This is a genomic window from Clostridium punense (assembly GCF_017874425.1).
GTDB classification, from domain to species: domain Bacteria; phylum Bacillota; class Clostridia; order Clostridiales; family Clostridiaceae; genus Clostridium_J; species Clostridium_J punense.
In genome coordinates this window covers 57,672-238,350 of record NZ_JAGGLL010000002.1, presented here as the reverse complement: position 1 = coordinate 238,350, position 180,679 = coordinate 57,672, and the positions used below count along the sequence as shown (strand labels likewise).

Below are 180,679 nucleotides of genomic sequence, written 5' to 3'. Positions count from 1 at the left end.
AAATCGTCTAGGAGACAAGTATTTTTTTGATAGCAGGCTACGCCTAAGAGCTGGAGGCAAAAGAGAGAGCGTGCCGAGGCACGCCTTTTTTATTTGAATATCTTTTCTTAAATGAATTAATTTAGAAAATAAACTAATGCAATACACATGTATTTTCATAATATTACAGGGTATTAGAGTTACTAAGTGAATTTTAGTGTTATAATATGCGTATAGAGTTAAATATACTATACTACTTTATAATTATGTAGAAGTAATTATATTATTTTAGAGTTTCATATTTTAAAAAGGAAATTATTTCACTTTACTTATTCATGGAACTTACCAAGGTTTCTTAAGGTTTTTCATAATGAATGATATTAATCTTGAATAAGTTAAATTTTACTAAGAAACAATATATTTTTAACATATACTCTCAATAGAGTTTATAACGTAAATGATAGTAATAATTATATTTAATTGTAAGTAGATTGAAGGATAGTTTTTTTAGATTAAGGTGTTAATATGCTTATTGACATCTTAAATTATAGTTTGTTTAGTTATATATGATAATTTTTATGTGGATATAAAAGGAGTAAAACATGAAAGGAAAAACCCATGCAGCAGTTGGGACATCAGTTTTTGTATTTTTGTGCAATATATTACCCGGGAAATTTGGACTAATTAATTTAGCTTTCGCCATAATAGGATCTCTTTTGCCAGATATAGACCATCCTAAAAGCTTTATAAATCGATATTTATTGCCCTTTAGGAATCAAGCTACAAAGGTAACTATATTTTGCTCTTTGGGTATATTAATGCTTTACATAGATAGTGTATATATTAATGCACCATGGATAAAAATTATAGGAATTTCTTTAATACTCATAGGTGTATCTACACACAGAATGGGACTTACTCATAGTATACTAGGAATGATTATTTTTTCTGTAGTCCTTAGTTTTTTCGCTAGGATTTACGAATTAGTATATGTGGAGTTTTACTTTTTTTTAGGGTTTCTTTTTCATTTAATTTGCGATATGTGTACTAAAAGAGGGGTGCCTTTACTATACCCTTTTAATAATAAGAAATTCAAACTTCCTCTAACCTTCACAACAGGAAGCTTTATTGGTAACTTTTTAGAAGGGGCAATAATTGTATTATCTTTAGGATATGCAGGGTACAATATACAAAGATTTTTTTAGGAATGATATCTAAAAAGAGAAGTTGATTTTATTTTACATATTAAATTTAGCAAGATCTATGATAGTATTATCATAGTGTTTAAGAATCGATAGGTTATTTTTATATAACATATTATGTTTTCATAAGAAATATCCTTGATGTGATTTTGACGTAAAGGCGAGGTGAAATTATGTTTGATTTTGAGTTTCATTTAAAGAATTTGCCAGATAATCCAGGGGTTTATTTAATGAGAAATTCTTTAGGAGAGGTCATTTATGTAGGAAAGGCAAAAAATCTTAAAAATAGAGTAAGACAGTACTTTCAAAGTTCCAAGAACCATAGCGAAAAGGTTAAGGCTATGGTTAAGAATATTTCAGAGTTTGAATATATAGTAACAGATTCAGAAATTGAAGCTCTAATACTAGAGTGTAACCTAATTAAAAAATATAGCCCAAGATATAATATTCTACTTAAGGATGATAAATATTTTCCCTTTATAAAAATCACAGTAAATGAGGAGTTTCCAAGGGTTATTGTCACAAGAAACCATGGAAAAGACGGCGCAAGATACTTTGGACCCTACACCGATGCAAATGCAGTCTATACTGTATACGATTTAATTAAGAAGATATTTCCACTTAGAACTTGCAGAAGAGTTATTAAAGAGGAGGGACCAAGAACCAGGCCATGTCTTAACTATCATATAAATTTATGCAAAGCACCCTGTTATGGGCTCATTTCGAGAGAAGAGTACGGAAAGATAGTTAATGACATCATAGATCTTTTAACAGGAAAAGACAAAGAAATCACAGATAAATTAAAGAAGGAAATGGAAGAAGCTTCAGAAAATCTAGATTTTGAAAAGGCAGCGTCCCTTAGAGATAAACTGCTTGCCATTGAGAAGATAAATGAAAAGCAGAAAATTATTAGTGGAAATTTTGAAAATGAAGATTTTATTGCTATAGCTCAAGATGAGAAGGATAGCTGTATTCAAATATTCTTCCTAAGAGATGGGAAGATGGTGGGAAGGGAAGATTTTATTTTAGACGATACAGGTAGTGAAAATCCAGAAAATGTAGTATCAGATTTCATCAAGAGTTTTTATGGGGGAACAGCCTTTGTGCCTAAGCATATATATGTAACTCATTGTGAGGATGTAGAAATTCTTGAGCAATGGCTCACTATGAAAAAAGATTATAAGGTTTGGATTAAAACCCCTCAAAAGGGTGAAAAACGTAAAGTTTTGGATATGGTACAAAAAAATGCAAACCATGCTTTAGAGATGTTTAAGATTAAACATAAGATTAATAAGGAACTCCATAATATTGCGTTAACGGAGCTGACAGAAGCTCTTAACTTAGACGAAATTCCAAGTAGAATAGAAGCCTACGATATTTCTAATATTATGGGAATGGATTCTGTTGGTACCATGGTAGTATTTCAAGATGGAGTAAGCAAGAACAGTGATTATAGAAGATTTAAAATAAAAACTGTAGAGGGTGCTAATGATTATGAATCTATGAGAGAAATTTTATACAGAAGATTTAGACATGGACTTGAGGAGGTTGAGAAAATAAAAAGTAATGAAATTGCATTAAGTGCGGGAAAGTTTTCTGTATTTCCAGACTTAATCATGATGGACGGAGGAAGAGGACAGGTAAATGTAGCCCTAGAAGTTTTACAGGATTTAAACATTAATATTCCAGTTTGTGGTATGGTGAAAGATGACAAGCACAAAACTAGAGGACTTATATATGATAATATAGAAGTGCCTATAAAATTAGGTTCTCAGTGTATGCATTTAGTAACTAGAATACAGGATGAAGTGCATCGCTTTGCTATAACCTATCATAGGACTTTAAGAGATAAGAGAACTCTTTACTCTATTTTAGAAGAGATACCTAAGATTGGAGAAAAGAGAAGACGAGAACTACTAAAAAAGTTTGGCAGTATAGAGAATATAAAAAATGCAACCTATGAAGAATTACTAGCAACTCCGGCCATGGATGGTAAAGCTGCACAGAGTATAATAGAGTACTTTAAGCAAACTTCGGAAGCATAATGCAATTGCTTTAGTTGTTAAAGGCAATTGAAACTTTAAACATTAGAGATGATTAAACTATATACGTATATAAAGGAAATTAAAAGTCTTATTTGAATACTAAGCTATTTCAATTGGAGATAGTAGAATAAGCTAGTTCTTATTATAAAGAACTTTTAGGAGGAAGATAAATGATAAATTTCATAGATGTGCACACCCACACTATAGCTAGCGGACATGCATATACTACTTTATTAGAAAATGCAAGGGAAGCTGCTAATAAGGGAATTAAGGTTCTTGGGGTCTCAGATCATGGTCCTAAAATGCCAGGTGGACCACATATATTTTATTTCGCAAATTTAAGAGTAATTCCAAGAGAATTATTTGGAGTTAAAATTTTAAGAGGGTGTGAGGCTAACATCATTGATTTTCAAGGAAACATAGATATACCAGAAAGAATACAAAAGAACTTAGATTATATTATAGCTAGTCTTCATGATGTTTGCATAGAACCAGGAACTAAACAGCAAAATACTGAAGCTTATCTAAGGGCTATGGATAACCCAGAAATAATGATTATAGGACATCCTGGCAATCCAAGATTTCCTATGGATAATGAAGCTTTTGTTAAAAAAGCTAAGGAAAAAGATATTATTATTGAAATTAATAGCAGCTCTTTTAAGGGTTCAAGAAAGGGCTGTGAGGAAACTTGTTACAACATTGCTAGACTATGTAAAGATTACGGTGTTAAGATAATCTTCGGAAGTGATGCGCATACCTGCTATCAAATTGGAGAATTTGAAGAGGCTGAAGAATTAATAAAGGATTTAAACATTCCTGAAGAGTTAATAATGAATAGAGATGAGAATAAGTTTATAGACTATTTAAGATTAAAGGGAAAAAATATATAATAATCCTTGATATGGGAATATGATTTAATTTATACTAGATATATAATAATTAATAAGAAGAGGTATAGAATGAGCTTAGATATGAATTTTATTAATGAGTTAAGAAAAATCCTTGGAGTGGAAAATGTAGTTATAGATGAACCAATGAAAAATCATACTTCTTTTAAGGTTGGAGGACCAGCAGATGTACTAGTGTATCCAACTAATTACGATATGATAACACAGGTTATAAAACTATGTAAAGAAAGTAATGTGAATTATTTCATTTTAGGTAATGGCTCAAATCTTTTAGTTAAAGATGGAGGCATTAGAGGAGTAGTTATTAAATTTGCTAAGTTAAATAAAATTACTATAGATGGAGATAAAATTATTGCAGAAAGTGGAGCAAAGCTTAATGATGTATCTGCGGCAGCTTTAAAATCAAGTCTTACTGGTTTTGAGTTTGCTTGTGGAATACCTGGAAGCATTGGGGGAGCCACTACAATGAATGCTGGAGCTTATGATGGGGAAATGTCAAAGGTACTTCATAGTGCTCTAGTAATAGACAATAAAGGGGAAATAAGAAGCCTTTCTAAGGAAGAATTAGAACTTTCTTATAGAATGAGTGCAATTTTAAAATATGGATATATAGTACTTCAGGTAACGTTAAAACTCGTACCGGGAGATAAAGATAAAATTAAAGCTAGAATTGATGAGCTTACACAAAAGAGGACTGATAAGCAGCCTCTAGAATATGCATCAGCAGGAAGTACCTTTAAAAGACCAGAGGGTTATTTTGCAGGCAAATTAATTCAAGATGCTGGGCTTAAAGGTTTTAATGTAGGAGCTGCAGAAGTTTCAGAAAAGCACTCTGGTTTCCTTATAAATAAAGGAGGAGCTAGTGCGAAGGATGTTTTAGAGTTAATTTCATTAGTGCAAACTAAGGTGCATGAAAAATTTGGGGTAGAATTACACACTGAAGTTAGAATTATTGGGGAAGATAATTAACTTTAGTTCTAAAACATTTTTTTAAAATAGGGTTTATAATTTATAAATTACAATTTTGTTAGTTAATTATATTTTGAACAGGGATTTTTCTTATTCTTTTGATATTAGGAAAATTACCTTTTAGAGTTGTGTAGCTAATTAATTTGTAAATTATTTAAAAATAAATAAGGGGGATAAACAAATGGGGTATGCTATTAGAGCAGAAGTACTTGACCTTGGAGTGTATAAGGCTGGAAAGCCAATTGACGAGGTTAAAAGAGAGTTAGGACTTGAGGAGGTAATTAAGCTTGCATCTAATGAAAATCCGCTAGGATGTTCACCAAAGGTTAAGGAAGCACTTAATGACATCATCAATGAAACTCACATGTATCCAGATGCATCTAATTTCGAACTAAAAGAAGCAATAAGCAAAAAGCTAGGAGTATCACCAGAGCAAGTGTTCTGTGGTACAGGGTCTGATTCCCTTATAAGAGTAATCTGCAATACTTTTATAAATCCTGGAGATGAAAGCATTATGGCAGAAATCACCTTCCCAAGATATGAAGCTTCAGTGAAGCTAATGGGAGGAAAAGTTATTTCTATTCCAATGAAGGATAATGGTTTAGATATAGAAGCTATGGTTGATGCCATAACTGAAAGAACTAAGATCATTTGGTTCTGTAATCCAAACAATCCGACCGGCACAATATTTACTAAACAAGAGTTAGACAAAGTTTTAGGTAAGATTCCACCTAATGTAGTAATCATTATGGATGAAGCTTATATAGAGTATGTTACAGATAAAAACTTCCCTAATTCTCTAGAGTTACTTCCAAAGTATCCAAATATGGTAGTGCTAAGAACCTTCTCAAAGGCTTATGGCCTTGCATCCCTAAGATGTGGCTATGGTATTGTTCATAAAGAATTAGGAGAATATTTCAACAGAATTATTGGACCTTTTGATGTGAACTTATTTGCACAGAAGGCAGCTATAGCAGCTTTAGAAGATGAAGCTTTCTTAAACTTAGTTTTTGAAACTAATCTTAAAGGAAGAGAATACTTATATGGTGAACTAGATAAAATGAAGCTTCCTTATGCTAAAACTAATGCTAACTTTATCATGATGAATACTTTAGTGGATGATAAGATAGTATTTGATAGACTGTTAAAGGCAGGAATCATCGTAAGACCAGGACATCTTTTAGGAATGCCAGGTTGGATGAGGGTAACAATAGGAACAGAAGTTCAAAATCATAAGTTTATAAAAGCACTAAAAGAAATCTTAGCTACTATGTAACCTTTGAAGATAAGATAAAAGTAAATTTTGTTGGATAGAAGGGCATAATAGTTAATACTATAAAAGTCTTTAGGCAAACAATATATGCTAATGTTTAGAATATAAAATTGCTTTTCTATATTTAGTAATAAAGTATAATTAATAGTAATAAATATTTAAGAAGAATACATATTAAATTTAGTATGTATTCTTTTTTATTGTAAGTTCATTGTGACAGTAAAACTATTGTAGTAGGTATAAGTTGTATTTATGCAGTATATTTATTACACTTTATATAATATTAAGTATCTATCTATGTTAAGTGTTAAGTATTAGGTATTATTATGAAGAATAATGTTGAAATAGTGAATATATATTCTATAAGACAAGGGTATTATATGGTATAATATATTATATATAGGCTTTCACAGTGAAGATATATTTTATTTATCATCAAAGCCTCATGGGAACCAAGATGGAGGTAATGAATAGTTGGATTTTGGCTTAAATCCCTATAGATAAAAACTTGCAAAGGGGTGTAAAAATGAGATTTGTAATAGTAACTGGAATGTCAGGAGCAGGAAAGACTCAAGCTATAAGAAGTCTTGAAGATTTAGGGTACTTTTGTGTTGATAACCTACCACCCACATTAATATCAAAGTTTGCAGAAGCTTGCTTTCAAACAGAAGGTAAAATAGACAAAATTGCTATAGTAGTTGATATACGTGGAAGAAGATTTTTTGACGACCTATTTGATAGCCTAAGTCACCTTGATGCTGAAGGATATTTATATGAAGTGTTATTTTTGGAAGCTACAGATGAAGTGTTAGTAAAACGTTATAAAGAGAGCAGAAGAAAACACCCATTAGCACCAGATGGTAGAGTTATAAATGGCATTAGTATTGAGAGAAAAAAATTAAGGGCTATTAGAGATAAAGCCAACAAGATTATTAATACAACAAAGCTATCAAATAAAGAGTTAAATGAAGAAATAATAAATTATTTTGGAGAGCAAGGACAGATAGAAACACAACTCCTAATTAATGTAGTTTCTTTTGGATTCAAGTATGGAATTCCTTTAGATTCAGATTTGGTTTTTGATGTTAGATTTCTTCCAAATCCCTTCTATATTCCCGAGCTTAAACCTTTTTCGGGGTTAGATAAACCTGTTAAGGATTATGTTCTGGCGAAAAATGAAACTAAGGAATTCGTAGATAAGTTAATTGATATGTTATTATTTTTAATACCGAGTTATAAAAATGAAGGGAAAAGACAGTTAATTATTTCTATAGGATGTACTGGAGGAAGGCATCGCTCAGTAGCCATTTCTAATAAGATATATGAGCTACTTTGTCATAATGGTTACAATGCTACTATTGATCATAGGGATGTTAATGAAGATGTAAATAGGGGAGCAGGCAAGCTATGAAGCTAAGCTACTGGTTAAGGCCAGGTATTGGAATTAAACGATGGCTTGCTAAGGCCATTTTTGGTATTGCACTTATAGTTTATGCAGTTATGGAGCTTATAAACAAAGTTTATTTTGGAATAGATTATATTTTGTTTTGGGTCCTCATTATTTTCATTGGTATTTTTTCTGTATACTATGGTCTTTCAAATTATACTGAAAGAATGATTGCTCTTTTAAATTTAGAGGTTGTGAATTTATCCTTAAATAAAAAAAATATTGGTGAATTGATTTATGAAAAAAAGATTTTAGTTAGAGGACCTAAAGTTGTAGTAATAGGTGGAGGAACGGGACTTTCTAATATGCTTAGTGGGATTAAAAAATTCACTAGTAATATTACAGCCATCGTTACTGTAGCAGATGATGGAGGAGGTTCAGGAGTTTTAAGACAGGATCTAGGAATTTTACCTCCAGGGGATATAAGAAACTGTATTGTAGCCCTTGCAGATACAGAGCCTATAATGGAAGATTTATTTCGTTATAGATTTAAAGATGGAAGGCTAGAAAATCAAAACTTTGGAAATTTGTTTTTAGCAGCTATGGACGGAATATCAGATAACTTTTTGGAGGCTATAAAAAAAACCTGCTCTGTTCTTGCAGTTACAGGGAGGGTTCTTCCTGTAACCTTAGACAATCTGCAGCTTTTCGCAAGGCTTAAAAATGGTTCTTTAGTAAGAGGTGAATCGGTAATACCAAAAGAAGTATTAAGAAGAAATTCACCTATCGAAAGTGTTTTCATAGAACCGAAAGAGGCAAGAGCAGTGGAAGAGGCCATAACTGCAATTTTGGAGGCTGATGCTGTAATTTTAGGTCCAGGAAGTCTTTATACTAGCATTATTCCAAATTTATTAGTTAGGGATATTAAGGAAGCTTTAAATGAGACTAAGGGAATTAAAATTTATGTATCTAATATAATGACTCAACCAGGAGAAACTGATGAGTTTACAGTACAGGATCATATTAAAGCTATCCATGATCACTGTGGCACTTTAGCTATTAACTATGCTATAGTTAACGGAGAGGATATTGGAGAGCAATTAAAGGCTAAATATTTAGAGGAAGGCTCCATTCCAGTAATTCTTGATAAGTCTAAAGCTAATGAGTTAGATGTAGAGTATATTAAAGCTAATATTGTTAAAATTAAAAATGGTTATGTTAGACATGATGAAAATAAGTTAGCAGAAATATTAGTTGAAACAGTAATGAAGAAAAAACTTTTTTATGATGAAAAAAGAATTTTAGAGTTCTTTTATCTATCACAAAAATTAAAAGAAGCTAAGAAGAATAGGGAGTAAAAACATGTCATTTTCACTAAAGGTTAAGAATGAAGTTTGTAGATATACAGATTTAACAAAAGAAGAGGCTATAGCAGAATTATCTGCCATAATGAAGGCAAGTGGAACCTTAGGTCTTGGAGCCAATAAGTCTATTACATTTAAGGTTGTAACAGAAAATCCTGCTATAGCTAGGTTGATTTTTAAAATATTAAAAGAACACTTTTATATTCATACAAAGCTTCTTGTAAAAAGAAGTAATTCTTTAAAGAAAAATAATGTTTATGTAGTTATCATACCAGAGGATGTAAATGTGAGAGGATTGCTAGAAGAGGTAGGGGTTTTAAAGAAAGAAGAACTTCTTACTATTAACTATGGAATACCAGAGAATATGGTAGAAGATGAAGGGACTAAAAGAGCATATATAAGAGGTGCATTTTTAGGTGGAGGAAGTATAAGCAATCCTGAAAAAACTTATCATTTAGAGTTTGTAACCCATAACTATGATTATGCTATAGAACTTAGTAAGTTAATAAATACTTATAGTCTTTCTTCAAAGGTTATTCAAAGAAAGAATAGCTATGTGATTTATATTAAAGAAGGAGAACAAATAGTAGATTTGTTAAATATTATTGGGGCTCATAGTTCGCTTCTACAGTTAGAGAATATAAGAATTATGAAGGAAATGAGAAATAATGTAAATAGGCTGGTGAATTGCGAAACTGCCAATTTGAGTAAGACGGTAAATGCTGCAGTAAGACAGGTTGAGAGTATTAAATTAATTGAAGAGGAAATTGGACTTGATAGGCTTCCTAAAAATTTAAGAGAGGTGGCAGAGCTAAGACTTGAGTTCCCAGACGAATCTCTTAAGGAGTTAGGAGCAATGCTTAATCCTCCAGTAGGAAAATCAGGGGTAAATCATAGGTTAAGAAGAATAGAAAAAATTGCAGAGGAGCTACATAAAGAAGGTAGGTAGAGTATGTCAAAGCATGAGGATATTATTAAATATATACTTTCACTAGATATTGGGACAAAAATTTCAGTTAGAGGAGTAAGTAATGACCTGGGGGTTAGCGAAGGTACGGCTTACAGAGCAATTAAAGAATGTGAATCCATAGGTATAGTTAATACTATTCCAAGGGTCGGGACTGTAAGAGTGGAAAAACTTGAAAAAAGAAACATAGATAAAATTACCTTTGGGGAAGTTGTAAACATTGTTGATGGAACTCTTCTCGGAGGCAAAGAGGGAGCACATAAAACCTTAGAGAAGTTTGTAATTGGGGCAATGGAAGTTGAAACTATTAAAAAATACATAAGTCCTGGAGCACTATTAATTGTTGGAAATAGAGAAGAAGCTCAGAGGCTTGCTCTTGAAAATGGATGTGCTGTTTTAATTACAGGAGGTTTTTCTTGTAGTGAGGAAATTGAGGAACTTGCAGATAAAAATCAGCTCCCTTTAATTTCTTGCACCTATGACACATTTACTGTAGCTAGCATGATTAATAAGGCAATTTTTGAAAACAATGTTAAAAAAGAAATAATATTAGTGGAAGATATAATGGAAAAAAATCCGAAATATTTAACCACCTTTGATAAAGTGAAAAAGTTAAAAGAATTAATTGAAAAAACTAAACATGAAAGATATCCAGTGATAGATGAAAACCAAAAGGTGATAGGTATAGTTACCTTAAATGATATTAAAGATAATAGAGATGATGAAGTTATTGGTAATATAATGATAAAAGATCCAATCGTAGTTATGCCTACAACTACAGTAGCTTACGCTGCACATATAATGGCCTGGGAAGGAATAAAACTCTGTCCTGTGGTAGTTAAGAAGAAATTAGTGGGAGTTATATCTAGAGAAGATGTAATTAAAGCTATGCAATTAGTATTAAGACAGCCTCATGTTGGAGAAACCATGGAGGATTTAATTCTTAAGAATTTTGAGTTTGAGACAAATAAGGACACTATGCATTTTTGGGGAGAAATAATTCCGGAAATGTTAGATTCCATCGGCACTGCTTCTTGGAATGCCTTGAATATGCTTTTATCCACCATGGGCACTATGGCATTAAGGCAAAATAGCAGTACAAATGTAGCTATAGATAGTTTTACTTCCTACTTTATGAAGCCAGTACAAATGGGAAGGGTTATCGATATCTATTCCGAGGTCTTAGATAGAGGAAGATATTACTCTAAAGTAGAGATCACTATGTATAATTCAAATAAGGAGCTTATTGCAAAGTCCATGCTTTCAGCCAAAGTATTAAAGAGATAAGGCAATATAATGTTAAGTTTTAAGGCATTTCTAAATATACTTAAAGAAGTAATTATAAAACCTTGTATAATTTGAGTAAATACTTTAATTTCTATAGTAATATAAGAAAATTTTTGGAGATTCTAAAATCATAATATAGCTTTTAAATAAAGTCTCAATGCTAAATGATGTATAAATATACAGCTTTATTAGTAAAGTATAAAAATGTTGATTAGATAAAAAAGAAAACAATTAGTATTCTAATTGTTTATGTTAACATATTTAATGAAGTTAACCTTTAGAAAGGTATTTTCTAAAGGTTATTTTAATTTAATTTTAGTAATATCACAAACTGTTATATTACATAGATTAAGTGTCGAAAAAGACACTATAAAACTTCCATTGGTATGACTTTTTAACATTTTATTTCATGGTATAAAGTGGTATAATTTGTATTGTCCACAAAAATCTTAATGTTAGGAATTTTGTGAGAAATTATATAATTGGGGGGAAACTTATGAAACTTTTTAAGTCGAAAAGATATGGAAGTTTACTTTTAGCTTTTGCTTTAGTATTTCAATTCATATCTCCAGTAAACTTAATAACGGCATTTGCTGAGACACAAGAAACTAAGATTCAAGTTCTTGCAACTTCAGATTTGCACGGCAGATTCTATCCGTGGGAATATGCCTCTGATGCTGCAATATCTTCAGGTAGTATGACTAAGATTGCTACTTTAGTTAAGCAGCTAAGAGAACAAAACCCAAATACAATTTTGATGGATAATGGGGACACAATTCAAGACAACTCTTCATATTTATTCCTAAAGGATGAAGTACATCCAATGATGTTAGGAATGAACGAAATGGGTTATGATACATTTACTCTTGGAAACCATGAATTTAACTATGGTATCCCAACACTTGAAAATGTTGTAAAGGGGCTAACTAATACAGCGGTTTTATGTGGAAATGTATATAAACCAAACGGAGAAAGATTAGGACAACCTTATAAAATTGTTGAGAAGAACGGTATTAGAATTGCTATTATAGGTATGGTTACTCCACATATTACAAAGTGGGATGGTCCAAACCTAAAAGGCTACAACGTTACAAACCCTGTAGAAGAAACTAAAGCTGTAATAAAAGAACTTAAAGATGGAAATAAAGCAGATGTATTTATAGCTTCAATGCATATGGGTATAGAGAGTGAATATGGTAATGGGGATAGTGCAAGAGAAATGGCTGAAGCTAACCCGGAACTTTCTTTAATAATTGCTGGACATGCTCATTCGCAAATTGTTGGTGAAAAAGTAAACAATGCTTATATTACAGAGCCAGGTAAATCTGGAGAGCAATTATCAGTAGCTGAATTAACTGTTAAAGAAGATGGTGGTAAGTATACTGTTACTACTGCTACTTCAAAACTTTTAAACACAAAAGGAGTTGCTGATGATGAGGCCTTAAAAGCAAAATTACAACCTTATCATGATAGAGCCTTAGCTGATGCTAGACAAGTTATAGGAAAACTTGAAGGTGGGGAACTTGCACCTAAACAAGAGTTTAAAGGAATAACTCAAGCTCAAATTCAAGATTCAGCAGTAGTTGATTTAATTTTAGATACTCAGATGTACTATGCTAAGAATATACCAACTGGTGCACATCATGTTTCGGGGGCAGCATTATTTGATTCGAATGCAAATATTGTTCCAGGTGAAATTAAAAAGGCTGATACTTCAAAAGTATATAAATATGATAACTGGTTAATGACTTTAAAAGTTAATGGCGCTCAATTAAAGAAATATATGGAGTGGTCAGCAGGCTACTACAACACTTTTAAACCAGGTGATTTAACAATATCTTTTAATAAAGATGTAAGAATGTACAATTATGATATGTTTGGTGGAGTTAAGTATGAAGTTAACATATCTAAGGAACCAGGTGCTAGAATAGAGAAATTAACTTATATGGATGGAAATGCAGTTAAGGATACAGATGAAATTTACTTAACAGTAAACAACTATAGAGCTAATACTCAACTATTAAATGAAGCTTCAGGCTTATTTAAAGGCGAAGGTGTACCAGTTGTGTATGACTCTTCAGCTGAACCAATTTCAGCAGTAAGAGACTTTGTGAGAGAATATATTGTAAATGTTAAAGGTGGAACTATTACTCCAACAGTTGATAACAACTGGAAAGTAACAGGTACTAACTTTGATGCTAACAAGAGAGCTATAGCAGCTAAACTAGTTAATGAGGGTAAAATTACTCTTCCAAAATCTGAAGATGGAAGAACACCAAATGTTAGAAGCTTAACTTGGGCAGATATTGAAGCAATTGGTGCAAAAACTGTTAACTTACTTACTTTCAATGATTTCCATGGAACAGTTGATAGTAAGTTAAGCAGCAAGAACCCTGGAATAGCTAAATTTGCAGCAGCTATTAAAAAATACACAACTCAAGAAAATGATAATAACGGATATGCTGTTTTATCAGGGGGAGATAGCTATCAAGGAAGTGCTATGTCTAACTTAACTTATGGTTCAGTTATAACTGAAATGTTAAAAGAATTAAATGTACAAGCATCTGCCCTTGGGAACCATGAGTTTGACTGGGGTATAGATAAAATAGAAAAATGGGCTAAAGATGGCGGCTTTGACTTCTTAGCATCAAATATTTATAACAAGAAAACTGGCAAGCCAGTTGAATTTGCGAAACCATACAAAGTTATTACTGAAGCAGGCAAGAAAATTGGTTTAGTTGGAATTGCAACTCCAGAAACTGCATTTAAGACTTTACCAGCTAATGTGGAAAATCTTGAGTTTAGAGATCCAGTTGCTGCTACTAATGAATGGGCAGCTTATTTAAGAGAAACTGAAAAAGTTGACGCAGTAGTAGTGTTATCTCACCTTGGAACTTTCCAAGACAAGGTTACAAAAGAAATAACAGGTGAAGGAGCAGATCTTGCTAAAAATGCTAAAGGCATCGATGCAGTAATCACAGCTCATTCACATCAAGTTGTTAATGGTATAGTAAACGGCATACCAGTCATTCAAGCAGGAAACAATGGTAGAGCTATTGGTAAAATATCTTTAAGCTTTGTAGATGGAAAGGTTTATGCTGTATCTAGCTTAGAAGATTTAGCTTCAAAAGTTAAGGATTTACCTGAAGACCCAGCAGTAAAAGCTATTTATGACAAATATAATAATCAATTAAGTCCAATTCTTGATGAAGTGGTAACAACTTTAGAGAATGACTTAGATCATGATAAGACAGCAGGACTTACAACTCTTGGGCAATTCAACACTAAATTAATGATGGATATTACAGGAGCACAAATTGGTTTAACTAATGGTGGTGGTATCAGAGCACCATTAGCTAAAGGAGAATTAACAGTGGGAGATATGTATACAGTATTCCCATTCGATAATACTTTAGTTACACTAGAACTTACTGGAGCAGATCTTAAGAAAAACATAGAGTATGGAATAGATCCAAACAATGGAGTAGGCTGGATTCAATTCTATGGAATCAAAGTGTTCTATGATGAAACTAAACCAGTAGGCGAGAAAATCACATCAATGAGATTAATGGATGGAACTAAGATTGAGGCTGATAAGTACTACACAGTAGTAACTAATGACTTCATGGCTACTAATGGAGATGGATATAACTTCTCAGGAGCTAAAAATCTTACTGATACAAGCATTGTTTTAAGAGATGCTATGATTAAAGAACTTAAAAAATCTAAATCAGTTGCTTTCGAGAAACAAGATTTACTTGTTAAGGGTGAAGATACTACAGTAGACCAAGGTAATGCAGGAAATGGTGGGGATAACAACGGTAAAGATAACACTGGAACTATTCCACAGGCAGGTTCTGTAGTAGGAACAACTGAAGTTATCACAATAGGATTCTTAGCTGCTATAATGGGTGCTGCATTATACTTTACTTCAAGAAAGAAAGAAGAAAATGTTGCTTAATAGAAAACTTGGTTTAAACTTTAAGGGAGATTTTAAGCTAGATTTTAACTTAGAAGTTTAGAACACCTAGAAATACATTTTTAGTATGAATGGGTTATTTCTAGGAAATAAAAATTGTTATAATTTACAAGGGAGTGTGATTTTTCACACTCCTTTTTTCGATGATTATGGTATTATATATTCATGGGGGTGTCATAAGTTGAAAAATAGAGTTTTTAGGATTTTGGGCATATTATTAGTGATAATTGGTATTTCTGCAGTACTCTATGGAACATACAATAAAGTTAAAACAGATAAGGCTCAGAAAACTCTAATTAATGATTTTGATAATGTACTTAAGAAGATTGAAAATGGAGATATAAAAGAACCGGAGTCTGCTGAAACTTCAGAGAAAAATGTAAAGGCTATTGCAATTTTAGAAATACCAAAAATTGGACTAAAAGTCGCTGTGGCAGAAGGTACAAGTGATGATATAATAGGATATGCGGTAGGACACTTTACAGGAACAGCATTACCTGGAGAGGTTGGAAACTGTGCTTTAGTTGGGCATAGGAATTTTACAACAGGGGAGTTTTTTCTAAGGATTAATAAACTTGAACCAGGAGATGATATAAGGATTACAACTTTTGACAAAACTTATACTTATAAGGTTACAGGTCAACAGACTGTTAATCCACAAGATGTTTATGTGTTAAATCCTACTAAAACTCCGACTATTACTTTAGTAACCTGCAGTTTAAATGGGAAGCAAAGGTTGATAGTGAAAGGGGAATTAGCTCAATAGGAGGTGATTCGATTAATGGAAAAAACAATAGATGAAAAAGAAAATTTAGGTTCCTTTGTTCATCTTCATGTTCACACGGAATATAGTCTTTTAGATGGCTCAGGAAAAATCTCAAAGTTAATTAAAAAGACTAAAGAACTTGGAATGAAGAGTATTGCAATTACGGACCACGGAACTATGTATGGAGCAGTAGATTTTTATAAGGCAGCTGTTGAAGAAGGTATTAAGCCGATTATAGGCTGTGAAATTTATGTAGCTGGAAAATCAATGCACATAAAGCAACCTGACTTAGACAATGAAACTTATCACCTAGTGTTGCTTGTACAAAACAATAAGGGTTATGAAAACTTGATGAAAATTGTGTCCACTGCCTCCATAGAAGGGTTTTATTATAAGCCTAGAGTAGACCATGAGTTTTTAAAAGCTCATAGTGAAGGACTTATTGCAACTAGTGCCTGTCTTGGAGGAGAGGTTCAGTCAAATTTACTTAAGGGAAACAAAGTTAAAGCTAAAAAACTAGCCTTAATGTACAAGGATATATTTAAGGGAGAGTTTTATTTAGAGCTTCAGTATCATGGAATGGCTGAGCAATTACAGGTAAATGAGCTCATAGTTGAGTTATCAAAGGAATGTGATATCCCTATTATTTGTACTAATGACGTGCATTACATAAACAAGAAGGACAGTCACTCCCATGAAATTCTATTATGTATTCAAACAGGTAAGATAATGGAAGATGAGAAAAGAATGAAGTATCCCTCTGATGAATTTTACTTAAAGCCACCAGAAGAAATGGAGAAAACCTTTTCCTACATTCCAGAGGCCTTAGAAAATACAGTGAGGATTGCAGAAAAATGCAATTTTAACTATGAGTTCCATGTATCTAAGTTACCTAAGTTTCCACTTCCTGAGGGGGTGGCTCCTTATGAGTATCTTAGGGACACTTGCTACAAAGGTCTTATTGAAAGATATGAATGCTTTAGAGATCTAAGAGATAAGGAATTAGACTTCAATAGGATTGAAGCTTTATGCAATGAAGGTTGTGAAGTAAAAGAAATCTGTGACAGGTTAGAATACGAGCTTGATGTAATAAAGCAAATGGGTTATGTAGACTACTTTTTAATCGTCTGGGATTTCATAAGGTTCGCTAATGAAAATGGAATTCCAACTGGACCAGGAAGAGGTTCAGCGGCAGGATCGGTAGTTGCATATACCCTAGGAATAACAAAGATAGATCCAATAAAATATAACTTACTCTTTGAGCGTAGAGATGCGTTCGTTAAACTGGGTGAATTGCTGGAAAGCTAAACTATTAAAGTAGCATGCCGATCAGCAGCCAAGTCCGTGAATAGCATAACAGTAACGGAAAGGTTCAGAGACTAGAAGAATGAATAGCTAAATAATAACTTCTTCCAAGAGTGCCCAGTTCAATAAATTATTATATTTACACGAATATGTGTTTCTATAAATGGGAACCATAATATTGAAAGGATATAATAAAATAGTAAATATCATAAATTTATTGAGATGATATAGTCCAAACTGAGTTGGAAGTGACCAACTGATGAAAATGAGAGAAATCTCCAGAGCATAGGATAAAGAGCCTATGGATAATAATTAATGTTCTTAAACCCTGAAAGAGTAAGCATGCCGGATTAAAAATTACTATTTTATGAGAAAAATAAATGACTAGATATAAACTAGATAAATATAAAGATGAGATAGTAAACTTGTATATAAATGAGAAGCTATCTTGTGCTAAAATTGCAAACTTGTACAATGCACATTTGTGTGGTATATATGATGCGTTAAAAAGATGGGGCATAAAAACAAGAAATTTATCTGATAGCCATAAATTATATAAAGTTAATGATAATTATTTTAAAAATATTGATTCTGAAGCAAAGGCCTATTGGTTGGGGTTTATATATGCTGATGGATATATAACAAAGCCAAGTAATATTGGAATATCACTAAAAGATATAGATGATGTTCACTTAACTAAGTTTTTGAAATGTATAAATTCTGACTATCCAATAAATTATTATGTTTCGACTGGTTATGGAGAATGTAGATACGCAAGGATAATAATAAATAGTGTGCAAATGTTTAATGATTTATTATTAAAGGGTGTTAAGCTTAAAAAGAGTTTAATATTACAGTTTCCTGATGAACAAATAGTTCCCAAAGAGTTTCAATTATCTTTTATTAGAGGATATTTTGATGGTGATGGTAGCTTAATTTTAAGTGAAAATTCTATCAATATCAAACTATGTGGAACTAAGGAATTTTTGTGTAAAGTCATTGAAATTTTTAATGAGGTCTCAAACTATAATTTTCAGAATAAGCTTTTTAAACGTCATAAAGATGAAAAGAATAATTACTACTTTAGTTATGGTGGAAGATTGAAGGTTATTTCAATATTAAGTAAATTATATGACAATGCAAATATCTTTTTAGATAGAAAGTTTGAAAAATATAATAAACTCATAAATAGTTGATTTTAGTCGTGCACAATAGAAACATTGTGCTTAAAGAGCCTTGAATTGCTGGAAAGTCCTGAGAGCCTTGTAAACCAAAACATAAGATTGAGATAATATCTAAATGTGAGGGTGGTTTAACCGAAAAAATTACAAGGATTTGAGTTTAGTCACACTCTGCTGGATAACCATGCAGCTAAGCCTTGATGAGAGGAAAGTTCAACGACTAGTGCAAAGGCACGTAGGGATATATCCCGAAGCGGGGCAACCTAAACCGTAAAGGTCGGTAGGAGAAGATATAGTCTATACCCACTATAAAGTAGTGTTAAAGTATCTTGAAAGAGAGGGTGTATTAGATTGATAGTGACTTCTGTTACGAAAGAAGACAGGAAATTATTGACTATGTAGTTGATAAGTATGGAGTAAATAATGTATCACAAATAATAACCTTTGGAACCATGGCAGCTAGGGCATGCATAAGAGATGTAGGAAGGGCTATGAACTATCCATATTCAGAAGTGGATAGAATAGCTAAGATGATTCCAACAGTATTAGGGATTACCATCGATAAAGCTTTAGATATGAATCCAGAGCTTAAAGAAGCTTATGATAATGAATCAAGAGTTAAAGAGTTAATTGATGTGGCTAGAGACTTAGAGGGACTACCTCGTCATAGTTCCACCCACGCAGCAGGGGTTGTTATAGCGTCTAACCCATTGGTGGAGTATGTTCCCCTTCAGAAAAATGAAGATATGATTGTAACCCAATTTACTATGGGAACCTTAGAGGAGCTTGGTCTTTTAAAAATGGATTTCCTTGGACTTCGTACTTTAACAGTTATGCAAGACACAGTAAAAAATATTAAGGATAATCGAGGATTAGATATTGACCTTGATAAAATAGACTTCGAGGATGAAAAAGTCTATAGTATGATTGGAGAGGGTAAAACTGTTGGAGTATTCCAGCTAGAATCTGCAGGAATGACTTCTTTCATGAAGGAGTTAAGGCCTGACAATTTAGAGGATATAATTGCAGGAATAAGTCTCTACAGACCAGGTCCAATGGCTGAGATTCCAAGATATGTTGAAAGTAAAAACAATCCAGATAAGGTTCAGTATATTACGCCAGAGCTTGAACCAATTCTAGGGGTATCCTATGGGGTAATGGTATACCAAGAACAGGTTATGCAAATCGTAAGAGATTTAGCTGGATACTCCTTAGGACGTTCGGACTTAGTTAGACGTGCAATGTCTAAAAAGAAGCATAAGGTTATGGAGGAAGAAAGACGTAACTTTATTTACGGTATAGTTGATGAAACTGGAAATGTAGAAGTTCCAGGCTGTTTGAGAAATGGCATAAGCGAAGAAGCTGCAAATAAGATTTTTGACCAGATGATGGATTTCGCAAGTTATGCTTTTAACAAGAGCCATGCTGCAGCCTACGCAGTTGTAGGCTATCAAACAGCGTATTTAATGTGTTATTACCCAGCAGAATACATTGCTGCGATGCTTAATAGTATTATGGGTAGTAACGAAAAGGTTGCTTATTATATAAGATTTGCTGAGCAGCTAGGAATTCAAGTGTTGCCACCAGATATTAATGAAAGTAACTCAGGGTTTACTGTTAAGGGTAACACCATTAGATTTGGACTTTCTGCAATTAAAAATGTAGGTGTACCAGTTATTGAATCAATTGTAAAGGATAGAGAAGAAAAAGATAAGTTTAAAAACTTTAATGATTTTTGCAATAAAATTGATACCTCAGCAGTTAATAAAAGAGCTGTTGAAAGCTTAATTAAGTCAGGGGCTTTCGACTCTCTTGGCGTTTATCGTTCTAAACTTATGGCAGTGTTTGAGAAGCTTTTAGACAGTGTATCCAATGAGAGAAAGAGAAATATTACAGGTCAAATCAACTTGTTTGGAGATTTGGTTCAGGATGAAACTCCTATTCAAATACAATATCCAAACATTGAAGAATTTAATAAAAAATACCTTCTTGCTATGGAAAAAGAAATGACTGGTATATATCTTTCTGGTCATCCTTTAGATGACTATGAAAAGTCTCTTAAAATGTTAACAAGTCATAAGGTTTCGGATTTGATTGTAAGTGATGTACTTGAAGAAGCAGTTACAGTTGGGGAAAATAGCACAAAAATAAAGGATGGAACTAAAGTAATTGTGGGAGGACTAATTTCTACTGTTACAAGAAAAATAACTAAGAATAATGCAATGATGGCTTTTATAACCTTAGAAGATTTATTTGGAACCATTGAAGTAATTGTGTTTCCTAAAACCTACGATAACTATAGAAACTTAATTAATGAAGATGAAATGGTTATAATAAATGGAAGAGTTAGTGTAAGAGAAGATGAGCCAACAAAGATACTCTGTGAAGAAATTTCACCTTTAGTTAATGTGAGTAATGAAAAAATCTTCATTCTAATTAAGGATAAGAGTATGTTAACTCCAACAACCAAGGAAATTAAAATCACTTTCAAGGATAACCTAGGAGCGACTCCAGTATATTTATGTACTGCTGATGATAGAAAGAGGTATTTAATAGATAGGCAAGGATGGCTTCATAGTGATTATGATACTATTTCCATGCTTAAAGAAATGTTTGGGGAAAGCAATGTAAAGGTTATGTAAGTTCTAAAAAAATTATTACAAAATAATTAGGGACTTAATATTAATAAAACCATGCATAATAAAAGAGTTGATCTCTATTTATGCATGGTTTTCTCATGCTGAGAGAAACTCAGGTTTTGTAATAGCAAAATATCTGGATGGCCTTGGAATTACAAGGTTTTAAAATGGGTACAAAAAAATTTGAGTAAACACTATCTATTTAAAGAACTTATGAACACAGGCTTTTGTACTTATTTAGCGATTGTGAATGTATTAAGATAATTGTGTCTTAAGGTAAAATGTAAGTAGATTTTGAATTAATAAAAAGCTAGAGGGAAATTATATAAATAGTTATAAAAATCTAAAAAACACAGGGTGAAAAATACAGAAAATTTGCAAACCATTACATAAAAAAATACGTTGATATTATTATAGGTAAATATTAGAATTAGAGTATAACTATGATTTTAAAAGGGGGCATAACAATGAAGACAATAGCAGTTTTAACTAGTGGTGGAGATTCACCTGCAATGAATGCAGCAATTAGAGCAGTAGTAAGAATAGCAAATGATAAAGGACTTAGAGTTCTTGGGGTACATAGAGGCTATAACGGACTTATAAATGGAGAAGTTGAAGAAATGGATAGAAGTTCTGTTTCAGACATTATTCATAGAGGTGGAACTATACTAAGAACTGCTCGTAGTGAAGAATTTAAGACCCCTCAGGGAAGAGAGAAAGCATTAAATGTTATAAAAGTTTTAAAAATAGATGGTGTAGTGGTAATAGGTGGTGATGGTTCCTTTAGAGGAGCACAATTATTATCAGAGCTTGGAGTACCTACTGTTGGAATTCCAGGAACTATAGATAATGATTTAGCTTATACTGATTATACAGTTGGTTTTGATACAGCCCTTAACACAGCGCTAGATGCTATTAATAAGATAAGAGATACCTCTAGCTCCCATGAACGAGTTAGTGTCATTGAAGTTATGGGAAGAAATTGTGGAGATTTAGCTCTATTTGCAGGAATTGCAGGTGGGGCAGAAAATGTAATTGTACCAGAAAAAGAGTTTAGTTTTGAGGATATATGTAGAGGGATTTTTGAAGGTAAAAGAAGAGGAAAGCTACACAACATTATTATTTTAGCTGAGGGTGTTGGTGGAGCGCATAAATTAGTTAAAAAAATTGAAGAGGTTACAGGTATTGAAAGTAGAGCAACAGTACTTGGATATATTCAAAGAGGTGGAATACCAAGTGCTTTTGATAGAATTCTTGCTTCCCGCTTAGGAGCGAAAGCAGTAGAAGTTCTTATAGAAGGAAAATCTTCTAGAGTTGTTGGAACAAAAAATGGAGAAATAATTGATATGGATATAACGGAAGCTTTATCAATTGAAAAGAAGTTCAATGAAAAGCTTTATGAGATATCAATAGCCTTATCTCACTAAAATAATAGATATTGAAATCTACAAAAGTATATTAACATTTGAAAAGTAGCTATATAAATAGTAATAGTATACTTTGATTATATAGAAAATACTTTAACATTAAATGAGTACTTCTAAACAATAGATTTTTCAAAAAAATATAGTAAAGATTAATGTGATATTAATATGAAAAAACTTTGTGATAAAAGTATATAAGTTTTTCAGCTTGTTTATTTATAACATAAAAATATAAATTGCTTATCTTTATAGCATTGTAGAACATTGCTATATTTCATATAAACTATAAAGGGTTTATAAATAGCTATACCAATAAATAGGTATAAGATACGTAGGAGGAAAATTATGAAAAAGACTAAAATAATATGTACTGTTGGACCTACTACTGATGACAAGGAAATTGTTAAAAATCTCATAAAACTAGGCATGAATGCAGCAAGATTAAACTTCTCTCATGGTTCTCATGAGGAGCACAAAAGAAGAATAGACATGGTGAAAGAAGTTAGAAAAGAGTTAAATAGACATACGGCTATAATTCTAGATACTAAAGGACCAGAGATCAGAACAGGAAAATTTGAAGGAAACACTGTTGAACTTACAGAAGGAACTAATTTTACTATATATGCTGGAGAAGAAATCTTAGGGGATGAAACAAAATGTTCTGTAACCTATAATAAGCTTCATGAAGATGTAGAAATAGGAGACACTATCTTAATAAATGATGGGTTAGTAGCTCTAGAAGTTCAAAGCATTGAAGGAAATAAGGTTCATACCCTAGTGAAAAATACAGGAGTAATTGGTAATAACAAAGGTGTTAATGTACCTGGAGTTGCAATAAATCTACCTTCTCTTACAGATAAGGACATAGCAGATTTAAAGTTTGGTATAGATAATGAAATTGATATAGTAGCTGCATCTTTTATAAGAAAGGCTTCGGATGTTTTGGATATTAGAAAAGTGCTAAATAAAAATGGGGGAGAAGATATTCAAATATTCTCAAAAATTGAAAATAGACAGGGCGTAAATAATATTGATGAAATTATTAAGTACTCTGATGGAATAATGGTTGCTAGAGGTGACTTAGGAGTTGAAATACCAGCTGAGGAAGTACCAGTTGTTCAAAAAAACATTATTAAGAAATGTAATGAGGCCGGTAAGCCGGTAATAACAGCTACTCAGATGTTAGATTCTATGATAAGAAACCCAAGACCTACAAGAGCTGAAGCCTCTGACGTAGCTAATGCAATTTTTGATGGCACGGATGCTATAATGCTAAGTGGGGAAACTGCAAATGGTAAGTACCCAGTAGAAGTTGTAAAGACTATGGCTCAAATTGCCATAACAGCTGAGGAACATATTAATTATGAGGAGAACTTAAAGAAAAAGAGAAAATCTCATATTCCTAACGTTCCAAATGCTATTAGTCTTGCAACTTGTAATACAGCAATGGATCTTAAGGCATCGGCTATAATCACTGCAACTCAAAGTGGGCATACAGCAAGACAGGTTTCTAAATATAGACCAGAGTGTAATATTATAGCATGTACACCTTATGAGAAGGTAGCTAGGAGTCTTGCACTAAATTGGGGAGTGTATCCAATCCTTACTCCTAAAACAGAAACTACAGATGAATTAATTCAAAATTCCGCTGAGATTGCTTTATCTGCTGGTTATGTTAAAAAAGGAGATTTAGTAGTTATAGCAGCAGGTATCCCAATGAACTATGTTGGAAGTACAAATATGATGAAGGTTCATATTATTGGAGATATACTTCTTCAAGGAAAAGGTACCAACAATGTATCTGCCTTTGGTACAGCATTACATGTGACAGATGCAAAAGATGCATTAAACAAATTAGAAGATGGAGAGATAATAGTTGTTAAAAGACTTGGAAGGGAGTTTATGGAGATTCTTGATAAAGTTGCAGGGATAATTGTAGAAGAAGATGAAATGAGCTCAAGTGTTGTAATTGAATGTGCAGCAAAAGATATTCCTATAATTTATAATGCTACAGGAGCATCTACCATAATTAAATCTGGATGTTTTATAACAATGGATCCAAAACGAGGAATAGTTTATAGTGGAAGAGCAAATATAAGTTATTAGTAATGATGAACAAGAATATTACATTCAAAGCATAACCTATTTCTAATAATTCTTAATGCTAGTGTAGAAGTAGACATCTACACTAGCATTAGTGGTAAACAAGTTTTAGGCTAATTATCCTATAATTTATAAGATAAAACTTAATAAATTTTACTAAAAATAAAAATAGTTAGAATAATTATTGAAATAATTGGAAAAATACTTGTGTTATTCATAATCTTTATGTATAATATTGGAACAAGTGGCGTAAAATTTAAAATATAACATATGGCAACTGATTTTATTATTGGCACCCTAGTGGGTGTCTTTTTTTGTTATATGATAAATTTAATTCTGTGATTGAAAGATAGGTCTAGAACACAATAATAATATATGTTATTAGATTAGGTAAAAAATATTAATAGTTCAGATAATATAGAAGAATATATTAACATTTTCTATTTGTAATTAGTACAGGAAGTTTATGGTTATAACTGTAGATTTTTGAACTAATGATTATCATTGTATAAAAATATAAAAATCTTCACATACTATCCTTAAAACTATGAAAGGATGTGTAAGTTATGACAAATGGAACATTAACCTGTAGTGCACAAAGTTGTGTACATAATATGACTGGATTATGCTCTGCTAATGTAATTCATGTACATGGAGCTGGTGCTCACTCAAGCGAGTATACAAACTGTGGAACTTTTGCAGAAAAAGGATTAAAAAATACTGTAACTCATATGCTAAATATGAATATCCCTGGAGAAGTAAGACAACTATTTAATAGCACAGAAGTTCAAATGACTCCAAAAATAAAATGTGATGCAATAAAATGCAGATACAATGACAACAGAGATTGCCATGCTAACTTTGTTCAAATTCAAGGTCCAGGAGCAGTAACAAGCTCAAATACTGAGTGCCAAACCTTCATAGAATAACAATAACAACATCTAATAAGTAACTTTATAGAACGATATGATTTAAAGCATACTGCAAGAAATTGTAGTATGCATTTTTGATTTATATAGTATTTATGAGGTTTCGGCTTATTTATAAATTTTCTCTATAGGATAGTGGTTAAGTTATAGCTAATTTGGTAAAATACTAAGGTATGACAATGAAGTAATGTATTTTAAAAGGAGAAATTATGAGTAAGGAAATAAAGAATCTAATTAATATAGAAAAAAATAAAGATTACATAGTAAAAATAGAAAGTTATGGACATGAAGGCGAAGGTGTGGCAAAGGTTGAAGGCTTCACTATATTTATTGCTGGAGCACTGAAAGGTGAAGTAGTTAAAGTAAAGCTTATTAAAGTTAATAAAAATTATGGAGTAGGAAAATTATTAGAGGTAATTGAGCCTTCAGAAAAAAGAGTTAAGCCTATATGTGGTACCTATAAAAGATGTGGAGGCTGTAACCTTCAACATTATTCCTATGAGGAGCAGTTAAACTTTAAGACAGAAAGAGTTAAGAATGTAATAAGCAGAATTGGGAAATTAGAAGATGTAGTTATACATAACACCTTAGGAATGGAAAATCCATATAATTATAGAAATAAGGTACAACTTCCAGTAGGAGCTACAGGAGAAGAAATTTTAGTAGGCTTCTATGCTCCAAGATCTCATGACATTATTAATATGGATAAATGTTATATTCAGGATGAAGTTGGGGATAAGGTTATAGAAATTACAAAGCAATGGATGAAAAAGTTTAAGATATCTTCATATGATGAGAAATCTCATAGTGGAATTATAAGACATATAATGGTGAGAAAAGGCTTTAAAACTGGGGAAATCATGGTGGTATTAGTAACTCGTAGTGAAGAGCTTCCACATAAGCAGGAATTTGTAGATTTAATAAAAGAAAATATTAATGGAGTAGTTTCTATAATTCAAAACATCAATAAGGAAAAAACTAATGTAATTTTAGGACTTCAATCTCTAACACTATGGGGACAAGACCACATAAGTGATTACATTGGAGAATTTAAATTTAATATATCACCTCTTTCCTTCTTCCAAGTTAATCCTGTGCAAACAGAAGTATTGTATGGAAAGGCCTTGGAGTATGCTGGACTAACAGGGGAGGAAACTGTATTTGATGCTTACTGTGGAACTGGAACCATATCACTATTCTTGTCCAAAAGGGCTAAAGAGGTATATGGAGTAGAAATAATACCACAAGCTATAGAAAATGCTAAGGAAAATGCAAGAACTAATGGAATTACTAATGCTGAATTCATAGTTGGTAAATCAGAAGAAGAAATTCCAAGATTAATTGCCCAAGGAATAAAAGCAGATGTGGTAGTAGTAGACCCTCCAAGAAAAGGCTGTGAAGAGTCCTTATTAAAGGCGTTATCAGAAATAAAACCCAAAAGAATAGTTTACGTATCCTGTGATCCAGCCACTTTGGCAAGGGATTTAGGAGTGTTAGATGGACTAGGGTATAAAACTTTAGAAATTCAGCCAGTAGATATGTTTCCACAGACGGCTCATGTGGAGTGTGTGGCATTAATAGAGAAGAAATAGGCTGTTGTAAAAACCCTAGAAGTTTTTTTGTAAAAATTGAAATGTGATTTAAGTCCCTCAGACGGATAGTTTGAGGGACTTTTCGTAAATAATAACTTTAATATTAAGCTTTTTTATAAGTTTTTGGACTATTAATAAAATTATCGATAAACAATGAAACTTCTTTCTACAGAAAATCTTCTTAAGAGAAGAAAAATACCTTTGAGTAAATTACATAAAACTATAGGTTTACATAAAATTGAAACAAATGTATAATATTACTGTAAATTGTAATATATTACTTATAGCTGTAGAATGTTGAGGTGTCCAAGATGTTCATAAAGAGAAATAACATTTTCTTTTCTTATTATTTAAAATCCTATAAACACGAATTTAATGATACAATAACAAATATAAATCTTAAAAGATCTCAGATATTAGCAACTGTGTTATTTTTAGTCAATGCTTTGCTACTAGTTTTGGATTTGCTTATATACAAACCAATGAGGAGTGTAATTCCTGCATATTCGTATTTATATTATTTACATTTAATTGTCATGCCCTTCCTCATAGTTTTCTTAGGGTTAGGAATCTTTATTAAGAAACAAAATAATCCTGTTTGTAAAAAAGTTTTTATATACTCGTTAATCTTCATAACTATGTTATGGTGTGGATTTATGGGCATAAATTCCATGTATATTACTGGAGGAATATCTGCTTATATTATTTGCATGTTTTCTTTTGCTACATGCTTTCTTATCAGTCCACTGAAAACATTTTTTATCTACCTAGTTTCATTAGTTTTTTTCATATATGGATTAATATTGAATGTTGATACACTACAAGTTTTATACAGTACTATGGTGAATGGATTAATTACAGTTATTTTAGCACAAATAATTTCATCCTTAAACTATGCCTCTTTCTGTAAGGATTTCTTAAACAAAAAACGTATATTGGAAAGCAAACAGATGCTAGAAACTGTAAATGCAAAACTACAGGAGTACGAGAAAACTAGAACTGATTTCTTTGTAAACATTTCTCACGAACTGAGAACTCCCCTAAATGTTATATACAGTGCTGAACAAATGATTGATAATAGCATGAAAAGTAGCAATTTAGATAGAAATCAAATTAATAAATATTTTAAAATGATAAAGCAAAATACTTACAGACTGCTAAGGCTAATTAATAACCTAATAGATATTACAAAAATTGATGCAGCTAGCTTTAAAATAAAATTGATAAATTATGATATAGTAAAAACAGTGGAGGATATTAGTATCTCTGTTGCAGAATTTATCGAGCATAATGGAATAACATTAACTTTTGATACAGAAATAGAAGAAAAAATTATAGCTTGTGATCCTGATAGTATCGAAAGAATTATATTAAATCTTTTAGCTAATGCAGTAAAGTATGGGAAGGAAAGTGGTTCTATATTTGTTGACATATTTTTAGAGGAAAATTATGTTTGTATTTCAATTAAAGATACTGGCATTGGAATACCAGAAGATATGTGTGATTTAATTTTTGATAGGTTTACACAGGTGGATACTTCATTAAAAAGAACTAATGAGGGGAGTGGCATTGGGTTAGCCTTAGTAAGGTCCTTGGTGGAAATGCACGGAGGTAATATCTCAGTGAAAAGTAAATTTGGAGAGGGGAGCGAGTTCATAATTAGACTTCCTGACCTAAGGATTCCCGAGAATAATGAAAAGATTAGTGCATCCATATTAGATGAAAAAAATATAAATAGGATAAATATAGAGTTTTCAGATATCTATCTATAGAAATCATAGCTTTTTTTATATTTAATTTTCTCCTTTAAGCTTTGACATCTTTTTTTATCATGGTGTGGTACTTTACTGTTGTTACTACCTTGTCTTTTTTATGGTCAAAAGGGTTGAGTTTGAAACCCATCTTTGGACAAGCTGATTTTAATACGTCATATTCAGGAATTAAATCCCCTAGACTATTGACAGAGTTGTAAAGCTCTACTATTGTATACTTAAAGTCATCGGTATATCTTTATAACTTTTTTATCATTTTAAAAGTACTTCTTCACTCTTGGAGTAAATTGGAATTGCTTTTAATTAGATATTTAAATAGAATAGATATATGAAATGGGTATACATTTTGAAGAAGAATATGTGAAAAGAACAGTAAAAAGATTAAGATGAATCTTTAGGAAGGTTCATTAAGGGAGGATACATTATGAAGATTTCAAAGAAGGATGCACTAGCATGGTTTGAGTTTTTTTCCATGTTACCTGAGGAAGAGGAACTGATGACAAAACAGCAAGAAATCATTTACTCTACCTTTGCACAAATTGAGGAAGCCATTGATCATAGAAATGATATATTAATATCAGAAATTAAAGGGTTAAAAACTGTAAAGAATAGAACTTTTTTTGTTGGTAGCGAAAGCAAATTTCCAAAAGGGTGTTATTCTTGTCTGTTGGGAACTGGGTTAAGTGCCATTAGAAAAACCAACAAATGTAATATAGAGTGTAAGTTTTGCTATAACTATGGAGAACTAGACGATATTCCACCAATTGGTGAAGGCTTGTGGGAAATTGGTGGTACTAAGTTTTATGAGAAGGATATCGATTTACTTCTTTCAACTTATAAAAAACCTACTGGTATTTCCTATGTTTACTTAGAACCATTCATGGAAATAGAAAAATACTATTCTGTAATAAAGAAATTCAATGATGCTGAAATACACCAACATCTATATACAAATGGACTTTTAGCTACAGAAGAAACCTTGAAAGCTTTAGGTGAAGCAGGTCTTAATGAGTTGCGATTTAACCTTGGTGCTTCTAACTGCTCAGACAAAGTTATTGAAAATATTAGAATAGCTAAGAAGTACATTAAAAATGTAGGTATCGAAACACCAATGACTCCTGAGTTTTTCGAAGCCTTTTTTAAGAAAAAACAAGCAATCTTAGATACAAAACTAGATTTTATAAATTGTGCAGAATTACATTTAAATGAGAATAATATAGATAATTATTATGGTGAAAACATGTATATTTGCAGACGTGGATATATATCTCCAGTTTGGAGTAGGGAATTAACTTTAAAATTCATGAAAATAGCTGATGAAGAAAACTGGGATTTAGCAGTTCATGATTGCTCAAACTACACAAAGTTTGCTAGAGATTTAAACTTAAGCAGCAAAGAGGGTAAATGGTTTGGAGCAAGTAGTTATGGCTGTGAGTTCTCTAAAATCCCATACGAATCATTTTTACCAATACTTCGTGATGAAAGCTTCCAATTTTTAAGTGAAGAAGAATTACCTGAGGGATATAAACCAGGAGAGCTGATTTTTTAGAGGGGCATATGTTTTGTTTTCCATGAAAAGTTATAAGTACTCTTATAAGCTATTAGAGCTAGAATTGTGGTATAAGAATAGATACCTTAGCTCAAATGAAATTCAGAAATTTTAATTTGGTTACAAAAAATGCCGCTAAGGACCTCTTGGTCCAAGCGGCATAATTTTTATCTAATTAAGATATATTGAGAATGTATTAAAGGTGTTAAAAATAAACTAGGGAATTTTATATATGTTTTTAACTCCAACTTACTTAAAGTTTGAATGTATAATTTAATAAGACAAAAAATAGAGAGTTTAAATAGTTTGCTACTTATAACAACAATCCTATAACAATTAAAATTTGTGCTGCAATATAAGTCTCCATTACAGTTGCCCCATTATTTTTTCTTTCCATTGAAAACATATCAAAAGCTAATATGGAATCTGAAACTAGAAAACACAGTGAACCTAAGAAGGTTAAAATGAAGGAAAAAAATGAAACAGACCAAATACGGGAAAAACTCATAAAGCTCATTGTGCAGAGAATGCACATATAAATTACTGCTGGTAATTTCATTGATTGCATTGAGGATATAAGCTTTTTAAATACTAGAAAACCTATGCCAGCATAAGGAAGCAAAAACAATAGAAACCATAGGGGGATAGTCTTTACCATATACGAGTCTGATATAAACACATAAATATAGAATAAATGACCAATTAGAAAGGAAATAATACCAGCGAGAACATAGACATGCTTGTGATTCTTTAGCAAAAATACATCTCCAAGAAAGCCAAAACTTAAGGCTAAAACAATATAGTGATTTATTTCAGATGCATTTGATAAGTATATAATAGCAAGAAGTGGCATTAAAAATGGCTTAGTAAAAGCAATTCCTTTTGTTTTGTTGTTCTTCTCATAAAGAACATTTAGAATGCATAAGGTTGAAAATATTATAAGTAGGATTATTTTCATTATCATAGTTTTTTACACCCCTATCAAATTAATAGATTTAGTTTATGAATTCATTGTTATTAAATTTTATGATATGATATTATGAATTATTATTCGATCATATATATTAGTAAAATGCAATATTTAAATGAAACCAATGAACTAATGTTTTAGTTATTAAAATTAGTAGAAGCTAAAAATGTAATTTGCAAAACAGCTAATAAAAGAGGGAGCTGTAGCCTATAGGAAATTTTCATAAACATAAAGGTAATTATAGCGAGAAAAAAATAAATTACATAGAAAAATGAGAGGAGAAATATTACTTATGAAATCTTTAATCATATACAGTTCTACTTACAAAGGTAATACAAAGAGAATAGCGGAAGTACTGGGAGAACCAATTAATGCTGACTTAGTAAACTTGAAAAGCTTTAAAGATATTAATATTAAGGATTATGATTTAATTGGGTTTGGGTCAGGAGTATATAAAGAAAGCTTATCACCACAGTTATTTGACTGCATTGAAATATTAAATTTACAAGGGAAGCATGTTTTTGTATTTTCAACAAGTGGGGTTGGGCTAACTTTTTATAATAAGAAATTGATGAATCTTTTAGTATCGAAAGGGGCAATATGTAAAGGAAGCTTTGCTTGTAAAGGAAGTTTTGTTAGTAAAGATTTTAGTGATAATAAAATCTTTGAGATTATGAGTAAGTTTTCAAAAGGACATCCAAATCAAAAGGACTTTAGTAAAGCGGATAACTTTATTAATAAAATAGCGACATAGAACATCATGTAGTTAATTATAAACCAGCTTATAGGGCGAAAAGTATAAAATTACCGACCATTAAGTAATTTTATAGCTAAGTATTAATAAAATAATATAATTTTCATATTAAATTACCACGTGCTCTTTTTATAAGAAATAGTTAAGATAATAAAACTGTTTCTTATAAAGGGAGCATATTTTTATGAGTATAAAGCTACTCTTATAAAAAGCATTAATAATTAGAAAATACTTTATAGGTAAAGTGAAATTGCAAAAATTTATTCCTTTATATAAATGCACATAGAAATAATATAACAGACATAATACCAAATAAAACATAAATATTGAATTATAGAAAGGTCCTAATAGATGAATTTCTTCGGGAATATATTTTATAAAATTGTATTGCATACAATTAAAAATGTGTTATAATAGTTTACATAGGATAAATTATAGAATTTAATAGCAGTATATAAAAATATAAAGTTATAAGTAAAAGGGAGGATCTATAATGTCAATATATGATATTCAATTAAAAACAATTGATGAAGAAGTTATCAGCTTAAGAAAATATGAAGGAAAAGTATTGTTAATTGTTAATGTTGCAAGTAAGTGAGGTTTTACACCACAGTATAATGAGCTGGAGGCTCTATATAAAAAATTTGGTAATGAAAAGTTTGAAATTTTAGGATTTCCATGCAATCAATTTGGAAACCAAGAACCAGGAGGAAATCAGGAAATTAAAAGCTTCTGTAAATCTAGCTTTGGAGTTGAATTTCCAATGTTTGAAAAAGTAGATGTAAAGGGTCCAAATGCGCATCCTTTATTTAGACACCTTTGTGAACAAAAGAAAGGATTGTTTGGTGAAACAATAAAGTGGAATTTTACTAAGTTTCTTGTTGATAAACATGGGGAAGTGATAGATAGATTTGCACCAGCTACTTCACCGGCAAAATTAGAGCAAAAAATTCAAGAACTTATTAACAAACTGTAGAATATAAAGCAAAAAGTCTAGTCTAAGAGTTACTTATAGCTCTAGACTAGACTTATATTTAAAATTTAAACTAAAGTGCTTATGGAAATCTTAAGTTGGGAGGAATTATTATTTTAAAGCCTATATAAATAAAAAAATATATATATTCCTACCTAAGTTAAATACAGACTCTTTTTCTACTAGATTAGGTTGTAACGTTTTAGCAACTCAGGAATAACTGTTTTAGATGCCATTTGCATAACTCTGCCATCAAGTAAGCTAGGTGGTATTGGAAGATGTAAGTCAGTAAGTTTTTTACCATCTAACATTTTTGAAGTAGAATCTAATAGTACTCTAATGTCATAACAAGAACCAAATACTTCAGGTACTCCACGGTCTACATCTAATAGAGTATAGACAGCTTCCATTGCTGTTCTTACAGAATACTCTGTTGTAAATACAGTGTCACGAACTGTGTCAGCAAATTGACCTATAAAGGCAAAGTTTACACTTCCCTCAGGAACAACCTTTGGCCTGTCACCTTTAGCTCTTGGCATGAAGAAGGCAGTTATATATGGCATCATACATGGAATACAATGAGCTGATTTTGTTGCTAGCTCATGGATTTCAGCTTCAGGCACTCCTAAGTGGTATAACCATTCTTCTGTAATTTCTATTCCTGTACATTCTCTCATTGGTTTCTTAATATAGTTACCAGGAACATCTGCAAATAATCCATATACCCAAACTACAAGTTGATCCTTAGGTTGACTTTTAAAGTGTGGTTGACGGTTTAGAGTATAACTCATTAACCAGTTTGAGTCTTTTACAGTAATTATACCACCAGTAACCACCTTACCGCTGAAAGGATCTCTCTTACAGATTTTTTCTATATATGGTGGGATTTTTTCATCTAGGGTAGTAACTGTCGCTGATTCCCAAGTGGTTGCTTGTTTATTTCCACAGAATTTATCTGGATTACCAAAGGAAGGGTCTTGACTAGCAATGTTTTTCCAAAGCTCCCAGCAGCCGCCAACAGAATCATTAAATATTGGAGCATGATTGTCATCGCCTAAAGTAGAATTTTCTGTACAGCTTCCATTTGTAATAAATACTAAATCATCTTCTAAAAGATCAATGAACTCCTCTTTGCCACTATGCTCACAGATTATTTTAGTTGCAACCTTTTTGCCGTTATTTATGTCAAAAATAACATTGGTTACTTTAGTATCGTATTGGAAGTGAACACCATGTTCTTCAAGGTATTTAATCATTGGAAGAATCAAGGATTCATATTGATTGTATTTAGTAAATTTCAATGCTGAGAAATCGGGAAGTCCTCCAATATGATGAATAAATCTTTGTATATAAAGCTTCATTTCTAAAGCGCTATGCCAATCCTCAAAGGCAAACATAGTTCTCCAGTATAACCAGAAGTTGGAGGTGAAAAACTCCTCTGTGAATACATCAGTAATCTTTTTATCATATAAGTCCTCATCACGACTCATGAATAAGCTTACTATCTCCATAGAAGCTTTTGGAGTTAAAGTGAATTTGCCGTCAGTATGAGCATCTTCACCTCTATTAACAGTAGCTCTCATAAGTGAGTAGTTTGGATCTTTCTTGTTTAACCAATAAAACTCATCAAGAACAGAAGCATCTTCAGTTTCAAGAGAAGGTATAGAGCGGAATAGATCCCATAAACATTCGAAATGGTTCTCCATTTCACGTCCCCCTCTGATTATAAATCCTTTTGAAGGGTCATTGATACCGTCACAGGCACCCCCAGCAATGTTAAGCTCTTCTAGAATGTGGATATGTTCACCTTTCATTTGACCATCACGTACTAAAAAACAAGCAGCAGCTAATGATGCAAGGCCTGAACCAACAAGATATGCTGATTTTTTATCTACATTAGCTGGTTTTTGTGGACGAGCAAATGCTTCATAATTTCCATTACTATAATACATTATAAGTACCCCCTAATAAATATATTTACTTCATGTATATATAATAGAAATTTTTAGAGCTATCAACAATAGACAATAATAGTGCCTTGTTTAGAGTTTTGACATAAAGGTTATATTGTAAAAATTTTATACACTAGGCACTGTTTGTCTAAAATTTATTATGAGTTTTAAAATTTTCTAGAGATTTTATTATATCTCCATGGGTTACAATGCTTACTCTTTCAATGATGGTAGTGGGATCTTCCTTCATCCCCCTGCCAATCCACTCTAGCACGAGTCCTACAAAAGCATATTTATAAAAGTGTGCAATAAATGCCTTATCTTCTTCTCTTACATTCATTCCAGCAGCTTTTTCTTCAATAACACCAATCAAAAGATTATAGGTTTCATTATAAAGATAGTTTTCGAGATGCTCTCTGCTAAGAGAATGATAGGTGTTTTTTACAAAGGATTTATTTTCAAGTACATAGTTAAAAATGTTCATAAAACCTTGTTGCCAGGTATCATAAGTTTTCTTATCACCAAGGGCTTTTGAAGCTTCCACAGTATAAATCCATTCAACAAGATCGTATATATCTTTAAAATGATAATAAAAGGTTTGCCTATTAACTTCACAGTCCTCAACAATATCAATAACAGTGATTTTGTCCATGGATTTTTGAGATAATAACTTTTTAAGTGAGGCAGCTAGTGCCTTTTTAGTTGTTTGTGCCATAAGTATTCCTCCATTCTGTGGTAAATAAAATATATTTTTCTATTATATAGAACCATAATTCAGTGTGTATTTACTTGTTATTATAGGTTTATTTCTTCAAAAGGGGTAGTCAAGGTCAATTTACCATTGAGTATCTATAATTTTTGTGATTTCAGTCATCATTTTGTTAAATATAGATTGAACTAAGAGACAGTTTATCTATATTATATAGCCTTTCTAAATTTCTAGCTACCTTGTTGATTTTTAGTTTTAAATTATAAGAATTCAAATAAATTGTTTTAAACATATTGATTTAGATTGTTAAATATTCTATAATGTTTTTATAGAAATATCCTAAAAACAGTGCTGTGATAATGAAAAAAGAAGAAAATAAACATATTTAACTGAAAATAATGTTAAATATGTAACTAATAAAATAATTAAAAATTAACTAAGCTAGTCTAGTAAAAAATTGATAAAACGAAGGGAAGATTAAAGATTATGGATAAAAAAGTAGTTATTATAACAGGCTCGTCTAGAGGTATTGGTGCTGCTTGTGCTACGGAATTTGCAGAAGCTGGATATAATGTGGTTATCCATTGCAATAGTAATGTGGAACGTGCTAAGGAGGTTTCTGACAAATGCAAATCTCTTGGTGCAGAAGTTTTAGCTGTTCAAGCTGATGTTTCAAAATATGAGGAATGCGAAAAGTTAGTTAAAGCTACTATTGAGAAGTTTGGACGTATTGATGTACTTGTCAATAATGCAGGTATAGAAACCAATGGTTCAATTATGGATACTACCCTTGAGCAATTTGATCAAGTTATGAAGGTGAATACCTATGGACCTTTCTATATGTCAAAACTAGTAGTACCTTATTTATTAGAGAAAAACTCAGGAAGTATTATATTCATGTCTTCAACTAGTGCTGCAACAGGAGCCTCTGGAAGCTCAGCTTATGCATCTTCAAAAGCAGCACTTATTGGTTTAACCAAAACTTTAGCAAGAGATTTAGCTTCTAAGGGAATCAATGTAAATGCAATATGCCCAGGACCAATTGAAACAGACATGGTAGCAGCTCTTCCAGAAGATATAAAAACATGGATAAAAAGCAGTGTATTTGCAGCTCGTCTTGGAAAGCCAGAAGAAGTTGGGGCAGCAGCTGTGTTCTTAGCATCTGAAAAGGCTAATTACATAACAGGACAAACTTTAACTATAGACGGTATTTTCCGCACATAGTCTTAGCAAGTAAGTTATGCAAAGTCCATACATTTATAATTAAGGATGTAATTAGTTGGATGCTTACTAAAATTCATTATTCTTTTTAGTAAAGTATGCTCAATTTTAATATCAAAAGATTTAAGAAATAATTTAGTTAAAAGTTGCAATCTTAATTTTCAAAAAAACTAAGGCTGCAACAAAATTAAAGGGATTATTTAGTAATGCGTAAATAAGCATTACTAAATAATCCCTTTTGTTTTTATCATAGTTTTATTAAGTTTAATGACTAGGGAACAGGGGGTGAGATAACTTATCAGCATTTGAAGTGATTACAAAAAACTATTACTGCATAAATCATATATTCTATTATAGATAAATGTAATTGCTAAACTTTATCTATCTTAAATTAATATTAGACTGACATAAAATGAAGGAATACAATAGGAGTAATTATGTGCTCTGTTTTAAATTATAAAATCATCAAAGTTAGATATATTTCTTACATATATAATGTGAAACAAACTCAGTAGGGAGGGTCTTAATGAGTGTATATATAAATATCATTTCAGGTTTTTTAGGCTGTGGAAAGACAACATTTTTGAATAAGCTAATTCCAGTTATGCAAGGGAAAAATTCTTTAATTGAAAATGAATTTGGAAATATTGGCATTGATGGAGATTTAATAAATCATAGCCTTCAGATTAAAGAGATTTATTCAGGATGTATTTGTTGTACGGTGACAGAAAATTTTAAAAAAGCCTTGGAAGAGTTAGCTTTAGAGTATATACCAGATAACATATTTATTGAACCTTCTGGGGTAAGTAGTTTATCAGATGTACTAAAGATTTGTAATAAAGTTTCTTCAAACTCTGGCTTAGATATAAAGATTAAGAATGTAATTACTATTGTAGATGTAAGTGCCTTTAGAGATTATTGTGAGAATTTTGGTAGTTTTTACTTAGATCAAATCCAAAATGCTCAGATGATTTTCTTAAGTCATTTTGAAAATAGGATGGATAGCGAAATTGAAGATATTATTGAAGAAATAAGCTTAGTAAATTCTAGGGCAACTATTTTTAAAGAGCCATGGATTTCCTTATCAGGGGAGGAAATTATTGAAATAATAAACAGCATGGAAGCTTATGAAATTCAGTTAAGGGATAGGCCTGATTTTATAGCAGCTAACAAGAGATTTCAAACTTTCTGCGTAGACAAGCTAAAAGCTTTTACAAAAGAAGAAATAGCTACAATGCCTAATTTTTTTAATCAAAAGGAATTTGGTTTTATTGTAAGGGCAAAAGGAATTATTCAGCTATCTACAAAAGAGTTAGTTTACTTTGATTATACTCCGCACCATTATCATTGGGAGTACTTAAATGCTGTGAAAACAACAAAAGTGACTGTAATTGGAACTAATCTACAGAAGACTAAAATATTAAGAAAATTTGTTAGTAAATTGGGGGTAGCACCATGGGCAAAATAATTGATTATAAATGTACATATGGCAATGAACAGGGAATTAGTAAAGAGGTAATTGAGAAAACTGGTTTAAAGTTTCCAGATGCTTATGTAAAGTGGGATAGTATGGTGTCACTTGCCAAAGAACTTAAAAATTACTATAAGTCCAACCTTTGCGAACTGCCATTTTGTCATACTGTAGAAGGAGAAGCACTTGGAGGAAAAGTTAATCTTGGGGATGAGAATATAGGGCCAAGAGCTAAGGAATATATTTGTACAACTACAGAAGAATTGTTAGCATTACCCAAAATTGATTTCTCAAAAGGGAGGATATCTGAAGTTTTGAAGGCTTGTAAGTCATTAAGAGAACAAGGGGAAAATGTAGTCTTAAATGTTTCAGGACCCTTTACAATTATGAATGTTTTAATTGAACCAACAGCTGTATTTAAAACCTTCAGGAAAAATCCAGAGTTAATTAGAGAAGTCTTTGATAAATTTCAGAATGAAATAATTAGATTTATAGAAGAAGCGAAAAAATCAGGAGTAAATATCATTAGCTATGCTGATTCCTCAGGAGGTTTAAATATACTTGGGCCAAAATTTGCAGAACAAGTAGTAGAAATGTTTACTTATCCTTTGTTTAAGAGAATGGATAAAATCATAGATAAAGAAATGGTAATAGTACTTTGTCCCAAAACTACTTTTGCACTACTAGGAACAGATAAAGCTATGTGGAAGGATGTTTCTATAGGAGCACCTACAAATTATGAGGAAGGCTGCATTAAGGCTATTGGCTTAGCAAAATTTATTGGGCAAACATGCATGAAAAATAAAGATTTTAAGTTAAAAGAGGGAAATATTAAAGCTCTCGAATTGCTTTAAATAAAATAATAAATTTTAGAAAGAAAAGGAGATGGTTGTATATGCATAAGGATGATAAAATGACTCCGATTGAAAGGTTAAATGCCTTTATGACAGGAAAACCTATGGATAGGATAATGGCAATGCCTGTAGCTTGCTCTATGTCTGGACTAGCATTAGGAATGACCCATAAAGAGAAAAGAAGTAGTGCTTTAAATGAAGCTAAAGCACAAATGGCTTGTTATGAAAGATTTGGAAATGATTTATTAGTTGTTGAATATGGGTTACATGGAGTAGGTATGGCACTGGGGAGTAAGATGAATAACCCAGAGAATGATGTACCTGCAATTATGGAATATGTTTTAGAGGATTTGAATGATATAGATAAGCTTGATAAGTCGAAGCTAGAGCTGAAAAATGATAAGGCCTTTCAGTTACATATTGAGGCAACAGAAATATTAATTGATAAGTTAGGAAAAGAAGTTCCAACAGGAGTTTTAATATCGGGCCCTTTTACTGCAGCTGCAAGTATTTATAAAACAGAGAATCTTTTAAGAGCAACTAGAAAGAACCCAGAGAAGGTACATGAGTTAGTTAAGTTTTGCACAGAAGCATTAAAGCCCATATATAGAGAGTTTATAAAACGTGGAGCTCTGATATTACTTTGTGATCCAATAGCATCAGGAACAATTCTAAATAGAAAACAGTATTTGGAATTTGTACTACCTTACACTATAGATTTAATGAAGGATATTCATGAGGCAAAAGGTATGGTTTGCTATCATATTTGCGGAGATACCACATCAATAGTAGGTGATATGGTGAAATCAGGCTGCGATATGTTAAGTATAGATAATAGAGTTGATTTAGCTTATACAAAACAAGTGGTTGGAGATAAAGTTCCCATTCTTGGAAATGTAGATCCCGTGGAAGTTCTAATCTTAGGAAGTACTGAAGAAGTGGACTCTGCAGTAAAAACATGCATACAAAAGGCTTATGACAGTCCGTGTGGCTATATTTTAGCATCTGGCTGCGACCTTTCAGGAAGTGTTCCTTTAGAGAATATTGATCAATTCATGGCTTCAGCTAGAAAATATGGAAAATGGCCAGTAGATCCTAAAAATTTCATGTAAAAATGTAAAATATGAACTTAAAAATTATTTGATAAATGGAGGGTAAGTAATGACAACATCAAAAGAACAGTTATTAAAAAGATTATCAGATGGTGTAGTAGAAATGGAAGAAGAACAGGTAATAGAAGCTTGTGAGGAATTTGTAGAAGCAAAGTATCCAGCCTTTGATGGTATTATGGAGGGCCTTGTAGATGGTATGAATCGTGCAAGTCAATTATATGAAGATGAGGAGTATTTTGTAACGGATGTATTACTATGCTCAGATGCAATGTATGAAGGGCTATCAATATTAAGACCACACCTTCCTAAAGAAGAAGAAGGAAGCAGCAAACCTAAAGCAGTAATTGGGGTTGTAGAAGGAGATACCCATGATATTGGGAAAAATCTAGTAAAGATTATGCTAGAAACTGCTGGATTTGAGATGATTGATTTAGGAAGGGACGTTTCACTTCAAAGTTTTGTAGAGAAAGCTAAAGAAGTTGATGCTTCTCTTGTGTGCATGTCAACCTTAATGACAACAACTATGGCAGGAATGGGTAAGGTTATTGAATTATTAAAGGAAGCAGGAATTAGAGAACAAGTTAAAGTGATTATAGGTGGTGGACCAATTTCACAAAAATTTGCAGATACTATAGGTGCAGATGGATATTCATCCAATGCAGTAGAAGCTGTAAAATTAGCAAAAAGGTTACTGAATATAGCTTAAAAGGTTGCAGGTTGAAACTTAGTGTTGAACTATGATGAAAGAGAAGCACAGCTTAATATAGCTTAGAAAGAAGGATGTATTATGATATCGCCAAGAGAACGATTAAATAAGGTTTTTAACAGAGAACAAATTGATAGATTGCCTTGTATTTGTCCTGGAGGCATGATGAATATGGTTACAACTGAAGTAATCGAGGAACTTGGAATAGATTTTTCAAAAGCTCACAGCAATCCTAAAATTATGGCTGATTTAGCTACTGCAGTATATGAAAAGGGATGCTTTGAAAATTATGGAGTTCCTTTTTGTATGACTATTGAGGCAGAAGAGTTCGGAGCATCAGTGAATATGGGGACAAACATATATGAACCTCATGTGGTGGAGTATGCAATAGCTTCTGTAAAAGAATGGACAAAGCTTCCTAAAATTAGTTTTGAAGAAGGAAGAGGTAAAGTAGTAATTGATGCAATTAAATTATTAAAATCAAAAAACAATGAGGTTCCTATCATAGGAAATTTAACAGGGCCAATAAGTACTGCTAGTTCAGTGATGGAACCAGTAGTATTTTATAAAGAACTTAGAAAAAATAATGAAGAAGCTCATAAATATCTTGACTATGTAACAGACCAATTAATTTTATTTGCAAAAAAGCAAATAGAAGCAGGAGCAGACATAATTGCTATTTCTGATCCTAGTGGAACAGGTGAAATTTTAGGGCCAAAGTTTTTTGATGAATTTGCAGTAAAATATCTTAATAAACTTGTAGAGAGTATACAAGAGGAAAATATAAAAACTATTGTACACATATGTGGACAAATGAAGAGTGTATATAAAGAAGTGAATAAAATCAAAAGTGATGTGCTAAGCTTTGACTCTATTGTGAGTATAAGTGAAGCAAGAAAAAATCTTGGAGATAGATTGCTAATGGGTAATGTAAGTACCTATGCAATTGAATTTGGGGAACCTAAAAAAGTTTCGGAGTTAACTCAAAAATGTGTCAAAGACGGAGTTAATATAATATCTCCTGCCTGTGGTCTTGGGATGAAATCCCCTCTTAAAAATGTTAAGGCAATGCTTGACGCTTTAGTAATAGTTTAGAAGAATAAAGGTTGTAGAGCTTCAATAAGAAGTTGATAGCTGAGAGCAATTACTATAACCTAACCAAAATCCTTGGTTAATAAGTAGTTTTTTGCCAAGAGTTTTGGTTACCAACATACTTAGGTTAGAGTATAAATAGCTTCTAAAGATGTTAAAGTATATGAGCTTGTTTGTTATTAAAAAGGAGATGGTAGAATTAATGCCTAAGATTTTTATTAAACAACTAGGTACGAGTTTTGAGTACAGTTCAAAAGAAAACTTGTTACAGCTGTTATTAGATGATGACATTTTTGTGGATAATCCCTGTAATGGTAAAGGTTCCTGTGGAAAATGTAAGGTTAGACTGCTGGAGGGAAAGCTTCCAGAACTTACACCAACAGAAGTAAAGCTACTAAAAAAAGATGAAATAGAAGCAGGTATAAGGTTGGCTTGTTTGGTAGTACCAGAAGAAGATATTACAATAGAGCTTCTACAAAAGGAAAGAAAACATAAAATACTTACTACAGGTTACATGCCTGACTTCCAGTTTAAACCAGCAATTTCTAAGAAAGTGCTTGAAATAGAAAAACCCACTTTAGATAATCAAATTTCATTTGAGGATTCTTTATGTCAGGTTCTTGGCAATAAGAAAGTTAATTGGCAGATATTAAGGGAATGTGAAGGTAGCTATGGAATTGCAACTGGGATATTTAATGAAGATGAGTTAATTGCTCTTGAAGCAGGAGATACTACTGCACATCTTTATGGTGTTGCCATTGACATTGGAACTACAACAGTGGTAGCAGCTTTGATTGATATGAGTAGTGGTGAGGAAATAGCTACAGCTTCCTCAATTAATCCCCAAAAAAAGTTTGGCTTAGATGTTTTAACTAGAATAACCTATGAATTAGAAAATCCAGAAGGGTCTATAGAAGAGTTGCAGAGAACTATTGTTGAGGGTATTAATGAACTAATCAAAGAAGTATGTAGTGAAGCAAAAGTGAATAAAGAGAATATTTACGAAATCACTATTGCTGCAAACTGTACCATGATGCACTTTCTTTTAGGTATTGATGCAACACCCATTGGAAAGTCTCCCTATGCCCCTATATTTGTAAAAGCAAAAAATATATTAGCAAAGGACCTTGGCATAAAGGCTGCTAAGGGTGCAAGAGTATACTGCCTTCCTTCTGTTTCTTCTTATATTGGAGCAGATATAGTTGCTGGTGCTTATGTTTGTGAATTGCATAAAGCCAAGGAAAATGTACTATTTATAGATATTGGAACCAATGGAGAGATAGTTTTATCTAAGGGGGGGAAGTTACTTTCCTGTTCCTGTGCAGCAGGACCTGCCCTAGAAGGAATGAACATAAGCTCAGGCATGAGAGCAGCAGAGGGTGCTATTGAAGATGTGGTAATCACAGAAAAGGGCATAGAACTTAAGGTTATAGGAGAGGAAGAACCTGTAGGAATATGTGGAAGTGGTATCCTTGCGGTAGTGAAAGAGCTACTTAGAACAGGAATTGTTAAGAAGGATGGAGCCTTTATAAAAAAGGAAAACCTTGAGGAGTCAGATTATCGCTATGATTTGATTCAATTAAACGGGAAAAAGAGAGAATTTGTTTTAAGAGCTACTCCAAAACAACTGTTAATAACTCAGGGGGATATTAGACAAGTACAATTGGCTAAAGGTGCTATCTTATCAGGTTTTCATGCCCTGTTAAAACAAGCTGGCATTGAAATGAACGAGCTTTATAAGGTAATGATAGCTGGGCAATTTGGCGCTCACTTACCAGCAGACAGTCTTGTAGGGACAGGTATTTTACCTGAAGCGGTAAGAGATAAACTTGTTTATGTAGGAAACTCTTCTAAAACAGGAGCATACATGGCTCTTATGTCTCTTAAGGCTAGGCAAGAGATGGAAACCTTAGCAGGCAAAATGGATTATATGGAACTTGGGGCTTCAGAAGGGTATGAAAAATTATTTTCTCAGTGTCTTATATTTGGCGATAAAAACTGACACTAAAATTTCTATTTTAATTTCGATTTTTAAAATAAATGAAAGGGTTGAAGACTTAGCCTTATATGGCTAAAGCTTCAACCCTTTTAAATAAGCATGCTATGATAATGAAGAATTTTATTTTAGAGTTTAATACTTAAAAATAATATCAGGTTAATCAAATTCTTAAAATTGTTAGCTATTAAACATAGTTTTATTTAACTTGTAAAAGTATAAACATCGCAAGTTATATCAAGTTTTTATTTAAATAGGATGATATAATAGCTTAGAAAGGGAGTGAACATAAATGTCAATAAAGACTATAGAAAATATGGTTGACTGGATTGAAAATAATATAACAAGAGATGTGACACTTAGTGAAATGTCTAGCTATGTAGGATATTCTCCATACTATTGTTCAGCTAAATTTCATGAGATTGTTGGAATTTCCTTTAAGCAATATATAGCAAAACGTAGATTAAGCCTTGCAGCTGTTGAAATAAAGACTACGACACTAAGATTTTTGGACATTGCATTGAAGTATGGGTTCTCATCTCAGGAAGCTTTTACTAGAGCCTTTGTTAATACTTATGGGTGCACACCAAATCAATATAGAAAACAACAAGGTACGATTAAACTATATACTAGGCCCAACAAGTTTCAGGTTTTCAAGGACAAAATTTCTACATCTTAAAAATAATTGTTGATTGAAGGGGATAAAAATATTGAATAACTTAGGTAGAAATGATTTATGTTGGTGCGGAAGTAAGAAGAAATATAAAAAATGTCATAATAGTATTGATGAAATGATTAATTCATATCAATTACAAGGATATGTTGTTCCGGGAAGAGAATTAATAAAAACAGATGAACAGATTTTTGGAATCAGGGAAAGTGGCAAAATTAATACTACTATTCTAGATTATGTTGCAGAGTATATAAAGCCAGGCATATCTACAGAAGATATTAATGAGTTAATTTACTATATAACAAGAAAGCTAAATGCAATTCCAGCTCAGCTGGGATATGAAGGTTTTCCTAAGAGTGTATGCACATCAATAAATAATCAGGTATGTCATGGAATTCCTTCAAAGGACGTAATATTACATGAAGGAGATATTGTCAATGTTGATGTTTCAACAATTTATAATGGATATTATTCTGATTCTTCAAGAATGTTTTGTATAGGAAGGGTAGATAAAGAAAAGACAAAGTTAATTGAAGTAGTAAAAGAGTGTGTAAAGTTGGGATTAGAAGAAGTAAGACCAGGTGGACTCCTTGGAAATATGGGATATGCTATTCATAAACATGCCATAAAAAATGGATACTCTGTTGTAAGAGATATTGGTGGACATGGAATTGGATTGGAATTTCATGAAGATCCTTGGATTAGTTATGTTTCTGAAAAAAATACAGGAATGTTAATGGTACCGGGATTAGTATTTACTATTGAACCAATGATAAATATGGGTACAGATGAGGTATTTCTTGATAAAGCAAACAATTGGACCATATATACTGCAGATGGAAAACCATCAGCACAAATTGAAGTTATGGTTCTAGTTACATCTAATGGATATGAAATATTAGCCAATTAAATCAGTGTTATAAGTCAAGGTTAAGTGGCTAGAAACTATACAATTTAAAGCTATTGCTCCATCAGGGCAGTAGTTTTTTTTATATTTACAATCCTTTAAGGTTCCTTTAAGGCTCACTTTGTAAAATAAAAGCATGACAAGAAAATAAATAAAAATAACCTTTAGAATAATACAAAGTTGAATATAAAGGAGAAGAATAATATGAATAGAAGGAAATTAAAAGCAAGAATAATGGCATTACTTTTAGGAACGGTGATTTTAGCTGGCTGCGGAAATAAGGCTTCAGCACCAATTAATGTGGAAACTGGAAATGGGACTTCTGAAAATACTAAAACAACTAATAGTAATCAAAATAGTTTTGTAGTTACTAGAGATATGATTACTTATGATAACGACGATTACTACACCGATTGGACAAAGGAAAATCCAGTTTATGTAGAATTAAATGGAAGTAGTGCAAATGTAAAAGGCTCAGGGGCTATGGTAGATGGAAGTAAAGTTACCATAACTAGTGCTGGAGTATATGCCATAAGCGGTAAGTTAGAGGATGGACAGATAATTGTAGATTTAAAAGATAAGGGTACAGTTAAAATAGTGTTAAATGGAGCAGAAATTAATTCCTCAAATAATTCACCCTTATATGTGAAGAGTGCAGAGAAAGTAATTATATCCCTTCAAGGAGGAACTCAAAATACTGTAGTAGATGGTGAAAAATATGCTCTTGAGGATTCTTCCGAAGAACCTAATGCTGCAATTTATAGTAAAGCTAATCTTACTATAAATGGAAATGGAGCCTTGACTGTTAAAGGAAATTACAACAATGGAATTACTAGTAAAGATGACTTAAAGATTACTGGAGGTAATATAAGTGTTTATGCAAAAGATGATGGCTTAATGGGAAGGGATATGCTTATAGTTAAAGAAGGAAATATTAAAATTGAAGCTGGTGGTGATGGATTAAAAGCTACAAATGATTCTGAAGAGTTAAAAGGATTTATAGGGCTTCAAGGGGGAAGCTTTGATATAAAGGCTACTAAGGATGGAATTCAAGCGGAGACTTCTATGCTTATAGAAGGTGGTAAATACACTATTGTAACTGGTGGTGGTAGTGCTAATGCTCCCTCAAAGGCTAAAATAGAGGGGCCAGGAGGAAAAGGACTAGGAGGAAATCCACCACAAAAAACTACTGGAGAGAGTAAACCAAACTCATCAAATACACAAAATGCTCAAACACCACCAAGTAATACTACTGTTCCAAACAGTAATAATGAAGGCACAACAACTACTGCAAGTAGTGAAACAGACAGTGCTAAGGGCATTAAAGCAAAATCAGACATTTCTATAAGTGGAGGAATCTTTAACATAGATTCAAAAGATGACTCAATACACTCAAATAATAGTGTTAATATAAATTCAGGAGAACTTATCATAAATGCTGGAGATGATGGTATTCATGGTGATTCAACAGTAACAATAAGAGATGGAAAGATAAATATAGAAAAAAGCTATGAAGGCATAGAAAGTGCTCTTATAACCTTTGATGGAGGAGAAACTCGTGTTGTATCAAGTGATGATAGTATTAACGTTGGAGGAGGGGCTGATGGATCCGCGGTAAATGGTCGTCCTGGGCAAAACAATTTGAGCACCTCTGGAAATAATAAATTAAATATAAATGGAGGGTATATTTGGGTTAGCGCCTCTGGAGACGGTTTAGATTCTAATGGTTCTATTTATATGAATGGTGGTACTGTTGTAGTTAATGGGCCAACAGAAAACAATAACGGCGCTCTGGATTATGATGGAGAGTTTATAATGAAGGGTGGAATTATAGTATCAGCAGGAAGCTCTGGTATGGCTCAAGCGCCATCAGATTCTTCAACTCAATATTCCATAGCTATAAGTTTCTCTAGTACTCAAAAGGCAGGAACATCAATAGCTTTAAAAGACAGTAAGGAAAATACTATAGCAGCCTTTACTCCTGAAAAAGATTATGGAACTGTGGTTATTTCTTCACCAGAAATTAAGAAAGATGGAGATTATACTGTTTATTCTGGAGGAAGTTTAGTAGGAAACTCAACTAATGGAATTTACACAGGTAATGATCACAAAGAAGGGACTAAGATAGTAAGTTTTAAAATTACAAATAGCGTAACTTGGCTTAATGAGTCAGGAGTAACTACTGCTAAAACTGGTGGTCATGGAGGCGGAAAAACAAGGCCATAGATATAGTAAAAACATAAGTATCTGCCAATGTGTATGGTATGCTTTAGCAGATACTCTTTTATAATAGTATTAAAGCCATGGATAATAAGAGATAATTCTGCTATCCATGGCCTAATTACGTTATTAATAAATGTCACTTTTGCAATAACTCATATTTGGGGAATATATAAAATATTATCTTATAGATTATTGCATATCTGATGGTGGGTTCGTAGAGGCAGCATTAACTCCAAAGCCAAAAATTTCTCTCTTTAAATAGATAAATATAGCCATTAATACTGGAAGTATTAAGCCAGTAAGTGAAGCTAGCTTAAAACCATTCATAACAATTGGATAAATAAGATTAATAACTACAACAGTGAAGTAAATATATACTCCTGCAGCTTTTTTACATAAAATTAGGATGATTCCAATAACTAATAATAAAGTTAGTACTAAACTTATAATACTTTCACTAGTGGTAGGCATAGGAATATCTGCGCCTATTGTTTTAAATTGTCCTATCATCATATCTCTTGCAAAAATTAAAGGTATGAGTCCCAAAATAACAAATGCATTAACGATTAATTGAATAATAGATATTGTCATTATTCCCCCGCCGAGTTTTGGTTTTTGATTGTTTTCCATAATAATCAACTCCTTATAAGTGGTTGTGAGAACTTTATCACAACTCTATTATAAGTTTTTTTAATTTTTGGCACAACTTCAGCAGCTTTTGTAATATATTATTATTTTCCTTATATTTTAAAAGAACTAATTACAAATTAATAATATATATATAAATTGGTAAGTAATTGTTTTCACAATGTCGAAAAATCGCGAATCGAAAAAATAAGTTTAAAATGCTCTTACTCAATGGTAGAATTTGCGATAAATATTTATTTGAATGTAAAATACTCATCTGTATAATGTAAATAAGGAACATACCATATAAATACCAAGTTGAAATGAACTACTATATAAAGTGCTTGAGATGATACTAATATTGCTATTTAGGGCAAGGAGATTTCAAACCTTACTAAATTTCTTGAATATCCTTATAGTTTTCAGTATTATGTAATAAGTTAGTTAAATAATGTCAAAAGCAACAGGGTGTCTCCTTTTAAAGAGGGCACCCTGTTTTAAAAGCTAATATATTACTCGAAAAATTGCAGTATTCAAGACATGAATATTATTAGAGGACTTTATACTTAGTAAAAGCATTTTTTCTAAAATGATAGATAAGAAATGTATTTTTTATCAAGGCAGCAATTAATAGTTGGTATTTACAGTTAAATACAAAGGAGCTGGTTAAGGTAAAACGTTAAATTGCTAATCATCTAAAATTAATTTTATAGATGTAAACTTAATTAAATTATCAAGGAGGAGATTTTGTGAAAAAGAAATATATTATCATTTCTATTATTTCTGTAGTTATACTATTATCAACCCTAGGCTTTTATTTTTTAAAGAAAAGCATTAATAATACAGCTAAGGGAAGTAAAGCAGAGTTACTTACTATTGCTCCAAAGGAAAAAATCTTTATAAATGGAGTGATTTCACCAGAGAAAAGTGAAGACATTTTTTTAGACCCAACTAAAGGTACTGTGGATAAAGTTTCAGTAAAAGATGGACAAGAAGTTAAAAAGGGAGATGTACTTTTTACATATAAAAGTGAGGTAGTAAGTGAGCAAATTAAACAAGTTAATAGACAACTTTCTGCTAGTAATGCACAAAAGAAGCAACTAGTTTCGAAGGAAAGTGAAGCAAAAAAACAACTATTAAAGCAACAAGAACAAGCAAAAAATAATCAAGCTCTACTTGCTGGCGGAAATAATACAGCCTTAAATGATGATTTAATACCAAGTGTTGATAGTCAGTTAAGTGCTTACAAAGACCAAATAGATGCGGTTCAACTTCAAATAGAATCCTTTGAAAGTGAGCTTTCTGCACTAAAAGAAAAGGAAGTTACCACAGTTACAGCACCTATGGACGGAAAAGTGCTTTTACACGATAGTAAAAGTAATCCAACAGCTCCATATATGACTATAGAAACTTCAGCTTTTTATGTTAAAGGAAGTATCAATGAAAAGCAACAACCAAAACTAAAAACAAACCAGCCTGCAGAGGTACTTATATTATCAACTAATAAGGTTGTAAATGGAAAAATAACTTCTATAGGTAATAGACCTACAGCTCCTCAAGTTACAGCACAAAGTATTACTGGGGGAGGAGACTCTAATATATCTAACTATACAGTAACCATTGCTTTTGATTCGCAAGAGGGATTAACAAATGGGTTCCATATACAAGCTACTGTGAAATTAGATGAGGAACCAGTTAAAATACCTAAAACAGCTATTTTAACAGAAAATGATAAGAGCTATGTGTTTAAAGCTGTTGACAACAAATTAACTAAACAGGAAATCACATACACTGAAAGTGATTCTAATGAAGTGGCCGTAAATTCAGGTTTAAAGGATAATGATGTTGTAGTAACTAACCCAAGGGAGGATATGAAAGAAGGTAATCCTGTTGAGTAGTGTTATAGAACTGAAAAGTATAAATAAATATTACAAGCTAAGAGAGGGAAGACTCCATGCTCTTAAAAATATAGACCTAACCATAGAACAAGGAGACTTTTTGATGATTATGGGCAAATCTGGGAGTGGAAAAACTACTCTTTTAAATCTTCTTGGCTTTCTTGATAGCTTTGAGGAAGGAAATTATATTTTTAATGGAGAGGATGTTACTCACTTAAATGAAAATCAAAGATCTGAATTAAGAAACAATTATATGGGATTTATTTTCCAACAGTTTCATTTAATTGAATCTCTAACTATTGGTCAAAATGTGGAACTTCCCTTAGTTTATAAGGGAAATGTATCTCATAAGGATAGACTAAATCTTACTGAAAAGTACTTAGATATAGTAGGATTATTAAATAAGAAAAATCAAAGGCCCACAGAACTTTCAGGAGGACAGCAGCAGCGTATTGCCATTGCTAGAGCCTTAATTAATGATCCTTATGTTATTTTTGCAGACGAGCCTACTGGAGCTTTAGATAGTGAAACTGGAGAGGATATTATGAATATACTAAAAAAGCTCAATGAGGAAAAGAAAACTATTATAATGGTTACCCATGATGAGGATTTAACGAAATATGCTAATAAGGTAATTCGCATAAAAGACGGGGTAATGTCAAAGGTGGAGTTAAGATGTCAATAATAGATTTGTTAAAAACTTCAGTATACAGCATGAAATCACACAAATTAAGAGTTTTCCTTACTATGATAGGCATAATCATAGGAATTAGTTCTGTAGTTACTATACTATCCATAGGTAATGGACTAAAGGCAGAAGTTAATAAATCTGTGGAAGATACTAATTCCAATAAGATTAATGTGTACTTTCAACCAGAAAATATGGGTGCAGACATGACTCTTATGGAACCCTTCGAGGAAGCGGATATTTATTCACTTCAAAAGATTGAGGGAGTACAAAAAATAGAAAAAAGTAAAAATGCCTTTGCAGGATTTAGCTTTTCTACAGCACAAGCTAATTATTTTGATAAAAATGTGATGCTAGTACTTAGCGAGTATAAAAATCAAAAATTAAATGTAGAATATGGAAGAAGTATAAAACCAGAAGAAAAATCCAGAAAGTTAATTGTTTTAGATAAGGCAAATGCAAAGCAGCTATTTGATACTCCTGAGAATGCAGTTGGTAGAGGTATAACCCTTAATGGAGTAACCCATGAAGTTGTGGGAGTGTTAAAAGAAGAAACCGGTTTTTCTCTAACAGGAGGAGGTAGTTACGTATCTAAGGAATCTTTGGAAGATATGAGTGCTGATACTGCAATTTCAAGTATAGATGTTTATGTTAAGCCTGATGCAGATAGGGAAAAAGTTCTCACAGAAGTAAAAAAGGAGCTCGCTTTAAGCCATCCTAATTTAAAGGGAAAATATGAAACTCAAGATCCTCAAGCTATAACTAAGGCTTTTGAAAAAATCATTGGAGGGTTAACTACCTTCGTAGCTTTAGTAACAGGGATTTCTCTATTTGTTGGAGGAATTGGAGTTATGAATATCATGTATGTATCTGTTTCTGAAAGAAAGAGAGAGATTGGTATAAGAAGAGCCATAGGAGGAAAGCCAAGAAGTATTTTGCTTCAGTTCCTTTTTGAAGCTATTATGGTTACAGGTACAGGGGGACTTATTGGTATCTTGTGTGGATATTTATTTGGAAAATTGGCGGGGCTTTTTATGCCTTTCAAACCAGTACTTACTGTGGGAAGCTTTGCAGGGGCAACTATTACTTCTGTAATAGTAGGAATAGTGTTTGGTATAATACCAGCCTATAATGCTTCTAGACTAGATCCAATTAAGGCAATTTACAAGTAAGCTAGACCTTATGAGGCTTAAAAAATTATATGAGTTGTCACAAAAATAATTTCCAATTAATTAAATAGGTATAAGAAAGATTTAAAGTAATAAAAATAAATATATAAATGAAAGTCTGTGTTGTACCCAAACAGCTATATAAACTGTTTAGGATAACACAGACTTTTTAGTAAAGTTGGTAATCAATTTATATACTAAACATGTCTATATATTTATTTAAGTTTGTGGATAGGATTATCAATTCATCAGCTTGCTTTGTTAAGGCATCAACATTCTTTAAATAAACTGTGCCATATTAGCCATCACATCCATGCTAACAGCATTCTTCTTAGAATTTAAATTCTTAAAAGGTTTTTACTGAGTGCAACTGTTCTTATCTTTATTGTCTATAACTATATCTTTTGGAAGTTTAGAAGAAACTATAAAAGCAACTACAATAAAAGTCACAATTATACCTACAACTCCAACCCACCCATAGTTAGTCCAGAAAGTACCTGCAGAGGTTCCCCCCACACTGGATCCTATATAATAAAAGAAAAGATAAAGAGAAGAAGCTTGTGCTTTATCATGAGTTGCTAGGTGACCTACCCAACTGCTAGCAATAGAGTGACCACCAAAGAAACCAAAGGTTAGTAGAGCTATACCAAGAATTTTTAGGGCTAAATTTTTGGTTAAAGTTATTCCTATTCCTGCAAGCATTATGAAAAGAGCTATTCTTAATATTTTTTGTTTTCCATAATTGTCTGCAAGATGTCCCATCCAAGTTGAACTAAAGGTTCCACATAGATAAAGTACAAAAATAAAGCTTACTATGGTAGGACTTAGTGAGTAGGGTGGAGCAATCAACTGAAATCCTATGTAATTATATAAAGATACTAAACTCCCTAGTAACAAGAAGCCAAGAATAAAAAGACATAGTAAGTTAGAATTCTTTAGATGACTAAGCATAGATTTAGTCAGTTTCTTCATGTCCAAAGTTCTTGGCGAAAAGTGTTTTGAAGGTGGAAGTAGAATAAAAAATAGTATGCTAGAAATCAAGCTTAATATCCCTATACTAAAAAGAGCTATTCTCCAATTAAATAAATCTGTAAAAATTCCTATAGTTATACGCCCAAACATACCACCTAAAGAATTACCACTAATAAACATCCCCATGGCAATACCTAAACTCTTCTCCTCAATTTCCTCTCCTAAATAAGCCATGGCTATTGCTGATAACCCAGATAATACAAAGCCTTGGAGTATACGTAATACAATAAGATAATGAAAGCTTGGAGTAAGGGCTGTAAGCATAGCAAGTATAGAAGCTGAAAACATGGAAAAGGACATTACTGATTTTCGCCCCAAAGCCTCTGATAGTGAGCCAACTATAAGAAGACTTATTGCTAGGGAAATAGTAGTAACAGAAAGCGAAAGACTAGCTGTTGCCGGGGAAATATTAAATTCTTTAGATAGATAAGGAAGTAGTGGCTGAGTGCTATATAAAACAGCAAAAGTACTAAAACCACCAGCAAATAATGCTGCATTTGCTTTCTTGAATTCCTTTGAACCCTTTTCAATATAACTCATAAATTTTTCACCTCTAATATTTACATTAGGTAGCAAAGGTTAAGGATTAAATTATATATAAACAACCTTTGCCCACTTAAGGTTTTTAAGATAAATAAAATGAACTTTTATTTTATAACCTTGATAAATTTTGCTGTTCAATTAAGATTTAAATCTTATAAAGCTGTATATTCATCATCAAATAAGATTTTGTGTAATTTAAATTCTTTTTAAAATATAGTTAAATTTTACAACCTTTAGGTAAAATCCATTTTTATACTAAACCTAGATAGCTTTGAAGTCAAATCACATATAGATGTAACTAATAGTATATTTAGTGATAATTTACCATGAGACCAAAATAAGTTAATATTACACCTAAAAGCCAACAGTAAGTATATGCAAAAGTAAAAACTTAGTATTTATTAAGTCAATGGTAGATAGAGGAAGTATTTAAATTTACTATACATAGCCAAATTTATACTGTGCAAATTTATAGTGATATATAATGGATTTGATGGCTTTAATATAGGAATTGCCAAGGATAAACATAAAATATTTCTTAATGTTAAAGAGTGTAGCGAAAGTGGAAAAGAATAAAGTAGCTTTGAATATAAAATTCCAATTTCAAGCTAAGAATACAGATTATTTATTTGTAAAGGAGAGAAAATAATTGTTTAAAGAAGAAATGACACCAAGGGAAAGAATGGATGCTTTTTCTAGAGGTGATGAAATTGACCGTATAGTTTGCGTACCAGATATGGGGGTAACTATGGCACCTTTTATAGGAGCAAAGCTTAGTGACTATTACCATTCGGCAGAATTGATGGCCAACTTAGAAATTGCACTATTTAAAAAATTAGGCCATGATAGTGTAGGAATCTCTACGAGCCTTAGAGGAGTTGCTGAGGCTATGGGATCAAAGATTGCATATCCTGACTACAATATTTCATATCTTTTAGAACCAGCGGCTAAAAATGTAGATGAAATTGATAGTTTAAAGATAGCTAACCCTTTAACTGATGGAAGATTACCTATTTTATTAGAAGCTTTAAGACTCACAAGAGATGCTTTGATAAGACAGGTAGATGTAGGAGCTGCAATGTCAGGACCTCTTAGTGTAGCAGCGTCAGTAGTAGGTACGGAGAACTTGTTAAGGTGGATGAGAAAATATCCACAAAAGGTACATATCTTGATGGAAATAGTAACAGAATCAAATAATAGGTATATAGAAGAGGTAGCAAAATTAGGCTTATCTATTGGATTTGCGGATCCGGTATCATCAACAAGTCTTATTAGTCCAAAGCTTTTTAGGGAGTTTTCATTGCCTTATCTTAAAAAAAATGCACAAAGAATTAAAGAAACAACTGGGAGTGCTCCGGGAATACATATTTGTGGAAAAAGTAAGGCCCTTTGGCAAGATGTAGTTGAAATAGGAATATCCAATTTTAGTATAGATAATATTGAAGATTTAGAAGAAGCTAAGGAAATAATGGGGGATAAAGTTATCATCACAGGAAATGTACCACCAGTAGATGTGGTTCACTTAGGAACTAAAGAGGATATCTTTAATTCAGTAAAGGACTCCATAAGAAAAGGGCATAACTCACCTAATGGGTTTATTTTAAGCACAGGCTGTCAAATCCCAATGAATACACCAATTGAGAAGGTTGAAATGTTTATGGAAGCAGCAAAAGTCCATGGATGTTACCCTATAAAACTATAATTATAAAGTTAAAAGGCATTACTAGGTATTTCATTTGAACTATGCTTTAGTAATGTCTTTTTATTATGTATGTTTCATTAGAGGAATATCCATCTTGCTGGAGGTGAAATAATTAAACTCCTAATTATAAATGTAAAAACTTTATTATAAAGCATATACAGCTCTAAACTATATTAAATTCTTGGATTTTGGATAACATATTAATGCATACTTTCCAGTTGTTACACTAAGTAACTGGCTAAATTTTAAAAGGAATTGTAAGGAAAATTAGTAAAAGTAGAAGTAGAAGATGTTTAGCTATAGAGAGTATTAAAGTTCTAGTAAAAAATTAAAGGGAATTGGTGTACTGCAATGAAACATGATAAATTTACATGGTTTAAAAAGATTAATTCGCCAATAGTATTTCAAGGGCATATTAAGAGGAAGAATTACTTTGAAGGATGGTACTATAGGCAGGTTTCAGAAGATAGAAAAAAGGTAATATGCTTTATACCGGGAGTTAGTTTAGTAGAGGGAGATGCCCACAGCTTTGTTCAATATATATATGTAAGTGAGGATAAGGAAGGAAAAAGCAGAATAAAAACGGGGTATGTAACATATCCAGTGGGAGCATTTATGTTTAGCAATACTCCCTTTAGCATACAAATAGGAGATAATGTCTTTTCAGAAACAAGGGTAAAAGTTAACTTAATTGATAAGGATATAAGGATAGTAGGTACTTTAAAATTAGGTTCCTTCACCACAATTAAAAAATCTATTTTAATGCCTAATATAATGGGATACTTTGCTTATATACCTAATATGGAGTGCAATCATGGAGTTATTAGTATGAGTCACAGTATACAGGGGAATCTTCAAATAAATCATGAGAAAGTAGTTTTAGATAATGGAAAGGGATATTTAGAAAAGGATTGGGGAACTTCTTTTCCAAAGAAGTATATCTGGGTACAGTGCAATAACTTCACCAATAAAAGTATAAGTTTGTTTTGCTCTATTGCACATATACCTTTCTTAAAGAATAGTTTTACAGGATTTATTTGTAACTTAATAGTTGATGATGTAGAGTTTAGATTTGCTACTTACAATAACAGTAGTTTTGATATTGTAAATATAAGTAGCAATGGAGTGAAAATATTATTGGATAGCAACAAAGCGATGTTAGAAATTCAATGCGTGATTAATGAGTGCGGTGAGTTAAGAGCACCTAAAAAAGGAAGGATGGGTGACAAAATAAAGGAAGAATCTGCTGGACAAATAAAAGTGCGTTTATACAATAAGAAAAATAAGAAAACCTATGAGGAATACGGAGATATGGTTGGAATAGAAATTGTAGGATATTAAAACCTTAGTAAAATAATATTTTTTATAAATAACGGTTCTTTTTTATAACTAATGTTAATATAAATATAACAAATATGAGTAATTCAAGACAAAAACCACTGAAATTGCTAAAGTAAATAATCCATATTTGAAATTTTGAGTAAAAAATAAGGTGAAAAACAGTTGAATTTAAGATGAAAATTGTAGCTACAGACTAATTAATGAAAGAGTTAAAAAGATATTGGCGTTTTCAAAAATGTAATAATTTTAAAAGAAAATTAAAAAATCTATTGAAAAACCTACATATGGTATATATAATAAAATTATGATGTAAATTGGCTGAGAAAAGAGAGCCGTATTAAATCAGGAGACTAAGATCTCTGTTTTAATGCGGTTTTTTTTATTATCTAATTTAAAATAGCCTTTTTCTAATATTAAATTTCATATAGGGTAGATTTATTACAGATAATATAGAATTCACTAAAATTTAATTATTTTATCATATTTATGAAATTGTGAGAATATAAAAAGGCTATACACCTTAATATTTAGTTTAATACATAATCATTTCCATTTTTGAATTTTCATTAGTGGAATATATATATTTATATTTATTATAAGGGGGACTTATTATGGCAAAGTATATTATGGCCTTAGATCAAGGAACAACCAGCTCAAGAGCAATTCTTTTCAATGAAAAGGGTAACATTGTTAGTGTGGCTCAAAAGGAGTTCAAACAAATTTATCCAAAGGCAGGCTGGGTAGAACATGATCCAATGGAAATATGGTCAAGCCAGTTTAGTGTTGCAGCAGAGGCTATGGCTAGAATTAATGCAGAAGGTACAGATATAGCAGCAGTTGGAATTACAAACCAAAGGGAAACTACTGTAGTTTGGGACAAGAGAACAGGAATACCAGTTTACAATGCTATAGTTTGGCAATGTAGAAGAACTTCTGGAACATGTGATGAATTAAAAGCAAAGGGTTTTGACACTGTTGTTAAAGATAAAACAGGTCTTGTATTAGATGCTTATTTTTCAGGAACAAAAATTAAATGGATACTTGATAATGTACCAGGAGCTAGAGAAGAAGCTGAAAAAGGTAATCTTATATTTGGAAACATAGATACTTGGCTTATTTGGCAATTGACTAAAGGTAAGGTTCATGTAACCGATTGCACTAATGCTTCAAGAACGATGCTTTATAATATATACGACTTACAATGGGATGAGGAAATTTTAAAAGAATTAAATATACCTAAGTCAATGCTTCCAGAAGTTAAACCATCAAGTTATGTATATGGACATACAGACACAGCTCTATTTGGCACTCCAATTCCAATAGCAGGAGCAGCAGGAGATCAGCAGGCAGCTTTATTTGGCCAAACTTGTTTCCAACCAGGAACTGCTAAGAATACCTACGGTACAGGTTGTTTTATGCTTATGAATACTGGAGAAAAAGCAGTTAAATCTAAGAATGGGTTATTAACAACTATAGCTTGGGGTGTTGATGGCAAGGTTGAATATGCTCTTGAAGGAAGTATTTTTGCAGCTGGTGCTTCAATACAGTGGTTAAGAGATGAGCTTAGAATGATAAAAGATGCTGCTGATTCGGAAGCATATGCTACAGCAGTAGAAGATACTAATGGAGTTTATATGGTTCCAGCCTTTGTAGGACTTGGGGCTCCATACTGGGATCAATATGCAAGAGGAACAGTTGTAGGACTTACAAGAGGAGCTAAGAAGGAGCATTTTATAAGAGCTACTCTTGAATCTTTAGCTTATCAAACCTATGATGTATTAAAAGCTATGCAAGAGGATTCAGGAATAACTTTAAAGGCATTAAAAGTTGATGGTGGAGCTTGTGCAAACAACTTCTTAATGCAGTTCCAATCAGATATACTTGGAGTTCAAGTTGATAGACCACAGGTTATTGAAACTACAGCTTTAGGAGCAGCTTACCTTGCAGGACTTGCAGTTGGGTACTGGTCAAGTAAAGAAGAAGTAGCAGAAAATTGGGCTATATCAAGAGCCTTTAAACCAGAGATGACTAATGAAAAGAGCGAAGCTTTGTTAGAAGGATGGCATGAAGCTGTTGGAAGATCTTTAGGTTGGGTAAAAGAAAGATAATAATTTGAGGGGATGGGGTTTATATGTCACATTTTTTAGCTGAAATTATAGGTACAATGATACTGATTATACTTGGGGATGGAGTTGTAGCAAATGTAGTTCTTAAGAAAACTAAAGGTGAAAACTCAGGGTGGATAGTTATTACAACTGGTTGGGCTTTTGCTGTAATGATTCCTGCTTTTATCTTTGGGGGCATAAGTGGTGCACACTTTAACCCTGCGTTAACACTTGGTCTTGCAGCTATTGGAAAGTTTGCCTGGGCAGAAGTTCCAATTTATATAGCTGGTCAATTTATAGGTGCATTTTTAGGCGCAGTTGTAGTATGGCTTCATTATTTACCACACTGGGCAGCTACTGAAGATAAGGGTGCAAAATTAGCTGTATTCTCAACAGGACCAGCAATAAGAAATACTTTTGCAAACTGTATGTCTGAGTTTATAGGAACTTTTATACTTGTATTTGGTATATTAGGCTTAGGTGAAGTTAGTGTAGCACCTGGAATAGGAACTTTAGCAGTAGGTTTCTTAATTTGGGTAATTGGACTTTCACTTGGAGGAACTACTGGCTATGCAATTAACCCTGCAAGAGATCTAGGACCACGTATTGCTCATGCTGTTTTACCAATAGCAGGTAAGGGTGATTCTGACTGGGGCTATGCATGGATTCCAGTTGTGGCTCCAATATTAGGTGCTATAGTTGCAGCTCTAACTTTTGTAGCTATATTTTAAAATAAATTGATAGAACATTTTCTATAGAACCTTAAACAATTAATTTATTATAGGGAGCCAGAAATGTTACTTATTTTAAATAGTAGCTTTTATTGGTTCCCTTAGAGTGTTTTTTATGAAAGATAATAAAGGTAAAGACTAAGATAATTAGCTTTATTGCTTGGACAGCTTATTTTACTAAATAGCGAAGAGCTTGGTTTATGCTTAGGTTTAATATATAAGGCATTAGCTAATTGTGAAGATAAGGCATTTTCAAAAAATAAATAAGTCAGTATGTTTGTCTATTTTTAGTTATACTGCGTCAACAGAACCCTTAGATAGCGCTACTATCTGCGGAACCTGTTTCCTTGCCTAACTAAAAATATCCTTCACATCTTTGACTTGTTATTTATTTTCAAATGCCTAAATTATATAAATACATGGATTTTCATAGGAATTTATGATATAATTTAAATATAACTTAATATAGAACATTAACAGGCAGAGATATGAGAGCCATGATGTTAAGAAAGCTTATACAGTAAGCTTCTTTCTTCATGGCTCTTTTTTTATAAATATTTTTTGCTTTAACAAAAATGAAGCTATAAGAATAAGTAAATATATAAAGAAAATTTAAATTAATGGATGGAGGAGCAATATGTTTGATGTAACAATTATTGGTGCTGGAGTTATTGGATGTGCAATTGCTAGGGAGTTATCAAGATACAAATTAAACGCTTGTGTGGTAGAGAAGAGTGCTGATGTGGCATCAAGTACTTCAAAGGCTAACAGTGGTATAGTTCATGCAGGCCATGATGCAAAACCAGGTTCTTTAAAAAGCAAGCTAAATATAAAAGGGAATCCTATGTTTGATGAATTATCTAAGGAATTGGATTTCCCTTTTATAAGAAATGGTTCTATGGTTTTATGCTTTGATGAAAAGGATATAGAGCAACTTGTTGCTATAAAAGAAAGAGGACACAAGAATGGAGTAGAGGATATTAGATTATTAACAGGTGAACAGGTAAGGGAATTAGAGCCTAATGTATCCCAAGGGGTAGCTGCAGCATTATATATACCAAGTGGTGGAATTGTATGTCCTTATGAAATGACTGTAGCTTTAGCAGAAAATGCTTATCACAATGGAGTGGAATTTAGATTTGAAACAGAAGTTAAGAAGATTATAAAAAATCAAGAAAGCTTCTTAATCAAAACTAATTTTGAAGATATAGAAACAAAAGTGGTAATAAATGCGGCAGGATTGTTTGCAGATGATATAAATAACATGGTTAGTTCTAGGAAAATAACCATTGTTCCAAGAAAGGGAGAATATTGCTTATTAGATAAGGCTGTAGGAGCATTGGTTAAGAGCACCTTGTTCCAACTTCCGACTAAAATGGGGAAGGGAGTATTAGTAACCCCAACAGCAGATGGAAACCTCTTAATAGGACCTAATGCTATTGACTTAGAGGATAAAAATGATGTAACAACAACTCAGCAAGGTATGGAAGAGATTATTTCAAGAGCAGGCTTAACCTTAGATAGAGTTCCTACAAATCAAATAATCACAGCTTTTGCAGGACTTAGAGCTCATAGCGTAGAGGATGATTTTATAATTGGTGAGGCAGAAGATGTTAAAAACTTTATAAATGTGGCAGGAATAGAGTCTCCAGGGTTAACTAGTGCACCAGCCATAGGTAAGATGGTGGAAGAAATAGTTGTTAATATATTAAATCCAGAAAAAAATGAGAACTTTAATCCTGTAAGAAAAGGAATTCCTAAATTTAGAGAAATGAGCAATGAAGAAAGAAATGAACTCATAGCGCAAAATCCTTCTTATGGAAAAATAGTGTGCAGATGTGAGACTGTTACTGAAGGAGAAATAATTGATGCTATAAGAAGACCTCTTGGAGCAAGAACCTTAGATGGAATAAAGAGAAGAACTAGAGCTGGCATGGGAAGATGTCAATCAGGATTTTGCGGTACAAAAATTGTAGAAATTTTAGCTAAGGAGCTTAAGGTAGATCCAACTAGTATAACTAAGTTTGGTGGTAGTTCAAGAATATTAATAGGAAAAAATAAAGAGGTGTAGTTTCTGTTATAAGCTTTAAGGATAGAAATTTCTATATTAATCGTGGAAAAGTTATAAGAGAACCAAGATTTATATATTAGGGCTAGGTGTTAGTTAGTTTTCATATAGATAGGGGAGGTTTATTTTATGCAATATTATGATCTGGTAATAATTGGAGGTGGCCCTGCAGGCCTTGCAGCAGCTATAAAGGCAAAGGAGGAAGGTGTCCAAAATTTAATTATATTAGAAAGGGATAGTGTACTTGGGGGGATATTAAATCAATGTATTCACAATGGTTTTGGTCTTCACACCTTTAAGGAAGAACTTACAGGTCCAGAGTATGCAGAAAGATTTATTGAACGAGTAGAAGAATTAGAAATTCCTTATAAATTAAATACTATGGTATTAGAGTTAACAAAGGATAAAGTTATTACCATAGTAAATGAAGAAGATGGAGTAACTGAAATTCAAGCAAAGGCTGTAATTTTAGCAATGGGTTGCAGAGAAAGACCTAGAGGGGCTATTAATATTCCAGGAAGTAGATGCTCAGGAATATACACAGCGGGAGCTGCACAAAAATTTGTTAATATTGAAGGATATATGCCTGGAAAAGAAGTAGTTATATTAGGTTCAGGAGATATTGGGCTTATTATGGCAAGAAGAATGACTTTAGAAGGGGCCAAGGTAAAAGCAGTAATAGAATTAATGCCTTATTCAGGGGGGCTTAAAAGAAATATAGTGCAATGCCTTGATGATTTTGGAATTCCTCTTAAGTTAGCGCATACCATAACAGATATAAAGGGTAAGGATAGAATAGAAGGAGTTACTGTAGCTAAGGTAGATGAAAACAGAAAGCCTATACCAGGGACAGAGAAATATATTTCCTGTGATACTCTTCTTCTATCAGTAGGGTTACTACCTGAAAATGAGCTTTCCAGACAGTCACAGGTGATACTATCTTCAATAACAGGGGGACCAGAAGTTAATGAAAGTCTTCAAACTAATATTGAAGGAATATTTGCCTGTGGCAATGTGCTTCATGTTCATGATTTAGTTGATTTTGTTACCTTAGAAAGTTATAGTGCTGGAAAGAATGCAGCAGAGTATATCAAGGGTAAAAGGTTCAATAAAAAGGGAATAGAAGTAGTAGCAACTGAAGGGGTAAGGTATACAGTTCCAAAGTATATTAATGATGAAAATATAGAAGAATTAATTGAACTTAGATTTAGAGTAGGAAATGTGTATAAAAACAGCTATGTATCTGTATATTTTGATGAGGCAAGGGAAGTTCATCTAAAGAAAAGAATACTTGCTCCTGGAGAGATGGAAACAGTTAAAATTACTAAGGATATGCTAGCTAAGTATCCACAGTGTAATAGGATTATTGTAAAAATCGAGGAGGCATAGTATGATGAATAATATAAGGGAATTAATATGTATAGGATGTCCAATGGGATGTGCAATGCAAATAGAATTAGAAGATGATAAAGTGGTAAAGGTTACAGGTAATCTTTGTAAAAGAGGGGAAACCTATGGTGAGAAGGAATGTACTAACCCCACTAGAATAATCACCTCTTCTGTAGAAATAGAAGGTGGAGAATTTAAAACAGTACCAGTAAAAACTGAAAGAGATATACCAAAGGAAAAAATATACCAGTGTATTCAGCTTTTAAAAGGTATAAAGGTTAAAGCACCAGTTAATATTGGAGATATAATAATTGAAAATGTTGGAGATACTGGGGTGAATATTATTGCCACTAGAAATGTAGAAGCAGTGTGAATTTTTTATAGAAAGGGGATTTTGGGGGTTGAGTAAAATAAGTGATTTAACAGAAATGCTAGTAGAAAATCCTGTTATTGCAGCTATAAGGAATGATGAAAACCTAGAGGATGTTCTAGCTAGTAAAGCACAAATAGTTTTTGTGCTATACGGAAATATATTAAGCATAACTGAGATATGTTCAAAGCTTAAAAAGGCTGGCAAAACCATATTTGTACATGCGGATTTAATAGATGGACTTAGAGGGGATAAAGTGGGTATTGAATTTATAAATAAATATTTAGCTCCAGATGGAATAATTACTACTAAGGTAAACTGTATTAAATATGCAAAACACTTAGGACTTTATACCATACTAAGGTTATTTATTATAGATTCCCTTTCTATAAAAACAGGGGTAAAAAATATACAGGAAACTCAGCCTTGTGCTATAGAAATTATGCCAGGGGTAGCTGGGAAAGCTATTCGAAATTTAAAAAATGCAACAAATGTGCCCATTATTGCAGGTGGCCTTATAGATAAAAAGAAGGATGTAATAGATGCACTTTCTGCAGGTGCTGTTGCAATATCTACTACAGCAGAAGAACTATGGAAAATGTAATTTGAATATGAGCTATTGAATAATGTAAAAAAGTCTTAAATAATGAAGAAGCCATGCATGATAGAAATTTAATTCTACAATGTATGGCTTTATTAGACTATTAATTAGTGAAAATTTATAGACTAAACATTTATAGATTAATAAACAATTCTTTTCTCATGGTTATTTAACTTTCATTCACAAAATAAGTTTGTGAAAAGTCACCTCTCAAATTAAGTTTTTATTTACATCTAAGCAATTTTGAAATAAAGAATATAGATATAATTTATTTCAAAAGATAAGAGTTGATTATAACATTTAGATTTGTATAAATAAGCTACATAGGTAGAAACTAAATAGAGTAAAAAGAAGAAAAATTAATATAGGGGACTAAAGTCAATAGATAGCTTATATATGAAGCTATGTAGTTTCTATAAGTTTTCAAGAGGGAAATACGCTTAATTGTTGAGGATCAAGCGTTGATACCACTAAAATATAAGAAGAGGAGGAGATAAATTTGGCAGAAGTAAAGGGAACAAGAAACGATGGTTGGAATTTAGATAATAGTTATACATCACTACCTAAAAAGTTTTTTACCCCTGTAGAACAAAATCCAGTGAAAGCTCCAGAGTTAATTATTCTTAATGAAGAAGTTGCAAAATATTTAGGTCTAAAACCAGAAGAGCTAAAAAATAGTGATAACCTTGAAGTCTTTGCAGGAAATGGCTTTCCAGAAGGTGGAATGCCAATTGCTCAAGCTTATGCGGGACATCAATTTGGACATTTTACTATGTTAGGCGATGGAAGAGCAATGCTACTGGGAGAGCAAATTACTCCAGAGGGAAAAAGATTTGATATTCAATTAAAGGGGTCAGGAAGAACACCTTATTCCCGTGGTGGTGATGGCAGGGCTGCTCTTGGACCAATGCTTAGAGAATATATCATAAGTGAAGCCATGTATGCCCTAGGAATTCCAACCACTAGAAGTTTAGCAGTAGTTACAACTGGAGAGTCAACAATTAGAGAAACTGTACTACCAGGTGCAATTTTAACAAGAGTTGCTGCCAGTCATATTCGTGTAGGTACTTTTGAATATGCTTCACAGTGGGGAAATAAAGAGGAACTACGTGCTTTAACTGATTACACCATAGAAAGACACTATCCTCAGGTTAAGGGAGATAAGAATCCTTATGTTTCTTTTCTTAGACAGGTGGTTAAAAAACAAGCTCAGTTAATTGCTAAGTGGCAGATGGTTGGTTTTATTCATGGAGTAATGAATACAGATAATGTAACCATAAGCGGAGAAACTATAGATTATGGCCCTTGTGCCTTTATGGATACCTATAGTCCAAAGACTGTGTTTAGTTCCATAGACAGAGAAGGTCGCTATGCTTATGGTAAGCAGCCTTATATAGGAGGATGGGACTTAGCAAGATTTGCTGAAACCTTAGTACCGCTTCTTCATGAAAAGCAGGAGGAAGCAGTTGATATAGCCCAAGAAGCTATAAATGAGTATAGTGAGCTATATGATCAAAATTGGCTTAAGGGCATGAGAGGAAAACTTGGAATATTTAATGAAGAACCACAGGATAAAGCTCTCATAGAAGATTTTTTAACCATAATGGAGCATCATAAGGCAGACTTTACAAATACCTTTAAGGCTTTAACTATGGGGAAATTTGAAGATTTGCCATTCTCAGAGGCTACAGAGTTTATTCACTGGCAAAAACAGTGGGAGGAAAGACTTGAAAGACAGGAAGAGTCGCAAGAAGACTCTATAAAATTAATGAAAAATAATAACCCATCAGTGATTCCACGTAATCATCGTGTAGAAGAAGCTCTAGAAGCAGCTCAAAAGGGTGATTATAATATTATGAAAAGACTTGTTAAGGTGCTTTCAACACCTTATGATTATACAGAAGAGCAGACAGAATACTGTACACTTCCTGAAGCAGGTAACCGTCCTTACAGAACCTTCTGTGGAACCTAAAATTGAAAAATAAAGTAAAGGTTTTTCCCGACCTGAGTATTGATTTTTCAAGTATTTTTTACAAGTACAAATATCTTTAACCTTCGTAAGCAAAGATATTTATTATACAGAGAAATCCTTAGTATAATTTTATGCTGAGGATTTTTTATTGTGTTTATAAGTATTTAGAAAAATAAAAGAGTAGGTGCTTTGGGGTTCACCTACTCTAAAAAACTAAGGGGATAATGTTGTTATTCTTATATCTTATTATTGAAGGGGGTTTATATATATTATTATACAATAATGATTATTATTTTCAAGTGATATCATAAAAATAATTTCAATTTAACAATTTATTCATATTTTTGTTTGAATTTGAAGTGAAAATATTTAAAAATCCACTAAATCCATAGTCAACAAATAATGAAAAACTGAATAAGGTAAAGTAAGAAACTTTAGATGGCAAGGTTAATGTAATAGGAGGGTTATTGGAATACGTAATTAAAAGCTAAGTTTTAAGTTTATAAATAGCTTTATCATTTTATCAATATAATGGAGGGTAAATTGTGAGTGAGTTAAATCTTAAGCCTATATGTGAAAGCAAGGACGGAAGATTTATTTTATTTCTTAACAAAAGAGACAAAGGAACAATTTATGATTTATATTTTATGAACAATTGTAAGGAGAAATTGTCTAAAGTAAAAGTAATAAGACAACACTCAATCTATAATAATTTTTTAGAAGCTAACTTTATAGATACAGTTTCTACTAAAGAGGTAGAGGACATAAAGTGTGGAGATAAGTTTCTAGTAGGCTATATCAATGAGCAAGATATAAGTGTTGATGAGTTTGAGTTTATTTTTAATATATACCTAGATAATGAAAGCTTTAGCTTTAGTCACAGCATCAATAGAAAGGAACTTTTGCTAAAGATTAATGAAGAAGACAATGATAAGGTTGAGCTTAGTAGTCTGCAATTAAGCGATAGTAATAAGTTTACTAGGGTATCCATGGATAATATTGTGAGATACTTTGAAAAAAATCTAGAGAGCAAGGCTTCAATGATGGATGAAGGTGAATGGTTAGATGTAATGAGAGCCTTTAATATTTTAAAGCCTTATTTTTATGAACATGAGCATTTAATTACAAAGGTAGTTAATAATAGCTTAATAGATTGGTATAACTATTTTAGTTGAGGTTTATATAAGTAAACATTGTATTTTAAATTATAACTATAAGGTTTAGGGAAAAATCTTAGCTAGTAAAGTTATTTTCATAGGTTCAGTGAATATTTGGGAATTATAAAAGAGTCCTTACTAATCATATATTAATTAAGCTGTGGAGGAGAGAGTTCTCAAATTATCCATGGCTTTTGTTTTATTTAAAATTATGGAGCATAAATTTAATTGCAAGGTTACAGGTATGATATACTACTAATTAACAAATAATTATAAGTATTTTACAAGTATAATTCATAGCATGTCTAAGTGCTGAAAGTAGTTACTTGTGAGACATAGCATAATATATAATTAAAAAATATAACACTATGATAAGATTCAGAGTACGAAGAATAAGATAAGTAAGATATTTTAATGTGGAAGGTGAGTTTGTTTGAAGCAGTTTTATTATACCTATAATAAACCGAATAGGAATATAAATATTAAGCAGTATGTTTATAATATTGGTTCATATCATTATAATTGGCACAGTGACTTAGAACTTTTAATGGTAATTAGTGGTGAGATTGAAGTTTGTAATAATGGGGTAACTAAAGTACTTGAAGAAGATGATATTATTTTAATTAACTCTAACATGGCCCACGCTACCTTGGCTCAAAAACCAGATAGTATTGCCATGGTTATACATATAGATCCAGTAGTTTTAAAGGATTACTATGATAACAGTGAATTTCTATTTTTTGAATTATGTTCAACAAAGCAACAAAGAAATAATATAGCTTTCTCTCAAATAAGGAGTTACCTATCAGAAATGATGCTATCACAGCAAAGGAACACACCAGAGCAAAAATTACTTTTTGAGAAAGCCTTTTACTCGCTGTTACATAGCATAGTTCTTAACTTTCCACCTAAAGAAATGCATTCTGCTACATTTATGCTTAATCAAAAAAAATTAAGTGCAATAGATAAGATAATAAAATACATAAATAAAAATTATAAAAAAAAGATAACACTTGATAAACTAGGTAAGGAGAGTGGCTATAACAGTACTTATGTATCACAAATTTTTAAATCCTATTTAGGTATTAATTTTTATGATTACTTAACAAGAATAAGATTAAGGGAAGCTACCCTTGCACTAAGTCAGTCTAGTGATAAAATACTAGATATTGCACTAGAAAATGGGTTTTCAGATATAAAAGCTTTTAACTCAGCATTTAAAGAGAGCTTTGGTAAATCTCCATCAGAATACAGAAAACAATTAAATAATGAAAATAGAAAGAATGATACTGATTTTAAAAAAGAATTTATTTCTATTGAAGATCGGGTGGTTAATGAAAAGTTATTGAAATATGTATCTCAAAGAGAAAATAACTCCTTAAGAATAGTTGAGAGAAATATTTGGAAAATAGAGAAGTTTCATGAAGTAGAAAAAACTATTCAGGGAGTAACTAATAAGCTAAAAGAAATCACCAAAGATATGGAAGAAACCGTAGGTTATTTTCAAAATGAATAATGGTTTAGTACTATGTTTATTTTAAATATAGTATATGTATTAGTACTTTGTCATTAAATCTACTTTTTTTCGAGAATAATTGGACTATAATATAATATTAAACTAAGTATCGAAAATTGTAAAAAAAAGTTGAAAATTGCAATTCTAAAGATTTACCCATAGTAAAATATTTAGGGTGGAGTAAAGTATAAAGATTAGGGAGTTATACTCTAAAAAAGCCATGTTTTCAAGGAATTTAGCAACTTGAAAACATGGTTATTTTTTATATAATTTTGTGAATGAGTTATGATAAAAGTATGAATATGTTGAAATGTATTAAATTTTCTGTCTTTAATTAAGGATAGTTGAACTTTATTAAATTTGTTAAATTAAATTATGAAAATGATTTCAAGGTTTTAAAAAAGCTAAAAGTAATCAAATATAATCATATACTAGCGAATTTATATTTATAAGGAGGTCAGGTTAATGGAAAAAAGAGAAGCATTAGATCAATTAACACGTCTTGTAGCAAATTTTACAGGAATGGTTGGTAAACGCCTTCCAGATGATGTTACAGCTAAGCTTAAAGAATTAAGTGAAGAAGAAACAATGCCAATGGCTAAAATGATTTATGAAGCTATGGAAAAAAATCAACAACAAGCAGGTGAATTAAACAGACCATCCTGTCAAGACACAGGGCTAATTCAAATGTTCGTAAGAGTTGGTTCAAAATTCCCTTATATTGATGATTTAAGCACAGTTCTTAAGGAAGCAGTTTATAAAGCAACAGTAGAAGCTCCACTTAGACATAATACTGTTGAAACTTTTGATGAGGTTAATACTGGAACAAATACAGGTACTAAATCACCATGGTTATATTGGGACATTATACCAGGTAGTGACAAGTTAGAGCTTGATGTTTACATGGCTGGTGGAGGGTGTTCACTTCCGGGGCAAGGAAAGACTTTAATGCCAGGAGAAGGATACGAGGGAGTTGTTAAATTTGTACTAGATATAATGACTTCTTATGGTTTAAACGCATGTCCTCCATTGCTCCTTGGAATTGGTATTGGTACTTCAATTGACTCTGCAGCTTATATGTCTAAGCGTGCATTAATGAGACCTGTTGGAAGTCATAATGAAAATCCAAGAGCTGCACAACTTGAAGATGATTTAGCAGCAGCAATAGATTCTATTGGACTTGGACCACAAGGATTACGTGGAAGTAAGTCAGTTATGGGTGTTAATATAGAAAATTCATCACGTCACCCATCTGTAATTTCAGTAGCTCTAAATGTAGGTTGCTGGGCACATCGTAGAGGAACAATCATATTTAATAGTGATTTAAGTTATGAGATGGTTACACATAAGGGTGTAAATATTGATAATAAATAATAAAAAAAGGGGGTACAAATATGAAGAAAATTTTAAATACTCCAGTTTCAAGTGAAGATTTAAAAGATATTAAAGTTGGAGATGTCATATACCTTAATGGTTATATAGTAACTTGCCGTGACGTGGCTCACAGAAGACTTATAGAATACGGAAGAGAGCTTCCAGTAGATCTTAAAGGGGGAGCTATCTTCCATGCTGGTCCAATCGTTAAGAAAGTAGAAGGAGAAGAAGATAAATTCGAAATGATTTCTGTTGGACCGACAACAAGTATGCGTATGGAAAAGTTTGAGAAAGAATTCATTGAACAAACTGGTGTAAAGGTTATTGTAGGGAAAGGTGGAATGGGACCTAATACAGAAGCTGGATGTCGTGAAAATAAGGCTATACACTGTGTTTTTCCAGCAGGATGCGCTGTTATTGCAGCAACAACTGTAGAGGAAATCGAAGCAGCTCATTGGAAAGATTTGGGAATGCCTGAGACATTATGGGTTTGTCGTGTTAAAGAGTTTGGACCACTAATTGTTTCAATTGACGCAGAAGGTAATAACTTATTTGAACAAAATAAAGTTGTATTTAATGAACGTAAAAACAAAGCTTTAGAAGATTTATATACTAAAGTTAAATTTATAAAGTAAATTCACAATTAATATCCTAATTTAGGGAACCAACCTAAGACTTAACTATATATAAGCCTATATTGGTTCCCTATAAATTCTGAAAATTAATATGCTAAGATTTATTAAAGTGCATATTGATTGATGAAGAATAGGTTTAAAATTTTCAATATTCAAACACATTTGAGCTGGTTTTAGTATTATTAGTATTTAATATTTATAAATAAAACATAATAAAATGGGAGGGAAGGATATGTTAACATTTTTAGCACTGGCAATGATTGTTGTTTTTATAGTATTACTATCAAAAAAGAAACTATCGGTATTTGCAGCTTTGACACTTGTACCTTTAGTGTTTGGAATTATTGCAGCCTTAGCTACAGGACATAGTTTACTAGATTTGTTTAAGTGGATACAAGAAGGTATTTTCTTTAAATTAAATGCAAAAACAGGAAAAGTATCCTGGGGAGTTATATCACCAGCAGCTACGATTCTATTCTCTATTCTATACTTTGATATAATGCTTGGAGTTGGTTTATTTGACCCAGTAGCAGAATTCTTTATTAAGAAGGCAAAAGGGGACCCTATGAAGGTTCTGCTTTCAACAGTGATGGTTGCCAGTGTTGTTTCTCTTAATGGAGATACAACAACAACAATTATTATCTGCATAGCAGCTTTCTTAAACCTTTACAAACAATTAAATCTAAAGTTAAGTTATCTTGCAATAGTTATCGTTGCTCCAATAGGAATCTGGAATCAGCTTCCTTGGGGTGGGCCTACAATTGCAGCAGCAACAGCTCTTGGAGTTGAAATTAGTGATTTGTTCAGAACATTACTTCCAGGACTTCTTGCAGCTCAGGTTGTAGTTATACTAATTGCAGCTCTTTTAGGAAAGAAAGAAAGACAACGTCTTAACTTTAATCCAAGTAGCACTGAAAAGGTTTCTCAAGAGCACTTGAATCAAATGCTTTCAGCAATTCGTGATAATGAACCTGAACTTAAAAGACCAAAATTATATTGGTTTAATCTTTTACTAACATTAGGCTCTTTAGGATTACTTATTAAAGGTGACATACATGGTTCAATTATATTTATGCTTGCCTCTGCCATAGCACTTGTGATTAATTACAGGAACGTTTCAGAATGCAACAATAGATTGGAAGCGCTTGCTGAAGATGTTTTACCTACTGCTATAGTAACTATGGGTGCAGGGGTATTCTCAGGGGTATTAACAGGAAGTGGGATGGCTAATGCACTAGCAAATAGTATTGCAAGCATTATTCCTACTGGGCTTGGTTCACATATGGCACCTATATATGCAATAATTGCAGCACCAGCTATTTGTTTCCTTCCTCAAGACGCTTTCTATTTTGGAATTGCATCTGTTATTAAAGGAGTTATGGTTCAATTTGGAATTACACCAATGCAGGCAGCTGTAGCATCTATGGTTGGACAGGCATTTAGATTAATAAGCCCAGTTATTCCAGCACTATATATGTTATGTGGTGAAACTAAGCAAAACTTCGTTGACTTCCAAAAAGAATATTTGAAGTACTTCTGGGTTGTTATTGTAACCTATTTAGTGGTTTATGGTTTAACTGGAGCACTTCCATATTAATAAAAACTATAAAGTTTAGCTATTATCTTTAAGATGACATAAATTGTCCTCGGCTGACTTAGTATGTAAATACTGAGCCAGCCTTTTCCCTTGAATTTTGGACACAACAAAATAAATTAAGAAATAATTACTTAATAATGTTACAAGGAGGCTATAACAGTGAATCCAGTAAAAATAACAGAAACAGCTCTTAGAGATGGACATCAATCCTTAATTGCCACAAGGCTTACAACTGATGAAATACTACCTATATTAGAAAAGATGGATAAGGCAGGATATCATGCTTTAGAAGTTTGGGGAGGAGCAACCTTTGATGCTTGTCTTCGCTTTTTAAATGAAGATCCATGGGAAAGATTAAGGCTAATTAGAAAAGCAGTAAGAAATACTAAACTTCAAATGCTATTAAGGGGTCAAAATCTTTTAGGGTACAAACACTATGCAGATGATGTGGTAGAAGCTTTTATAAAAAAATCTGTAGAAAATGGAATAGACATAGTTAGAGTTTTCGATGCCCTAAACGACTTAAGAAATTTGGAAACTTCAATAAGAGTTATAAAAGAAGCAGGAGCTCATTGTCAGTGTGCAATAAGCTATACAACTAGTAAAGTACATAATTTAGATTATTATGTAAAATTATCAAAAGATATGGAAAACCTTGGTGCAGACTCTATTTGTATAAAAGATATGGCTGGAATATTAACTCCAAATTCAGCTTATGAATTAGTATCAAAGCTTAAGGAGGTTTTAAACATTCCTATAGAACTTCATACTCACTGTACTAGTGGAATTGCTTCCATGGCATACTTAAAAGCTGTTGAAGCTGGCGTTGATATTATTGACACAGCTATTTCACCTTTTTCAGAAGGAACATCACAGCCACCAACAGAATCCATGGTAGTTACTCTAAAGGAAGGACATAGAGCACCTAATTTAGATGTGAATATATTAAGTGAAATTGCTGATTATTTTAAACCTATAAGAGAAAAGTACAGAGAAAATGGAACGTTAAATCCAAAGGTTATGGATGTAGAACCAAATACATTAACATATCAGGTTCCGGGAGGAATGTTATCTAACCTTCTTTCCCAATTAAAAACCCAAGGTGCCAGTGATAAATATGAAGAGGTTTTAAAAGAAATACCAAGAGTAAGAGAAGAGTTAGGTTTTCCCCCACTAGTAACACCCTTAAGTCAAATGGTGGGTACTCAAGCTGTATTTAATATATTAGCTAGTGAAAGATATAAAATGGTTCCAAAGGAAATTAAAGAATATGTTAAGGGACTTTATGGAGCTTCACCTGTACCAATTAGTAATGAAATAAAAGAGAAAATTATAGGTAATGATGAAGTTATAACAATAAGGCCAGCAGACTTGTTACAACCTGAAATGGAAAAGTATAAAGCGGAAGTAGGGGAGCTAGCCACATCCTTAGAAGATGTACTATCTTATGCTTTATTTCCTCAGGTTGCCAAGAAGTTTTTAGAAGGTAGGTTACAGAAAAAATCAGTAGCCCTTGATGAAGAAAAAAGTTCTGAAGCAAAATCAAAGCCAAATAATGAAGAAATTCACTATATTACTGTAACTATGTAATACTTATTTTAAGTTAATTACTTTTCTAGTAAAAGAATTATTTTTCTTAGAGTAGAAAGTAATTAGATGAACAACCTTTGATAAAACACATAACCTGTTTTACAATTAGTTAAAAATAAGCTTATTTATCATTTAAAGGTGGTGAAATACCATGGGAAATTCTGTATTTACAAGGCTATGGAATTTATTATTTAATAAACATGAAAGTCTGGAAGCTGTAAAGGAAGAACTTATTCCAGAGAAACCCATAAGAAAGACTTGTAATTCTAGTGAAATAGATGAAGAAGACAGATTAGTAGTAGCATTAGCAGCAACTATTATGGCGGGAAAACATAAGCCAAATTCTCACTTTCATATCTCGAACATAAGAAAAATTGATAGTAATTTTGAAACAGTACCTAATGAAATAAATGAGATAGAGGAAGAAGATAGGTTAGTAGTGGCTTTAGCGGCTTCCATTATGGCAGGGAAAGATAACCCTAACTCACATTTTCATATATCAAAAATAACTAGAATCCACAATTCTAATCCAACGAATTCTCATAGTAGAATTAACTATGAAATTGATGAAGAGGATAGGTTAGTTGTAGCTTTAGCTACATCAATTATAGCAGGAAAACATAAGCCTAATTCTCACTTTCACATATGTAAAATTACAAGGATAAGTTAATGATAAACCTAAATTTCTAAAAAATTATAAGAAATAATTATGAAATTAAATATAACTGAAAAGGAAGGGATTAAAGAACATGAAGAAATATGTTATAAAATTAAATGGAAAAGTTTATGAAGTAGAGATGGAAGAAGTTACGGAAGAAGCAAGTGCCGCTTATGAAAAAGTAAGCAATGCATCTGAAAAAGCTATACGACAAAATGGCACTAAGCCAAACATTGAACAAAATAGTGCTCGAAAAAGTAAGGTATCAGAAGATGCAGAGGGGGAAGCTTTAGATGCTCCAATGCCAGGAAATATTATAAATGTATCTGTAAAGGTTGGAGATAGGGTGAAAAAGGGTCAGTTATTAGTAATATTAGAAGCGATGAAAATGGAGAATGAAATAGTTTCACCAAAAGATGGAACAATAACTTCTATAGAAGTTTCAAAAGGTCAAAGCGTAAATGCAGGAGATATTCTTGTTAAAATTGCTTAGATAATTTTAACAATTAATATTGATTCATAAGGAGGCATAATTAATGGACTTTTTACTAAGAGGTATTACTTCTATTACAATTCAACAAGTAATAATGTGGATTATTGGAGCAGTACTTATCTATCTAGCTGTAAAAAAAGACTTTGAACCAGCACTATTATTACCAATAGGTTTTGGGGCAATTCTTGTAAATATTCCTTTCTCAGGAGCAGTAACACAAATTATTGGAGGACATGAGGAAATAGGAATAATAGATAACCTATTTAATATGGGAATTGCAAATGAGTTATTTCCACTAGTTTTATTTATTGGTATAGGTGCCATGATTGACTTTGGACCACTACTAACAAACCCTAAGATGCTACTTTTCGGAGCAGCAGCACAATTTGGTATATTCTTTACAATAAGTGCAGCGGCTTTATTAGGCTTTGATTTAAAGGATGCAGCTTCAATAGGAATCATAGGAGCAGCTGATGGACCTACATCAATCTTTGTAGCGAACTTTTTCAATAGTAAGTACATAGGGCCTATAACCGTTGCGGCATACACATATATGTCTTTAGTTCCAATAATACAACCAATAGCAATTAAAATGGTAACAACAAAGAAAGAAAGACAAATAAGAATGAAATACAACCCAGCGGCAGTTTCAAAAACAACAAAAGTACTATTCCCAGTAGTAGTTACAATTATTGCAGGATTAATTGCTCCAACAGCAGTATCCCTAGTAGGCTTCTTAATGTTTGGAAACTTAATTAGAGAGTGTGGAGTACTAGAAAGATTATCACAAACTGCTCAAAATGAATTAGCAAACCTAGTAACACTATTATTAGGTATAACCATTGCATCTAAAATGAGAGCAGAATACTTTGTAACATTTGAAACTCTTACAATAATAGGTTTAGGACTTGTAGCCTTTATCTTTGATACAATTGGAGGAGTACTATTTGCAAAATTCCTTAACTTATTCTCAAAGGAAAAAATAAATCCAATGGTAGGAGCAGCGGGAATATCTGCATTCCCAATGTCAGCTAGAGTAATTCAGAAGATGGCACAAAAGGAAGACAATCAAAACTTCTTACTTATGCATGCAGTATCAGCAAACGTAGCAGGGCAAATAGCATCAGTTATTGCCGGTGGACTTATAATTTTTCTACTTGGATAGGAGGAGTTAAGTATGAGTGAAAATATAAAAGTTTTTTTTGAAACCCTTACAGTGATGGGTTATGGAATGGCAGGGATTTTTACAGTAATGGCTATAATATTTATTTCCATCAAAGGACTGAACTCAGTTTTTAGGGAGAGAAAATAATATAAAAATTAATGATTAAATAGAAAAGATGAAGAGTCAATCTAAAAGATTACTCTTCATCTTTTTTATGAAAATACATAATACTATATTACTTATTCTTATAATAAAACACAGCAAGCTGAGTTCTATCCCGTAAGCTGAGTTTTTCAAGGATTATAGAAATGCTGTTTCTCACTGTACCTTCACTTAAATACAGCTTTCCTGCAATTTCTTTATTGCTAAGGCCTTCTGCTACAAGAGAAATTATATCTAGTTCTTTTTCCGTAACACCAAAGGAAGAAAAGTCTGGGGAGCTGTTTTTATTAATTAAAGAGGGAAGCTTCGAAACTATATCCTCTCCAAAAACACTTTGTCCCATATTTACTGCTCTTAAAGCAGGAACAATGGATTCAAAGTTTTGTTTTATGATATAACCCTTAGCCCCTAGTTTTAAAGCTTTTACTATATATTCATCATCTAAGAAAGTAGTTAGAAATAGTATTTTTCCATTTTTGTCACTACTTAAAATTTGTTCTGCGGCCTCAAGCCCTGTCATAGTGTCCATTCGTATATCAATTAATAAGATATCAGGTTTTAAACTATTATATAGTTCAATGGCTTCTTTTCCGTTATGACCAGTGCCTATCACAGAAATATCACCCTCTGCTTCTAGAATAGTTTTTAGGGCCACACATACCAATTTATCATCATCTACAATTACTATCTTCATTTTACCTTTAACCCCTTTTATAAATCATATTTTAGGAATGTAGAAGAAACCACTTCAACAATTTAAACTAATACTTCATGAAGAGATTTCCTAGATAGATAGACAAGTTTTACTGAAGGTAAATGATACTTTAAGTTAAGTAATATCATGTCGCTAAATACATTTTGATTTATGAACTTGCTTATCTAAGGAAATAAAAATTCTAAACCCTAAATTACTACTAATATTAACATTACCACCTATTGCAGTTACTCTTTCAATAATATTTTTTACTCCTATACCATTTTCACTATTGTAGTTAGAATTTGAGCCATTATCTTGGATAACAAGCTGATAAAAGCCAGGGTGTTCACGAAGTACAACTAATACTTCAGTGGCATTAGAGTGCTTTATAATATTTGATAGAGCTTCCTTTGTAACAGCGATAAAGCAATATTTTATGTTTTTTTCTAGGCTGGTTTCCATATCATATTGTAACTTAATAGAGCAAAAATTAAAGTTATCAACCAGCTTTTGAATTTCTGCCTCAAGGTTAATAGATTCCTCATGCAAATTATGCACAGAGCTACGGATGCTATCCATGGCTTCAGAAAGAGTATTCTTTATTAGTTTTAAACTTTCTTTTGTTACTTCATCCTTGTTTATTGCAAGAAGAGCTCCAACTTGAAGGATTGACCTAGAGAGTAAATGCCCAACATTATCGTGAATATCCCTTGCAATTCTATTCCGTTCCCGTAGGGTAGCTAAGTTTATTTCGTAATCCTGCTTTTCTAGAAGTTCGTGGTTTTTTCTTTCAAGCTGTAAAGATATTTCCTTAGAGTTATCACGAAGATTGTGATAAGTCTTAGCTAAACTTTCAAAACCATTGCTACGGTGTTTTAAAACATAGGCAACTAAAATTAGGGCTGAAACCTGCCAGCTTAAGGAAAGAAAGTCAGAAGTTGTGGTAGCTATAACGGGCAAAAAACATAGTAGCCAAAGCCATTTAAATCTTATGAGAACCACATCATAACAGAAAAGTGGCAGAAAGAACAAAAGTCCTGGGAGAAAAAGACAACCAAGTAGATAAAGAGTAAAGATTGATATCGTGAAGTTGTCTTTTTCTACATAGCTAATTAGTGCGCTTAAAATTATAGCAATTAATATGGGAACAACTAAATATATATCTTTAGCAGTAGGCATGTATAGAGAAAAGGAAATAATGAAAATAACAACCTTATCTATTAATTTATTCATTTTAATTACCAAATCCTTATCTAGATTATATATTTTAAGAATTAATCCTATTGGGCATGTTTACCATATTGAAACTTTAATGTGGAGTCGCTATATATATTATATTACATAGATTCTGGCATTTCATCATAAAGTCTATAACATTAATATTACATTTGTCATAGTGACCTAGGAGTTTATTCACTAAAATATTACAGGGAAAAGTATTATGATTAATATATAGAAGAAATTAGATTTTGTGGGAAGCTGTTTACGGATGCTTTGGAAGGGTAATTTATGAAGTCTTTTCAAATGGAATTTAAAGCCAGTGAATCTTCAAAATAAATTTATCGGGATTTAAAATTTGTTTATTAATGGTAGGAGGTACTATTATGGTAATAAAAGTTAAAAATTTAGTGAAAAGATATAACGAGTTAATAGCTCTAGATCATTTAGATTTAGAAGTTAAAGAAGGAGAAATATTTGGGCTCCTAGGACCAAATGGTTCAGGAAAAACTACAGCCATAAATTGTATATTATCACTTTTAAAATATGATAAAGGAACTATAGAAATTTATGGTAAGCCTATGACTCCAGATGCTTATGATATTAAGAGAAATATTGGAATCATCATGCAAAATGTAGCTGTATTTGATGAATTAACAGTATATGAAAACATCGATTACTTTTGTGGATTATATGTTACAGATAAAAAGAAACGCCGTGAGTTAGTGGAAGAAGCCATAGATTTTGTTGGACTAAAGGATTTTAAAAAGTTTTATCCTAAAAAGTTAAGTGGAGGACTTCTTCGTAGATTAAATATTGCTTGTGGAATAGCTCATAAGCCTAAGCTAATTATTCTAGATGAACCTACGGTTGCTGTTGACCCTCAAAGTAGAAACAATATATTGGAAGGAATACAAAAACTTAATAAAGAAGGCGCTACTATTGTGTATACTTCTCACTACATGGAAGAGGTTGAAGAGATTTGTACAAGAATAGCAATTATGGACAAGGGCAAAATCATTGCAACTGGTACTAATGAGGAGCTAAAGAGTATGATAAATTCGGGCGAAAGACTTACTATAGAAGCCTTTAATGTAGACAATACTATTTTAGAAGGAATTAAAAACCTTCCAAATATAGTTTCAGCTGAATATGAGGGCAATTTGCTTGTTGCTAAATCTAGTAGGGGGAATAACAACCTAGTAGCTTTACTTGATTATTTAAAATCAAGGAATATAAGCATTGGAAAAATTTATTCTGAGCCACCTACTTTAAATGATGTATTCTTAGAAATTACAGGTAAAGAGCTTAGAGATAATTAACAAGTATAAATTTCAGGAGGAGTAATATGTTTATTCATAATTATTTATATAGATTAAAATGTATTTTAAGAGATAAACAAACTATGTTTTGGACTCTTATATTTCCAATTGTATTAGCCACTCTATTTAATATGGCCTTTTCTAATCTTTCAAATGCTGAAAACTTCTCGGAAATAAAGGTTGGAATAGTTAATGATGAGGAATATAAGAAAAGTACAGAATTTATACAAGCTATAGAGTCCGTTTCAAACTCTAATAGCAGCACTGAAGTAGACTTGTTTGATGTAAAATATGTAACAAAGGAAGAAGGACAACAACTTCTTGATGATAGCAAAATTGAAGGTTACATCTATATTAAGGATGGAATCAATTTAGTAGTTAAAGAAACTGGAATAAATAAAACAATAATAAAAAGTTTCTTAGATGACTTTAAACAAACCACTTCTACAGTTACAAGAATAATTAGCAGTAACCCTTCAGCAGTTGAGAAGGTTGTAAGTGGTATTTCAAAGAGAGAAAATTTTCTTAAGGAAGCTCCAATAGGTAACGCTACACCGGACACCGTAGTAAATTACTTTTACACTCTAATTGCAATGGCTTGTTTATATGGAAGTTTTTGTGGACTAAAGGAAGTAACGGCACTACAAGCAAATTTATCCTCACAGGGAGCAAGGCTTAATATGGCTCCAACTCATAAAATGAAGGTATTCTTATCTTCAGTGGCTGCAGCCACCACGGTTCAGTTAGGAGTAATATTTATTCTTCTTGGATATTTAACTTTGGGGCTTAAAATAAGCTTTGGCAATCAGCTTGGATATATAGCATTAACTTGTTTGGTTGGAACCATTACAGGAGTTACCTTTGGTACTTGTGTGGCATCAGTTGTTAAAAAAGGAGAAGGAATTAAAATAGCAATTTTAATTGGTTTATCCATGATTATGTCCTTTTTATCTGGAATGATGCAGGATAAGATTAAGTATATGGTAACTCAAAAGGCTCCTATTGTAGGATATCTTAATCCAGCAAACTTGATAACAGATAGCTTTTATTCCCTATATTACTATAATACTCATACTCAATTTTTCACAAACATTGCTCTTCTCTGCTTGTTTTCAGTAGTGTTTAGCATTATAACTTACCTTGTAATAAGGAGGCAAAAATATGCAAGTTTATAAAGCCTTTTTCAAAATAATTCTTAAAAACCTATCTCAAATAATGATCTATGTGGTAGTATTTGTATCCTTAGCAATGGCTTTAGGCAGTATAGGTAACAAAAGTGTCACAGTAGATTTTACAGAAACTAAGGTTAAAACAGTTTTTATAAATTATGATGAAGATTCAAAATTAGTAGAAGGATTAAAGATATATTTAAGTAAAAATTCAGATATGAAGGATATACCAGATGAAACTAAAAAACTTCAAGATGCTCTATTTTTCAGAGAAGCAGAATATATAGTAAAAGTTCCAAAAGGCTTTACAGAAAATCTTCTAAGTGGAAAAGAAGTTAGTCTTGATAAAACTACAGTTCCTGGTTCTACCAGTGAAATTTATATGGACAGCATGATAAATAAATATTTAAATACAGCAAAACTATATAAAAATACTATGGAGGACTTATCGCCAGAACAGCTTATAGCTAATATTGAAAAGGACTTAGGAGAACAAACTGCCGTTGAACTTAAAACCTCAGCTGATGAATCAGCAAACAATGAAAAACGGGCCTTTTATTTTAACTACATGGCTTACTCCATCTATGCTGTATTGATTCTTGGAGTTTGTTCTGTGATGATAGTATTTAACAATACTGATTTAAGAAAGAGAAACCACTGTTCACCAGTAAAGCTTAAAGATATGAATTTTCAGTTGATTCTTGCAAACCTTAGTTTTGCAGTATTAACATGGTTTATTATGGTGCTAGCAAGTTTAATCATGTATGGGGATTATATGTTTACTTCAAGAGGACTACTACTTTTACTAAACTCTTTTATATTTACCTTTGCAGCATTAAGTATAAGCTTTTTAATTGGTAATATAATACACAGCAAAGGAGCTATGTCAGCGGCTGCCAATGTGGTTTCTCTTGGAACCTGCTTTATCAGTGGAGTATTTGTTCCACAAGCTCTACTTGGCAAAACTGTGCTAAAAATAGCTAGTTTCACACCAAACTATTGGTATGTAAAATCTAATAATGCCATTGCTAATATGAGTAACTTTAATATGGAGAACCTTACCCCTATATTTTTTAATATGATCATAGTGTTAGGTTTTGCTGTGGCAATTTTGGCAATAACTCTTGTAGTAATAAAACAAAATAGAATGGCTAAATAGCTTCAATTAAATAAGTGAATTTATTTTAATAGAATATCAAAGGCTTACTGCACTATGTGGTAAGCCTTTTGTTTAAGCAAAAGTTACAGACTAGTATAAAGCTGTGGGACTATTCTTAAATTAAAGTTCTAAAAGTATATTTTAGAACTACTAATTTTATGGTATTTTATTAGACTTTTCTTTTTATTAGTTATCTTAACTTTCACATAATTTTTATTATTATGATATACTATAAATCAGAAACTAAAGAAAGTATTATAGATAAAAAACTGTTAACACATTTTGATTAAGGAGAGATTAGAACTATGAGACAAATTACATTAGATGAAGTTATAAAGGTTTTAGAGGAGAAAAAAGGTTCAAATTTAGTGGTTATAGTAAATGCCTATGAGCTTGATACAGTTTATTGTATGGATGAATTTCACTATGAGTTTTTAGAAGAAAGACACGGAAGAACTCTAAGATTATTAAGTAAAACCGACACAAAAACCTATTATGATTTCCATGGAGTTTATATCAGTCTAAAGGATATTTGTAAAATTTCTACCACAGAAGACACAATCTACATATATTTAAATAATCAGCTAGTAAAGCTAAAGTTTAAATTCAATTAATCTATAGAAAGTATTATAGAAAATATATAAGTTGTAATATTATTCTTGCATTATAAGATAGTGTTAAGCAACTTATATTAAAGAGAATGCAAAATAGAATTACATATATTTATTCAGCATCTTTATTTCATTATATATTTTAAATTAGACTAGGATGTGTTTAAGTGGAACTTTTAAGAAAGATAATTGGTACTGTAGCTATAATTACTATTGCTTCACAAGTTAACATAGGAATTATGGGTACAGACTTTAGAGTTTCTGCAGGAATAATATTTTTAGCTATTTTTCTTTACAAGGATAAAAGATTAAAACCGATACCTATGGGGTTCTTATCAGGAGTAATGGTTTATATTTTTAGAGGGATAATCTATTTTGTAACTGAAGGTAACTTTCTGGGATTTATGATTTCTAATCAGTTAGAGATATTGTTTTATACTTTTTATGGAGTTATTTATTATCTGCTAGGAAGGAAACATAATGAGTATAATTTAAACAAGTTGCTGTTGATTTTAATCTCCAGTGATTTAGGGGCAAACTTTATTGAATTGAGTGCGAGGATATTAAGTGGAAGGTCAAAGTTTAATGGGGATATTATACTAACCCTAGTGCTTGTTGCAATTGTACGTTCCGCTATAGTATGGTTAGCTTTAACTTGGATGAAATACTATAAGGTGCTTCTAATAAAAGAAGAACATGAAATTAGATATACTAGGCTTTTGTGGCTCACTGCCCAACTAAAGTCAGAAATGTATTGGATGGAAAAGAACATGGACAATATCGAAAGAGTAATGGCTAATTCCTATTCATTATTTGAGGAAATAAGTAGTGAAGATGGGAAGGAGAATTTAGCAGATAAGTCTTTAGCTATTGCTAGGGATGTTCATGAAATAAAGAAGGAATATCAGCTAGCTATTCGCGGAATAAAGGAGCTCACTGAAGACAAGCAAGTTGAGGGTGGTATGGACTTTAAGGATATAATCACTATTCTTAAAGAAACAATAAAAAGAGAAGTAAGCCGTAGGAATATGGAGGTTGAATTGTATTTTGAAGTTGGCGAGTCTTTTTATACCTCAAAGCATTATTTTCTAATGTCCATATTTAGAAATTTACTAATTAATAGTTTAGATGCAATAGGAAATTCAGATAAAAGAAAAAGTCTGAGTTTTAACCATAAAATTAAAGAAGATCATCATGTTTTTACAATCTCAGATACTGGCTGTGGCATAGAGGAACATAGCTTAAGCCTTGTTTTTTCACCAGGTTTTTCAACTAAAATAAACTATACCACAGGAGAAATAAATAGAGGACTAGGACTAAGTGTGGTTCAGCATATAGTAGAAGAAGAGTTAAAAGGAACAATAACTTTAAGCTCTGAAAAAGGAAAAGGTGCTACCTTTATAATTTATATACCTAAAAATTCCTTAGAGGTGATATAAGTGAACATATTTATTGTAGAAGATAATATTAATATAATTAGGTTACTAGAGAAAATAATAATAGATAGAGAATTAGGAAAGCTCTTAGGACATGCAACTGATGGAATTCTTGGATTAAAAGAAATTCAAAGATTAACTCCTGACATTGTTTTAGTGGATTTATTAATGCCAGGAAAAGACGGCATCAGCTTAGTTAGAGAGGTTAAGAGGCTATACCCCGAAATTCAATTCATTATGATTTCTCAAGTGTCTTCTAAAGATATGATTGGAAAAGCCTATCAGAGTGGAATAGAATATTTTATATCTAAACCAATTAATGCAATTGAAGTGGAAAGTGTTATTAATAAAGTTGAGGATAAAATTCAAGTAAATAGAAAACTAAGTCAAATTCAAAGCTTGTTTACGGACCCCAATAGTTCTTCCAAAAATGAAAAAAATTTTTCTAAGGATAATGATGAAGAAGACAATTACAATGGCTTAAATACAGAAAAGGAAAACAACAGTAATAGAATTGAAAAAATAAAAAGAGTAATGAGAGTAATTGGAATTGCAGGAGAAACAGGGAGTCAGGATATAATTAGTATTCTTGAGTACCTTATTAGAACAAAGGAAAGTATTGATAGTTACACCATAAGTGAGCTTTGCAGTAAATTTACCCATCAGGCTAAAACCATGGAGCAGAGAATTAGAAGAACTGCCATGGTTGGAATGATAAACCTTGCAAATTTAGGCATAGAGGACTACATGAATGAAATCTTTATTGAGTATTCTAATGGAATTTATAATTTTGAGCAAATAAAAATAGAAATGGATTATATAAGAGGAAAGAGCAGGAAAAGAGGTAAGGTAAACCTTAAAAAAATTATTGATGGTCTGTTGTTTTATAGTGATAGTTATTAAGAGACAAAAACTCCTTTAGCAGGTTGAACTGTTCAGGGAGTTTTTTATTTTAAAAAGCTATAGAACTTATTAGAGAACAAAATAATTAAAAATAAAAATAATTCTGAAACCTTTTGAAACTTTCTGAAGGTAGTTATTTACAATAAGTTAAATAATTATTAACAAAGAAAGGGGATATGAGATGGAAACGATAAATATTATTGTTGATTTTGTAAATAAAATTTTATGGGACTATATATTAATTATTGCACTTTTAGGTATTGGAATTTATATGACTATTAAACTAAAATTTCCTCAATTCACTAGACTTTTTCCAGCATTAAAGAAAATGGTTTCAGGTATAGTTAATAAGGAAAAAGTAGAAGAGGGGAAGATGACTCCTGTGCAGGCTTTAGCAACTGCAGTAGCAGCTCAGGTTGGAACGGGTAATATAGTAGGGGTTGCAACAGCTATAGCAGCTGGAGGACCAGGGGCAGCCTTTTGGATGTTAATATCTGCATTCTTTGGAATGTCAACTATTTTCAGTGAAGCAGTCCTTGCACAAAAATATAGAGAAACTAAAGATGGTGAGTTAGTAGGAGGACCTGCTTATTACATTAAAAATGGACTAAAGCGCAAATGGTTATCTATGATTTTTGCTGTAGCTTGCATAGTTGCACTGGGAGTAGTAGGAATTATGGTTCAATCTAACTCAGTGGCTGGCTCAGTGAGCAATGCATTTGGAATACCTTCAATTAGTGTCACCATTGTTCTTGCTATCATAGTAACATTAATACTAATGGGTGGAATGGGAAGAATAGCAACCTTTGCAGAGACTGTAGTGCCAGTTATGGCTATGGCTTATATATTAGGAAGCTTTATTATAATAGTAATGAATTTGGAAAATTTAATACCAGCAATAAAAAGTATATTTGTTGGGGCCTTTGCACCACAAGCAATAGGGGGAGGAACTCTTGGAATAGCCTTGCAACAAACCATAAGATACGGTCTTGCAAGAGGGCTTTTCTCAAATGAAGCAGGAATGGGTTCAACTCCTCACTCTCATGCAGTTGCAAATGCTAAGCATCCAGCTGAACAAGGCTTTACTGCTATGATAGGAGTATTTATATCAACTTTCTTAATTTGCTTATCAACAGTAATGGTAAATCTAGTATCTGGGTCTTATGATGCTACAGTACCAGCAGTGAAAATGACTGAAACTGCAACTATAATGACACAAAGCGGTTTTGCTGCAGGATTTGGTAACTTTGGAGGAATGTTTCTTTCAGTTTGTCTTTCCTTCTTTTCTTTAACAACTATAGTAGGTTGGTACTTCTTTGCAGAATCAAATGTAAAGGCTGTATTTAATTCTAAAGCTAGAACCCTTAATACTTTTAAGTTTATAGCTATAGCAGCTTTAGTAGTGGGAACTTTAATAGATGCAACCTTTGTTTGGAAACTAGCCGATATGTTCATGGGAATTATGGCAGTACCCAATATAATAGCATTGTTTTTATTATCAAAGGAAGTATGTAAAATTCTTGAGGACTATGATTCCATTGGTAGAAAAGAAAAAATTACTCAGCTAAATAGAAAAGTCTCTTAAAAAAAGGATAACCCAATAAAATCCCTACATAAAATATGTGCAGGAATAGGAAAAGAGACATTTTAAAAGCACCTCCAAATGTTCACCCCTTAAAACATTTGGGGGTGTACTTTTTTATTACCTAGGAAAACAGTATTCTATCTTGGCTACGACAAAGTAGAATTTAAATATAATAATTATGCTAATACTTACCTATAAGTCTATAGTCATATTTATTGCAATATATGAAACTGACTTTTAAGGAAGTGATAGGTTATTCCATTTAATAAAAAATCACAAAAAATAAAAAGAGTAGATATCACTAATTGATTCTACTCTTAGGGAACTAGGGATGAGGTTGTGTTAAAATTATATTTATTAACTGGGTTTATAATAATTATTATACAATAATTATTATTATTTTCAATAGGTAAATACAAAAAACATTTATAAATTTCAGTTATTCTAAAAAGCTTGTTTTATGTAGTCTACCAAAGAAAGTATCATATTTATATAGTAACTATGGAGAAAAAATCAAATAATTTAATTAGGAAACCCCTAAGCTTTTGTAACGCTTGTCTATATAAATGAATATTATATATTAGATACACAGTTGGAGGTGAATCTAATGTTAGAAGATTATACAAACAACAATCAACAAGGAAATTGCCCTCAATTACCAGGAACTTTAGTAAGAATTAATATTCCTGCAGGAACTACTATAAATTTATTAAATTTATTAGAGCTTACTTCTCCAGGAGGAATATGTTTAATAGTAAGAAGTCCTTTGCTAGGTGGGAACAATAGATAACCCTAAAGCTAAAGTCTAATAAATTCGGACATGCATACCTAAGAAAACTTTAAGTTGCAGATACAAGTAGATTTCAATAAATAAATTTAATTATATAAGGGCTACTCTAATTTTATTAGGGTAGCTTTGTTTATTGTGCAAAATATTACATTTATATACATGTATTGGCAATATTACATATATTATAATTTTATGGTATAATTAACAAAAATGCCATTGCTAAAAATATTAGAAGTTTAGCAATGATTAAAAAGTAAAAGTTGTTTTAAAGTAATATATCCACTTAATTATTTTTGGAGTTACTTGTTATGAACTTTAAACAAAGAATAACTTAAGAGCACATATGAAAAATTAGTGTAGGATATATACTAAATATAAAATACTTATAAGAAAAAGTTTACGGGGGAAGAATTTATGAAGAACAAAATTTTAGTGAGCTCAACGAATACATTAGAAGGATATGAGATTAAAACCTACTATGGATTGTGCTCTGAACGTATAGTTGTGGGGGCAGGGGTGTTCTCTGAGTTTTTTGCAGGATTTACAGATTTATTTGGAGGAAGGTCTAGGCAATTTGAGGAGAGACTAAAGGAATTATATGATAGTGCTATGGAAAAGTTAACAAAAACAGCAGCCTCAATGGGAGCTAATGCACTTTTAGGAGTAACGTTAGATATTGATGAAATCAGCGGTAAAGGCACACAGATGTTTATGATTAATGCTTCAGGTACTGCGGTGTTGGTAAACAGGACTTCCCAAGATACAAATCAAGAAGAGACTTTATCTGAGGAAAAGGGAAAAATCACTGGATATGATTTGAGAAAAGAGATAATACGAAGAAATGTAATTAAAAAGCTAGATGAAAGTGAACATAGAGATGATGTTTTTGAAGGTTTAAAAACTCTAATTAATGAGGATATTTTACTTCCAATAGACTATGTTTTAAATCTAACTAATAAGGAAACATACCGCTATGCAAGGCTTAGTGATACAAATTTTGCTGAGTATTTGGATTTGTATTATGATGAGGAATTTAATAAGGATTTAAATGAGTTTTTGTTAAAATGTCATAAGTATAGTAATCTATATTTTGAAATCTATAATTTATTTGCAAAGCCGGATTATGTTTTACTAGTAGACCTTGTTGATAAATTAAATGTAGAAGTGTTGATAAGATCAGTAGTACCTGTACTTTTGAAATATAAGAGCTCATATAGCGAAAAAGATATTTCTAGCTTAGAAATGATTTATGAAAAACTTAAAAAGATAAGAAATACTGAAATAGTAGAAGTATCAAAGAGTTCCTTTGGCAAGGAAGTTTGGGTATGTGGTTGCGGTAAGAAAATAGATATCAATAGTGAGTATTGTAACTGCACAAAGGGTAAAAATGGGCTAACAGCAGAAGAAAATGAATTAATTGAAAAAGCAATAAAGCAGGTTGGAGATATTAAGGATGCTTTGGGAGCTGAGCTATTGTAAAAAATGGAGAGCTTAAAAGGAAACTCTATGAAAGATTCTATAGGTTCTATTTTTTAGGTTTTTCCTATTTATGTTAACAAGAAAAGACAACCAGTTGGCTGTCTTTTCTTTTATCAATTATTATTTTATTGGAACTATTATTTTTGCAACCTTTTCTGAACCTCTAGTAAAGGTTACATTTAAATTAGCACTGTCGGTTGGAATTGCAAAGGTAGCACTAGCCTTGCACTTTCCGCCAACTGGAGTTTTTTTTGGATCTCTATTTTCATCATAAACTGGGTAATCTCCAAGAACATTTCCTTCATCATCTAATACTTGGAAAGCATAGCCATCAATATATAAATCTTGACCAGATTGCTGTCCAAAGCTAATGTTTTCATAAGTATAATCCAGCATAGCTACTTTCTTAGCTTGTATATCAGAAAACTCATTTCTCTTATCAGTTGCTCTTGCGCCCTCAATAGTTAATGTATAATTTCCATTATCTGTCTCAACGGTAAAAGGTTGATTTAAAACCATTTCCTTAACTTCTTTCTTTGGAGTTTCCTCTTTCTTATTTTGTGAGTCAAATAAAGAGCTATCTAAGTTAACTAATAACTTAGTTAAAGCATCATTATTATTTATTTTCCACTCACCATTTGTTTTAGTTAAAGAAATATCTCCTGTTCTTTCGGTGTACTTCATATTATTTAAGCTCTCTAGAAGCATAGTATCAAATAATTTATCTGTTTCTTCTTGTGTTGCATTATTGCCAGAAAAAGCTTGTGACAAGGCTGTAGTAAAGGCTTTTTGTAAAAAGTCTCCTAATACAGTTGCCATATCAGGGCCATTTACTTTTACATTTACAGTAGCTGAATCACCATCAATCTTTTCAGAATTTATTGTGTAAGTTAAGTTTTTCATGGAATCCATGAACTTCTTTGTTGATTCCTTTTCAGCGTCTTTCTTTTGATTTGTTTCTTCTTTCTTTGCCTTATCTAAAGTTTCATTCAATAACTTAGAGAAGTCTGTATTTTCACCTTTTTTTACTTCTTCTAAGTAATTTTTTACGGAGTTAGATGGAGTTTTAGAACTACACCCATATACCCCAACTGAAAAAGTTAGCAGAAGTATAAATAATACTGCTTTTTTTAATCCTTTCATATATAATACCTCCCATATTTTTGTCCTTAATAAGCTTAGCACGAGATAATAACTTAGGATAGTTAACAAATTGTGAATTGGAGGAAGTAAAAATATGCCAAGATAATATAAATTATAACTAGAAGAGGTATATTAAATGCAATATTTTATTGATATAAGCCACTTTGAGACAGTTAAAAATAACAGGTTAAAGAAGTATATTTTAAGGTGTTCCAAGGATAAATATTAAACATTATACATATATTGGCGAAAATCTGGAACGAGCTTTTTATAGAAAATAACAATTTAAAAGTCTATAATATAATTGTATTGGTTTAAGCTAATACAATTATTTTTTATTTTGGAGGGCTTCAAATGATTACAGGAGAATTGAGAAATAAGGTAGATAAAATATGGGAAACCTTTTGGACTGGTGGAATAACCAATCCTCTAGAAGTTATAGAGCAATTTACTTACCTTTTATTTATAAAAGGCTTAGATGATAAAGAAACTATAAATGAAAATGAAGCAGTATTTTTAGGTTTAGACTTTAATGGAATGTTTCCAAGTGATAAGCAGCATTTAAGATGGAGCAAGTTTAAAGATTTTGAAGCTGGTGAAATGTATAGAGTGATGCAGGAGGAAGTTTTTCCCTTTATAAAAAACCTTCATGGAAAAGATGACTCAGCCTATGCAAAATACATGGGAGATGCCATATTTAAAATTCCAACACCATTAATGCTTTCAAAAATAGTAGATGGTATTAATAATATAAATATGGAAGGTAGGGATACAAAGGGAGATCTTTATGAATACTTACTTTCAAAGGTTGCCACAGCTGGTACAAATGGGCAGTTCAGAACTCCAAGGCATATCATTGATATGATGGTAAGGCTTATGAAACCAACGCCAGAAGATGTGATTGTGGACCCAGCAGCAGGGTCGGCAGGGTTTTTAGTATCTGCTCAACAATATTTAAGAGAAAATCATGCTGATTTATTTTTAGTCCAAGGGCTAAAGGAACACTTTAATAACCACATGTTCTATGGTTTTGATATGGATAGAACCATGCTAAGAATTGGAGCTATGAATATGATGCTTCATGGAGTGGACAACCCTAACATTGAATATAAGGACTCTCTTTCAGAGGTAAATACGGATAAAGAAAAATTCACACTGGTATTAGCAAATCCACCCTTCAAAGGAAGTTTAGATTATGAAGCAGTGTCAGCAGACCTGCTAAAAACTACTAAAACCAAGAAAACAGAGTTATTATTCTTAGCACTTTTCTTAAGAATCTTAAAAAATGGTGGACGTTGTGCTTCTATTGTTCCTGATGGGGTACTCTTTGGAAGTACAGGGGGACATAAATCCATAAGACAAGAAATTGTTGATAATCATAAGCTAGAAGCTATAATATCTATGCCAAGTGGAGTATTCAAGCCTTATGCAGGGGTTTCTACAGCTATAATCATATTCACAAAAACAGGAAGCGGCGGAACAGATAAAGTTTGGTTCTATGATATGAAAGCAGATGGCTATAGCTTAGATGACAAGAGAAACTCAATAGAAGATAACGACATTAATGACATTGTAGAGAGATTTACTAACTTAGATAATGAAAATGACAGAAAAAGAACAGATAAGTCTTTCTTTGTACCAGTAGAGGAAATAAGAGAAAATGGTTATGACCTTTCTATAAACAAATATAAGGAAATAGAATACGAGGAAGTACAATACGAAGCTCCTAGTGTTATATTGGAGAAGATTAAGGGGTTAGAGGAAGAGATACAAAAAGGATTAGAAGAATTAGAAAGAATGATAGAGGGGTAGACGCTATGCAGTATGTTAGGCTTGGAGATATTTGCAATATAAAATCAAGTAAAAGGATATATCAAAGTGAGTATTGTGACGTAGGTGTACCATTTTATAGAGGAAAGGAAATTTCACAGCTTCAAAGAGGGGAGCAAATAGATGTTGAGTTATTTATTAGTAGAGAAAGATTTAAAGAAATAAAAGAGAAATATGGAGTTGTAAGTAAAGGAGATTTATTAATTACTTCAGTGGGAACTATAGGTAATACGTGGGTTAGCGATGGTAGAGAGTTTTATTATAAGGACGGTAACATAACCCAAGTTGAAAGTAATGAGAACATAAATACAAAATTTCTATCTTACTTGTTTCAATCAGATATTATAAAAAAGCAATATTTAAAAGGAACAAGTGGTACGGCTCAAGTGGCTTTAACAATTGAAAAGCTAAATAAACTAGTAGTTCCTCAAATAAAACTAGAAACTCAAGATAAAATAGTAGAAGTATTAGATAAAGCCCAACAATTGATTGATAAAAGAAAAGCACAAATATCAAAACTAGATGAACTAGTTAAATCGAAATTTATCGAGATGTTTGGGGATCCTTTTAGAAATCCTATGGAATGGGACAAAAAACAATTGAAAGAGATTATTTTATTAGCCAACAATGGATTAGCTCGAAGAGGAAATGATAAAGATGGAAATATTGTTCTAAGGTTGGTAGAACTTCAAGATGGATATATTGATTATAATTCTCCTAATAGAATAAAATTAACCGAAGCTGAAAAGAAAAGGTATTTTCTCAAAGATGGGGATTTTTTATTTGCAAGAGTAAATGGCAATCCTGATTACGTAGGAAGATGTGCTACTTATGAGGATATAGGAGAAAAAGTATATCATAATGACCATATTATTAGGGTAAGATTAGATAATAATGTTGTAAACAATGATTATGTTAGCACTTTACTAAATAGTCCATATGGGAAGTTACAAATGAAAGATAAATTAAAAACTTCTGCTGGACAATATACAATAAATCAAACTGGTATATCAGAGATAGAAATAGTTATTCCACCAATAGAACTCCAAAAGCAATTCGCCAACTTCGTTAACCAAGTCGATAAATTGAAATTTGAAATGGAGAAGAGTCTAGAAGAAATGGAAAATAACTTCAATTCCTTAATGCAAAAGGCTTTTAATGGTGAGTTATTTAATTAGTCTATACTAATTACTGCTTATTTATTTTAAATAGGATGCTATAAGTTATCATATAAGAAAATTAAAATACACCTAAATGAAAAAGGAAGTGGGTTGTTTTAGTATGAGTATAGAAAAATCAAGTGAATTTAAAGAGTTGATAAGTGGGATAAAAGTTCAAATAAAAAATTCAAGGCAAAAGGCTTTATTAGCTGTGAATAGGGAGCTTTTAATTCTATATTGGAATATAGGAAATATAATACTAGAATATCAAGATAAAGAAGGTTGGGGAACTAAAGTAATTGATAATATTGCAAAAGAAATAAAAGCTGAGTTTCCAGACCAAAAAGGATTTTCACCTAGAAATTTAAAGTATATGAGAAAGTTCTCTGAGGAATATAAGGATATCAAATTTGTGCAAGAGGTACTTGCACAAATTACGTGGTATCACAACATTACTTTACTAGAGAAAGTTAAAGATATAGATAAGCGACTATGGTACATTGAAAAAACTATGGAGAATGGCTGGAGTAGAAACACTTTAGTTCATCAAATTGAGAGTAATTTATTTGATAGGCAGAATAATGAGATAAAAACAACTAATTTTATGGAAAAGCTAGAAGCACCTAACAATAAATTAGCAGTAGAAGCCTTAAAGGACCCTTATATCTTTGATTTTATTACAATGACAGAAGAAATGAATGAAAGAGATATAGAAAATCAATTAGTAAAGAGGATTACTAAATTATTATTAGAGTTAGGATCAGGTTTTGCCTTTATTGGAAATCAATATAAGTTACAAGTGGGTGGAGAAGATTACTACCTAGATCTATTATTTTATAATCTAAAATTAAGATGTTATGTAGTAATAGAATTAAAAACAGGTAAGTTTAAGCCAGAATATGCAGGGAAATTAAATTTTTACCTTTCAGCAGTAGACGATTTATTGAAAACTGAAGTAGATAGTCCATCAATTGGAATAATATTATGCAAGGAAAAGAATAAGCTTGTAGCAGAATATTCTCTAAAAGATATGACAAAACCTATAGGAGTAAGTGAGTATAAGTTGTTAGAGAAAATACCAGAGGAATTAAAGGGAACATTACCAACAATAGAAGAAATAGAAGATACTTTAGAATAATGCTTTAAAGTCTAAAAAAGTTAATAGCAATTATAGTATATACAGTATAAAAATATAATTAATGGCAATATACCATAATAAATTAAAGGCTAGGAGCTGAAAGTTATGGTAGAAAAATTAATTAATGAAATTGAACTAGAAATGATTAATTTACTTAGTAATTCACAAATGGAACAACTTCATAAAACTTTATTAAAGAAATTACAGGGATTAAATTTTACAGCTAGAACTAATTATAAGAACATAGAAAATAAAGAAGAGGATTATTGTAATATTTTTATTTGTGCAAAGAAAGTAGAGGGTTGCTCAGAGAAATCTATTAAGTATTATAAATCAACCATAGAGAATATGCTTAAAACACTAGACAAACCTCTTAAGCATATTACAACAGAGGATTTAAGAGGATACTTAGCAGAATATCAAAAAAGAAGCAATTGTAGCAAGGTATCTATTGATAATATCAGAAGAATTTTATCAACATTTTTTTCTTGGCTTGAAGATGAAAATTATGTTTTAAAGAGTCCAGTAAGGAGAATTCGTAAAATAAAGACTGGAAAGATAATAAAAGAGGTGTACACGGATGAACATTTAGAAGTAATGAGGGATAATTGCAAAGAGCTTCGTGACCTTGCAATTATAGATTTGTTAAACTCGACGGGAATGCGTGTAGGAGAGCTTGTAAAACTAAATATAGATGATATAGATTTCAATGAGAGAGAATGTATTGTTGAAGGAAAAGGGGACAAGCAAAGAAGAGTTTACTTTGATGCTAGAACTAAAATACATTTACAAGATTATCTTAATAGCAGAGCTGATGATAATAAAGCATTATTTGTATCTTTACTAAAACCACATAAAAGACTAAATATTAGTGGGGTTGAAATAAGAATGAGGGCTTTAGGAAAAAAGCTTAATATTACTAAACTACATCCACACAAATTTAGAAGAACATTAGCAACGAGAGCTATTGATAAGGGAATGCCCATAGAACAAGTACAGCATCTTTTGGGTCATCAAAAAATAGATACAACTTTGCAATATGCCATGGTAAACCAAAATAACGTAAAGAATTCACATAGGAAATACATTGGCTAGAAATATGAGAAATTGGTATAATATGTAAACTAAATCGAAATTTATCGAGATGTTTGGGGATCCTTTTAGAAATCCTATGGAATGGGACAAAAAACAATTGAAAGAGATTATTTTATTAGCCAACAATGGATTAGCTCGAAGAGGAAATGATAAAGATGGAAATATTGTTCTAAGGTTGGTAGAACTTCAAGATGGATATATTGATTATAATTCTCCTAATAGAATAAAATTAACCGAAGCTGAAAAGAAAAGGTATTTTCTCAAAGATGGGGATTTTTTATTTGCAAGAGTAAATGGCAATCCTGATTACGTAGGAAGATGTGCTACTTATGAGGATATAGGAGAAAAAGTATATCATAATGACCATATTATTAGGGTAAGATTAGATAATAATGTTGTAAACAATGATTATGTTAGCACTTTACTAAATAGTCCATATGGGAAGTTACAAATGAAAGATAAATTAAAAACTTCTGCTGGACAATATACAATAAATCAAACTGGTATATCAGAGATAGAAATAGTTATTCCACCAATAGAACTCCAAAAGCAATTCGCCAACTTCGTTAACCAAGTCGATAAATTGAAATTTGAAATACAAGGGAAGTTAGAGTAATAAGAAGATATCTTGAGTTAGCTAATTGAAAGAATTCTTAAAGAGGATTATCGAAAGGTATAATTACTTTAATATTAAAAGGTTGTACTATTTTTTATAGGAAAGTTATTTAATTCTCCTAATGTTAATATATTTTAGTATATATAATTTTAGGGGGAATTTATGTTAGATTTTATTGATGAATTAGAAGGGTTTACGAAAAAGATTGTTGCTATGGTACTTGGGTTAATATCAACAGGACTTTTCCTATTTATTAACTATAAAGGTAGAGACTATGCCAAAACATATGATGAGCTTGGATTCTTTAACTTTATAACTGAGGTTGGACAGTTTAGATTCTTTTTATTATTTATTGTCATATTAATTTCATTAGCATTAACAGTTTGTGGCTTAATAATAGCCTTTAAGGAATTAGTTTCTCAAAATAGTGTGTTTGAAAAAATTATTTCACTTATATTGTTTTTAACACTGATAGTTATAGGTGGTTTTGGTGCTATGGGAGCAGTACACTATTTAAAAGTTTTTGGTTTAGTTATATTAGGTGGAATATTATTTGCAGGATTCATGCTTAGTTTGGCTCCAAGTAAAGATAGTAAGTAATAAATCGGAGATAACTATATAAAAGATTAATGGATATTATGGAGAAACATAGTATCCATTATTTTTTATATGATTATTTAATGAAACTTTGAATTAGTATATAATTAAGATAGAATAATTTTTTATAAAAGTTATACTATTAAAGTTTATAAAGGAAAGAAAAAAAGTTTAATTATAGTGTGTTTAAAAGATATATAAAAGGGGAAAAGGGATGGTTAGTAATTTTAGCTTTTTAAAAGATAAAGATGTTTTTAAAAGTTTTACAGCAGCTTGCTTAGAAGCTGAAAAGAGTATATTAGTTAGCCCTGCTACTTGTGCAATACTCACAAGAAGGGCACTAGAACTTTCTGTAAAATGGCTTTATAGTTTTGATGAGGATTTAAGGCTGCCTTATCAAGATAACTTATCAAGCCTTATTCATGAAAATACTTTTCTTATGCTAGTAGATGAAAAACTTATAAGAATGCTTAAGTATATTGTGTCTCTTGGAAATGTAGCTGTTCATACAAATTCAAGCATTAAGAGAGAAGAGGCTATACTTTCACTACATAATCTTTATCAATTTATTTCGTGGATTGATTATTGTTATGCGGATGAGTTTACTGCTGGAGAATTTAATGAAGAGGTTTTACTTCAGGGGGAGGATAAGAGAACGAGACCTGAAGAGCTTAAAGACCTTTATAATAAGTTAAGCTCTAAGGATAAAAAGCTTGAGGAAATCATAAAACAAAATGAAGAGCTAAGGCGTGAACTTACAGAAAAGAGAAAAACCAATACGGAAAGTTATGACTTTGACATAGATGAAGCTAGTGAGTTTGAAACTAGAAAGAGATATATTGATGTAGAGATCAAGCTAGCAGGTTGGGATTTTGGTCGGGATGTTTTAGAAGAAGTAAAAGTAACGGGAATGCCTAATAATGCAGGAGTTGGCTATGTGGATTATGTGCTATATGGAGCAAACGGAAAACCACTAGCTGTAGTGGAGGCTAAAAGAAGCAGCAAAGATCCAAAGGTGGGTCAGCAGCAGGCAAAGCTTTATGCAGATTGTTTAGAAAAGCAATTTAATCAAAGACCAGTAATTTTCTTTACTAATGGCTTTGAAACTTATTTATGGGATGATTTTAATGGTTATTCTGAAAGAAGGGTTTATGGGTTCTTTAAAAAGGAAGAACTTCAGCTATTAGTTGATAGAAGAAGTGGCAGAAAGGCTCTTAGGGATTTACAAATAAAGGATAGCATTTCTAATAGATATTATCAAAAGGAAGCTATTATTTCAGTGTGTGAAGCTTTAGAAAAAAAGCTAAGGAAAATGCTCTTAGTTAAGGCTACAGGTACAGGGAAAACTAGAACAGCTATTTCTATAGTGGATGTGCTGGCAAGACATAATTGGGTTAAAAATATATTATTTCTTGCAGATAGGAAAGCATTAGTTAAACAAGCTAAGAATAACTTTTCAAAGCTTTTACCAGACTTAGCACTATGTAATTTATTAGACAATAGAGATAATCCAGAAGAAGCAAGAATGATATTTTCAACTTATCCTACTATGATGAATGCTATTGATGATACAAAATCTAAAGATGGAAAAAGATTATTTACTCCAGGACATTTTGATTTAATAATTGTGGACGAGTCTCACAGAAGTATATATAAAAAGTTCAAGGCAATATTTGATTATTTTGATGCTTATCTTCTTGGACTTACTGCAACTCCAAAGGACGAGCTTGATAAGAATACTTATAGTATTTTTGATTTAGAAAGCGGTGCACCCACCTATGCTTATGAGCTGGAAAAAGCAGTAGAGGATGGGTTCCTTGTAAGTTATGAGACTTTAGAATATGAGTCCAAGCTTATGAAGGATGGCATTAGATATGATGATTTATCAGAAGAGGATAAGGAAGCTTATGAGGACACCTTTGATGATGATGAAAGTATAGGTGATGAAATTTCAAGCTCTGCCATTAATGAATGGTTGTTTAATGATAATACTATTGATTTAGTTTTAAACAAGCTAATGGAAAATGGAATTAGAATTGAAGGTGGAGAGAAACTAGGTAAAACAATAATCTTTGCAAAGAGTAATAAACATGCAAAGGCAATTGTAGACAGATTCAATAAATTATACCCACAGCTTGGTAGTGATTTCTGTAAGGAAATAGATTACTCCATTAATTATGTAGACAGCTTAATAGATGATTTCTCAGATAAAAAGAAGCTGCCTCAAATTGCAGTGTCAGTGGATATGCTAGATACAGGGATAGATATACCTGAAATTTTAAACCTTGTTTTCTTTAAAAAGGTACGCTCTAAATCTAAGTTTTGGCAAATGATAGGTAGGGGTACAAGGCTTTGTCCTGACCTTTTAGGAATAGGACTGGATAAGGAGAAGTTTTTAGTTTTTGACTTCTGCAACAATTTTGATTTCTTTAGAGTGAATCCTAAAGGCTTTGATGGGGCCATTGGAAAGAGTCTAACAGAGAAGATTTTCAACTTAAAATTAGATATAATAAGAGAACTTCAAGACCTTAAGTATGAAGAAGAGGAATATAAGGTTTATCGAAATGCTTTAGTTGAAGAAGCAGTTTTAGCTATAAAAGCACTTAATGAAGATAACTTTAGAGTAAGAATGGCACTTAAATTTGCACTTAAATATAGAGAAGAAAGCAAATGGACAGCACTAGGAGCTTTAGATGCTAATGAAATCAAAGAGCATATCTCATCCCTTATTATGCCTTTAAATGAAGATGAGTATGCTAAACGCTTTGATATAACTATGTATACTATACAGCTTGCAAAGCTTCAAAATGCCAATGCAACAAAGCCCATAAAAACTGTTATTCAGACGGCTGAAGAACTTTCTAAACTAGGAACAATACCAGAAATTCAAGCTAAAAAATATACCATAGAAAAGGTTAAAACAGAGGAATTCTGGGAGTCTGCGGACATTTTTGAACTAGATGCTGTAAGGGAAGCACTAAGAGAGCTGCTAAAATATCTTCAGAAGGAAACTCAGAAAATATACACAACTAATTTTGAGGATTTAATTCTTCGAGAAGATAGAGGTGGAGCTTTCTACAACGTTAATGACCTTAAAAATTACAGAAAGAAAGTTGAGTTCTACTTAAAGGAACATAAAGATGAGCTAGCTATTTTTAAGCTTAGAAACAATAAAAAGCTTTCAAAGCAGGACTTAAAAACTTTGGAAGAGCTGATGTGGAAAGAACTTGGAACCCATGCAGACTATGAAAAAGAGTTTGGAGATATGCCTGTTAACATGCTGGTTAGAAAAATAGTTGGACTTGATAGAATTGCTGCTAATGAAGCCTTTTCAGAGTTTTTAAATAAAGAAACTCTAAACACAAAACAAATACATTTTATTAAGCTAATTGTAGACTATGTAGTTACAAATGGATTAATTGATGACAACAAGGTTCTTCAAGAAGACCCCTTTAGAAGTGTAGGAAGTATCATTGAATTGTTTAGAGAAAACATGGAGGATGCTAGAAAAATAATGGGGGTTATTGGAGAGATAAAGAAGAATGCTGAGGAAGTTGGATAATCTCAAGAGCGGATACTTAAATAATACAGGGTTTCATGTATGAATTATTAGTAGTAACTAGTTTTGGTGAGATAATCATATAATAAATAGAAAAATGGCTTACCATTAAAAGTGGAAGCCATTTTTTTATTTTTCATTAACTTTTCTTTTTCCACTGGGTCAGACTTATACTTTCTAACCGAATAACGCTTTTTAGCTAAGTCCATAAAATCCATTTAATTCACCATCCTATATTTATTTTTAGTAATAATCATATTATATCATTATGTTTTCCAATTTAGCACAGTATAAACTTATAGCATTTAACATAAAATACCACACAAGACAACCCGTGAAAATAAGGATAGATACTAAAGTAAGCCCTATATATAGATAGTATTGGGGAGATAATATAAATATAATATTCACTGTAGAGGAAATCTTTGCAAATGTATGCTACAATAATTTGTAAGAATATTCAATTAAAAGGGAGGGAAAACCATGAAAATAAAAGAAACATTTTTCGGGATTTTCAGAGGACTTAAAGATAGTTTAAAAAGATTTCCTTTAACCATAGGACTCTCAACCATTTGTGTTATTTTAATGATTTATTTCACAGAGGTGGTGCCGAAATCAAGCGAAAGCTTTAGGGAAACCCTCAGCAGAGTTATTATGATTTATGCCCTTGGAATACCACTTTCTCTTTCAATAAAAGTATTCTTTGAGAGAAAAGAAACTTATAAAAAGTCATTGCTGTATACAGCTTTTGTAGTTGGAGGAATAATACTTGCACTGTATTATTATATTTTCCTTCCAGATTTACACATGGTCTCTGTTACAAGATATATTGGCATAAATCTAATATTATATTTAACTTTTATATTTATACCATATCTTTCAAACAATGATAGTTTTGAATTATATGTTATAAGAATTTTAACTAGATTCTTTATCACAGTTGTTTATTCAATGGTTTTATTTCTTGGACTGGTAGCCATCTTATTTACTATTGATGAGTTATTAGGTGTTAATGTTAGAGGAGAAATTTATCTTTATTTTTGGTTTACTGTAGTGGGAGTTTTTGCACCTTCCTTCTTTTTAGCAGGAGTTCCAGTAAAGAATGAAAAACTAGGACTAGAGCATTATCCAAAACTTTTTAGAGTTTTAATACTATATATTGTAATGCCTCTTATTTCAGTGTATACAATAATTCTTTATATATATTTTGGGAAAATAATTATTACAACTCAGTGGCCACAAGGACTAGTTTCTCACTTAGTGCTTTGGTATTCGGTTATAAGTGTTTCAGTTTTATTCTTCATTACCACCTTATTGGCTAAAAATAGTTGGGCAAAGAGATTTATGCAGGTATTTCCTAAAGTAATTATCCCACTTATAGTTATGATGTTTATTTCTATGGGAATTAGGATTAATGCTTATGGAGTAACTGAAAATAGATATTATGTTGTAATCCTTGGTATATGGGTATTCTTAGTAATGATATATTTCTCATTTGCTAAAAAATTGAGAAATATAATTTTACCTATATCATTAGCTATAATAGCCTTTATTTCTATCATGGGGCCTATAAGTAGCTATTCCATTTCTAAGTATAGTCAAAATAAGAGATTTGAAGAAATTCTTATTAGGAATGATATGTTAAAGGAAAATCAACTGATTAAAGCTTCCTCCAAAATTTCTCAGGAGGATAAAAAAGAATTAAGTAGCATACTTAGATATTTTCACTTAAACCATAGCTTGAAGGATATTAAACATTTACCAGAGGCCTTTAAACTAAATAATGTAGAAGATGTTTTTGGTTTTAAATTAAGTGAGGAATATGACCATTATAATGATGAGTATTTCAATTTTAACACTTGGGGCTCAGGGGAACCTCTAGATATAAAAGGTTATGACTACCTTTTTGATACTAGAAATGTAAAGGTTGATGACTCTAAAGACGGTCCATTGGCTATTCAGTATGATTATGAAACAGGAATAGTTAAGATTTTTATGGAGGGCAAGGAAGCATATTCAAAGGACTTAACAGACTATGTGAATGTTCTTTTAGAGAAGTATGGAACAAAGCAAAGAGAAAGCGGATTATCTGTAGAAGAGATGTCCTTCACTGATGAAAATACTAGGCTAAAAGTTAAAATTCAATTTTATAATGTGTCTGGAAGAATAGATAAATTTTCTGGTAAAGTAGATTCAAAAGGTTTAGAATACAATATCTTGATAAAAATAAAGTAAGAGAGATAAATGGTGTAGCATAGAAGATGTTACACCATTTATTAATATAATTATACTTTTATATAGCTATACTTCCTATAAAACTAAAATTAAGGATAATAGGGGTTCTCCTATAAAAATAAACATGAGCTTAATATTGAAAACACACCTTTAAAGGTATATGATAATTTAAAAAGCAAGGAAGGATTAATTCATTATTAGTGAAATGGCTAAAATTTGGTATAACAACAGGGAGGAAAAATGAAAAAGGTGATTATATATTTATTAATTATTTTACTTCTACTAATTGTAGCTGTTGTGTTGTTTTTAAACTTGAACCCAGCCTTTGGAGGAAGTCCAACTAAAGAGGAAAAGGAAACTTATAAAAATTTGGACAATTATGCTGAGGGCAAGTTTATTAATTCTCTGCCTACAAAGTTACTGACAAGTTCATCAAATGGTTCTGAAGAACCTAAGAGCTCTAAAGAAAAACCTAAAGATATTAGCCCAAGTGTTGAAATTCCAATTGAACACATTGACTGGAATAAAATTAATAGTAATAAGGATAGTTTCACTTGGCTTGGTCACTCTACATTTCTAGTTAACATTGATGATAAAAAGATATTATTAGATCCGATGCTTGGACCCATAGCCTCACCAGTTTCATTTGTAGGGGTAAAAAGATATAAATATAGTGAAGATATGATGAAAATTATTGAGAAGCTGCCAAATATAGACGCAGTTGTTATTTCTCATGATCATTATGATCACTTAGACTATGAATCTATCCTTAAGTTAAAGAACAAGGTAGCACATTTTCTTGTTCCACTAGGAGTGGGTGCTCATTTAGTTTCCTGGGGGGTTCCAAAGGAGAAAATTACAGAATGTAATTGGTGGGATGAAAAATCCTATGAAGGTTTAAACTTTGCCTTGACACCATCTAGACACTTTTCAGGAAGGGGACTTTTAAATCGAAATAGCACTCTATGGGGTGGCTGGGTAATTCTTGGGAAAAATACTCGATTATATTACAGTGGGGATGGAGGTTATGGACCTCATTTTAAGGAAATTGGAAATAAATATGGGCCTTTTGATATGACCTTGATTGAAGGTGCTCAGTATGATAAGCGTTGGGCAAATTCTCATATGACACCAGAACAAGCTGTTCAAGGGAACTTAGATGTAAAGGGGAAAAATATGATGCTTATGCACTGGGGAGCCTTTACCCTTGCAAATCATGGTTGGAAAGAACCTGTAAAACGAGGAATAAAAGAAGCAGAGAAAACTGGAGTTAACCTAGTAGTACCTAAAATTGGTGAAACTGTTCCTTTAGGTTCAGAGATTCAAAGTGTTGATTCTTCATGGTGGGATTTTTAGCTTGTTCATATAAAACTGACGAAAGTTTAGCTAATTCATTGATAAATAGTTAGTATAATCAGTTTAAACTAATGAACAAAAGGTTGCTCATAGTTTAGCACAATGTAGGTGTTGAAAGTATGGCACATAGATATGGAGGGATAAGGTGAAGAACTTATTGGAAGTCGCAATAAAAATAGCAGTGGAGGCCCATAGTGGGCAATTAGATAAAGCAGGACAGCCTTATGTGTTACATCCTTTGAGGGTAATGTTTTCACTAAGTGATGAAAAAGATAGAATCGTAGGTGTACTTCATGATATAATTGAAGATTCAAATATTACTTATGACTACTTAATAGCAAATGGATTTGAGGGCGAAACTGAAATACTTGAAGCTTTAGAAAGTGTAACAAAGAAAGAAGATGAAACCTACGAGGAATTTATAGTAAGAGTGGCATTAAATTCAATTGGGAAAAGAGTAAAACTTGCTGACTTGGAGGACAATATGGATTTAAGCCGAATACCAAATCCTACAGAAAAAGATTATGAAAGAATAAAAAGATATAAAAAAGCCAGACAAAAGTTGATTAAGTAGTTCAATGAATACTAGCTCACACAGAGGAGTTTAGTGCATGAAAGGATGCTTTTATGGAAACGGGGGACAGCTTTAATTTTTGAGGGAATTTTAAACTATTAGGGGGGAATTATATTGTGTTATTCAATTGAGTTAATTAGAAAAGAAGAACAAACAACAACAACTTGGTCAGGTGGAACTACTACAGAATTAGCTATTTACCCTAAGGACGCTATTTATAGTCAGCGTAACTTTAAGTGGAGATTAAGTTCAGCAGTGGTTAATGACGAAAAGTCTACGTTTACTTCCCTAAAAGGAATTTGGAGACTTATAATGGTATTGGATGGAGAACTGACTTTAGAACATAAAGGGAAGCACACTGTCCATTTAAAACCCTTTGAACAAGACAGCTTCAGTGGAGAATGGATAACGAATAGCACTGGTAAGGTGAAGGATTTTAATTTAATGATGGCTAGTGGGTGTGAGGGCAACATAAATGTTATAAAACTTAGAAAATATCGGGTTTTTGAAATCAAAGAAGAGCTTTCTGGAAGTAACAATGAGGCTAAAAAATTAACAGAGGCTTTTTACTGCGTTAAGGGGAATGCCTTAGTCAATATTGATGCAAGAGAAATTGAGCTAAATGAAGGGGATTTTCTTTTTATTAATCTTGAAAATAATTTAGCCTCAGTAGATATAAAGCTTATTTCATCAGTAGAGCAAGGAACTGATATTGTAAGAGCTAGTATATTATATTAAAACAATGATTAACAAGATATTTTATTTATTCATATAAGTATTTGTTTTTACACACAAGAGTTGTTATAAGTACTGATACTATTGAAAGGAGGAGTTTTACTATGGCAGAGATTAAATTTGAAATTAAAGAAACTCTAGGAGTTGTTTCTGAATCCTCAAAGGGGTGGAAGAAAGAGTTGAACTTAATTTCTTGGAATGATAAGGAGCCAAAGTTTGATTTGAGAGAATGGGATCCAAGTCATGAAAAGATGGGCAAAGGGGTAACTTTATCTAGGGAAGAATTACAGAAGTTAAAAGAGCTTTTAAATAACATGAATATATAAAGGATAAAGAGGATCTATAGTATGGATTCTCTTTCATTATTATTGAGATAAAAATCTAAAGTAAGCTTTGAAAATAGCAAAACCCTACCTCTAAAGCCCCTCCTTAAAATGAACTTGTTCATAATTGAATAAGAATCTAATAATTATCTAATTGACAGTCATATTAAACTCTTGTACACTTTAAAAGAGAACGGAGGTTTTCTAATGCAGTATCAAAAGGATGAAGTGAGAAACAGAATAATTGAAGAAGCTTTAAGGGAGTTTAATGAAAAGGGCTACGAAGGAACTTCCATAAGAAACATAGCTAAAAAATCTAATACATCTGTTGGAAATTTGTATAAGTATTTTAAATCAAAAGAAGAGCTTCATGAAAATATTGTAGGTTCAATTTATGATAGATTTGTAGATTATATCAATCAGTTCAATAGGGTGGAGCTTAATGAAAAAGCAGAAGTCATATTTTACAAATTAGCTGATGAGATAATGGAGATTTTTGATAAAAATAATATTGAAATTTCTGTGCTTCTTAATGAGAGTAAAGGAACTAAATATGAAAATTGCAAAAGTATTTTCGTGGATTTTATAACAAGAATTGTTACAGAAAAAATGCAATATGAATTATCTTTACAAGGGAAAAAGTTAGAGGATAATTTTATTATAGATCTTCTTTCTCAGAGTCTTGTTGAGAGCATTGCAATTATAGTTAAGAAATGTAGTGAAGGTGCAGAGGTTAAGAAGTATACATTAAATTTAATTCAAATTTTCTATACGGATCTCATAAATAAATTGCAAACTGAAGATATAAAGTAATAAAGGGCTTCTCTATATAAACTAGGTAATTAGCAACAGTAATTTAACATAGAGAAGAATTTTTTCGAGGTAAAAGAGAACCAAGGTTCATGACACTAATGAAAGAAGGAGCATAAGATGAAAAGTTATGTTGAATTTAAAAATGTAAAAAAGAGCTACGACATGGGTGAAGTAGTTATTAAGGCCGTTGATGATGTTTCATTTTCTATAGATAAAGGAGAATTTGTTGTAATTCTTGGTGCCAGTGGTGCAGGAAAGTCAACAATACTAAATCTTTTAGGTGGTATGGATTATGTATCTGAAGGAAGTATCTATGTGGATGGCAATGAGGTAAGCAAGTATGATAAAAAGCAACTTACAAGATATAGACGTGATGATATAGGATTTGTCTTTCAATTTTATAATTTAGTTCAAAATCTTAATGCAGTAGAGAATGTGGAGTTAGCTGTTGAGATCTGTAAAGATTCTATGGAGCCAGTGGAGGTTCTAAAAAGTGTTGGACTTGAACACAGACTTTATAACTTTCCATCGCAGCTTTCAGGTGGTGAACAACAAAGAGTGTCAATAGCAAGGGCAATAGCAAAAAATCCAAAATTATTACTTTGTGATGAGCCTACAGGGGCATTAGATTATAATACAGGAAAGTCAATATTAAAACTACTTGCAAGTACTGCAAAGGAATATAATATGACAGTTATTGTTATCACTCACAACTCTGCCATAGCACCAATAGCTGACAGGGTTATAACTGTAAAAAGTGGGAAAATAGCTAGTGTTCAAAAAAATGAAAATCCTGTGTCTATAGAAAGTATAGAGTGGTAATTATGAAAAAATCATTTTTTAGAAATTTATTTAGAGATATAAAAAAGACCCTCTCCAGATTTTTATCAATTGTTGTAATCATTGCCGTAGGGGTAGCTTTTTATGCAGGAGTTAGAGCTACAAGCCCATCTATGAAAATATCAGCGGATACCTACTTTGATAAGAATAACTTTATGGATTATAAACTAATATCTACTCTTGGACTTACTGAGGATGATGTTGATGAAGTTAAGAAAACAAGTGGGGTAACAGGAGCAGAGGGAACCTACTCCGTTGATGCAGTAATAGAAAAAGATCAGCGACAATTAGTGCTGAATATTAATTCACTGCCTGAAGAAAATGCCATTAATCAAATTAGGTTAGTAAAAGGTAGAAGGGCAGAAGCAGAGAATGAAGCTGTGGTAGAATATAGGTTTTTGGAGAATTATAAACTTAATTTAGGGGATACCATAGTACTTAAATCAGGAGATGATAACAAGTTAGAAGATAGCTTAAAAAATACTGAATTTAAGATTGTTGGAATTGCAGAATCTCCACTATATGTTTCTGAGCAAAGGCAACCTAGTTCTGTGGGAAATGGTTCAGTAAAAGGATTTGTATATATTCTTCCCCAGGTTTTTAAAAGTGAAGTTTATACTGAAATCTATGTTAGAGCCGACAACCCTCAATCCTCAAATAGTCTTTTACATAACGAGAGTTATAATAGGTATAATGAAACTTTAGAAAATGCCCTTGAGGATATTGGAGTATTAAGAAATGAAGTAAGATATGCTCAAGTTATAAAAGAAGGAAATCAGAAGTTAAATGATGCAGAAGCTGAACTAAATGTTTCTAAAAAAGAAGCTGAAGAGAAGTTTGCAGAGGGTTATAGAAAATTAGATGATGCAAAGAGCAAAATCTCAAAAGGCAAAGAAGAATTATTGAGGAATGAGGCCCTCTTTAATAAAAAGATGGCAGAGGGGATAAAACAAATTCAAGATGGAAAAAGCCAAATTAAAGCTGGTGAAAATGAGATAAGCTCAAAGCGTAAGGAAATACAAGCAGGAAAGTTTCAAATTGCTACTAGTAAAAAGCAGTTACAGGATAGTGAAACTAGCTTAACGTTAGGGAAACAACAGGCAGCTACTGAAATTTCTTCAACAATGAAATTAGAAGTAGAAAAAGCTCAAGAACTTGCGGAATCTAACCCAGGTAATCAGATATATTCTTATCAGTTTAAGGCTATAAAAGAGCTTTATGATAAGGATATTAAGGGGAAAGATTTTGATAGCATGTATATTTCTTTAAAAAATCATAATCAGTTGGAAAATTTAAATGCCTACTTTGATATGGAGGCTTTAAAAAGTAAATTTGATAAGGGTACTGCTGAAATAAGCTATGGAAGACAACAACTAGCTGCTAATGAGAAAAAACTTCTACAGGGAGAAACTGAACTTAACCAAGGGGCAGCAGAGCTAGAAAGGAATAAGGAGAAAATTACAGCTGCAGAAATAGAGCTTAACAAAGGAAAACAGGAAGGATTAGAGAAACTTAATATAGGACGAAAAGAACTTGAAGATGGAGAGAAGGAAATTGCTGCAAATTTAGAAAAGTTAAAATCTGAGGAAGAAAAGGCTAATGCAAAAATAAATGATGGAGAATCTGAAATACAAAAAAATAGGGAGAAACTCAATGATATCAAAAAACCTGACTGGTATGTGCTAGGAAGAGCGAAAAACGCAGGGTATGAAACCTACAGGCAGGATAGTGACAGAATTGACAGTATAGGAAAAGTGTTTCCTTTAATATTTTTCCTAGTTGCATCCCTAGTAAGTCTTACTACTATGACTAGAATGGTCCAGGAAAAGAGAATAGAGATAGGTACCTTTAAGGCTTTAGGATACTCCAGTACGGCTATAGTAGCCCATTATCTTATTTACGCACTGTCAGCTAGCATATTAGGAAGTATTATTGGTGTTTTTGTTGGATTTAAATTATTCCCTTCATTAATAATGAATGCCTATGCTACCCGCTATGATATAGGTGAAATGGTAGTACCATTTAACTCAAACCTTGCTCTTCAGGCAGCATTAATTGCAATAGTATTTACAGCTGTGGCGGCAGTAGCCTCTGCTCTAGATGAGTTGAGAGAAGTTCCAGCCTCTCTCATGAGACCCAAACCACCAAAATCGGGTAAAACTATACTTCTTGAGAGAGCTGGGTTTGTATGGAAAAGAATGAACTTTACAAAGAAAGTTACTGCAAGAAATATTTTTAGATACAAACAAAGACTGTTTATGACAGTGATAGGTATTGCTGCTTGTGCTGGATTAATGATTACAGGCTTTGGCTTAAAAGAAGGAATAATTGGAGCTACAGAAGCTCAATTTAGCAGTATTTATAAGTTTGATATGCAAGGAACTTTAAGTAAAAATGCAAATGAAGATGGAAAGGATAGTCTAAAAGAAAAAGTTTTAGATATCTCAAATGTTAGAGAAGTTATGTTTAGCTATTCAAAAAATGCTTCAGTAGCTATGGAAGATAATAAAAGTCAGGATGCCTACATTGTTGTGCCTGAAAGTAAAGAAGAACTTAATAGCTTCATCAATTTAAATATAAAAGATGAAGAATTAAGACTTCAGGATGATGGGGTTGTTATAACTAAGAAGTTAGCTAAGCTTTTAAATAAAGAAGCTGGAGAAACTATTGAAATAACTTTAGAGAAGAAGGTTTTCCAAGCTAAAATCTCTGCAATAACGGAACATTATCTTCAACATTATATTTATATGAGTCCTGGATATTATGAAAAACTAACAGGTAATAAAACAGAGTATAACAGTTTTTATGGACTTTTAAAGGAATTATCTGAGGAAGATGAGAATAATACTTTAAATGCATTAAAGGGATTAGAAGACATTAATTCTGTGGAATTTAAAAGCAACGTTCACATTAATTTTAATAAAATGTCTTCTGCTATTAATTCTGTAATTCCTGTATTAATAATATCTGCTGGTGTACTGGCTTTTGTTGTAATATACAACCTGACCAATATAAATATATCAGAGAGAAAAAGAGAGCTTGCAACAATAAAACTTCTAGGATTCTTTAATCATGAGCTAGCGGCATATATATACAGAGAAAACATGATACTAACAGTCCTAGGAAGCTTAGTAGGAATACCTATGGGAATGTTTTTTAATAAGTTTATAATAGGAACTGCAGAAACCAATGATATATTATTCTTGCAAAAGATTCACCCTATGTACTACTTAATTTCGATTGCGCTTACAATATTATTTTCTATTATTGTGAACTTAGCGATGTATAATAGGTTTGACAAAATAGATATGATAGAATCGCTTAAGAGTGCTGAATAAGTTGTGATAATAAAATGGTATGAACTTCAAAGTGAAGTTCATACCATTTTTATTTAATGAATAGCCGAAGGTATATGAATAACTGTATGATAAATATTTACCTAATACCAGATGTAGGGCATATGACAATGATGGATCAGTCTAATTTATTTATTAATACCTTGCTAGAAATTAATGGTAAGGAATCTTAAAATATTTTTTAGTACGTGGAAAGTAATATAATTAAATTTATTATATAACTCTATTCTAATTAGAAAATCATAAATGGTTCTATTTATCGCAATATAATTAAAATAGTTAATAAAAGCAAAATTGAAAAGTAGAATTAAATATCCTTTTGAATATACTGATGTAGGTAGTATTTTATTGGGATGGAAAAAGTGATAGATAATAGTTTTTCTAAAAAAGTTTACAGAGAAATAAAAAAGGAAAATGAAATCAATACTTCAGAAGAACAGCTTAAGCTATACTTTACTAGTGATGATTATGATGCCTTCGTTGTTGAATATAGAGGAGATTTAGAGGCTAAAATAACAACCCTTCCATATGCTAAAGTTTATATTGGAGAAGGTAACTTTGCTATAGTGTTTATTGAGAAGGGAAGTTTAAATTTACTGCTTGAATCAGCCACAGAGATTATAAATATTGAGCCATTTTATGTATATACTTTATCTGAATTATTCCAAGTAAAAAGTGAATTTACTTATACCATACCTAAAGGCAGGATTTCCCTAGATGGTGAGGGAGTTATTGTGGGAATTATCTGTACAGGCATTGATTATTTAAGTCCAAGATTCGTAGAAGATAATGGAGAAAGTAAGATTGTAGCTTTATGGGATCAAACAGACAATATAGGGCCAAGTCCAAAGGGGATACCCTATGGCACGAATTATAGTAAGGAAAACTTAGATGTACTTATTAAAACAAATTCCTACGAAGCTTATAATAAGGCCAACTTCTCAAAGGACTCTAAGGAGTTTGGTACCCCCATTGCTGGATTAATTGGAGGGAAAAAGCTAGAAAAAAATGAGATATTTGAATCTATAGCCCCTAAGTGCCAGTTCGCTGTAGTTAATTTAAAGCCTGCAGTAAGAGAATTTAATAAAGATATTGGAATTAGGGAAGGATTAGAAAATGTATATCGACCAGTAGAGGTTTATACAGCACTTAAATATCTACAAGATGTACAACAAGATTTAAAAAAACCAATGGTAGTTTACCTTACGCTAGAAAATAATTCAGGTGGGCGCAGGGGAGAAACTGTTATAGAAAGATATATTGATTACATTAGCGCAAATCCGGGATTTTGTGTAGTAGCTAGTACTGGAAATCAGGGCCATGGTGAAACTCATTCTAAAAGGATTTTAAGTAACACTGGACCTAAACAAAATATTTTCATTAATATGGGAGAACTGAGAGAGTCCTTATATGTTTCCATTTATACAAGATTAGAAGGTAAAATTCATATAGGAATTACAGCTCCTACAGGAGAAAGCATAGCTAAACTTCCAATGGAAAAAATAAATAAAGTAATTATTTATGAGGAGCAGGGAATTAGCCTTGATTATTTAATTCAGGAAAAACCTAATGATATAAAGAGTATAGAAATCATAATAAGGAATGCCAAAAAAGGGATTTGGAATATAAACTTTTTGTGGGAAGATAATGTTACTGGAATAGTGGACACTTGGCTTCTCCCAAAAGAGTTATTGCAAACAGGAACTAGATTTTTTAATGTTGAACCATATACAACTTTGCAAACTCCAGGTACTGCAAAGAATATAATAACTGCTTCATACTATGGGACTAAAAGCAAAGCAATTGTAATTAACTCTGGGAAAGGATTTCCTAGAGATGGTGAAATCCAGCCCATTGTGGCTTGTGAGGGAACTAATATATTAACTGTAGGAAAAAATAATCAACTCATTGTTTGCAATGGACCAGCTATAGCGGGTGCTATAGTGGCAGGAGCAGTAGCTCTAGTGTTTCAATGGGCTTTTCTTCAGGAAAATTATACTGAACTTAATATAGCAGCTTTGAAGAATATTTTAATAGCTTCTACTACAAAGGATAAGAATATAATTTATCCTAATGAGGAATGGGGATATGGAATGCTAAACTTTAAGATCCTAAAACAAACTCTAGATGATTTAAGTAATACCTCTAAAGTTAATCAAGATGACAATACTTCTGTAGAAGGGAGCACAAGACAATTATTATATATTAGTATGCCTGAGGAAGTCTATTATAGGATAAAATAGGTTAAGAAGGATTTATTTATTATAAATGAAGTTATAAACAAAACCATGTTTAGTTAATTATGATAACCCTCATCTTAATGGAAAACTAAACCTGTTTAATAAGAATAAAAGGAACTGTTCAAAATTCATTTTATACATTTTGAGCAGTTCCTTTATTATACTAAATGACACTAGTTAACATAAAACAATAATTGTACTAGGTGTAGTCTGAGCAGGAATACTCTTAGTTGATGGACCATAAATAACGATTAAGTTTCTGTCAGCTGGATTTCTGTTAAAAGGTTGATTATTTGGAAGCAAAAGCTCGGTATCCCTACCAATTTTTAGTTTTAACATGCCGTCACTACTTATTAATTCTTCATCAAAATAATCTACCTTAACATTTTCATCTTGATCTTCTTTAACCATAATTAAAGCCCTATATTGAGGCGGATAAATAAGGGGTACAGGTGCATTTGCATCATAATAGCCAGTTACCTCATCACCAATAGCTACAACTTCTCCGTTTACAAAGTAGGTAGTAGGTGCTACTATAAAATTTACTATAGAACCTTCTTCGTTTTCAACTTCCATCACTTTATAACACCCAGAGGTGCTTTCATCTTGGCCTTGCATAAGGTCATTAATACGTTTAATAAAGCCAGAAAAACCTTTAAAACTTATCATTTTTATACCCCCTAATCTCTCCAAATATGCCACATAGCATTATTTGTACCTTTAGCAAACACATCAGTTCTATTAGGTCCCCAAGATACTGCTGATGGCTCTGAAGTCAAGGTGCCGCCGATGGTTTGCCAATCGCTCCACCTAGAACCATTCCAAGTTTTAGTTATAAGCTCATTATTTCTTCCCCTAGCAAATACTTCAAGCTTATTTACTCCTCGAGAGGATACTGCAGGAGCAGAGGTTATATTTCCACCAAGATCCTCCCAATCACTCCAACGGGTACCATCCCACCATTTGTGGTATAGGCGATTTCCTTGTCCCTGAGCAAACACATCAATTCTATTATTTCCCCAAGAAACAGCAGCAGGAGCAGAGGTTAAAGTTCCACCAAGGTTTTCCCAATCATTCCAGCGAGAGCCATCCCACCACTTATGATAGAGAGCATTATCTGTACCACGAACAAATGTATCAATTCTATTTGGCCCCCAAGAAGCTGCAGCAGGCGCAGAAGAGAGAATTCCACCAAGATTTTCCCATTCACTCCAGCGAGAGCCATCCCACCATTTGTGATACATAGCATTATCGCTACCACGAACAAAGGTATCAATTCTATTAGGCCCCCAAGAAACTGCACCAGGGGCTGAGGTTAAAACTCCACCGAGGTTTTCCCAGTTACTCCAACGAGAGCCATCCCACCACTTATGATACATTGCATTGTCTGTACCACGAACAAAGGTATCAATTCTATTTGGACCCCAAGAAGCAGCGGCAGGACCTGAGGCTAAAACTCCACCAAGGTCTTCCCATTGACTCCATCCACTCTCAGTAATTGGAGGTGGAACAGGAACTGTGGCGCTGTTTCTAAGAGTAAATTCAATTACATCTCTAAAAGTGCTGTTAACCACATTGTTAGGTACTCCATTTCGTCTAAGAGAGGCAAAAATATTCCCGTATTGCCTTCTAAAATTATTAAAAATCACATTGGTTCTTCGATTTATATTCCCTGAAACTTTTGATGAGTTGTCTAAAGTGTAGTTAATAGCTGTTTTAAAATATTCATTTACTTCACGCCTTGGCACTCCATACCTAGTAAAGTTTCTGAATAATTCAGGTTGTTGTTGATTAAGTAAGTCTAAGATTCTATTTACTTCTCTTTGAGAAGCCCTATAATTACCGTTATAATCTTCAAGCTCAAAGTATTCTCCATAGTCATCAATATAATCGTAGTCATCATGGCCATCAATAAAATCGTTGTGATAACCATGTTTTCTCATTTGCGAATTAAAATATGGACAAGTAGTTTGTCTGGTGCAATAAGGGCAGTGACAAAACTCGTTATTATACATTTAAGTTCTCCTTGTACTTCTTGCTTAGGTTATAAACCTTACCACTATAGTATATGCATAGAGGAAGACAATGCCACTGAGGTAATAAAGATTATAATAAATTCCTATAAGAGAATAATTAATGAATATGCTAAACTTAACAATATGCAAGAAAGAGGTAATAAATAACTATAATCAGTGACAGTATTAATATTCTACTCATAATATATGATGAAAGCTTATTTAAAGGAGAGAGCATATGTATAAAAGGCATTATAGAAATATTACCACAAAGCCGAGGGTTGTTTTTCGGGCATTAGGAGATGTTAATGGAGACAAAGTTCCAGAGGTGGTATTTTTGACAGGTGTAATTACATCTGACAGCCCCTTTGTCCAGCAAATTACTCTTGTAGTTAAAGACGGCAAAACAGGAATGGTTTTTAATGTACCTCTAAGTGAAAATGCAGGATATAATCCTAGATTATTTTTAGGTGATTTTAATGGTGATGGTATAGATGATATTCTAATCAGCATAGATTCAGGAGGAAGCGGAGGAATAATGTATCATTATATCTACTCCTTTATTAACAATATTCCTAACTTGATGTTTGACTTCAATGAATATAACAAACAATACAATTATGGGGTGAATTTTAAAAATAATTTTAAAGTAGAAGCTTTAAGCAGTGAGAATGAAGAAAAATATATTATTGACATATCTCTTAAGGGACAAGATTACTTAGGTGAAATATATGAAGGTAATGGAAGATTAAGAGAGCCGATTGAAGGGTTTGTAAATCCACTAAGCGGACTATATCCTGTGGATTTTGATTCTAACGGAGTATATGAGCTTCTAGCTTATCAAAAGATAGCTGGCAGATATAATGCTGATTCCTTGGGGTATTTCCTAAATTCCTTAAGGTGGAGTGAGGATAAATTTAAGCTATTTAACCAAAATATAGCCATTTGGGGAGCGGAAACTGAAGACAACAGATGGTAATCAATGTTTATAGATAGGATAATAAAATAATTATATTAATTTTTAAAGGTGATGTATAGTTTTAACGCTAAGAATCTCTAAGAGGATAGATAATAATTAAAAATAAGAGTATAGAAAAGTTAAGTACTAATATCTTTAAAGGTAGGTGTTAGTACTTTTTTGCGAACAATTTTAGTAATACTTAAAAATCATTCGTCAAAAGTGAGTAAGATGAAATATTATCAATAATATTAGATAAATATGTTGAATTATGGAAGAAACATTGGTATTATTTGAAAAGAATATTAATATTGGAAGGAGGCACTTATGAACGACAAGATTAAGAGAATGATGATATATAACTGTATAGTTAGTATAATAACCTTAATGGTGTTAATTGGTTTTAGTATAATATTTTTAAGAGAAGTAAGTGCTAATATTCATGATATAGGAAAAATTGGTATAGACGATTCCATCCTTAAAAAGGATGGCAAATTAACAAATGAAGAATATAGAAAAATGAAATTGCACCCTGTATAGGAGCTAGCATAATTGGCGATATTAAAGGCTTTGAAGAAATCAGTACCATTATAAAATATCACCATGAAAGATATGATGGAGAAGGTTATCCAATTGGGTTAAAGGGTGAAGAAATACCATTGGGTTCACAAATTATTGCAATTGCGGATGCCTTTGATGCCATAACTACTAATAGAATTTATAGAAAAAGTTTAGGATATGTTACAGCAATTGATATACTGAAATATGAAAAGGGGAAACAATTTAACTCAGAATTAGTAGATGTGTTTATAAGGGAACTTGAAAAGAAGCATATGCAAAATTATATTGATAGTGCAGGTTAAAGTATCTAGAAATTGAATTGTCAAGGATACAATGTGCAGTAAAGAATAATTTATTTCAGCACTTATTAAGTTATAAGTTTATTTTAAAGAAGTAAATGGTTATATATTTTAAACTCTTTTTTATATTATTATGTCTAGTTTTTAACTAATCTCCCAGATAAAATGTCACCATTAGTTATATAACAGAATATTATGACTAATGGAAGGAGATGGTTAACTTTGGGTTCTATAAAAAATCATTACGAAAGAGATATGAAGTCCTTACAACAACAATGTGAGAAGAATATGCTCTTTCATATCATTGTTACCTTAAAAAATGGCAGTGTTATTGATGGAATTATTGAAAAGGTGGATCCCGATTACATTATTATGTTAGTTGGGGAAGATGTAATGCAGGAGTGCGATGATAATAGAGATGAAGATAGACAAGTTTTTGGTTATGGACGACCAAGAAGAAGATTTAGACGTTTTAGACGTAGAAGATTTCCTCTTGGAGCTTTAGCTGCTTTATCCCTATTACAATACCCATACCCACCACACAATCAGTATCCATATAATTATTATTATCCTGACTATGATTATGATGATGACTATGATCATGACCATGACGACGATGATAATCATCACCACCATGGACATCAATATGATCCATATAATTCTTACTATTAAAAATACTTAGTAGCATTATAAGAGGGAAGAAATACTGTTCATATTAGTATTGTAGATAAAATGAATTATAGGAAAGTATTAGGTTACTAAAAGTTTCAATAAGATTACATTACTCACAAAAGGTTATGTTATTATTAAATTAAATCATATCCTATATTATAAGCCCATCGATATGAAGAAATCTATTGATGGGCTTTTTTTATTCATGCATAGTAGTTATAATATAAAACAAGGAATTTTGTAAAAACTAATTTTCTATATTATTTCATTTAATTAGATATAGGTAATTATATTGTATTATTTAGTAGAGTAGCACTAATCCATAAAGCTTATGTAAGAATTCGGTATCATAAGAATATAAAGCTAATAATAGATTTATTTCTTATAGGATTCTCTTAAGGATTTTCACATAATTAAGATTAAAGGCTAAATTGACAGCAACAGTGGAAAGAATAATAAGAGAAGTTAATGATGAAGGAGTGACATGTCATGAACATTCAAATTTTTGGAACGAAGAAATGCTTTGATACAAAAAAAGCTGAACGTTATTTTAAGGAAAGAAAAGTAAAGTATCAATTAATAGATTTATCTATAAAGGGATTAAGTAAAGGTGAGCTACAAAGTGTAATAGCTGCAGTGGGGTTGGAAAAACTAATTAACAATAAATCAAAGCTCTATGAAAAGCTAAACTTAAATCATATCAGAAGTTCAGAAATTAAATCAGAAATATTACTTAATAATCCACTAGTGTGCAATACACCTATAGCTCGTAATGGAAAGCAAGCCACAGTAGGTTATGAGCCAGAAGTGTGGAAAACTTGGGAATAAGAAAGTTTATAAATTTTAAAAGAAAAAGAGTTGTATGAGTAAGAATCTTATACAGCTCTTTTTCTATATACAACCCTTTTGCCATGGAATCTATTAAGGTTATATTATTATACAATAATTCAGCAGAAGTAAAACTCTCATAGATTTAAGCATTTATGAGAGCTTTAGCATTAATAGAAGTCAGACAAAGGTATTAGTACTAAAATAAAAAAATAGTTAAGCACTAAAACTAATTCCTGTAAATATAATAAACTATAATTAACATAGAAAGTATTGAAATGGGAGGTTTGGTGTGAAGAAGTTAGCTTACAAAGTTTTAAGGAAAATGAAAAGAGGTATTAGAAGTACAGCCAAGATTTTAGGAAAGGTATTATTACCAAGACAACTTCCTTATGATGTTAGTATTATAGGTGAAAACTTAATTGTTCCTTGGGCTATAGATATAAGCAGTGATGGGAAAATTTATTTTACTGAAAGGGATGGGAAAGTAAGAGTTATTGAAAATGGAAAGCTTAATCCGGAACCTTTGATTACCCTAGGAGAACCCTTTGTAGCTAGAGGAGAAGGTGGGCTTCTGGGGATTGCATTGCATCCCAATTTTGAGCAAAATCGTTATGTTTATGTTTTTCACACATATGAGCAGGAGGGAAAGCTATTTAATAGGGTCATAAGGTTAATTGAAAAAAATAATAAAGCAACCATTGATAAAGTTATAATAGACAAGATTCCTGGAGGGCAGGTTCATAATGGTGGAAGGATAAAAATAGGTCCCGATAAAAAACTTTATATCACAACTGGAGATGGTGGAATCCCCTCCACAGCCCAAGATAAAAATAGTTCTGCAGGGAAGATATTAAGGATAGAATTAGACGGAAGCATTCCTAAGGATAATCCAATTCCCAATTCTCCAGTTTATAGCTTAGGCTTTAGAAATCCTCAAGGACTTGCATGGGGGCCACAGAATCTTCTATATGCAACAGATCATGGAGAGATTGCTCAAGATGAAGTTAATATTATTGAGCCAGGGGCAAACTATGGTTGGCCTGTGGCCATGGGAAATGAAGTTTCTTTTGATGTTAAAAATCAAAAGCCACTAATACAAAGTGGAGGGGAAACTTGGGCACCTGCTGGCATTGCTTTTATAAATCAAGGGCCATGGCAGGGAAGACTTATAGTTGGAAATTTAAGAGGATTGCAACTTTTATCTCTTTCTTTAAGTGAAGATGGAAGAAGAATAACAAGTCAAGAAAATTTTTTAAAAGGTGAATATGGACGTTTACGCGATGTGGTTCAAGGTGTAGATGGTTCAATTTATATAACAACGAGCAATAGAGATGGAAGAGGAAACCCAGCTCCAAATGATGATAGAATTATCAAACTAACAGCAAAGTCATGAAAAACTAAAAAAGTTAATAAATGTGACTAAAAGGAAAAATGTATATTGATGAATAAATATACAATAAAATTATTTTGAGAGATATATAAATATTAGATTAACCTGAATTAAACTTAGTTAAATCAATGGTTATAAGAACAAATTCTATTAGCTGAGAGTAAAAATAATGAATTGATCGAATAAAAATTCATGAAAACTTGTTGACAAATCTACTTTAGCATTGTAAACTGTGAAATATAATTTAATAAGACCTCACTTTCATAAGTGGGGTAGAGGCGCGATATTTAACAGTTCTTATAGGAGCTTGAGGAAGCTGTGATTCTAAGAAGAAGGAAATGTCGCCGAAGTTTGTAATAGCCTCAATATTACATGCTGGGTCTGCAGTTAAGAGCTGCAGGACTGTCTTAATAAACATCCCAGTTTATTAAGTTGCGCTATCTCAGTTGGGAAGAGAGGGGGATTAGGGTCATTTTACGCATATGACGACCTAAGGTTACCTTAGGTCTTTTTGTGTTTTTAAACCTAAAGATGAGATAGTGCCATCCTGAGAAAGGAGTGGCATTTTTTATTATGATTAAAAAGGAGAGATTAACAATGAGAAGAAAATTATTAGTATTAATAGCAATGACTTTATCAGCAGCTTTATTTTTAGGAGGATGTAGTACAAGCTCCTCAACCAAGGAAACTTCAGCAGTACCAGCTGGGCAAGAGCAAGTATTTAGAGTTGGTATGGAAGCAGGCTATGCACCCTTTAATTGGACTCAACAGGGTGATGGAAATAATGGGGTAAAAATAGAGGGTAGTTCTGATTATGCAGGGGGCTATGATGTTGAAATAGCAAGAAAAATTGCAGAGGGGTTAGGCAAAAAGTTAGTTATTGTTAAAACCGAATGGGATGGACTTGTTCCGGCGCTAACTTCGGGAAAGATTGATGCAATTGTTGCAGGGATGTCACCTACAGAGGAGCGTAAGCAAACTATTGACTTTTCAGAAAATTACTATAAATCAGATTTAGTTATGGTGGTTAAAAAGGGAGGAAAATATGAGGGTGCTACTTCCATTGAAGATTTTAAAGGCGCTAAAATAAGTGCTCAGTTAAACACTTTTCACTACTTAGTGATTGATCAAATCCATGGGGTGAGCAAACAGCCTGCCATGGATAACTTCCCAGCAATGAGGGTGGCTTTAGAGTCAGGAATAATTGATGGTTATGTATCAGAGCGTCCTGAAGGAGTTAGCAGTGAAAATGCAAATAGCAACTTTAAGATGATTCAATTGAAAACAGGCTTTACTACTTCCGATGATGATACTGCAATTGCAGTAGGAATTGCTAAGAATAGTGAGTTAAAAGAGAAAGTTAATAAAATTTTATTAGGAATTACTGAGGACCAACGCAAAGCTATTATGGATAAGGCTATTGAAAATCAACCGGCTGCTAATTAAAGTTGCATGCCATATGGAAATTCCAAGGAATTTTTAAAATTATAGGTTATTTAGAGGTGCTTAGCTATGAAGTATTAATTATAAAAATAGCTAAGTTATCCACTAATACAAAGGAGGAGAACTACAATGAGTATAGATTGGATTATAAAAATTGTTTCTAACAACTGGCCAATGTTTCTTAGAGGAGCAGGAATCACTCTTTTAGTTTCTATGGTTGGCACTGTTTTAGGATTCTTAATAGGCATTATAGTAGGGGTTATTCGTACTATTCCAGCACCAGAGAATAGAATCAAAAAGGTTTTAGTTAAATTTATAAATGTAATGTTATTTGTTTATATAGAATTATTCCGTGGAACACCAATGATTGTTCAAGCTATGGTAATTTACTATGGTTCGGCTTTAGCTTTTGGAGTAAATATGAATAGGCTATATGCAGCAATAATTATAGTTTCAATTAATACAGGAGCTTACATGGCTGAAATTATTCGTGGAGGAATATTATCAGTTGATAAGGGGCAGTTTGAGGCTGCTCATGCTATTGGGATGACTCACTTTCAAACTATGATTAGTATAATATTGCCTCAAGCCATACGTAATATTCTCCCTTCAATAGGCAATGAGTTTGTAATTAATATCAAAGATACCTCAGTATTAAATGTAATTTCTGTAACAGAATTATATTTCCAAACTAAATCGGTGTCAGGAAATAACTTTAGATATTTTGAATCCTTCTTTGTAGCATGTGTACTTTATTTTATTATGACTTTTACAGTGACAAGAATTTTACGCTATATTGAAGGGAAGTTAGATGGAGAAGAAAATTATTCTATGTGTAAAGAGGAAGAAGAAACTTTCGTAACAAGAAATAGAGATGCTGTTAGCTGCTAATGAGGAGGAATAGCTATGGAAAATATAATTCAAATTCAACACTTAGGAAAAGCCTTTGGTAACCATGAAGTGTTAAAAGATATTGATTTTAAAGTGAACAAAGGAGAGGTAGTTTCAATCATAGGATCCTCTGGTTCAGGAAAGTCTACCCTTCTTCGTTGTATTAATCTCTTAGAAAAGCCAACGACCGGACAAGTAATTTATAAAGGGGAAAATATATTGGATTCGAATCACGATACCCTTAACTATAGAACTAAGATTGGTATGGTATTTCAGCAATTTAATCTTTTCAACAATAAAAATGTACTTGACAATTGCATAATAGGACAAGTTAAGGTGCTAAATCGTTCAAGAGAAGAAGCGGAAAAGGTGGCAAAAAAATATTTAAAGGTAGTTGGAATGGACAAGTATATCAATGCTAAGCCAAGACAATTATCGGGGGGGCAAAAACAGCGTGTAGCAATTGCGAGAGCTCTTTCCATGGAACCTGATGTGATGCTATTTGATGAACCAACCTCTGCTTTAGACCCAGAAATGGTGGGAGAAGTGCTTAAGGTAATGAAAGACCTTGGGGAAAGCGGTATAACCATGCTGGTAGTAACACACGAAATGGAGTTTGCTAGGGAAGTATCACACCGTGTTGTGTTTATGGATAAAGGGGTTATTGCAGAAGAGGGAACTCCAGAAGAAATTTTTAATAATCCAACGCAACCAAGAACTAGAGAATTTTTAAGACGTACTTTAAAAAGCATTTAGAATAGGTAGAATAATTTTGATGAGAATAGCAAATATTTTTTAGTAGTAAGTGTTCATGTATATACAGGTAGTAATATTAATATAATTTATCTATAGGGAACCAAAACCTACAAGTAAATTATACATAAACCTATATTGATTCCCTGAAGTTTTGGAAATGAGCAAAAGTTATTAGCTTGAAAAAAGAACATACTATTAAAAATATATCCTATTTTTGGGGGGAATAAAATTGTGCCTAAAGCTAAAAAATGGAGTTTCAATAAAGCAAATCACAAGGAAGTTGCAGAAATAAATATAGATATAAAATGTAAAGAGGATTTACTAAAGGATAATGGTAGTATTTCATCTTTACAAGAGAGCCTTAATAAGTCCATAGAAGAATATTTATTTAAAGCTATAAAATGTTATCCTGTAAATCAAAAAGTAGACTTACTTGTTATTATTAAAGACGGATTAACTCAAAAAGAAAAGGAAACAGTTGAAAAAATCATTCACTATCACTTTTGTTATAAGCTGAAGGAGATGAATATATTTTTAAAAGAACAGTTTCGCCAATGGAGGATAAATCTCTTTATAGGAATACTTTTTTTAATACTTTGTTTGATACTAGGAGAAATACTAGATAAATTTTCTTACGTAAGAGTTATGAAGATGGTTAAGGAAAGTTTACTTATCATTGGATGGGTAGCTCTTTGGGAACCAGTTAGTTTTATCCTTTTTGGTTGGAGAATTGCCAGAAGGGATAAGCAGTATTGTAAGAAGTTATGTAATATTCCTATTGAAGTGGTGGAAAAGCAATATATAACTCAGTTGTTAGAAATAAATCAATAAGTAATTTAAGGTTCAAGTTAAAACACTTGGGCCTTTTTTGTCGTAGGGGGATAACCCTAGAGAAGCCTGTATACAAAGAACCTTGTAAAGAATAAAAGGAGAATTTTAGTAAATCTTAAGAAGTTCTTAAGGTTTATACAAGTAATTATTTAAGATTTCCTTGTTATGATTATATCATACAGTTCGGTAATGGAGTTTTGGAGGGAATCATAAATGGAAAAATATTATTTATATATAGTTCTTACAAGAACAAATTCAACAGTTTCAAAATTAATTGGGCTATTTACCAAAGATGAGTATACTCATGCTGCAATTTCCTTAGATAAGGATCTTAATAATATGTATAGCTTTGCAAGAAAATATACTTTTAATCCTTTTATAGGCAGATTTAAACATGAGAATCTCAATGAAGGATTATACAAGTTCAGTAAGAACTTGCCTGGAGCTATTATAGAAATTGAAGTTTCAAAGGAACAGTATGAAAAGGCTACACAATTAGTTAACAATTTCATAGAGAATAGCAATAAGTATAAATACAATTACATAGGGCTTATACATAATCTTCTAAACAAGGAAGTGTGTTATGAAAATAGATTTTTGTGCTCGGAGTTTGTGTATCATATTTTAAACCAAAGTAGTATTTTAGATTTTAATATGTCAAGAAATTTAGTTAAACCTGCAACCCTACTTAACTCAAAGGGGGATATGATTTTTAAAGGAAATCTTAAGGAGCTAAAAGGTAGTAGTGTAGGTTATTCTTCAGGAGGTTTTCAACCTATGGAATTAAGGGTGGCTTATGAGTAAGAATAAGGAAAAAGTTAAATTCACCTTTGGATTAATCATAGCAATAGGGTTTATTTTAGGAATGATTTTCTTCTGTAAAGTGCAAGGGATCTTCACGGCAATGTCTTCAATTGATACTTTTAAAGAGTATATTCAAAGTTGTGGTGAAAAGGCTTATGGTATATTTTTTCTCATTCAATTTATGTCTGTAATTATTGCACCAATTCCAAGCAATGTAAGTGCAGTAGTTGGTGGGAATATATTTGGAATGTGGCAATCCTTTTTAATTAGTTTCCTAGCAATAATAAGTGGGTCCTTAGTGGTATTTTTACTTGCAAGGAAGTTTGGGAAACCTTTTACAAGTAAGCTTGTAAGTCCTAAAATTACACAGAAGTATGAAAAACTAATCTCCTCAAAAAAAGGAGAATTATTAGTAGGAATACTGTTCTTGCTACCATTTTTGCCAGATGATGCAATAGGATTATTAGTAGGACTTAGTACAATGAAGTTAAGTAGATACTTTACCATACTTATACTAACAAGACCTTGGGAAATACTAGGTGCTTCAGCTATAGGTTCATCTAATTTAATAATACCAATATGGGGATGGGCAATTATTATTATAATAGTCCTTTATATTGTGAAAAACAGCAGCAAGCTAGAAGGGAAATTTATTAGGGCATTTAAGGAAGGGTAAAAATCTATTGTTAATCCGTGAATAATTTCACTTTGGAAAAACATTAAGTAAGACAAAATTATGTTCCCTGCCATAATAAAATGTGATTTAATATAATTATACATGAAAAATGTGGATTTAATCTAAAGAGTATTGGGGGCTTAATCTTATGGAAAATGTTAATGACTTTAGTATAAGACTGAAGGAAAAGTTAGATTTTACGGACTATAAACATATTAATGAATTACAAGATATTTGCATAGCATTTGATGGAGTTGCATTAAAATTAGAGTTGGATTTTAAACTAAATAGAGCCGAAAAACAGGTGGGATACTTAAATAACATTAATGAGTTTATGTACTTCCATAAAGAAACTCTCATTGGGTACCTTGGGATATGCCAATTTGGCAGAGACACTATGGAAATAAATGGAATGGTCCACCCAGAGTTTAGAAGAATGGGGATATTTAAAAAGTTATTCTTATTAGTTAAGGATGAAATAAACAGAAGAAATCCCAAAACTGTGCTTTTACTTAGTGATAATAATTCGGCTTCAGGTATTGAATTTATAAAATTGTTGGGAGCCACTCATCATCATTCAGAGTATGAAATGTTTGTGAAAAAAGAAGCAAATAAACAATTTGAGAAAAATAACATTATACTAAGAAAAGCTAAAAATAATGATGGTAGAGAAATTGCTTATCAAAACTCCATATACTTTAACGAAGAATTTAATGAACAGGAAATTTCAAAGCCAGAAGAAGAGGAAAAATGTGGCTTGTTCATATATGTAGCAGAATTAGAAGAAAAAATAATAGGTAAGGTTAACCTAGAAATTACTAATGGAGTAGGCGGAATTTTTGGCCTTGGTGTAAGACCTGAATATCGTGGCAGAGGTTATGGTCGAGAAATATTAATAAAAGCCATTGAAATACTTAAAGAAAAAGGAGCAAAAGATATAATGCTGCAAGTAGAAGCTAAAAATAGTAATGCGTTAAATCTTTACAAATCCTGTGGCTTTGAAGAAACTTCTACCATGAATTATTATGAGCTATAACTAAAAACCTAGATTAATTATAAAAAAACTTCCAATTAGTGTATGTGCTGTGGGGTACACTAATTTGGAAGTTTTATAGCTTTCAAGGGGATAATTGCTTCTATTTATCTTAGGCATCTTCAAAAAATAAATAAGTCAATCTGCTCGTCTATTTTGTGATATACTGCGTCAACAGAACCCTTTGATAGCCCCACTATCTGCGGAACCTGTTTCTTTGTCGGCACAAGCTTGCTTGTGAACGCAAAATAGCCTTCACATCTTGGACTTGTTATTTATTTTCAGATGCCTTAGAAAGCTTTATGGGAACCAAGCTAAACAAATATATACAAGTAAGTCTTCAATTTGGTTCCCAGTGATAAATTACTTCTTTAAATATACCTTTAACAAGTGATTTATTTAGAGAATTAATGTATTTAACAAATTAAATATATTAAAGGGATTGATTAAGCGCTAATTTCCTTATTTGTATCTGCACTTTCAACCTTCTTCTTAGCTGCCATTAAGAATATTACTAAAGCCCCAATAGCAGCTATTATTCCAACTGGATAAGCTATTGAAGAGGAAAGCTTAAAGCCTTCTGGTGCTACAAGAATGTAAGTAATAGAAACTCCAGTCATAAAGACAGCTGGCAAGGTAGCAATCCAATGGATTTGTTTTCTTAAAGCTAAATACATGGCTGAAGCCCAAAGAACTATCATGGCTAAAGTTTGGTTAGACCATGCAAAGTATCTCCAAAGAATGTTAAAATCTATTCTTGTTAAAATAAATCCAATAACAAATAGAGGAATGGTTATTACAAGTCTATTTTTCATTGGTCCTTGTTTATATCCTAAAAAGTCGGCAATAGTAAGTCTTGCACTTCTAAAGGCTGTATCTCCTGAAGTAACTGGGCATGCTATAACCCCAAGTATTGCAAGAGCTCCTCCAAATTTACCAAGTAAAGTAGTTGAAATTGTACTTACAACCCAACCCTGTCCGCCGTTAGCGGTCATTTGGGCATTTAATTCTCCAGTGCTACCAAAGAAAGCAATTGCAGCTGCTGCCCAAATTAAGGCAACGACACCTTCAGCTATCATTGAACCATAAAATATTGCTCTACCTTGCTTTTCAGAAGTTATACATCTTGCCATCATAGGAGATTGCGTTGAGTGGAAACCAGATATAGCTCCACAGGCTATAGATATAAACATAAGCGGCCAAATAGGAAGTCCCTTTGGATGAAGGTTTGCTAAAGTAATTTCAGGAATATTATAACCACCAAAGATTATGCCACCTGATACTCCTAGAGCCATAACTAAAAGGCAAACACCAAATATTGGGTAAATCTTACCTATAAGCTTATCTATTGGAAGTAAGGTTGCTAATATATAATAAGCAAAGATTACATAAACCCAGAATTTAACGTCAAGGGACTCTGGGGTAAGTATAGCTAAAAGATTTGCTGGAGTTGTGATAAAAACTACCCCTACAAGTATAAGAACTATAACTGAAAAACCTCGCATGAAGTTTTTAAAGCCAGGTCCAAGGTACTTTCCAACTACTTCAGGAATACTTGCGCCATCATGTCGCACAGATAACATTCCAGATAAATAATCATGTACACCACCAGCAAAAATAGAACCCAGAACAATCCATAAAAATGCAACTGGTCCCCATAAGGCACCTGCAATAGCACCAAAAATTGGGCCTGTACCAGCAATGTTTAGGAATTGAATTAAGAAAATCTTCCAACCTGGCATTTTAACAAAGTCTACACCATCTTCAAGTCTTATAGCTGGTGTTTGAATTTTTTCATCTGCCCCAAAAGCTTTTTCAACTATTTTGCTGTAAACGAAGTAGCCAACAATTAAAGCAACAATTGAAAGAAAAAATGATACCATTTATAAATCCCCCCTATTAAATTGTAAATATGTTTTCTATTTATATTATAAAACATATGAATAGGTTTACATGGAAAAGCTCACTAAATAACAAAAAGAGCACATAAAATACATTTATATGCCCATAAGTTGCTTAAATTTTGATAAGTTATGTCTACTAACAGGAATTTCTTCTTCCATGTCTTGAAGTTTTAATAGATAAGTATTGTTAAACCAAGGAATAATTTCCTTTATTTTATCCAAATTTACAATGTAGGAACGATGACACTTAAAGAAATTATTATGAGGAAGTTTCTTATGAAAATCACTAATACTAGAGGTGATTTTAAACTCTTCTTTTTTTGTATAAACTAATACTTCATGTTCATTAGCTTTACAATAGCATACTTCACCAATAGAAACTACAACTAATTTTTCATTTTTCCAAAGAGTAAGTTTATCTTTACTACTTATTGATATAGTGGAGTTTTCTAATTTTTTTAGTGTAGCTATAATCCTATCCTCAGGATAGGGTTTTAGAATATAATCAAAGGCAGAAACCTCAAAGGCTTCAAGAGCATGCTCTCTATAAGCACTAATAAACACAATAAGCGGTTTGCTTTTTAAGGTGTTTATTACTCTGCTGAAAGTCATACCATCAAGTTTGGGCATATTAATGTCTAAGAAAATTATATCTACAGAATTATTTTGAACAAACTGGAGAGCTTTTATGCTATCATCAAATTTTTCAATAATTATAATGGAACTATAATTATTAATGAAGTAACTTAACTCCTCTATGGCAGGAAATTCATCATCTATTATGATACAGTTCATAGATTTAACCGCCTTTCTCTTTATCATTAATTATAAAACTAATCTTAGTACCCTTATGAAGTCTTTCAATAATTAGTCCTTTTCCGTATATATATTTTAGCCTGCTATTCACATTGGATAAGCCAATTTTATTTTCTTGAATAGTATTAGTTTTTATAGCCTCAATGATATGAGGAGAAATACCTATACCATCATCTTCTACTATAACTATGGTATGCTTTGAATCATACTTCTTTACAGTAATCTTTACATTACCACTGCTAGAACCTTCAAGAATTCCGTGCTTTATGGAGTTTTCAACTAGAGGTTGAATTATTAGGGAAGGAATCTTAAGGATTATGCTTTCATCTATATCGTAGGCAACCTGTAGCTTATCTCCAAATCTAGCTTTTTCAATTTCTACATAAGCTTTGACTTGTTCAAGTTCCTTACTGATGTCTACGAAGGTACTAGTGTTTTCAATATTATATCTTAAATAATTGGAAAGATTAACAATAAGCTCTCTTGCTTTATTAGGATTAAACCTTAAAAAAGATACAATTGTATTTAAGGCATTAAAAAGAAAATGAGGATTAATCTGAGCTTGGAGAGCTTTAATTTCTGATTTTGTAGCCATATCTTTAAGTTGACCAACCTTACTAATTTCAAGCTGAGTTGAAATTAAGTGAGATAGCCCAATAGCCAAGTTTTCAGTTGTATAGGAAATACCATTTTCTACTGAATAATAGAGCTTTAAAGTGCCAATAACTTCCTCATTTTCCTTAAGAGGAACAATAATTGCTGACTTAAGTGGACAATCATGAGAAAAGCATTTTATTTCTTCAGCACAATTTAAAATATTCATTTTACCATTTGATATTACTTCTTTGGTTGCAGTAGTAAGGATGGGACTTCCAGCTCTATGATGATCTGATCCTAGTCCAACATGAGCTAACACCTTCTTTGTATCCGTAATTGAAACTGCTGCAGCATTAGTAGATTCTCTTATGATAGAACAAATCTTCCTTAGGGAGTCACTAGTTACTTCTCTAAAATAGGGAAGAGTTTTATTTGCTATCTCAAGAGCTAGCTGAGCTTGATTAGCAGCAATTTGCTCTTTTTCTTTAAAAATCTTCTGTATGAGAAGTATGAGAATGCTAATACCTAAGGCATTGGTAAAACTCATAGGCAAATAAATGCTTTTAACTATTGAAACTGCACTTTCATAGGGCTTTGAAATTAACAAAATAAGAAGCATTTCGATGCTTTCCATGATGAAGCCACCTAGAAACCCATAAAACCACTTGTTATAATTAGTGCCTCTTTTATATAGTAAAGCAGAAATCAATCCAGCAAGAAGTGTAGCTATGGCACAGGGAATTGAAGTTATACCGCCAATATCATAGGTAAATCTATGAATTCCAGCAATAGTACCAGAAATAATTCCAACCACAGGACCACAAAGAATACCACCAGCCATTACCCCTATTATTCGGGTGTTGGCAATAGCACCATAAACATCTGTACCTGAATAGGTTCCGATAATACCAAAAATTGCAAAGGTTAAGGATAATATGGCAAGCTCTCTTTTTCTAAATTCATCTCTTTGAATAATTTTCTTAACTCCAGGCAGGTCAGAGATTATTAATGCAATAATAACTACATAACCTAAATTATTTATAAGGTTTTTCAATAAATTCATAGTAAATAACCTCTAATCTACAATAATTATTTATATTTTAACATTAAAACTAATGAGAAACCACTTTAACACCAAAGAATTACTCTTAGTAAGTTGAGGCTTATGAAAACTATGAAAATATTAATTTAACATTACTTATAAATTTAGCTTAAAGAAGCAATAGTCGTTAAATATCAATAATAGAACATCTAAAAAATTAAAAACAACTAAGCTAAAAATAGATTGTTTAATAATATTAAAGGTTAGTTTTGAATAAATATATAATAAAACTAAGTTTTTTAAAAAAAACACATATAAGTTTCTAAATTTTTGTAAAGTAATAGCTAAAAAGAGCGAAAAATATAAAAAGTAGCTAATATTTTAATAGTGATTACAAAGTATGGATTAGAGCAATATCACAACTTAAAGACAAAATTATAATTGAAGGGACGTGACGTAGTGAAATTCGAATACATAAACCCATTTATCGAATCAAGTCAGAGTATTATAAACATGACCACGGGTTTAAGCCCAACTGTAGGAGAAATACATATTAAACAAGCTCCGTATAAGGGGAATAATACAGTGATTTTTATTGGGTTAACTGGTCAGATTCATGGAAGTGTAACTTTTTCTTTGAAAAATGAGTTAGCATGCAAACTTGCTTCATCTATGATGGGTGGAATGGCAGTGCCAGAATTAGGTGAAATGGGAAAAAGTGCTATTTCAGAACTATGTAATATGATTTTAGGAAACACTGCCAGTGTATTTTATAAAAATCATATTACTGTAGATATTACACCACCTACTATTTTTACAGGAGATAACATTGAACTTACTCCAACTCAAGCAGAAGTAGTATGTGTACCACTTCACTTTGATAATGGGGATTCTATAGAAATAGATATTAATTATAAAGAAAAAGTATAGAAACAATTAGAAAGGTAACGCAGTAGGATTGTGTGGCTTAGTGAGTAACAATTAAATAATTATTCACTAAGTTACATAGATTTTTATGTTATAATTGAAAGAATATAAAAAAATAATTGTATAGTGAAATTATTGATTAAAATTATTGTTTTATTTAAGGTGTTTAAAAAATCATTTTTTATTTTGACAAATTATGATATAATATTCACATGCAAAAATGAATGAAATGGTCGAAATATATTCTAAAATCACATTAAGTGTAATTTAAACTTCATGGTATAAAAGACTTAGGAGGACTTAAAATGGACATTTTCTTAATTATTGGTGTTATAACTGGTCTTTTCGCAATAATTGTTGGTATGATTGTAAAGGGTGCAGATGTTACTGTATTATTAAATCCTGCTGCTGCAATAATAATTTTAGTTGGTACCATTGCAGCTGTAATGAACTCCTTTCCAAAGGATGAGTTTCTAAGAATACCTAAGATTTTTGGCGTGCTTTTTGGAAATAAGCAAAAGGAAAAGCCAGCTGAAATTGTAAAGGAAATTGTTGAAATGGCACAAACTACTAGGAAGAACGGATTACTTTCTTTGGAAGGTACTATTCAAGGATTAGATAATAAATTTATGAAAAAGGGCCTTGAAATGGTAGTAGATGGTGCAGAACCAGAATATATTGAAGAAGTATTAAGTATTGATATTGAAGAAACAGAGGAAAGGCATAGATCTGGTGCCTTAATATTTTCAACAGCAGGAGGTTCTGCTCCAACGCTTGGAGTTTTAGGAGCGGTTATCGGACTAATAGGAGCTCTTGGAAACTTAAATGATACTGAAAAATTAGGTCATATGATTGCAGCAGCCTTTGTTGCCACTCTTTATGGAATTTTCTTCGGATATGTAATTTTCCATCCTTTTGGGACAAGACTAAAAAGGAAATCTCATGAAGAAATAACTAGTATGCGTATAATTTTAGAAGGAATCCTTGCCATACAAGAGGGAAAGAATCCTAAGATAATTGAAAAGAAACTTCTAGGTATGTTAAAACCAAAGGATAGAAAAGAATTTGAAGCAAATAATAGAGATGCTTAGAGGAGAATAATCATGAGAAAGAAAAAAGTACATCATGAAGAGCATATGGACGAAACTTGGCTTATTCCTTATGCAGATATGCTAACTCTATTACTAGCTCTTTTCATTGTTATGTTTGCCATGAGTAAGGTAGATAATGAAAAGTTTAAAAGTGTTCAAGAGAATTTTAATGCTATATTTTCTGGTGGAAGCGGAGTATTAATAGAGAAAGGTGGTCCAACCCTTCCTGTTCCAGAAGCTAGCAGCTCAGGAGATACTGAAGAGACTCCATTACCAAATAATGTAGTTGAAGATAATAAGATGAAAGAGGTAATGGAAAATCTTGAACAACAAATTAAAAGTGAAGGGTATTCTGATAAGGTTAAGGTAGACCTTAATGAAGGTGGATTAGAGATATCCATACAAGATGTAGTTCTGTTTAATTCAGGAGATGCTCAAGTATTAAAAGAGGTAGAGCCATTTTTAATTAAAATTTCGAATATGGTAAAGGGGCTCGATAATGATATTAAAATAGTAGGTCATACAGATAATGTACCTATTAGCAATAATAGATTTCGTTCAAACTGGGATTTAAGTGCTATGAGAGCTATAAATGTAATGAACTATATAACAAATATGGGTGGAGTGCAAGAAGGTAGAATGTCAATTCAAGCTTTCGGTGAACAAAAGCCTAAGTATGAAAATTCTACTGCAGATGGTAGAGCTAAAAACAGAAGAGTAGAAATATTTGTAGTTCGTAAGTATACAGCCCCAGAAAAAACTAACGGCAATTAACTAGCTATAATTTTTTAGAAGCAAAAGAGAACTATTATTTGATTCATAATAATTCTCAATAACAGCAAAGCCATGGATAAATAGAGAATTAATTCTATTGTCCATGGCTTTGCTGTTATTGAGTTTAAATTATGGATAAACCATTGTAATATTAAATAATTACTTCAGGAGATGGTTTAAAAAAAGTCTTAAGGGAACCAAGTAAGAAATAATGCATGATTTAACTCCTAGTACCTTGATCCCCTATAATACTAGTTATTGAAACTATAATTACTTAGCTGGAGATACTAGTTCCTTCACCCTTAGTAATTGAAGTTGTTTGACGTTGCCTTAACATCATATATACATAGAAAGGTATTCCAACTAGCATTAGTATGAAGCCGTACATAACAACCTCTGCACCTGTTCCATATATTGCATATATAGAATAGGCAAAAGCTAGTAAAGAAATAAAGGAGTTTTTAAGGAAATTCCAGAAGTTGAATTTCCCTGGGAATTTTTTTAGAAGCACAATTTCTGCTGCAGCTGCAAAGCTATAAGCAGGTAAAAAGGCTAAGGTGCCAAGTAAAATCATGAAGTCAAAGGCTGATCTTAAGCTTCCTACATAGTTTAGGATTAGAAGAATATTAGCGCAAATTCCACTGATAATAAGTGAAGCCGTAGGAGTAGCAAATTTTTTGCTTACATGTGCAAAAATTGGTGGAAAAAGCTTTTCTTCTGCTGCTGCATAAGCACTTCTTCCAGTGGTCAAAATCCATCCAGAAGTTGCTCCAAGGGTAGATATTATTGCACCAATAGCAATAAAGGTTCCACCCCAGGTTCCGTTAGTTGAAGCATTTATTATGTCTGCTAATGGAGCATCGGACTTAGCTAATACATCCTGCCCCATTGCACCCATAGCAACTACTGATATTAAAATATAAATTAAAGCTGCAATTAAAGTACCAATAATGGTGCTTTTTTTAATGTTCTTTTCTGGATTTTTAATTTCTCCAGCAGGTACAGTGGCACTTTCTAAGCCAACAAAGGCCCATAAAGCCACAGCAATAGCAGCAGGTAGGCTACTCATACCACTTACTTCACTACTAGATACTGTGGATAAGTATTGAGGGTCAAAGTTTATTATAGCTATAACTAGGAAAACTAATAAAGCTGCTACTTTTAATATTGTAGTAATAATACCTATAATACCTGCATTCTTTACTCCTAAGATATTAATAATAGTAAAGAACCATAAAACAAAGGATGTGATTAAAAAGGCTGCCAATGGAGTATTTGCTGAGGGAACAAAGTAAGTAAAATAACTCATGAAGGCAGTTATAATAGCGGCATTACCAACCCAAGCACCTATCCAATAAGTCCATCCAATTAGAAAGGCTGGAAACTCTCCAAAGGCAGTTCTTGTGTAGGCAATTGGACCACCGGTTACTGGAATTCTGGAAGATAAATTTGCAAAACTAAGGGCTATGAGCAGAGAACCAAATGAAGTGATAAGCCAAGCAATAATTGCAGTGGTAGGATTAGAAATCCTTGCTAAAGAAGCTGGAGCCATGAAAACTCCTGAGCCTATGCAATTACCAACCACAATTGCAATTGCAGCACCTAAACCAAGCTCACGTCTTAGCTTTGATTCCGCAGGATCTTTTAATAAGTTTTGATTGTCCATAAAAACACTTCCCTCTGTATTCAAATTAAGAGTATAAATTTAGATAATTTATACTAGCTTATATCTAATTATATATCCAAAAAATAGAATTTTGAATAAATAATGAATAAATTGTAAATATAAATATGTTTAAATTTGTGCTAAAATTCATGGTGAAATGCCATAAAACAACAAACATTCTAGTTTTTATGGAAGTGTAAAGTTATAATAAGATATTAAAACCTTTATAATATTAATGTGGTAAAATTAATATTTAACTTATACAGTATTCTATCTTAGTCAGCATAGGAACCTTTGATTGTGAAAAAGAGGAATCTTTAGATTAACACCTATAAGAAGGAATTGAATTTAATAGAAATTAAAGCTATAGCAAATTAATAAGTAAAATATTGACTTGTACAAAAATTTAAATTCAAGGATAGATCATAAAGGAAAAGTAAGGGGTGGTTGAATGGAAGTAATAAAAGTAAAAGGAAATACCTTTTGCATTGATACTGGAATGACTTACATTCCTTTTTATAAAATAAATGATGAAGAAATAATTATGATGGATACAGGATGGAAGCAAGGAGAAAGAGAAGGCATAGACAAAGTTTTAGAACACAATGGGTTTAAGGTGTCTGGAATATTATGTACTCATTCTCATATAGATCATATAGGAAATAATGCTCATTTAAAAGAGAAGTATAATGCTATTATTGCTATGCCAGCTTATGAGGCTCATATTTGTAGTTCTACTGTAAATTTAAAGTTATTTTACAGTAATCAAAATATATTAGAGATAGTTGAACATTATGGACATATGGTTTGTGAAACAGATATTATGATTGAGAACAACCAAGATAAAATATATTTATGTGGAATAAAGTTTAAAATAATACATACCCCAGGGCACAGTCCAGCCCATATTTGTATTGTAACTCCTGATAATGTGGCTTACTTAGGGGATGCATTAATAAGCTATGAAGTAATGAGAGGGTCCAAATTACCTTACTGCTTTATACTTAGAGAAGCCTTGGAAAGTAAAGAGAAACTCCATAATTTAAAATGTAGCAAATATATTGTAGCTCATAAGGGGATTTTTGAGGACATTGCTAACCTAATAAATGATAACAATGATTTCTTTAAAGAAATATCAGTGAAGGTATATAATGTAATCATTGGACCTATGACTATGGAAGAAATCATGAGAGCAGTGATTAGTGAGTTTAAAATAAGTGTAAAAACCATATATAAATATAATGTGTTAGAAAGAATGTTAAGATCTTATGTTGAGTACTTAAATGAAACAGGAGTAATAGATCTAGTTATGGAAGACGGTTTTCTTAAGTATATAAGAAGCTGATAAAATAAAAAAAAGTTCCTCTTAAAAAATATAAAAAGTCTATTGACCTTAACGCAACGTAAAGGTGTAAATTAATATTAGGGCATCTTAGATAAATAAATAAGTCAGATACTCAGCTATTTTGTGTTACTATTTATTTTTAAATGCCTAAGGTAATGATAAAACTTAGTTTACATGGCTGAAAGGAGACAAGGTTATGGAATACACAGTGCAGAAGTTAAGCAGTTTAGCGGGAGTTAGTACTAGAACTCTTAGATATTATGATGAAATAGGAATTCTTAAGCCGGCAAGAATTAATTCTTCAGGATATCGGATTTATGGTGAGACTGAAGTGGATAGGCTGCAGCAAATATTATTTTATAAAGAGTTAGGTGTGGAACTTGATACAATAAAAACTATTATGTCTTCACCTTCCTTTGATGGAGCTACTGCACTTAAAGAGCATCGACAAAAACTCCTTGAGAAAAGAGAACAATTAAATATATTAATTGAAAATGTAGACAAAACAATAGCTTTAAGAGAGGGGAAAGTAAAAATGACAAATAAAGAAAAATTTGAAGGTTTTAAACAAAAGATAGTAGAAGATAATGAAAAGAAATATGGCAAGGAAATAAGAGAGAAATACGGTAGTGACACCATAGAAAAGTCAAATAAAATGTTTAAAGATATGCCTGAAGAGAAGTATGAGGAAATGGTAAGAATCGGAGAGGAAGTTGAAGAAGTTTTAGCAGAAGCTTTTAAAACTGGTGACCCAGCAGGAACGCTTGCTCAAAAGGCTGCTGAACTTCATAAGCAGTGGTTAAGTTTCACTTGGCCACAATATAGTAAAGAAGCCCATGCAGGTCTTGCTGAAATGTATGTAGCTGATGAGAGATTTACAGTATATTATGATAAAAAGCAGCCAGGAACTGCACAGTTTTTAAGAGATGCTATTCTTATTTATACAGGTATGAAGAAGTAAAATAATTTAGACGCATAAAAAGGACTATATTTATGACTTTTTAAGTCATAGATATAGTCTTTTCTTATACAAACTTCATTTTATAACTAAAGCCTATAATTTAGAATCTAGCTAATTTCTATCTAGGAGTATTTAATTCTAAAACAACTAAATTGTTATATTATTGCTGGCAATTTTCTTTTGAATTTCTTCGACCTTACTTCTGTTAAGATTATAGCCTAACACACTTAAAAGTGCTGCAATAAAACTTACAGCTGAACCAATACTTAGTAATAATGCAAGAATGATTACAGTACTTTCCGCCTGAGTGGTTAAATTTGCATCAAACTTTACTAAATCTAATATAAAGCCTATAAGTAGTAGGGTAATGGATTGAGACATCTTATAAAATAAAGTTAAACATCCATAATAGCTTCCTTCAGCCCTTTTTCCTGTGTTAAGCTCGTCTAAATCAATTACATCTGCAACCATTGATAGGGGCAGGGTGAAAAGTCCACCTGTACCAAAACCAGCTAAAATTCCAAAGGGGAAAAAGTAAAGCACATTACCGCTAACATAATCCTTCGCAAATATTAGAAGAAGGAAAATAAAACTGCTTATAATACAAAGGATTATTCCCAAAACCATAGAAGGCTTTTTATCTAATCTTTTAGATATTAGTGACCAAAGAGGTTGAGATATAATTGACACTAAAAACTGTACTCCAACAATAAGAGCAATTTGTTGACTATCCAGTGAGAAAGTGTAAGTAAAAACATGTAACCCCATATTTGTAACTAAGGCCGAGGCTATGTTGGTAAACATATAAGCAAAAGCTACATGTCTAAAGGTTTTATTAAGAAATATATCCTTGAAAGCTGACAGTAAAGTAGATAGCTTTGAATCACTTGTGTCAGTCTGAATATGCTCATTAAGAATAGGAATATATTTTTTAGTAGAGAAAAAACACCAAACTGCGAAAATGATGATAAGCAGTGAAGTAAATAGTCCCATTCTATTATAAGAGGCTGGGTTTAGCTGTCCAGATGGAAACTCTGGTGTTGGTCTAAAAAATACAAACATACCAAATACTGATACAAAGGCTAGTCCAAGAAGGAAGAATATAGTTTTAATTCCCTGTATTGTTGTTCTTTCATTATAATCATTAGAAAGTTCTGCTCCAAGGGCAGTGTAAGGAGTTACATAAATTGTGCTAAAGGTTTTAATCACAATTATTAAAAGGAAAATAAGAACAAATTTCATGTATGGAGAAATACCAGAGCTTATATTCCAAAGAATAAAGTTACATATTCCTAGGCCAATACCACCTATTAGGAGATATTGGTGACGCCTCCCAAAGGTTTGTGATTTAGTCATATCAGAAATATACCCCATAAAAGGGTCTGTAATAGCGTCCCAAATTATACTTAAGCTAACAGCAAGTCCTACTAAACTGCCAGGGATATCAAGAATAGCTGTGCAATAAAAAACTAAATAGGTTCCTAAAACTTGATTTGAAACTCCAGTGGTGAAATTTCCAAGGCCGTAACCCATCTTATCTAGAAAAGGAATTTTTCTGTGGCTACTACTTCTAAGTTTACTCAAAATAACACTACTCCTTATTTATAGGGAACCAAAGTTATGACTTAGCTTATACAGGGACCTACATTGGTTCCCTTAACGGCTTTGTGAAGATGAATGAAATTCATCACGAATAAATTAAACTTTAACTAAGGAAGCCTATATTAACTTTATTTTCTATATTTATAATACTATCATAGGGGAATATGACAGTATAGACTTGAAAAATAAAAATAATCTTTCTTACAATTTTATTATAGTTCTGTAAAAAGAAACATGAATCTTATATAATATATTTATTATGAAAAACTATTTCAATCATTACTTCCAAGACGAGGTTTTTAAAAGAAATAAGTAGGTCCAATGCGTAGTAATAACTAAGTTATACTTTTAAATAAATTCCATACTAAAGGTATATATAAATTTTTGATCTTGTTTATTTATATAAACCTGGAAGGAAGAAGGGGTAATAGTGGAACTTATTCCTGCAAAGCAAATCTTATCTCAAAGAACTTATAATGAAAATTGGTTTGGAACAAATTATAATATGAATATCTATAAGGGCTGCTCTCATGGATGTATTTATTGTGACTCTAGAAGTGAGTGCTATGGTATTGAAACCTTTGATAAAGTTAGGGGGAAAGACAAGGCCATTGACATAATAAACACTGAACTTAAGGCTAAGCGCAAAAAAGGTGTTATTGCTACTGGGGCCATGTCAGATCCCTATAATCCTTTAGAAAAAGAGTATAACTACACTAGAAAAGCCTTAGAGCTTATAGATTTATATAATTTTGGTGTAGCAATAGCAACTAAAAGTGAGCTAATTACAAGAGATATAGATATTTTAAAAAGTATTACAACCCATTCACCTGTAATTGTTAAAATCACAATTACAACCTCAGAAGATGCTTTGGGTAAAAAAATTGAGCCAAAAGTATCGTTGCCTTCAAAGCGTTTTGAAGCAATAAAGATGCTTTCTCAAAATGGAATTTTTACTGGAATATTATTAATGCCAGTGTTACCTTTTATTGCAGACAATGAAAAAAATATAATTAATATCATAAATCAAGCAGCTGATAGTGGCGCTAGGTTTATTTATCCCTACTTTGGAGTAACTCTTAGGCAGGGGCAAAGGGAGTATTTTTATAGTAAATTAGATGAGAATTTTAAGGGAATTAAGAATAAGTACATTGAAGAGTACGGCTTTTCTTATGAATGTTCTTCAGTAAGGTCAAAGGAACTATGGAAAAGCTTCAAAACAGAATGTGATAAAAAAGGAATATTATATAAAATGTCAGATATTATTAAGGCATACCAAAGTCCCTATGAAAAAGAGCAATTAAGTCTCTTTTAAAGAGGTACATAAAATATTTCTTTACACTTTGCAACTAACTAAATATTTTTAAAAGTTAAGTTGAAGAGTGTAACTTTGATGAAACATACAGAAAATAATATTATAGCTAGGAGGATGAGTATGAGTAAGGTTTATGAATTTGAGGCAGAAATTAAAAAAGTACCAGATATTGACGGGGCATATATTGAAATTCCATTTGATGTTAAAGTAGAATTTGGAAAAGGAAGGGTACCTGTTACTGCAACCTTTGACGGGGAAGTCTACCAGGGAAGTTTAGTTAAGATGAAAACACCTTGTCACATTATAGGAATTAGAAAAGATATTAGAGAGAAAATTGGAAAACAGCCTGGAGATACAATAAAAGTTACTCTTGTAGAAAGAGTAGTAGAAAAAACTCCTAAGAAATAAGAAACATATAACAACATAAATAAAATAAATAAAATAAAAATGAAAATCTGCAGTTGGAGAAATCTAACTGCATTTTAATTTATATCATTAAGATCTTTATTTCTTTAAAAATATATTTTTCTCATATGAAACAAGGGTTAAGTATAGAAAATTTTCAACGTATATAGTAATATAATATGTAATAATTTATCACATAATGTCGAAACGATGAAAGATCCTTGTTTAATGGAGGGAAAAGTGAGGAAAAGAAAAAATTCAATAAGGTTTATAATAAGTGGTTCATTTATTGTACTCACCTTAATTACATTTAGCTTAATTGGTTACTTTGTGTTTTCTAATTGGAGAAATTCAACAAAGGATGTAATTAATCAGGCCAATAAGGTTACCAATAATGGAATATATAATAAAATTGACGAATTTATGAATTTACCCTTATATATCAATGAGGTTAACCATAATTTCTTAAAGAGTAAAATAATAAATTTAGAGGATAGTAGGCAACGACAAGTATTTTTTGCCACAGTAATAAAAGCCAATGAAGAACAAGTATATAGCTTTACTTATGGAGATGAAAAAGGCGAATACTATGGGGCAAGGAGAACTAAAGAGAAGAAAATAGAAAATGTAGAAAATAATGAAAAAACTGGTGGAAAATCCAAGTATTATTCTACTACGGATAAGTTGATTTCAGATAGACTAGTAGAGGAGACAGGGGAATTTGATCCCAGAACTAGGGATTGGTATATCAGCGCTAAAGAAAAAGGTGTACCTGTATTTTCCCCGGTTTATAAGCATTTTGTTATGAATGATTTGGCAATTTCAGCTGCTTATCCTATTTACGACGAAGATGGAGTCTTTCAGGGCGTTTTGGGTACACACCTTATACTTTCAAAGGTAAATGAGTGCTTAAGGGAAGTTACAGAAAGTAAAAATGCAAGGTCATATATTATTGAAAAAAACACTGGATTATTAATTGCAAACTCAATGGAACAATCTAATTTTCAAACAATAGAAAGTAATAGAACAAAAAGATTAAGTATTGAAGAAATTAGTAATGAAGGTATTGCTAAGTCTTACAAAGATTATAAAAAGGGTTTAGGAAATCAATATGCCATTGAGGAAGAAGGGGACAAGTTACATGTAACCTTTACAGACTATGAAAAACAGGGATTGCATTGGGTGATTATTACAGCTATTCCCGAAAAACAATTTACTGTTGGAATTACTAAGAGCATACAGCTTTCAGCTATTTTATCTTTTGTTGCTGTGTTAGTATCAATTTTAGTATATATAAAATCTACCAGAATACTATTACAACCAATCTACAACTTGATTAATACTACAGAGAAATTCTCCAAGGGGGATTTTTCACAGAGAGTAGAAATAGTCAGAAATGATGAAATTGGTAAGTTATCTGCTGAATTTAATTCTATGGCAGAACAATTAGATGTTCTTATTAATAATTTAGAAGACAAGGTGGAAGAAAGAACCCAAGAACTTGTTTATGTAAGTTATCATGACCAGTTAACTGGGGTTTTTAATAGAAGATACTTTGAAGATTCTATGGCTAAATTGGATGTGGAGGAGAATCTACCACTTACCATTATCATGGCAGATATGAATGGGTTAAAACTGGTTAATGATTCCTTAGGACATAGTCTAGGAGATGGACTTTTAAGGAAAACTGCAGAGGTAATAGTTAAAGGAGTTAATAGTGGAAATATTGTTGCTAGACTTGGTGGAGATGAGTTTGTAATTCTTATGCCAAGAACAGACTATCATGAAGCAGAAGAAGTCATTAGTCGTATACGGGCTTTAGCAAGTAGTGAGAGAGTAGGAACTGTAAGTATATCCATTTCTTTTGGATATGGAATTAAGAAAGACAAAGAAGAAAAGCTTGAAGATGCTTTTAAAAAAGCAGAAGATTATATGTACAAAAGAAAGCTTTTTGAAAGCCCAAGTATGAGAGGAAAAACTATTAATGCAATAATTAATACTCTCTATGAGAAGAATAAAAGAGAGGAAGCTCATTGTAGAAGAGTTTCTCACCTTTGTAAACTTATGGGGGAAGCGCTAAAACTAAGAAAAGATGAGGTTCAGGAGCTTACTACCCTTGGATTACTTCATGATATAGGAAAGATTGCAATTTCAGAAAGTATATTAAATAAAGAAGGAAAGCTAACAGAGGAAGAGTGGGAAGAATTAAAACGACATCCTGAAATAGGCTACAGAATACTTAGCACTGTTAATGATATGTCTGAAATGGCAGAATACACTTTGACTCATCATGAGAGATGGGATGGAAAAGGTTACCCTAAAAAGTTAAAAGAAAAGGAAATTCCATTACAAGCTAGAATTGTAGCTATTGCAGATGCTTTTGATGCCATCACTAGCGAGAGAAGCTATAGAAGAGCCTTGTCTCAAAAATATGCCCTTGAAGAATTAAAAAAAGGTGCAGGTATTCAGTTTGATCCAGAGTTGGTACAAGTATTTGTGGATATGGTAATAAATGAGTTACCACATATAGAAAAATACCATGGAGGTATTGTATAAAAGTAAAGTAATACGACTATGTAAGGGTTATAGCATAACAATTTTCAGATGTAGCTTCTAACTAAAAAACAAAAAAATATTGTGTTTTTTACTAATTATGGGATTGTAACAAAAGGATATTTTGTGAACTTATGTAATGAAGCCATGGATAATAGAAGAAGGTTTTCTCTATTGGCCATGGCTTTCAAGTTGTTTAGAAACTTTATTTAGTATTTAATAACCCACTTTATCTTTTAACAATTATAAAGATGGTAATTCTACAGTAAAGGTTGTGCTCTGATTCATGACACTTTTAGCATAAATTTTTCCATCATGCTGCTCTAGAATTGCTTTTGCAATTGAGAGCCCAAGGCCATAACCGCCACTTTTTCTTTCACGAGATTTATCAATCCTATAAAATCTATCAAAAATTCTAGTTAAATGTACTTCACTGATACCCTGTCCCGTGTTGGTAATTGAAAGAACTGAATTGCCATTTATCCTTTTTAAGGAAAGGTCAATGTTACCATTTAATTCTGTATATTTTAGTGCATTATCTAAAAGTATGATAATAACTTGTTTTATTTGCTCATTATTTCCATATACTATTAGATTTTCATCAATAGTATAGTTAAAGACGATGTTATTTTCGAAAATTACAGCTTCCATAGTTAAAATTACATTTTCAACAGTTTCACTGAGGTTAAAGTTAGAAAAAATCATTTTAATATCTGAATAATCCATTTGGGTTAAGTAAAGCAAATCATTTGTAAGCTTAGACATTCTTTCAACCTCAGATTTAATATAGTTTAACCATTTCTTTTGACTATTTATTGAATCTTCACCATTTGAAAAAAGTACATCCACATTAGTATTAATAACAGCTAGAGGGGTTTTTAACTCGTGAGAAGCATCTCCAATAAATTGTTTTTGCTTTTCAAAGGCTTCTCTAATAGGAGCAATAGCTTTATTAGCGAAAAACCTACTAATAAAGAAAATAACAACTAACATCAACAAGGCAACAGCTAAAAAAGTTAAAATAAGATTTGTAAGTATTGCCTGTTGTCTAGTTATATCTAAGAACACAAGTCTGTACCCATCCATATAAGAAATTTTTAAAAAAGCCCAGTGATTATCCTCTAGTTTGAATTTTCCTTTATCAATATTAGAGGATAAAGCTTTTTCTTTAGCTTTTTCGTAAAATTCTTCTTCCATGTCGAAAATAGATAAGGTTGACAGAGTTTTTCCTTCATTATCTAGGATTAGAGTGAAGGAGAGAGAACGGTCTTTTGGGGGTTCCATACTATTAAAGTTAGGTATTGGTTCCTTCATATTGTCCTTTTGTTTTTTATTCATATCTGATATTTTATGGAGTTCTAAATCTATATCTCTCTTAACATCATTATAAGTAATAAGGTAAATTGTTGAAAAAGCAATTATCATGGTTACAGTGATTATTATTAAGTTAAGCATTAAGAATTTATTTCTAAGTTCCTTAAACATTTAGCTTTCCTCCAGTATATAGCCAACCCCACGGACAGTTGTTATTTTTACAGTTGAGCACAAGTGGGTTAACTTCTTTCTTAAAAAGGAAATATAAACCTCCACATGATTATGTTCTACTTCAGCATCAAAGCCCCAAAGTTTTTCAATAATAAGCTCTTTAGAACTAGCTGACTTTTTTCTGTTTATTAAAAGTTCTAAAAGCTCACTTTCCTTTAATATAAGTTTAACTTCTTTGTCTTTACAAGTAAGTTTCAAAGTATCAGGACTAAGCCTAATATCCCCAAATACCAAGGTATTATCTTGAGCTACCTCACCCTTACGTCTAGCCATAGCTCTTATTCTAGCTAAAAGTTCTTCTGTGGCAAAAGGCTTAGAAAGATAATCATCAGCACCGCTATCAAGACCATTAACTTTATCGGTAACTTCACCTTTAGCAGTAAGAAGTATCACAGGGGTAGAAAGTCCTTCCTTGCGAATCTCTTTTAAAACGCTTATACCATCAAGTTTCGGAAGCATTATATCTAGTATTATTAAATCATAAATATCACTTAAAGCATTATCAAGACCAGCTTCACCATCATATACTGCATCTACAGTGTAGTTGTTTTTTTTTAGTATTTGAGTTAAAGCTTCTGCTAAATGGACTTCATCTTCTACAATTAATATTCTCATGTATTTCCTCCAAATTTATAATTGTTTTAATTTATAATCATTTTAATGTGACTAATCTAGTATTAAATAATTCTATTGAGTATTAATGTGTTTTTCTTTAATTAATTATAACATGATAAACCTTAAATTAACCTTAACCCATAAGTATATATCGGCCTCCTTAGTAAAAAATTAATGTGCTCATTTTCAAAAACATTAAGACATCCAAGCTAAGTTTCAATTCAATAGTCAAGCCTTAGCCTTAATTTCATATAAAAGAGAAATCAATATTTTATTAATATTAAATCATTTAAGGTTTCTTTAAGGTTACCTCTATAAAATAATAGACATAAGAACAAAACAAATATGTTAAGGAAAGGAGCAAAAGCATGACTATTGAAGTTTTTAACAGACATGAATGTAAGTACCTAATAGACGAAGCTGTGTTTGAAGAAATTCAAGAGAAGCTTATAAAATACATGGAATTAGATAATTACAATAAAAGCCATGAATTGTACACCATAAGCAATATTTATTACGATACAAAGGATAACCATTTAATAAGAGCATCTCTATCTAAACCTAAATACAAAGAAAAGCTTCGTTTAAGAGCATATGGTATTCCCAAAATGGATGAAAAGGTTTATTTAGAAATCAAGAAAAAGGTGTGTGGAGTGGTAAACAAGAGAAGAACAAAATTAAGCTTAGAAGAAGCTTATAATTTTGTAGCCACAGGTGAAAAACCAGAAGTAAAAGCTCATATGAATAAACAGGTTATAAATGAAATCCAATATATATTAAGTATTTATGATTTAGAGCCTAAGCTTTATTTAGCATATGATAGAAAGGCTTTTTTCAGTAAGGAAAGTAGGGACTTAAGAATAACTTTTGATACTAATATAAGAACAAGAAGATATGATTTATTTCTTGAAAGAGGAGATTATGGAGAAAGCTTGTTAGAAAAAGGAAAATGGCTTATGGAAGTAAAGGCTGAGAAAAATATTCCATTATGGCTATCTACAATGCTTTCAGAATATAAAATATTCAAAACTAGTTTTTCAAAGTATGGAAGGGAATATGAGAAGTTTTTAATAAAAGAAAGAAGTTTGAAAGGGGAATTTGAACCATGTTTGAAGCAATATACAGCAGCTTATTCGGCTCAACCACAGTTAATACAACAATATCTTTAACTAATTCAATATTAACCATAGTAGTATCTTTTATCTTAGGTTCAATAATTAGTTTTACTTATATGAAGACCTCAAATAAGAGTAGGGGTTACTCTCAAAACTTTTCTCTCACCCTAGTAATAGTACCAACTGTTATTGCAATTATTGTGCTTTTAATAGGAAGTAATGTAGCTAGGGCCTTTAGTTTAGCAGGTGCCTTTTCAATGATTAAATTTAGGAGTGCCCCAGGAGATCCAAAGGATATTTCTTATATATTATTCACAATGGCAGCAGGACTAGCCTGCGGTGTTGGAGCCTTTGGTTTCGCGGCCTTGTTTACAATATTTCTTTGTGCTCTTATGTTTGTGTTGAATATTGTAAATTTCGGTGCAGAAAAAGGAGCACAGAACTTACTTAAAATAACCATTCCAGAAGACTTGGATTATGAAGGAGTTTTCGATAGTGTTTTTAGTGACTATGCTACAGATTACCAGCTTATAAAAGTGAAAACTACTGATCTTGGAAGCTTATTTCAGCTTTCTTACATGGTAACAATAAAAAATAAAATAAGTGAAAAAGAATTTTTAGATGCTTTAAGATGTAGAAATGGAAACTTGAACATAATCTTATCAAGGTATGTTGATAAGGAAGAGTATTAGGAGGGATAAAGTGAACAGGAACTCAAAACTAAGAAAACTTATAGCAATAGCATTAATATTGACACAAACTATAACCTTAGCAGCTTGCGGTGGAAACAACAAAAACTCTAAAGATAAAAATACTAACGACTCAGCAATGGCATCAAACAATACAAAGGCAGCGTATAGTTTGATTTTTGAAAAGGACAAGGTTATAGATGTTAAAATTCAAGTTGGAGAAGAGGATTTGAAAGCTATGTTAGATAATCTTCTAGCTGAAGAATATAAAACTGCTCAGGTTACTGTAAATGGAACTACAGTAGAAAACGTAGGAATAAGAACAAAGGGTAATTTAACTCTAAGGTCTGTAGCTAGTTCTGATTCGGATAGATATAGCTTTAGGATTAAATTAGACGAATATGTAAAAGGTCAGAATCTTTTAGGACTTGATGAATTTGTAGTTAATAATATGTACTCTGATCCGTCCTATATGAGAGAATATTTAAGCTATGAAGCTTTAAGAGAAATTGGTGCTAACGTGCCAGAAACTACCTTTGCAAATATTTACATTAATGACAAGCTATATGGTTTTTATCTTTGCGTAGAGGCTATTGATGATAGCTATTTAAAAAGAAATTTCGGAGATAACGATGGGAGCTTATACAAACAAGAAAAAGGAAGTACCCTACAGTATGTAGAAGGAAGTAATTATGATAGTTATGAACTAAAAGAAGGTGAAGATGAGAGTAAAACAGACTTGAAAAAATTTATAAAAACCTTAAATGAAATGCCTACAGGTGAAAAGGGAAATATAGAAAGTGTTTTGGAGGTGGATAGTGCACTAAAATACATTGCTGCTAATACTGTTCTTGGAAACTATGACAGCTACAATGGCAATATGTCACAGAATTATTACTTATATGGTGAGAATGGAAAATTTACAGTACTTCCTTGGGATTATAATATGTCCATTGGGGGCTTTGGTGGAGGCGGTGGTGGAACAAGTGCCACAGCTATACCAATAGATGAGCCAGTGACTGGAGTAAATATGAAAAACTTACCACTTATAAACAACTTACTTACAGTACCAGAGTATAAGGACAAATATCATGAATATATAAAGGAACTTGTTAGCTATTTGGAGAACTTTGAATCTAGAGTTCAAGAGGTAGCAAAGATAATTAGACCTTATGTAGATGCAGATCCAAGTAAGTTTTATACAATGGACCAATTTGAAGCCAATATTAAGTACGTAGAAGGAAGCACACAGAGTGCAACAATGCCTAATGAAGCGGCAGGTAATAAATTAGCCCCAACAGAAATAAAACCAAATGAAAATAATTCAGATAAAGGAAAAGTTAATGGTAACACTTCACCAGATCAGAACCTTAATCAAAGCAAGAATTCTACATTAAGACCAGAGGCTAATACTGGGGCCACAAAGCAAGCTAACCAAAATGAAGGACAGATGGAATTTAAACCAGGGGACTTTGAAAGAGGACAAAAGGGAAACAGGCAAGGTTCTCCAGAGGGTTTTAAACAAGGTGAAAAAGCTATGGCACCACAAGAATTTAATGGAGAAAATATGCCAATACCACCTGATGATTTTAAAAACGACAATATTCAGCCACCAGTAGGGAGAGAAAATATGAAAGGAATGCCTAATGGAGGTGGTAAAAATATAGTAGGTGGATCTATCATTAATTATGTGAGAGCGAGAATTGAAAATATTAAAAAACAGCTTTCAGGAGAACTTTCCACTACAAGCAATAGTACAACTAAGTGATGAAGGTAATATAAGTGTTTATTTCTAATTGCATAAATAACTTTCCTTTGAATAAAAATATCTAAGTAAAGTCGAAAATATGAGGTGAAATGCAATGAGTAAAGTGTTATACATTAAAGCTAATCCAAAGCCAGATTCTGAGTCTAATACCTTTAAGCTATCCAATGAGTTTATAGAGGAGTATAAGAAGCAAAATCCCAATGATGAAATTATTATTTTAGATTTGTACAAGGAGAATATCCGTCCTCTAGATAATGAAATGGTTACTAATATGTTTTCAGGGGTAAAAGATGAAGTTTATCACCAGGCTGAATTATTTGCATCAGTAGATAAGTATGTATTTGCAGCTCCAATGTGGAACCTAAGCATACCAGCAATTTTAAAAGCTTATTTTGATTATGTAAGTTATGTAGGAATAGCTTTTAAGTACACAGAGCAAGGTGCAGTTGGATTACTTGCAGATAAAGGAAAAAAAGCCGTTCATATTGTTTCAAGAGGAGGAGCTTACTCAGAAGGACCTAGTGCAAGCTATGAAATGGGAGACAGGTATGTAAAAACCATTTTAGGCTTCTTTGGGATTTATGATGTAAAAACTTTAGCTCTTGAACTTACTAATGTACTTCAAGATGAAGAGTTTGAAAAAGCAGCAAATAGAAGCTATGAAGAAGCACGAAGGATGGCAAGGGAATTTTAAGTTTAAAAGTAAAAGTTTCTGTAACTTTAGGATTGCAGGAACTTTTTTTATGTACAATTAATTATATTTAAAAACACTATAAATCTTAATACAATAATAGAGAAGCGTGTAGTATTCAGTAGAATTTTACAAAATACAAGTTATCTGATATAATTATAGGTGCGTATTTTCACCTATAGATTATCAGCTTTTCATTGATATAGTCTACTATGGGTAAGAGTTACTTTATCATCTTAATAAGACCTTAAAGGAAAAAGTTAGGGTCCATATATCTTAAGTGTTAACTTTGTTTTCCTACAGTAGTACTTCTTAAAGCATAATTTCTAAAGGCTTACTGGATAATAATTTAATAATTATATTGAGTTTTTAATGAATGAAATAGTTTCATTTACGATTTTAATTTTAAATTTCATTTCATATATAATAATCAAGTCTGCACACTAAGGCTTTTTGTTGATAAATTATTCTGTTCAGCATTAAGAAGCCATAAGGAAACCAAGGTACAAGCAATGTACAAATTAAGGCTTAACTTTGGTTATTACTAAGAAATAAGGCTTGAAATCACATATAAAGGGGAGGGCATATTTGTCTTTAAACAGGGTTTTAAAGACAAAGTAATATGATGAAAACCTATAAGTTTACTGCATATGATGTTTGTGATGAAATTGCACTAAATATTATTGCACAGCATTTTAATCTTAACAAAAAATTAAAGTGGGAAGATACTGTACTTTTAAAAGAAAATAATTTAAATGGAATAGTATCAGATACTGAAAGTAAGTATATATTCCTGTATCACTTTGGAAGTATAGTATTTGTTAACTTTGAATATCATGAAGTTATGGATGCTATCAAGTACTTTAAAAACATTAGTAGTAAATGTTTCAAGGACATGAATAAAAACTACTACACTGAGGAGTTTACTCTTTATGTTGATGAAAACAAGGAGCTTGAAATAAGCTTTGATTCCATGACTATAGGAACACTAAATGAAACCTACATGGCTACTTTATCCCTGGTTTTATCTAAATCTGTTTCTTTAGATAAAATCGAGCAAGATATAGAAATTCTTACTGATGAAGTTGAAAGTGTCATGGATTATCTAGATAGAGGAGCTTTTACTTTGAAGGATAAGGATCTTGCAAAATTATCTTCAAAGATACTCCGTGGCAAATTTGATATAGTATCTTACTTAAGACTGTTAGATAAACCAGATATTGCATGGAGAAATGAATTTGCAGAAGAGCTTTATCTAGAATTAATTGATTTATTTGACATCGCAGAAAGATTTGAAAAGATAAAAAATAAGACAGAAGTTTTATTAAACGTTATAGAAGTGTTCTCTACAATTATGCATTCAAAAAAAGGAAATACTTTAGAGTGGATAGTTATAATACTAATTGCCTTTGAACTTATACTTCCTGTGTTTGAAATGTTTTTCAAATAGGCATCTATAATAATTTATAAAAAGTTTATAAAGTAAGTTTACTTTTTATTATTGCATAAAAATCCTGTGATATTTGAAATATTGCAGGTTTTTTTCATTTAAGAAAATTCTTATGAAAGATGTTTAATATACATACACAAATATGATTAATTAAACAAGTTGACTAAAGAAAATCCTAGGAGTATGCTTTTAAAGGGATAAAATTAAACTTGGGAGTGATGGTTAAATGAAACCAAAATTATTAAGGATGATTGATAGAAAGGAGATTAACAAGGAAAGAATTTTAAAAGACATAATTGCAGGAATAATAGTTGCAATTATTGCACTACCACTTTCTGTAGCACTAGGGATTTCTTCAGGAGTATCACCAGAAAAAGGACTAATTACCGCTATTATAGCAGGTTTTCTTATTTCCTTTTTAGGAGGAAGCAGAGTACAGATAGGAGGACCAACAGGAGCCTTTGTAGTAATAGTTTATGGTATTATCCAAAGTTATGGCATTGAAGGTCTTATAATATCAACAATTATGGCAGGAATTATTTTAATAGTTTTAGGGTTGCTTAAGTTTGGGAGTGTCATTAAGTTTGTACCTCACCCAATAACTGTGGGCTTTACTTCAGGAATAGCTATAACCTTGCTTTCAACACAGGTTAAGGATTTTCTTGGACTAACTATAGATAAGGTACCAGCAGAATTTATCGGAAAATGGGAAGCTTATTTTGCTCACATGAATACCTTTAATTTAACAGCCTTTTTAGTGGGACTTGGATCCTTACTTATAATGATTTATTGGCCTAAGGTTAATAAAACTATACCAGGTTCATTGGTAGCATTAATTGTAGCTACTTTGGTGGTTAATATATTTAACTTACCAGTAGAAACTATAGGAAGTAGATTTAGTGATATTTCGTCTGCTATTCCAGCTCCAATGTTACCAAAGGTGGGCTTTCAAACTATAAAGAGCCTTATAAATCCAGCATTAACTATTGCAATACTTGCTGCCATAGAATCACTGCTTTCTGCAGTAGTAGCTGATGGAATGATAGGTGGAAAACATGACTCAAACATGGAATTAATAGCTCAAGGAGTAGCAAATGTAGCTTCAGGTCTTTTCGGAGGAATTCCAGCAACAGGAGCTATTGCAAGAACTGCAGCTAACGTAAAAAACGGAGGCAGAAGCCCTATATCGGGAGTGGTTCATGCGATAACTTTACTTTTAATAATGATGGTATTTATGCCTCTTGCAAAGATGATTCCAATGACAACCTTAGGAACTATCCTAATATTAGTGTCCTATAATATGGGGGAATGGAAAACTTTTTATTCTCTTCTAAAAGCTCCTAAAAGTGATGTAGCTATACTGTTAATAACCTTTATATTAACAGTGGTATTTGATTTAGTTGTGGCAATTGAAATTGGAATGGTACTTGCTATGTTCCTATTTATGAAACGAATAGCAGACACAACAAAGATTGAAACCATGGTTTTATGCAGCCAAGGGGAAGATGAAGATATAAGAGATGAAAGCCATAAGGATAATATATTAGTCTATGAAATAAATGGTCCTTTCTTCTTTGGCATAGTTCATAATTTTATGGATGTAATGAAAGAAATTAATTCTTCTTATGAAGTGCTACTGCTAGATATGAAAAATGCCAATGCCATAGACTCTACAGCTATGGAAGCCCTTGAAACTCTTTATAGCAGATGTAAAAAGCATAATATTAAACTTCTTTTAGCCAACATACAAGAGCAGCCACATAAAGTTTTAAAAGGAATGGGATTCTTAGAACTGGTTGGAGAAGAAGCTATATTTAATGATAGAGAAGAAGCGCTAAAATCAGTTGCTTAAAAATATACCTCTATTAAATATTTATAACCTTAATAAAAGTATAAATTGCTGTGAATATAAGAACAGGACAAAAATGTCTTATTAAAGGAGATGTTTTTGTCCTGTTTTTATTTTATAATTGTTCTTCCTTGCAATATGAATGTTTTCAAAGATAAATTTTGCATCAGGCAAGGGCGTGGTTAAGGTTATCTAATAAAAACAATATTATTTTCATCGGACATAGTTTGGGAAAACTTGTACCCTTCTGTGGAGAAAGTTTTAATTTTATTAGCTTCACAAATCTCATTTCTCATAATATAACTTGTCATTAGTCCCCTTGCTTTTTTAGCGTATAATCCTATGATTTTATACTCATTATTTTTATTTTCTTTAAAAATCACATTAATTACTCTAATTTTCTTGGAAAGCTTTTTTAGTTTAAGAGCTTTAGAATATTCATCTGAAGCTAAATTGATTAGCACCTTGTCTCCTGTACTTTGCAAAACTAATTCTTCAATGTGGAGGCTTAGTTTATCCTCCCAATAGTCATATAGGTTATTTAAAGAATTAAACTTTAATTTTGTGCCCATTTCAAGTCTATGTTCTTTAATTATGTCCAAAGGTCTTAAAACTCCATAAAGTCCTGATAATATCCTTAGATTTTCCTGGGCAAAACTGATATGTTCAGGAGAAAATTCTTCAATGTTTAAGCCTTTGTACACATCACCTTTAAAAGCAAAAATTGCTTCCTTAACCCTTTCTTCATCATTATTTAGAACCTGAAATCTATCATAATTAAGCTTAGATAAAGCCTCACTTATATTCATTAACTTACTAATATCATCTGAACTTAGGCTTTTTAGCACTTGTCCTAATTCATTGGTCTCCTTAGAAAATAGAGGATGTGTATATTGTATATTTGGTCTTGGACTTTCAAAGTCTAAGGTTTTTGCTGGTGAAATAACTGTAATCATCTAAATTGCTCCTTTTGTTAACCATTCTAAATTAAATTGGTTAGGAATTTGTGACTTTTATGAGTATTATATCAAATATTTCTTAAAAGTTCAGCAACTCCTTCTAAAGTTGTCCAATGAAATGAACTTGCTCATTATTTAGAAGAACAAAGGAATTTCTAATTATACCCATTATTTTACAGAAAATAATAACATTTTTTATACAATTAAATATACTGACTATATATGACATTTTTAACTAGTTTTTATTAATTAGGGAAGTAAAGTTAATATTGAATTTCATGACACTGCTGAGAAATTTTAGAGAGTCTATTAATGGATAACCTCCAGTTCACCTAAGCTTTATGTAAACTTTTATAAAAAGTAAGGTGGCCCAAAGGCATTACTCTAAAGGAGTTTAATCCCTTTTATGAAAACTATTGTTAAAGTGTCAAGCAATAAAAATAAGGAGAAAATATGTTAGTTAGAGAGCAGCAACAACAAATACCAAGAAGAAGGTTTGTGAACCAGTCAATCCAATTAAACTTATTTTTCTTAAGAATTGTGAAAGAACATTTAATCTTTGTTAAAGCTTCCCTTACTCCAAAGGATATAAATTATGGAAGACAAGCGGATATGTTAAGAAGAGAAGTTGAAAGATTGCTTATGGAAACAGTAAGACTTTCCCAAGGAGTAATTAGACCTAACCAACTTAACTCAGGAGAGTTTGTGACTAAGTACACTTTAGATGCAGAAAAAGCTACTCAATTTTATACTGGAATTGAAATAGATACAAACATAACACAAATGGAATTAAACTTAGCTGGTAATGACCTTCCTATCACTGAGGACATTCCACCAGATAATATACCAGATGATGCACCATTTTTACAGAACTTTGATGAACAGGCTTCTGCGCAAAATATATTTACTCTAAATAGAAGAATTATACCAGTTATAAGAGAGGTTATTGCTTTTAAGCAAACCTTAATTAGGAGAGTTAATTCTTGTCAAATGTTCACTCTAGCATATCCTCATATGGTAGAACATCTTTTAGAAGAAACAGAATTTTATTTAACAATGCTAAGAAGACTTCAAAGAATGATGGACATAGATATTGATAGGGAAACTGTAGAGCAGGAGTCCTTCTGGAATGAGATTATGGGAGACCATGCAAAATTTATAAGAGGAATGCTAGACCCAACAGAGGAAGCATTAATTAATATGGCTAATGAATTTGCTGAAAGGTATGAACAGCTAACAGAAGAAGCAGAAAATTTTAAAAAGATAATGAATAACATGGATAATGTAACACAACAAAGCCTAAGAACTACTAGAGAGTTTAGAAACTTTAAAACTCAAGGTGTAGAGGGAATATTAGGTTGTAAAGTTAAGTCCATAATACTACCTCTTTTAGCAGACCATGTATTAAGAGAAGCAAATCACTATTTAAGGATATTAAGAAGATTAAATAGACCTAATAGATATTAATTATATTGGATATAAAGGTACTGTTCCATAATGCATAAGTTTGCAGAGGAAACAGTTCCTTTTATTTTTATATGAATAATGTAACTATAACTATAGCTTTCCTATGTTTATCGCAACTTGAATACAATAAAAGGTTTTTATGGTGAGTTATTTAATCGGGAGCCCCTTATTTATGATATAATTAAGTTTATGCTTACTAAATGGTTAGTAAGTTTTAAAAGGTCAAAGCATAGGATTCTTAGTAAAAAATTATTTTATCAAATTCTCTAAAGATTAGGGAATTAAGTTAATTTTTATGTTGGTTCTAAGTTCTTAATTTAATTCAACATATAGGTTTTAGTAACATGAAATTAACTTATTCAAAACCTTGTAAACTTCAGAATTACTGTAATTATAACTTTTCAAGCTAGAAGTTTATCAGAATATTTCTTGTAAACTTCTAATTAAAGATATTTTATATACTACTGCGGCTATAATTATAAAGATGAATGTATCAAATTGAGGTGTTTTATGAGTTTTAATATAAGTGAAGACAGTATTAAGTCATCATTAGGAGAGGTATTTTATCTTCGTGGACTTGATATGTATCTTAGAAATAAAATAAGAAAAATGGATATGTTAGAAAATAGTGAAAATCTATGCTCAGTGGCTGCTGTGGTGGAATCCGCAGACAGCCTAGAAAATTACAGGGTTAGGATAATGCTGAATAAAGCCAATAAACAACTGTATTGTTCCTGTAACTGTAAATCATTTTCTGGTTTTGAGAAATGCAAGCATATTTCAGCCGTGCTTATAAAGTTGAGCAGGGAAGGAATGGGCAAAGGGACAAACAAAAAAGTTTCTACAGACTACGGAAATCAATTATTAGATTATTTCAAAAGAGCGACTACAGAAAACTATAAGCCCAATGAAGTTATGAAGTTAGAGGTTATTCTTGAGTTTTCATCCTCAAATTACTGTAATCATCATTTTGAGATGAAAGTTGGTACAGATAGATTATATGTTGTTAAAAACGTTAAGGAATTCATACAAAATGGTTTTATCAAAAAAGAGTCCATTCAATTTGGAAAGGGCTTTACTTTCTATCCAGAAAATCATTATTTTTCAGAGGAAGACCAGAAAATAATTGATTTTAGTAAGGAAATATACGATTTAAATCAGGCAATTAGCAGAAATGTATACATAGACACCTCATCTGTGCTTATAAGTGGTAAAAAGGTTTATTTAACGAATTCTCAGCTTATTAAGTTTTTAAGTCTTTATGATAATAAAAAAATAAATGCAAGAATTGAAGGAATGGATTATAAAGATATTGAGGTTCTTTTTCAGGATATGCCTTTGGATTTTAATATTGCGCTTAAAAAGGATAAGGTTAAATTAACCCTTGATAGTGAGTTGCCAGAGTCTATAGATAAGACCAACAGAGTTTATTTATATAACAATAAAATATATGTGCCTTCTGAAAATCAGATACATGGATTTTTGCCTATGCTTGAAATCCTAAGCAAAAGAAATAATAATTTTATAGATTTTTCTAAAGAACAAATTCAAGAAGTAGCCACTTACGTACTCCCAAATTTAAAGACTATAAGCAAAAATATTACTCAAGATAAAAGTATTAGTAGTCTTGTAAGGGAAGAACCACTAAAAATTAAATACTACTTAGATAAAGAAACACGAGGAGTCAGCTGTGATGTAGTATTTAATTATGGAGATGTGGATTTTCATTTAGAAGAAAGCAAAGGAAGTAAAGAGGGCGTAGTAATAATTAGGAATCTAGAGGTGGAAAAGCAAGGACTTAAAGCTTTAGAGGACTTTGGGTTTTCTCAAGAAAAAGGAAGATTTTATCTAAAGGATGAAGAACAGGTCATGGATTTCATTACTATGGGTTTAGTCGGAATTAATGAATTAGGAGAAGTTTATTATTCTGATAGTTTCAAGGGTATAAAGGTTATTTCCTCAAAAAACTTTAAGTCCTCCATATCTTTAAATGAATCTAACTTATTAGAATTTGAGTTTAATATTGAAGGGGTGGATAAAGAGGAGCTAAAGGGTTTATTTACCTCCTTAAAGCAAAAGAAAAAATACCATAAGCTAAAAAATGGTTCTATTATGCCTCTTCAAAGTTCTGAAATTGAAAACTTTCAAGCTCTCGTGGACAGTTTAGATATTGATGCAGCTAAATTTGCTAAGGGAAATATAACCTTATCCAAATATGCATCTTTATACATTGATGATAAGATAAAAAATAGCAATCTAGGTTTTATTGGAAGAAATAAGGCTTTTAGAGAGCTAGTTAACACCATAAAAGACATCAAGGATGCAGATTATGAACTTCCACAAGGTATTACTGGAACCTTAAGAGATTATCAAAAAATAGGCTTTAAGTGGTTCAAAACCTTGGATCAATGCGGCTTTGGAGGGGTGCTCGGGGATGAAATGGGACTCGGTAAAACCTTTCAAGCTATTACTTATATTGTTTCTGAACAAGAAGAAGGAAATCTAGAAGAGCCTGCGCTTATAGTTTGTCCAACCTCTTTGGTTTATAACTGGTTGAGTGAGTTTGAAAAGTTCGCGCCTACTTTAAAGGTACTAGTGGTGTCAGGAAGTAAAAGTGAGAGAGAAGCTCAAAGAGAAGAGATGTTAAATCATCACGTAGTCATAACTTCTTATCCCTTAATAAGACGAGACATAGATGATTATCGAGAAATGAAGTTTTCAGTGTGCATTTTAGATGAAGCACAGCATATTAAAAACCCAGCTTCTTTAAATGCACAGTCAGTGAAGGAAATAAATGCATCAAAAAGATTTACTTTAACAGGAACTCCAATGGAAAATTCCTTAACAGAGCTTTGGTCTATTTTTGATTTTATTATGCCAGGATACTTAAAAACCCATGGCAGATTTACAAAGACTTTTGAAACTCCAATAGTTAAGGATAAAAATGAAAAGGCATTAAATGAACTATTAAAGCTAATAAGACCTTTTATTTTAAGAAGATTTAAAAGGGATGTAGCTCTAGAGCTTCCACCTAAAATTGAGCATAAGGTTGTAGTAGAAATGACTGAGGAGCAGAAAAAACTTTATGCTTCCTATGTGGAATCCTTTAAAGCAGAAATTAGAGAAGAAATTAAGGAAAAAGGCTTTAATAAGAGTAAGTTAAAAATCCTTTCTCTATTAACTAGATTAAGACAAATTTGTTGTGACCCAGGTAGTTTTTTAGAGGACTACAAAGGAGATAGTGGTAAGTATACAGCTCTTGATGATATTATAGAGGAAAGTATTGCAAATGGTCATAGAATACTTTTATTCTCTCAATTTACTTCCATTTTACATAATATTAAGGAGAGGCTTAATAAGGCTGGAATTGGTTCTATGTACTTAGATGGGTCTACACCTTCACAAGATAGAATGGCTATGGTAAAAGAGTTTAATGAAGGTAATGCAGAAGTGTTTTTAATTTCTTTAAAGGCAGGGGGAACTGGACTAAATCTTACAGGAGCAGATTTAGTAATTCATTTTGACCCATGGTGGAATCCAGCGGTTGAAGATCAAGCTGTAGATAGAGCACACAGAATTGGTCAAACTAAAACAGTAGAGGTAATTAAGCTTATAACTAAGGGTACCATAGAGGAAAAGATTTATGCTCTTCAAGAAAAGAAAAAAGAAATCATTGAGAGCGTTTTAGATGGTGAAAATCACAGTGATGTAGTCATAAGTAATATGACTGAAGAAGAAGTTGAAGATTTGTTTAAGATATAGGTAGTTAATCATATTAATAAGGCATCTTCAAAAAATAAACAAGTCAATCTGCTCGTCTATTTTGTGATATACTGCGTCAACAGAACCCTTAGATAGCCCCACTATCTGCGGAACCTGTTTTCTTGTCTATCACAAAATATACTTTACATCTTGGACTTGTTATTTATTTTCAGATGCCTAAAGCCTTGAATACTAGAGAAATTCTTCCACTAGTATTCAAGGCTTTATTTTCTCAAAGAGCTTTAAGTATCCTTAAAAAGGTTTAAGCTTTTATTAGATTGATTTCAGTTTTATTTGTACTTTTCTATGCAATCTCTACATATACAAGCTTTTCCTTTTTTATCTTCAGGGACCATATCAATGACATGCTTAGGCACTACAATTGTATTACACCAACAGTCCTTATTTCCATGTTGGCAATTATTATCTTTTCCGCAAATTGGACAAATTCTTTCTTCACCTGTTAGGCTCATTATTATCACTCCTTTAATTTAATAAATATATTTTCAATTATGAAATATTTCATATATCCTATAACTTAAGTGATTAAGTATTTGGCTAACTATTTCATTATTTTTCTAACTAGATTTACCTTGTCACCATAGGGAGGAAATACTAGCTTTATACTAAATTTAGTGCTTTTCTTAAGAATGCTTTTTCTGTGTGAAAAGGTTTTAAAGCTTTCCTCTCCATGATAACCCCCAATTCCAGAATTACCTACACCACCGAAGGGCATAAAAGGTGTGGCAACATGAGAAATTGTATCATTAATGCAGCCACCGCCAAAGGAAACTGAGTTTAAAACCTTATGCTCAATAGCTTTGTCTTCAGTAAATAGATATAAAGCTAAAGGCTTAGGTCTATCATTAATAATTTTGATTGCTTCCTCAATTTTATCAAATTCAAGGATTGGTAAAATTGGACCAAAGATTTCATCCTCCATGGAGGCATCATGAAGGTTTACATTATTAATTAAGGTTGGTTCAATATATAATTCTTCTTCCTTAATTTTACCACCATGTATTATTTTATTCCTGTCTTTGTCTATTATTGTAGAGAGTCTATTTAATTGTCTTATACTTACTATTCTTCCGTAGTCCTTACTTTTTGAAGCATCTTCCCCATAAAATTCTACAATGGTAGACTGTAACTTAGCAATTAAATTGTCCTTTACTCCCTTTTGAACCAATAAATAGTCAGGAGCTATACAAGTTTGCCCTACATTAATAAGCTTACCCCATACAATTCTTTTAGCAGCTATTTCTAAGTTTGCACTATCATCTACAATTACAGGACTTTTGCCTCCGAGCTCCAGAGTTACAGGCACTAAGTTTTTAGCCGCAGCTTCCATAACAATTCTACCTACAGGTACACTTCCAGTAAAGAAAATATAGTCAAAGGGAGAATTAATTAAAGCTGAAGTAGTTTCTTTTTCTCCCTCTATGACTCTTACATATTTTTTCTCGAAGGTTTCTTCAATAAGTCTTTTTATTAAAGCAGAAATATTAGGAGTACTTTCAGAAGGCTTAATAACTGCACAATTTCCAGCAGCAAGAGCACCAACTAAAGGCTCAATTAAAAGCTGAAAGGGATAATTAAATGGCCCGATAATAAGTACTGTACCATAGGGTTCGTACATTACATAGCTTTTAGAAGGAAGTTGGTGAATTGGGGTTTTAACCTTTTTAGCTTTTGACCATTTCTTAAGATTTTTAGTGATATATCCAATGCTGTCTAGAACAAAGCCAACTTCTGTACTATAGGCTTCAAATTCACTCTTTTTTAAATCTTTATATAGAGCCTCAAGTATTTCTTTTTCATATTTTTTTATTGTGTACTTTAGTTTATTTAATTGATTTATTCTAAAGGAAATGTCTGTTGTTTTACCACTGTGGAAAAACTCCTTATGCTCCTGTAAAAACATAGAAACTTCCTGTTTGCTTAACACTTCCATTTTACCTCTCCTTTCAAATTACACTAAAATAATTAAGTTTATAAGTGTATGTAAAAGCAAGTTAAAAAACTTATACCCCTTTAAGTTTTAATTTTGCTGATATTATGAATTGTTTTATTCGCTTCATATATAAATCATAGCATAGTAGTGGGCAAATATTAACAATAAGTATCAATAAAGTAAAAATAACGAGGAATATAGCTTTATGGACTTTAACAGAATTTTACTATATAATTAATATGTTTATAGGCATCATTTAGAGGGATTATTATATAGTTTTAGAATTTTTAAGTTTTAAAATACTACTTTGTTTTATATATTAACCTTATAAAATATAAATTGATATCTTGTTTTTATGATTTAGCCTTAAGTAAATTAGGAAATTTCATAGAGGGCAAGTTTTATCATTTATAGCTATCAAATAATTTATAATTAAACGGGGGAGGGGAACTGTTATGCATATGGCAGACGCATTGATTTCACCTATAGTTGGAGGAACTATGTGGGCGGCTACTGCGGGGGTAGCCACTTATTCAATTAAAAGGCTTCAAACAAACTTGGAGGAGGAAAAGATTCCACTAATGGGCGTTATGGGAGCCTTTGTATTCGCAGCTCAAATGATTAATTTTACTATACCAGGAACTGGTTCAAGTGGACATTTAGGAGGAGGAATGCTTCTAGCAGCTATTTTAGGACCCTATGCAGGGTTTATTGCTATGGCATCTATTCTAATAATTCAGGCCTTATTCTTTGCAGATGGAGGACTTATAGCGCTGGGGTGTAACATATTCAATCTAGGTTTTTACACCTGTTTTATTGCATATCCTTTAATTTATAAAAAGATTTTAGGTAAAGGATATTCTAAAAAAAGAATAACATGGGCTTCTATGGCATCAGCTATCATTGGTTTACAATTGGGAGCTTTTAGTGTGGTACTTCAGACCCTTTTATCAGGAAAGACAGAATTGCCTTTTCTTACCTTTCTAGGGTTAATGCAACCTATACATCTTGCTATCGGAATAGTTGAAGGGGTAGTTACAGCTGCAGTAGTTTCTTTCATTTGGAGTGCAAGACCTAATACAGTAGAGGGCTTTTCAAAAGAAGAAAGCAACCCTAAATCAACAAAGAGAATTCTCGTTCCATTAATCATAGCAGCTTTTCTTGTTGGAGGAGTACTATCTTTGTTTGCATCATCAAATCCTGATGGGTTAGAATGGGCAATCTTTAAAACTTCAGGGCAAGAGGAAATAGAATCTTCCTATAAGAGTCATGATAAAGCACAAAGTCTACAGGAAACCACAGCAATACTTCCAGATTATAGCTTTAAAGCTTCGGAGAATAGTGAAAAAGGGCCTTCTGCTTTGGCAGCAAATGCAGGAACCAGTATTTCAGGAATGGTTGGCGGAATTATGACTTTGGTATTTGCAGTTACTGTTGGTGCTATAATCAACTTCATTAAGAAAAGAAAAGCCTTAAAGGAAAACAAGAGGTTTAACTAATAAATATTCAATAGATTATTTAGAATATATAAAGAAAAGGATAAACTTATGGCAGAAAAGATAAACTACTTCTATAACCTAAGAACCCTTGAGGAACTTTCAGAAAAAAATACAATTATTCATAAAATAAATCCAGTGATAAAGCTGTTAACTACTATTCTATTTTTAATTGTCACTATTTCTTTCTCAAAGTATGAGATTAGTGGAATTTTGCCACTAATAGTTTATCCTATAATTATAATGTCTCTAGGTGAAGTGCCTTTTAGAAGATTATTAAAAACAACTTTGTTAGCAATGATATTCATAATAGGTATTGGTATATTTAATCCTTTATTTGATAGGAAAGCTATGATTAGTATCCAGGGAGTTACCATTACTGCAGGTTGGATTTCCTTTACTTCTATCCTAGTAAGAGGGTTTTTAACTATATGGGCTGCTCAACTGCTTATTGCAACCACAGGGATGGTTAGCATAGCAGTGGCATTAAAAAAGTTAAAGGTACCAAATATTTTTATAATGCAATTACTTTTTACTTATAGATATATTTCTCTTTTCATAGAAGAAGTAGGTCGAAGCACTAGAGCCTATTTCTTTAGATCCCATGAAGGGAAGGGTATAAGAATAGAGCATTGGGGTTCCTTTTTAGGAGGGATTTTGCTAAGAACCTTAGATAGGGCAGAAAGAGTCTATAGAGCTATGTCAGCTAGAGGTTTTACTGGACAGTATACTATAGGTAGAGAAGTAAAGGTATATAATAAAGATATAATTTATTTTTTATTATGGAGTGGATACTTTATTTTTGTAAGGTATTTTAATTTGGCAGAAATATTAGGTTCCTTTATATAGAGAACAAAAGTACTTAATATATACATAAGGCTATGTTAGATTCTATAAGACTTTTAAAGATGAATATATGGATAATGGATTAAAAAGACTATTAACTAGAAAAGAAAAAGCTTCGAGGCTGTTGGTGAGGTACTTATGGAAGAAATAATTCAGATTAACAATGTAAAATATAAATATAACGACGGCAGAGAGGCTTTAAAGGGTATTAATTTTTGTATAAGTGAAGGTGACGCTGTTGGTATAATAGGAGCCAATGGGGCAGGAAAATCTACTTTACTTTTAAATATTATGGGAGCCTTATTTCCAAGTGAAGGGGAAATTTTAGTTAAAGGAATGACTATAACTAAGAAGAATCTGCCTAAAATAAGAGAAGCAATTGGGATGGTATTCCAAAATTCCGATGACCAATTATTTATGAATACTGTATATGAGGATGTAGCTTTCGGACCAAGAAATTATAAGGTTCCAGAAGAAGAAATAAGTAAAAGAGTTAAGGAAGCCTTAGAAACTGTAGGGGCAGCTCATCTTATAGATAGACCACCATATAAACTTTCCGGAGGAGAAAAAGGAAGAGTTGCAATTGCTACAGTTCTTGCTATGAAACCTGAAATACTTATTATGGATGAGCCTACTTCTGCTTTAGATCCTAAATCTAGAAGGAAACTTATAAATCTTCTGAAAGAGTTAAATTACACTAAGATAATTACTACTCATGATTTAGATATGGTACTAGACCTTTGTAATAGAACTATAGTTTTAAAGGACGGGCAGGTAGTAGCGGATGGAGATACAAAGACTATTTTAAGTGACTCTAAGCTTATGGAAAGTTGTGAACTAGAGCTGCCTTTAAGTCTTCAAAGTTGTCCAATTTGTAGTGTAAAATAGAAAACTTCTTTAACAACATTTTGGAAGCTTCAAGTATGCCATCTTCTAAAGTGGCAGTTGCTCAACATAGATAAGTTGCTTTGATGGCAGTCTAAATCTGCTTCCAAAGTACTTCATTAAAATGAAGGTTAACAAAATCAATTTGTTCACTATTTAATATAAAATATAACAAATAGCCCTGGGAACATAAAAGTTCATAGGGCTATTTATGAATTTATACAGCTTTTAATAAAAAGCAAAAGAATTCCTGAAAAATTATTGTACAAACTTTTGTGTTAAACATATCAATTTAAAACAAAAGTTATATAGTTTTTTCTTTTTCAGATAAAACCTCATTCATACTACCAGTTCTGTATCCTATTATATCTAAGGTTACATATTTAAAGCCAATTGATTTAAACTCTTTTCCAACCTTATCCATAAGTTCTAAGTCAAAGAATTTTGATCTGTCCTCAGGGGCAACTTCTATTCTGGCAATCTCATCATGGTGTCTAACTCTTAGCTGTCTAAAGCCTAAATCCATTAAGAATTGTTCAGCCTTTTCAACCATGGATAGTTTTTCTACTGTAATTTCGTTACCATAAGGAAATCTAGAAGAAAGACAAGCAAAGGCAGGTTTATTCCAAGTTGGAATGTTAAGCATTTTTGAAAGCTCACGAATATCTGCTTTAGTAAGCTTAGCTTGCTTTAAAGGACTGATGACTCCTTGTTCTTTTGCAGCCTTCATTCCAGGCCTGAAGTCTCCAAGATCATCAAAATTTGAACCATCAAATACATTCTTCAAATTAAGTTTGTTTGCTTCTTCTCTAACCTTCGAGAAAAGCTCTGTCTTACAGAAATAGCAACGGTTTACAGGGTTTTTTGAAAACCCTTCTATTTCTAGTTCTTCAGAAATAATAGTTATATGTTTAACTCCGAATTGTTTTACATATTCTTTAGCTTCATTATACTCTCTTTCAGGGTATGTAGATGATCTAGCAGTAACTGCTACAATCTTATCACCAAGTACATCATGAGCAACTTTAAGTAGAAATGTGCTGTCAACACCACCAGAAAAAGCTACTGCACCACTTCCAGCTTCTATTAAGATTTCTTTTAATCTTTGAAATTTTTGTTGTAGTTCCATAGAATCCCCCTATTTCTTTAATATTCATAAATTAATATTAAACTTCATAAAAAGTAGACTTTCGTGAAATTTTAATCCTATATTTGTTCCTATAATTATACAAGAAGAATGTGAATAAAATATGAACATAGAAAAATAGGTAAACTATTTTTTAACAAAGTTGAAATTCTAATAGAGTCACTAAATTCTTTTATTATATTACTTTTAAAATGTACAAACATATATTCTCGATAAATAAGAGATAATTTATTCTATACAGTTTTTATTTCTCTAACATGAAAGCTAGAAGTTTTACTGGTTTTCAGTTAACTTAAGTATATTTATTAGGAATAAAAGTTAAAAGAATCATATTACAGATGGTTTATAAATAATTATAAAGAAATGGGATAAAAATAATCATGAAATATTTTCAAAAAATATAATGAAAATTAAGGAAGTATATGTTATAATAATAACAAAGAACAAATGTTAAGTAATAATTATTATTGAAAAGGAGATTGTTGTTATGAAGGTAGCTGTTATTGGTTGTACTCATGCTGGAACCGCAGCAATATTAAATACTGCTAAATTATATCCAGAGGCTGAAATTACTGTTTATGAGAGAAATGATAATATATCATTTTTATCCTGTGGTATTGCACTTTATGTAGGTGGAATAGTTAAAGACCCACAAGGGCTTTTCTATTCATCCCCAAACAAACTTGCTGAGTTAGGTGTTAAGACAAAGATGAGACACGATGTTATAAGTGTTGATACTGAAAATAAAAAAATTATAGCTAAAAACTTAGACACTAATGAGGAGTTTGAGGATACTTTTGACAAGCTTATTGTGACTACAGGTTCTTGGCCAATAATTCCTAAAATTGAAGGTATAGACCTTGAAAATATACTTCTTTCAAAGAATTTCTATCATTCAAACGCTATTATTGAAAAGGCAAAGGATGTTAAAAACATTGTGGTAGTAGGAGCAGGATATATTGGAGTTGAGCTAGTTGAGGCTTTCCAAATGAATGGGAAAAATGTAACTTTAATAGATAGCTTAGACAGAATTATGAGCAAATACCTAGATAAAGAATACACAGATATTGCAGAAAAGGCTTTTAAAGATCATGGAGTTAAACTTGCTCTAGGAGAAACAGTTGAAAAATTCGAAGGCAAGGATGGAAAGGTTTCAAAAGTTATTACTAACAAGGGTGAATATGAAGCAGAACTTGTTATTCTTTGCATAGGCTTTAGACCAAACACTGAACTATTAAAAGGGCAAGTGGATACCTTACCAAATGGAGCTATAATTGTAGATGAATATATGCGAACTAGTAAGGAAGATGTATTTGCAGCAGGGGATAGCTGTGCAATAAAATACAATCCTACTGGAAAAACAGAGTATATTCCTCTAGCAACAAACGCAGTTCGTATGGGAACTTTAGTTGCAAGAAACTTGGTTAAACCAACCACAAGACACTTAGGAACTCAGGGAACTTCAGGAATAAAAATATATGAATATAATATAGCTTCAACTGGACTTACAGAAAATGCTGCTAAGGCTAATGGATTAGAGGTAATGTCTGTAATGGTTCAAGACAACTATAGACCAGAGTTTATGCCAACTTATGAAATGGTTCAATTTAAAGTAGTATACGAAAAGGAAAGCAGAAAGGTATTAGGAGCACAAATCCTTTCAAAAGCTGACATGACTCAAATGGCTAATACCATGTCTGTAGTGATTCAAAATGGTATGACTATAGAGGAACTTGGCTTTGTAGATTTCTTCTTCCAACCACACTTTAATAAGCCATGGAGTATTTTAAATATGGCAGGGCTTCAAGCTGAATAAGAGAGGGCATTATAGAAATTTACTGTAGGTTATTAGAACTTTTGTTATTAAGGAAAACTTGTATGTTTTTAGATAGGCTTAAAAGTGAATTTCTTAACTTATAAATTATAGTTTTATTATATAGATTTAAAATATGATAAAATAATTAAAGGTATGCTAAGGTTAAATTCTTAGCATACCTTTAAAGCATTTAATATCAGTTATTGCATGCTGTTATTAGAGTTTTTCTTTTCTCCCATTCCAAACATGCTATACATTTCTTGATAAGTTGGGTCATTTTTGCGAGATTCAGCATTTTTTCTTCTAACTTCTTGTAAGTATGCTTCATCAGAAGCACTTGTGAAGCTGTTTGTTCCACTACTACTTGACATTGAGCCGCTTGAGTAGTTTGAGCTGCCATTAGTATAGTCTGTGCTTTTATTGTAGCTATTGTAAGAATTACTTAAAGAACTGCTATTTGATCTAGATTCTTCATTTTGTTTTCTTACTTCGTTAAGATAAGATTGATTACTTGAACTATTGAAGTTATTTAACTCTGTACTATTAGTCATAGAGCTATAAGAATAATTAGAACCACTTCCATTTTTTCTTGATTTTGCATTTTGACCTTTTACTTCATTTAAATAATTGTTGTCCATGTGAATCACTCCCTTCAATTTTCAATGTTCTATAGCAAAACTTATTACTAAACTTATTACTAAACTTAGTTTTAAAGACTCTCCTAGTCAATAGCCTTGCTACAATTATAGTGTATCCTATGAAGGGTTTAATATTAGAGAACATAATGTCAATGATGGCTCCTCATGGTTAATCATACTTCAATTACAATTACTATTTGTAAGAAGAGTTGCATATTATTTAAGGGTTGAAATTTATGTAAAAGCTAATTACAGATAGTGAGACTTTCTTCAATGATAAGATTTCAGTTTATTTGAAATTAAAGCAAATATTACACTTATATGTAACTGTTTAATTTAAGATTAGTTTATGGTAATTTTAAATTATTTTAAAATAAATAAGATGTTGTGGAAATTTTACAAACCTAAGAGTATGAATACACAAATCCCTTTTAAGGGATTATTTATTTCTTTTTATATGAATGTAAGCTAAAAACATCATGGTCTTGAGTTTTCACATATAATTTAAAACCTACTTATTATTTTAGTGCTATAATGGGAACTATTTTTATAACAGAGAGATAAAGTAGCAGTACAATAGGAAATCACTATGAATTTTAATAATTCATAGTGATTCAAAAGTTCTTAGCTGTAAAAGAAATAAAGTTTTATAAAAATCTTTATAATCGAAAAACTATCAGTTTAGCTTAAAATCTGTAAAATTTAAAATTCCTTAGAATAAATTTGAGAAGGGTTAGGAGTTAAAACAACAAAGCAGCTCATGTTTTCCTTTCCAGTGTTTGTAAGGCTGAACATTTCTATTCCATCACAATGGAATACATCCCCTTGAGTTACCATAGTTCTATTACCATCTGTAACTACTTCACCTTCATCTCCAGATACTACATGAATAATCATGTCACTGTTTTCATGGTTGTGAGGAGGAACTCCTTGGCCTGGTTTTAAATTTAGCATGAAGTTTAAAACCTTACCAGTATTAAAAAGCATTCTTTTTGAAATTGTATTCTCATTATAAACTATTTTATCAGATATTTTTTCTAATTTCATATGAATAATCACTCCTATTTTTATATATTTTCACTTTGGGTAGGTAAATAAGGTTGTAAATTGTATAGAATCTAAACTGTACATAAATTTGATTTATCTTTAATCTTATTATGGGCTTTTTTTGAAAAAAAATATGTGATTTAAATCAAAATTTTATAAATCTTTGCAAGAGTTGGTAATAAATCGAATTGATTAAAGATATAATGTTAATAATTTTAAAGAGTTGATATTAGTAATTAAAGCATATAAAAAAGGTAGAGTTTATTTTAAAAGATTAACAGTGTGAATTTCTAAAAGGATTTATTCGCTACTTATTTTTAAAAATAATAAATTTATATGTTTATAAAGGTTAGCCAAATTATAATTATTTATTTTAGAAATGGAGTTGACAATAATGTCACATATTGTAGGTAAATCAGCCTATAAAAGTTTAGAAGAAAGAATAAATCGATTTCCCCAAGGGGCTCCACCTTCAGAAACACTTTATAAGATATTAAGTTTATTATTTAGCGAGAAGGAAGCAGCTCTTGTTGCACAATTACCTATAAGACCATTTACGGTAAAAACTGCAAGTAAGATATGGAATATGGAGGAAGTAGCAACCTATAAAATACTGAATGAATTGGCTAGTAGAGCTATTTTGCTTGATATGGATCATGGAGGAATACAAAAATACATACTTCCTCCTCCAATGGCAGGTTTTTTTGAATTTTCTATGATGAGAACAAGAAATGATATAAATCAGAAGCTTCTTGGGGAACTTTATTATGAGTACCTTAATATTGAGGAAGATTTTATAAAACAACTGTTTTTTGGTGCAGAAACAAAATTAGGAAGGGTTTATGTACAAGAAGAGGTTCTTTCAAAGGATAATGAGGTTCAAATACTGGAGTTTGAAAGAGCCAGTTATATTATAAAAAGCTCTTCTCATATAGGAATTAGTACATGTTATTGTCGGCATAAAATGCATCATGTAGGAAAAGCTTGTGATGCACCAATGGACATTTGTATGACCTTTGGTAACACTGCAGCATCTTTAATAAAACATAACTATGCTAGAAAGGTAGATGTATCCGAAGGACTAGAACTCTTACACAAAGCGTACGAGAACAATTTAGTGCAATGTGGAGAGAATGTAAGGGAGGATGTAACCTTTATATGTAATTGTTGTGGATGTTGTTGTGAAGCAATGGTGGCTGCAAGAAAGTTTGGTAATCTTCATCCTGTACAAACTACAGCATTTATTCCAAAGATAAATGAGGATAATTGTATAAATTGTGGACGTTGCGAAAGAGCTTGCCCAATTGGAGCTATCGAATGTACTACTGTAGAAGACTCATGGGGAAATAAACAAAAGAAAATGAGAATAAATGAAGAGGTATGTCTTGGCTGTGGAGTCTGTGTGAGGTCTTGTCATAAACAGAGTATATTTTTAGAAAGACGTAAAGAAAAAATAATAACTCCAGCTAATTCTGTTCACAGGTTAGTGCTCATGGCCATAGAAAAAGGAACACTTCAGAATCTAATTTTTGATAATCAGGCATTTGGAAGTCATAGAGCTATGGCAGCAGTTTTATCTACAATACTAAAATTATCACCAATTAAACAAGCTATGGCCAGTAAACAGATGAAATCAGTTTATTTGGATAAGCTAATCACTAAGATAAAGATATAAGTTTTAAATATAATTTTAAAACTTATATACAATTCCACTAATGTTCTTTAACTAATATTCTTAAGAGCCTTAGCGTAAGTTAACAAGAAGAGTTTTAATGTATAAATATTCTTAAATCTAATTTGGAATAATTATGATATTTTAATTAAAACTAACAATTAAATAGGATATAGATTGTTATTATGTCTAAAATAATAGAATGGTGTAAAAATTACCTGTTGCATATTTAAAGTTATGTTGTTATAATAGCTTTAAATTAAATAACCATCCATATAGGTCTGACAATAGGGGTCAGGCGTTTCTACAAAGAGGCCGTAAACTTCTTAACTATGGGTGAATCCAGGTTCTATTCTTAAAGGCTTTTGTATTCTGGACTTTTTGAATTTGGAACTACCATTGGATTTACTCATAATCCGATGGTAGTTTTTTTTATTTTCAAAGGAGGAATAGACATGCAAATTACAAGCAAAATTCAAAGCACAAAAGAAAATAGTAAAAACGGACTATTAGAAAAAGTGTTTAAGTTAACTAAATATGGAACTAATGCAAAAACTGAAATATTAGCAGGATTAACTACTTTTATTACTTTAGGTTATGCACTTTTAGTTATACCTAATGTGTTAAAGGCTTCAGGAATGAACTCTCAAGGCGCTCTTGGAGATGCAGCTAATGCTTTAACTGTGCTAAATGATCCAGTAGTAGGTTCAATATTTACAGCTACTTGCGTATTGTTTTTACTTTCTACATTATTTATGGGGTTATATGCTAACCTACCTTATGCTTTAGGGCCAGGAATGGGACTAGTTGCTTTCTTTACCTATGGTGTTTGCTTAACCATGGGCTTTACATGGCAGGAAGCTTCAGCAGCAGTATTTATTTCAGGAATTGTGTTTATTATATGTACAGTAACCTCTCTTAGACAACTAATAGTGGATGCTCTTCCACAAAATATAAAAGTTGCAATAACTTCAGGAATTGGATTATTTATAGCTCTAATAGGTTTAAAAAGTGGTGGAATAGTAATAGCTAACCCAGGAACTTTAGTTTCTTTTGGAAGCTTTACAAGCCCAAGTGTACTTTTAACTATTATAGGTATTTTAATTACTGGTATTCTTATGGCTAGAAGAACAAAGGGAGCCATGCTTATAGGAATTGTAGCTACAACTATTATTGGAATTCCAATGAGAGTAACTAATATTCAAGGTGCACAATTATTTTCAATGCCGCCTTCAATGATGCCAACTTTTGGTAAAATGGACTTTGTAGGTCTTTTAACTCATAATGGTACAGGATTAATTGCAGCAATTACATCAGTAATAATGGTTATTTTAACTTTCTCATTAGTGGACATGTTTGATACAATAGGAACTCTAGTTGGAACTGCACAAAAGGGAAATTTATATGATGAAGAAGGAAAACCTAGAGGTATGAACAGAGCTCTTTTGGTAGATTCTATTTCAACTACCATTGGTGCATTATTTGGACTTCCAACGGTTTCAACTTACCTTGAATCTACATCAGGAATTGCAGAAGGTGGAAAGACAGGATTAACAGCAGTAGTAACCGCTGTACTTTGTGGATTAACACTATTCTTTGCAGGTTTCGTAGGAATGGTTCCAGCCCAAGCAACAGCGCCAGTACTTATAATTATTGGATGCCTAATGCTTGAAACTATAAAAGAAGTGGATTTTTCAAGTTTTGATGAAGCACTACCAGCCTTTTTCACTATAGCAATAATGCCATTCAGCTACTCTATAGCAAATGGAATAGCGTTTGGAATAATAACCTATCCTATATTAAAAATTGCAGTAGGAAAAGGTAAGAAAGTTCATCCATTAATGTATATCCTAGCAGCACTATTTATTTTAAGGTATATATTAATTCCTCAGTAAGGTAACTGAAAATAAATAATAAATTAAAGATTAATATAGAATTTAAAAGGACTATTTCATAATACATAATTATGTACTATGAGTAGTCCTTTTTATTTATATATGCAATTTAAATAATATTTTGAAAAACTTACAAAATATTATTATTAGTTATTCTAAGACCTCATGCAAAAACTCATATAGTTGCAGCTATTTTAAAGAAGGCAGTGAGTAAACCAATTTGCATTTGAAAGATATTATTTATAGTGGGAATTATAAAAAATCATTTAGTGTCTTTCAACTATGGAAAAATTAAATGAAAGTTTTATATTAATAGATAGAAACTATGAATAAAACTAATAAATCTATGGAAGAAATATAACTACATATTTATAAATTGTTTTTTATTTAACTATAGGGAACCAAAGTCAAGAATTTAACTCATATATGAGCCTACCGTAGTTCCCTCAAGGCGGTTTGCAAATGAATCAATTAAGCATTGACTAGGGAAGCTTGTGACATATTAAGGGAGTTTTGAGAGGAGAAAGAGATTTATGAGGAAAAAGCTACATGGAATAGTGATATCAATGTTAATTTTAGTTTTTATTATGGGATGTGCTTATAGGGTGGAGTTGACTAGTGAGCTAGGAAATGCAGCAAATATAGACCAAATAATCAGCAGGGATTTGGATGGAGATCATAAGGAGAAGAAAAATAATAAATATGAAGTAGCTGGAATTCATGATGGAGAAAAGTTTGAGAAGACCTTTTTTAGAATAAAGGATTTAGTGGAAAGAGATGCACAAGAGGAGTTAGCAGAATATATATATTATCCTCTTAGAGTTAATATAAAAGGGGAAAGAAAGACAATAAAAGACAAGGAAGATTTTATAGAGAATTATAGTCACATTATCACAGAAAAAGTTAAAGAATCATTATTAAAACAAAAGGTAGAAAATCTCTTTGTTAACTATCAAGGTGTAATGGTTGGTAATGGGGAAATTTGGTTTGGATATAGAGAGAAAGCTAAAGAAAAATATGTAATTATAGCAATCAATAATGAGAAAAGGTAAATCATTATAAGAAAAACTATATTTAAAGTTAGGGTTAGTTAATGTAAGAGTATTAAACTAAACAAAATATAAGTGCGTTTATATAGCATCAACAAAATAGACAATACTGATTTAAGGTGTCAGCAGATAATTATGTATGATTAAATTAAAGGAATACACTTAAAATATGATGTTGTCTTGAAGGTTACGATGAATTATTATATAGGACTTGCACAACACAACTATTTGGTAATTATGTAGAAATTACCTTTCTAATAAAATTTTAGAAGAACCTGCATAAATTACTTAGACTGTAAAGTGATTTATATAAAATAGAGCAGAGGGAAGCTAACACTAAAAAGTTATCCCTTTGCTCTATTTTAAACATGTTTATGTGTTTAAGGTTCTAGGCTATGTTTAATCTAAATCTTCATATATTGAATAATAATCTTCACCCCAGTATTTTTGGATAAACTCATCTCTACCTGAAATTGAGCGATCCTTTTTATATTCTACAGGACTTTTTTTGTGAAAGTCTTGATGATATTCTTCAGCAGGGTAAAAGGTAGCTACAGGTAGTATCCTAGTAATTACAGGTTCAGGGAATCTACCACTTTCATTTAATTCTCTTTTGGATTGTTCAGCTACTTCCTTTTGTTCTTCAGTAGTATAGAAAATTGCTGCTCTATAAGAAGAACCTCTATCTTGGAATTGGCCTTCATCATCCATTGGGTTAATTTGTCTCCAGAAAGCTTGTAGTAGCTTTTCATAAGTGATTAAAGCTGAATCATAAAGAATCTTAACAACTTCATAATGACCAGAAGTTTGAGATTTTACATCTTTATAGGTTGGGTTCTCAAGATGCCCACCCATATATCCAGATTTCACTTCAATGATTCCATCTAGTATATCAAAGGGGGAAACCATACACCAAAAGCAACCTCCAGCAAAAACAGCAGTGCTATAATCTGTATTTGTATTTTCTAGGTTCATGTTGAACACTCCTTTTGTAGTGAAAAGTATAGTATATAGTTAAATTTTATCTTATATTTTCATATAAAGAAAGAACTTTTTAATATATGCTATGATCATATTTTTAGTAAAAAATTATATTTTAAAAATCTTTATTATGGGAAACAAAGTCAAGAATTAAATGATATATTAAACCTACATTGGTTGTCTTAAGGTGAATTGGGGCCATATAAGCTAGGGTTTCCATAAGGGAGCCTATAGTGGGTAAACAAAAAAACTTAGCTAATCCATAGGATTTTAATCAACTACCTTAAGAGCTTTTGAATATGAGTAAAATAAATCCACAGCATAGAAGTTTATAGAAATTATAGAGTTTAATATTAATGATGATATCTTATAAAAATACGCACAAAAAACTAAAATTCACATTTAAATAATAAAAAACACTTGCATAATAAATTAAATCATGTTATATTAATATAGTCGAGTGGCGAAAAGCTACTTGTAAAGAGATTTAATTTGATAAACAACATTTCCATTTTTCGGAACATATGTGAATCAGTTTTTAAATCTTAATACGAAGAAAAGGGGAAATGTTTAAATGGCAGATAAAACTTTAACATGCAAAGATTGCGGAAAAGAATTCATATTCACTGAGGGAGAGCAAGCTTTCTACAAAGAAAAAGGATTCGAAAACGAGCCACAAAGATGTGCTGATTGCAGAAGAGCAAAGAAGCAACAAAACAACGGATTCAGAAGATAATATCATTTGAATTAACAACTCTGTAAGAAGAAATTCTTATAGAGTTTTTTTATTATATAGGAAATTTAACTTTAATTATTGAAGAGAATATGGGACGGTTCTTCTAATATAAAAGCTAAAGTTATTGCAAAAGATTCCTTTATGCAATAATTTATTTCTTGTTTAAAAAAATTATAAAGGTGATATAATTTAAGGGAAAAGTTTGAGATAAAAACAAAATACGCTTCAGTTCATTGTTTTTTACTGAAGCTTTTTATAGATAATAGTTCGAGGTGTAATAAATGATAAATAAGGCTTTAGAAGTTTTAAATAAATATTATGGCTATAGCTCCTTTAGAAAAGGGCAAGAAAAAATAATTGAGGAAATTTTAAATGGAAGAGATACTGTGGCAATCATGCCTACAGGGGGAGGAAAGTCCATCTGTTATCAAATTCCTGCACTGCTTTTAGAGGGGGTAACCTTAGTTATTTCACCTCTTATATCTCTAATGAAGGATCAAGTAGACAGTATAAAGGAACTAGGAGTAGAGGCGGCTTATATCAATAGCTCCTTAAGTAGTAATGAAATAGTAATAATTTTAGATAAATTGAAAAATGGACAATTAAAGATAATTTATGTTGCACCAGAAAGACTAGAATCCAATAGTTTTATAACTCTAATGAGAGAAATTAATATTTCTCAAGTTGCAATAGATGAGGCTCATTGCGTTTCTCAGTGGGGACATGATTTTCGAACCAGCTACAGAAATATCAAAGGTTTTATAAAATCTTTGAACAAAAGACCTATTGTTTCAGCTTTTACAGCAACAGCTACAGAAGAAGTTAGAGAAGACATTGTAACCCTTCTTAATCTAAAAAATCCAAAGGTGTTTATTCAAGGCTTTGATAGAGAAAACTTAAAAATTGATGTACTTAAGGGTATAAATAAGAAGGATTTTCTTCTTAACTATGTAAGAGAAAATAGTGAGCTATCAGGTATTATTTATACGGCTACAAGAAATGAAGCAGATAAAGTCTATGAAGCTTTACTTTCAAGGGGATATTCTGTAGGAAGATATCATGCTGGCTTGTCTGAAAGTGAAAGAACTGTAAATCAAGAAGCTTTTGTTTATGATAAAGTAAATTTAATGGTAGCAACAAATGCCTTTGGCATGGGTATAGATAAACCTAATATAAGATATGTAATTCATTACAACATGCCTAAAAATATAGAGAGTTACTATCAAGAAATTGGTAGGGCAGGAAGAGATGGGGAGAAGAGTGAATGCATACTTTTATTTTCACCTTCTGATGTACATACTCAAAAGTATATTATAGATGTGGGAACTAATAATCCAGAAAGAAAAATAAATGAGTATAAAAAGCTAAAACAAATTATGGACTTTGTTCACTGTAATTCCTGCCTTAGAGAATATATATTAACTTATTTTGGTGAGGAAAGCCCTGGAGAGTGTAATAATTGCAGTAATTGCAATTTAGAAGGAGAACTTATTGATAAGACCATTGATGCACAAAAGGTTCTCTCCTGCGTGTATAGAATGAGTAGACCCTATGGAGTTAATATGATAATTGATGTGCTTAGAGGATCACAAAATAAAAAGTTGTTAGATTTGAGGTTAAATGAATTGTCTACCTATGGAATAATGAAGAGTTATTCAAAAGAAAATCTAAAGGAATTTATAAATACTTTAACAGCTCATTCTTTCTTAGAATCAGTGGAAGGTGAGTACCCTGTTATAAAGTTAAACCAAAAATCTATAGAGGTTTTAAAGAGTAAGGAGAAGGTAATTTTTAAAGAGCCTAAGAAGGTGGAAAGACTTGTAGTGAACAATGATTTGTTCGAAAATCTAAGAGCCTTAAGAACACAACTAGCTGCAGCTGAGGGGGTACCACCATACATAATTTTTGGTGATACTTCTTTAAAGGAAATGAGTACTAGATATCCAATTACTATGGAACAATTTCTAGACATTAGTGGTGTTGGTGAGGTAAAAGCTAACAAGTATGGAGAACAGTTTATTAAAGAGATTATAAGCTATACGGAAAAAAATAATATCGAAGTTAGCTGGAACTTTAAAAAAGATATAAAAACCCCAAGTGGTTCTAAGAAAAATAGCCCTTATAACAGTGAAGAAGCCTTAGTGGATAAAGTTCAGGATAATAAAACTGAAGACTTTAACAAGAAAACACCAAAATTAAACAAGGAAAAATCCTTTGAAATAACTATAAATATGATAAAAAATAATAAATCCTTAGGACAAATTGCAGTGGAAAGAGAGATAGCTGTAACTACGGTGCTTTCTCACATAACGGAGTTTCTTAAAGAAGGAAATTCCTTAGATTTTCCAGTGGATTTTACAGGGGTATTCGATGAACAGGTGGAAGCTTTAGTGATGGAGGCAATAAAAGAAGTAGGTGCTAGTAAGTTAAAACCTATAAAAGAAAGAGTACCTGAACATATTACCTATGATCAGATAAAAGGAGTAATTTTAAAGAACTTCTCAGAATAAAGAATCAAAAAGGATCGGTAGACAACCGATCCTTTTTACATTTAATCATATTGAGCCTGTGTTAGTGCTTTACAATTTATATAGATTTATATAATAATTCAAAGTTTTTTAGTAATGATAATTTCACCTCAGAACTTTTGGGAATATACAGTATCTTTACAGTGATAAATACTAACTTTCAAACTTAAGAAGTGACTATTATGTAGTGAGATTTGCTAACGAGTATAATCCTAAAAGTGAGCCAGACTATGCATGAATTTCATATAATATAATATAATGTATCAAGAATGATATCCTGTTAGATATTATAGGAATTAATTCTTAATTTATGCAAGGAGGAATATTTATGGATGTTGGAAAATTTATTGTTGACCAAGCTCTAATTCTTGTTCCTGTATTATATATCATAGGTATGTTTTTAAAGAACACACCCAAAATTAAAGACTGGACAATCCCCTATATATTACTAGTATGTGGAATTTTAGGAGCAATAGCAATTATGGGATTAAGTGCTTCGGCAGTAATTCAAGGTATTTTAGTAGCAGGAACCACTGTATTTACTAATCAGTTAATTAAACAAACCAGAGAAAAAGAAGAATAATGAGCTAAGGTAATCTCTAATATAGGGGTTGCCTTTTTTATATAAAAAATATCAATTTTGACATGAAGAAAATAAGTAAGGGAAGCTAATCTTACCAAATAGTAAGATTAATTTTTTTATTGTAAGTTAGCTGAAATGGAATAAGAAATCTTAAGGGGATATAATAGAAATGTAGAAAGGCAATGAACAAGAGATATAGCAATAAAATAAGACTAAAGCCAAAGTGACAATTAAAAAATAATTTTAATTATGATACTGAATAGGTTAAATCATAAAAATAAGCAATTTTTAATTCAAAGGTTAATTACCGTGAAAAATATAGTTTCAAGAAGGAGAGAAAATAATGGAGATTTTAAAAGTTGAAAACTTAAGTAAGATATACGGAAAAGGAGACAACAAGGTAGAAGCTCTTAAAAATATTAGTATGTCAATAAATAAAGGAGAGTTTGTAGCAGTTGTAGGGGCTTCAGGATCAGGTAAGAGTACTTTACTACACTTATTAGGAGGTTTAGATAAACCAACTAACGGTAAGGTAATTATAGATGGCGAAAGTATTTATGACTATAAAGAAGAAAAGTTAGCAATATTTAGAAGAAGAAAAATAGGATTTGTATTTCAATTTTTTAACTTAATCCCTGTATTAGACGTGGAGGAAAATATATCACTTCCAGCACTTTTAGATAACGATAAGGTCGATAAGTCCTACTTACAGGAACTAATTCAAATTCTAGGTCTTGAGGAAAGAAGAAGTCATCTTCCTTCAGAACTTTCAGGAGGGCAACAGCAAAGAGTTTCTATTGGAAGAGCGCTTTTAAATAAGCCAGCAATTATTCTAGCCGATGAACCCACAGGAAACTTAGATAGCAAAAATTCTAAGGAAGTTATAGAACTTTTAAAAATAACTGCAAGAAAATATAATCAAACCTTAATTCTGATAACTCATGATGTAAATATTGCGTCTATGGCAGATAGAGTAATTACCATTGAAGATGGAGAAATTACCTCAGACAAATATTTAAGAAATAAAGTAGGCTAGATAAGCTTTAATTAAACTTTAAATAATGAGGGACTTAGCGTAAAAATATATTGAAGGAAAGAAATAATTTTGTGGAAAGTAGTAAGAAAATATAGATAAAAATAAGAATAATAAATGAAATTAACTGTTTCAAAGAATAGTAGGATTTCTGATAGAAACATAAAAGTAGGAGGTAACAAGGTGATTACAGAGTTTAAACAGCTTTCAAATAGATATTTAAAAGCCAATAAAAAAAGAACTGTCTTAACTATCATAGGAATAGTTTTATCAGTAGCTTTAATTTCAACCATAGGGCTTTTCTTTAAAAGCATGCAGCAAACGGAGATAGAGGATACAAAGGGAAAGTATGGTTCTTTTCATATAGCTTATAAGAAAATAAATGAAGACAAGATGAATAAGATTATTAATAACCCAAGAGTTGGTAGAAGTGGATTATATAGCATGGGTGAAGAAGAAGAGTTTACTGATAAACTTAAGATTTTTTCAGTAGTAGCCTCAAGTAAGGCCTTGGAGCTGGCACCATATAAACCAGCGGAGGGGAGACTTCCAGAGAGAGAGAATGAAATAGCTATTGAAAAATGGGCTTTAAGATATATTGATAACAATGGCAAGGTTGGAGAAAAAATAAAAATTAAAGACAAAGAATACTTGCTTGTAGGATTGCTTGAAAATACTATTCAAAATCAATCAGATAGTAAAATAATGATATTATCTAATAGTAATAATATAAATATTGAAAATGCTACACTGATAGTTGAGATAAGCTCAAAGGCAAACTTAAAAAAGTCAGTGGAGGAATTAGTTGCATTAGGAGAAAAGGGTAATGTTATTAAAAATACTATGCTTTTAGGACTGTTAGGAGCAGGAGAAGGTAGCTCATCTTGGAAAGGAATTTATTTTACTGTTGGTATAATAATTTCAATCGTAGTGGTTTGTACCATTGCAGTGATTTATAATTCCTTTCAAATTAGTGTGGTGGAAAGAGTTAAGCAATTTGGGCTTCTAAGAGCAGTTGGAGCTACCCCTAAACAAGTTAGAAAGCTAGTGTTTAAAGAGGCTACCACAGTAGCAGTAATTGCAATTCCTCTAGGATTAATTTTTGGAGTTATAGCTCTTTTAGGAATAAAGCTTACCTTTAAGTTAATTGGAGCAGATTCTGTTATGAACATTAAATTAACTATATCTTACGGAGTTTTAGCTATAAGTGCATTGGTAGGATTAATATCAATATATATTTCAGCCTTCATACCAGCTCACTTCGCAGGCAAAATATCGCCTTTAGTTGCTATTAGCAGCAGAGCTACTATTACAAAGGAAAAAATTAAGAAAAGAAGAGCAGGTTTAATAGGTAAGGTGCTGGGTTTTGAAGGATCATTAGCTTCTAAAAATATGAAGAGAAATAGAAAAAGATATAGAATAACAGTATTTTCTATTGTAATTAGTGTGGTTTTATTTATAACCTTCAAATCTTTTATGGACATGTCTTTAAATATATCTGATGATTTAA

The 180,679-nt window shown here is 31.7% G+C and carries 143 protein-coding genes, 2 pseudogenes and 2 riboswitches (1 of these 147 running past the window's edge); of the genes and pseudogenes, 120 read left to right on the top strand and 25 right to left on the bottom strand.

The window, feature by feature from the left end; genetic code table 11:
* Positions 1-581: 581 nt before the first annotated feature.
* The 20 genes and pseudogenes from J2Z44_RS02195 to J2Z44_RS02100 all read left to right on the top strand — a co-directional run bounded on the left by J2Z44_RS02195 (position 582) and on the right by J2Z44_RS02100 (position 30,620).
* Positions 582-1,184, top strand: a complete 603-nt coding sequence (locus J2Z44_RS02195; protein ID WP_021285013.1) for a metal-dependent hydrolase — start codon at positions 582-584, stop codon at positions 1,182-1,184.
* A gap of 170 nt (positions 1,185-1,354) precedes the next feature.
* Positions 1,355-3,226, top strand: coding sequence for an excinuclease ABC subunit UvrC (gene uvrC, locus J2Z44_RS02190; RefSeq protein WP_021285014.1), 1,872 nt, complete (start codon positions 1,355-1,357; stop codon positions 3,224-3,226).
* A gap of 170 nt (positions 3,227-3,396) precedes the next feature.
* Positions 3,397-4,116, top strand: a complete 720-nt coding sequence (locus tag J2Z44_RS02185; RefSeq protein WP_021285015.1) for a phosphatase — start codon at positions 3,397-3,399, stop codon at positions 4,114-4,116.
* Positions 4,117-4,185: 69 nt separating this feature from the next.
* Positions 4,186-5,103: a UDP-N-acetylmuramate dehydrogenase gene (gene murB, locus J2Z44_RS02180; protein WP_021285016.1), complete on the top strand. Its 918-nt coding sequence runs from the start codon at positions 4,186-4,188 to the stop codon at positions 5,101-5,103.
* A 181-nt stretch (positions 5,104-5,284) separates the two neighbouring features.
* Positions 5,285-6,379 (top strand): histidinol-phosphate transaminase, encoded by a 1,095-nt coding sequence (gene hisC, locus J2Z44_RS02175; RefSeq protein WP_021285017.1) that lies wholly within the window; start codon positions 5,285-5,287, stop codon positions 6,377-6,379.
* Between the two features lie 523 nt (positions 6,380-6,902).
* The gene (gene rapZ / locus J2Z44_RS02170) at positions 6,903-7,787 is read left to right on the top strand and encodes an RNase adapter RapZ (RefSeq protein WP_021283596.1); all 885 of its coding nucleotides are present in this window, start codon (positions 6,903-6,905) and stop codon (positions 7,785-7,787) included.
* Entirely contained in the window at positions 7,784-9,121 is a 1,338-nt protein-coding gene (locus J2Z44_RS02165; RefSeq protein ID WP_021283595.1) for a gluconeogenesis factor YvcK family protein, read from the top strand. Before rapZ ends, J2Z44_RS02165 begins: the two co-directional genes overlap by 4 nt.
* Positions 9,122-9,125: 4 nt before the next feature.
* Positions 9,126-10,076 (top strand): DNA-binding protein WhiA, encoded by a 951-nt coding sequence (whiA, locus tag J2Z44_RS02160; RefSeq protein WP_021283594.1) that lies wholly within the window; start codon positions 9,126-9,128, stop codon positions 10,074-10,076.
* Positions 10,077-10,079: 3 nt separating this feature from the next.
* The gene (locus tag J2Z44_RS02155) at positions 10,080-11,381 is read left to right on the top strand and encodes a DRTGG domain-containing protein (protein ID WP_021283593.1); all 1,302 of its coding nucleotides are present in this window, start codon (positions 10,080-10,082) and stop codon (positions 11,379-11,381) included.
* 496 nt (positions 11,382-11,877) lie between these two features.
* Positions 11,878-15,342 (top strand): 5'-nucleotidase C-terminal domain-containing protein, encoded by a 3,465-nt coding sequence (locus tag J2Z44_RS02150; protein ID WP_021283592.1) that lies wholly within the window; start codon positions 11,878-11,880, stop codon positions 15,340-15,342.
* Between the two features lie 199 nt (positions 15,343-15,541).
* On the top strand, positions 15,542-16,126 hold the full coding sequence (locus J2Z44_RS02145; RefSeq protein ID WP_021283591.1) for a class D sortase: 585 nt from the start codon (positions 15,542-15,544) through the stop codon (positions 16,124-16,126).
* A 15-nt stretch (positions 16,127-16,141) separates the two neighbouring features.
* Positions 16,142-17,392: pseudogene (gene dnaE, locus J2Z44_RS02140) on the top strand (DNA polymerase III subunit alpha); the annotation flags it as partial.
* A gap of 419 nt (positions 17,393-17,811) precedes the next feature.
* Positions 17,812-18,627 (top strand): LAGLIDADG family homing endonuclease, encoded by an 816-nt coding sequence (locus tag J2Z44_RS02135; RefSeq protein WP_021283589.1) that lies wholly within the window; start codon positions 17,812-17,814, stop codon positions 18,625-18,627.
* A gap of 335 nt (positions 18,628-18,962) precedes the next feature.
* A pseudogene (dnaE, locus tag J2Z44_RS02130) lies at positions 18,963-21,254 on the top strand (DNA polymerase III subunit alpha); the annotation flags it as partial.
* 464 nt (positions 21,255-21,718) lie between these two features.
* Complete coding sequence (gene pfkA, locus J2Z44_RS02125) at positions 21,719-22,678, top strand: 6-phosphofructokinase (protein ID WP_021285032.1); 960 nt, start codon at positions 21,719-21,721, stop codon at positions 22,676-22,678.
* Positions 22,679-23,020: 342 nt separating this feature from the next.
* Complete coding sequence (pyk, locus tag J2Z44_RS02120; protein ID WP_209649306.1) at positions 23,021-24,781, top strand: pyruvate kinase; 1,761 nt, start codon at positions 23,021-23,023, stop codon at positions 24,779-24,781.
* 563 nt (positions 24,782-25,344) lie between these two features.
* Complete coding sequence (locus J2Z44_RS02115) at positions 25,345-25,707, top strand: DUF1540 domain-containing protein (RefSeq protein ID WP_021285035.1); 363 nt, start codon at positions 25,345-25,347, stop codon at positions 25,705-25,707.
* Between the two features lie 209 nt (positions 25,708-25,916).
* Positions 25,917-27,299 (top strand): 23S rRNA (uracil(1939)-C(5))-methyltransferase RlmD, encoded by a 1,383-nt coding sequence (gene rlmD / locus J2Z44_RS02110; RefSeq protein WP_021285036.1) that lies wholly within the window; start codon positions 25,917-25,919, stop codon positions 27,297-27,299.
* Positions 27,300-27,955: 656 nt separating this feature from the next.
* Positions 27,956-29,071, top strand: coding sequence for a sensor histidine kinase (locus tag J2Z44_RS02105; RefSeq protein ID WP_245352819.1), 1,116 nt, complete (start codon positions 27,956-27,958; stop codon positions 29,069-29,071).
* 424 nt (positions 29,072-29,495) lie between these two features.
* On the top strand, positions 29,496-30,620 hold the full coding sequence (locus J2Z44_RS02100; RefSeq protein WP_021285039.1) for a radical SAM protein: 1,125 nt from the start codon (positions 29,496-29,498) through the stop codon (positions 30,618-30,620).
* A 313-nt stretch (positions 30,621-30,933) separates the two neighbouring features.
* On the opposite strand, the gene J2Z44_RS02095 is transcribed toward J2Z44_RS02100, so the two are convergent.
* Positions 30,934-31,584, bottom strand: a complete 651-nt coding sequence (locus J2Z44_RS02095; protein ID WP_021285040.1) for a lysoplasmalogenase — start codon at positions 31,582-31,584, stop codon at positions 30,934-30,936.
* Positions 31,585-31,882: 298 nt separating this feature from the next.
* Here J2Z44_RS02095 and J2Z44_RS02090 point away from each other — a divergent pair, with 298 nt between their 5' ends.
* A complete protein-coding gene (locus J2Z44_RS02090; protein ID WP_021285041.1) occupies positions 31,883-32,344 on the top strand; it encodes a flavodoxin family protein in 462 nt (153 codons plus the stop codon).
* Positions 32,345-32,837: 493 nt separating this feature from the next.
* The gene (locus J2Z44_RS02085; RefSeq protein ID WP_082206983.1) at positions 32,838-33,320 is read left to right on the top strand and encodes a glutathione peroxidase; all 483 of its coding nucleotides are present in this window, start codon (positions 32,838-32,840) and stop codon (positions 33,318-33,320) included.
* A 179-nt stretch (positions 33,321-33,499) separates the two neighbouring features.
* Here the strand turns inward: J2Z44_RS02085 and J2Z44_RS02080 are convergent, their stop codons facing one another.
* Entirely contained in the window at positions 33,500-35,269 is a 1,770-nt protein-coding gene (locus J2Z44_RS02080; protein ID WP_021285044.1) for an oleate hydratase, read from the bottom strand.
* A gap of 148 nt (positions 35,270-35,417) precedes the next feature.
* Positions 35,418-35,984 (bottom strand): TetR/AcrR family transcriptional regulator, encoded by a 567-nt coding sequence (locus tag J2Z44_RS02075; protein ID WP_021285045.1) that lies wholly within the window; start codon positions 35,982-35,984, stop codon positions 35,418-35,420.
* A 480-nt stretch (positions 35,985-36,464) separates the two neighbouring features.
* On the opposite strand from J2Z44_RS02075, the gene J2Z44_RS02070 reads away from it, so the two are divergent.
* From J2Z44_RS02070 to J2Z44_RS02025, 10 genes are all read left to right on the top strand, one after another.
* Entirely contained in the window at positions 36,465-37,202 is a 738-nt protein-coding gene (locus tag J2Z44_RS02070) for an SDR family NAD(P)-dependent oxidoreductase (protein ID WP_021285046.1), read from the top strand.
* A gap of 523 nt (positions 37,203-37,725) precedes the next feature.
* Entirely contained in the window at positions 37,726-38,667 is a 942-nt protein-coding gene (locus J2Z44_RS02065) for a GTP-binding protein (RefSeq protein WP_021285047.1), read from the top strand.
* Positions 38,655-39,524: a uroporphyrinogen decarboxylase family protein gene (locus J2Z44_RS02060; protein ID WP_209649304.1), complete on the top strand. Its 870-nt coding sequence runs from the start codon at positions 38,655-38,657 to the stop codon at positions 39,522-39,524. Before J2Z44_RS02065 ends, J2Z44_RS02060 begins: the two co-directional genes overlap by 13 nt.
* 41 nt (positions 39,525-39,565) lie before the next feature.
* Positions 39,566-40,636: a uroporphyrinogen decarboxylase family protein gene (locus J2Z44_RS02055; RefSeq protein ID WP_021285050.1), complete on the top strand. Its 1,071-nt coding sequence runs from the start codon at positions 39,566-39,568 to the stop codon at positions 40,634-40,636.
* A gap of 49 nt (positions 40,637-40,685) precedes the next feature.
* A complete protein-coding gene (locus J2Z44_RS02050; protein WP_021285051.1) occupies positions 40,686-41,342 on the top strand; it encodes a corrinoid protein in 657 nt (218 codons plus the stop codon).
* Positions 41,343-41,423: 81 nt separating this feature from the next.
* Positions 41,424-42,437 (top strand): methylcobamide:CoM methyltransferase MtbA, encoded by a 1,014-nt coding sequence (locus tag J2Z44_RS02045; RefSeq protein WP_021285052.1) that lies wholly within the window; start codon positions 41,424-41,426, stop codon positions 42,435-42,437.
* A gap of 199 nt (positions 42,438-42,636) precedes the next feature.
* Complete coding sequence (locus J2Z44_RS02040) at positions 42,637-44,436, top strand: ASKHA domain-containing protein (protein WP_031271881.1); 1,800 nt, start codon at positions 42,637-42,639, stop codon at positions 44,434-44,436.
* Between the two features lie 286 nt (positions 44,437-44,722).
* On the top strand, positions 44,723-45,109 hold the full coding sequence (locus J2Z44_RS02035) for a helix-turn-helix domain-containing protein (RefSeq protein ID WP_021285054.1): 387 nt from the start codon (positions 44,723-44,725) through the stop codon (positions 45,107-45,109).
* Between the two features lie 28 nt (positions 45,110-45,137).
* Positions 45,138-46,013 carry a methionyl aminopeptidase gene (locus J2Z44_RS02030; protein WP_031271883.1) on the top strand — a complete coding sequence of 292 codons (876 nt, stop codon included), beginning with the start codon at positions 45,138-45,140 and terminating at the stop codon, positions 46,011-46,013.
* A gap of 201 nt (positions 46,014-46,214) precedes the next feature.
* The gene (locus J2Z44_RS02025) at positions 46,215-48,236 is read left to right on the top strand and encodes a carbohydrate-binding domain-containing protein (RefSeq protein WP_209649303.1); all 2,022 of its coding nucleotides are present in this window, start codon (positions 46,215-46,217) and stop codon (positions 48,234-48,236) included.
* A gap of 186 nt (positions 48,237-48,422) precedes the next feature.
* On the opposite strand, the gene J2Z44_RS02020 is transcribed toward J2Z44_RS02025, so the two are convergent.
* Positions 48,423-48,863: a hypothetical protein gene (locus tag J2Z44_RS02020; protein WP_021285057.1), complete on the bottom strand. Its 441-nt coding sequence runs from the start codon at positions 48,861-48,863 to the stop codon at positions 48,423-48,425.
* A gap of 746 nt (positions 48,864-49,609) precedes the next feature.
* On the opposite strand from J2Z44_RS02020, the gene J2Z44_RS21745 reads away from it, so the two are divergent.
* The 3 genes from J2Z44_RS21745 to J2Z44_RS02005 are packed head-to-tail and all read left to right on the top strand — an operon-like array spanning position 49,610 to position 52,618.
* Positions 49,610-50,758 carry an efflux RND transporter periplasmic adaptor subunit gene (locus J2Z44_RS21745; protein WP_021285058.1) on the top strand — a complete coding sequence of 383 codons (1,149 nt, stop codon included), beginning with the start codon at positions 49,610-49,612 and terminating at the stop codon, positions 50,756-50,758.
* Positions 50,751-51,443, top strand: a complete 693-nt coding sequence (locus J2Z44_RS02010) for an ABC transporter ATP-binding protein (protein ID WP_021285059.1) — start codon at positions 50,751-50,753, stop codon at positions 51,441-51,443. Before J2Z44_RS21745 ends, J2Z44_RS02010 begins: the two co-directional genes overlap by 8 nt.
* Positions 51,434-52,618: an ABC transporter permease gene (locus tag J2Z44_RS02005; RefSeq protein ID WP_209649302.1), complete on the top strand. Its 1,185-nt coding sequence runs from the start codon at positions 51,434-51,436 to the stop codon at positions 52,616-52,618. The genes J2Z44_RS02010 and J2Z44_RS02005 overlap by 10 nt, the downstream gene beginning before the upstream one ends.
* 354 nt (positions 52,619-52,972) lie before the next feature.
* Here J2Z44_RS02005 and J2Z44_RS02000 read toward each other — a convergent pair whose 3' ends face one another.
* Positions 52,973-54,187: an MFS transporter gene (locus J2Z44_RS02000; protein ID WP_021285062.1), complete on the bottom strand. Its 1,215-nt coding sequence runs from the start codon at positions 54,185-54,187 to the stop codon at positions 52,973-52,975.
* A 652-nt stretch (positions 54,188-54,839) separates the two neighbouring features.
* On the opposite strand from J2Z44_RS02000, the gene J2Z44_RS01995 reads away from it, so the two are divergent.
* The 19 genes from J2Z44_RS01995 to J2Z44_RS21740 all read left to right on the top strand — a co-directional run bounded on the left by J2Z44_RS01995 (position 54,840) and on the right by J2Z44_RS21740 (position 76,801).
* Entirely contained in the window at positions 54,840-55,892 is a 1,053-nt protein-coding gene (locus tag J2Z44_RS01995; protein WP_209649301.1) for a uroporphyrinogen decarboxylase family protein, read from the top strand.
* Between the two features lie 351 nt (positions 55,893-56,243).
* A complete protein-coding gene (locus J2Z44_RS01990) occupies positions 56,244-57,233 on the top strand; it encodes a tocopherol cyclase family protein (RefSeq protein WP_021285065.1) in 990 nt (329 codons plus the stop codon).
* Positions 57,234-57,844: 611 nt separating this feature from the next.
* Positions 57,845-59,341 (top strand): glycerol kinase GlpK, encoded by a 1,497-nt coding sequence (gene glpK, locus J2Z44_RS01985; RefSeq protein ID WP_021285066.1) that lies wholly within the window; start codon positions 57,845-57,847, stop codon positions 59,339-59,341.
* 23 nt (positions 59,342-59,364) lie between these two features.
* A complete protein-coding gene (locus J2Z44_RS01980; RefSeq protein ID WP_021285067.1) occupies positions 59,365-60,069 on the top strand; it encodes an MIP/aquaporin family protein in 705 nt (234 codons plus the stop codon).
* Positions 60,070-60,706: 637 nt separating this feature from the next.
* Positions 60,707-62,140 carry an NAD(P)/FAD-dependent oxidoreductase gene (locus J2Z44_RS01975; RefSeq protein ID WP_021283558.1) on the top strand — a complete coding sequence of 478 codons (1,434 nt, stop codon included), beginning with the start codon at positions 60,707-60,709 and terminating at the stop codon, positions 62,138-62,140.
* Between the two features lie 126 nt (positions 62,141-62,266).
* Positions 62,267-63,526 carry an NAD(P)/FAD-dependent oxidoreductase gene (locus J2Z44_RS01970; protein ID WP_021283559.1) on the top strand — a complete coding sequence of 420 codons (1,260 nt, stop codon included), beginning with the start codon at positions 62,267-62,269 and terminating at the stop codon, positions 63,524-63,526.
* Positions 63,527-63,530: 4 nt separating this feature from the next.
* Entirely contained in the window at positions 63,531-63,899 is a 369-nt protein-coding gene (locus J2Z44_RS01965) for a DUF1667 domain-containing protein (RefSeq protein ID WP_031271479.1), read from the top strand.
* A gap of 55 nt (positions 63,900-63,954) precedes the next feature.
* Entirely contained in the window at positions 63,955-64,500 is a 546-nt protein-coding gene (locus tag J2Z44_RS01960) for a glycerol-3-phosphate responsive antiterminator (RefSeq protein ID WP_031271481.1), read from the top strand.
* A 496-nt stretch (positions 64,501-64,996) separates the two neighbouring features.
* Positions 64,997-66,469, top strand: a complete 1,473-nt coding sequence (locus tag J2Z44_RS01955) for a protein adenylyltransferase SelO (protein WP_021283562.1) — start codon at positions 64,997-64,999, stop codon at positions 66,467-66,469.
* 545 nt (positions 66,470-67,014) lie between these two features.
* Complete coding sequence (locus tag J2Z44_RS01950) at positions 67,015-67,644, top strand: hypothetical protein (RefSeq protein ID WP_021283563.1); 630 nt, start codon at positions 67,015-67,017, stop codon at positions 67,642-67,644.
* 415 nt (positions 67,645-68,059) lie between these two features.
* Positions 68,060-69,142, top strand: coding sequence for an AraC family transcriptional regulator (locus J2Z44_RS01945; protein ID WP_021283564.1), 1,083 nt, complete (start codon positions 68,060-68,062; stop codon positions 69,140-69,142).
* Between the two features lie 465 nt (positions 69,143-69,607).
* Positions 69,608-70,516 (top strand): L(+)-tartrate dehydratase subunit alpha, encoded by a 909-nt coding sequence (gene ttdA, locus J2Z44_RS01940; protein WP_021283565.1) that lies wholly within the window; start codon positions 69,608-69,610, stop codon positions 70,514-70,516.
* Positions 70,517-70,536: 20 nt separating this feature from the next.
* Complete coding sequence (gene ttdB / locus J2Z44_RS01935; RefSeq protein WP_021283566.1) at positions 70,537-71,151, top strand: L(+)-tartrate dehydratase subunit beta; 615 nt, start codon at positions 70,537-70,539, stop codon at positions 71,149-71,151.
* A 232-nt stretch (positions 71,152-71,383) separates the two neighbouring features.
* Positions 71,384-72,748 (top strand): citrate:proton symporter, encoded by a 1,365-nt coding sequence (locus J2Z44_RS01930; protein WP_021283567.1) that lies wholly within the window; start codon positions 71,384-71,386, stop codon positions 72,746-72,748.
* A gap of 159 nt (positions 72,749-72,907) precedes the next feature.
* On the top strand, positions 72,908-74,338 hold the full coding sequence (locus J2Z44_RS01925; protein WP_021283568.1) for an oxaloacetate decarboxylase subunit alpha: 1,431 nt from the start codon (positions 72,908-72,910) through the stop codon (positions 74,336-74,338).
* Positions 74,339-74,489: 151 nt separating this feature from the next.
* Positions 74,490-75,008, top strand: coding sequence for a hypothetical protein (locus J2Z44_RS01920; RefSeq protein ID WP_021283569.1), 519 nt, complete (start codon positions 74,490-74,492; stop codon positions 75,006-75,008).
* Between the two features lie 79 nt (positions 75,009-75,087).
* On the top strand, positions 75,088-75,489 hold the full coding sequence (locus J2Z44_RS01915; RefSeq protein WP_021283570.1) for an acyl-CoA carboxylase biotin carboxyl carrier protein subunit: 402 nt from the start codon (positions 75,088-75,090) through the stop codon (positions 75,487-75,489).
* 43 nt (positions 75,490-75,532) lie between these two features.
* Positions 75,533-76,654 (top strand): sodium ion-translocating decarboxylase subunit beta, encoded by a 1,122-nt coding sequence (locus J2Z44_RS01910; RefSeq protein ID WP_021283571.1) that lies wholly within the window; start codon positions 75,533-75,535, stop codon positions 76,652-76,654.
* A 12-nt stretch (positions 76,655-76,666) separates the two neighbouring features.
* Positions 76,667-76,801 carry an OadG-related small transporter subunit gene (locus J2Z44_RS21740; protein ID WP_021283572.1) on the top strand — a complete coding sequence of 45 codons (135 nt, stop codon included), beginning with the start codon at positions 76,667-76,669 and terminating at the stop codon, positions 76,799-76,801.
* Positions 76,802-76,889: 88 nt separating this feature from the next.
* Here the strand turns inward: J2Z44_RS21740 and J2Z44_RS01905 are convergent, their stop codons facing one another.
* Together J2Z44_RS01905 and J2Z44_RS01900 are read right to left on the bottom strand one after the other, a co-directional pair.
* Entirely contained in the window at positions 76,890-77,510 is a 621-nt protein-coding gene (locus tag J2Z44_RS01905) for a response regulator (protein WP_021283573.1), read from the bottom strand.
* 153 nt (positions 77,511-77,663) lie between these two features.
* Positions 77,664-78,746 carry a sensor histidine kinase gene (locus J2Z44_RS01900; protein ID WP_021283574.1) on the bottom strand — a complete coding sequence of 361 codons (1,083 nt, stop codon included), beginning with the start codon at positions 78,744-78,746 and terminating at the stop codon, positions 77,664-77,666.
* 371 nt (positions 78,747-79,117) lie between these two features.
* Between J2Z44_RS01900 and J2Z44_RS01895 the strand changes: the two genes are divergently transcribed.
* From J2Z44_RS01895 to J2Z44_RS01855, 9 genes are all read left to right on the top strand, one after another.
* Positions 79,118-80,053: an ABC transporter ATP-binding protein gene (locus J2Z44_RS01895; protein WP_209649300.1), complete on the top strand. Its 936-nt coding sequence runs from the start codon at positions 79,118-79,120 to the stop codon at positions 80,051-80,053.
* A gap of 26 nt (positions 80,054-80,079) precedes the next feature.
* Positions 80,080-81,228, top strand: a complete 1,149-nt coding sequence (locus tag J2Z44_RS01890) for an ABC transporter permease (protein ID WP_021283577.1) — start codon at positions 80,080-80,082, stop codon at positions 81,226-81,228.
* Positions 81,215-82,381 carry an ABC transporter permease gene (locus J2Z44_RS01885; protein WP_021283578.1) on the top strand — a complete coding sequence of 389 codons (1,167 nt, stop codon included), beginning with the start codon at positions 81,215-81,217 and terminating at the stop codon, positions 82,379-82,381. Before J2Z44_RS01890 ends, J2Z44_RS01885 begins: the two co-directional genes overlap by 14 nt.
* A gap of 305 nt (positions 82,382-82,686) precedes the next feature.
* Positions 82,687-82,995 carry a hypothetical protein gene (locus J2Z44_RS01880; protein WP_021283579.1) on the top strand — a complete coding sequence of 103 codons (309 nt, stop codon included), beginning with the start codon at positions 82,687-82,689 and terminating at the stop codon, positions 82,993-82,995.
* A 164-nt stretch (positions 82,996-83,159) separates the two neighbouring features.
* On the top strand, positions 83,160-84,431 hold the full coding sequence (locus J2Z44_RS21925; protein WP_021283580.1) for an ATP-binding protein: 1,272 nt from the start codon (positions 83,160-83,162) through the stop codon (positions 84,429-84,431).
* On the top strand, positions 84,432-85,331 hold the full coding sequence (locus tag J2Z44_RS21920) for a DNA-binding domain-containing protein (protein ID WP_209649299.1): 900 nt from the start codon (positions 84,432-84,434) through the stop codon (positions 85,329-85,331). It begins immediately after the preceding gene.
* Between the two features lie 181 nt (positions 85,332-85,512).
* Positions 85,513-86,916 carry an alanine/glycine:cation symporter family protein gene (locus J2Z44_RS01865; protein WP_021283582.1) on the top strand — a complete coding sequence of 468 codons (1,404 nt, stop codon included), beginning with the start codon at positions 85,513-85,515 and terminating at the stop codon, positions 86,914-86,916.
* 607 nt (positions 86,917-87,523) lie between these two features.
* Positions 87,524-87,706, top strand: a complete 183-nt coding sequence (locus J2Z44_RS01860) for a hypothetical protein (protein ID WP_021283583.1) — start codon at positions 87,524-87,526, stop codon at positions 87,704-87,706.
* 414 nt (positions 87,707-88,120) lie between these two features.
* Positions 88,121-89,185 (top strand): YbjQ family protein, encoded by a 1,065-nt coding sequence (locus J2Z44_RS01855; protein ID WP_021283584.1) that lies wholly within the window; start codon positions 88,121-88,123, stop codon positions 89,183-89,185.
* Positions 89,186-89,305: 120 nt separating this feature from the next.
* On the opposite strand, the gene J2Z44_RS01850 is transcribed toward J2Z44_RS01855, so the two are convergent.
* Positions 89,306-90,328 carry a DUF4878 domain-containing protein gene (locus J2Z44_RS01850; RefSeq protein WP_021283585.1) on the bottom strand — a complete coding sequence of 341 codons (1,023 nt, stop codon included), beginning with the start codon at positions 90,326-90,328 and terminating at the stop codon, positions 89,306-89,308.
* A 354-nt stretch (positions 90,329-90,682) separates the two neighbouring features.
* Here J2Z44_RS01850 and J2Z44_RS01845 point away from each other — a divergent pair, with 354 nt between their 5' ends.
* The 7 genes from J2Z44_RS01845 (at position 90,683) to J2Z44_RS01815 (ending at position 100,326) form a co-directional block, all read left to right on the top strand.
* The gene (locus J2Z44_RS01845; RefSeq protein ID WP_021283586.1) at positions 90,683-92,140 is read left to right on the top strand and encodes a type I restriction-modification system subunit M; all 1,458 of its coding nucleotides are present in this window, start codon (positions 90,683-90,685) and stop codon (positions 92,138-92,140) included.
* 5 nt (positions 92,141-92,145) lie between these two features.
* The gene (locus J2Z44_RS01840) at positions 92,146-93,336 is read left to right on the top strand and encodes a restriction endonuclease subunit S (protein ID WP_209649298.1); all 1,191 of its coding nucleotides are present in this window, start codon (positions 92,146-92,148) and stop codon (positions 93,334-93,336) included.
* Between the two features lie 103 nt (positions 93,337-93,439).
* Positions 93,440-94,456: a PDDEXK nuclease domain-containing protein gene (locus tag J2Z44_RS01835; RefSeq protein WP_021282849.1), complete on the top strand. Its 1,017-nt coding sequence runs from the start codon at positions 93,440-93,442 to the stop codon at positions 94,454-94,456.
* A gap of 105 nt (positions 94,457-94,561) precedes the next feature.
* A complete protein-coding gene (gene xerA / locus J2Z44_RS01830) occupies positions 94,562-95,551 on the top strand; it encodes a site-specific tyrosine recombinase/integron integrase (RefSeq protein WP_021282850.1) in 990 nt (329 codons plus the stop codon).
* 49 nt (positions 95,552-95,600) lie between these two features.
* A complete protein-coding gene (locus J2Z44_RS01825; protein ID WP_342591387.1) occupies positions 95,601-96,167 on the top strand; it encodes a restriction endonuclease subunit S in 567 nt (188 codons plus the stop codon).
* Between the two features lie 162 nt (positions 96,168-96,329).
* On the top strand, positions 96,330-96,767 hold the full coding sequence (locus J2Z44_RS01820; protein ID WP_021283080.1) for a hypothetical protein: 438 nt from the start codon (positions 96,330-96,332) through the stop codon (positions 96,765-96,767).
* Positions 96,768-96,978: 211 nt separating this feature from the next.
* Complete coding sequence (locus J2Z44_RS01815) at positions 96,979-100,326, top strand: DEAD/DEAH box helicase family protein (protein WP_209649296.1); 3,348 nt, start codon at positions 96,979-96,981, stop codon at positions 100,324-100,326.
* 47 nt (positions 100,327-100,373) lie between these two features.
* On the opposite strand, the gene J2Z44_RS01810 is transcribed toward J2Z44_RS01815, so the two are convergent.
* The gene (locus J2Z44_RS01810) at positions 100,374-100,541 is read right to left on the bottom strand and encodes a hypothetical protein (RefSeq protein WP_209649295.1); all 168 of its coding nucleotides are present in this window, start codon (positions 100,539-100,541) and stop codon (positions 100,374-100,376) included.
* Between the two features lie 265 nt (positions 100,542-100,806).
* Between J2Z44_RS01810 and J2Z44_RS01805 the strand changes: the two genes are divergently transcribed.
* The 9 genes from J2Z44_RS01805 (at position 100,807) to J2Z44_RS01765 (ending at position 112,798) form a co-directional block, all read left to right on the top strand.
* Positions 100,807-102,558, top strand: a complete 1,752-nt coding sequence (locus J2Z44_RS01805; RefSeq protein WP_021283076.1) for a DUF4153 domain-containing protein — start codon at positions 100,807-100,809, stop codon at positions 102,556-102,558.
* A gap of 240 nt (positions 102,559-102,798) precedes the next feature.
* Entirely contained in the window at positions 102,799-103,914 is a 1,116-nt protein-coding gene (locus J2Z44_RS01800; protein ID WP_021283075.1) for an MBL fold metallo-hydrolase, read from the top strand.
* Positions 103,915-104,059: 145 nt separating this feature from the next.
* Positions 104,060-104,488, top strand: coding sequence for a guanosine-3',5'-bis(diphosphate) 3'-pyrophosphohydrolase (locus tag J2Z44_RS01795; protein ID WP_021283074.1), 429 nt, complete (start codon positions 104,060-104,062; stop codon positions 104,486-104,488).
* 114 nt (positions 104,489-104,602) lie between these two features.
* The gene (locus tag J2Z44_RS01790; protein WP_021283073.1) at positions 104,603-105,226 is read left to right on the top strand and encodes a HutD/Ves family protein; all 624 of its coding nucleotides are present in this window, start codon (positions 104,603-104,605) and stop codon (positions 105,224-105,226) included.
* 101 nt (positions 105,227-105,327) lie between these two features.
* Positions 105,328-105,549, top strand: a complete 222-nt coding sequence (locus tag J2Z44_RS01785) for a YdbC family protein (protein WP_021283072.1) — start codon at positions 105,328-105,330, stop codon at positions 105,547-105,549.
* 204 nt (positions 105,550-105,753) lie between these two features.
* Complete coding sequence (locus J2Z44_RS01780) at positions 105,754-106,359, top strand: TetR/AcrR family transcriptional regulator (protein WP_021283071.1); 606 nt, start codon at positions 105,754-105,756, stop codon at positions 106,357-106,359.
* 117 nt (positions 106,360-106,476) lie between these two features.
* The gene (locus J2Z44_RS01775) at positions 106,477-107,181 is read left to right on the top strand and encodes an ABC transporter ATP-binding protein (protein WP_021283070.1); all 705 of its coding nucleotides are present in this window, start codon (positions 106,477-106,479) and stop codon (positions 107,179-107,181) included.
* A gap of 2 nt (positions 107,182-107,183) precedes the next feature.
* A complete protein-coding gene (locus J2Z44_RS01770) occupies positions 107,184-110,537 on the top strand; it encodes an FtsX-like permease family protein (protein WP_209649294.1) in 3,354 nt (1,117 codons plus the stop codon).
* A 380-nt stretch (positions 110,538-110,917) separates the two neighbouring features.
* Positions 110,918-112,798 (top strand): S8 family peptidase, encoded by a 1,881-nt coding sequence (locus J2Z44_RS01765; RefSeq protein WP_205410117.1) that lies wholly within the window; start codon positions 110,918-110,920, stop codon positions 112,796-112,798.
* Between the two features lie 174 nt (positions 112,799-112,972).
* Here J2Z44_RS01765 and J2Z44_RS01760 read toward each other — a convergent pair whose 3' ends face one another.
* Both J2Z44_RS01760 and J2Z44_RS01755 read right to left on the bottom strand, forming a co-directional pair.
* Positions 112,973-113,464, bottom strand: coding sequence for a hypothetical protein (locus J2Z44_RS01760; RefSeq protein ID WP_021283065.1), 492 nt, complete (start codon positions 113,462-113,464; stop codon positions 112,973-112,975).
* An 11-nt stretch (positions 113,465-113,475) separates the two neighbouring features.
* On the bottom strand, positions 113,476-114,342 hold the full coding sequence (locus J2Z44_RS01755; protein WP_483416442.1) for a PLL family lectin: 867 nt from the start codon (positions 114,340-114,342) through the stop codon (positions 113,476-113,478).
* A 706-nt stretch (positions 114,343-115,048) separates the two neighbouring features.
* Here J2Z44_RS01755 and J2Z44_RS01750 point away from each other — a divergent pair.
* From J2Z44_RS01750 to J2Z44_RS01690, 13 genes are all read left to right on the top strand, one after another.
* Complete coding sequence (locus J2Z44_RS01750) at positions 115,049-115,789, top strand: FG-GAP repeat domain-containing protein (RefSeq protein WP_021283062.1); 741 nt, start codon at positions 115,049-115,051, stop codon at positions 115,787-115,789.
* A gap of 306 nt (positions 115,790-116,095) precedes the next feature.
* Positions 116,096-116,308, top strand: coding sequence for a hypothetical protein (locus J2Z44_RS01745; protein ID WP_209649293.1), 213 nt, complete (start codon positions 116,096-116,098; stop codon positions 116,306-116,308).
* A complete protein-coding gene (locus J2Z44_RS21410; protein WP_209649308.1) occupies positions 116,293-116,631 on the top strand; it encodes an HD-GYP domain-containing protein in 339 nt (112 codons plus the stop codon). Before J2Z44_RS01745 ends, J2Z44_RS21410 begins: the two co-directional genes overlap by 16 nt.
* Before the next feature lie 219 nt (positions 116,632-116,850).
* Complete coding sequence (locus J2Z44_RS01735; protein ID WP_021283060.1) at positions 116,851-117,300, top strand: hypothetical protein; 450 nt, start codon at positions 116,851-116,853, stop codon at positions 117,298-117,300.
* A 489-nt stretch (positions 117,301-117,789) separates the two neighbouring features.
* Positions 117,790-118,128 carry an arsenate reductase family protein gene (locus J2Z44_RS01730; RefSeq protein ID WP_021283059.1) on the top strand — a complete coding sequence of 113 codons (339 nt, stop codon included), beginning with the start codon at positions 117,790-117,792 and terminating at the stop codon, positions 118,126-118,128.
* Between the two features lie 292 nt (positions 118,129-118,420).
* A complete protein-coding gene (locus J2Z44_RS01725) occupies positions 118,421-119,524 on the top strand; it encodes a PQQ-dependent sugar dehydrogenase (RefSeq protein WP_021283058.1) in 1,104 nt (367 codons plus the stop codon).
* 262 nt (positions 119,525-119,786) lie between these two features.
* A riboswitch (Lysine riboswitch) is annotated at positions 119,787-119,969 on the top strand.
* 149 nt (positions 119,970-120,118) lie between these two features.
* Positions 120,119-120,967 (top strand): transporter substrate-binding domain-containing protein, encoded by an 849-nt coding sequence (locus tag J2Z44_RS01720; protein WP_021283057.1) that lies wholly within the window; start codon positions 120,119-120,121, stop codon positions 120,965-120,967.
* Between the two features lie 126 nt (positions 120,968-121,093).
* Positions 121,094-121,855 (top strand): amino acid ABC transporter permease, encoded by a 762-nt coding sequence (locus J2Z44_RS01715; protein WP_021283056.1) that lies wholly within the window; start codon positions 121,094-121,096, stop codon positions 121,853-121,855.
* Between the two features lie 15 nt (positions 121,856-121,870).
* On the top strand, positions 121,871-122,611 hold the full coding sequence (locus J2Z44_RS01710; RefSeq protein WP_021283055.1) for an amino acid ABC transporter ATP-binding protein: 741 nt from the start codon (positions 121,871-121,873) through the stop codon (positions 122,609-122,611).
* Between the two features lie 231 nt (positions 122,612-122,842).
* A complete protein-coding gene (locus tag J2Z44_RS01705; RefSeq protein ID WP_021283054.1) occupies positions 122,843-123,442 on the top strand; it encodes a hypothetical protein in 600 nt (199 codons plus the stop codon).
* Between the two features lie 213 nt (positions 123,443-123,655).
* A complete protein-coding gene (locus J2Z44_RS01700) occupies positions 123,656-124,246 on the top strand; it encodes a hypothetical protein (protein WP_021283053.1) in 591 nt (196 codons plus the stop codon).
* Positions 124,239-124,922 carry a TVP38/TMEM64 family protein gene (locus tag J2Z44_RS01695; protein ID WP_021283052.1) on the top strand — a complete coding sequence of 228 codons (684 nt, stop codon included), beginning with the start codon at positions 124,239-124,241 and terminating at the stop codon, positions 124,920-124,922. The genes J2Z44_RS01700 and J2Z44_RS01695 overlap by 8 nt, the downstream gene beginning before the upstream one ends.
* A 148-nt stretch (positions 124,923-125,070) precedes the next feature.
* Positions 125,071-125,958 (top strand): GNAT family N-acetyltransferase, encoded by an 888-nt coding sequence (locus tag J2Z44_RS01690; protein WP_021283051.1) that lies wholly within the window; start codon positions 125,071-125,073, stop codon positions 125,956-125,958.
* A 443-nt stretch (positions 125,959-126,401) separates the two neighbouring features.
* On the opposite strand, the gene J2Z44_RS01685 is transcribed toward J2Z44_RS01690, so the two are convergent.
* From J2Z44_RS01685 to J2Z44_RS01675, 3 genes are all read right to left on the bottom strand, one after another.
* On the bottom strand, positions 126,402-127,838 hold the full coding sequence (locus J2Z44_RS01685) for a carbon starvation CstA family protein (RefSeq protein ID WP_021284818.1): 1,437 nt from the start codon (positions 127,836-127,838) through the stop codon (positions 126,402-126,404).
* Between the two features lie 114 nt (positions 127,839-127,952).
* Complete coding sequence (locus J2Z44_RS01680) at positions 127,953-128,654, bottom strand: LytR/AlgR family response regulator transcription factor (protein WP_209649292.1); 702 nt, start codon at positions 128,652-128,654, stop codon at positions 127,953-127,955.
* 4 nt (positions 128,655-128,658) lie between these two features.
* Complete coding sequence (locus tag J2Z44_RS01675; protein ID WP_021284816.1) at positions 128,659-130,335, bottom strand: sensor histidine kinase; 1,677 nt, start codon at positions 130,333-130,335, stop codon at positions 128,659-128,661.
* Positions 130,336-130,773: 438 nt separating this feature from the next.
* On the opposite strand from J2Z44_RS01675, the gene J2Z44_RS01670 reads away from it, so the two are divergent.
* The 3 genes from J2Z44_RS01670 (at position 130,774) to J2Z44_RS01660 (ending at position 133,106) form a co-directional block, all read left to right on the top strand.
* Positions 130,774-131,244: a chemotaxis protein CheX gene (locus J2Z44_RS01670; RefSeq protein ID WP_031271832.1), complete on the top strand. Its 471-nt coding sequence runs from the start codon at positions 130,774-130,776 to the stop codon at positions 131,242-131,244.
* A 302-nt stretch (positions 131,245-131,546) separates the two neighbouring features.
* Entirely contained in the window at positions 131,547-132,332 is a 786-nt protein-coding gene (motA, locus tag J2Z44_RS01665; protein ID WP_021284814.1) for a flagellar motor stator protein MotA, read from the top strand.
* A gap of 12 nt (positions 132,333-132,344) precedes the next feature.
* A complete protein-coding gene (locus J2Z44_RS01660) occupies positions 132,345-133,106 on the top strand; it encodes an OmpA/MotB family protein (RefSeq protein WP_021284813.1) in 762 nt (253 codons plus the stop codon).
* Between the two features lie 274 nt (positions 133,107-133,380).
* Here J2Z44_RS01660 and J2Z44_RS01655 read toward each other — a convergent pair whose 3' ends face one another.
* Positions 133,381-134,772 (bottom strand): amino acid permease, encoded by a 1,392-nt coding sequence (locus J2Z44_RS01655; protein ID WP_021284812.1) that lies wholly within the window; start codon positions 134,770-134,772, stop codon positions 133,381-133,383.
* A gap of 451 nt (positions 134,773-135,223) precedes the next feature.
* Here J2Z44_RS01655 and J2Z44_RS01650 point away from each other — a divergent pair, with 451 nt between their 5' ends.
* Positions 135,224-136,117: an MBL fold metallo-hydrolase gene (locus J2Z44_RS01650; RefSeq protein ID WP_021284811.1), complete on the top strand. Its 894-nt coding sequence runs from the start codon at positions 135,224-135,226 to the stop codon at positions 136,115-136,117.
* Between the two features lie 196 nt (positions 136,118-136,313).
* Positions 136,314-137,078, top strand: a complete 765-nt coding sequence (locus tag J2Z44_RS01645; protein WP_021284810.1) for a MerR family transcriptional regulator — start codon at positions 136,314-136,316, stop codon at positions 137,076-137,078.
* Positions 137,079-137,225: 147 nt separating this feature from the next.
* On the opposite strand, the gene J2Z44_RS01640 is transcribed toward J2Z44_RS01645, so the two are convergent.
* Positions 137,226-138,662 (bottom strand): MFS transporter, encoded by a 1,437-nt coding sequence (locus tag J2Z44_RS01640; RefSeq protein WP_021284809.1) that lies wholly within the window; start codon positions 138,660-138,662, stop codon positions 137,226-137,228.
* 448 nt (positions 138,663-139,110) lie between these two features.
* Between J2Z44_RS01640 and J2Z44_RS01635 the strand changes: the two genes are divergently transcribed.
* The 3 genes from J2Z44_RS01635 to J2Z44_RS01625 all read left to right on the top strand — a co-directional run bounded on the left by J2Z44_RS01635 (position 139,111) and on the right by J2Z44_RS01625 (position 142,956).
* Positions 139,111-139,995, top strand: coding sequence for an SPL family radical SAM protein (locus tag J2Z44_RS01635; protein WP_021284808.1), 885 nt, complete (start codon positions 139,111-139,113; stop codon positions 139,993-139,995).
* Positions 139,996-140,115: 120 nt separating this feature from the next.
* The gene (locus J2Z44_RS01630) at positions 140,116-140,403 is read left to right on the top strand and encodes a DUF1905 domain-containing protein (RefSeq protein WP_021284807.1); all 288 of its coding nucleotides are present in this window, start codon (positions 140,116-140,118) and stop codon (positions 140,401-140,403) included.
* Between the two features lie 237 nt (positions 140,404-140,640).
* Complete coding sequence (locus tag J2Z44_RS01625) at positions 140,641-142,956, top strand: HD domain-containing phosphohydrolase (RefSeq protein WP_021284806.1); 2,316 nt, start codon at positions 140,641-140,643, stop codon at positions 142,954-142,956.
* A 240-nt stretch (positions 142,957-143,196) separates the two neighbouring features.
* Here the strand turns inward: J2Z44_RS01625 and J2Z44_RS01620 are convergent, their stop codons facing one another.
* Both J2Z44_RS01620 and J2Z44_RS01615 read right to left on the bottom strand, forming a co-directional pair.
* Positions 143,197-144,438, bottom strand: a complete 1,242-nt coding sequence (locus J2Z44_RS01620) for a sensor histidine kinase (RefSeq protein WP_021284805.1) — start codon at positions 144,436-144,438, stop codon at positions 143,197-143,199.
* Positions 144,439-145,113, bottom strand: a complete 675-nt coding sequence (locus J2Z44_RS01615) for a response regulator transcription factor (RefSeq protein ID WP_021284804.1) — start codon at positions 145,111-145,113, stop codon at positions 144,439-144,441.
* A gap of 368 nt (positions 145,114-145,481) precedes the next feature.
* Between J2Z44_RS01615 and J2Z44_RS01610 the strand changes: the two genes are divergently transcribed.
* From J2Z44_RS01610 to J2Z44_RS01585, 6 genes are all read left to right on the top strand, one after another.
* The gene (locus tag J2Z44_RS01610; RefSeq protein ID WP_021284803.1) at positions 145,482-146,282 is read left to right on the top strand and encodes a polyphosphate polymerase domain-containing protein; all 801 of its coding nucleotides are present in this window, start codon (positions 145,482-145,484) and stop codon (positions 146,280-146,282) included.
* Complete coding sequence (locus tag J2Z44_RS01605; RefSeq protein ID WP_021284802.1) at positions 146,219-146,920, top strand: DUF4956 domain-containing protein; 702 nt, start codon at positions 146,219-146,221, stop codon at positions 146,918-146,920. The genes J2Z44_RS01610 and J2Z44_RS01605 overlap by 64 nt, the downstream gene beginning before the upstream one ends.
* Positions 146,921-146,930: 10 nt before the next feature.
* Entirely contained in the window at positions 146,931-148,685 is a 1,755-nt protein-coding gene (locus J2Z44_RS01600) for a CotH kinase family protein (protein WP_021284801.1), read from the top strand.
* A gap of 94 nt (positions 148,686-148,779) precedes the next feature.
* The gene (locus J2Z44_RS01595) at positions 148,780-149,379 is read left to right on the top strand and encodes an FMN-dependent NADH-azoreductase (RefSeq protein WP_021284800.1); all 600 of its coding nucleotides are present in this window, start codon (positions 148,780-148,782) and stop codon (positions 149,377-149,379) included.
* A 619-nt stretch (positions 149,380-149,998) separates the two neighbouring features.
* Positions 149,999-150,826: an RMD1 family protein gene (locus J2Z44_RS01590; RefSeq protein WP_209649291.1), complete on the top strand. Its 828-nt coding sequence runs from the start codon at positions 149,999-150,001 to the stop codon at positions 150,824-150,826.
* A gap of 226 nt (positions 150,827-151,052) precedes the next feature.
* Positions 151,053-152,678, top strand: coding sequence for a SulP family inorganic anion transporter (locus tag J2Z44_RS01585; protein WP_021284798.1), 1,626 nt, complete (start codon positions 151,053-151,055; stop codon positions 152,676-152,678).
* A gap of 185 nt (positions 152,679-152,863) precedes the next feature.
* Here the strand turns inward: J2Z44_RS01585 and yaaA are convergent, their stop codons facing one another.
* Entirely contained in the window at positions 152,864-153,631 is a 768-nt protein-coding gene (gene yaaA / locus J2Z44_RS01580) for a peroxide stress protein YaaA (RefSeq protein ID WP_209649290.1), read from the bottom strand.
* 456 nt (positions 153,632-154,087) lie between these two features.
* Here yaaA and J2Z44_RS01575 point away from each other — a divergent pair, with 456 nt between their 5' ends.
* Together J2Z44_RS01575 and J2Z44_RS01570 are read left to right on the top strand one after the other, a co-directional pair.
* Positions 154,088-155,101, top strand: coding sequence for a DUF2935 domain-containing protein (locus J2Z44_RS01575; RefSeq protein WP_021284796.1), 1,014 nt, complete (start codon positions 154,088-154,090; stop codon positions 155,099-155,101).
* A 510-nt stretch (positions 155,102-155,611) separates the two neighbouring features.
* Positions 155,612-158,863, top strand: coding sequence for a DEAD/DEAH box helicase (locus J2Z44_RS01570; protein ID WP_021284795.1), 3,252 nt, complete (start codon positions 155,612-155,614; stop codon positions 158,861-158,863).
* Between the two features lie 290 nt (positions 158,864-159,153).
* On the opposite strand, the gene J2Z44_RS01565 is transcribed toward J2Z44_RS01570, so the two are convergent.
* Entirely contained in the window at positions 159,154-159,336 is a 183-nt protein-coding gene (locus J2Z44_RS01565; protein WP_021284794.1) for a cysteine-rich CWC family protein, read from the bottom strand.
* A gap of 89 nt (positions 159,337-159,425) precedes the next feature.
* On the bottom strand, positions 159,426-160,817 hold the full coding sequence (locus tag J2Z44_RS01560; protein WP_021284793.1) for an aldehyde dehydrogenase: 1,392 nt from the start codon (positions 160,815-160,817) through the stop codon (positions 159,426-159,428).
* A 455-nt stretch (positions 160,818-161,272) separates the two neighbouring features.
* Between J2Z44_RS01560 and J2Z44_RS01555 the strand changes: the two genes are divergently transcribed.
* The 3 genes from J2Z44_RS01555 (at position 161,273) to J2Z44_RS01545 (ending at position 164,047) form a co-directional block, all read left to right on the top strand.
* Positions 161,273-162,316 carry an energy-coupling factor ABC transporter permease gene (locus tag J2Z44_RS01555; protein ID WP_021284792.1) on the top strand — a complete coding sequence of 348 codons (1,044 nt, stop codon included), beginning with the start codon at positions 161,273-161,275 and terminating at the stop codon, positions 162,314-162,316.
* Positions 162,317-162,364: 48 nt separating this feature from the next.
* Positions 162,365-163,162 (top strand): cobalt ECF transporter T component CbiQ, encoded by a 798-nt coding sequence (cbiQ, locus tag J2Z44_RS01550; RefSeq protein WP_209649289.1) that lies wholly within the window; start codon positions 162,365-162,367, stop codon positions 163,160-163,162.
* A 135-nt stretch (positions 163,163-163,297) separates the two neighbouring features.
* Positions 163,298-164,047 (top strand): energy-coupling factor ABC transporter ATP-binding protein, encoded by a 750-nt coding sequence (locus J2Z44_RS01545; RefSeq protein WP_021284790.1) that lies wholly within the window; start codon positions 163,298-163,300, stop codon positions 164,045-164,047.
* Between the two features lie 301 nt (positions 164,048-164,348).
* On the opposite strand, the gene larE is transcribed toward J2Z44_RS01545, so the two are convergent.
* Positions 164,349-165,173: an ATP-dependent sacrificial sulfur transferase LarE gene (gene larE, locus J2Z44_RS01540; RefSeq protein ID WP_021284789.1), complete on the bottom strand. Its 825-nt coding sequence runs from the start codon at positions 165,171-165,173 to the stop codon at positions 164,349-164,351.
* A 505-nt stretch (positions 165,174-165,678) separates the two neighbouring features.
* On the opposite strand from larE, the gene J2Z44_RS01535 reads away from it, so the two are divergent.
* Positions 165,679-167,007, top strand: coding sequence for an FAD-dependent oxidoreductase (locus tag J2Z44_RS01535; RefSeq protein ID WP_021284788.1), 1,329 nt, complete (start codon positions 165,679-165,681; stop codon positions 167,005-167,007).
* A gap of 200 nt (positions 167,008-167,207) precedes the next feature.
* Here the strand turns inward: J2Z44_RS01535 and J2Z44_RS01530 are convergent, their stop codons facing one another.
* Both J2Z44_RS01530 and J2Z44_RS01525 read right to left on the bottom strand, forming a co-directional pair.
* Positions 167,208-167,645 carry a hypothetical protein gene (locus J2Z44_RS01530; RefSeq protein WP_021284787.1) on the bottom strand — a complete coding sequence of 146 codons (438 nt, stop codon included), beginning with the start codon at positions 167,643-167,645 and terminating at the stop codon, positions 167,208-167,210.
* Positions 167,646-168,347: 702 nt separating this feature from the next.
* Complete coding sequence (locus J2Z44_RS01525) at positions 168,348-168,692, bottom strand: cupin domain-containing protein (protein ID WP_021284785.1); 345 nt, start codon at positions 168,690-168,692, stop codon at positions 168,348-168,350.
* A 394-nt stretch (positions 168,693-169,086) separates the two neighbouring features.
* On the opposite strand from J2Z44_RS01525, the gene J2Z44_RS01520 reads away from it, so the two are divergent.
* The 3 genes from J2Z44_RS01520 to J2Z44_RS01510 all read left to right on the top strand — a co-directional run bounded on the left by J2Z44_RS01520 (position 169,087) and on the right by J2Z44_RS01510 (position 173,311).
* Positions 169,087-170,367 carry a 4Fe-4S dicluster domain-containing protein gene (locus J2Z44_RS01520; RefSeq protein WP_021284784.1) on the top strand — a complete coding sequence of 427 codons (1,281 nt, stop codon included), beginning with the start codon at positions 169,087-169,089 and terminating at the stop codon, positions 170,365-170,367.
* Between the two features lie 248 nt (positions 170,368-170,615).
* Positions 170,616-170,717: riboswitch (purine riboswitch) on the top strand.
* Positions 170,718-170,819: 102 nt separating this feature from the next.
* Positions 170,820-172,259: an NCS2 family permease gene (locus J2Z44_RS01515; RefSeq protein WP_021284783.1), complete on the top strand. Its 1,440-nt coding sequence runs from the start codon at positions 170,820-170,822 to the stop codon at positions 172,257-172,259.
* A 533-nt stretch (positions 172,260-172,792) separates the two neighbouring features.
* A complete protein-coding gene (locus J2Z44_RS01510) occupies positions 172,793-173,311 on the top strand; it encodes a hypothetical protein (protein WP_021284782.1) in 519 nt (172 codons plus the stop codon).
* 396 nt (positions 173,312-173,707) lie between these two features.
* On the opposite strand, the gene msrA is transcribed toward J2Z44_RS01510, so the two are convergent.
* Entirely contained in the window at positions 173,708-174,283 is a 576-nt protein-coding gene (gene msrA / locus J2Z44_RS01505) for a peptide-methionine (S)-S-oxide reductase MsrA (RefSeq protein WP_021284781.1), read from the bottom strand.
* Between the two features lie 580 nt (positions 174,284-174,863).
* Between msrA and J2Z44_RS01500 the strand changes: the two genes are divergently transcribed.
* The 5 genes from J2Z44_RS01500 to J2Z44_RS01480 form a co-directional block, all read left to right on the top strand.
* Positions 174,864-175,025, top strand: coding sequence for a zinc-ribbon domain-containing protein (locus tag J2Z44_RS01500; protein WP_017414257.1), 162 nt, complete (start codon positions 174,864-174,866; stop codon positions 175,023-175,025).
* A gap of 284 nt (positions 175,026-175,309) precedes the next feature.
* Positions 175,310-177,535, top strand: coding sequence for a DNA helicase RecQ (gene recQ / locus J2Z44_RS01495; protein ID WP_209649307.1), 2,226 nt, complete (start codon positions 175,310-175,312; stop codon positions 177,533-177,535).
* 346 nt (positions 177,536-177,881) lie between these two features.
* Entirely contained in the window at positions 177,882-178,136 is a 255-nt protein-coding gene (locus J2Z44_RS01490; protein ID WP_021284778.1) for a phage holin family protein, read from the top strand.
* A gap of 343 nt (positions 178,137-178,479) precedes the next feature.
* Complete coding sequence (locus J2Z44_RS01485; RefSeq protein ID WP_021284777.1) at positions 178,480-179,172, top strand: ABC transporter ATP-binding protein; 693 nt, start codon at positions 178,480-178,482, stop codon at positions 179,170-179,172.
* Between the two features lie 180 nt (positions 179,173-179,352).
* Positions 179,353-180,679 carry the 5' portion of an ABC transporter permease gene (locus J2Z44_RS01480; protein WP_021284776.1) on the top strand. Its footprint extends 1,190 nt past the window's final position, so the window shows 1,327 of its 2,517 coding nt (coding positions 1-1,327); it begins with the start codon at positions 179,353-179,355; its stop codon lies off the right edge, out of view.

Excerpts from the sequence above, each read along its gene's own strand:
- J2Z44_RS02195 (WP_021285013.1), top strand. The coding sequence starts at position 582 with ATGAAAGGAAAAACCCATGCAGCAGTTGGGACATCAGTTTTTGTATTT.
- uvrC (WP_021285014.1), top strand. The coding sequence starts at position 1,355 with ATGTTTGATTTTGAGTTTCATTTAAAGAATTTGCCAGATAATCCAGGG.
- J2Z44_RS02185 (WP_021285015.1), top strand. The coding sequence starts at position 3,397 with ATGATAAATTTCATAGATGTGCACACCCACACTATAGCTAGCGGACAT.
- murB (WP_021285016.1), top strand. The coding sequence starts at position 4,186 with ATGAGCTTAGATATGAATTTTATTAATGAGTTAAGAAAAATCCTTGGA.
- hisC (WP_021285017.1), top strand. The coding sequence starts at position 5,285 with ATGGGGTATGCTATTAGAGCAGAAGTACTTGACCTTGGAGTGTATAAG.
- rapZ (WP_021283596.1), top strand. The coding sequence starts at position 6,903 with ATGAGATTTGTAATAGTAACTGGAATGTCAGGAGCAGGAAAGACTCAA.
- J2Z44_RS02165 (WP_021283595.1), top strand. The coding sequence starts at position 7,784 with ATGAAGCTAAGCTACTGGTTAAGGCCAGGTATTGGAATTAAACGATGG.
- whiA (WP_021283594.1), top strand. The coding sequence starts at position 9,126 with ATGTCATTTTCACTAAAGGTTAAGAATGAAGTTTGTAGATATACAGAT.
- J2Z44_RS02155 (WP_021283593.1), top strand. The coding sequence starts at position 10,080 with ATGTCAAAGCATGAGGATATTATTAAATATATACTTTCACTAGATATT.
- J2Z44_RS02150 (WP_021283592.1), top strand. The coding sequence starts at position 11,878 with ATGAAACTTTTTAAGTCGAAAAGATATGGAAGTTTACTTTTAGCTTTT.
- J2Z44_RS02135 (WP_021283589.1), top strand. The coding sequence starts at position 17,812 with ATGACTAGATATAAACTAGATAAATATAAAGATGAGATAGTAAACTTG.
- pfkA (WP_021285032.1), top strand. The coding sequence starts at position 21,719 with ATGAAGACAATAGCAGTTTTAACTAGTGGTGGAGATTCACCTGCAATG.
- pyk (WP_209649306.1), top strand. The coding sequence starts at position 23,021 with ATGAAAAAGACTAAAATAATATGTACTGTTGGACCTACTACTGATGAC.
- J2Z44_RS02115 (WP_021285035.1), top strand. The coding sequence starts at position 25,345 with ATGACAAATGGAACATTAACCTGTAGTGCACAAAGTTGTGTACATAAT.
- rlmD (WP_021285036.1), top strand. The coding sequence starts at position 25,917 with ATGAGTAAGGAAATAAAGAATCTAATTAATATAGAAAAAAATAAAGAT.
- J2Z44_RS02105 (WP_245352819.1), top strand. The coding sequence starts at position 27,956 with ATGGGCATAAATTCCATGTATATTACTGGAGGAATATCTGCTTATATT.
- J2Z44_RS02100 (WP_021285039.1), top strand. The coding sequence starts at position 29,496 with ATGAAGATTTCAAAGAAGGATGCACTAGCATGGTTTGAGTTTTTTTCC.
- J2Z44_RS02095 (WP_021285040.1), bottom strand. The coding sequence starts at position 31,584 with ATGATAATGAAAATAATCCTACTTATAATATTTTCAACCTTATGCATT.
- J2Z44_RS02090 (WP_021285041.1), top strand. The coding sequence starts at position 31,883 with ATGAAATCTTTAATCATATACAGTTCTACTTACAAAGGTAATACAAAG.
- J2Z44_RS02080 (WP_021285044.1), bottom strand. The coding sequence starts at position 35,269 with ATGTATTATAGTAATGGAAATTATGAAGCATTTGCTCGTCCACAAAAA.
- J2Z44_RS02075 (WP_021285045.1), bottom strand. The coding sequence starts at position 35,984 with ATGGCACAAACAACTAAAAAGGCACTAGCTGCCTCACTTAAAAAGTTA.
- J2Z44_RS02070 (WP_021285046.1), top strand. The coding sequence starts at position 36,465 with ATGGATAAAAAAGTAGTTATTATAACAGGCTCGTCTAGAGGTATTGGT.
- J2Z44_RS02065 (WP_021285047.1), top strand. The coding sequence starts at position 37,726 with ATGAGTGTATATATAAATATCATTTCAGGTTTTTTAGGCTGTGGAAAG.
- J2Z44_RS02060 (WP_209649304.1), top strand. The coding sequence starts at position 38,655 with ATGGGCAAAATAATTGATTATAAATGTACATATGGCAATGAACAGGGA.
- J2Z44_RS02055 (WP_021285050.1), top strand. The coding sequence starts at position 39,566 with ATGCATAAGGATGATAAAATGACTCCGATTGAAAGGTTAAATGCCTTT.
- J2Z44_RS02050 (WP_021285051.1), top strand. The coding sequence starts at position 40,686 with ATGACAACATCAAAAGAACAGTTATTAAAAAGATTATCAGATGGTGTA.
- J2Z44_RS02045 (WP_021285052.1), top strand. The coding sequence starts at position 41,424 with ATGATATCGCCAAGAGAACGATTAAATAAGGTTTTTAACAGAGAACAA.
- J2Z44_RS02040 (WP_031271881.1), top strand. The coding sequence starts at position 42,637 with ATGCCTAAGATTTTTATTAAACAACTAGGTACGAGTTTTGAGTACAGT.
- J2Z44_RS02035 (WP_021285054.1), top strand. The coding sequence starts at position 44,723 with ATGTCAATAAAGACTATAGAAAATATGGTTGACTGGATTGAAAATAAT.
- J2Z44_RS02025 (WP_209649303.1), top strand. The coding sequence starts at position 46,215 with ATGAATAGAAGGAAATTAAAAGCAAGAATAATGGCATTACTTTTAGGA.
- J2Z44_RS02020 (WP_021285057.1), bottom strand. The coding sequence starts at position 48,863 with ATGGAAAACAATCAAAAACCAAAACTCGGCGGGGGAATAATGACAATA.
- J2Z44_RS02005 (WP_209649302.1), top strand. The coding sequence starts at position 51,434 with ATGTCAATAATAGATTTGTTAAAAACTTCAGTATACAGCATGAAATCA.
- J2Z44_RS02000 (WP_021285062.1), bottom strand. The coding sequence starts at position 54,187 with ATGAGTTATATTGAAAAGGGTTCAAAGGAATTCAAGAAAGCAAATGCA.
- J2Z44_RS01990 (WP_021285065.1), top strand. The coding sequence starts at position 56,244 with ATGAAACATGATAAATTTACATGGTTTAAAAAGATTAATTCGCCAATA.
- glpK (WP_021285066.1), top strand. The coding sequence starts at position 57,845 with ATGGCAAAGTATATTATGGCCTTAGATCAAGGAACAACCAGCTCAAGA.
- J2Z44_RS01980 (WP_021285067.1), top strand. The coding sequence starts at position 59,365 with ATGTCACATTTTTTAGCTGAAATTATAGGTACAATGATACTGATTATA.
- J2Z44_RS01975 (WP_021283558.1), top strand. The coding sequence starts at position 60,707 with ATGTTTGATGTAACAATTATTGGTGCTGGAGTTATTGGATGTGCAATT.
- J2Z44_RS01970 (WP_021283559.1), top strand. The coding sequence starts at position 62,267 with ATGCAATATTATGATCTGGTAATAATTGGAGGTGGCCCTGCAGGCCTT.
- J2Z44_RS01965 (WP_031271479.1), top strand. The coding sequence starts at position 63,531 with ATGAATAATATAAGGGAATTAATATGTATAGGATGTCCAATGGGATGT.
- J2Z44_RS01960 (WP_031271481.1), top strand. The coding sequence starts at position 63,955 with ATGCTAGTAGAAAATCCTGTTATTGCAGCTATAAGGAATGATGAAAAC.
- ttdA (WP_021283565.1), top strand. The coding sequence starts at position 69,608 with ATGGAAAAAAGAGAAGCATTAGATCAATTAACACGTCTTGTAGCAAAT.
- ttdB (WP_021283566.1), top strand. The coding sequence starts at position 70,537 with ATGAAGAAAATTTTAAATACTCCAGTTTCAAGTGAAGATTTAAAAGAT.
- J2Z44_RS01930 (WP_021283567.1), top strand. The coding sequence starts at position 71,384 with ATGTTAACATTTTTAGCACTGGCAATGATTGTTGTTTTTATAGTATTA.
- J2Z44_RS01920 (WP_021283569.1), top strand. The coding sequence starts at position 74,490 with ATGGGAAATTCTGTATTTACAAGGCTATGGAATTTATTATTTAATAAA.
- J2Z44_RS01915 (WP_021283570.1), top strand. The coding sequence starts at position 75,088 with ATGAAGAAATATGTTATAAAATTAAATGGAAAAGTTTATGAAGTAGAG.
- J2Z44_RS01910 (WP_021283571.1), top strand. The coding sequence starts at position 75,533 with ATGGACTTTTTACTAAGAGGTATTACTTCTATTACAATTCAACAAGTA.
- J2Z44_RS21740 (WP_021283572.1), top strand. The coding sequence starts at position 76,667 with ATGAGTGAAAATATAAAAGTTTTTTTTGAAACCCTTACAGTGATGGGT.
- J2Z44_RS01905 (WP_021283573.1), bottom strand. The coding sequence starts at position 77,510 with ATGAAGATAGTAATTGTAGATGATGATAAATTGGTATGTGTGGCCCTA.
- J2Z44_RS01900 (WP_021283574.1), bottom strand. The coding sequence starts at position 78,746 with ATGAATAAATTAATAGATAAGGTTGTTATTTTCATTATTTCCTTTTCT.
- J2Z44_RS01895 (WP_209649300.1), top strand. The coding sequence starts at position 79,118 with ATGGTAATAAAAGTTAAAAATTTAGTGAAAAGATATAACGAGTTAATA.
- J2Z44_RS01890 (WP_021283577.1), top strand. The coding sequence starts at position 80,080 with ATGTTTATTCATAATTATTTATATAGATTAAAATGTATTTTAAGAGAT.
- J2Z44_RS01885 (WP_021283578.1), top strand. The coding sequence starts at position 81,215 with ATGCAAGTTTATAAAGCCTTTTTCAAAATAATTCTTAAAAACCTATCT.
- J2Z44_RS01880 (WP_021283579.1), top strand. The coding sequence starts at position 82,687 with ATGAGACAAATTACATTAGATGAAGTTATAAAGGTTTTAGAGGAGAAA.
- J2Z44_RS01865 (WP_021283582.1), top strand. The coding sequence starts at position 85,513 with ATGGAAACGATAAATATTATTGTTGATTTTGTAAATAAAATTTTATGG.
- J2Z44_RS01860 (WP_021283583.1), top strand. The coding sequence starts at position 87,524 with ATGTTAGAAGATTATACAAACAACAATCAACAAGGAAATTGCCCTCAA.
- J2Z44_RS01855 (WP_021283584.1), top strand. The coding sequence starts at position 88,121 with ATGAAGAACAAAATTTTAGTGAGCTCAACGAATACATTAGAAGGATAT.
- J2Z44_RS01850 (WP_021283585.1), bottom strand. The coding sequence starts at position 90,328 with ATGAAAGGATTAAAAAAAGCAGTATTATTTATACTTCTGCTAACTTTT.
- J2Z44_RS01845 (WP_021283586.1), top strand. The coding sequence starts at position 90,683 with ATGATTACAGGAGAATTGAGAAATAAGGTAGATAAAATATGGGAAACC.
- J2Z44_RS01840 (WP_209649298.1), top strand. The coding sequence starts at position 92,146 with ATGCAGTATGTTAGGCTTGGAGATATTTGCAATATAAAATCAAGTAAA.
- J2Z44_RS01835 (WP_021282849.1), top strand. The coding sequence starts at position 93,440 with ATGAGTATAGAAAAATCAAGTGAATTTAAAGAGTTGATAAGTGGGATA.
- xerA (WP_021282850.1), top strand. The coding sequence starts at position 94,562 with ATGGTAGAAAAATTAATTAATGAAATTGAACTAGAAATGATTAATTTA.
- J2Z44_RS01825 (WP_342591387.1), top strand. The coding sequence starts at position 95,601 with ATGTTTGGGGATCCTTTTAGAAATCCTATGGAATGGGACAAAAAACAA.
- J2Z44_RS01820 (WP_021283080.1), top strand. The coding sequence starts at position 96,330 with ATGTTAGATTTTATTGATGAATTAGAAGGGTTTACGAAAAAGATTGTT.
- J2Z44_RS01815 (WP_209649296.1), top strand. The coding sequence starts at position 96,979 with ATGGTTAGTAATTTTAGCTTTTTAAAAGATAAAGATGTTTTTAAAAGT.
- J2Z44_RS01810 (WP_209649295.1), bottom strand. The coding sequence starts at position 100,541 with ATGGATTTTATGGACTTAGCTAAAAAGCGTTATTCGGTTAGAAAGTAT.
- J2Z44_RS01805 (WP_021283076.1), top strand. The coding sequence starts at position 100,807 with ATGAAAATAAAAGAAACATTTTTCGGGATTTTCAGAGGACTTAAAGAT.
- J2Z44_RS01800 (WP_021283075.1), top strand. The coding sequence starts at position 102,799 with ATGAAAAAGGTGATTATATATTTATTAATTATTTTACTTCTACTAATT.
- J2Z44_RS01785 (WP_021283072.1), top strand. The coding sequence starts at position 105,328 with ATGGCAGAGATTAAATTTGAAATTAAAGAAACTCTAGGAGTTGTTTCT.
- J2Z44_RS01780 (WP_021283071.1), top strand. The coding sequence starts at position 105,754 with ATGCAGTATCAAAAGGATGAAGTGAGAAACAGAATAATTGAAGAAGCT.
- J2Z44_RS01775 (WP_021283070.1), top strand. The coding sequence starts at position 106,477 with ATGAAAAGTTATGTTGAATTTAAAAATGTAAAAAAGAGCTACGACATG.
- J2Z44_RS01770 (WP_209649294.1), top strand. The coding sequence starts at position 107,184 with ATGAAAAAATCATTTTTTAGAAATTTATTTAGAGATATAAAAAAGACC.
- J2Z44_RS01760 (WP_021283065.1), bottom strand. The coding sequence starts at position 113,464 with ATGATAAGTTTTAAAGGTTTTTCTGGCTTTATTAAACGTATTAATGAC.
- J2Z44_RS01750 (WP_021283062.1), top strand. The coding sequence starts at position 115,049 with ATGTATAAAAGGCATTATAGAAATATTACCACAAAGCCGAGGGTTGTT.
- J2Z44_RS01745 (WP_209649293.1), top strand. The coding sequence starts at position 116,096 with ATGAACGACAAGATTAAGAGAATGATGATATATAACTGTATAGTTAGT.
- J2Z44_RS01730 (WP_021283059.1), top strand. The coding sequence starts at position 117,790 with ATGAACATTCAAATTTTTGGAACGAAGAAATGCTTTGATACAAAAAAA.
- J2Z44_RS01720 (WP_021283057.1), top strand. The coding sequence starts at position 120,119 with ATGAGAAGAAAATTATTAGTATTAATAGCAATGACTTTATCAGCAGCT.
- J2Z44_RS01715 (WP_021283056.1), top strand. The coding sequence starts at position 121,094 with ATGAGTATAGATTGGATTATAAAAATTGTTTCTAACAACTGGCCAATG.
- J2Z44_RS01710 (WP_021283055.1), top strand. The coding sequence starts at position 121,871 with ATGGAAAATATAATTCAAATTCAACACTTAGGAAAAGCCTTTGGTAAC.
- J2Z44_RS01700 (WP_021283053.1), top strand. The coding sequence starts at position 123,656 with ATGGAAAAATATTATTTATATATAGTTCTTACAAGAACAAATTCAACA.
- J2Z44_RS01695 (WP_021283052.1), top strand. The coding sequence starts at position 124,239 with ATGAGTAAGAATAAGGAAAAAGTTAAATTCACCTTTGGATTAATCATA.
- J2Z44_RS01690 (WP_021283051.1), top strand. The coding sequence starts at position 125,071 with ATGGAAAATGTTAATGACTTTAGTATAAGACTGAAGGAAAAGTTAGAT.
- J2Z44_RS01685 (WP_021284818.1), bottom strand. The coding sequence starts at position 127,838 with ATGGTATCATTTTTTCTTTCAATTGTTGCTTTAATTGTTGGCTACTTC.
- J2Z44_RS01680 (WP_209649292.1), bottom strand. The coding sequence starts at position 128,654 with ATGAACTGTATCATAATAGATGATGAATTTCCTGCCATAGAGGAGTTA.
- J2Z44_RS01675 (WP_021284816.1), bottom strand. The coding sequence starts at position 130,335 with ATGAATTTATTGAAAAACCTTATAAATAATTTAGGTTATGTAGTTATT.
- motA (WP_021284814.1), top strand. The coding sequence starts at position 131,547 with ATGGACATTTTCTTAATTATTGGTGTTATAACTGGTCTTTTCGCAATA.
- J2Z44_RS01660 (WP_021284813.1), top strand. The coding sequence starts at position 132,345 with ATGAGAAAGAAAAAAGTACATCATGAAGAGCATATGGACGAAACTTGG.
- J2Z44_RS01655 (WP_021284812.1), bottom strand. The coding sequence starts at position 134,772 with ATGGACAATCAAAACTTATTAAAAGATCCTGCGGAATCAAAGCTAAGA.
- J2Z44_RS01650 (WP_021284811.1), top strand. The coding sequence starts at position 135,224 with ATGGAAGTAATAAAAGTAAAAGGAAATACCTTTTGCATTGATACTGGA.
- J2Z44_RS01645 (WP_021284810.1), top strand. The coding sequence starts at position 136,314 with ATGGAATACACAGTGCAGAAGTTAAGCAGTTTAGCGGGAGTTAGTACT.
- J2Z44_RS01630 (WP_021284807.1), top strand. The coding sequence starts at position 140,116 with ATGAGTAAGGTTTATGAATTTGAGGCAGAAATTAAAAAAGTACCAGAT.
- J2Z44_RS01620 (WP_021284805.1), bottom strand. The coding sequence starts at position 144,438 with ATGTTTAAGGAACTTAGAAATAAATTCTTAATGCTTAACTTAATAATA.
- J2Z44_RS01615 (WP_021284804.1), bottom strand. The coding sequence starts at position 145,113 with ATGAGAATATTAATTGTAGAAGATGAAGTCCATTTAGCAGAAGCTTTA.
- J2Z44_RS01610 (WP_021284803.1), top strand. The coding sequence starts at position 145,482 with ATGACTATTGAAGTTTTTAACAGACATGAATGTAAGTACCTAATAGAC.
- J2Z44_RS01605 (WP_021284802.1), top strand. The coding sequence starts at position 146,219 with ATGTTTGAAGCAATATACAGCAGCTTATTCGGCTCAACCACAGTTAAT.
- J2Z44_RS01595 (WP_021284800.1), top strand. The coding sequence starts at position 148,780 with ATGAGTAAAGTGTTATACATTAAAGCTAATCCAAAGCCAGATTCTGAG.
- J2Z44_RS01590 (WP_209649291.1), top strand. The coding sequence starts at position 149,999 with ATGATGAAAACCTATAAGTTTACTGCATATGATGTTTGTGATGAAATT.
- J2Z44_RS01585 (WP_021284798.1), top strand. The coding sequence starts at position 151,053 with ATGAAACCAAAATTATTAAGGATGATTGATAGAAAGGAGATTAACAAG.
- yaaA (WP_209649290.1), bottom strand. The coding sequence starts at position 153,631 with ATGATTACAGTTATTTCACCAGCAAAAACCTTAGACTTTGAAAGTCCA.
- J2Z44_RS01575 (WP_021284796.1), top strand. The coding sequence starts at position 154,088 with ATGTTAGTTAGAGAGCAGCAACAACAAATACCAAGAAGAAGGTTTGTG.
- J2Z44_RS01570 (WP_021284795.1), top strand. The coding sequence starts at position 155,612 with ATGAGTTTTAATATAAGTGAAGACAGTATTAAGTCATCATTAGGAGAG.
- J2Z44_RS01565 (WP_021284794.1), bottom strand. The coding sequence starts at position 159,336 with ATGAGCCTAACAGGTGAAGAAAGAATTTGTCCAATTTGCGGAAAAGAT.
- J2Z44_RS01560 (WP_021284793.1), bottom strand. The coding sequence starts at position 160,817 with ATGGAAGTGTTAAGCAAACAGGAAGTTTCTATGTTTTTACAGGAGCAT.
- J2Z44_RS01555 (WP_021284792.1), top strand. The coding sequence starts at position 161,273 with ATGCATATGGCAGACGCATTGATTTCACCTATAGTTGGAGGAACTATG.
- cbiQ (WP_209649289.1), top strand. The coding sequence starts at position 162,365 with ATGGCAGAAAAGATAAACTACTTCTATAACCTAAGAACCCTTGAGGAA.
- J2Z44_RS01545 (WP_021284790.1), top strand. The coding sequence starts at position 163,298 with ATGGAAGAAATAATTCAGATTAACAATGTAAAATATAAATATAACGAC.
- larE (WP_021284789.1), bottom strand. The coding sequence starts at position 165,173 with ATGGAACTACAACAAAAATTTCAAAGATTAAAAGAAATCTTAATAGAA.
- J2Z44_RS01535 (WP_021284788.1), top strand. The coding sequence starts at position 165,679 with ATGAAGGTAGCTGTTATTGGTTGTACTCATGCTGGAACCGCAGCAATA.
- J2Z44_RS01530 (WP_021284787.1), bottom strand. The coding sequence starts at position 167,645 with ATGGACAACAATTATTTAAATGAAGTAAAAGGTCAAAATGCAAAATCA.
- J2Z44_RS01525 (WP_021284785.1), bottom strand. The coding sequence starts at position 168,692 with ATGAAATTAGAAAAAATATCTGATAAAATAGTTTATAATGAGAATACA.
- J2Z44_RS01520 (WP_021284784.1), top strand. The coding sequence starts at position 169,087 with ATGTCACATATTGTAGGTAAATCAGCCTATAAAAGTTTAGAAGAAAGA.
- J2Z44_RS01515 (WP_021284783.1), top strand. The coding sequence starts at position 170,820 with ATGCAAATTACAAGCAAAATTCAAAGCACAAAAGAAAATAGTAAAAAC.
- J2Z44_RS01510 (WP_021284782.1), top strand. The coding sequence starts at position 172,793 with ATGAGGAAAAAGCTACATGGAATAGTGATATCAATGTTAATTTTAGTT.
- msrA (WP_021284781.1), bottom strand. The coding sequence starts at position 174,283 with ATGAACCTAGAAAATACAAATACAGATTATAGCACTGCTGTTTTTGCT.
- J2Z44_RS01500 (WP_017414257.1), top strand. The coding sequence starts at position 174,864 with ATGGCAGATAAAACTTTAACATGCAAAGATTGCGGAAAAGAATTCATA.
- J2Z44_RS01490 (WP_021284778.1), top strand. The coding sequence starts at position 177,882 with ATGGATGTTGGAAAATTTATTGTTGACCAAGCTCTAATTCTTGTTCCT.
- J2Z44_RS01485 (WP_021284777.1), top strand. The coding sequence starts at position 178,480 with ATGGAGATTTTAAAAGTTGAAAACTTAAGTAAGATATACGGAAAAGGA.